Below are 230,686 nucleotides of genomic sequence, written 5' to 3'. Positions count from 1 at the left end.
CGCTATCCTCAGCTTTTTCGGATCAGAGATCGTAACCAAATGTCCTTTGAAGTTTTTTCCCGAAACCGGTTCGATTGTGACGAGATCTTTTTTTATTGCTGCCGGCTCAGTCGTTTTGTGTTCGATATCGACTAATCCTTTGTCCTTTTCCTCACCCATTTCTTCGAATTGCTTCCAATACGCTTCCACACGCTTTTTCAATTCATCAGAGCCAATCAAATATTTGGCCCAATCGCGATGCTGCGTCGTGATGAGCGTATCTGCCATCATGAGTCTCACACTTGTTCCCGATGAAGTAAGAAAAAACCAGCATAAAGCTGCCAATAAGAGCACGGTAAAACTCATTAATGTAATCATCGCAAAACCCAGCCCAGAGGACTTTTTGCGTCTCGTCTTACTTGTCTGACGAGGAGGGAGCTGGGAAGCTGTTTGCTGCAAAGCCATACATTCTCACAACCATTCCTTCTTAGAGGTGGTTAAAAAAGCCCACTTCCATAACGATGTTTTTCGGGACTCTCCATACAATTATTTTGAAATAAATATAGCAATCCCTTATAAATAAACGAAAAAAAGGAAGCAAAAGTTTCATAAATCTCGAACTTTTTTTCCTTTTTCACTCAATGGGGGTATAAGACTTTGTTTTCTGCAATCATGGTCTCAAACTGATCGGCCGGCAGCGGTGTGCTAAAAATATAGCCTTGAATTTCATTGCAACCGCGATCTCGCAGAAATTGAAGCTGTTCCAGGGTTTCAACGCCTTCTGCCAAGGATTTGATTTTCAATTGCTGTGACATCGCGATGAGAGCCGTTACAATGGCTGCGTTATCTTCGTCTGTCGTTACGTCTCTGATGAATGACTGATCAATCTTTAACGTATGTACGCGGAATCGCTTGAGATAACTGAGAGAAGAATAGCCCGTTCCGAAATCGTCTATCGAGATTTGTACACCGATCTGCCTTAGCTTATCAAGCATATCTTGAATATACGAAACGTTGTTCATCGCGACGCTCTCTGTAATTTCTAAGCAAAGCAAGTTGGAAGGGAGACCTGAAAGGCGCAGCGTATCTTCAATCAACTGAACAAAACCGCTCTGCATGAATTGCTTTACCGAGATGTTGACGGAAACGCATAAGGGAGGAAGCCCCATTGCGATCCATTTGGCATTCTGGTTGCAAGCTTGCTGCAAGACCCAGTTCCCGAGTTGAAGGATTAATCCCGTTTCCTCGGCGAGAGGAATGAATTCCCCAGGCGATACCATTCCCCATTCAGGGTGTTTCCAGCGAACCAAAGATTCCATGCCAAAAATTTTCCCGGTCGAGAGCTCGACGAGAGGTTGATAGTAAACCATGAATTGCTCGCGTTCCACAGCTTTACGCAGCTCAATTTCCATATTGAGGCGATAGAGTGAGCGCATGTTCATTTCCGGATGATACATCTCAAAGGTATTGCCGCCCTTTTCTTTGGCCTTGTACATGGCCGTATCGGCATTTTTAATCAGGGACTGATCATTGTCTCCATCCCGGGGATACAAGGCGATTCCGATGCTTGCCGTTACATACAGTTCCTGCTGCTCAAAATAAAAGGCTTCTTTCATGCAATTCGGAATGCCACTGGCAAAAGCCAGCACTTCTTCTATACTCTGGATACCTTTCATAAGCAGGATGAACTCATCGCCTCCGAATCTAGCAACAAAGTGAGAGTCTCCTGCAAATTCGGAGAGCTTCGCGGCGACGTGCTGCTGCAATAAATCCCCCGCTTGATGTCCGAGCGTATCATTAATAATCTTGAATCGATCTAAGTCGACGAATAAAACGGCTAGCTTGGATTCTGCTGCATCGGCCTCGGTGATAGCGTTTCGCAGCGTTTCTTGAAATTTTAACCGATTCGGCAAATTGGTCAGCGAGTCATGATAAGCCATATGAATGAGCTGCTCTTCCGCTTGCCGTTTGGCGTGCATCGCTCGGATGGTGGCATAAGATCTGGAAAACTGATTATCCTCATTCATCACAAATGAAGGCGGTTGAATCTCCATTTGCTGACGGTTACCATTTGGCGCCCACGACGTAGAAGTTTGAAGCATCGATATGAGATTAGTTATGTGTTCTTTATGAATATGAGCGGCAGACGCGGTTTTGGTTCTCTTTGCGTCAGGGTCTCCCAGGTAGAGAGTGCCTTTGCGTGAATCATAAGCCTTCACTTGGTTCATATTCACAATATTGCTGCTGTCCACAAGACGGAATCCGTCTTCATAGAGCCATTCTTCGATACTCCCCAGCGAAAAGTCCAGATAATACTGATTGTCCTTCGTATGGATCAGGTAATCCCGATGACCAACCTTATCGATCTTTACGACTTTATCTGCGTCGATAAGTAAAGAATCGGATCCTTTTTTTCCATCGCGGGTAACGGGTATTTTCTGTGCCATTCGATCAGCTCCATAAGTCGAAAGATAAACATATTTAACATTCTATTATACCTTTGTTTACCAATCAAGCGAATGGTGTCGAATCATGACGAATTAGAAGCTTTTCCAGGATTAAATCTGTCTTTTTAATGAAGGAAACAACGTCTCGACGCCCGAATTTCGTTCGAACTGATAACCAAGGCTCATACCGGTGTTGCGCGCTACGCTGCGTACAATGAGCTCATGATATTTTTTTTGCCGTATGGCTGCAATGACGACATGCTTGCCAATTCCCAAGGAGTCAAAATACAGCTTACCTTCTTTTTCGGCATATTTCTGCACATGTTGAAGGTTCACGAATAAATCCGTATCCATTTTCTTAAAACCTTGCTCTTCAAGCTTGTCGAGAAAACCGCTGAAATCGATCAATGAATTCACGCTTCTATTCAATTTGCTCATATGCGTGTGATAAGTGATCTCTCTCATGCTGACTTCAATATATAGGACATCCTGAAAAGGAATTTCGACTTCCGACTCCGATTTCTCCTCTTTTTCCAGATAACCAGCTTTTTCCATCAACTCCGTGTAGGAAAAATTGTATGCATCCGACAGCTTTTTCAGCGTAACGGGCGATGGTTTAATTTTTTCGTTCGTCGAACGGTTCCGCTCCAGCTCAAGGTCGCGAATGTAGGCATGGGAAAGTCCGCTTTTATGGGCTGCTTCACGTAATGACATCTTGCCGCGCAAGCCTTCCAAAAATTTACCGAATCCTTCTAATTGCTGCATAGTACGAATCCCTCCATTGAATCATATTGTAAACGAATTCCTTATAAATGAAAATGTGTGAGGCTGGGAATGGTGCCAATTACCTCTACTTCCAGTGAAGCAACAACAGATGCATATTTAAGCTCTGCAAATGGAAAATTAATCACAACATCCTTGGAAAGGGCTGATGATATGGCCAGAGATTTGCCCATTGGAAATGGGAATGTACTGATCAATTTCGATGCTGCTTATAATATTCGTGACATGTACTTCCCTTTGGTAGGGCAGGAGAATCAATCCAGCGATCATCTTTCACATTTTGGCGTTTGGTGTCAGGAACAGTTTTTCTGGATCGATCATCCGGAGGTATCCAAAAAGCTGAACTACTTGCAGGATTCACTTGTCACCAACGCGGAATGCACGCATGAACGGCTTGGTCTTCGCATGCTGCTCAGAGATGGTGTGGATGTTCAGCAAAATGTGTTTTTACGTAAAGTGAGAGTGGAAAACCTGTTTGATGCGGAACGGACGGTCAAGCTGTATTTTCACTTGGATTTGCAAATCTATGGAAATGGAATCGGGGATACCATCTTCTTCGATCCGGAGCTAAGTTCGCTCGTCTTTTATAAAGGGCATCGCTACTTGACGTTGTCGTGCTTATCTCCCGATGAGGTGAAAGCGGGGCCAAGCGGCTATGCGACAGGGCAAAAAGGAATTCACGGCCTTGAAGGGACTTGGCGTGACGCGGAGGACGGTCATCTTGGCGGCAATCCGATCGCACAGGGTTCGGTCGACGGCATCATCGAGCTGACGATGACGCTGCCGCCGAAAAGCACGAAGGAAGCGTGGTTTTGGATATGTTTTGGACGAAGCAAGCAGGAAGTGGAACGCTTGGAGCGTTTGCTTCGTACAGCGACTCCGCAAGCCTTGTTACAGCGCACCCACGACCATTGGGTGAAATGGGTGAATCGCGATCAGCATCAGCTGTCGCTGCTGAAACCCGATTTGGATTCATTTTACAAGAGAAGCTTGCTCATCACAAGAACGAATCTGGATAATCGGGGGGCTGTCGTAGCTGCCAACGATTCGGATATTTTGAAGTTTGCCAAGGACTCCTACTCCTATATGTGGCCTCGTGACGGTGCTCTGGTTTCCCATGCCTTGGATCGGGCCGGGTATCATGAGCTTGCCAGGAAGTTTTTTGATTTCTGTATCAAAGTGCTGTCTCCGGAAGGTTATTTGATGCATAAGTACAATCCTGACGGCTCCGTTGGCTCCAGCTGGCACCCCTGGGTTAATGCTCAGGGAGCCAAGCAGTTAGCCATCCAAGAAGATGAAACAGCGCTCGTCCTCTATGCGATGTGGCATCATCATAAGCTGGCAGGGACGATAGAGCAATCGAGAAACGATTATGAACAATTCGTCAAACCCGCGGCGGACTTTCTCGTCCACTATCGTGATGCATCGGGTCTGCCGCTTCCTTCCTATGATCTATGGGAAGAACGTTATGGCGTACTCGCGTTCACGGTAGCCAGCGTGTATGCGGGATTGGTCGCTGCTTCCAGATTCGCCGAATATCATCAGGATAAAGCGCGAGCGATTTATTACGCCGATAAGGCTGCGCAGGTCAAGAAAGCGGCTGATCAACAGCTGTACGCGCCGGATCAAAAGCGTTTTTTACGAGCATTGTTTTGGAATCAAGAGAAACAATCTTACGTGCCTGACTATACGCTCGATATGAGCATGTATGGACTATTTGATTTTGGGTTGTTTGAGCGCGAGGATCCGAGAATGGTGACGACGATGCAGCTGCTAAAAGAAAAATTATGGGTGAATACCGAAATCGGAGGTATCGCCCGTTACGAGAACGACTATTATCACCAAGTAACCAAAGATGTGGCCAAAGTTCCCGGTAATCCTTGGTTCATCTGTACACTCTGGTATGCGGAGTGGCTGGTGGCATCGTCCAAAACGGTGAATGATTTGACGGAAGCGGAAAATCTGATGCGCTGGGCGATCAAGCACGCGCTGCCTTCCGGTGTGATGGCCGAGCAGGTGCATCCTTTTACAGGAGTCCCTATGTCGGTATCCCCGCTCACATGGTCGCATGCTTCGTTTATTAAGGTGACCCAGGAGTATTTGTCGAAACTGAAACAGCTAACCTCGAAGGACATAACGCAACCGATTGATGCCAGTGAGGACAAGGTGCTGGAACCGGTTATTCATTAGAAGGGGGTGCTCGAACAATGAAGACGATTCGGGTCAAGCAGCTTCGGCAGGGGGCGCCATCCATCGCTTTAGAGATGATTGATGTTCCGGCGCTAACCCAGCCGAATGAAGTGCTCGTTCGGGTGCTGGCCGTTGGCTTGGATGGAACCGACAGGGAGATTTTGCAAGAAAAATACGGGACTCCGCCGGATGGCGAGGACGATTTGACGACAGGTCATGAGTCGTTAGGCGTCGTCGCCGAAGCAGGGGCGGATAGCGGCTTTCAATCAGGGGATCTCGTGACAGCGATCGTGAGACGCCCCTGCAAAGACCAGAGCTGCGTGAATTGCCGCAACGGCCATGCCGACTTTTGTCAGACCGGCAAATACGTGGAGCGCGGCATTAAAGGGGCGCACGGCTTCCTCTCCGAGTATTACAAGGAGGAAGCCCGGTATTTGGTGCAGGTGCCAACGGACCTGCTGGAGCATGGGATGCTCGTCGAGCCGCAAAGCATTGTCGAGAAGGTGTGGGATCAGGTGCAGCGCGTGCAGCAGCGGCTCATCTGGGAGCCGCGGACCGCGCTCATTTTGGGCTCAGGGCCGCTCGGTTTGCTCGCAGCTATGACCTGCCGCGTACTGGGGCTGGACGTCTATGTGTGGTCCATGTCTCCGCAAGACAGCTTACAAGCGGAGCTTGTGCAGGCGTGCGGAGCCGTGTACCGGCAGGCCGGCGCGGCAGGATCTGCTCCGACGTTAACGGCTTATGCCGACGGTCTCGGTAAGCCGATGGATCTGATCCTCGAATGTACGGGCTACAGCCCGCTGGCCTTCGAGGCGATGTCGGTGCTAGCGCCGGGCGGCGTGTTGGCGCTGCTTGGGGTCACTCCAGCTGACAGGAAGCTGGAGATAGCTTCGGACATGCTCAATCAAAGCATGGTCCTCGAAAATAAATGCGTGATCGGCTCGGTGAACGCGTCACGCAAAGATTTCGAGACCGCCATCTACCGCTTGCAGCAGATGGAGAAGCTGTCGCCAGGCTGGCTCTCCCGCCTGGTCACCAACCGAATGCAGCTGGAAGACCTGCTAAAGCTGGATTTCAAGAGCATTCCGATCAAAGCCGTCGTGGATGTCGTGCCGACCCGGCTATGGAATGACCTTGTCAAGCAAACGAGAGAAGTTGCCTATAGCTTTTCGGTGTAAACAATACGATTTATTTCTTAGAAACCGTGTAAAAGGTACAGAACCTTTACACGGTATTTTATTTTTCCTCGACAAATTTCCTCAAAAAACTACAAAATCTATTCAAATCACATTTCCAATTGCCGATATACATTTAGATCAATCATACAACAGATAAAAAAGGAGCCAGCATGACAACAACGAAAGAGACAAGCCGGATGACACTTTCACAACTCTCCCTTCGAGTAAAACTGCCAGTATTCATAAGTCTTTTGGTTATTATCGCGCTAGCGGGATCAAGTATTTTTGCGTATATGTTCGGGTCAGACATGCTGATGAAAAAAAGTAAAGACGAAATGAATGCAAACGCAGACCGAATCGGGGAAAACCTCTTTTCGATCGTTCAGTTAGAGGAACAAAGCACTTATCAAGTCTCCATCAATAGCACTTTTAAAGATTTGTTAAAGCTTAGACTCCAGAACAAACTGTCCGAACAAGATTTTTTCTCCCCCAAAAACGATCTTCAAGCTAAAGCTAATGCGATCCTTCAGAAGAGCATTCAAGGAACAAAAGGGATTCAATCCTTGACGTTGATCGATACCAAGGGAACGATTGTCGCGAGCAGTAATCCGGATTCGGTTAAGGGCGATCGCTCCGATCGCGAATACTTCAAGGAAGCCATTCAAGGCAAGTTTTTCGTGAGCGATGCCATCATTTCTAAAAGTACGAATTCCTTGATTGTCGTATTTGCCGAACCGGTTAAGGATGATGATGGTAACGTCATCGGTGTGTATATCAGCACACTGGATACCTCTCTTTTTGTCAATAAATTAAAGGGGATTCAAATTAACGGAGAAGGCAGAATTTTCGTTGTCAGCCGCGGAGGGACGATCGTCTATCATTCCACGGTTCCCGACATGATCGGAAAGCCGCTTGAATCTGAGCTCTATGCAGATATTCTGAAACAAAAAGCGTCCGGCGAAGTATCAAAGGGCAACATCGATAATGCAGAAGCATACATTCGTTACTCTAAGATTCCAACCGCTGATTGGACGGTATTCGTCGCAGATGATTACAGAGATATCCAAAGACCGTTGCATACGCTAATGACCAATATCATTCTTGTTACAGCTGTCGCGGTCGTTCTCGCTATCGTGGTCGGTCTTCTCCTTTCAAGATCCATCACGTCTCCGATCGTAACATTGACCAACTCGTTTAAGAGATTGTCATCCGGAGATCTGACGGTTATTGCGGAAGGCAAATATACAAGCGAATTCAGACATCTGGCCGATAGTTTCAACGTCATGGCAGCGAATAATAAAGAATTGATCGCTCATATGAATAGATCCATCGAGGTTCTGAACGTAAGTACGAACGAATTGGAAGAAACATCTAAGAATACCGCGCAGTCCATTCGAGAAACGTCTATCACCACGATGGAGATTGCCAAAGCGATGGAATCACAATCCCATGAGACGGAACATATTGTTGGGAAATTTTATGGCTTAGGTGAGAAAATCGCTACAATCGGCACTCGATCCCAATCCGTGAAGGATCGATCCGAAGCCATTATCGAGGTGTTCCACGCGAACAGAGAAGTCATTGAGAATCTGATCGAAATTAATAGCAGAAATGAACAGGAAGTACAGAAAATTTCTTCGATCACCTCACTTTTGGCTGAAAGTTCCAATCATATCCGGACGATTACCAGTACGATAGGCGATATAGCCAAACAGACCAACCTTTTGGCATTGAACGCTTCGATTGAAGCCGCCAGAGCAGGAGAACATGGGAAAGGCTTTGCCGTCGTTGCCGGCGAAATCCGCAAATTGGCAGAACAATCTTCGAAGCAGTCGAGCGATATTAACGAGATCATCCAACAAACGCTGGATCATGTGGGTGAGAATAATAAAAGCGTCGGCGAAATTCAGGCGATTGCCGTAAAGCAGGATGAGTTTGTCGGCAAAACGCAGCAGGGATTCAAAGAGATATTGGACAATGTCATGGACATCACCAATCAAATTAAATCCATGGCCGAAGAAGTCAGCAAGATGGAAAGAGATAAAGATGATGTGCTGGGATCGGCGCAAAGCTTATCAGCTTCCGGAGAAGAAGTGTCCGCTTCCGTACAAGAGGTAACGGCAACGGTTCAAGAGCAGTCGGCGATGGTACAAAAGCTAGCCAATATGGTGGAGAGTATCGACAGCTTAACTAAAGAGCTTGGGCATGCCGCCGCGCAGTTTAAAGTGAAGTAACGCAATGAGCAAAGGAACCTGCACGGGTTCCTTTTTTTCTCATTTTTTTCTATAATAAGCTGGAAAGGGAGGACAAACGTACATGTCAAATAAATGGTTAAAAGATAACGGGATGCATATCTCTTGGTTCATCGCGCTGATCGCGACTTTAGGAAGTCTCTATTTCTCAGAGATCATGCACTTTTTACCTTGTAAATTATGCTGGTATCAACGAATTTTGATGTATCCGTTAGTGATTCTATTAGGCATTGCAGCTGTTCGAAGAGATTATAAGCTCACGATTTATGTGCTGCCGATGACGATATGGGGAGCTTGCATTTCCATTTATCATGTCCTTCTGCAATCCGGCGTCTTTCATGAAGATGCAGCCGCTTGCGGCCCCGTTCCTTGCGATGTGGACTACCTCTATTGGTTCGGTTTCATTACGATCCCGATGCTTGCCGGAACCGCATTTATCCTCATCACCATTCTTCAGTTTTTGACGTATCGAGCTACCAAATGAGGAACAGGCAGGTAATTTGTCTGGCGCTGTCGAAATGAGTACCCGAGAGTACTCAATGATGAGACGAGGTGCCGGCATGACCCCGATATCCAAGAGCGCTGCACTGCTGATCGTACTTAGCGTATCATTGATCGGCTGTGCAGACCAAAGCTTGATCGCAATTCCGTCCGACAAGAGACTGAACGCATCCGCAACAGTAGCGCCCCGCGCTACCAGTGTCCCCGTAACCCCAACGCCAAAACCAACCCATTCACCTATACCGAATCCAAAAGCAACGGCAAAACCTTCAATGTCGCCACAGGCATCCGCGGTTCCCATGGCATCGACAATACCTAAAACTACAGCATCGACCAAACCGTCCTGGCAGCCAGGTACAGGGGACCGTACCCCATTCTCCTGGTACTACATGAAGAAGAAAACAGGACAAGTTCCGGATTTCCCGAAGGAAACGAAATCTTTCACAGCGGATCAGAAGGCCGTATGGGTAGGCAGCGGTAAAAAAGTTTACCTTACGATCGATGCGGGAGGACCGCTGATCGAGGTTGATTTAATGCTCAAATCACTGAAAGACAATGGGGTGAAGGCGAATTTCTTCATCTCCGGCAATAATATTAAGAAGAACCCGGATTACTTGAAGCGACTTCTTGCAGACGGCCACTTCATTGCGAACCACACGATGACGCATCAAGACTTTAACAAAATGACGGATGAGCAGATTAAGAAGGAAATTACCGATTTTGAAGAGATGTACAAGCAGTTGACCGGTAAAGAAGTGGAGAAGTATTTCCGTTTCCCGTTTGGCAGCTATAATATGCACAATTTAAGCCTAGTTTCGGACATGGGTTATACTTCCGTATTCTGGTCTACGGCTATGCGAGACTGGGAGCCCAGGAAAAACGGCGCCGACGATCCTTATAACGACATCATGAATAATTTGCATGAAGGTAACGTGATCTTGATGCATCAGGGCTCTCAAGAGAACATGGAGGCGCTCGACCGCATCTGTAAAGAGATCAAAAAGAAAGGCTATGAATTCGGACTTGTGAATGAGCTCCAGCCTAAAAAATAGGATCTATCCCGGAATTCTGCGAGAAACTCCATGGTACCTTTGAGCTTGGGCGTTCATATTCTATCCATGAGGTTCCGCAATTCATCAAACGGCAAAGGAAGCGTATATTGTGCAGCAAGCGATAGCCGTACTGGACTCCGGAGTGGGTGGATTAACTGTAGTTAGAGAATTAATGAGACAGCTGCCGCAAGAAAAAGTCATCTATTTCGGGGATACGGCCCGAAGTCCTTATGGACCGCGCCCTGCAGAAGAAGTGCGTATCTTTACCCGGCAAATCGTCGATTACTTATTTCAATTTGACCCGAAAATGATTGTCATCGCCTGTAATACAGCTACTGCCGTAGCCATTGACGATATCCGCACTCACGTGCCGATCCCCGTGCTGGGTGTGATCTCGCCTGGAGCCAGAGCCGCCATTAAATCGACGAAAAGCGGCATTGTCGGCGTCATCGGCACGGAAGGTACGATCCGAAGTATGGCCTATGAGCAGGCACTTAGAACGATCTCGCCCGGCATCCAAGTTTATAGCGAAGCCTGTCCGCTGCTTGCCCCGTTCGTTGAGAAAGGGCTATTCGATGCGGAAGAAGCAAACGCCGTCGTGGAACAATCGCTGCGACCTCTTGTCGGCAAGCCTATCGACTGTTTGATCTTGGGCTGTACGCATTACCCGTTCCTAACGGATTCAATTTCACGGGTCATGGGGACCGAAGTGACATTAATCTCTTCCGCAGACGAAACAGCGCAGGAAATCAGCACGATCCTGTCTCATCGCGGCATGCTTGCTGCTTCCGGAGTCATGCCCATCCATCAATTTTTTTGCAGCGGAGATCCGGAATTGTTCAAGCAGATTGCCCAATCTTGGCTAAGAGAGCTAATCTCCATAAGACCTGTCGTCTGGCAGGTGCCGAATATTATATGACTCCACGACTTGAAGACCGAGCTTGCTCGGTTTTTTTGCTGTTGAATGATTTATTGCTTAAAGGCATAATCATAGCCTTACGAGCAAGTCATTAAGCTGCGAGGTGATGGTGTGCAAGCGTATGGCTATTGGACATTATGCAATGAACTGGAGAGACTCAGCAGAATTTATCCTTTTCTCCGGATCGAACCGATTGGACGTAGCGTGATGGGCAAAAGCATTCCGGCCATCGGCATTGGGCATGGGACTAAGCGGATTCACTATAACGCTTCCTTTCACGCGAATGAGTGGATTACAACTCCGCTGCTTATGCAGTTTTTGGAAGATCTCTCATGTGCTTATGCCAGAGGTACAGCTTGGCGAGGTGCGAATATTCGACGAATGCTCTCGGAGGCAACATTATGGCTCGTACCTATGGTGAACCCGGACGGCGTAGATCTCGTATTGCAAGGAGTTACGCCTGATCATTCTCACGGCGATCTCCTGCTTGCTTGGAACGGCGGTTCGCCGGATTTTCGCAACTGGAAGGCCAATATACGAGGGGTCGACCTCAACGACCAATTCCCCGCTCATTGGGAGGAAGAAGCTGCCCGGAGAGGCCGGTCGGGTCCGGGTGAGCGTGACTATGGCGGTGAAGCGCCATTAACAGAGCCAGAGGCAATTGCGATGGCGAATTTTACGGAAAAGCATTCATTCGATCTCGTCATGGCTCTGCATACTCAAGGGCAAGAAATTTATTGGAACTATCGCGATTATGAACCCCAGGAGTCGGAAGCTTTAGCGGATCGGCTAGCCCTAGCAAGCAACTATTGTGCGGTAAAGCTTACCGGCAGTGATGCAGGCTACAAAGATTGGTTCATCCAGCATTACCGGCGTCCCGGTTTTACCATTGAAGTGGGTTTCGGGGTGAATCCGCTCCCTGTCGAAACATTTCCCGTCCTCTATGAACAAGTCGTGCCTATTTTACTGGAAGGCCTAGAGCTATAACAACAATTCTCAGACAAGTATGACGAACTAGGCCTTGCCTTACATGAACCGTTCCGCCCATGGCTCATATACTGATGACAGGAAACTGTTGGGAGGAATGAGTATGGCAGCGGCAGCGGCAGCTAAAGGTAAAGGCGGCAAAGGAGCAAAGAAAAAGAAGGAGCTTTCATCAAGGCCACAGTATACGATGAAAATTGTGGAATCAGCCACATGCGCGATATGCAAGACGCAATGTGAAAGGGGCCTGCGCTATTTAGCTAAGATGTCGGAGCCCGGAGCTGTTGGTCATGGGGTTCCGTGTATACTTACGAGGAAGCGCATCAATTGAATGAACAAGAGAGAAGGATCAACCGTCAAATACGTAGAGGTGAGAAGAATGTGGAGCAAAAACCACCGGCTGCGTAGAGGTATCCTTCTCTTTGCTGTGATCGGCGTTCTTGGGGCAGTTTCGGCTGGTTATATTAACGTACGAGTCGAGCGAACGGGAGCTAAGTATATTGTCACTGCCGAGCAGGCGCCCAAAGCGGATACGATTCTTGTGCTTGGCGCTTATGTGCATCCTGACGGAAAGCCATCCGCAATGCTGCATGATCGGCTTCAAGTGGCGCTGGATTTGTATCGGCGCCAGACGTCGGACAAAGTGCTTGTAAGCGGTGACCACGGACAGAAGAACTACGATGAGGTCAATGCTATGCGCACGTTTATGGAAAAGCATGATGTGGAGCCTGAGAATCTTTTTCTGGACCATGCAGGGTTCAGTACTTACGAGAGTTTGTACAGGGCACGAGACATTTTTAAAGTACATAAAGTTATCATCGTTACGCAGGAATATCATTTGAAAAGAGCCGTCTATACGGCAAGACAAATGGGCATGGAAGCGTACGGTGTAGCTGCTGACCTGCAGACGTACAGGGGGATGCCTAAATATGCTACACGTGAAGTCGCGGCTAGAAATAAGGATTTCATGCTTGTACATATATTCAAACCAAAACCCACATATCTCGGGGACGAGATCCCCATATCCGGGGACGGGCGCCTTACCCGCGATCAGTAATCCGCAATTAAACAGTCCATGCATCCGAATACGGCGCATGGACTGTTTGTTTGATGTTATTTATGGTTATGAAGAATGGAGCACTTATTCTCGATAAACCGAATTTGGTTCTCAAGCCGGTTAAGATGCTCCCGAGCTTCTTGGGAAGAGTCGTCCTGAGACTGAAACTGCTGCAGCTCTTCCTTTAAGCTGTGCAGGTCGTTGCCGGCATTTGCACAGTCGTAATTGCTTTCCAAATTCTCGATCATGTCATTCCTCCTAGATACTGGACTACGATAGAGGATTTTTATTTTTTGCCTTTTTGACTGCTTTTATCCGAAGTGCGCGTGGTCGTATTTTGGTTTGCATGACCTTGCTGCTTGTTGTCCGTCATGTCGTATCACTCCTTTGCTGTATTTGTTTTAGCAATGCCCATTTATTATGAACAGATTAGCGAATTTGATGCGATACACAATAAAAAGCCCGGTAAACGATAAATGATCGTTCACCGGGCAGGTAACTACAATGTATGTGTAAGGAGTCTAGTGGTTAGGAGTAAGCAATTTGTCTTCCAGCGTTTGCTTCAGTTTTTTGATAGCGTCTGTCTCTAGCTTGTGGTTTTGATTGAATTTGGCGCCGGTTAATGCAAGCGCTTCCTTGACAGTCATTTCCACACGAATTAATTCTTCTCCCTGCGGGATTTGGACGTTGCTGTTGCTCATTTTCATCACTCCTATGTCAACTTTTTGAAGTAAAAACCTTGATTTGACGCACTTTTAATATAACATATCATGTTAGATACTACAAGAGGAGGAAAGACCCATTTCGTGGAAATCGAACGACAAAAAAGCCCCCAAACTCCTAATGGACTTTGAGAACTTCTATTGAATCAAGGTGGCTATTTACGGACCGGTATAAGGCGTGCCGCCTTCCGCATACTCATCTTCCGGCTTGCGAATCCAGCGCTTGAGGTAGCCTTGATCGTACAGCGCTTTGATCAAAATAATCAGAACGGGCGATAGAATAACACCGGCAACGCCGAATAACGAAAGTGAAACGATCATAAAAGCTAATGTCGTAAAGGCAGAGACACCAAGCGATTCACCTGTAATTTTGGGCTCCATGAACTGTCTGACGAGGATAACGACAAGGAGTAATGCGCTTAGCCATATAGCTAAAGTCGTATTGCCGACAATGAATAGATAAACAATCCACGGAATGAAAAGCGTCGAAACGCCAAGCAGCGGAAGAACGTCGAAAATGGCCGCTAGCAGGGAAATGGAGAAAGCGTTGTTCACGCTGAGAGAGAGCAGTGCCGCGAATACGACAATGAACGTTAGCGTAATCAGCTTCAATTGTGCTTTTATGTACGAAACGATGCCTTTGACCACATTCTCTTTTAGGAAATAGAACGCTTTTTTGAATGTGTTCGGCGTTTTATCCTGGGCCAGCCTTTTCCATGATTCAATCTCAATGCTGAGGAAATAGGCAAGAATGATCCCGACAATGAAATTGAACATAAAAGTGGAAAACGACGTGAGCGAGTTGACCATGCTGGTCAGGAAATTCCCTATGAATTGCGAAGCTTTGACGGCAAATTGACCTGCATATTCTTTAGCTTTATCGATAACTTCTTGAGGGAGCGTTTGAAACTGTGCATTCAATTCACTAATTCTATGTACGATCTGATTCTGAAAGACGACCTGGTAATCATCCACTTTCTCGATAAGACTCATGATTTGGCTTGTGAAAATGACTGCGGCGCCCGTTAGCGCGCCCAGGATGACCAGTACAAAGAGCATGGTTGAAATCGCCGAGGCAATCGTTTTACGCATGCCTTTGCGGTGCAAAAAACGCGCCAGAGGCTCTATCATCGCGTAAATGATCAGAGCCAGGAAAATAGGCGTCGCAATACGATACAGGTAGCTGAATAGCAGCATGAATAAGTAGACCGTGAGAACGATTAGACCGATATCAAAGGCCGTTCTCCAATATTTCTTGTAGAAAGAAATCACTTACATACCTCCAAGAAGGATTTATTGTTCAGTCAATATGATCGGCCCTTGGCTAGTAATCGCAATTGTATGTTCATATTGGGCAGAAAGACTTCCGTCGACGGTGCGTGCCGTCCATCCGTCAAGATCAACTTTCGCATGGAATTTACCTGCATTGAGCATAGGTTCAATCGTGAAAACCATACCTTCTTTAATACGAGGACCTTTGCCTGCCGGTCCGTAATGCGGCACCTGCGGCTCTTCATGCATCTCCGATCCGATGCCGTGTCCAATGAAATCCCGAACAACTGAGAAGCCTTGCGACTCGGCATAGACTTGAATGGCGTGAGACACATCGCCGATGCGATTGCCCGGCACAGCTTTTTCGATACCTTTATAAAGAGCTTCCTTAGTGACCTTGAGCAGCTTCTCGGCAACGGGAGAAATGTTGCCCACCGCGTAAGACCATGCAGAATCAGCCAGCCATCCGTCTTTGCGGACGACCATGTCGATCGTTACGATGTCACCATCATTCAAGGCTTCTTTTTTGGGGAAGCCGTGACAGATGACGTCATTGACGGAGGCGCAGGTTGCGTATTCATAACCGCGGTATCCTTTTTGCTCCGGCGTAGCCTCGTGTTTGGCGAGAAAGCCTTCAACGAATTGGTCAATTTCCCAAGATGTGATGCCGGGACGAATCATTTTAGCGATCTCTTTATGGCAATCGGCTAGAATACGGCCGGCTGCTCCCATTTTTTCAATCTGTTCTTTGGATTTAATCGTAATCATCTGGTAAACACTCCTTAGAGTTTTTCGCAAGAAAAACTGGCTTCGAAAGCATATGCTCTTGATGTAGATTCCTAATCTTTCATTATGTCCATTTTGCGGACCATAACTTCATTTCTTTCAATATTTGATGCAAATCCTGGCCTTTTGGTGTCAATGTATACTCTACCGTGACGGGGACGGTCGGATAGGCGGTTCGTTCCAGCACGCCATGATCCTCTAGATGACGAAGCGTATCGGTCAGCGATTTGGGACTGATTCCGGCTACTTGCCGCTGCAGTTCGCCGAATCTGCGCGTTCCGCAAAATAATTCGCGAAGAACGAGAAAAGCCCATTTGCCGCCTATGACTTCCAGTGTCCGTTCGATGGAGCATTCAATAACTTTTGGTTCTTTGGGAATGTAATTGCTGAGTGGAGCGACTTTCTCATTCTCAAGGGTAGACATAAGAACGCATCCTTTCAAGTTTGGTCACTAACTTAGAGGTAAGTAAGTATCAATGTTGTATTTAGTGTTCAATTTTCCCGCTACTATTAATCTTATAGAGTGAGACATAAACTTGCAAGCTTCGTGAAGGTTGATTTCATTGTCCCGATTCTTTACAATAAGAATAAAACTAGTTTCAGGAGATGTATACATATGAACGTCAAAATTTCTCGCAACGCAGCAAAAGTACTCCAATTGGAGCTGGACAAAGAAGAAAACAAAGGTTTAACGGTTCGCGTACAAGTGACTCATAAGCATGGCGACCACGCTCACTATGGTTTGGGTCTTGACGATAAATCGCCTAATGATGTCGTTGTCAGCACAGACAAAGGGATCGATGTGCTGCTCGATAAGAACGAACCGCTGCTTGACGGCATCCGGATCGACTACTTCTATACGCCGGAAGAAGGATTCATGATTACGAACCCAAGCAAGGGGAACCACGGAGATCACTAATGCCGAATGATATTCGCATTTGTGATAAATGCAAACACATGAAATTGAAAACCGCCCTGCCGAAGCTGCAAGCGATCGCGCCGGACGCTGACGTCAAAGTGGCCTGCAAGTCCTATTGCGGTCCGTGTTCCCGATTTGCATTTATATTTATTAATGGACGTTACGTAACCGGAGCGACAGAAGATGAAGCGATCGAAAAGGCGAAGAAGTATGTAAAAAAATGAAGTGCAAACACAAAAGCATCCATCCGCTTCTAAGCGGTTAGGATGCTTTTTTTTTACCCATGTACGACTGATTGCTCCAGCAGCTTGCGAATTTGACTCTCAATTTTATGTGGAGCAGTCGTGGGTGAGAATCGTTTGATGACATTGCCTTTCCGATCCACTAAAAATTTCGTGAAGTTCCATTTGATGCTTGAGCCCAATAGACCGGATGCGTTCTGCTTGAGATGGTGGTATAGGGGATGCGTATCCGGGCCGTTGACGTCGATTTTGGAGAAAAGCGGGAAGTTCACGCCAAAATTAATTTGACAAGCCTGCTCAACCTGTGCGTCGTCGCCAGGCTCTTGATCCTTGAATTGATTACAGGGGAAGCCAAGCACGGTAAATCCTTGATCTTTGTATGTGTCATGAAGCTCTTGAAGCCCTTTAAATTGGGGAGCGAAGCCGCATTTTGTAGCGGTATTGACGATCAGCAGCACTTGACCGCGGTAGTCGGAAAGCGGCTTTTCTTCTCCGCGAATGGTTCGGGCTCTAAAATCATAAACGTTCATAAGGGTCACCTTCTTATAATTATTTCACGCAAATTAATTGTACACAATTTTAATGGGTTTGAAAAGGATTTTCATGATTTACAAAATATTCAATCTGGAATAATACTCCGTGAATAGTTGAACCGTATTCTAATCGTAGTGAAAGTACACATAGGAGGTAACTATGAAAAGATTACTCAGAAGAAAACGCCTGCTCATCGTGCTCGCAGCGGTATTCGCCGTTTCGGGCACTTCTGCGGTTTCAGCAGGACAAGCTACTTTGGAAGCGGTTGCTGCCAAATTCCAAATCACATCCGGAGGGAAAACGGTAACGCTGGATAAAGATCCTGTTGTGATTGACGGAAGCACTTATGTGCCTCTTCGTACGATTAGCGAAGCGCTTGGCAAGCAAGTGGAATGGAATGAATGGAATCAGACCATCTCACTGAAAGATGCACCGAAAGTAACCGGCAAATTCGAGTGGAAAAATGCGCCGGATCTTGGCAAAGGCATTCAAGAAGGCGGCTTCTCGGGTCTCATTCATTTGCCTAAAGACGGGGCCGATACATTTTATGCGCTTGCAGATCGCGGACCAAACGGCGAAGTGGGCAAGGATAAACTTCGCACATTCCCGATCGATTCTTATAACCCGCGCATTTATAAATTCAAAATCTCGAATGGCAGCATCGAAATATTGGAAACGATCAAATTACAGCTTCCTGATGGCAAAGTAGATAAAGTTAGCCAAACGAAATACATAACAGGTCTTCCGAACTTAGTCGGTTCAGATGAAATCCCTTATGATGAGAAAGGGGTAACAAAGCTCTCGTACGATCCGGACGGTCTTGATCTCGAAGGCATTGCTTACAGCCCTTCCGACGATACATTCTGGTTATCTGAAGAATATCGTCCATCGGTCCTTCAAGTGAAACGTGACGGCACCATCCTTGGCCGCTATGTACCGAAAGGCATGAAGGACAAGCTGGTCGAAGCAGGTGCGCAAACGCCAATCTTTGATACGCTTCCGGAATTATACAACACGCGTATTTCGAACCGCGGCTTTGAAGGAGTTACCATTTCTCCGGACGGCAAGTTCTTGTATACGTCGATTCAAAGCCCAATGGCTAACCCTGACAAGAAGACAGGCGAAACTTCCAGAAATCTGCGCATTCTCAAAATGGACCTTGCAACAAAGCAAGTTGTCGGTGAGTATGTCTATGTGGCTGAACAAGCAGGGTTCTTCACTAACGTTAAGCAAAAAGATATCGTCATCAGCGACCTTTCGGCATTGTCCGGCAATGAGCTGCTTGTCGATGAGCGCGACAAAAACGCGGGTGCAGACGCACAGCTGAAACGCATTTACAAAACCGATTTTTCCAAAGCAACGAACTTGCTTGGCACTGATGCGAGCAATAACCTGGAGAGCTTAACGGTTCAGCAGCTTAAAGACAAAGGCATTCAACCTGCAAGCAAAGAGTTGATTGTCGACATTGCCAAGCTTGGCTACCCTTATGAGAAAATCGAAGGTTTGACCGTGGTTGATAAAAACACGATTGCTATCGTGAACGACAACGACTTCGGTATCAGCTACGATGAAAAAGGAAATCTCACGCTGACAGGCGTACCGACACAGCTGCAGCTGATTCAAGTTTCGGATGATTTATCCGCGAAATAAAAGTTTGTATAATAAAACCCAGATCGTTATCGATCTGGGTTTTTGGTTGCTAACGCCCACCAGCAATATCAGCTAGCGCCCTGTCTACAGTCGTATACTTAAATTCAAATCCATGCTCCAGCAATACCCGCGGCAATACTTTTTGACCTTCCAAAAGGAGGACAGACAACTCGCCGAAAACCAGCTTCATTACAAATGCAGGCAGCGGTAACAAATTCGGACGCCGCATTGTTTTCGCAAGCACCTTGCCAAACTCCTTGTTCGTTACGGGATTGGGGGCAGTCGCATTGACAGGTCCGCTGATGTCTTCGTGCTGAATACAGAACGCAATTAGCCTTACCATATCATCAATATGAATCCACGATAGCCATTGTCTTCCGCTGCCGATCGGACCGCCGACGCCTAATTTGTATGGCAGCGCCATTTTTGGAAAAGCGCCTTCCTTCCCGTCAAGGACAAGTCCGACGCGCACCTTCACGATACGTGTTCCACGGATTTGATCCGCAGCTCGCTCCCACTCTTCAGTAACACCCGATAAGAAGTCGGCTACACGATGCGGACTCCGCTCATCGAATGTTTCCGTCTCTGAAGTACCGTAGATCGACATGCCGGAAGCGTTGACAACCACCTTCGGTTTGACCTCAAGCCGGTTAACAAGCTCGGCTACACGTGCTGCTGCCTTCTGGCGTGACAGCAAGACTCGCTCCTTCGCTTTCGTTGTCCATCGCTGATTAATGGACTCGCCGGCCAGATTGACAATCGCATCGAAGCCTTCAAGCAGGGAGGGTGTTGCTTCCAGCTGCTCCCAGGTCACGGTTGTGACTCCGTGGACATGAGCATTGGTCGAACGCGATATGTTGAGCATTTCATGTCCTGCCCGAATGAGATGATCAATCAAACGCCCGCCTATAAAACCGGTGCCGCCGGTGATTGCAATTTTCATCGGTGAGCGCCTCCTTTTACTATGATTATAGGCACCAAATGCAATGTTTTCCAACTTCCGTTATTATTCCGTTAACAATTATGTGTTATATTGGAAATAGGGAGGGATGCCTAATGTTTCGTTTATTTCGTAAATTGTTCTCGCCATCGCCCCAAATGCACCGCAACCGATCCGCACGATTCGTGAAATCCAGATTTAATTATGATGCTTCAGGTCTGCCTCAAGGGCTGGGCCTGCTGGAAGGCGTGCCTTTGGAGAGCGCCGTAGCAAGACTGCATAACGCCATTCCGACTGATTATGTGGAAAGATTGAAATATCGGGTTATATCTGAAAATCGGAACATGACCGATGATGAGTTTGCTTGTAAATGGTTTGAATTACAGCGATTTTTCCTGATGAATTTGATAATGAAACGTACACCGATGTTTAGCAACGAAATTGACGCCATCTGGCATGAGATGCTGATGTTTACCAGAGAGTATCAACGCTTCGGAGAGATCTTCGCAAGCGGCGTCATTCATCATGCGCCGGAGCGGGAACCGAAGCAAATGCCGGGAGAACGCGCATGGTTTGATTGGGTGTACGCTCATTTATTCCAATTTGCGCCTTCCAGTACTGTCTGCTGGAATGGATTTTTCCGCAATCCGCTAGATCAGGAACGGACGAATCTGCTTCTTGAAGGCAATGAATCCAAGATCGCCGAAAGTTGGTTTGACATGGAGCAGGCTGAGCGGTATCCCGAGGTCGAACAAACGATCCGCTTGCTTGTCCGGCAGGCGATTCAGGAAGCAAAGCACGCGGCCCAGAAGAAGAAGTTCGAGGATACGGAGTGGTCGCAAACGGGATCGCCTGGAACCGGCATGCTGTACCTTGCAGGCGCCATGATGTTTTTCTCCGTCATGGATACAGACAATTATGAAAGCAGTATAAGTCCGATCCTTCCGGAAGAGGAACTGGAACGGCAGAAGCAAACCCAGAGCAACTGCTCCTCTTCAGGCTGCGGCGGCTCCGGCGGAGGCTGGATCGGCAATGACAACGGCAATGGCGGAAGTTCCGGAGACAGCGGCGGAAGCAGCGGAAGTTCAGGTTCTAGCTGCTCCTCGGGCTCCAGTTGTTCTTCAGGCTCGAGCTGCGGCTCCGGCTGCAGCAGTTAATGTAAGCAAGTCGGACACCTTTCCATACAGGATAGGTGTTTTTTTTTGCGCGAAAAGAACACACATCGACACTTTTCGTGTATAATAAATCTTTCGGATTTACTTACCTTAGGTTAATAAAATACATAGAAGGGGGGCCCCTCAACATGAATCGATTTCGAGATTTTCTAAGTTCTTATCACCCTATCGTACATACGTTGATTCTCGGAACCGTTATGGCGAGAGCGGCATCCTCGATGAGTTTGCCATTTCTCGCGATTTATCTGTCAAGAAACACTTCGATGAGCGAGATTATGATTGGGATCGTCATCGGTATGGGAGCCTTAGCCGGAACGGTTGGCGGTTTTGTAGGAGGAACGCTGTCTGATCGTTTTGGCCGACGTATTATCATGCTGGCCGCTTTATTTGGCTGGGCGTTCGTTTTTACCGGTTTTGCTTTTGTGAAACTGCCGATTTGGTTCATGCTGCTGAATATGCTGAATGGTTTGTGCCGATCGTTTTACGAGCCTGTATCTCAAGCGTTGATGGCTGATTTAACGGAGCCTGCGAAGCGATTGAAAGTGTTCTCGATGCGTTACATGGCCATTAATGTAGGAGTAGCGGTAGGGCCTCTGTTAGGCGCTTTCTTCGCAACGATGGACGGAGCGCTTCCTTTTCTGATTACGGGGATCGTCTATTTTATTTATGCCGTTACGCTGTATGTACTTCTTTCCGCGTTTGGCATCAAAAAAATCGAAGGTGAGAAGAAAGCGACTGTAACGTTTACCTCTGCATGGCGGGTCATTCGCAGTGATACCACATTCCGCTTTTATATCATTGGAGGGATTATCGGCGCGATCGGGTATTCACAGGTTATGGTGACTCTGTCCCAATACTTAGAGCATAGCTTCGCTGATGGTGTGAAAATGTTTGCTTTATTGATGAGCGTGAATGCCATTGCCGTCATAGCCATGCAAATTCCTCTGACACGCTGGGCTGAGAAATATACGCCGCTTGTCGCCATTTCGGTTGGAAACCTGATGTTCGCGCTTGGAGATGTCGGGTTTGCCTTCTCACAAACGACGATACTTCTCGTCATCTCGATGATTGTTTTCACGTTTGGAGAAATTCTCAATTACCCTGCCGCCAACATGCTCATCGATAAATTAGCCCCTGAGCATATGCGTGGAACTTACTTTGGCGCGCAAACGCTAACCAATGTAGGTCACTTTATGGGACCTTGGATCGGCGGTTTTATGCTTGCTTCGTATAGCGGAAGTACATTGTACACGGTAATGGCCGTCATTACGATTGGCGGAACTTTGTTTTACCACATAGGAAAGAATAGGTTTTCAAAAATTGAAAACAGCTTGACTATTGGCGATAAAACTAACCTTTAAACGCGGTCGCTTATCTGTGAGCTGCCTCGATAAAAGTTTTCTCACCACGTAGGCTCACAACGTCAATTTCCTACAAAAATTGCAAAAAATAATGAAAGTATGTGAAAAATAGTTCTATAGAACTATTCGATTTCCACTGAACATCCCTTATTCTTGATAGTATAGATATCACCTTTTGACAGCTTTCGCTACATCTCGCTAAAAAACATCGCGATAAAGGCAAACCTGGCGAAAGCCAGGGACGCAAAGCTAGAGGGGCTTTCTTGTCCTGCAAGTGGACGGGTTGCCAGCCAGCTGCCGACGATTGGGTCTTCTACATCCAGAACCCCTCCGATCGGTTCATATGGCGGGGTTTTTCTTTTGTCAATAATATAAGTAGAAATAAGGGAGGATCCAGCAGCATGCAGCCTGAATGGATGCTACACGAAGAACAGAAAATCACCTCACTTTGCGGTAATCATGTTGCCCGTTTGGTACCATCTTCAGATGGTCCGAAGCTGATGATTAATCGTGAAGAATATTCATTAAATGAGACGTGCTGGGACGTCGAAATGTTTCATGGACGAAGCAACAGCATCCTTATTTTTTACTGGAAGGGCGAAGTTAAGCTCTCCGTGAAAATTCCGCCATTATCTCAAATCGAAGCTTTCCTTACAAGACTTTATCAATGTTTATCTTCCAAATGGAGAACGGTGCAGCCGATTTAGGCTGACCGTTTTTTTTGGTTGATTTCCTCCGCACATGAATAGGCGAATGCACATATGTTGGGTACAGAATATACGCAAATGCCCAGGAGGGAATGAAATGGAATTCAAAAATGATTTTGAAGCAACGGCATTGTACGAACAACGTTTCTGGCTGCAGGTGCTGGGTGATCATGCCCGGTTCATATACAACGCTCTTGCGCCGAGTGAAGGCATCGAGATAGAGCATGCGAGGTGTTTTATTCATACCTTTGATAGTTTGCTTGAGACCGCACGCGGGGATCTGGATTTGCCGGCGATCATGATGTTGAATCATAGTTCCTATCAGAAAGCACAAGAGCTGCGCGCTTTCAAGCTGCATCTTCTGCAACGTCATTTGACAGGGAAAATTAGCATTAATTTACCGCCTACCTTTTTGAATCATATGGTGAATGAGGTCGAAGAAGCGCTGTCCGTGATGGGATTTTTGGTTAGACAGGAATTGCCGTCGGCACCGAGTCCGCTTCATCTGCATTTGGTTTGGCTGCAAGACGCTTTCGGTCATGCTGGCGCGATTCAGGATGGTCTTGATTTGACAGAGAATAAGCGCAAAGAAATGAGCAGCCATTTCGCGCATCAATTCAGGGATTTCTATTTGAAAGCTGTCGAGTTTGCCCAATACCTACGCACGAATGTGCATCAATTTCCCGCGCTCAGCCGTTTGAATAAAGAAGCGGAACTTGAAATGACACTATTTCTGGAGTTTTTGCGGGAGCTTGAAGAGCAGCGCCTAACGCTTGAGACACTTGGTGCATTTGCACCGTTGTTGGCTGACCATATGGTTAGAGAAGAGCTGTATTATTTAACGAAGTTATCACAAATCGCCGAAACGAAGAAACCTTCCGGCGATCCGTTGGCGCCCAGAATCGAGGATTAGGAACGGATGCATACTTGAAAAATCGTTGTCACAAATCGACAGGAACGATATAATGAAATCGATATGGAAAAAGTAGTTCTTAAGGACTACTAATGGGGGGACATAGCATGAGATTGATCACTCGTTCTGATTTTGACGGTCTGGTTTGTGCGATGCTTTTTAAGAAGCTGAACATGGTGGATGAAATGAAATTCGTTCACCCCAAAGATATGCAGGACGGCTTAATTGAAGTGACGGAAAATGATATTTTGGCAAACGTGCCTTATGTGCCAGGTTGCGGCTTATGGTTTGATCACCATTCCAGTGAGCTGGAACGGATGGGACAAAAGGTGGAATTTAAAGGGGAAACCCGCATTGCCCCAAGTGCGGCACGAGTAGTATACGATTATTATGGCGGTAAACCGACTTTCGGCGATATTGACGATATCATGCAGGGAGTGGACAAAGCGGATTCCGCTCAGTTCAGCAAAGAAGATATTTTGAACCCGCGCGGTTGGGATCTGCTCTCTTTCATCATGGATGCCCGTACGGGGCTTGGCCGCTACCGCGATTATCGGATCAGCAACTACCAGCTTATGGAAGAACTTGTCGAACATTGTGTGACGTTGCCGGTTGATGAGATTATGGAGCTTCCGGATGTCAAAGAGCGCGTAGATCGGTACTTTGAGCTGGATAAGCTGTATCGGGACATGCTGAGTACGTATTCGCGTACTGAAGGCAATGTCATCATCACGGACCTCCGCAATGTCGAGAACATTTATCCCGGTAACCGTTTCATGGTTTATGCGTTATATCCGGAACAAAACGTATCCATCTGGATCGTTGACGGCCGAAACAAGCAGAATTGTGTGTTTGCATGTGGACACAGCATCGTTAATCGATCGTCGAAGACAAATATCGGCGCATTAATGCTCAAAAACGGCGGGGGCGGACACCATGCTGCAGGCACTTGCCAAGTATCGTACGAGCAGGCTGAAGATGTGCTTCAAAATCTTATCGAGACGATGAGAGCGGACGGATAATAGAGTTAATAGATAGCTGCAGGATGGGGGGTCGCCCTGAATGCGGCTATTTTGCTGTATAGGAAAAAACGGGGGCTTTGTTGCGCCATGCTGCAACGAGAAGGTATGATGAGAGAATAACAGAAAATGACCTCATTTCGGTCAAATTGGAGGGAAACCGTGTGAATCTGGAGCGAATTCATCATGTGGCCGTCATCTGTTCGAATTATGAGCGATCGAAGCATTTTTATGTCGAACTGCTTGGTATGAAGGTGGTACACGAATCCTATCGGGCAGAGCGCGATTCATACAAGCTGGACTTGCAGGTAGGGGAGACAGAGCAGCAGATTGAATTGTTTTCATTCCCGAACCCGCCGGAGAGAGTGAACCGACCGGAGGCACGGGGGCTGAGGCATTTGGCCTTTACCGTTGCGGATATGGAGCAAAGTGTGCGGGAGTTACTAGATAAAGGGATTAACGTTGAGCCGGTGCGAATCGACCCTATAACGGGTCAGAAATACACCTTTTTCGCGGATCCGGATGGTTTGCCTTTGGAGCTCGTAGAACATGTCAGGTGATAGGAATAGAAGGACGGAGCAGGAGCCGAAGCTAGGTTTTGCCAAAGGCTGCTTGTGGAGTATCCTATTCTCGATTTTATTCTGGGCACTGCTGATATGGTGGTTATTCATAAAATAAAATCCCTCATGCGCTTGGCAGACCAACTGTATTTACAGTTGGCAGGACAATGTCATTGAGGGATTTTTGTTTTTGGTGAGCGCCGGACTACTTGCTCTCGACCGGTTTGCGAGGAGGTAATGGCCCCAAGTATTGGAAAAGATTACATTCGATCCGGCCGTTAAACAGCTTGCGCTTCTTATCGGCGCGGCGGCCCATGTAATGTTCGAGCTGCTGGCTCGGGCTCAGCACGAAGACGCTCCACGAGGGCAGCTGTCCCGTGATCGAGCCGAGCTGGCGCAGCGCCTGCTCGACTTCTTTGGAATCGCCAAGCCTCTCCCCATAGGGAGGATTGGTGATCAAGCAGCCGTAGTCGCCGCGCGGACGGGCCTTGGCCACAGGCTCCACTCGGAAGTGGAGCTGTTTCGCCAGGCCTGCCGCCTTCGCGGCGGCTTCGGCCACATCGATGGCGGCGCCATCGATATCACTGCCGACGATGTCCAGCGGGACATCGTCACGGACAGCGTCGTAGGCCTCTTCGCGGGCCTGCTCCCACAGCTCGAAGGGGACATTGTCCCACTCCTCGCTGGGAAAACTGCGCCGGAGGCCCGGCGCAATGTTCCACCCGATCATGGCAGCCTCGATCGGAATCGTACCCGACCCGCAGAACGGGTCGTACAGCGGTCGCTCGACGCGCCAGCGGCTCAGAAGGATCATGGCAGCCGCCATGGTCTCCTTGAGCGGTGCCTCCGTCACCAGCTTGCGGTAGCCGCGCTTATGCAGGCTGGGACCGGTCGTGTCGATCGTCAGCGTCGCGATATCGTTCAAAAGCGCGACTTCGATGACGTAGCGCGCGCCGGTTTCGGAGAACCATTCGGTGCCGTAGCGCAGCTTCATCTTCTCTACGACCGCTTTTTTCACGATCCCCTGACAAGCGGGCACGCTCGATAGCTGCGATTTGTGCGAACGTCCTTCTACGGGGAATTCAGCATCGCCTGGGATCCAATCCGGCCAAGCTAAAGCTTTCGTACCTTCGAACAGCTCATCGAATGTGAGCGCCTTAAATTGGCCCATCAGCACGAGGATGCGATCGGCCGTACGAAGCCATATATTTGCCCGGCAAATGGCCAGTTCGTCTCCGATAAAACGTACGCGACCGTTCTCTACGGTCACCTCATTGTAGCCGAGGTCGCGAATTTCGCGAGCAACGACGGCTTCTAGTCCCATTGGACAAGTAGCAATTAATTCAAGTTGCGGCATGATCGTATCCCTTTCTATCCGGGTTGTGCATCGTTCATAAAACTCATACAATTAACAAGTATAGGACAAATGGGGGACACTTACAAACCAAACCTCATGCCAGAGGGTTTAGAAGAGGAGAAGTGAGCATGGAAACGATAACAGCTGAAAGCTATATGGAAGGCTTATATGAAGAAGATGAGGTCTTGGAGAGGGTCAAAGCTGGTATTCGCGCCCATCATATGCCTGAAATATCCATTGCGCCGGGATACGGCAGACTGCTGACGATGCTGGTAAAAATGATCGGTGCCAAGCAAGTGTTGGAAATAGGGGCCTTGGGCGGTTACAGCGGCATATGCTTGGCCCGAGGTTTAGGGGAAGGCGGCAAGCTGGTCTCGCTCGAATTGAAGCAGGAATTCGCCGATGTAGCGAAGCATAATGTTACGGAAGCTGGTCTCGGAGATCGCGTCGAATACCGAATTGGTGAGGCATTGGATCACCTCGCGCAGCTTCGGGATCAAGGGAAGCGGTTCGATTTCTTTTTTATTGATGCGGACAAGGTCAATTATCCGAACTATTTGGAGTATGCAATTCAACTCGCGAATCCGGGCGCTGTTATTGCCGGCGATAACACCTTGATGCGGGGGAAGGTCATCGACTCGCAGGAGACCAAAGCTTCGGTGCAGGCGATGCGTAAGTTCAACAGCCTGATCGCCAGCGATCCCCGTTTGGAAAGCACCATCCTTCCAGCCTATGACGGCTTGGCTCTGGCGCGTGTGAAGTAGGTCTTACCAACCCATCTGTACCAAACAAAAAGCGCCGTAAGCTGATTTCCCATCAGCCTAAAGCGCTTTTTTTGTTTCATGATGCTTTTCGTACCGTTGTATGTAATTCCGTTTCACTTTGGCCATTAGGTGTCAGAGGCTTCAAGTGTGTCAATGAAGTGTTCGATTTTTGTGTAAAAATGGGATGAGTAGTTTGCTGCTTATTAAACGGAATCGCGCTGATGCTGTTCCAATAAATAAACAGCAGCTCCGCACAAACGACGATGAATACAATTTTTCGCCAGTTCAGCTTCATGCAAGGCATCCTTTCTATCAACAATACACCTATATTACCATATTGTGGAATTAACCGCCATCTTTTTTTACTACATAGGAAAGTTTAACTTCGTTAAAGCACTAAAGTGCTTAACAAACTTTCCTATTGGCGATAAAAACTTCCGCTTAACGCGGTCGCTCATCTTCGAAATTGACTTCGATAGACGTTTTTCTCACCAGGAGCGTCTTATAAACCCATAAAGAATTGATAAAGAGCAGAATCGTGGAAAGGATGAAGATCTCGCGAATATTAAAGTATCCGGATATGGCGCCTCCAACTACCGGGCCTAACATATTGCCGAGGCTAAGCGCGCTAGTATTAAAACTGTAGGAACGGCTCTCCATCCCTTCAGGCGTATATTTGCGAATGAGTGCGTTCACTGTAGGCAGCAGTCCGCCCATAAAAATGCCAAGCCCAAAACGTGCGGCAAACAGCTGCCACACATTGTGCACGAAAGCTTGCGGAATGAAAAGTACGGCCGCACCGGCGAGACAGATGCCGAGAATGCGTTCCGGCCCAATCCGATCGGACAGTTTGCCGAGAATCGGCGAAGCAAACATATTGGAGAAACCTGTTATAGATCCGACTAATCCGGCAAAAAAGGCAAGCCCGGCAGTCTGCCCGTGAAGCTCAGCCACGAACAGGGGCATCAACGGCATCGTACTTAGCATTGCAAATTGGATTAAAAGCGTTACGCCGTAGAGAGAAGGCAGCTGGCGCACATGTCTTAATTGTCCGAACGCTTGGATGACCGATATTTTCGGCTTGGCGGAGGCTTCCTTTACGTTAAATTTCTCTTTCACGAGCAGGAGTGTCAATACCGAAGCGGCAAACAGCAGTATTCCGGTAATATAAAAGATATACCGGTAACCGATCCACTCGGCCAGCAAGCCGCCAATAAAAGGCCCGAGGATCGTTCCGGCAACGGCTCCTGATTGGAGCGTGCCCATGGCGAAACCCATTTTCTCCTTCGGCGTATTCGTGGACATTAAAGCGACTGCTGCCGGCGCGTAGCCGGAAATGGTCCCGTTCACCATCCGCAGAATGAGGAGCTGCCAAGCATTGCCGGCAAAGCCCATGAGGGTCATGACGATGGCCATACCGAAACCGGAGCGCAGCAGCATGACCTTGCGGCCATAGCGATCGGCCAAACCGCCCCATATCGGCTGGAACAGAAAGGATGTTACGAAATTACCTGCAAAAATAAGGCCAGCCCATGTCGCCACTTCATGCGGGTCTTTCATGCCAAGCTCTTGCAAATATAAGGGAAGGAATGGGACGATCATCGTCATTCCGCCCATAACTAAAAATTGGCCTAGCCAAAGCACGGTCAAATTTACTTGCCAACGAACCATTCTGAGTCCTCATTTCATGCTGTTTCGTCAGTTTTTCTCATGACTTGTCCATTATAACAAGGTTTCAGAGGGACACCTAATTATGGTAATCGAAGTTATGCAAGTATGCATAATTTCATAGACAACGGGGAAAGTAAAGTATGGTGAAATATTCCAATCGTCATTCAGCAAAAGGAGAAGATTTGAGATGCCTTTCGGCGCACATGAAACCGTGGAAGTCCATGAAATTTTGAATGAAAAAATGAACGTGATTACGCATTTCTCACTTTATGCGGAGCATGCGCAAAGTCCGCAAGTTCGCGACTTGATTCAGCAGCAGATTCAAATAATGGTCCAGCAATATGATCAATTAGTTGCTTATACGCATGATTATAGTGCGGCTAATCGCTCGACCGGCTTTAGTTCGGGGACTTACGCCATGGGAGGAATTTCCCCGGAGCAGATAAATTACGGACTGCGCCAACCTTCCCCGGCGGCCCCCCAAATCCAAGGGCGACTAAGTGATGGGCAGATACTAAATGCAGTCTTATGCTGTCATAAAAACAGCGCCAAGAACAGCATGCACGCTTCGCTCGAATGCGCGGACCCCAATGTGCGGCAAATGCTGCTGAATGGTGCCATTGTTGCGAATCAGCATGCTTACGATACATTTTTACTGATGAATCAGCTAGGTCAATATCAAGTGCCTACGATGCAAGATCATACGGCGAAAACGTTCTTGCACGCTTTTCAACCGATGCAGGCAACGGCTCCTGCCCCATACATTTAGCCGTATTGCATAGGAAGACCCCATTAGATTCTAACCTGAGTCTAATGGGGTCTTTTCGTTTTATTTATGAACCAAACCTGTAGTGATTTCAAGCTCATATCTTCTGCTCTCGGGCATCTCAGCTGCATAAGCTAATTGGACAGCACGCCCGATATCATAGGGTACGCGAACGAATTGAATGGAAATCCCGGCCGGAACTGCCGGACTCTCGGCTTCTCCCTCCAGGACACAATATGATGCTTGCGGAATGCCGTCGTATGGCGTTCCAACACTTCCCGCGTTGAATAATATCCGCCCGTCGCCCGTATGCTTCGCAGATCGTTCTTCAGGAGGATTTTTGATCGTCAAGAGATAAGGGAGATGAATATCTCCATATCCGACAATGTCCGGCTGCCGTTGACCATACGGTATCCCCGTCATTTCCGTGTTTTGGAACATGGCGAGTCTTTCTTCCTTTGGCGCTTTGCGCTTCACCCTGTGAAAGACGCTTTGTGCGGAAGCGTGGAACAGCCGGATCAGCTTACCGCTCATATGTAAATCGACGGAAAATGGAAGCTGCGCCAAATAAGCGAGCCGCTCTTCGCCGAGCTGCTGCTGATGCCATAGGCCTGCCGGCTGATCTTGTGGGTATGTGATGCCTATATCCCAGTTTCCCTGCACGACGGTCTCGCATACGTCCCGAGTTCGATCTACCGCTTCTGCGGAGCCCGGTCCTTTGCCGACGAGATCGCCAAGGCAAATGATCCGGCGAATGCCTCTGCGGTCGATATCGTAAAGCACGGCATCCAGAGCCGGCATATTTCCATGAATATCTGAAATAATCGCGATCTTTTCCAAATGAATTGCTTCCTTTCATCAACCAGTAATAGTCTTCAAACCCTGCTTCTGTTATACCACAGTAAGGACGATCTGAGAACGCGGGCTTCTTTACTCAATATGAGGTTTAGAAAGTCCGCTTTCAGAACCGAGAAGGTTGGACGAAATCCGGAGAAGGAGGAACGGAACGTAGAGGGTTGCTACGTGAGTACCGGACTTCCCGGTTTCGTTCAAGATTCGATGCCGATTCACATCCTGAATCACTTCGTTATGAGATAAACCTTTATCGAGGTCTTTCGATGATGAGCGACCGCGTTCATAGGAAGGTTTATTCGCCAATCAGACTATCGTCTGATGTGGACAAAGTGGTCTTTTTAAATTTCCTCTCATACCGAAAACGGATAGGTTCTGGTATAATTTGATTTGGGGAAAGGGGAATGCTCGATTGGAATCCAGATTAGAACGTCACCGTAAACAAAAGCAGCAGCGGCCTGAACGAAAGAAGACGCCGCTCAAAGTCATCGGAGGGCTGACGCTAGCCGCCGCCGTCTGTTTCGCCATCGGCGCGGGAGCCGCTTATTGGTCATCGCGCAGCACGCCTGCCGAACAATTTCAATCCGCATCAGTGCCTGAAACGACGATAGCTCCTCAAACTACGAGTTCAACAAGTCCGAAGCCAAGCTCCACGCCTTCGCCTAGTCCGCAGCCAACACCAAAAGCTGTCGTCACGAGCCCAACACAGGCAGCATCGGACAAGCCTGTTGCGACGGGTGCGAAGGTGAAGCTTTCGTTTGTCGGGGATGTGCTGCTTGCCTCTAAAGTGGAAGATATTTTAAAGCAAAAAGGCTATGATTATCCGTATTCGAATGTATCCGATTTTTTAAGCAAACCTGATTATACGATCGCGAACCTGGAAACGCCGATAACGACAAGAGGCACGGTTCAAAAAAAGGATTATGTATACCGTTCGTCACCGTTAGCGCTTCCGGCTTTGAAGGGTTCAGGCATCGATTTGGTCAATTTGGCTAACAATCATGTGATGGATTTTGGAACCGAAGGCTTGCTGGACACAATGGCTTCTTTAGATCAAGAAGGCGTTAAACGCATAGGGGCCGGCAAAGATCTGAATGAAGCTTATCAACCCGTCATCGTTGAAAAACAAGGAATGAAAATCGCCTTTCTCGGGTTCAGTCGCGTAGTTCCTGAGGCTTCTTGGAAAGCGGGTCCCGGACATCCCGGCGTCGCTGAAACCTATAGCCATAAGCTGCCAGTCGAGGCCATTCAGAAAGCAAAAGAGCAGGCTGATCTCGTCGTCGTTATCGCCCATTGGGGCGTTGAGAGATCCGATAATCCGGACAAAAATCAGAAGGATCTGGCCCACCGTTACATAGATGCAGGCGCCGATCTCATCGTTGGCGGTCATCCGCACGTTCTTCAAGGCTTTGAACAGTACAAAGGCAAATGGATCGCCTACAGCTTGGGCAATTTTATTTTTACAACGAACGATATACCCAAAACTTGGGAAACCGTCATTCTCGAAGCGGCTTGCTCCAAAGATAAACAATGCGATGTGCATCTTGTGCCGATTCTAACCAAGGGTGCGCTGCCAACACCCATGAACACTGAGGATGGCGCGAAGCTGTTTCAACGTCTGAGCCAAATTTCGATTGGTGCGCATGTCGATGCACAGGGCAATGTGACAAAGAAATAATTAAGGAGCGGAGAGACTAATGAAAGAACAAATTCGAAATATATATTGTGTAGGACGCAATTATCGAGCACATGCCGCAGAACTCGGCAACGATGTGCCGGATCAGCCGATGATTTTCACGAAACCGACACATGCGCTTGTAGAAATAGACGGTGGCGAATTAACGCTTCCGGGAACCCAAGGTGAAATCCATTATGAAGCAGAATTGGTTCTGCATATTGCGAAGCCTTACAGTAACAGTGTTACGGTAAACGACATTGTGGATCAGTACGCACTGGGTATTGATTTTACCCTTAGAGATGTCCAAAGTGTCATTAAGAAAAAAGGTCATCCCTGGCTGCCGGCCAAGGGCTTCCTTGGATCAGCGCCGATCAGCAGGTTCCGTCCGTTCCCAGGGGCAGCAGCGCTTGCGCAAACGAACTTTAAACTTCTTCAAAACGGAAATGTTGTGCAAATCGGGAATATCAGCAACATGATCTTCGATCTACAGACGATCATTGATTATATTGCGAAGCACTATGGTTTAGGTGCGGGAGATATCATCTACACTGGAACTCCGGAAGGGGTAGGTCCTGTAAGCAGTGGTGATCGGCTGGAGCTGTTATGGGGAGAAGAACAATTCGGAGCTGTCACGATTAAAAAAGAAGGTTAATGCCTTGAAACGAAGAAGAAGCCTCTAATCCCACTAATAAGTGGCGTTGGAGGCTTTTTTGCACGTCTGAAGGGGCACAAATAGGCATTTAATGGTACATCATTCATCCAATCAATAGAAGCTCCTTGATCTCCTGTTCCGTCAAAGCGGACAAGACCTCATGACCAGGCTGGATCACTTCTTCGATCAAGTTTTTCTTTTTTTGCTGAAGTTCGTACATTTTGTCTTCCAACGTGCCTTGGGCGACGAGGCGGATCACTTGCACGACTTTTTTCTGCCCAATACGGTGGGCGCGATCGGCTGCCTGCTGTTCCACGGCGGGATTCCACCACATGTCGTAAAGGATAACAGTATCTGCACCGGTCAGATTCAGTCCGGTACCGCCGGCTTTTAAGGAAATAAGGAATAAATCCCGCTCTCCTTCGTTAAACCTTCTGCACAGCTCTACGCGCTCCTTCGCCTTCGTTTGGCCGTCCAAATAAAAATGCGGCACGCCCAAATAGCCAAGCTCCCGTCCGATCAATCCCAGCATCTCTGTAAATTGAGAGAATACGAGCATTCGTCTGCCCGCGCTCCGGCATTCCTCTATGATCTCTATCAGCTGTTCGAATTTGGCGGAGCTTCCCGCATATTCTTCGACAAACAGAGCGGGGTGGCAGCAAAGCTGGCGAAGCCGGGTTAAGCCTGCTAAAATTTTGATTCTGTTTTTCTGAAAGCCTTTCTCATTCAAATGCTTTAACGTTTCCTGCTGCAATTCGGCCAGGTAAGCCGCATACAGCTTCTTCTGCTCCGGCAGCAGCTCGGAAGCTTGGAGCGACTCGATCTTATCCGGCAGCTCTTTCAGCACGTCGCTCTTTAATCTGCGAAGCAAAAACGGTCGGATCCGTTTGGCCACGGTTTCCTTGGATAACTCGCCAAATGCCTTTCGGCCAGGGAATAAGCCGGGGAATACGACGTCCATGATGGACCATAACTCCTCAAGCCTATTCTCTACCGGCGTTCCGGTGAGCGCAAAACGGTGTTGCGCTTGTATCCCTTTTACCGCTTGAGCTGTCTGCGTGTAGTAATTTTTAAAAACTTGCGCTTCATCCAAGAAGAGTGTATGAAAGGAGAACTCTACATACAAGTCAAAGTCCTTGCGTAATAACGGGTAGGAGGTAATAATCACGTCCATTTGCGACGCTTGTCTCAGTATTCGGCTTCGCTCCACTTTGCTTCCGTCCGCAATGACAGCGCGAACGTCCGGTGCGAATTTCTTGAACTCATTCAACCAGTTGTACACGAGAGAAGCAGGGGAGACGATGATCGCCGGCAATTTTTGTTCCCGGATCTCTGGAAGCACGGAGACGAGAAAAGAGATGCTTTGCAATGTCTTCCCGAGCCCCATATCGTCCGCGAGAATGCCGCCGAATCGATAGTGGGCCAGCGTCTTTAACCATTGGAATCCGTACTTCTGGTAATCTCTAAGCACGGGCTCCAGACTGCCCGGTACAGGGAAATCCAGATTATCCGGATTCCGCATGTTCTCCAGCAAACGGCGGAACGATTTTCCCAACTGGACGGCCTTTCCGTTCTCCTGGATATCGATCAAATGAAGACCGCGGACTAGTGGGACATGGATGCCTCCTTCTTGGATGTCTTCTTTGCGAATGCCCATTTCGTTCATGAGTCGAACGATTTCCTGGAACTCAGCGCTTTCCAGCGGCATTAATGCGCCATCCGGCAATTTGTGGTATCTGCGCTTCTCCCCAAGAGATTTCAGTAAACGACGGATCTCCGATTCAGGAATGCCTGCTATATCGAATTTGAATTCGAGCCAATCGGTCCGTTCGTCAACATCCACTTTGACGGTCGGCGGAGCAAGTCCTGTCAGAAGTCTTGTTTTCACGGCGGACGTAGCATATATTCGGGCAAGCTTCTCGAGCAGAGGGATCGTATGATGCAGGAATTCATATTCCGCTTCTTCGTCATCCCAATAATAACCGCCTTCGGTCTTGGCAGACGCGCTTTGTTCCATGAGGTCCAGAATTTGTCGTTCCTGATCGCCATCACGCATAAGGATGCGATCGGAGCCGCGTCTTTGACCTGTTACCTCAAGAGGGTTGATGACGATATCGCCATATTGAAACTCCAGACCGGCAAGCAATCGATCTTTCACGCGATCCAAATACAGCTTGGCCTGCAATTGTGTATGTGTGACGCGGTCGGAGATGGCTTGGGCGATACGCACACTGCCCAGCTTCATAAGGCCGGGTACCACTTTTTCCATAAAAGGTTCCATGAGTTCCGCTTGAATCTGAATGCTCATCTTACGGGAATGCTCCAGCATTTGTATCATATCCGAAAGTTGCTTGCATGACTCGGATTGAAGCTTTAGCAGCTTTCCTTCATGGAGAACGACCCCATAAGCCTCCATCACAGTAATCTCATCAAGTCCCTGAACATCCAATTGGTATCCTTCCGACTTCGCCTGGTTGAACTCAAAATGTAGCGGGAGCGGTTCATCCGAAATCCGGATACCTTTGAAAGTGAAATCATTGTGCTCGAGTTGTACCATTGGAGCTTCAGCGAGCAAAGGAGCCAGGCTGTTCCATGAATACGGGGGAATCAATAGCATTCTACCGTCACCCATAGGGTTTGTATTCATGGAGTAGGGGGCTGAAGCTGCGCGATACATCTTTTCATTTTGATAAATTTGAATCAATTGACGAAGGATCGCATCGTTCTCCTTGTGAAATCTGTGAAGTTCGGGATCATATTCGAACTGCTTGGAGAACGGGTGGGTTTCTCTTCGATCGACTCGATCGAGATATTCTCTAATGTTCCGCACAATATACAATCGCTTAGGACCAACCTTCAATTCGATGCCGAACATGTACTTGCGGTAGCCGAGAGGAACAGGTTTGCAAATGAATTCAATGTCCAGAACGGCCCGATGATCGATGAGAGAGCGGGGAAAGTTTGGTCGATTCGGCTTGCTATCGAACAGCTCCAAAATGCCGCTTATCAACTTATTGTCTCTGGTTGAAGCTTCCCCCCAGGACTTTTCAGCACGCTGTATATTCGAAGTATCCGACGGAAGCCGCTGTGACTGATCAGATTGCTGATGTTCCTTTATATTCAGCAGGACGGCTGCTATATGTTCGCAGAATAAATCGTCAGGATAGTAATCGGGACAGGTGCACTCTGCATGGACATCCTGTTCTCGAATGAACTCGATATCAATGTGGCAAAGTGAGTTTTCGATCACCGTAGCTTCATAAATCAAACCTTCAGAATCCTCGTTCGTGAAAGTCACTCTTCCCTGATGATAATGGATTTCTCCTTTTTCATAAGAGAACCGCCCGCATAACCTTTTAATGACCTCATCTGTCAAATGGAAGCTCATGATCTGGATCCGTCCTTTTGAATAAAAATAGCATATTCCTTATGATAACAGAAAGAATGAAAAAAAAAAGAAAGGGGGCTTTCCCCTAGTCATGTGGAATGACAAAGAGATAGCCCTATGTTCATACTGAATGTTCTTCTAAATTGTCGTCCGAATAGATATTGCGGATTCGGAGAATGGCAGGCAGTTGTTCAAAGAACACATCAACGAGTCTCGGGTCAAAATGTTCGCCACGCTCCTCTTTGAACAGGTTCAAGATGCGGTCAAGCTCCCACGCTTTTTTATATACCCTTTCGCTGCCTAGGGCATCGAACACATCTGCAATCGCCGTGATTCGTCCGTAAATGTGAATTTCATCGCCCTTCAATCCTTGCGGATAGCCCCGTCCGTTCCACTTTTCATGGTGCTCGTGTGCGACGACAGCAGCCGTTTTGAGAATGTGACGGTTGGAATTTTTCAGTAAATTATAGCCGATCAGCGTATGACCTTGCATGATTTTAAACTCTTCATCGGTCAATTTGCCCGGCTTCTTGAGCACATCGTCCGGAATGGCGACTTTACCGATATCGTGCATCGGCGACGCCATTTTGAGTAGATCCGCTTCTTCTTGACTCATGCCTAAACCGAGCGCCAACAAATACGAATATTCAGCTACTCGCTTGACATGGTTACCTGTTTCTTTGGACCGGCTCTCGCCGATTTCGCCCATCGTAAAAATGATTTCTTTTTGCGTTTCCTCGATTTCATGTGTCAGCAAAGCTGATTCTAGAGATTTGCCTGCATAGGATGCAGCCAGTGTCAAATACTCCATATCTTTTACCGAAAACTGTTCGTTCGTCGTCATTTTGTTAATAGCTTGATAGGCGCCCATAATTTCACCTTCATTATTGCGGAAGGGAATCACCATCAGCGCTTTCGTTCGGTATCCTGTTTGTTGATCCGTACGCAGTGCGCCGTTAACCAAGTAAGGCTTGTATTCATCATTGGTGTAGGCATCATCGATAAATACTGCCTTGTCATGAGTTACCGCATAACCGACAAGACCAGCGGTGCTCGGGATACGTATTTCATCGACACCATGGGCGACTTTGGACCAGAGCTCGTTCTTTTTCGTATCCAGAAGCCATACGGTACAACGATCGGAAACGATCATATCACGTCCCATATCCGCCATCAGCATGAGCACATTATCCAGAATTCGTTCTTTGGCAATTTTGGCAGCATAGTCAAAGATGACGCGCAGCATCTCTTGAGGCTCCAGATCTCTTTTGAAACGAGGCTCTAAATCAAAAAGTTCATGTCCCATGATGGTCTCCTTGAGTTTTCGGTAATTGTTGCCGAACCTTATTTTAACATAAATTTCGCGCAGTATGTTCAACTTACTACGAATTTACAACTATTTTGATTGATTTTGTCGATATATCGTGTGATTTTTGTAAAGATGGTGACGCTCCAAACCGTATGTTACAATGTGTGGGATGATCCGAACGGAATACCTTAAAGAATGGGAGTGGTGAGGTTGGAATGGTTGTGGGGGTTTATAGGAAGCGTGGTCATTGCAGGTGCCGCTTTCTGGAGAGGTTCCTTGTCCGGAACGGGTTTTCTGGCAGCAATGGCGCTTGGAACGGCAATGTTTGCGCTAGGCAGTTTGGCATGGTTCGGAACGCTCATCGCATTCTTCGTTTCTTCGACACTGCTATCAAAATTCAAACATAAACGTAAAGCGGCAGCTGAGAGCGGCTATGCGAAAAGCGGGAGAAGAGATGCCGGGCAAGTCGCGGCGAACGGTGGAATCGGCCTGCTGCTCTGTATAGGCAATGCGCTGTGGCCGCATCCGGCTTGGTGGGCACTGTATGTCGGAGTGATCGCGACGGTGAATGCGGATACATGGGCGACAGAGATTGGAGGTTTGAGCAAATCTGCTCCGCGATCGATTATTAGCGGGAAGCGTGTGCCTGCAGGCACATCTGGAGGCGTGAGCGGACTTGGCTTACTGGCGTCTCTGATGGGAGGCCTATTCGTTGGCGTAGTCGGGTGGATTTTGAGCCGGATGGACGGTGGAGAGACAGCGGAGGCAGCCTTTGGTCTGCTGTCCCTCATCTTAATGGGTGCTTTATCCGGTCTGGCGGGTTCGTTGATCGATTCTTGGCTGGGTGCAACTGTGCAAGTCATGTATCGCTGTGAGGTCTGCGGCAAAATGATTGAGAAGCATATTCACTGCGAGACGCGGGCCCTACAAGTGCGTGGTATGAGAGTAATGACGAATGATTACGTGAACGCCTTTAGTTCGCTGGCAGGAGGAGTTATTTGTTTAGGTTTATTCATCCTTGCGGGAATAAGCTTTATTTAAAACCCAAATAAGCAAACCGAGCATTCCAAGTACGATAATAATAGAAAAAACGATAACTGCAGTCATGATAAAAGGCTCCTTTATTCATCTAGGCGGGCATGGCGCCTTCGTTCATTGTAATTCACACGAAACTACAAAACAACCCTGTTTCCCTTTTAAGGGACAGGGTTGTTGTTCTTGTTAATGAACCGTCGAACTGCTGGTTTCTTGCTGCTGAGCTTCTAAGACGGTTTGTCCGACTGCGATAGGTGTAAGTGCGTCCTGCAACTGCTTCTCTAATTGGCGAACCTTTCGCTGAAGCTTGTACTGGCGTATCATGCCGAACATGCCGACGATGAGGCCTCCTAATAAAGTCGATGTTAAAATGACTAGAATTAATGGTGTATTCGTCTGTGCAAACATGAAATTAACCTGCACAGGCTCAACATTAATAACAGCAAAAATAGCTGTAATCAGGGCGAATATCAAAGCGCAAATCAGAATCCACTGCATCTTCATCCTATGTTCTTCCTTTCATGGGAAAAGGCTGAAGGCTTGCGCCTTCAACCTTTTGAAGTCGAATTTATTTCGTTAGCTCTTCCATTTGGTCAAGCAGAGAGCTGAAAACGCTCATTGCTTGCTTGATCGGCTCTGGAGTCGACATGTCAACACCGGCGCGCTTCAAAATGTTCAACGAGTAGTCGCTGCCGCCGCTTTTCAGGAAGCCGAGATAACGGTCCACAGCTGGCTGGCCTTCATCCAAAATCTGCTTCGCAAAGCTGGTTGCTGCAGAAAAGCCAGTCGCGTATTTGTATACATAGAAGCTGTTGTAGAAATGAGGGATTCGCGCCCATTCCATCTCGATATCTTGGTCAACGACCATATCATTACCATGGTACAGTTTATTCAAGCCATAGTAGATTTCGCTGAATTCTTGCGGGGTGAGGGATTCTCCCGATTCCGCTTTCTCGTGCGTAATCATCTCGAATTCGGCAAACATCGTTTGGCGGAATACCGTCGTACGGAACTGATCCGCGTAGTAAGTAAGCAGGTAGAGCTTCTCTTTCGGATCCGTCACACGTTTAAGCAAGTAGTCCATGAGCAGAGCTTCATTAAGCGTAGAAGCTACTTCTGCCAGGAAAATCGTATACTGCGCGTAACGGTAAGCTTGATTCTCGTCAGACAAATACGAATGAATGGCGTGACCCATTTCATGCGTCAGCGTGAACATGCTGTTCAAGTTATCCTTGTGGTTCAGCAGCACATAAGGATGTGTGCCGTAAGCGCCCCAGCTGTAAGCGCCGTTGCGTTTGTTTTTGTTCTCATAGACGTCGATCCAATGGTTATCGAAGCCGTCCTGGAGAATTTTTAAATAATTTTCACCAAGCGGTGCCAAACTTTTCTTGATTTCTTCCTTGGCCTGCTGATAAGTGATATCCATGTTGAACTCTTCCACCAGCGGTGCGAACAAGTCGTACATGTGCAGTTCATCGACTTTTAGAAGCTTCTTGCGAAGTTTCAGATAGCGCTGCAGCTGCGGCAAGGAATCATGAATCGTACTGATCAGATTCGTATACACTTCTTTCTTGATGTTATCGCCAAAGAGAGTGGATTCCAGCACGGAAGGATAGCGGCGAGCTTTTGCATAGAAAATATTTTTATTAATATTTGCGCTGAGCGTAGCTGCGATCGTATTCTTTTGACTGCGGTATGTTGAATAGACGGCTTCAAAAGCGCTTTTCCGTACTTCAGGATTTCTGTTTTCCAGGAATTGGATGTAACTGCCGTGGGTCAGCTCGACCTCTTCGCCTTTTTCATTCTTGATCTTAGGGAACTTTAAGTCCGCATTGTTTAGCATGCCAAAAATGGTACTGGGCGCCCCAGCCATGTTGCCTGCTTGCGCCAGCAGCGCTTCCTGCTCTTTGGAAAGCGTATGAGGCTTCTGACGAATCATTTCCTCAAGTGTATCTTTGTAAAAGGACAATGAGGAGTCATTCACTAATTGCTGTAATTTTTCATCAGATAAACTTAAAATTTCCGGTGAAATGAAAGAGAGTGCTTCGCCTACCTCAACGCTGATTTTTTTCGCTTTATCGGATAAGGCCTGATATGTAGGTTCTGCTGTGTCCTCGTGGTGCTTCATGTTGGCATAGACATACAATCTTTCGGTTTTCAAAGAGACTTCGTCCTCGAGTTCAAAGCACTGTTTTACCGCTGCAGGATCGCTCAGCTTTCCTTGGAAGGCGCTGATTTTGCCAAGCGAGTTTTTCACTTGCTGAAATTCTTGATCCCAAGCTTTCTGATCGGGGAAGATGTCCTCCAGATTCCAGCGGTGCTCGGCCGGTACTTGTTTACGTTCTAAAATTTGAGTCATCGGAGCCCTCCTGTTCTTGTATTGAGATTGAGGTAACCTTACTTCCTTTGCGTGCAAATCGGCAGCAGGCATAGAACTTAGAAGAAGTCCTATCGCTGCGGTTGCATAGATCCAGCGCATAACGGTCACGCTCCCGGCATATACCCATCAGGCATTCACTGACTGAACTCCCATAAGATGGTTTTCACCTAGTATGACCGTAAGCCCATTCATTTATGATTATATGAAAAAGCTGGAAGGAAGTAAATTTAACAAATTCTCCCCATCTGAATGGTAAAGTCGATGTCACATACCTGCACCAAAAAAACTTATCAAAACGAGTATAAACGATATGGAAACCATCACAATGGCTAGAAGTGCCAAGTATCGTTTAAATGGAGACGGTAAGGAGTCTTTCTTCATAATTAATATAATGGCGAGACAAAAGGAAACGAGAATAAAGGTTAAAATCGAACCGGAATCAGTCATTGCGGATCATCCTATCGGTTTGAAGTAGTGAAATAATAAACAACCTCTAGTAGACTTCGCGATTGGCTGTGAAATTCCTCTTATGAGTGGTGAGTGTACATAATAAAAAGCAGCGGAGAAATCTTTCATTTTTCCGCTGCTTTACTTGTTTTTTGAATTTAACCGGCGTGCTGCATCGTGCTATCCGGATCTTCGCCGTCTTCAACTTTAACCAGCATCAGCTTGCCGCGCGAGTCCATTTTGACCGTGAACCGGTCTTCGGGCTCAATTTGCGCTTCCTGGCTCAATTCCTTAGGCAACGTCAGTTGTCCGCGTTCTCCAACCTTGACTAAATAACCAACCGTTGACGTCCATTTGCCTGCAGCAAGAACAACGACAATAAGTAAGCCGATCAGCAACCATTTGGCAACCGGGTTCGATTCGAAGAAAGGTTTAAGGAATTTCTCGCCTGTAATCATTTTCCCTGCAGTTAATACGAGAACGCCAGATCCGATATAAATAATCGACGGGTATTTTTCAATCCATTTAATGAATAATGTACTACCCCATACAACGATAGGCACACTGACCAAAAGGCCGATAACGACGAGAATGAATTCACCATGCGCTGCGCCTGCTACCGCAATCACATTATCAAGACCCATAACTGCGTCGGCGATAATGATCGTACGGATGGCCGCCCACATGCTGTCTTTGGCCTCAATTTGGTCGTGATTTTTCTTTTCCGTAAGAAGTTTATAAGAAATCCAGATCAACAGCAATCCGCCCGCTAATAAAAGTCCAGGAATTTTAAGCAAACTTACGACAACGAGTGTAGCAGCAGCACGAATAATGATTGCCCCGACGGTTCCCCATAAAATAACTTGTTTCTGCGTCTCTTTCTTTAGATTTCGTGCAGCCATGCCAATAACAATTGCGTTGTCTCCGGCAAGCACCAAGTCAATGAGGATGATACTGAGCAAAGCGACGAAAAATTCTGTTGACAACCAATCCATTCTAAACACTCCCTTTAGTTATTAAAAAAAAATGAGCCTAGCACCGGTGACCGGTGAAGGCTCAATTCCATCAAAAAAGACCTTCACCAATAAAAATTGGCAAAGGTCTTGCTAACAACGTTTTCGTTGCCAATAAAGCCGGGATCTGATGAGGATCCGAATTGACGACTTTATTGTGACAGCTACTCCCCTTTGGAGTAAAAACATATTCATTTATATATTTATTATAATTAGAAAAGAAAGGTAATGTCAAGATGAATTGAAAAAAAGCCTAAATTTCTTGAAAAGCATCCATGATTGCTTGCCGATCTTCCTCCGAACCAGCAAAGCTTTCTTTTGAGAATCTTTCTTTTGCCCATTGCATCATGGCCGGTCTACCGATAAATGTATGGCACTCTTCTCCCCACTGATCGGATATTTCGGTGAGTACGATTTTGGTGCCTTGCACCTCGACATTCATCATATTCCATTTATCTTTTTTGTAGATGGTATGTTTTTTAATCATGTCCGCTGCTGCTCCCTATTGATTAAGTTGATGTCATCATACCGCATGGTCGCTTTGAAATCAAGAAATGCTGGTTGCGGCAAGAGGAAAATGGTGGTAAAATCCTCCTAATCCTTTCCAGAGGGAATGGATTAGAGCCGAGCAGAGGAGAGATTAGGATGGAACAAAAGCGAATTTACGAGCAGGTTGGGGTCGCGATGACCTCCAGAACGTACGCGGAGTACGAAAGAATGTTTATGTTGGACGACAAGAATTTGCTAGGGAAACGAGTGCTGGATGTTGCGGGAGGCGCATCGTCGTTCACGGCGGAAGCCAGACGGAAGGGAGTGCTCTCGGAAGCGGCCGACCCGTTGTTCAACAAGTCTGCAAAAGAAATAACGGAACATGGTATGCAGGAGATTGAAGCTGTTGCTGCGAAAATGGAAAAGCTTGTTGATGTGTATAACTGGGAGTTTTATGGGTCAGTAGAACAGCACAGGGCAGGGCGAGTGGAAGGATTAAGGCTTTTTGCTGAAGATTTTGCGAGTCCTGTCGCCAAATCCAGGTATCACGGATCCCTGCTGCCGAATCTCCCATTTGAAGATGATACGTTCGATCTTGTGCTATGCAGCCATTTTCTATTCTTATATGAAGATCAGTTTGATTACGCCTTCCACTTAGCGGCTGTTCGTGAGCTGCTGCGCATTTGTAAACCAGGAGGAGAAGTGCGGGCTTATCCGCTCCTGAACTTCCGGACAGAGGAGTATACCAGGTTGCAAGATCTACTGGATGAATTAACATTATCGGGGTATTTGGCCGAAAAAAGGAAGTCGAACTTGCCTTTTTTGCCGAATTCCGAGCAATTTATCATCATTGCCAAGCCCGATTGTGCATGATACCAAACCCTTGATGAATACACTTTTTTCGGCTTTAAACGTGGTTTTGCAAGTTGATTTATACAGCTGATGGTGATATAATTTTGGTATTCGCCACAGATGGCGATATTTTTAGGAGGTTGTTCACTTGAAAGGTACAGTTAAATGGTTTAACGCAGAAAAAGGCTACGGATTCATTCAAGTTGATGGTGGAGACGACGTATTCGTTCACTTCTCCGCAATTCAAGGCGAAGGATTCAAAACATTAGAAGAAGGCCAAGAAGTTGAGTTCGATATTACTCAAGGTAACCGCGGCCCTCAAGCGGCTAACGTCACAAAATTATAAGAAATTGGGTCGACCCACTTATAAATAGAGTGTCATAGCACAAACAACAAAAGACAGCATCCAGTGCATCTGGAACTGTCTTTTTTGCTATTTACCGGTGAATTCACCGGTAAATAGCAAAAAAGGAGATATCCAATTGAATGGAGACAGCTCCTTTTCAGTATGTTAATCGATGATTTGCAGAATCTCATCGATCTCTTTGCGTGCGAGTTTGCCGGGACGCTCCTGCGGATGGCCGAGTGCGATTACCATATTGATCTGGCATTCTTCCGGAATAGCCAGATATTCGCGAATTTGATCCTGTGCAAGCAGAACTGGCCCAGTCATTGGACATGTTGCCAAGCCTCTGGCATGTGCAGCAAGCATCAAGTTCTGGGAAGCCAGGCAAGAACTCTTAATGCCTTCTTCGGCCCATACGTGGTCATCCACAAGTGCGATCGGATCGAAAATCCGTTCACGGAATTTGGAGGCGTAAGGCGTAGCTAAGCAAATGATCAGAACCGGAGCGTCAGAGAACGCTGTCGCGTAGGGTCCGAAGGATTTTACCAGCAAACGCGCTTCCCGGGAAAGTCCTTTTTCCTCAGCCGCAGCTGCTCTGAGATGCAGTTGATCCCAGGTCAATTGCTCAATTTGTTTAATCTTCTCTTTATTTCTTATCGCAATAAACTGCCATGTTTGGGAGTTCGTATCGCTTGGGGCATATCGGGCACAGTCGATAATCTCGCGAATATCTTCGGCAGCTACTTCTTGCTCCGTAAAGTTTCGAACGCTTCGGCGATCGAGGACAATCGTTTTAAAATCCTCATAATTCATAAGAACATATTACCTGCCTTTACTACTCAGTTTGTGTCTATGCTGCATTTATTAATACTTGGTACTAAGACTTTCTCCTTATTATATGCCAGTTCCTACTGCAGCACAACTGTATCGCCAACATCCAACCCTTTGACGACTTCAGTTTTCTCAGGAGTTTCCAGTCCGATCTCGATAGCGCGGCGTTCTACCCCTTGAGCGGTTTGTAGCATAACGTAATATTCGTCTTTCTCGTGCATAACGGCTAACGTAGGAACCACGATTGCGCCCGGTTTTTTATCCGTTTCAATTGTGCCGGAGAGGCTAAGTCCTGCGATTAATTGCGTATTAGGTTCTAAGGAAATCGTAACTTCGAATTGAGCCGAGCCGGAGCCTTGGTCCGTGCCCGACTTGGCGAATTTAGATACTTTTTCGACTTTGCCTTGTAGTTTCGTTTGTTTCAATGCTTCGACTTTCACTTGTACCGGCATTTCGGGTTTGATCCTGAAGACGTCAAATTCACCGACAGTACAAACAAGCTGCAGCTTCGTTAAATCAACGATTTTACCGATACGCACGCTTTCTTCTACGGATTGCGGAATTTTGGCTGAATCCTCAAACAAGAAGATTCCGTCTTCGGGAGCCATGAAGGCGGCTTGTTCTACTTTTTCTTGCCTTTTCGATAGCTGAAGCTGTAAGGATTCATTATTCACCGCATTCAACTGCTCTTGAATTTTACGGCCTTCGGTATCGGCAAATCGCTGTCTTGCGTCCGCTTCGCTCACGGAAGAGGTACCTGCCAAGGCAGGATCGAGCGTCGCTCCGGCTGCTTTGAATTTAGACAGGTCGGTTTCTAATTGTTGCTTTTTTAGGCTGTTTTGCAGATTGGCGATTTCGCTCTTTAATGGAGTTGCATCCAGCTCAAACATGAGCTCTCCTTTTTTAACCTGCGATCCTTCCGCGACATTCCAATTTTTTATTTCACCAGTGAAAGGCGCATAAATACGCGTCTCTTTTTGGTAGGAAGATTTTCCTTTGACCTCGATGCTGCTGACCAGATCCTCTTGAGTTACCTTAAACTGCAGGGCGTTTGTCGCAGCATTTGTCGCTTGACTGCGAGGCTGTTTAGGATGGCTGGATATGTATAGGAAACTGCTAATGCCGCAGACAACAACGGCTGTTACGATAAGCGCCCATGTTTTCTTTTTCTTCATTGCCGTAATTCTCCTATTCTCGTTTTATTGCCGTTAATGCATCTGTTCTGGAAGCTTTAATGGCCGGATAGAGTCCGGAAAGAACACCTATCAAAATGGCAAAGAACATGCCCACGGGTAGAATCCATAAGCTGATGAACAATATTTCGGCATTTTCGCTGCTATCTCTGGAATCGAATTGGATAATGAGCAGATTGATTCCCCATATCACCCAGTAAGACAGCAGAATGCCAACTAGGCCACCAAGCATACCAAGTAATGATGATTCAACGATAAACATATTCCGGATTTGCTTTAAATTCGCGCCCAGTACTTTCATAATGCCGATTTGCCTGCGTCTTTGGTGGGTGGACATGGTCATGGCGACTACAATGGAGATCGACGCGACGAAAAGCACGAAGAGACCAACGCCTGTCAGCAGAAGACGCACAATGGCGAATTCCCCTTTCATTCGATCCTCTTGATACAGGTTGGATTGCGTTGTGAGTTGAAGTTTCTTAATAAGAGCTTCCACTTCTTTAACGTGAGCGCTGCTATCAACCTTCACTCGAACGGAGGAATATTGAACCAGCCCGTCGCCGGAGGCTTTATTCGTAAGTTCGAGTATTTTACGTCCCATTTCAGGCGAGACATAGGCGGTTTTGTTGTTTTGAACCATATAGTCCGGCAGCCCTTCAGGCTTTTTCAGCACTCCGACGACGCGAACGGGTATTTCAATTTTTTTAGTGACAGCGGTCTCCGCATTCCCATTTCCATTCCCGCGATCCGGGAAACTCGTCGGAGTAAGCAGCAGTTGTTTCTGGTAAAGCGGATAAGGGATGGCATTCATCTTGTTGATCGTATCTGACATTTCCTTATTCGGATTTTGCTGCATCAGCTTGCTGCGGACTTGTGAGGTTTTCTCATCTATGACGCCCATGGTAGCTCCGTAAGCCAGAATAATGCTATTATCGCGATCGGAGCTGCCGCCTTGCTGGAATTTGGAGTTGAACACTTCTACAGTATCCAGCTCCGTTGAAATGAGCTGTACATAACTCTGCTTGCCGTCATCCACTGTGAAGCTGAATTGGGGCAACTCCTGGAAACTTGCTACGGATTTGACATGGGGAAAAGACCGGATCAGATCGAGTTTCGCTTTTGTTATTTTGCCTTGACCGTTAGGGTCATCGTTTTGTCCTTGAATCGTTATTTCATCCGTCTTTAAATAAAAGCTCATTTGTTTCTGGCTATAGTGCTGAATGGATTCACCGAATCCAAGCGCGACCATGATCGAAGCTGAGCCGATGGCAATGCCGACGGTACAAAGTGCAGTTACGACTTTTCGGCGCTGAAGCTGATCCCAGCCTAGACGAATATAGTCTTTGAGTTTCATCCTGCGACACCTTCCTGACTGCCGCTATCTTCAATCAAAAAACCGTCACGGAGCTGCAAAATACGTTGTGTTCGGCAAGCTACCTCATGCTCGTGGGTGACGATAACGAAGGTGATCCCAGAATTTTGATTCAAATCGATGAGCAAATCGATGATTTCTTTCTCCGTCTTCGTGTCCAGGTTACCTGTTGGTTCGTCTGCAAAAACGATAGCAGGCTTCGTAATCAAGGAACGCGCGATACTTACGCGCTGCTGCTGTCCGCCTGACAACTGGGAAGGGAAGAGCTCTGATTTATCGCCAATCCCTACCTGCTGCAGGAGAGTCATAGCTCTTTCTTTCCGTTCTTTGCTGCCGACACTTTGAAACACTAGCGGTAGTTCAACATTTTCTCGAACAGTTAAATGTGGAATTAATTCATAAGATTGGAAAATAAATCCGATATGCGTCCTGCGAAATTCAGCCAGACGATTTTCATTCATCTTCTCAATCGCCTGGCCTGCAATAAGAATGCTTCCTCGGGTAGGCTTCATTAAGCCTGCCATTAAGTTCAATAGTGTTGACTTTCCAGAACCTGAGCTGCCGAGCAGGGCAACCATTTGGCCATGCTCTACCCGGAAACTAAGTTCATGAAGAACGGGCGTATCTTCTTCACCTGTCCGAAAGCTGTGAGATAACCGCTCTACGGATAACACACGATCATCCCTTTCTTTAGAGGTAGTTTAAAAAGTCCACTTTGCCCACATCAGACGCAGTCTGATTGGCGAATGAACCCAGATCTAAACGCGGCGAACTTTCTAAACCTCATTTTTTCCTCGAAATCAATCATTTTGTAACACTGGGTAGACTGTCATCGCCTTGAAGCAGATGAGTTCCCAGAAATCCAACTGCCGACAGGAAGGCCAAGCCTGCGCCAATGAAATAGACGGAGCTTCCGCCCCATAAATCGAATACCCAACCGCCTAACGTTCCGCTAAGTAATCCGGCCACACTTGACCATGCCACTGCAAAAATAGCTTGACCCGAAGCGCGATATTCATCAGGAATGATGTTCCCGATATAACGAATCGCGGTAAATAAGAAGATTCCGAATGTCACACTGTGGAGCATCTGAACGGGTATGACCCAGCTCGGATCCTGAATGAAGCCCATAATTACGAAACGCACGGTATAAGCAATCCCCGCAAATGCAAGGAGAGGCAATTCCTTAAATCGGTGTCCGTACTTGCTAAGAAAGAAAAACACGGGAATTTCGCTGAGCGCAGATGTCATCCATGCGTAGCCGATTATGGAATCCGATGCGCCAAGCTGTCTCATATACAACGCTAAGAAACCATCATTAAAACGATGTGAAACGGCCATGATGATGATTAAGATAATAAACCAGATGAACTTTTTGCTTCGAATAATGCTTAGCATCCCGCCAAACTCCATCTTTTTTCCGCCTTGACGGGCATCTTTGAGCAGGAAGACGAGTATTAATGAGCAGCAAATGGTGAATAGACATAATATCGGGGTCAATCCTGAGCCATATTGTCTAAGTAATATCCCGAATCCTCCTGCAGAGACGGCAAAACCGATGGAACCCCAAATCCGGAAGGAAGCATAGCTTTTGCCGGTCATGCTGACATTCAGCATCAACTGGCTGTCATTCAACGAATTCACAGGCTGCTGGAAAAAGAAAAACATGGCCAGACATATGTACAATAGGGAGAACCATCCTGAAGTATAAACAAGAATGGACGTAACAAGCTGCCCCGCAATGAGGATGATCATGATTTTCTTTACCGTCCGGTAGCGGTCACTTAGGAATCCCCAGAGCAAATTCGTTGCTATGCCGATGAGCGGTCCGATCGAGTAGAGCAGACCGATTTGAATTTTGGAGTACCCTTTGTAGTCAAAATAAAGCGGAAAAAAAGTGACGACGATGCCCATCGTCATAAAAAAGGAAAAGGTGAACAATTTCAGCAGCAAATCTTGGGACTTCATAGTATTAGACGTATGCATTGACGTTCATCACTCGATTTCATCACATATTTTTAATTGAAAGGTTTTGCTCCAGGTGATTGGCTGTTTTTCGGAGGACATAGAAGACGACAAGAAGCTCAGCCAGCATGCCGATCGATTGTGCCAAAGCGCCGATCATCCCATTCCAGCCGGGTACAAGCAGGATAGCGGTTACTAAGGTTAATACGGTTACAAATGCATTAGCAGATTGCGAAATGACCATAACTTTCGTCTGACCTCTTAGCATAATGATCCCATTCAAATAATCCAGCCATGGAAATACAATCGTCATCACCATAAAAATCCGCAATGTACTTAAACTTGCTTGCATCAGATCGGCTTTAACACCCATTACATGTGTCATGAATATCGGCCCCAGCGACGTATAGCCTAGTATCGCGATGAGCGATCCGGGGATAAAACTGAGGAGGAGAGAAAAGCGGAACACCGTCCCAGGGTCTTTTCGGTAAAAATTCAATACAATCTGGTGGATATAGGAGAAAAAACTCATGACGAGCTGAGTTAAACTGCCTGCAATGGCAAACGAGGCAATGGCCAAGTGAATTTGCGTTGTTTTCCCCAGCATGGCATTAATTGAAGGACCGATGATGACAGCAATGATGGAGGAATAAAGAAGCGGTTTATAAAAGCTGAAAATTTGCTGCTTCGTCTCAATCGGATGATCCGGCGCCTTCTCCGGAATGACTTTTCGTAATAACGACGTGCCTTCCCATATCGCCACAGCAGCTTCAATGATCATTCCGACCAGGAAAATGATAGCCCCGACTTTGCCGCTGGAGACATTATTAGTCGTAATAAAGTATAAAGATAACAAGTACATAGCCAAAAGCCGGATGCACATCCCGATCGTTAGCCATTTCGTCCGCATATTAAATATTATGATGCCATGAAACAGACAGCGTAGTCCGGAAAAAATGCTGACATACATCAGAATCTGATAAACGCTAATGGTGGCAGCCAACAAATCGCGTTCAACGCCAAAAAAATAAAGAAACACCCATTCCCCGATAGGTGTGTAACAAAGAACTAGACCTATGATCATGATACTCGCAAAAACGTAGGAGCTTACGACCCCCATCGCGCGAAACGAAATGCGGTCTCGTACTAGAGCCGAACACGTTTGTCTAAGCAGAACAACCGGTTTCTCAGTTAAACCAAGCAGGCTAAGAGGCAGCGCATAAGTGGCGATAACCACTTCGGCATTGGCAGCCCTCGCAAGCGTACTGTTAATAATAACGTGTGAGAGAGTAACTAGGGTTGCAGAAATGCCGAGAGGCAGAAAAAAGGAGATGAGCTGTTTCCAAGTGATGGATTCCTTTTGTGTAGTAGCGGACATCTTTATCTCTCCTAACCATATGTTCCTTCCTAAAACGTTATTTAAGTATACCAGAATTTGAAATCTTGTTGACATACATTTTTAACTGGAAACCCGAGGGTTGAAGTGATACATTTAAAGTTAGAATATTTCTTTAAGAGGTTGTTTCGTTTTAAATAAATCCCGCAGCAAGTTTTTCCTGCAAGGAGGTAGACCTGATGATGAGCTGCTATTTTCAATATGATGAAAGATTAGGAATAAAGATTCCGAAGCTGGAGGAGGAGTGGGATAGCTACTCGTCCGACGTGCGTGCCAGTGTTTTGTTCCAATGGGAACAGATTCGTGGAGCGATACCAGACCGGATTTTGAAGCTGGAAGCGGTCATTATCTTGAAACAAAATCAGCTTGACCATGAAGATGATTTTCTTACCTCATGTCAACTGAATTCTGAAATTGCTGATTTGGCAAGTACGATTAATGATCTGCATTTATGGTTCCGTGTTAATCAGGAATTGGAATCCAAAGTTCACCATTAATAATGGCTGCATACAGGGCGTCAACTTTAATTAAGATTGGGAGTGACTGGCATGCATAGCAACAAGGATGAAGCCAACTGGTTGGAAGCAATTGCGAAGCCGCTGCTTGAGCATCTGCCTTCTTTGTACCCGACTGAAGAATGGGATACAGCGATGGATGCACGTATTGAAGCACTATTATTGGAGAACCTTACCAATGGAAGCATAGAGCAGGAGACATATGGGTTGGCGATCAAAGCGGGTCTTTTTTTATTGAATGAAAGCCTCGATAAATCCCACGATATTGCCCAGGAAATTACGAATGCATCCGGAAGCTATTGGCATGCCTTGATGCACCGGATGGAAGGCGATTACAGCAATGCGAAGTATTGGTTTAATGATGTTGGTCATCATCCTATTTTTTCTAATCTAATCCAATGCGTAAGTAATTATTTGAATGTCAAAGATTTAGCCGAATTGGATAACGAAGCGCTTCACAGCAAGTTGGAGGTGCTCATTACTTCACCGGTGTGGAACCCGTGCGTTTTCACAGATGCGGTAGAGTTGCAGGTATCCCATGTTCAAAATCCCATTGTTGAGAATTGGTTAAGACATATTCAACGATATGAGATGCAGCTTTTATTGCAATATTGCTATGAACAAAGTTGTGGAGGAAGTCTGCTTGAAGCAATTGGACAGAAGTAGCTCAAAAGTGCCACAAGGGCCTTTCAGACTTATGCTTAGGGTGTATCGATACATATTGCCCGAAGTTGACAGTCAGCTTTCGCTTTGGAAAGCAGCGGCGGAACGTATTCCGGATGCCGAGCTTCGTACACAAGCGTTAGCCAGCATTGCGGCCAAACAATTCCACTGCCAAGGCGGCGCAGTATATGCTGCGGCAAATTTGTCGATGCGCCATGTTTTAATTCCGTTAATCGTAGCGTTCCAAACGATCAGCGATTATTTGGATAATCTCTGTGATCGCAGCACATCGCTGGACCCTCAGGATTTTCGCCAACTCCATCAATCGATGCTGGATGCTTTGGATCCGTCTGCACCTTTGCACGATTATTACGCCTACAGGCAGGAGAAGGAAGACGGGAATTATTTAAACGAGCTCGTCAAAACGTGTCAATCCTGTATTTATCTATTGCCTTCCTATGCTTTGGTAGCTGATCAGGTACGCACGCTAGTCTCTTTATACTGCGATTTACAGGTGTACAAGCATATCCGTAAGGATTTACGCGAACCTGAGCTTCAGGTGTGGTGGGACAAGCATCATAGCCGTTATAAGCAGCTCAGCTGGAATGAGTTTGCCGCGGCTACGGGATCTACGCTTGGTATGTTCATGTTTTTCTTGGCTGCTTGCGATCCCAATTTGCGGCAGGAGAAGGTAGAACATATACGTGAAGCATATTTTCCTTATGTATGCGGATTGCATATATTGCTTGATTATTTGATAGATCAGGAAGAAGATTTGATCGGCGGGGATCTCAATTTCTGCAGTTATTACGATACATTGGAAGTGACGGTTCAGCGAATCGCTTTCATTGCGCAGGAAGCCCGCGAGAAAATTTTATGCTTGGAACATCCCCGATTTCATCGTATGATAATTGAGGGTTTGCTTGCGCTATACTTATCTGACCCTAAAGTCAATCACCAACAGCAAGTGAAACAAATATCGAGACGTCTAATGAAAAATAGTCCACTAACCCGGTTGTTTTTCTGGATAAATAGCATGTACATTAGAACAACATCATGAAATCTGCCTAGGAGAATTTGGAGGAGGAAGAGAAATGTCAGCAGTAAAATCAATTGCCGTATTAACAAGTGGGGGCGACTCTCAAGGAATGAACGCAGCCGTTCGTGCCGTTGTTAGGAGCGCATTGTACCATGGTCTTGAAGTATACGCCGTACAGCGCGGGTATCATGGTCTGATTAATGATGATATCCGTAAAATGGACTTGCGCAGCGTTGGGGATATTATTCAACGTGGGGGCACGATCCTGCAAACGGCTCGCTGCAAAGAGTTTATGACGCTCGAAGGCCAACAAATCGGGGCTGAAAACTTGCGTAAACGCGGGATTGACGGGTTGGTGGTTATCGGTGGTGACGGTTCTTATCAAGGTGCCAATAAGCTGAGTAAGCTGGGCATCAAAACGATGGGTCTTCCTGGAACGATTGACAATGATATTCCATTTACGGATTTTACCATCGGTTTCGATACTGCGGTAAGCATCGTTGTTGATGCCATTAACAAGCTTCGGGATACAATGACTTCTCACGAGCGTTCTTCCGTTGTAGAGGTTATGGGACGTCACTGCGGCGAGATTGCACTCTACGCTGGATTAGCTAGCGGTGCAGAAACCATTATTGTTCCGGAAATGCCGGTCAACATTGATGAAGTCGCAAACCGCATGAAAGATAACTTCTCCCACGGCAAGCGCCACAGTATTATACTTGTTGCTGAAGGAGCAGGCACAGGAGAAGGGATTGCTAAACAAATTACAGAGCGCAATGGTATCGAGCCGCGTGTAACGGTTCTTGGTCATATTCAACGTGGCGGTACGCCAACGCATAATGACCGTATACTTGCAAGCCGTCTGGGTGATTTCGCAGTCCGCAAGCTGATGGAAGGTGATTCCTCCAAAGCTTGCGGTGTAATCAAAGGAGAATTAGTCGCAACCGACATCGATCTGGTTGTGAACACGAAGCGTACATTTAATTCTGAATTGTACGAGTTGGCACAACGTTTATCTCAATAGGCCTAATTTATTGAAGCAGAGTTGACCTGACGGCTGACTTTGGCTATAATGACTAGAAAATATATACATTCGTTATCATGTCAATGAAGAGCTTCCAACTCGGAGACGCTCATGATCGGATAGGCTCGAAGGTTTACGCTTGCCTGTCTCTAAATAAGCCGGCACCGCCCGTTATCGCGGAACCAAGCGGATGAATTAGCTTTTAGCTTATTCATCAAGTTGGGTGGCACCGCGAGCAGAACGCTCCTCGTCCCAATCGGAGAGGAGCGTTCTTTGTCTTTTTCAGAAAAAGAAGAGGAGCGGTGACAGGTTATGTTGGACATCAAGTGGATTCGCAATCATCAGGAGCAAGTGGTAGAGGCGGCGAGAAATAAAGGGCTGCACGATTTTTCGATTGAGCAGCTTCTCAGGGCCGACGAGAAGAGAAGGGAACTGCGGCAGCGAGTGGATGAGCTGCGGACAGAACGCAACCGTGCATCAGCTGATATTGCACAGTTCATTTCGCAGAAGCAGAACCAACAGGCAGACAACAAGAAAGAACAGGTGCGTCAGTGTAATGCGGCGCTGAACGAATTCGAAGCTGAACTCCGAGAGCTGGAAGCTCAATTTCATGAGCTCATGCTCACCGTTCCCAATGTCGTTTCGCCGGAGACGCCGTTAGGCGTTACGGATGAGGATAACATGGTGATTAAAGTCGTTGGTGCACCGAAGCGTTTTGAATTTGAACCGCGGGACCATGTGCGAATCGGAGAAGAGCTGGATCTGATTGATATCCCGCGAGGCGTAAAAGTGGCAGGAACCCGCAACTATTACCTGAAAGGGATGGGACTTTATCTGCACAGAGCCGTTCAGCAGTTGGCGATCGATCTGTTGGTCGACAAGGGCTTCACGGTGATGGATGTTCCGCTGATGGTTCGTGAAGAAACGCTTATCCATGCGGCATTCTTCCCCGGAGGCAAGGATCAAACCTACGAACTGACGGATGAAAGCAAGTGGTTAGTCGGTACTTCGGAAGGTCCGCTCATCTCGTATTACGCGAACGAAGTCGTAGATTTGTCGAAGGGGCCGATTCGTTTGGCTGGCGTATCAAACTGTTTCCGAAAGGAAGCGGGCTCGGCGGGCAGAGATGTTCGGGGATTATACCGCGTGCACCAATTTGCTAAGGTGGAGCAGGTGATTCTTTGCGAGAACGATCCTATCATTGCTGAGAAGCTGCTTGCCGAAATTACGGAAAACGCAGAGCGTATTTTGGAGCTGCTGGAACTCCCCTACCGAGTCGTAGCAGTGTGTACAGGAGATATGGGGGGCAAAAACTACAAGCAATACGATATTGAGACGTGGATGCCTAGCCGTGATAATTATGGCGAAACGCATTCGTCGTCGAGCTTGCTTGATTATCAGGCTCGCCGAAGCGGGATACGGTATATGCACCCCGAAGGCGGCTTGCAGTATGTCTATACGTTAAACAATACGGCAGTTGCAACACCCCGTATTCTAATTCCGCTGCTTGAGAACCATCAACAAGCCGATGGCTCGATATACATCCCGGTGGCGCTTAGACCTTATATGAGAGGTATGTCGTCGATACCTGGCAACTAAAATAAGCGTACCCCATCCTTAAGAGAAATAGGGTGGGGTACGCCATTTTTTAATAACCTTCACTTATATTAACAACATTCATCATATCGCCACCTTCCAACATGGCACGGATGTTATGGTAAACGATGGCCGATGCACGTTCCGTATAATGAACGGAGGAGCCGGCTATATGGGGCGTCACAATAACATTGTTCATACGCCATAGCGGAGATGAGGTTGGCAGTGGTTCTTGCTCGAACACATCCAATGCGGCTCCAGCCAGCTTTCCATTTTGCAGTGCCTCAATGAGTGCTTTCTCGTCGATGACGTCGCCGCGTGCCAGATTAATGAGGAAGGCGCCGGATTTCATTAACGCTAGATGCTCTTTCGTCACGAAGCGTTGAGTCTTTGAAGTGCTGGGTAGGAGAAGAACGACAAAATCGCTTTGCGACAGCAGCAGCTGCAGTCCTTCTTCACCGCTAACGATAACGTCGAAGGCAGGTTTTGGCGAACCTGATCGATTTAAGCCGATCACATGCATATCGAAAGCCTTGGCTTTATGCGCTACAGCTTCGCCTATTGCCCCAGCCCCGACGATGCCGATCGTCTTCCCGTGCAGCTCGCCGAAAGTAACCAGGTGATCCCACACTTGTTCCTGTTGTTTGTCGTGAAGCTGATTGGACTTACGCACCCATTGCAGCATCAAACTGATCGTAAATTCGCTCATCTGAATCGTATGTACGCCCCGCGCGTTGGTAAGTACGATATTTCGCTCGGCGAACTGCTGTAGCGGCAGCTTATCGATACCTGCGGATAAGGTTTGCACCCATTTCAGGTTCGCAGCCTGTTTCATTATATCCGGGTTCATCCGTCCCGCAGTAAGAATAACATCCGCCTCAGTGAGATAATCGCGAGCATCTTCTGAACTTTTGAACCAATGGAATCGTATTCGGTCTTGCAGATCGAGCGGTATATGGTCACGCAAATACGTAAGATCCATCCCTGTAATGGCGACAATATTCATAATAAGTTTCAACTCCTATCCATTTATTAGACCACATACTGGTTTTATCATTGTACACGATGCGTTCATCTGGTAACATGATAAACAAATCGACCTCTCATGTAAATAAGGAGCCTGCGTAACAATGTTTATGTACCGACTGGAAATTGAGCTGGAGGATCAAACGGCTTACTTCATCGTATTATCTGAAACGGATGAGAAAGCATTCCAATATGCGGACGAGCATCTGGAGCGTCACTTCATCGCAAAGCCGAAAGTTAACCAACTCGTCATCGTAGAAAAAAAACGTGTCCATGCCGGTTCCGGCTATGTGATAGAAACCAAAACACCCTGAGTGCTCTTAGGCCCTCAGGGTGTCTTATCGCTTAGTAACTCACGCCTGGCGTATAATTATTGTTGGCGTTCCATAAGAGGTACTCGTCAACGCCGTTATCCTTCAGCGCACGTATTTGCTCTTCAACCTCATGTTTGCCGTACTTAATGTAGCCAGGCACCCAAGAAGCCGTAAAGTCTTGAATCCATGGCCTGATAATAGGCTTCAATCCTTTTTTATCGATCTCGGCTAATTTCTTGGTCGTATCGACGGAAGCGCCGTTGATTGTATTATAAGGGGCTGCATCAGGTACTTTGGCTCCAAACCAGCCTGTGCTGTAATGGCTCGGATAAATCATCGGGCAGATGACGTCGACATTCTGCGATATTTTCTCGAAATCTTGACCGATTCCTTCGGCGGCTGGAACCGATGCGGCATATCCGAAGATGTCAACGGATACTCGAATGCCAAGCGGCTGCAATTGCTCTTTGGCATATTTCACGAAGGCGGCAACGGCTTCAATGCGAGTTCGCTCGTCCTTTGAATATTTCAGGACGTCGGCTCTTTTTTCGAAGCCTTCCGGGAATCGTACGTAGTCGAATTGAATTTCTTTAAAACCGGCTTTCACTGCTTCTTTGGCAACAGTGATATTGTAATCCCACACTTCTTTGCTATAAGGATTCACGAAGCTATCCGGCGGGTTTTTGCTGTTTCCCCATACCGTGCCGTCCGGGTTCATGAAGGAGAGTTCCGGTTTCTTTTTGGCCAGCACCGTATCTTTAAACACGACAATCCGTGCAATCGGGTAGATTTGATGCTCATTCAAGGTGTTCATTAATCCTGGCATATCGCGAATGATTTTCTGTGTCGTACCCATGGCGTCGAGCTCAGGGTTTCCCGATTCCCAGGTGATATAGCCCCAGTCATCTTTCACGTCAATGACGAGTGAATTGAGCTCCGTGTCGTCAAGCAGCTTTACAAGCGTGTTCAAGCGGCTGCCTCCGGCACTGTGAGCCGTGGCGTAGACACCTTTGATTTTCGGCGCATCCTTCTGCGGATCTTGTTTGTTAACGGGAGCCAGAGGATCAACTGGATCCGTTCCTTGGGGTGGGACTGTTTGAACAACCGCGTTCTTGGCATTCAGTGATGCTTGAACCAATTGTTCAAAATCTGCATCCGGGTTAGCAGCAGTGACGTTGCCCCAGATCATCGCTAAAGAAGCTAGTAAAATTTCCATGGTGAATAAGTCCTCTCCCATCTATGATTCTAGCTTTTATTATAAAGCAAGCGGTGAACTCCGCACAGAGGAAATTTGTAGAGGAATGTAGAAGAAAGGTAGAGAAAGTCTGTGAAACTCGACAAACAAATCGTGTCTTTATCCGGCGTTAACTTTTTTTACTATGCATCCAGCGCTATTTTGCTGCCGTACCTGCCGCTATACTTGCAGCAGAAGGGGTATTCGTCAGTAGATATCGGACTCTTGATGATGATCGGTCCCTTTGTGTCGATTTTTGCACAGCCGTTCTGGGGATACGTGAGCGATCGTTTTCAGACGGTTAAGAAGATCGTTTTTTTGCTTTGGGTGCTTTCATTATTAGGCAGTTTCGGACTGTTTTTAACGAATGGATTCGCTTGGACGCTGGGATTCATTTTGCTTCTCTATTTCTTCCTGTTGCCTTCTATACCGCTTATCGACAATTTAGTTTTAAAATCAACAGTGCAGCGGGGGATCTCGTATGGTTCGGTCCGATTATGGGGCTCCATCGGATTTTCAGGTGTTGCGTTGATCTCCGGTCTTTTGCTTGAAGAGCTGGGAGGCGTATCGCGAATCCCATACTTTTATTGGGCGTTATGGATTTTTCCATTTATTCTGTTAGCTTTTATTAAGGATGAAGCGGGCAGCGGCCAGCGCATTACACTTGGGACCATCAGCAGTATTTTCAGCAATAAAAGCTTCCTGTGGTTTCTGTTTATGGTTTTGCTCATCTCGATTCCGCATCGGATGAACGATGCTCTTCTAGGGCTCTATTTAAGCGATTTGGGCGCGAGCGATTCGATGGTAAGCTGGGCATGGGCTATTGCAGCAAGCAGCGAAATTCCCGTATTTGCTTTGCTCAGCAGATACATGCACCGGTTTCACGAACTAACAATGCTGGGAATCGCTTCCTTCTTGTATGCGATCCGTTGGCTCTTGTATATGTTTATAAGTGATCCTTGGGGACTAATTGCTATGCAGGCGACAGCGATGTTTACCTTTGCCGTATTGTGGATCGTCTCCGTGCAATATGTGGTACGATTGCTGCCGGAACAGTTCGGCTCCACAGGTCAATCGATTCTTGCCATGGTATTCATGGGGCTTGCAGGCATCATTGGCGGCTCTATAGGGGGCTGGCTCAGCGATGAGTGGGGGGGCTCGAGTATGTATTTATTCGGAACGATTATGGCATTCATAGCCGCATGCCTGTTTCTAGGCACTCAAGCGTATATTCGCAGAAAGCAGATATAGAGTTCAACAAAAAAACACCCGGATACATGAATGCCGGGTGTTTTTGCTTATTTCTGAACTTGTCCTTTATCTGTTTGCGATACTTCAGCAGGGTTAACTTCTTTGCGTACAGGCTGCTCATCGGAAGAAGAAGCAAGGCCATTGCCAGTTGTTGCATCTTTGAACTCTCTAAACATTTTACCGAAACCGCGACCCAACTCAGGCAGTTTGCTTGGCCCGAAGAGAAGCAGTGCTACGAGAACAATCAAAATAATGTGCCAGGCGGAAAAAGGTCCCATACGTGCACCTCCATAAATTCATCTTATTCCATCATACCATGATCTTATCATATACCATACACCCTAATTATTACAAACCCATTAACTTTCTAAAAAATAAGAGAAAAAAACGCCTTTTAATGATAAAAGGCGTCCTTATGATGTTCAGAAATGCTAAATTGAATAATTTCCATAACGTCTTCTGCATCGAGCGCCTCTAATCCATATTGGAGGACAATCTCGGAATCCAGCTCATGGCTGGTCAGAAAAGGGTATAATTCCGGTGTTAATTTCATCACAATCCTGGATAACTTGACTGTCTCCACAAGCATCACCCTTCCAATCGTAAGATTAGAATAAGACTTAACGCCTGAACCACTCTGAATGAACCAGAACTATATGAAATTACAATTCCTATTATATCACATTTTGACACGGAATGAAGGGGCTGTTTTCACGTTTGCTTCATTTGAGCTTGCGGAATTCACCCAGCACGCCAACAGTTTCCACAATATTTACGAACGCTTTTGGATCTATATCTTTAATAATTCGTTTTAATTCAACAAGCTCATACCTCGTCGTTACCGTCATGAGCATATCGTGCTGCTGGTTGGTGTAGGCGCCTTCAGTTTTCACTAAAGTAACACCGCGCGGTATCAGAAGCAGACGCTTAAGTAACTCATCCTTTTGTTTTGTTACGATAAATGCCGTTACTTTGACATGGCGAATATGTATCGAATCTACAACTTTTCCGCTAATATAAATAGCTAGCATAGAATACAATGCGAGATCCCAGTTCTGCTTAAAGTATCCGAGAGCAATAATAACGACGCCATTCAATGCAGAGAGGACTGTGCCCAGCGGAAAATCATATGTTCTTGTAAGAATGGATCCGACAATGTCAAAGCCGGCACTGGAACCGCCGATTCTTAAAGTGATGCCGCTTCCGATCCCAATAAGTACGCCGCCGAAAACGGCGCCTAAAATAGGTGCTTGAGCCACATAGCCGGTTGGAATGATCTGCATCAACCAAACGGTAAGGATGACAGATAGGACGCTGATAATAATGAATCTGCGGCCCAGTTTGATCAAACCCCAGAACAATAAAGGCAAATTAAAAACTAAATAAAGAAAGCTGATGTTCCAATTCGTGAAATAACCGATAATCATGGCGATTCCGGATACGCCTCCGCTTAATAATTGATGCGGAATCAAGAACATGTTGAAGCCAACCGCCACAAGCAGTGCGCCAACCAGAGTTACGAAAACGTCTAGCGCATTTTTCAAAAACAATCACCTCTAAAATAGTATGCAGCATAATGCCAGTATAATTCATTCGTGTAAAAGTTCAATATCTATTTAACCGATGTTCAATTAAATAGAGATAAACACAAAAAAAGCCGGGTCCATAAAGGACTTCAGCTTTTTGACGATCTATTTACGTCTCTTAAATGAACCGGAACGCGTACTCGTACTAGGTTTGCTGCCGGAAGGAGTTGACACCTTGTTAGGAGTAGAGCCATCATTTCTACGGGTTGTGGAGCTGCTGCCCGTATTCGGGCTCCCTGTGCCGCTTTTGAAACTACCCGTCCGGTCCGAAGTTGCCGGCTTTTTATCTTTGGAAATGTCAGTCGCCGGTGCAGTTGTCTTACCGGTACCCGTGTTATAGGCAGGGGTCCGGGTATACCCTCTGTAATCGTATGAGGTTCGATTGTTGAACCAACCGCCGCCAAAGATGGATTGAAGAAGGGTGGCTGCCAAATACCCTTGCAAGAATGAGGAGTCGTAATGGCTCTTCGCATATTCAATGCTATCAATCTGGACGAGCGTATTGTTGCTGTCTTTAGGATCTTTTTGGATATTGATGACCTTATCTTTATAAAGCAGGAACATCTGATCTTCAGATTCCTTGCTTTTTTCTTCTGGTGATTCTTTCGCGGCCAATTCTTCTGCAACATCAGGTACGGATTTGCCTTCTACAGCATAGACCTTTGATAAATTATTTCCGCTGCCGTCAACGCTGACAAGCGGATATTCGTTCTTTACATAGCTGCCGGCATCTGCGCCGCACGCGGTCAGAAGGGAAATAATCAATAGGAATGAAAGCCATGAAGTCCACTTTTTCATTGCGGGTACCCCTCCTTTCCAAACTTCATTCATGATATCACAGGCGGGTTAATGCGTCGATTTCAAAAACTTGATTTGATTGCCAGGCGTTCTCTCGCCCTCCATGGCTACAAATTTACCATCCTGCCATTGAAGGAAGAAAAAGCGATGATCTGGACCAAAATAACGCCAGAATGTGACGTCGTCCCCACTGCGGAAATCCGTATTTCCTTCTGTACGGGTCACATCATTGCGATAATTTTCAAGCTCGAAGGTAACTTCACCATCAAGTTCCAAGCGCGATGGAACGTCATTCGGGTCGTCAAGCGCACCCTCCATGAAGCTGCAGATGAAACAGTCATAAGTTCGCCCTATTTCTACAATTAAGCACTGAATATTTTTGCCGCTTTGTAAATAATAAGCATAACGATGGGGGGCGAAGCCGCGATCAAAATAAATGACTTTACCTGAAATGACGTATTCCTCTAGATCTACATTCACAATATCTCCAACTTTGGCATCCTCAAGCGGATTGCCTGCTGGAGTTTTAGCCGGTTCTTGTTTTTGACTTCGTAAGATGTTGCTGACTCGTTTAAAAATAGACATAGAAAACTCTCCTCTGTTCCGTTAGTCATTCTTCTTCTTTATACGTTTAGGGTATGCATCAGGTTTCGTTCTCATCAGGAAAGGGACCGCTGGAAATGTGTGTATGACTTGTGCTATAATATTCGAGATATTCTTAAGGGCGGCCAGTTGGATCATGGATGATGTGAATCGTATGTGTATTCCACGAAGAAACTATAGATACGGATAGGAAGTCGTACTTAAGGGTAAAAAAGATACAAGGCATTAGCCTGCCCTGTACAAAAGGAGATTGAATAGATTTGAAAACATTTCAAGAATTTGGTTTAGAACCAAAGATTTTGCGCGCGATTACGGAGATGGGCTTTGAAGAGTCAACACCGATTCAGGAAAAAACAATTCCACTGGCGATGGAAGGCCGCGATTTGATCGGTCAAGCACAAACCGGAACAGGTAAAACAGCAGCATTCGGTATTCCGCTCGTAAACAAAATTAACATTACAGAAGAGCGAATTTCAGCGCTGATTATGTGTCCTACTCGTGAGCTTGCGATTCAAGTTGCAGAAGAAATCGAGAAATTGGGTCGTTTTAAAGGCATTCGTTCCTTACCAATTTACGGCGGACAGGATATCGTTAAGCAAATCCGCGCCCTGAAGAAAAAACCCCAAATCATTATCGGTACGCCAGGACGACTCCTTGACCACATTAACCGGAAAACGATTAAACTGGATGATGTCAAAACAGTCATCTTGGATGAAGCGGACGAAATGCTGGATATGGGCTTCATGGAAGACATTCAGTCCATCTTGAGCCTGGTTCCGGAAGAACGTCATACGATGCTGTTCTCTGCTACTATGCCTGCTAACATTCAAAAGCTGGCACAACAATTCCTGAGCAACCCGGAGCATGTTTCTGTGATTCCAAAACAAGTGAGCGCTCCGCTGATCGATCAAGCTTATATTGAATTACACGAGAAACAAAAGTTCGAGGCGCTTAGCAGATTGATCGATATGGAAGCTCCAGATCTTGCTATTATCTTCGGTCGCACAAAACGCAGAGTTGATGAATTGGCAGAGGCCCTTCAAAAGAGAGGTTATGCGGCTGAAGGTCTTCATGGTGACCTTTCCCAAAACCAACGTGATAACGTCATGAGAAAATTCCGTGACGGCAGCATTGACGTACTCGTCGCTACGGACGTAGCTGCAAGGGGCTTAGACGTATCGGGCGTAACGCATGTTATTAACTTCGACCTTCCACAAGACCCGGAAAGTTATGTACACCGTATTGGTCGTACAGGACGCGCGGGTAAAGAAGGTACGGCTTGGACATTCGTAACGCCAAGAGAGATTGATCACCTGCACTTTATTGAGAAAGTCACTCGTCATCGCATTAACAAAAAGCCGCTGCCAAGCTTGGCTGAAGCGATTGAGGGTAAACAAAAAATGACGGCTGAACGTATTCTGGACGTCATGCAAAATGAAACACATGCTGAATTCAAAGGTTTGGCCATTCAAATGTTGGAGCAATATGATTCCGTTAATCTTCTTGCAGCTGCGATGAAGCTGCTGACTGGCGAGAAGAAAGCGGTGGAAATCGAACTTACACCTGAAGAGCCAATCCGCGCAAGAAAGAAAAAATTCGACGTTCGCAGTTCCGGCAGACGTGTTGGCGGCGGCTATGGTTCAGGCGACCGCAGAAACGATCGTCAAGGCGGTTACGGCGGCAATACCGGTTCCCGTTATCCGCGTAAAGACGGCGGCAGAGAGTATGGTTCCAGAGATGGCGGCGAAGGCCGCAGCTCCTCTAACCGTACCCGGGAATACGGTAACAGCGGTAACCGTGATCGTTCCAGAACGCCTCGCAAGTCTGAGGAAACGCTTGTTAACAAATAAGACTCAAAAAATGAAGGCGGAGATCCAATCAGGATCTTCGCCTTTTTCCATGTCGTGGTTATGTTATGTTTGTCTTAGATAACGAAGGAGCTAGTGATAATAACGAGCAGGATGAAAAGGACAAGGATAGCACCTGCGGATGTTCCGACTGCATGAGACATAGTATCAACCTCCTGAGATTGAATTGGGGATGATTCTTTTTGACAATACTATACTATGTAAAATGACCTACACGGACTAGACGTCTACCTATATGAGCAAAAATAGGCTATAATTAAGCTATAAATTGCATAGGCAAAACTCGAAGGAGGACACAGTTTTGGAGTTTAGAGGAGTTATGGGAGGGCTTTATAGAATATCAGAATGGATCATGCGATTATCGGTGATCAATCTTCTCTGGATATTGTGCTCCATACCGGTTTTCTTTTTTGGTTTCATGGGTTTGGTGAGTCAATCTCCTGATGCATTAATGTCAACATTACCGATTCTAGCTATTTTGACACCGTTTACTTTATTTCCTGCTACTGCAGCCATGTTCACCGTGGCAAGAAAATGGGTAACCGGCGAAGAGGACGTACCTCTGCTTAAGACATTTTTCCGGGGATATAAAGAAAATTACGTGCAAAGTATGGTTGGCGGATTACTGTACGTACTTATTTACACCATCATTATCGTGAACTATTTCTTCTATATCAAACAAGGCAGTACACTTAAAGTTTTGGCCGTGCTTTTTATTGCTTTTACGGTCATTATAACCATTTCATTATTTAATTTCTTCTCGATTATGGTTCACCTTCATATGAAGATCTTGCAAATTGTTAAAAACTCAATTCTTATTACGATCGGTAATCCCATCAATTCGATCGTTATGCTGCTCTGTAATGGTGTTATCGTTTATGTTTGCTTGACGAAACTGAATTTCTTCCTGGTCGTATTCTTTATGGGAAGCATCATGGCCACGTTCTCCTTCTGGCAGTTTAACCGGAGCTTTACGAAGCTGCAAATGAAGCAGCAGGAGCTCGAGGAGAAAGAACAGCAGAAGCTGGCCGAAGCGCAAGCTGAGGAGGCTGAGAACGAAGCAGAGGACACCACAGCAGAAAAAGAATCGGACAAGCATAAATCGGATGAAAATGAGAAGAATAGATAGTAAACCGATACAACCTCTACCAGTTGAAAATGTGCGGTAGTGGCTCTATAATAAATAATACAAAAGAATCCTGCGATGTTCGTCTCGGTTTTAAGTTGTTTTGAACCAATGACTGTTTCTAGGGAGACCTATATTGAAGCGTGGCTGACATGCCCTCGAAAAGGGACTTCAAAAACGTTTCTGCGGACACCCACCTGCGAGAGCGGGTTTGAAACACCAAAACCGGACGGCATAGGCGGGTTTTTTTGTGTTTACATAACAATTATGAACACGGTGGTGGGAGAACTAGATGAGGCTATTTATCGACACAGCTAACGTGAATGAAATCAAACAAGCTTATGAACTTGGTGTCATTTCGGGAATAACGACGAACCCATCGCTGGTTGCCAAAGAGGGAAGAGATTTTTTCGAAACGCTAAAAGAAATTATTACCGTTGTCGGTAATATTCCTATAAGCGCCGAAGTCGTATCGTTGGAAGCTCAAGAAATGGTAGAGCAAGGAAAAAAGCTGGCGGCATTGGGAGAGGGAATCGTCATTAAGGTTCCGATGACTGCAGATGGCTTGAAAGCGACGAAGATCTTTACAAGTATGGGCATTAAGACGAATGTAACGCTTATTTTCTCGTCCACGCAAGCGCTTCTGGCCGCGCGGGCAGGGGCAACGTATGTGTCGCCCTTCATTGGAAGGCTTGATGATATTAATCAGGTTGGTATGAATCTCATTCAGGAAATCAGCCAGATTTTTCAAGTCCATGAAATTAAGTCGCAAATCATTTCCGCTAGCGTACGCCATTCGGCGCATGTCATCGAGGCGGCGCTGCTTGGAGCCGATATAGCAACAGTGCCATTCAAGGTCATAGAGTCTATGATGAAGCATCCTCTGACAGATGCGGGGATCGAGAAGTTTACTTCCGATTGGGCGAATGCGAATCAGAAGACGTTTTGAAAAGAAAAAGGACCATCTTAATATGAAGATGGCCCTTTTTCTCTTCGACAAATGGTTTTATACGCTCCATTTGTCTTTTAATTCTTGTGGAATTTCTGGGGAATAAGCATACCAAGTTAAAGATGCTGTAAAAGGTACTACCATAGCAACTATACTGACGATGGCTGTGATAGAGCGAAGAGCAATTTTTTTCATGGTGAAGTCCTCCTTTCTATTAGTCTAAATAAATATTCGAACACAGGTGTGATCGAAATGACGTGATATAAAAAGGCATCAATGAATAACGGTATTTGAATCCACATATTAAGAACTACTAAAAAGATTGCAACCCATTTTAAATGAGGGATTTGATCTTGACGTAATCTCATGAAAACAACAATGTTTTTAGGAGCATACAAATAAATCAAAACAATGGCAATTCCCGATAAAATATAAAGCACAAGAGAGCTGTGTGATTTTGGTAGGAACGCCAATATAATCATGCTAAGTGAAGAAACAATCGTACAGAGTACAATAGAACGAAAATGAAGACTTCCAATAAATACTTTAATTAATATTGTTGCTGCGACAATAAGAAATCCTTCATATAAATGACCTGTAACACCACAAGCCAGAAGAGTAATTAAAGTTGTAAGCATGATTATCGCTAAAAGTCGAAAAACAAATACGATTGAATCTCTCGAAGGTGAGTTTGGATTATTATTAATTGAAAAATCTGCTATTTGGAAGATCCATCGGTCGATTAGCTTCACATCACATCACCTTTTCGATTATATTTGTCTTTCAATAGCTTCTTATTATATTGATACGAATAGGAAACTGCTAGAAAAGTACAAATTAATTGAACAATGACAATGATAATGTGAGTGAAACTTATTGTCTGGGAAAAATATCCGGCACCTATAGTAAGCGCTAATAAAGAAAGAATCATAGTAAGCGAGACAATAAAAAACAATTTATTGAGTGGAGGTTTTGAATAAATATTTGGAATTAAAAAACCGAATTTTTTCTTACTAAGAATAACAGAGACAATGTATAAAAGGGCAGCAATACAAATGAGTACTATATTACGAGTAATTTTACTAGGTTCAGGTTCTATTAACCCTGCGATGGAAAAACCTATGACTTCTAGGATGACGCCAAGAAGAGCGGAAATAATTCCAATTAACATGCTGTACCATATCGAGATTTGAAAAACAAGAACTAAGGCAATGATCCAAAGAAATAAAGTGAACGAGAAATTAATGAGAGGATTATGCCAATATGTAATGAAATACACTGATTCACAAGCGAGGAATAGAGAGATCAAGACATGTTTCAAGCGTTTTTTGTTCTCATATGGCAGCCGAAATAGAACATCTGCTAAAGAGAGACCTGCTAAAAATTCAATAAAAGAAAAAAAAGTATTTATTATGTATGCCAAGCTGTTCACCATCTCTTCATGTAAGTTTAATTTGTCTCAGGGCTCTGGATATAATATATAATATTTTTCGACTGATATCGACTATTTTCTTTGCACTTTTCTAAATATTTAACGAGACGTTTACGATAAAGATAAAGTTTAAAGCAACATGTCCAATCATCGTTGGGGTTATGGATTGAGATTTCTTAAATATGTAGCAAAAGATTAAACCAATACTAAAATACATGAAGAAATCGATCCAGCTGTAATGCAGCATTCCGAATAAAATAGAACTGACGACTGCGGCAAACCACGAAGGGGTTCTTTTATCCAGTTCATGAAAAATGATTTTTCGAAAAATGACTTCTTCCACAATAGGAGCATTCGCCAGCATATATATCGGCATAACCGGATACTGCTGCATGAGTTGAAATGGAAGAGAAGTGGTAGCTGTATTGTTCGTCATAAAATGATAAATGAATTGAACCAGAATAGAAAAAAGAATTGATTTTTGAATCCAGGCTCCCATTTGCGGTTTATCCATCAGGGATTTGACGGTTAAATGTATGTACTCGTGACGCAGTAAATAAAGCGTTAGGAACGTAGTGAGAATGGGAATTCCGATAATCATCCATTTTGTTAAATAAAAATAAGCGGGAATCATAGTACCTAAATAAACAACTAACAAAATAAGTTTAGCTTGTCTTTGTATGAGAGTCATTGGTAACATCCTCCGTATACTTTTCTGCTATAGTTGAACCTATCGTACACGAATAAGATGAGAAATAAAAGAATCAACCCCAGTTCTTCTTTTAAAGAAGAACTGGGGTTGATTCTTTTATTTCATTGTCGGGCAAGGTCGCTTAATTGATGAAAAGTACTTTGCAATGTGCTATACAAGTTCCGGTAGATTTGATAGTAAGCTTCGTATTGCTGATGATTACTATCGTTAGGCTCCACCCGGTCAACGACTTGGATCCATTTCTCACATAAGGCGGTTATATCCTCGTTCAATACGCCGGATGCTGCCATAATTGCAGCTCCGTATGCAGGACCGTCGGTTGAGTTTACTGTGACGACAGGGATGCCAAAGATGTCGGCAATCATCTGACGCCAGAACGGACTTCTGGCACCGCCGCCATTAACACGAAGTTCCGTCACTTCAATTCCGGACTCTTTCATGATCTGAAGGGAATCGCGCAATCCGAACGTGATGCCTTCCAGCAGGGCACGGGTGAGATGCGCTTTCCCGTGACGCATGTTCAACCCGATGAAGCCGCCGCGCGCCTTCGGGTCGGGATGGGGCGTACGCTCCCCGGACAGATAAGGCAGGAACAGCAGGCCTTCGCTGCCAAGGGGAGCGGTAGCCGCTTCGGACGTCAAGATCTCGTAGACGTCCTTGCCTTCCTGCTTCGCACGTTCCAGCTCCTCGTGCGCAAAATGGTTGCGCCACCACTGGAACGAGCCGCCGGCAGCAAGCATCACACCCATGCGGTGCCATTTGCCCGGCACCCCGTGACAGAAGGAATGAAGCCGGTACGCTTCATCCACTTGGTAGGTATCGTCGTGGACGAAGACGACACCGGACGTACCAAGCGCCACGGAGGCGATGCCTTGGCGCACTACGCCGACGCCGACGGCGCCGCACGCCTGGTCGCCGCCCCCGGCGACGACCGGCGTGCCGGCGGCCAGCCCGGTGAGGCTGGCTGCCTCCGGCAGCAGCCGGCCGGCCACGTCGCCGGACTCAAAGAGCGGCGGCAGCCATTCCATCGGAATGTCGAGCCGCTCGGCGACGGTCCGCGACCAGCTGCGGCCCGCTACATCCAGCAGCAGCGTGCCGCTTGCGTCGGCCATGTCCATGCCGAACGCGCCCGTCAGGCGCAGCCTGACGTAGTCCTTCGGCAGCAGCAGGTGCCGAACGCGCGCATAGTGCTCCGGCTCATGCTGCCGGAGCCAAATGACCTTGGGCGCGGTGAAGCCGGTCAGCGCCCGGTTGCCCGTCAGTCGGCCGAGTTCGGCTTTGCCGACGGCAGCCTCGATGTAAGCGCACTGCTCCGCCGTGCGCTGATCGCACCAGAGCAGCGCAGGCCGGATGACCTGCTGCGCTTCGTCCAGGAACACCGACCCGTGCATCTGGCCGGAGAAGCCAATGCCGGCAACTTCCTCGCCGCGGACGCCGGTTTTTTCTAGCAGCGCACGTATGCCCTGCACCGTACCGTTCCACCAATCTTCAGGATGCTGTTCGGCCCATCCCGGATGGGGCTGCTGCAGCGGGTACTCGACGCTGTGGCTGCCGATGACGCGGCCAGAGTCATCTACGAGAATGCATTTGACTGCAGAAGTTCCTAAATCTAGACCCATGAAATACGACAAGTTGATTCACCCTTTTTTAGTTAAATTGGAGGATAGAGCAGCTTATAATTTAAGAATCTTTGTTTGTTTAATGAATATACAAAGATCTAAGTTAAATATATTCGCAGTGTAGAACAGAATTCCTTCTTTTGCCCTTTATTTATTTAAGATTTAAGCTCATTTCATGCCATTGAATTCCTCCGTGTGTGGAAGATGAAGGGGATACGTAGTGAAAGCCGTGTTTTACGTAGAACTCGATTAAATGCTCCTCACACATCAAGACGATTCCTTTTAATTGATCTCTCTTGGCTTGTTGAATGACATGTTTCAACAGCTTGGAAGCAATCCCTTGTCGCTGATAATCAGGATGAACGGCGATGGTTAATATACAGAAATAGGTTCCGTCTGAAGCAAATTCAGCAACTTGCTTGATACTGTCATCAGCAAGATGAACGTTATGAAGCCTAACTCCATTCGTAACGCCAACAATCTGTTCTTCAATCTCTGCCAACAGGAAATAAGTGCCGAATAATTCCTTTCTCATAAAGAAAGCTTCAAGTGTAGCAGCAGCTTCTGGAATATATACAGTTTTTTCGATTTTATAAGCATCACGCATATCTTGGTCATTTATCGCTGATCGGATAATCATGGTTATGATACTCCTTTAAATTCTTATTTTTTTGCTTGAAGGCAAATTATTTTCTTGATTGCATAATTGTTTACCTGTGGCATAAGGTGAAAATGTGTAGTATAATAGCTTTGAAAGTTTCCTTGTGGCAACATTATTGGTTGTGAGAAAGAAGGTGTGCCTATGGAAGTGGCGTACAAAAAGCCTGAAAATGAACAAGGAGGCTGGAGAAGGGATTCGCCGATGCCCAGCTTGCCCGAAGTTCATCAAAGTTTACTTGTGCCTAAGAATGCTAGTTTCTTTCGCAAACTGCTTGCTTTTGTAGGACCGGGCTATTTAGTTGCGGTCGGATATATGGATCCAGGGAATTGGGCGACGGATTTAGCCGGCGGTTCTCAATTCGGATATACATTATTGTCGGTTATATTAATTTCGAATCTAATGGCGATTCTCCTGCAAGCATTGTCAGGTCGGTTGGGAATCGCAACCGGCAGAGATTTAGCGCAGGCGTGCCGCGACCATTACAGCAAACCTGTCTCTTTTGGACTTTGGATTCTGTGTGAATTGGCCATTGCGGCCTGTGATCTGGCAGAAGTCATCGGAGCTGCGATTGCCTTAAATCTTTTGTTCGGAATTCCTCTCATATACGGTGTTATTTTTACTGCTCTCGATGTATTGCTTGTATTGCTGCTTCAAAAGAAGGGCTTTCGTTACATCGAAGCAATGGTCATCAGTTTAATTGCGCTCATTACGGTTTGTTTTGTTTTTGAACTTATTTTTTCTCGACCTGATTTTCAGGCCGTTGCAGCAGGCTTTATTCCTACGGCGCAAATTGTAACGAACCCAGCTATGTTATACATTGCTCTAGGTATTCTTGGGGCAACAGTAATGCCGCATAATTTATATTTGCATTCTTCAATTGTTCAGACTCGCAAATTCGAGCAAACGCTTGAGGGTAAGCGTTCTGCTATTAAATTCGCAACGATAGACTCTACAGTCGCTTTAATGCTTGCTCTATTCGTGAATGCAGCGATTCTCATCCTATCTGCCGCAGCGTTCCATTCAGCAGGGCAAGAAGTTGCTGAAATCCAGGATGCATACAAATTATTAGGACCGATGTTGGGTACTGGGGCTGCGAGTATTTTGTTTGGCGTAGCGCTTCTCGCATCTGGGCAAAATTCTACGCTTACCGGAACTCTAGCCGGTCAAATTGTCATGGAAGGCTTCCTTAACATTCGCTTGACACCGTGGCTGCGACGATTAATTACACGCTTGATTGCCATTGTGCCGGCAGTTATCGTCATTGGCATTTATGGGGAAAGTGGCGCGACCGATTTACTCGTACTCAGCCAAGTTATTTTGTCCCTACAGTTATCATTCGCAGTCATTCCACTCGTTAAATTTACTTCGGATCGAAAGAAGATGGGAGCTCTTGTCGCGCCGCGCTGGATGTCTGTGTTGAGTTGGATCGTGGCCATTATCATTGCAGGGTTAAATGCTTATTTGCTTTATGGTACCATTTTCGGATAATTAGCCATTAAAGAAAGCAGGGATGAAGTTCATCCACTGCCTTTTTGGTATTTAATGGATAGATTCATGTCATTTTCATAGCCTATTCATTTTCCCTCTTTTTCTTAAGGTTAAACAATGGTAAGATAGAAAATAGTGTAGAAATGGCAAGCGGTCTATACACTTCATTGAAGGGGGAACAGGCTTTTGCTAAAGAGAACTTTGATAGGATTGCTTCGTAGTCACGAAACAACCGGAGAGAAAGCGAGAGATCCACTGCTCAAAACTAGGTATTACAAGCTTCCTAAGGATCAGGTTTGGGAAGAAGTTACAGCTGTTCTTAAGAAAACGCCTGGGTACAAGCTGCTTCATGAAGTCCAGAATGTTGGTGAAATTCTCGCTGAACGTCGTACCATGCTTGGGCGAACACAAGATGTTACCTTAACTTTGTTTGGGATTAATCCGGTTAAGACCGCCGTTGACATTTACTCCGCTTCACGTGGATCCTTAGGGGATCTCGGTTCAAATTATCGTACGATCTTGGATATTTATAAACAATTGGATCGTAAGCTTGCTCCATATAAAATTGACGGTTAACAAAAACAGCAGGGAAGCTAGGCCTCCTTGCTGTTTTATTTGTTTCATAAGTTTAAATTAGATAAGTTTTTTCACAGCTTCTACAGCTGCTTCATAATTCGGATGAGACGTCATTTCGCCGAGGTACTCTACGTATTGTACAGTATCATTTGCATCGATGACAAAGATGGAACGCATATCAAGCTGAAGTTCTTTGATCAGCACGCCATAAGCTTCGCCGAAAGATTTTGTTTTGTAGTCGGACAAAGTAACGACTTTGTCGATTCCAGCTGCACCGCACCAGCGGGATTGCGCAAACGGTAAGTCAACAGAGATGGTCAGAACCGCTACGTTGTCGCCAAGACCTGCTGCCTCTTCGTTGAAACGGCGAGTTTGAGCGTCGCAAACGCCAGTATCCAAGGATGGAACAACGCTGATCAGCTTTACTTTGCCTGCATAATCTGCGAGGGAAACTTGAGTCATCAAATCTTTGTTGACTGTGAAGTTAGGTGCTTTGTCGCCAACTTTGATTTCGGGTCCTACCAGTGTGATTGGATTGCCTTTAAGGGTAGCAACGCCTGTACGTTCTTGTGCCATGATTACGTTTCCTCCTTTATTTTCCATACCAAAAATATCAACTTTTTTATTATAAGCTTTTTCAAGTTAGGTTGTCCAATCGATCCCGCAAGGCTATAATAAGACCGTGACAAGTAAGCGTTACCGAATGACATAGATAGTTGGGGGATATACGTAGTGGAGTTAAGACAACTGCAATATTTCGTCAAAGTTGCCAGAAAGCAGCATGTCACACAAGCTTCAGAGGAGCTTCATGTCGCTCAATCTGCTGTAAGCCGGCAAATTCATTTGCTTGAAGAAGAACTTGGTGTGAATTTGTTCGTGCAGAAAGGCCGAAATCTGCATTTAACCTCAGTCGGACATTTATTCCTAAGCAGAGTGGAAGGGATACTTACTGACTTAGAGCGTGCTGTAGGGGAGATTCATGAATTTCTCGACCCGGAAGCGGGGGAGATTCGTATCGGTTTCCCTCATAGCTTAGTCCTTAATTTGCTTCCTGCAGTTGTTGCGGCATTTAAAAAGGATCACCCCAATGTGAAGTTCAGGCTTCGCCAAGGTACTTACACGAGCCTGATTCGTGATGTCACCAAAGGGGAGATCGACCTGGCTTTCATCTCGCCGTTCCCTGAGTCCCATGAACATGTGACGGGGGAAATCTTGCTCACCGAAGAATTGTTTGCCATTTTGCCTGCTAATCATATTCTAGCTGAGTATACATCCATCCGCTTGGAGCAGCTCAAGCAAGAGTCTTTCGTTATGTTCAGTGAGGAGTACACATTGCGTTCGATCGTTATGGAAGCGTGCCTTAAGGCCGGCTTCGTGCCGAAGATTGAATTCGAAGGCGAAGAAACGGATACAATCCGAGGTCTCGTAGCGGCCGGTATGGGGGTTAGTTTGCTGCCGGAGATGGCCTTGACGGAAGGCGGTCAAATGCAGCCGGCCAAAATACGCGTGACGGATCCGCAAGTAACCCGAACCGTAGGTCTTATTAGCCGAAGCGGTGAAAAATTACCGTTAGTGGCCGAGGTGTTCCGACGGTTCTTGCATGAATATTTTCAGCTCATGAAATGAAAAAAAGCTTTCCTTCAGAGTGCGAACTGCACTTCTTGAAAGGAAAGCTTTTCTTGTTTATTCGTCGTCACTGCGGCTGTTGAAGATCATGATATACTTCAGAAGTTCAAGCACGGAGATTAATGCCGCTGCGACATAAGTAAGTGCTGCAGCGTTCAGTACTTTCGCTACGCCGCGTTCTTCCTCGTTGGAGATGAAGCCTTCGGCGACCATCAGTTCGCGAGCTCTTGAACTTGCGTTGAATTCAACCGGCAATGTGATGAGCTGGAACGCGACCGCTGCAGCAAAGAACAGAATGCCGAGTCCGAGCAACCAAGGTATTTGTTGAAAGAAGAAACCGGCTAGGATCAGGATCGGTGCAATACCGGAAGCGATATTCACGACTGGGAACATTTGGTGTCTCATAACGAGCATCGGATAATGTACCTTATGTTGAATCGCATGACCGACTTCATGACAGGCCACAGAGACGGCTGATATGGAGCTTTCATAATATACAGGTTCGGATAAACGAACAGCTCTGGCTAAAGGATCGTAGTGATCGGTAAGTCGGCCTGGCACAGCTTCGACCGGAACATCATAGAGTCCGTTGGCATCAAGCATGCGTCTAGCCGCTTGAGCACCGGTCATTCCCGAATAGATTGGAACGTCTGACCATTTGTTAAACGTTCCCTTCACTCGAAAAGAAGCCCACAGGGAGAGTCCGAAAGCAATAATAATGAGAAAATCCATTGGGTGAAAAAACATCCTGCATTCCTCCGTAGTATTTCATTATGAGAACGGGTTTTTACCAAGAAGTACAATTAGAGCTTCAATACAGGCAGCGGTGGGCTGCGTTAACATTTTATAAAGTTTCTTCATCTGATTCGGCTTCAATTGCTGAATGATCGGTCCGAGTTCCTTGGCTTCTTTCATTAACTGTTCCAGATGAAGCTGGATGGATGTTAGCTTATCTCTCACTGCGTCATCATGAGAAACTTTATTCAGTTCCTGTATATTCACCTTTATTTCTTCTAGGGTATATTTCTCGTTCTTCATTGTTTCAATACGCTTAAGTCGTTTCAAGGTTTCATCATTATATAGGCGATAATTCGTATCCGATCTTTTCTCTGGTTCGATCAAACCCAACTTGGTGTAGTAATCAATGGTTCGAGGACTAACATCGGCTAACTTGGCTAATTCTCCGATTTTATAAAGCTTTCCATTCCCCATTTCAATATCACCTCTGCTCATGCAAATATACATAATCTACTATTAAGACTAATGATAACTGATTACAAACCGTACAGTCAAACGTAATGCCTGTCAAACTTGGAGTGGCTATGGAAGAGGCGATACGTTGCTATTTCTTCCATCTATGAGGGAAAACACGAATTATGCCTGTTAGATGTCAGGTTATTTTTCGTTTTTTTCTTATTTTTAATGAAAATCCTATTGTCAAACCCAACGGTCCTGTATATAATGACATTAAGAATTTCATTACGTGTTATAAAAACTAACATTAAAGGAAGTGGTCGTGTGGTTAAGAAGTTATTGTTAGCTTTCGGTATCATGTCATTATTATTCCCAACACTCGCGTTTGCAGCAGAAGACGCAACAGCCCCTCAACTCCAAAGCGCAATTAATGCGGTATGGGTAATGCTGGCGGCGATACTGGTCATCTTCATGCAAGCTGGTTTTGCTCTTTTGGAAGCCGGTTCTACTCGAATGAAAAATGCCGGCCACGTTGCCGGTAAAACCATCCTCACATTCGGATTATGCGCGATTGCTTTCTGGGCAGTTGGTTTCGGTTTTGCTTTCGGTGATGGCAATGCCTTCTTCGGAACTACAGGATTCTTTGTTTCCGGATTGGAAGATCAGGCAGCAGCAGCATTCAGTTCCTTATCTTACTCTGATGTCCCTATCGGTATTAAATTCTTGTTCCAATTGGCATTCGCAGGCGTATCCTTGGCGATTGCTTGGGGCGGATTTGCTGAGAGAGCGAAGCTTCCAGTTTACTTCATCTTCGGTATTCTGTTCACAGTAGTTATCTATCCGATCGTTGCTCACTGGGTATGGGGCGGCGGCTGGTTAAGCAAATTGGGTATGCAAGACTTTGCAGGTTCTACAGTCGTTCATCTTCAAGGTGCAACAGCAGCTCTTGTAGCTACAATCTTGCTGAAACCACGGATTGGCAAATATAATAAAGATAAAACGCCAAATCTGATTCCGGGTCACAACCAAGTTTTGTCCGTACTCGGTGTTATCATCCTATGGATTGGTTGGTTCGGTTTCAACCCAGGTAGTACGTTAAGCGCTATGAATGACGGTTTCTTCGGTTACATTGCATTGACGACAAATATGGCTGCCGCGGCAGGCGGCGTTGCAGCACTGGTTATTTCTTGGATGTATTTTGGTAAAGCAGATATTCCTAGTATGTTGAATGGCGTTCTCGCAGCGCTTGTTGCGATCACAGCGGCTTGTGCGTTCGTAGACACTTGGGCAGCCATCGTGATTGGCGCAGTGGCAGGAATTGTTACATTCTTCACAGCTCAATGGTTTGAAAAAGCTGGTATCGACGATCCGGTTTATGCTTTCTCCGTTCACGGTATCGCGGGTATCTGGGGAACTTTATCTACAGGTTTATTCGCTACGCCTGAACTTTCCGCAAAAGTTGCTGTAGGCGGCCCTGGATTGTTCTATGGCGGCGGGTTCCACCAATTAGGCGTTCAAGCACTGGGCTTAGCCGGAGCATTTGTATTCGTACTAATTCTTTCCATTATCATCTTGGGTATCCTTAAAGCGACTATCGGTCTTCGTGTCACGGAAGAAGAGGAAATTATCGGTCTGGACTTGTCTGAACATGGTTCCTATGGTTACCCGGAACAAATGAAAAAAGCTAATCAAAGCGGCGTGTCCGTGTAATTCACTAACACTTTCTACTAGAGCGAAGGGGATGCAACATGAAACATCTCTCCATGGAACGGATCTTGGAACGCATTCATCTGTCTGAACAATTCGATGAGTTGCGCATCACCCGGGATCAGGTGCATGAGATGTTTCGTGAGCATCTCCTTTTCGCCTACTCTCCTGATCTTGGTCGAGATGTGAATGAAATTCATGACTCGTTCATTCGAAGGACGATCGAAATAGCTGAACATATGCTGGAGGATCAAGGTCATGGGAAACCGCCTGTTCCGTACGCGTTCATGCTATTCGGCAGCGGAGGACGCAGCGAACAAACGCTTTGGAGCGATCAAGACAACGGTTTGATTTACGAAGATAATAAGAATCATACAGAGGAAGAACTGGAGAATTATTTTGCCAGGCTCGTGGATTGCATTCTTCAAGGTTTAGAGGTGCTTGGCTACCCGCCTTGCGAAGGGAACGTGGTTTCGAGCAACAGACAGTGGAGAAAGCCGCTATCTCATTATATAGAGATGATGATGGGATGGCTTGAAGAGCCGAGTTGGGAAAATGTCCGTTATTTGCTTATTATGGCCGATATGCGATGCGTCTATGGCTCTGAGTGCCTTGTAATCCATTTGAAAAATGAATTGTTGACGTATGTCCGGAACAATCCAGGCATTCTTAAGTATCTGCTTTCCAACACGCTGCATCACAAAATATCGTTAGGTGTATTCGGTCATCTCATAAGAGAGCGTTATGGGGAAGATGCTGGTGGATTTGATATTAAATACGGTGCTTATATACCTATTGTAAACGGTATACGTTTGTTGGCGATTCAATCCGGCATTCAATCGTCATCCACATTAGAGCGAGTAAGTCAGTTGAAGGATCAATTATTCATTACAGATGTTTATGCGGATGAGTGGCGTCAAGCCTTTGGAACTGCACTGAAGCTTAGAAATTTGACCCCGTTTCAAATCAGTGAAGGGCTTTATACGACGAGAAGCAAATTAAGCGCTGATCAATTGACTAGGGAGCTTAGACAAGAATTGAAGCATTGTTTACGTGTTGGTATGGGTTTGCAAAAATATGTAAAAAAATCGATAGAAACTCAATTAGAAAAAGAGAAAAGTTAGAACCATTCGGATTGGATAGCGTGGAGGTGGTTAGGGATGAAAGATATGCGTCCGGCAGGCCGTATGTGGCATTTGTATAAAATGGGAGGTCTTACGCCGGCCATTACTTCGATGTTTGATGTGCAAAGCGCTCAGCAGATGGCATTTATACGATCCATGCTCAAGGAGCAGAGGAAAAATTCACTCTATGATATCCCGTTGCATTCGATGGAACTCGTCGTATTTGACTTGGAAACAACGGGCTTTTCTCCATATAATGGGGACGAAATCATTTCTTTTGGTGCTGTATCCGTCATCGGCGGAGAAATCCAGTACGATCAATCCTTTTATAGTATAGTCAATCCGAAACGTAAAATCCCTGATGACATTGTGGAACTGACAGGGATAACGAACGGAATGGCTTCGGATGCTCCTGAATTGATCGTTGTGCTGCGTGATTTTTTGGAATTTGTACAGCAAAAAGTACTAGTCGCTCATGCTACAGGTCATGATAAAAATTTTTTAAACGCAGCTTTATGGCGGACATCCAAAGTAAGCTTGTCTCACCGCGTGCTGGACACGATGATGATTGCAAAATGGCTGATGCCCAAAAGAAAAGATCTAAGCCTGGATTCGCTGCTGCACGCATACGAGATTCCTGTAACGATGCGCCACCATGCGCTGGAAGACTCGCTTATGACAGCTCAGTTGTGGTCCAAATTTATGGAAGAAATTAAATCTAGAGATGTCGATACACTAGGCGATTTATATGCTTTGTTAAGCCATCACTGACCGATGACAAACGAAAGTTTGTGAGCGGAGGTCAGGGGGGCTTTTTTTATTTGATAGATTTGCAAGTCAGGTGTAGAAGGCTTGAGAAGCGAAAGAATCCAATGTGTCGGGATTGTATGCCATAATGTTTCCAAATCTGCTTTAGAGGGAAGGGCAGGCGCAGTGGGATGAGAATGGAAGATCCCGATAACCGGATTTGCAGGGTCCGTCAGGAATGGAATCATTTCTTGGGGACTCATTGAAAAATGATGCTCCGGATTCCTGGCAAGATTGTTTAGCGGAATGAAAGATTTGGTTTGAATATCGTAATGAATCGATCCGGTGATGAGTCCACACGCCTCGTGGGGGACCATGCTCAGTGCGTATTGAACGATCGTATTATAAAGTTCTGCTCGAATATGGACGATCATGCGTACTCACCTCAAATCTGCGTGGATGTAGTTATTATAAGAGTTTGCGCTATGAAAAAACAGACTCCGCATGGAATCTGTCAGTTTACTTGTCCTTTAGGTTTGATTAAGAAAAACACGAGACCTAATGTAATGAAGGCAAGTGAGGATACTGTAATGAAGATAGCCTTGTGTGAAATATTCATCAGCCAACCGAAAATCGGCGGGCCAAAGGCGACACCAATGAAGCGCAGACTATTATACAGTGACGTGATCATGCCGCGCTGCTCCCGCTCTACAGAGCCTGTAATCATCGTGTTTAAACAAGGCAACAAGAGCCCTGTACCAATGCCGCTTAGCGTCAATAATCCAATGAAAATATAAAGATTTGTATTGAGGAAGATGGTCAAGGCAAGTGAAATTGTCATTAAGATAAGCCCTATGTTCATTAACCATCGCATTAAGGTGCCATTTTTTTTGATAAGTGCACCTGTGGTATAAGCTGTTACCACTTGTCCTAATAAAGGAATCGCGAGAACAAGTCCTTTTTTCACGCCTTCGATGCTGTACGGTTCTTCCTCTAAGATTTGGGATAAATAGAAGAGGACTCCGAACAGTATGAATAAGGCTAGCGATCCTGCGAAAAAAGATGTGATCAGCCATCGCCCTTTATCTTTGAGTATGCTGCCAATTTGCCCGATATATGCTTTCAAAGCCTGAGGTTCTTGTTTCTTCTTCGGCTCTTTGATCATGAAAATAACCGCCAGTAAGGCTAGCAGGCAAAATACAGGAAAGGCAAAAAATGGAGCAAACCATATGAGCAAAGCTAGCAGGGAGCCGAATATCGGACTTAGCACTTTACCCGTCCCGTTCGATGCTTCGATCAAACCTAATGCTTTGCTTTCGGTTCCCCCTTTGTACAGATCACCGACAAGCGCCATGGCAATAGGTGCTGTTCCGGCAGCCCCAAGGCCTTGTATAGCCCGCGATATGATCAGAATGGTATAAGAGTTCCAGATCGCACCAAATCCCGCGAGAATGCCTGCAGCGCCGTATACAATGAGTGATGGTATAATGACGGCTTTTCGTGAAAAGCGATCCGACAAATATCCGGAAATGGGGATAATCAATCCGGCTGTGACGGAAAACAATGTAATGACCAGGCTGCTTTGAAAGCGGGAAATGCCCATTCTTTCCTGCATGTCCGGTAAGATCGGTACAAGCATTGAATTGCCGAGGACAAGCACTAGCGGAATAGTTGCAATAGCGATAAATTCCCAGACGTGCCCTTTAGAGGACGCATCCTTCTTTGTACTTCCGCTTTTTTTTCTGTTCTTTTTTTGAGCTTTGGGATTTTCGTCCAGAACTTCACTCTCAAAAATGATGTTGAGTCTTCTGTTCTTTGTTTTTTCCATCCTTCTACTCCTTCTCACCGCGTCTGTAACCTTACTTTTCCCCTTCCCAGCTGAGACATACTTTACAGTTCTTCCTCAGATGTTGGAATTCTGACGAATTGGAGATAATATAGACAGAGTGGAGGTGCGAGAGTTTGAAAAGGAACGTGTTCATACTAGCTTTTGTCGTATTGCTTGCTGGATTTGCCGTATATCAGAATGCTCAGCACGCAAATAAAGAAACCATTCTGCCTACCGAGCAAGCACCTAAGGTGAATTTCCTGGCGCCCTCATTTACCTTAACGGGACTTGATGGGAAGGAGTATGCCATAGGCGGTCCCAGAGAGAAGCCGTTGTTAGTTAATTTTTGGGCCTCATGGTGTGGTCCGTGTGCGGCTGAAGCTCCAGACTTAGTGGCGATGTATAAAAAGTATGAAGGCCAGTTTGATTTGTACGCAGTGAATGTAACGCCCGGAGATAAGATGGATAATATTAAAAAATTCGTAGACGAGTATAAGTTTCCTTTTCCCGTGCTGCTCGATAAGAAGGGAGAGAACGCTGATATATACCGCGTTGTTGCTATTCCTACAAGCTTCCTTATTGATAAGAATGGAGTTGTCCGCGAGGTTATTCATGTCTTGTCTCCGCGAGAACTTGATAAGAAGATCGCCAACTTAATTAAAGGCTGAACAAAGAAAAAAGCTGCCGAAGGGTCTTAAGACCAACTTCTTGCAGCTTTTTTATACCGAAAAGCATTAATGATTGACGAGTCCAAGTCGTTCTTGTTGTTCTTTGTTAGCAGGCTCTACACGGGTTCTACCCAATAAAGCATAGCGTAAGCTATCGACCAGCGCATACCAACTGGCTTCGATAATATTGCTCGATACGCCAAGTGTATTCCAAGAGTTATTGAAATCGGTTGTTTCCATTAATACCCGAACTTTACCTGCTGTGGCGTCTTTTTCATCAAGAACGCGAACTTTATAATCAGATAGATGAATCTGTTGAATATCAGGATAGTACTGAACCAGCGCTTTGCGCAGCGCATTATCGAGCGCATTGACCGGACCATTGCCCTCTGCCGCGGTATAGATCGTCTCTCCATGTACTTTGACTTTGACAATTGCCTCAGAGACGACAGCGTGATTGGCAGTCTTCTCGACGAGCATTTTAAAAGACTCAAGTGTGAAAATTTCTTCAAGTCCTTCAAAAGCTTCACGCAACAGCAGCTCAAGGGAAGCGTCCGCACCTTCGAATTGATATCCTTGATGTTCGAGATCTTTAATCTTCTCGATGATTTCTTTCGTTTTTTGATGCTCGTTATTGAAATCAAGATTAAGCTCTTGCGCTTTGACCAGCACGTTGCTCTGTCCGGCAAGCTCAGAAACCAACACGCGTTGCTTGTTGCCTACGAGCTCAGGTATGATGTGCTCATATGTGCTTGCATCTTTCAGAATCGCAGATACGTGAATACCGCCTTTATGAGCAAATGCAGCATTACCGACATAAGGTTGGTTAACAGGCATATGTGTGTTAGCTATTTCGCTAATATAACGGGAAACTTGAGTTAGTGATCTTAGCTGCTCATCAGAAATGACATCGTATTTGAGCTTCAATTGCAGATTAGGGATAATCGAGCTCAAGTTTGCGTTGCCACAACGTTCTCCATATCCATTAATCGTACCCTGCACTTGTCCTGCGCCTGCTTGAACCGCTGCCAGACTGTTGGCTACACCCAGTTCACAATCATTATGCGCATGGATGCCGACGGCAGTGGTTACATGTTGTTTAACGGCAGTAACGATCGCACTAATTTCGCTAGGTAAAGATCCGCCGTTCGTATCGCATAATACGATCCAATCTGCACCGGCATCCTGTGCTTTTTGAATCGTTTGCAGCGCATATTCAGCGTTATTCTTGTAACCGTCGAAGAAATGCTCCGCGTCATAAATGACTTCGAGTCCTTTGCTTTTCAAATAGCGGACAGAGTCATAGATCATGGACAGGTTTTCTTCGAGGGACGTTTGAATCGCCGTATGCACATGGAAATCCCAAGACTTTCCGAAAATAGTAGCGACTTGAGCGCCTGATTCAACGAGTCTGTTGAGATTGATGTCGTCTTCAGCATTCGAGTTTTTGCGTCTCGTGCTGCCAAATGCCGTAATTTTGGCGTTGGTAAACTTCATGTCGCGAACGCGATCGAAGAATTCTATGTCTTTGCTGTTGCTGCCCGGCCATCCGCCTTCAATATAATGAACCCCAAGCTCATCCAGCTTGCGGGCAATTTTTATTTTATCCTCGACGGATAAGCTGATGCCTTCTCCTTGTGTTCCGTCTCTTAAGGTAGTATCGAAGATTTTGACTGATGTTGGCATGGGTTCCTCCTTCAAAAGCTAGCAGACTGACTGAGATTGTGCGTACAAGGGAGTTAGTGAGCTTGCTTTAAAGCGTTAATGTATAATTAACGATTATAACATAATTCTAATTGTAAGGACATCATATCGCAAAAATACGTTTGCTTGGAAGTATATTTTTTTGTATGCTGAAGTTGGCTTTCGCTGATTACGGCAATTGTAGGGAGGTGCCCGTGAAGGATGTCCGTTCATCATCATTATCCCAAACATGGAAGAGTCATTCTTCATATTGATATGAATGCCTTCTATTGTTCAGTACATGAAGCGGTTGAGCCTCATTTGTACAAAGGTAAGCCTATTGCCGTAGCAGGGAGTGTGGAACTTCGTAAAGGTATTATCGTGACCTCATCATACGCGGCGCGTCGAATTGGCATCAAGACCGGTATGCAAGTACGGCAAGCATTGCGGTTATGTCCGGATTTGATCCTCATTCGACCCGATTTCGATTTGTACCGGGACTTCTCGCGACGATTTATGCAAATTGCTTATAGCTTCTCCCCTTTAGTAGAGTCTATGTCGATTGACGAGTGCTTTGTAGATATTACTGGGTCCAAGCAATTTGGAACCCCCCTTGAAATCGCAACCGGAATTCAACGAAGGATCATGGATGAGTTAAAGCTTCCGTGTTCGATTGGCGTAGCGCCCAATAAATTGCTTGCCAAGATGGGATCTGATATGAAAAAGCCTAATGGCATTTCGGTTGTGCGCCTGCGTGATGTTCCATACTTATTGTGGGACAAACCATGTCATTATTTGTACGGGATTGGTAAGAAAACAGCGGACAAATTAATCAAGCTTAATATACATACGCTTGGGCAATTAGCGAAGGCCGATGAGAAACTGCTGACCAGACACTTTGGCATTATGGGGACTCATTTGAAGCAATCAGCAAACGGAATTGACCATTCTCTTGTTAATCCCGAGCAGGAGCAGAGCAAATCAATAGGGCATACAACAACTTTACCGAACGATCTTACGGATAAGAAGGAGATTTATCGCGTATTCCTGAACTTGGCGGATCAAGTGGCCAGAAGATTACGCAAACAAAAATTAGTGTCATCTACGGTGCAGATTACAATCCGTGATCCCGAGATGCGAACCATCACAAGATCGGTAACGTTACAAACACCAACTGAGCACTTAGATGAGATCTATAAAACATCTTGTCAGTTATACGATCACCATTGGGAAGAAGGGAATCCGATCCGGCTGCTGGGCATTACTTTGCAAAATTTATCAGCCAAGGAAGAGACGGCTATACAACTGGATCTATTTGATTATGAAAAACAGCCGCGTAAAGATCAGTTGAATCGGATCATGGACCAGCTTCGGGATAAATTCGGTGAGAATGCCATTTTGACAGCTGGAATGATGGGCGATGATCCTTCAGCTTTAATTAGAAATCATAAAGCAAGAGGCACTTCCCTTCAGATGGATCATCTGAAAAACAGACCGCTGCATCAGGACGATTAGAGGTGAGATGGTATGGCTTGTCATGTTGGATTTGCCGGCTATTCCAATAGCGGTAAAACCACTTTGATTACTAAAGTGCTTGTTGAATTCCAACGAAGAGGTTATCGAATAGCGGTAATGAAACACGACGCACATGGACATTATAAAGAAGCAGCAGGTGCTGATACGACATCCTTCATTGATGCAGGTGCTGAAGCGGTTGTGACTTTATCCCCTGAAGCGGTGCGTATCTATGAAAGGAAAGCAAATCCTGACCTTCAAGAACAGCTACTTGTACTAGACCATTATGATTTTGTTTTTATTGAAGGATTCAAGAAGGAGAAGTATCCAAAGATTGCAGTCTTTCATACAGTGGAACAAAGTCAAATCATGCGTGTGCTTGATCCTGCACCGATTGCCATTGTGACAGATTTGGATTATACCGCAGATGGTATCCCTACGTTTCATTCGGATGATGTGCAGGCGATCAGCCATTTCATCGAAGGCTATTTCAAGGCTAGTCAATATTAAGGTTTGAACTTTATAAGCTTTTATATTATATTTTACATTGAGGATATCTTGAGGAGGAGTACAAAAATGGCAAAGTATACGTTTGTTGATAAAGAAACCTGCATCGCTTGCGGCGCATGCGGTGCGACTGCGCCTGACATCTACGATTATGACGATGAGGGTCTGGCTGAAGTTATTTTCGACGGAGACGGCAACAAAGGGGTAACTGAAATTCCGGAAGATCTGTATGATGATCTGCAGGATGCACAAGATGGATGCCCAACCGATTCCATCAAAGTGGCGGATTCGCCTTTCAACTAATCTAAAACAAGACATGATTTTGTGAATTTCACAAATTGTCGAAAGAGCTCAGTTCCTATCAAGGGAATGGGCTTTTTTTTTGATACATTTTGTATAAGTTTGTAACTATTCATTGCCATTTTGTACACACCATCTTACAATAAAACTAGTAAGCATATGGGAGGAACTTATGGGCAGGAAGAATTGGTTACAGACTCTGGCCGCAGGAATTGTCTTGATGTTGTTATCGACATATTTCTACACGGTCAACTCGAGCGGCTTATTTTATTTTCTTGAGAATCCGCTTCAAGATATCATGCGAAAAGCCAAATCGATCGATGAACGACAGCCTGAGGATCGAATAAAAATTGTAAAAATTGACGAGAAGTCGTTAAAAGCCATAGGAAAATTCCCGTGGGACCGAACCACTTATGCACAAATCATTGAGAAATTGGAGCAATCAGGTGCAGCAGCCATCGGTATAGACGTAGTCTTGGCCGAACCTTCGAAAAACCCCGCCGACGATAAGGCTTTGGCTGATGTTTTGGCCAAATACGATAACGTCATATTGCCCGTTCAAATCAATTATCCCTCCAAGCAACAGCAAGCAGGCGATCTAGTCCCCGAGAAAATCGACTATCCCTCCACAACGTTAACAACGAATAAAAATCAGATGGCGCATATTAATGTGCTTGTTGATAAAGATGGCAAAGCTCGGAAACTTCCAGTCGGCTTGCCGGATGAGAAAAATCAATACATACCTGCGTTTAGCGTTGCGCTTGCGAATTTAGTTTTGGATGAGAAAGAAAAAGTAAGTCGAGACGACGCAACCGGACAATGGAAGCGCGGAAATATCGTCATGCCTACCAATGAAAGGAATCAAGTAACGACGGAATTCTTCACATTGCCAAGGCAAAAAGTAGATGCGGATACAGGCTATGAAACCCTTTCGTTCGTCGATGTGTTAAATAGTAAAAATCCGTTACCGCTCGAAGGGGCGATCGTACTTGTAGGTCCTTTTGTCACGGCCATGCAGGACGAATATCCGACCCCGATTAGCGCTGTCAAAATGTTTGGGATTGAGATTCATGCCAACATGATTCAAACCTTGCTGGAGAGCAAATTTTATAAAGATGCGAGCAAGCCCGTTGGTACCGGTATTATCATTCTCTTATCAATCCTTGCTATTGTTTTGTTTGAGAGATTTAAAGGAAGATCAGCTTTATTTATTTTCATTGGCATGTTCATTGTTTATGACCTGATTTGGCTGTTTAGCTACACGGCCGGGTCGATATTCATACCTATCGTCTATCCGCAGTTTGCACTCATTACCATTTATATCTGGTCATTAGTTAATCATTATTTGCAAGAACGCAAGGAACGCAATCGTGTAACGGGAATTTTCGGCAGATTCGTTTCGAAAACAGTCGTAGACGAGCTTCTGCAATCTGGTGAAGATGTGAAGCTTGGCGGGAGCCGCAAAGATATCTCCCTTATTTTCGTCGATATTCGCGGGTTTACGCCAATGTCAGAGCGGCTTGAGCCGGAGCAAGTCATTCAAGTCTTGAACGAGTACTTGGATGTTTGTACGAAGGCGATTTTTAAATTCAACGGCACGCTTGATAAATTTATTGGCGATGGCGTTATGGCTATGTTCGGGGCACCTATCGAATATGCGAACCATCCGGAAATGGCTGTCCGCGCTGCAATAGAAATGAAATCGCAAGCGGATATTCTGGAACAAAACCTTATTGAAAAGTATGGGATTGGCGTTAAATTCGGGCTAGGCATTAATAGCGGTCCGGCAGTAGTAGGTAACATTGGCTCCGAGGATTTGAGACTTGATTATACGGCAATCGGTGACACCGTTAACTTGTCCGCGAGACTGGAATCGAATGCCAAGCCAGGACAAATATTGATCAGTGAGCATACATATGCGAGAGTGAAAGACCTTTTCCGAATTGAGCCGGTTGGTGAAATCAAAGTTAAGGGAAAAGAAAAGCCCGTTATGGTGTATGAAGTCATCGGGCAATTATGAGGAGGAATGTAGAATGCAGTTCACAAAAAAATCATTTTTTTCTTTATTTGTAAGCTTTTGTATGTTGTTTGGTTTCCTATCTGCCATACTTGTCAATCCTGCAGAGGCAAAGACCGTTCGTGTGGCGGTGATCACTTCTCTTAGCGGTGAGGTTACGGTTAAGAAAGGCGGAGGCTCCAAAACCTATGATGCTTATGAGAACATGAGCTTAAATCAGGGTGATACTCTTTATACGGGAACGGATTCATCGGTAACGCTGAACTTGAGCAATGGAGACGCTGATGTCACATTAGGTGATAACGCTGAGTTGAACGTTTCGGATCTGAATACGTCCGACGGCAATAAAAAATCGAAGTTAAAGATTTGGGCTGGATCCATGTGGGTTAAAGTCAAATCATTAGCGGGTTCAAATGATGAATTTGAGGTGGAAACACCAACGGCGGTTATGGGTGTACGCGGAACGCAGTTCTTCGTAGGCGTTGACCCGCGTTCAGGTAAAGCCAAGATGGCTGTAGGTGCCGGCAAAGTTTCGGCTACCACTGTTATTAAAGACGGAAATAACTTCCAAACGAAAAATATTACTTATCTTTATCCGACGCAACAAATTTCTCTGGGTTCCAGAGATGAAGTTACCGATCCATCGTTAAAAGTAGAATTTATCAATTTAAAAGATATTGTTAAAGATGCTTCGCCTAGTATTATTCAGGCTATCATTGATAATAAAGCCCAAATCGATAAGGAAAATGATGAGTTCATTGCTAAGAAAAAGAAAGAGCTGGAAGAAGGCAAAGCTGCGAAGGACGAGACTTCATTGTATTTGAAGAATCTGGCTGATCTCGACAAAGTAAAGCGGAATTTCGATAACCTCGTTGGCAATATCGCCAAACAAGCTGTAGCGGATAATAAAATCTCCAAGTCTGTAATGGAAAAAATTATTGAAGGGGCTAATAAGAAAATTCCGGATCCTAATCGGTACTTAGACCTCGATAAGGTTCAAGAGCTGGACAAAACAGCTGGCGTGGATCCGGAGTTAGAGAAGAAGAAACAAGAGGAACTTAAAAAACTAGAAGCTGCAATGCTCAAGAAGCAAGAAGAGGAAGATAAGAAATTAGCGGAAATTAAAGCGAAATTAGATGCGGTTCTTAAGGCAGCAGAAGAAGTGAAGAAGAAAATAGAGGAAGCGAATAAAAAGGCAGCTGAAGAGGCTGTGGCAAAGGCAAAAGAGGTTCTGAACAGTCAGAATGGTAGTACGACTCCAGCGCCGACAGCTGGTGGTAATGATGATAATGATCCAACACCATCACCAACACCAAAAGTGAGTCTTTCAGCCGGGACGCATAATCCATTGACTAACACTTTCGATCTGAAAATTAACATGAGTGATTTTAACGGGTTGAATGACATTTATGCGGTTGAAGTTCATTTGCTGTATGGTGATAACTCAGAATCTGAAAGTCATCCGTACATTTACTATCATAATGAATCGGATAATCTGGAGTCTGGCATTTTTGATTCAACCAAAAGTGCGTACCATATTCAAGAATACTACGGTGAATCTCAGCATGAGCTTGTATATGCCATAACCAATTATGGCAGTGATGCCGGTAATGTAGAGGTGAGTGGAACCAAAACCTTGGTGACGATACCGTTCCATGCATATAGCATGGAGAATACGATTGCGAGCATTAAAGTCGGAAGCATCACCATTGTACGCAAGGATTCAAATAATAATGTTCAGACGCTAAACATCCCGGTAACGAGCATTGATCCAGCAATCGTCTCAATAATAGGTACCGAACCTAGATAAGTTCGTACCAGCTATTTATACAAGTAAAAGGAGAACGCTATGAAACCCTTTAAACATATTGTAATCTCGTCATTTTTAGCTGCGACATTCCTCGGAGGCTCATCTGCTTTGGCGTCCGGATTGTCAGCAGATGCGCTATTTACAAGCAACGCTCAAATTATGGCAGATGTTACAACGCACGCAGGGATTGGTGATTTTGAAGATAAGGACGGAGATGCGCTTACTGCGGCGTTTCGTTCGCCGAGCAGCGTTGTACAGCTTCCAGATGGAAGTATCTTAGTAGCGGATACGCGTAATCATATCATTCGTAAAATTTCCGGCGGCAAGGTTACGACCTATGCAGGTCCTGAACTTCCCGTTATAACAAACAGCCAAGGATTTCCAACAGGCAGTCTCGTGAACGGCAAACCTAATGAATCGTTTTTCAATGAACCAGCGGGTCTTGCTATAGATTCTAATGGTAATGTTTATGTGGCAGATGCGGCTAATAACGCTGTGCGCAAGATCGATGCCAATGGACAAGTATCCACTTTAGCGGGAAATGGCGTTCTTGGGAATAAGGATGGTCAAGGTGCAGATGCAGCTTTTAATCATCCGAGCGATGTCGCGGTTGCTTCGGACGGAACTGTCTATGTGGCAGATTCTTTAAATCATGTCATTCGTAAAATTACGCCAAATGGCACAGTATCTACACTAAATGCGGCTTCGAAACGAGCAATTCAAATTCGTCCAGGCACAGCTTCTTTTGCCGGCGAGTTTCAGGATGGGAGTCTCTCTACTGCTAAGTTTAATGAGCCCTCTGGTCTAGCTTTGGATAGCAAAGGAAATCTCTATGTAAGTGATACAGGGAATCAGCGCATTCGTTATATTGACTTTAGGACGAATACGGTTGCTACTTTGGCCGGCTCAAGCTCCTCCTATGGTACCAACGAGCTTTATGCTCCAGGGGATTATGCAGACGGCGACGCACTGAAGGCAAAATTCGATTTCCCTAGAGGTCTGGCGATTACGTCAGAAGGCGGTCTATTAATCGCTGATAGTTTGAATCATTCCGTTCGATACCTTCTGAATGGTAAAGTGACTACGATAGCTGGTACAGTGAGTACTGGAGAAGCTGATGGTGTGGAGCAAGCTGCGGAGTTCTACAATCCGACTGATGTGTTAGTCACAGAGCAAGGAAATATCGTTGTAGCTGATGCTTTCAATAACAAAATTCGTAAAATAGCACCATACCAGCTGCCGTCGAACTTACCGGATAATCAAGAAGTTAAAGTTGTGAATGGGAATAAAGTTATTGAATTTGACGCACAGCCTGAAATTGAGGGTGGACGTACGATGGTTCCAGTGAGAGCTATTAGTGAAACCTTTGGCTATGAAGTCAAATATGTAGAACAAGACGGCAAATCCATTGTGCAACTGCTTAATGGCGATGTTACGATTGAGCTTACAATCGGCGAAACGGGAGTTATTCGCAAAGAAGTTAACAAAGCTGACATCAAACAAACAACAGATGTGGCGCCTTACGTGAAGCAAGATCGTACTTATGTGCCAGTTCGCTTCTTCGCTGAGCAAATCGGTTTAAATGTTCAATGGGATGCCGATCATCATACGGCAATTCTGCGTACGAACTCTTTTCTGAAATAAAAAAATGACGGGCGTGGCTGGGGAAACCTTGCACCATGCTCGTCTTTTTTTCTCTTCAAATGATGGGAACTTTTACCGATAAAATGAGTGAGAGTCATACTGGCATGCAGAAAGGAGGGTTGGTGGTTGAAAGAAAAATTTCGAAACGATCAGTTAGAACGATTTTTCCAGTATAACCCGATCGAAGATCCTCTTTATTTGAAAAAATACGTAAAAGAGCATCCTGACCATAAAATGGCGTGGTATTTATTAGGCAGAGAGTATGCCGCACAGGGAAAAGAAGGGAAGGCTGCTTATTGTTTTGCCCAATCCGGAGAGATTTACGAGGCGTTTGAGCGGCAAAAAATAGTTGTTGACGGGCCATTGCGCTCCTTACACTCTGAAGCGCTCATTAAAGAGGCTGGGGCTTTACAAGGGAACAAACCGAAGCGCAAAAGTAAGTTGATCATGCTGCTTGCCATGCTCGTGTTTATTTCTATACCTGCATCGATAGATATTGCTAAGGACAAGATTTCTTTATCTGCTAAAAGCACTGCGTCTGCACCCTCCACTCCGACAAATGTGATATCCAGCGTTACTTTACAAGAGGAATCAAGTAAGCCGAGGTTACATTTCTCGGAAGGGGATTGGGGAGTTATGTTGCAACGCTTACTTTCTGCCTCAGGGGGCGCAGCTGGCGATTCAGTCATCATGGACGCACCGAAGAGCGGAGACGGAAATTGGATTCAATGGAATAAGGCTGTACGGCCTTTAATTGCCATCGAGTATCAATCTGTAGGCGGTAATACGGCGGCACTCAAATACTATAATTCTGAGATATGCGCCTGTCAGGCTGCAGACAGCTCTTCATTGGTTCCTGCTATTGATAGCTGGATGCAAGATCGAGAGCAAGCTATAGTTCTTCAGAGTGCAGTCCAAGCATATCAGCAAAAGACCGGAGTCTTGCCGAATGAAGTGGAGCTGCTTTTAAAGCCATATCCCGACAATCACCTCCCAGGGATATCACCCGAGATGAAATCGATCTTCCCTCAAATAATTGAAAAGCTGCAAGGTCAGTCGCTAAGTGGAACGATAGTTGGGACAAAAAATGCTTCGGACGTAAATAATCAAAAGCTAAGCTCTGCTGGGCAAGACACCTCTGTTAAGTTTCAAGCGAAGGCCAGTACGGATCCCTTCAGAAAACCTCTTGAAATTGTTATCGACACGGAAAAGCATCAACTGGCCCTTGTCAGCGGCTCCTATATCATTCGGAGCTATCCGGTTGGCCTGGGCGGAGAGAAGACGCCGCAAGGTGAGTTCATGATCAGCGAGAAAGTACGAAATCCTAACGGAAAATCAACTGGCGAGTTTGGGAGCAGGGGCATGACCCTGTCCGATACGTTGTATGCGATTCACGGCACTAACAAACCATCCAGCATAGGAAAAGATGAGTCTCATGGGTGTGTGCGTATGCTGCAAGCGGACGTTGAAGAGCTTTATGATATGGTGCCTATGCAAACGAAGGTGACGATCGTAAGGGGAGTCTTGCCTGAGCCTAACGGCGAAGGTAAAGAAGGTTCGGGGAACGGAGCAGGAAAAGGAAATCCTTCACGAGCCTTTAAACTTCCACTGCAAACTGACGATAGCAACCCAAAGAAAACGTACAAATGGCTAGATTGAATATATGGAAAGAGGCTCCTGATACGGAGCCCTTGACAAGATTGGAGAAAGCGATTACAATTCAACTCGTGAAGGTTTCGATCGTTTTACTCAATGTCATTTGTTTAAAACGAGCAGTATAGTCATTGCAATGATAATGGCGAGCAGAACTGATCCAGTCCAGATGATCGCTTTCTTATTGACTTCATCTTTGGTTCTGCGGTTTGCGAGGACAGGTTTGCGTTTTGACATGAGATCACCTACCTATTTCATTGGATTAGAACGATATATTCTATCTTAACACATTGAGCACGAATGATAGAATATGAATGTTTTAAGCAAAATTGAATTCATGTATTGACGATGATGTCAGTATACTGTAATATTTAATCACATAAAGAACGAAAATCAATTGAATATGTCAGTTTTAATAACATGTTACCGCAAGGGCATTAGTTATTGAAGAATGTAAGTCTTCTTCTATAACTATGCCCTTTTTATTTTTGTAATTCTTATCTCGAAAGGGGTTGGTAGCGCAAAACCACTGCAGATTGAGAGGCTTGCGACTAAACAAAAAAGCAACAACAGACTTTATTAAGAAAAGGGAGAGATGGACACATGAATTTGAAAAAATGGTCTACAATGGGCCTCGCGGTATCTGTGGTTTTAGTTGCTGCAGGCTGCGGTAAATCCGCTGCACCAACTGAAACTGCAAAACCGGCTGCTGCTACTGCCGCACCGACTGCTGTTGCATCGGCTGCTCCAACAACCGGAGCCAAAAAATTATCCGGTGATTTTGAAATCCAATACTTCGTCGGCGGTTACGGCGATAAATGGTGGAAAAAAGTAATTGCTGACTTCCAGGCAGCTAACCCGGATTTGAAAATTAAAGAAAGTGCGGGACCAAAAATCAACGAGCAAATGAAACCCCGTTGGATCGCCGGTAACCCACCTGATTTCGTATATATCGATGGACCTGAGCTGTTCGACCGCCAAATGGTGACGGACGGCTTGCTCGAAGATCTGACGGACTGGTACAAAGACGTGAAAAACGTTGACGGCGATAAAATTTCCGATTTGCTAGCTCAACAACCTCCACAATACGATGGCAAAATCTACAACATTCCATTCGTGCTTAACTCTTGGGGTATTTTCTATGATAAAGCCCTATTCAAAGAAAAAGGTTGGGCTGAGCCAAAAGACTTTGAAGAATTCATGAAAACAAGCGAAACGATCAAAGCTGCAGGCATTAATCCGTTCATTCACACTGGTAAATATCCTTATTACATTAACGGCGCTTTCTTGTATCCGGCGATTGTATCCGCAAACAACAACGATTATAAACTTCTTCAAGATATGGCGAATAACAACCTTGAAGCATGGAAAAACCCAGCAATTATCAAAGGTCTGAACAAAATCGTGCAAATGCGCGACAAAGGATTCATTGATAAAGCATCCGTACAAATCAACCATACGGATTCCCAATCCTTGTTCCTGCAGCACAAAGACGCTTTCATTCCAAACGGACTATGGCTGCCTAACGAAATGGCGAAAGACGTTCCGAGCGGATTCGATTTTGGTTTCATTCCTTCGATTACGCAAGATAAAGGCGGCAAAGTGGTTGCTAACACTTCCACTTCTACATTTGCTATCGCTAAAAAAGCGAAAAACAAAGATGCAGCTAAAGCGTTCATGCAATTCGTCTTTGCGAAAGCGCAAGCCGGTCAATGGGCGGAGCTTAGCGGCGCACCTTCTAACATCAAAGGAGACATCAGTTCTTCCAAGGCGCCTAACTTCGTTAAGGATGCTGCGAAGTTCTTGTCCTCTAGCGATACAGTGGTAGTTCCAACCGTATCCTTTGCAGCTGACGTTGACAAGGCAATGCAAGATGCGTCTGTCGCATTGACGATTGGAACCATCACACCGGAAGATTGGGTAAAACGTGTGACTGATGTTGTAGCTAAACAAAAGAAATAGTAACTTAACCCCATTCTTAACGAAAGAGACAGCGCGGAGAACAGTAAGGCTGCCGCCTTATGAGTTCTCCGCAATTTTACTGATAGGACGGTGAGAGAGAATGAAGACCAGCTCAAAAACGTGGAAAAGGAACATGTTCATCGCTTCATTCATCATTCCGACATTTCTGTTTTTCTGCGTTTTTACATTATATCCAGTTATTCAGGCACTCCAGAAGTCATTTTATGATTGGTCAGGGATGTCTGAGAATAGTGAGTTTATTGGTCTTGACAATTTCAAGGAAATGTTTAAAGACCCCATTATTTGGCGGTCGATCGGGAATGATTATTTTCTAGTTGCTGGGAAAGTGATTGGCATCATGCTTTTAGCAACCTTTTTCGCAGTCGCATTAACTCGTTTTCAATTGAAAAGCTCCGGCTTCTTTCGGGCGATTTTCTTTATTCCTAACGTAATTTCTGTCGTTGTTATCGGCGTTCTATGGAACTTCATTTATAATCCGCAAATCGGGTTTTTAAACGCTTTTCTATCCCTTTTCACAGGGAGCAAGGTCGACATCGCCTGGTTAGGATTTCCACAGCATACCATCTGGATGCTACTGCCTCCAACGATTTGGGCAGGTATAGGTTTTTACATGATCCTGATGATTGCCGCAATCGTGAATATTCCTGCTTCATATTATGAAGCGGCTAATATAGACGGAGCGGGACAATGGTCGCAATTTCGCAACATCACCATGCCGCTCATCTGGGAGCAAATTAAGGTTTCAATCATCAATATCGTAATCACAACACTGAACGGATCGTTCGTTATTGTGCAGTTAATGACGAATGGAGGACAACCTGACAATACGACCCATGTGATGGGATCTTATCTGTATCGGATGGCGTTTCAACAGTATCACTTCGGTTATGGAGCTGCCATCGGCGTGGCAATTCTCATCATTTCATTGGTTACGACCCTAATCCTGCAACGTATCATGCGCCAAGAAACGATCGAAATGCATTAATGCCATCCTAGAAGATGATACTGAAGGAGGGAAACCATATTTATGACTATTAAAAATCCATTAGCTAAGCTATCTATTTGGGTCATTCTCCTTATATGGAGTGTTGCCGTTATATACCCGCTATTGTGGACACTATTGGACGCATTGAAAAATAATGAGCAGTTCTTCTTAAACATGCCTTGGGCGCTTCCCGAGTTTCCGCTGCTATGGTCGAACTTCAGTTATGTATGGAGTAAATATAATTTCAGCACTTATTTCATGAACTCGATCGTCGTAACCGTGGGAAGTACGCTCCTTGGTATGATCTTATCCGCAATGACGGCATACATTCTTGCAAGATATGAATTTAAAGGAAGTAAGCTGTTGTTCACGATCTATATCTCGTCGATGATGATACCTTTTGCGTTGGCCTTGATTCCTTTATTTTTCTTACTGAATGATCTGCAGTTAGTTAACACGTGGCTAGGTCTAATTCTTGTGTATGCTGCGCTTAACCTGCCATTCGGAATATTCTTGCTTGTAGGATTCTACAAGTCATTACCGAAGGAAATCGAAGAGGCCGCGATTATCGATGGCACTTCGCATTACGGAACCTTCTTCAGAGTGATGCTGCCCTTATCGCAGCCGGGTCTCATCACCGTCATGATCACCAACATGCTGAATAACTGGAATGAGTATTTCTTAGGAGTCGTATTGACGAATGAACCGACGAAGTACACGCTGCCTATCGGACTTGCGGTTATGCAAGCTGAGATGCAGTACCGGGTCGAGTGGGGGCCGTTATTCGCAGGTCTGCTCATTACAACACTTCCGACGCTGATCGTGTACATCGTTTTCCAACGCCAAATCGCAAGTGGTATTACGGCGGGCGCAGTTAAATAATTCTCATATGTATTCGAGAAAAAACACCTTCTCCTAGAGGATTTTATCCTTTCAGGCAGGTGTTCTTTCTACTATAATTGGTCTTGTGCAAGAGCAAACAAGAATCGGCCAAACTTGTGGGCTTAACTTAGGTGAAATGACATGAAATTAATGTACATCCTGCAAAAAGTTGGACGTTCTTTGATGATACCGATCGCAGTGCTGCCGGCGGCATCTATTTTATTGCGAATCGGAAAAATGAAATTCGAAGATCCGCTGCTTATACAGCTTGCTCAAATATTTGAGTCAGGCGGCAGCGCGATATTTGATAATTTGCCATTGATCTTTGCCGTGGGCATCGCCATAGGACTCACGTCCGGCGAAGGAATTGCTGCACTAGCTGCAACTGTAGGCTATTTGGTCTTCGATAATGTGTTAAAACATTTTCAAGCAGGAACGACGGCAGCGGACAGAGTAGATATGGGCGTGCTTGGCGGGATGTTGGTCGGCATATTGTCAGCGACCTTTTTTGATAGATTCCAATATATTCAACTCCCAAAAGCGCTTGGTTTTTTTGGCGGCAAACGATTCGTTCCCTTAATAACAGCCCTTGTCATGGTTATACTTGGAGTGGTGATGGGATTCGCATGGCCTCCTGTGCAAAAGGGGATTAGTGCTGTTGGATTATGGATTGTTGATAATGGCAATATCGGCGTACTCATCTATGGGTTCATGAACCGTCTCCTTATTCCAACAGGGCTTCACCATATTATTAATAATATTGCCTGGTTTCAAATTGGAGATTTTGTCACTCCGGCAGGGAAAGTCGTGCATGGCGATATATCGCGGTTTTTCGCTGGGGATCCCGAAGCCGGGCTATTCATGACAGGGTTTTATCCTGTATTTATGTTCGGTCTTCCAGCAGCAGCGCTAGCGATGATACGAAGCGGTCCACCTGCTAACCGCCATATATTTGTTCCGCTGATGCTGAGCGGCGGGCTGATTAGCTTTTTAACCGGTATCACGGAACCGATCGAGTTTGCCTTTATGTTTGTCGCTCCGGGTTTATATTTCATCCATGCTTGTTTGACAGGCTTTTCCATGATGATCATGCATATTTTGAATGTGAAAATGGGCTTTGGCTTTTCCGCCGGCTTCATTGACTTGGTATTGAATTGGAATTTATCCACGAAACCGTATTGGATCATCGTTGTAGGTATCGCATACTTTTTCTTATATTATTTTACGTTCCGTGTCTATCTTCATTTCTTCCCTTCTAAATTACCGGGGCGTGAAGAGGTGTCCGAACAGGAAGAACTTGAAGCATCCGAACCTGTGGAGCCGAAAGAAAATCGCATAACCAGCATTTTAAAATATATAGGCGGGCCTTCGAACATTATTTCCATTGATGCTTGTATAACGCGTCTACGCTTACTGGTTAAAGAAGAAAGTCTCATCCTGGACGGTGAGCTTAAGCAACTTGGGGCTATAGGGGTAATCAGGCTGGGGCAAGGCAATGTCCACGTCGTGTTCGGAACGGAATCGGAACAAATTCGTGAAAGTATGAAGCCTATGCTTCTCGCATATAAAGAAAAAAAATCAGGACAAACCTAAGAATTCGGAGGTGTCTTATGATTGAACGGACGATTATTCATGTGCTGTCTCATAACGTTGTGATGGCGCATCTATCATCAGGGAAAAATTCGATCGCCTTCGGGAAAGGGATCGGGTTTAAAAAGACACCGGGCATGGTCATAGCTGAAGGTGAAATTACACAAGAATTTCTGCTTCATACTTCCGAAGTGCTTAAAAATTACGAACAAATTCTAAACGCAGTTGATGTGAAGATTATCGGAATTACCGAGGAAGTCATCGCCTATGCCCAAGGAATGCTTGAGGGCGCTTTTTCAGAAACAATTCATGCCTCGCTGGTTGATCACATCAATTTTGCGGTGGAACGGCAAAAACGGGGCATTTTTATCACAAATCCTTTCGCGTATGAAATTCAATATATGTACCCTGAGGAATATAAGGTGGCCAAGAAGTCAGTGGAGTTCTTGAACGGTCATCTAGATGTCAAGCTTCCTGAAGACGAAGTCGCATTTCTGGCTATGCATTTTAACGGAGCGAGAAAGAAGGAGCAGGCTTCCGGCTCCCTGGCCGTAGTTAGAGTCGTATCGCAGACGATTGAATCCGCGAAAGAGCTGGGGTTTAATTTCGAAGACTCGTTCTCTACATTGCGTTTTATTAGTCATTTGAAGGGTCTTATCGAACGGGTGAAACAAAAAAAGACATTGCAAAACTCACTGCTGGATAAAATTAAAGAGGAGTACGGAGATACGTACGTAAAAGCGAAAGTACTGTCTTTGTTTCTCACTGACGCTCTTCAAATGGAAGTCCCTGATGATGAAACCGGCTATCTGACGATGCATTTGGAGAGATTGCTTCAACGAACGGAAGCTTGATTGCTCCATTGCTCCATATAAACTTTCTCATTCCCTTGCGGCCTTGCGGATGCGGGGATTTTTCATGTGTAATTCGTTTTGTAACCTTTCTGTCGATTGCATATTTGGACATTGTCGGATAAACTGACTGTTAGAGTACTTACAGAACGGAGTGCATGGACATGCTGTATAAGAAGTTAGGTAAACCGATTTTTTTTCGAATGGATCCTGAAAAAGCACATCATCTCATCATCGACAGTTTAAGTGCGGTAGGCGCTTTTCCTGGGGGGAAGCAACTCCTTAAAGCGATGTGGGGCGTCAACTATTCGCCTCTATTGGCACAGAATCTATGGGGAATCGAATTCGCTAATCCGATCGGACTCGCTGCAGGCTTAGATAAAAACGCAAAAGCGGTCAAAGGTTTCTCACAGCTCGGCTTTGGATTCATGGAAGTCGGGACGATTACGCCGAAGCCGCAACCGGGCAATGAGCAGCCACGGCTGTTTCGCTTGCCTGAAGATCATGCGCTTATCAATCGCATGGGCTTCAACAATGTGGGTGTAGAAGAAATGGCACGTAACCTGCAAAAGGTTGGAAAACGTCATATTCCTGTGGCCATTAATATAGGTAAGAATAAAATGACGCCGAATGAACAGGCTGAAGAGGATTATCGGGCTTGCATCCGCGCGTTATATACATATGGCGATTTCTTTGTTGTGAATATTAGCTCACCAAATACGCCGGATTTGCGTAACTTACAGCATGGGAATGATTTGTGCAGATTGCTGGATGCGGTAACCGATGAGATGCAAATTCAACAAGAGAAGCACCGTCATCCGGGCAAACCGGTACTGGTTAAAATCGCGCCGGATCTAACGGACGAAGAGCTTGAGCTGACAGCAAAAACGATTAAAGACAGCGGTGTGTCGGGAATTATCGCTACCAATACAACGCTTAGCCGAGATGGGCTTCAAAATGCGAATAAAGAACAAGCGGGTGGACTCAGCGGTAAGCCGTTAACGAGACGATCGACCGAGGTGATTAGCCGCGTGTACCGACTAACGGATGGGAAGCTGCCGATTATTGGGTCAGGAGGAATATTCTCCGCTCAGGATGCCTATGACAAAATACGGGCTGGCGCTAGCCTTGTAGAAGTATACACAGCATTAATTTATGAAGGACCTGGGCTACTCAGCCGTTTAAACGAGGGTCTTCAAGATTTACTTAAGCGAGACGGGTTCACACATATTTCCCAGGCAATCGGCGCAGATCAGAAATGACTTCATTTGGAATGGAGGCCAGAAAGATGGATGGACGAGACTGGAAAAAATTTCTCCTGCCCTATGAACAAGCGGTAGAAGAGTTAAAAGTTAAATTCAAGACGCTGCGCGGCGAGCTTAAAAGCAGGGAAGAGTACTCCCCGATTGAGTTTGTGACGGGGCGCGTCAAAAAAATATCGAGCGTACTTGAAAAAGCGAAGCGGCTAAGCGTTCATATGGACCATTTGGAATCGGGAATCGAAGATATCGCCGGAATTCGCATCATGTGTCAATTCGTGGAGGACATTGATCGTTTGGCTGATCTGATTCGATCTAGACAGGATATGAGCGTTGTCTACGAGAAAGACTACATTACGAACAAAAAGCCAAGCGGCTATCGAAGCTTTCATATCATTATCGAATACCCGGTGCAAACCGCTTTGGGCATGAAACGGATTTTGGCAGAAATTCAAATTCGGACGCTCGCCATGAATTTCTGGGCAACGATTGAGCACTCTTTGAATTATAAATATAAAGAAAAACTTCCTGAGGATGTTAGAAATCGGTTAAGTAAAGCGGCAGAGGCGGCTTACCTGCTTGATCAGGAAATGTCCAGCATTCGCGGTGAAATTGTCGAAGCACAGAGGATGTTTGAAGATAACTCGAACTTGGTGAATAAAGTGCTGAATTACATTCAGGAGCTATACTTTTATCATCGTGTACGTGAAGCCGCGCAATTTCAGTTACGGTTTAATGAGATTTGGGAAACGGAAGATGTATGGGCTCTGAGTGATCTGGCATCAGAAATTGAAGCAGCGATCTCTCGAGCTAAAAAAGGAGACCAATCTTGATCCTATGAGTGCATATGACCGATTGTATGTCGCCTACTTGTATTATTTTAACGAGGTTAGGGATTATTTTGAATGTCATGAAGTGATGGAGGAGCTTTGGCTGGAGGAAGGTCGAAGTCCGCTATACCAAGGTCTGCTGCAGGTTGCAGTAGGCCTTTATCATCATGCGAATGGTAACGTAAGCGGTTCTATTAAGCTGTTTAGCGCTGGACTGGATAAATTAGGACCTTATCCGGCGCATACGCTTGGTATCGACTTGGCAAAGCTGGTTCAGGACAGCTCGTTGTATTTGGAGAGGCTGAGACGGTTTAATGATGAGCCTTTTGCTCCTTACGATTTGGACATTCAGATTCTGGATGATGAGCTTCAAGGACTTCTTGATGAGTTGAAGCGTAATCCGCCTATACATGATGAAGAGGATAGTCATGCTTAAGGAATGACAAAACGGAAATTAAAAAAAGGACTGCACACCGGCATTGGTGTATGCAGTCCTTTTGATTAGGGGAGATCATGCGAGGGATTCCATTAGACTTAGATTTGTTGATTTTGTGTCGTGGAAGTGGAAGAAGATGAGGATACAGAAGCATAAGATTCGAAAGCGAGGATAGCTCCAAACCAAACGAAGACGAGGTGGATTAAGGAGAAGGAGTAATTGAAGATCGGGAGATGAACGAACTGGCTGATGATGAAGATACCAATATTGATAAAGCACAGAATACCAGGTCCCTTGGATAAAACCCGAGCTTTGATAGAACTCAGGCCAGTTAGCAGCAAACCAATGAGGATGCAAGGCACAATCGGAATAAGAACGGCGAGCTGAAAAGGAAATTTGTCAATGGATAAATTGTTGATCTGGTCGGAAATGACCTTTAGGGCCGCATCGTCTTTGATGCCGTCGAACATGATCGGGTAGGCAAGAATTTGAACGGGTCCATGAAAGATTTCCAGCATTAAGCCGATAAACAGAATCGGGAGCGCGATCCATCCCCACTTCTTAAGCCCGGAAGACTGTCTGAGGAATAATCCCGGCAAACCTAGCAAAATCAATGTGGAAGCGTATGCCAGCAAAACATGAAGATTAACCGCTTGATTTACAAACGCAGGAATGTGAGCAACCGAATCCGGCACATCCTCACCATGCAAAACCTGCCCAATGACACCCATGATACCACCTAAAAATAACGTCCAACCTGAAAAACGAAGAAATCCTTTGGGTACTGAAATGCTCATGTAAATCCTCCTTGTGATTAGCTTTATGTTCCATATCATACCAGCAGGATATATCCCAACACATAGAGGAACCCATTCCCAAAGGCTGGGAACTTGTTTTGGGAAGTTTGCAGCAGCAGTTAAAAAGCATTTACGCATAATCTACGTGACTGCTATAATTTCTGTAACCAGAGAGAAATAGAAGGATTGTGATATCATATTAATGAAGCTCATGCGAATAGTCGTGTTCGTCCTGTGTCTATCTATATTGGTTTTATTCATCGCCAGTATTCCAGCGTTTTTTAAGGAAGTCAAAGATCATTGCGCTTTGCAAGGATGTGAAGCCTACTATATCCCACCTCCCGCTCCAGGATGGTTGGAAACGAACGGCATAAGCCCGGTCCAGTTCGCGGTCGGTTATGAATTGATCTATATCTTGTTCGGTTTATCGTATATGATCGCCGGGGCCATCATCTTTTATAAAAAATCGAATGAGATGTTAGGGCTGTTAGGGTCGCTAATGCTATTTATTTTAGGATGCACCTTCACTCCCATTACCTTTGCGGTCTCCGGATATCATCCTATTATTCAATTTTCTATTCGAATTCTTGAAGCCACCGGGTTTTCGGCATTTATTTTTTTCTTTTTCTTATTTCCAACAGGGCGATTTGTACCGAAATGGACATTAATTCTTGCGATATTGCTAAGCGTTATTAGGGCTCCTGGATTTATTGCTCCCGATACGGTATTTGATTTGCAAAACATTTCTGAAATACTTTTCTTTGCTTGGTTTTTCATTTGGACGGCTTCCCTTGTTGCCATTCAGTGGTACCGCTATAAGAAGGAAATGGGACCTTTGGAGCGGCAACAAACGAAGTGGGTCGTATACGGTCTTTCGTTAGCATTATCAGGATTAATCGGTTTAACGGTTGTTTTCATTATTTGGGAACCGAAATTGAACAACGATCCTTTTTTAATGTACGCTTTGGAAATAGGGATTCATCTTTCGATGATCATTATCGCGATCACTTTAATAATGGCGATATTAAGACGCCGATTATGGGATATTGATCCTCTTGTAAATCGAACGCTGCTTTATGGGATATTGACCTTTTGTGTGGTCGGAGCTTATGTGGCGAGTGTCTGGTATATTGGAAGGCTCTTGAACTTGCAGCACCATCTATTTGTTTCCCTTGTCGCGACAGGAATCGTTGCCGTTATGTTTGCTCCAGTGAAAGAGAAAGTGCAGCGCTGGATTAACCGATTGATGTACGGTGAGAAGGATAATCCATATTCGGTGCTAACGAAGCTGGGCAAAAAGCTCGAGGAGCCGCTGCCGCCTGAAGAAGTGCTCCTGGTTGTAGTGCGTACGATCAGGGAAGCGCTGCGGCTACCGTATGGATACCTTGCCTTTCAACAGGATGGCGAAGTATGGATGACGATTAAAGATGGGAAACCTCAGCCGGAGTGCGAGGAACATTTCATTGTACATCAAGGGGAAGTGTTAGGATCGTTGTTTTTGGCCCCAAGAGCTATCGGAGAACCCTTCACGCCATCGGATCGGAGCTTCATAGAAACTTTGATTCGCCAGGCAGGTGCTGTAGTCAAGGGAGTGAAGGTGTCTTTAGAACTGAAGGTACTGGCAGCCGACTTGCAAGAATCGAGGGAGCGTCTGGTTTTGGCCAGAGAAGAGGAACGCCGGCGTTTGCGAAGTAACTTGCACGATGATCTGGCACCACGATTGGCGTCACTGGCGCTAACAGCAGCAGCGGCAGAAGAGCTGCTCGTGACGGATAAGCAAGCGACGAAAGCCATTTTGACCGAGCTCCGATCCACGATTCGCAGTACCGTTGCGGAAATACGAAGCATGGTTCATGAGCTGCGTCCCCCGGCGCTTGATGAACTGGGAATTGTCGGTGCGATAAAAGAAAGAATGAACGATGTGTCTTCACCGATTCAAAGGGTACAAAAATGGGGAGGCCTTCCCGATTTGCAATTTCATCTGAATGTACCTGCTGAGCTTCCTGCACTTCCTGCTGCCGTTGAGGTGGCTGCTTATCGCATTGTCACTGAAGCTATTGTTAATGTCGTTCGTCACTCCGGGGCAAGTATTTGCAGCGTCAGCTTGATGATAGATGAACCTGCAGGCATGCTCAATTTGGAAGTGCTTGACAATGGCACAGGGTTCGGTAGTAAAACCCGACAAGATAAGGTTGGCGGTATTGGTCTACAATCCATGCGAGAGCGTGCTGAGGAGCTGGGCGGAAGCTGTAAAATCGAAAAAGGTTCACAAGGCGGAACGCGGCTCATTGCGTTATTACCGGTGAATACCCAAACGGAGGAAAAACCATGAAAACATTGCGACTTGTCATTGTCGATGACCACCCCCTGTTTAGACATGGGGTATGCACGTTATTCAGTACGATACCTGATCTCGAGGTTGTAGGGGAAGCCGCGTCTGGAGATGAAGCCGTACAGCTTGCCGAGGAATTAAATCCTGATGTTATGCTTATGGATATTCGCATGCCGGGTTTGAACGGAATTGAAGCGACCCGACGCATTGTGAGTGCGAACCCGAATATTCAAATTCTAATTCTTACAATGTTTCAAGACGATTCTTCTGTATTTACTGCGATGCGCGCAGGTGCAAAAGGATATGTACTGAAAGATGCGGAAAAGGATGAGCTTTTACGTGCGATTCGTGCTGTTGGCAGCGGAGAAGCTATTTTTAGCAGCGGTATTGCTTCGCGCATGATTGAGTATTTTTCAATGGCACGGCCGGCTGCGCAGGAGGAATTATTCCCCGAACTTTCTCAGCGCGAACGAGAAGTCTTATATCTGATGGAGGGCGGTTCAACGAATGTGCAAATCGCGCAGAAATTGGAGCTTAGCGGCAAGACCGTGGCCAATTACGTGACCAATATTTTAAATAAGCTTCAGGTAGCTGATCGGGAAGAAGCCATGCGGCTGGCGAGGGAATCGAGGCAGCGGTTGTAGGTTGGGGAGAAGTAAAAAGCAGTGGGAACTCCCGCTGCTTTTTTTGAGACTCTTTAACTTTTATATTTTTGGAAAAATGCTTTGAAAGTTTCCGGTTTGTTGCCTACGGCAGAGTTGCCTTCGGGTACCCCGCCAACGATGCGATCTACTTCCACCCCGTCTTTATAATAAACGAGCGTAGGCGTAGACTCGATTTTGTATTTTTGCCAGCCGTCATTGTATTCCTGCAGGTTAAATTGTTTTACATCAATACCGAGTTCTTTTTGAATTGGAACAAGAACAGGCGTGGTCACCTTACAGTGCGGGCAAGTGGAGGAATAATAGTACTGGAAAAATGACTCTTTGTTTTTCAGCTTCTGGTCCAAATCTTTCGGTAAAATGACGTTCTGATAGTTCGGGTCGTTCAATTGTTTCACAGTTTCAGGATGCAGCTTGGACACGGATACGCCATAAGGGTTGTAGGGATAGTCCGCTGATTTGTTCGACTGCTGGTTAACGAAGTACAAGCCCCCGAATAAAATAACAACGATGCCTAGATAGATAAGCAGCTTCTTCATTATGCACCTCTTTAATATATATATATATATATTTCTACATAACCTTCTATAAAAAGTATAGCATATCCTGTCCTGTTTTTGAAAAAAATTGGCTGTTTCGTGACAAGTCGGCTATAATACCGATAGGTTCCAAGGAATAGCTAGAACGGAAAGGGAAAGATGAAGCATGAACAACAAGCTGCCTGCCGCATTTACAGAGAAAATGAGCGATCTGCTGGGCAGAGATGAGTTTGAATTATTTATGGATTCTTATGATCAGCCACGGGTTTATGGATTGCGGGTGAATTCGGGCAAGATTGGGATTAATGAGTTTCTGGTAAAGAGTCCATTTACCCTGAGCCCAGTACCATGGGCTTCGGAGGGATTTTATTACGAAGAGGGCGAGAGGCCGGGTAAACATCCTTACTACCATGCAGGCCTATACTATATTCAGGAACCTAGCGCTATGGCACCTGTTGAATTATTGAATGTCCAACCTGGGGAGAAAGTGCTTGACCTATGTGCTGCGCCTGGCGGGAAATCCACTCAAATCGCTGCAAAGCTTCAAGGCGAAGGCGTATTGGTTGTGAATGACAACCACTCCGACCGGGTGAAGGCTCTGGTCAAAAATCTCGAGTTGTTCGGTGTTCGAAACGCGGCGGTATTGAATGATAAGCCGGAGCGGATGATGGCTGTTTTTCAAGGCTATTTCGATAAAATATTGATCGATGCCCCATGTTCGGGGGAAGGCATGTTCCGCAAGGAGGAAGATATGATGTCGCAATGGCAGCGCCATTCGGTGACAGAGTGCTCCGTCATGCAGCGGGAATTGCTTGGACAAGCTGCGCACATGCTGGCTCCCGGCGGCACGATGGCATATTCGACTTGCACGTTTTCTCCTGAAGAGAACGAGGCGCAGATCGCTGAGTTTCTGGATAAGCATCCGGATTTTGAGGTGGCTCGGGTACGGCAAAAGGAGTTTGAGGCTGGGCGGCCTGACTGGGTTCGAGCCCCCTGGTGTATAGAGGGTGCTTATTCGGAACGGGCTTTGGAAGCAGTAAGCGGCACGGCTCGATTATGGCCCCATCGGTTGAAGGGCGAGGGGCATTTTGTGGCTGTGCTGCAGCGGAATGCAGTGAACGATAGTGGTAGGGTAGGGGATCGTGATGCAGCTCGAGCTGGAGGGAAGGATGCCGATCAGCGGATGATGGATGCCGACATTGTGTCGGCATCGGTGGAAGGGAAGCGCAGCGGCCGTGAGGCGCTGCGGCGGGTTGGCCGCGCGGAAGCACCGCGCGCGGCTGTGAGCCTGGAGCCGCTGCAGGCGTTCGCGGGCGAGCTGCTGCGCAGCGAGCCCTTCGCCGCCGGGCGGCTCGTGTGCTACGGCGACCACGCGTATGCGTCGCCGGCGGGTTTGCCCGAGCTGCACGGACTGAAAGTCGTGCGGCCGGGCTGGTACATCGGCGCGCTGCACCGCGGCCGATTCGAGCCGTCCCATGCGCTAGCCATGGGACTGCGGCTTGGAGAAGCCAAGCGCGCGCTGCGCTTGGCTTTGAGCGACGGGCGAGCCCTTCGGTACTTGAAGGGCGAGACCCTCGAGGTCGCGGAGAGTGAAATCCTCCGCGACTCCGACCAGGCAGCCAAAGGCTATTGCCTGGTCTGCATAGACGACCATCCCGTCGGCTGGGGCAAGTGGCACGACGGGATGCTGAAGAACGAATACCCGCCAGGTTGGAGGTGGACTTAACCGTTATGAAACAAACACAGAGGCTCGATAAAATACTCGCCCACATGGGCATCGGCACGCGCTCTGAACTCAAACGTCTCACCAAGTCTGGGTCGATTTTCGTCAACGGCGTGAAAGTAAAAGATAGCGGGATACAGGTTAATCCCGACAAAGACCAGATCATGGTGAATGGGGAAACCGTTGTTTACCGTGAGTTCGTTTATTTGATGATGAACAAACCACAGGGTGTTGTTTCTGCAACCGAAGACAACCGTGACCGAACGGTCGTGGATCTGCTTGATGATGCATACACACCCTTCGAGGTGTTCCCGGTAGGCCGTCTAGATAAAGATACCGAAGGCTTGTTATTACTGACAAACGATGGGAAACTGGCCCATAATTTGCTTTCCCCACGGAAACACGTCTCTAAAACTTACTTCGCTAAAGTCGAATGGGAGGTTGAAGAGGCGGATAGGGAAGCATTTGCACAAGGTGTCACCTTGGACGATGGATACGAGACACTTCCTGGGATTTTGAATATTTTGAACGTTGGAAATAAGTCGGCTGGTGAGCCATCAGAAATTGAACTTACCATAATGGAGGGGAAATTTCATCAGGTTAAACGCATGTTCCAAGCAGTCGGGAAACAGGTCGTTTACTTGAAACGCATATCCATGGGGCCTCTGAAGTTGGATGAAAATCTGCGCCTGGGCCAATCGAGAGAATTATCTGAAGATGAACTGCTAGCCCTACGCAATGCACATGAAACCATGGATAGTGAAAACTAGGGATTGATCAATCTACCACTTTGTGGTATTTTAGTTAAAGATATAACATTGTATGCGTGCGGAAGAACCGCCCATGCTCTCGCTAAAGCTCAATTGGCGATTGCTGGGCGGTTTTTTGTTGCATTTTTTTGTCTGATTATAGGTGGAAAAGGTAGACGTTTCCAGAAAAAATGTGTCATACTACCGTTAATGAGGAAGTCACATTTTGGATGGGATAATAAATCATGTGCATTTTAAGAGACTAATGTTCTAAATGGAGGATTATTTATGAAAAAGAAAATGGCTGTACTTTCAGCTGCTTTAATGATTTTTGCCTGCAATGCAATCCCGATTATGGCCGATGACCATGCTTCAAGCTTTGCCGATCTAAGTGATCATTGGGCAAAAAATTCTGTAGCAATAGCAATTGCAAAAAAGTACGTTGACGGTTATGGCGACGGAACATTTAGGCCGGAGAATTATGTCAGTACTGCGGAATTCATTAAGATGGTAGTCACAGCGACTAAACTTCCTGTTACCGGCAATACGGAAGGGAGGGAGTGGTATGTCCCTTATGTTAAGGCGGCAGTTGATAAGGGGATCGTTCAAGAGGATTCTGTCAATATCGATGTACTTAATATGCCAATTTCTAGGGTTGAAATGTCTAAAATTGCTGTAAGAGCAACTGATCCAACGCTGCAGCAAAAGTATGTAAATTTAAACAATCAAGGGGCAATGTTTACTGCGGCAAGCAAAGGGTTGATTCAAGGGCTTGCAAAAGGTGAGTTGGCTCCGGATGGAAGTACTACCCGTGCACAATCTGTCACGATTATTGAACGCATACTTAGCTTAAATAGCGGTGAAAAGCTGGAAACCGACAAGTTGGCCATTTCCAATGCAGAACTCGCTTTTAAGCGGACAAATCTATTTTCTATGATTCCTGTGTTTGGTGGTAAGCAATATGATGAAAATATGTGGAATCCCTCCAAGTTAGTCATGGAGACTCCCGATGGAAAATACAAAGGGGTAATTGATCAGATTATAGCTATTGATATGGCTAATCCGAATGATCCAAATTGGGAAGCTGCAGGGGATATCAGCAACTTGAAGTGGTGGGTGCCGGGAACAACGACTGCTAACTCTTACATCAAAGATTACCCGGATAGTTATTTGATAGTAGTTAAAAGGCATGTGGAGTTTAGTAAAGACCCAAATGCTTATGGGGACATGCCTCCTTTCCTTAACTTTTATGGGATAAAAAGTCCCGATCTTTCAGCAGCAAATAAGGGGACTTTGAACTCTATTGCAGAAGTATTCGTTATAAAGCCAGGGGATACTTCCATGTATATAATTCCTAAATCGGGGTTTAAAACTAACGTTAGCGTGCAGCTGGATATTTCGGCCCCTGCTATTCCGCCTCAGAAAGACTATGGTAGAACAATCGTGGATATCTTAGCTCCTAAGACAAATTAAGGAGGTATGATATGAGATTGAGCAAAGCTAGGATTAGGACTCGCACAATTAGTTTGTTGTTACTAGCCTTAATAATGTTTGAGTCTAATCCTTTTCACATTCTTGGGGAAGCTGCAATGAAAGCTCTTGCTGCTTCTTCGGTCGAAGATATGTTATTCGAGATAAATTATAACGGAACCGGAGCAGATGCTAATGGTAAACATTATTCAAAATATGCTTATGTTTCCGGAGCAAGAGTAGAGAATTTGAAGGTTCCGGACGGTAAAATTATCAAAAAAATTTGGCATGGAACTCAAGATATTACACCTCCCGCAGCCGTGGGGCTTAACAGTTATACCGGACCCTTAAATGCTATTAATGCATTAGGACCTGCAATTACTGTTTCATCTGCAGATAATAGGCAGGGTTCACGTGGGTATTACGCATGGTTTCGTTACATACCAACTGACCCTCATAAGCTTAACTGGTATGCGGATGTTACAGGGGAGGACGGTAATACATATCGTATCAACTGTGGGCCATCGCAACCTGTGAGTGATGGTATACACCATCAAACGAGTGGGGGAGACACCGATTCAATCAACGGATATGATATGCCTCAGGTGCCAAATTGTTCCTCTAACGAGTCTGAGTTCAGTGGGATGAAGAATTTGGGTTTGGATGCGGATATTGATCAGCCTTATAAGAGTGTAACAACAGGAGAATCAGTACCCTCTGAGGCGGTAAATCCTGACCCATCTTCAGCCTCTGCAGTTCCTAACCCAACGGCAACAATCTTAGGCCCTACCGGCACGGGTAGACCACGTGCGGATGCAATTTCTGTGATAAGGGTTGATCAGGGGGCAGATGCCAAACATTTCAGGGTAATCTATAATCAGACTTTTACAAGCTTTAATCCTCTTACTGAATCTGAAAAGGAATTAGCGGCTCCCCCTAGTGGAGCTAAGGTTAGGGTTTGGTTTACTGCTTTTATTGTAGATTTAAAGGGAAGCACTTACGAGTACGACAGCAAAGTTAAAATAGAATATGATACCCCACCCGATGCACCAAACTTGTCAAATGTTTCAATAACGGCACCTTCCTGTGTAGAAGTCAATAAAGCAACGTCATTTTCCTTTAGTTTTTCAAATACAGGTGGTAATGATATAACAAGTGCATTTCAAGCAAAAGTGCTAGTTGATGGTACGACGCTACAAACTTTTAATTACTCAGGGTTAGCAGCTGGACAAAATGTAACCGAAACTTTCACTAAAACGTTCGGAGGAACTTCCGGCTATAGTGTTGCTGTGATCGTGGATTCTGTAACAGGGGAAACTAGTACAGCTGATAACAGCAAGTCGGTAACTGTGACCCCGAAGCTCAGTTGCGCGGCTGTTCCTCTGGATCCGTTTATTACGGGTGATTTCACGATTGAAAAGCTGACCATGCCCTACGGTCAGAGTAACACGATGTACCCGGTTGGCGTTAGTGTAGGTGGTTCCAGTGGTGGAACGCCATGTGCAATCAGCCAATTCGGATTCATTTTCGAGCAGGATGGAATCATTCGGGATTACGTTGGAGCCAAATCGTCAGCGACGACCCAAGGCTTCTCCGGTCCTCCGTATCCTGGGGGGATGGGTGAAGGTCCCGTTAACGTCACCATGAAAATTGTCTCGACATGTGGACAAACAAAGGTTGTCGGGCCAAAGAGCTTTACGATTACGGTTACTACAAACAACAATCCACCATTCGGTTCTCCGGGTTGGTTTGCTAGGGGAAACACGAATAACTATCCTGCAATTGATGAGGTTGTCGTAGATAACTTTATCGATCTGGGCATTATCAAAGATAAATCTAAGACCCCGGAAGAACCTTACGATCCTGAAGGCGATGGATTTTTCCCGACATGGGATTTTGCCGGTAGTTCGGATCCATGGATTCAAAAATTAGGTAACAGCCAGGATGGCTACGGATTTAATGAGCATGACGAACGATTCAGCGACATCAAAGCTGATGTTTTAGGTATTCACACTGTTAAAATGAAACTGACAGATACAAGGGGTGCACAAAGCGGTTGGAGATCGGCTATGATCAATGTCGTAAAGCCAAACCCAATTGCTACTTGTGAAGCACCGGCAGAAATGAAATCAAACAGACCATTGGGACCGCCAGGTATTAACGCCGATAAGAGCCGAAGCCCAATGGGGCGAACGATCGATCACTCGAAAGACGAGTGGACGAATAAGCAACTCACATACACAAACAATACGGGCAGCGATATCACAGTCACAGTAACCTTGAACAAGGTCTATGACACAGCTGGCATGGCTTCTGAAAATTCGAGTAGTTGTAGCATCATTGTTCATCCCGATTATCCACCTATCGCGAAGATTAATGCCCCAACATTGGGTATTCGTGGTGAAGATTATGACGTATTGAACGAATCGTATAGCCCTGACGGTGATATTCTGACTAAAACGATCTGGTATATCAGATATGATGACGATAACAATGGGATTTTTGATGATGCTACCGAACCGTGGACCGAAGTAACGGGAAGTATGGCAAAGTATGACTTCAAACCCACGAAAGTCGGGAAGTACAAATTTAAGCTGCGCGCCATTGAAGAATACGGCGCTTGGGCCGAAGCAGAATCTGGCGTGATGGACGTAATCAACCAAGCTCCGGAAGTCAGCTTCGATCTTTCTGGTAACAGCCCGAATCCAGATCCTAACCCACCAACAATGTATAAGGCTTCAGATATCTTGAAGCTTTGGCAGCTAATCGCAACAAACACGAACGCAGTAATAAGTAAAAGCCCAACCTATAATTGGCAGAATGAAAGCGAATCATTGCAATCCGGTGCCGGTAAAGGGAAGGAAAAACAAAACTTTGGTGTGAACATTATTTCAGCGCCATCCAGCTTTGGTGAAGCACAGGCTTATCAATCTCCTTTAGCAGACAACGGATTCGGGAAAAACGGTGTTTCGATTTACAAGGCTATGACTGACCCTAATTCTGAATACTCGCAGCCTTTGTTGGTTCCCGGAGCCGATGGTCAACCGGCAGGATGGGTGGATGGGGCAACACCTGTAGAAACCGATAAAACTCACTTATATTTCCAACTTGCTAGTAGTGGCTATGGCTATACTTTCTATGCCCTAAACAAAAACAAGATTGGAAGATACCGATTAGACTTAGTTTGGTCAACGGGTTGCAGTGGCTGCTTCTCCTCCGGTACGTATGTGCATAGGTGGTTGGACGGAAATCCATACGATTATCAGTTAGATTGGAAAAATATCCCTAAAGACCAACTGCTACAAACGAAGACCGTTCCATACACAACAGAGTATGGTCACCCTAAGGGAACCGTCAATATTAAGGAGTCCATTAATTATGAATCTGTATATTTCAGATTTGCAGAGAAGACAGTTTATTTATTATTCAGTAAAAATACACCTGTTAGACAGTATGACTACACGGATGGCGATGATAATACCTCGATAAGAGTCCAATGGAGTTCGTCACCAATGGCCTGTACATTCAAAGCTTTAGATGCCACATTTATTGGATGCTTTGACGTTCCTGGGTCTACCGGGAGTTACGGTGGACCAAGTTTAAAAGACGTCACAACCAAAGGGGACCATTTAGTATTCTTAGTCGATAGTGATGGCTACTACAGCACGAATGGGTATTTTGGTAATAGTTTTTCAGAAATTGATCAGTATGGAAACGTAGTTAACACTGGTACAATTACCGGAAATAATCCATGGGTTCCACATACGTATGAAGCCAAATATACGCAATGGCCGGATACCTACACGCCAAGAAGTTATTCACCCAAGAATTACGTAGACACTGTTTGCAGATTTAACCAAATCCCGACCCCATATAAAGATCGGAATGGTAATACCTACTTTTATGAAGATAAGGTTTGCCAAAATCCTGATGGAAGTTCAATGAGGGGTTATCAAGAATTTAATATGAGAGCTTACCCTGAGTTAGCATTGGGGATCTATGTGGCCAAGTATGACAAGGATTTCAAGGTCGTATGGAGAGCTAGAACATCGGGTAACTCGATGACTTTCAGCGCTGCTTGGACATATAACTGGATGGAAAATATTCCTACGATGATTGTGAACCCACTTAATAACACCATCGTCACGAAGACGCTCTACACAGTTGGCGGCTCCTATGGGGATAGCAGAACAACCATGAATAACACCATTGATATGACTACAGGTGCGGTTTGGGGTTGGGGAGGACCGCAAGTAACCGGCATGTCTACCAGTATGCACGTTGATGGCGCTGGAAACTATGTTGGTGGGACTTGTGCATCTAACATCTACAACCAGTGTAGTGATATAAATTTAGGTGGAAATACTCGTATTCTTTCGGGAAACGTAGGTTTTTCGTCAGGTGCAACGGAAACTGTAAACAGCAAGGCGTTTTCCGAATATATGGGCGATGGATTACTTCTTAGCTCATTTATGTGGCACAGTTGGGTTTCTGGCTATAATAGCCCACCATACGGACAAACCGTATATTGGATCGATAAAGGGCCTGTAGCAGAAGCACCAGCTATTACGCCAAGATACCAATACGGACAATTCTTATCCAATCCTGTTGTTTCTGATGCAGACCTCATGTTTAACTTTAAGGCAGAGCAAAACAAGATTGATAGCGAACTTTTTGGTTACTCGTTCAGGGCGCAAGATGGTATGAATAGATACGCCTTGGAATTTGATGGAACGAATGTGTTCCTCTCCAAGTACGTGAACAGTGTAAGAACTGTCTTATCTACTTCGGCCTATAACATCCAGGACGGTAAAGGTTACAGCGTTAAGATTCGGACGGCCGGTAATGCAATCAATGTATGGATTAATAAAGTAAACTATTTCGTTGATATCGTCGATAACACGTATCCTGTTAGCGGCAAGTTCGGTCCTTTCACTAATAAAAGCTTTGTGAACTTTAGCGCTATGACGATGAAACCATATGCTGAAGCTGATCTCTGGAATGCTGATTACGCCATTTTAGATGAAAAGACAGGGAATGCAGAGCTAAATTACGATAATGTTGCTTTTACCGATCCCGAAGGAGACCCTATGGCTGGTTCGTTTACTTGGAACTACGTCCATACGCCAATGTTCATCGATAATGGCGGTTTATCCCCCTCGAACGGAAAAAGTTTCACATCGGGTATGCCAACCTTCGATCGGGTAGGTAAATGGGATGTTACATTAAAGGCAAAAGATGACCCATATCCGCTGTCTGTTTATAAGTTTCCAGATATGACGTTTGATGCTTACCGAAAAAACTCCAATACATTCAAGAAAAGTATCATCGTCCATCGTCGTCCGGTTGCTCAATTCAGCCTCTTTATGGAACCTAACGGAACAGTCACTTGGACGGATACAAGCTATGACCCTGACAGGTATAACGTACCAACAGGTAACATTGAACCGGGTTATGAAACCAGCAGAGGGATCGTAGAGAGAAGATATTGGTTTATCGCTCCGGACGGAACGATGTCCGAAACGAAAATTGATAAAGTGAATGACTCAGGTACGTACACCGTTGGATTGCAAGTGAAGGATGAATTTGGTGCATGGTCATGGCCGGAGATAAATACGCTGGATGTTGGTCTTAGACCGAACAATCCTCCCAAAGCAGTTTTAACTTTCCCGACCGGATCAAAAGATACTCCGGATTACTTGCCGACAGGGACCTCGCCAACCATTACCTGGAATCAAACTGATATTGATCCAGACACCACGTATACAGGTTACGAGGTTTACATCGGGCGAGTTTCATTAGACTGGATGGGGAATGAATTTGAAAACTCTTCTTCGTATGGATCGGGAATAAAATCATTTAATACCAAAGAAGAAATGTATAGTTACCTAGCAACAAATATCTTTGGAGACACAAATTCAAGGTGGAGAATTAAGGTAAGAGTAAAAGATGAAACAACTTGGTCTGCCTGGTCAAACGAAGGTTGGCTTGGAAGTCGAAGACCTCCAACTGTCCAGCTGACATTCCCGACGGGAACTTATGATAATCCGACTCCTGTAACTGATATTCGTCCAACGATCACTTGGAACCAAAAGGACGAAGATACAGGAAGAATAGCTTACCAGCAGATCCGAGTCTGGTCCGAAGATAATACGGTTGTTGCAAGTGCAGACATTAGCGTTCCTATTGCTAATCGAACAAAATTAACTGACAGCTGGACCATGAATGCAGATGCACCTAGAGGATCTAAGCTGAAAGTTCAACTTAGGGTTATGAATGAAAGTTCAGTATGGTCAGGCTGGTCCAACATAGGTTGGATGACCACAAATAGTCCTCCTACAGCAACAATGTTAGATCCATCCGGAAGTCTAACTTCCCCGACGATATATGACACAACTAAGCCCACGTTTAAATGGAGGCAAACCGATCCTGATCTCAATACGGTATTTAGTTACTTCCAAATACAAGTGACTAGCGAAGACAATTCCGTTATGGTTCTAGATTCATCTGCGATCGCTCAAAATACCGGAGATGAGACGGGAACGTGGGCTGTTACTGATAATCTTCCTGCAGGACAAAAACTGCGAGTCCGGGTTAGAGTTTATGACGGGTTTGTATGGTCCGATTTTTCAGCACAGACGTGGCTTTATATCAACAGAGCGCCTGTTGCTGATTTTGATTGGTCGCCAAAACCGGTGTGGGAGGGGGACTTGGTACAACTTAGCAACGCATCATTTGATGCGGATGGAGATGTATTGACTTATGAATGGAAGATACAAGAGCCAGATGCAATTGTATACACATTTACATCAATAAACATAACTCGCCAATTCCATCAGACTGGGAACTATATAGTTACTTTAACGGTTTGGGATGGATATGTTTCTTCCACCGCGACCAAGTACATTACAGCTTCACCATTAACCATAGACTCTGAGGTCAACTACACGGATAATTGGCTGAAACTTCATGAAAAAAGCGGTCATCAAACGGTTCATAATCCAAAGGATTTTTACTCGGGAGAAATCTTTGTAGTTTCCAGTCGCAGCTCTCCTGCACCTGTTGCTGATGTTACGGCATGGATTGACACAACAGGTATAGATGGGCGCTCCCTCTATGTAGCTCAAGTATTAACCGAATCAAGCGGGGATACGACTTTGTATAAGGGAGAATTGTTTGATCCGAAATTTCAGTCTTATACAGAAGGCTTACCACAGGGTCCTCATCTGATTCATTTTCAAATACGTTATCGAAACGGAGTCGTGAAAACAGAAGATATTCCTGTTCATATCATTGGGAATGTCAATAAATCTGTTGGGGTACATAGGGTTCAATAGTCGTTATGACAGTTATCTTCGGACAGCTGTCTTTTTTGTAAATGGGGTGAAAGCGTTGGTAATCCTGTGGTACAATAGGTCGATAAAAAGAGAGTAAGGGAGAGGGAATCATGAAGTTTAAATTAATCGCACTTGATGTAGATGGAACGCTGCTGAATGATCAATACGTGCTGACCGAGCGTACCAAGCAAACCATCCAGGAAGTTCATGATACAGGCTGTCATATTGTACTTTGTACAGGACGTGCGCCGGCAAGTACTCTACCCATTCTACAGGAACTCGGACTAGAAGGAACCATGATTACTCATAACGGAGCTGCAACCGTACATGCAGATGAGCGGGGACAAACGCTTGTGAATGAATTTGCTTTTCCCCTTTCTGAGATTCGGCCTATGCTCGACTATGCGAGGAGAGAGGGCATCCATTTTGACGTATGTACGCCTTTCAACATGTATATCGAAAGAATCGGAGAATACGAGAAGCAGATGTACAAAAAGTTCCTGATCAATCCCAAACTTGTCACCGATGTGACGGAACTAGAGTTGCCGATCGTGAAATTCACGCTTTTCGCACAGCCTGAGGTATTGGATCGTGTTCAATTGGAATGGGAAGATCAGAAATTATACGGCGATTTGCGCATGATCCGAAGCGGTGACTTGTTCATCGATGTAATGAGTGCTAAAGCTAATAAAGGAAATGCGTTGAAAGCACTTGCGGCTTCGTTGGAAATTGATGCTAATGAGATTATGGCCATTGGCAATTATTATAATGATCTGGAAATGATGGCTTTTGCCGGTCTAGGCATCGCTGTAGCGAACTCGCCGGAGGACGTGAAAGAAGCCGCGGATGCAATCACCGCTTCGAATAACGAAGATGGCGTTCATGAGGCGATTGTGAAGTATTGTTTATAGGTTAGAATCCCCATGAAAATTGGGGATTTTTGTCGTTTTGGGGTTCTAAAGTACGCTTCCTGTATGATAGAATAGACATAAGTGATTATTCTATAGGATGTGAAAATCAATGACAAAGAAGTATAAGCCTCTCACGAAAAAAGAGAAGGCTGTTGCGGCTGTAGTAACCTCGGCACTGGTTGCGGCTCCATTTTTGATAAGCAATTCTTATGATACCGTTGTACATGCATCCAGCAGTGCCTCCCCAGGTAGCGAAACGCTTGATAAAATTGGTAATATGGTTATCCCACTTAACCAAAGTGCAATTTTATTTGACCTTAAGAGTGTTTATGGAGCCGGAAGTGGAGGATTTTACGTTACTAGCAGTAATGCAGGGACGGCTTTTAGCGAACCGGATTATACGGAAAAAGGCTTACTAAAAATTCGTCCTTTAAATGCCGGTACGGCTACTTTCAATGTCCTGATTAATAAAGACGGATACTATTATGTTGATACATTTGAAATAACCGTAGATTCTGCATTAAGCTCCAGTAGAAGATTTGATATTGCAGATACAGTTAAAAGACTGGTAAACAATCCAAACGACTATGCGGATTCATCCAAAGTAAAAAAACTCCTCGCTAACATTGGTTCTGCGAAGCTCCCCGGTACTATCGAAGGTAATCATGCACCTACCGTAGATTCTGAAAATCCATTTACTAACCGTGAATTAAATAAAGAAGAAACAATAAATATAGGAAAAATAGAATCATTCTTTAAAGATCAGGATGGCGATCCGTTAGAAGTAATCCCAGTAGCGAATAATGCGTTCATAAGTCTTATTAAGGGATCGGACGATAATTGGTACTTAAAGGCAAATGGTGGAGGCGATAATACTCAATTCACGCTCATTGCTCGAGATGGCCGTGGGGGATTTGTGGAATCTCGGACGTTTATAGTAACTGTTAAGAATCAAAAGCCTGAATTAAAAGGATCCAATCCCTTCAGTAACCTAAATATGGCTGTTGGCAGCCAATCACAATTAGAAGTAGATAGCGATCTTACTAATTATTTTACCGATCCGGACTTTGATTCCATAACTGTTAGTTTTGAGCAGAATGACTTTGTATCCATTTGGCAAGATGGTGAAAATTGGTATATTCAAGCCACCGAAAATATCAACTCTGCGGAGCTTACTACAGTAGTTAATGTTACCGTGAATGATGGTTGGGGTGGAGTTTTAAATGTGCCTTTTAACGTCAGAATATATGATGAGTTTTATGGTGAAAACCAACCGCCGGAATTGGTCAATATCCCTTTTACTGATTATTTATCTAAAGATGCGATCATTGATTTGAACAATTATTTTATTGATAGTGATGAGGATATACTCCATTATAGTATTAAAGTGATGAATTCCAATAACGTTGTTAGTCTTGAACCCATAGGATTAGAGGGCTCATTCTTGACTACTAACGATATACCTTTTCTTGGGGCAATTAGAGAAATAATTGCAAGCGATGGTGAGTCGGAGACTAAAGTTGATGTAGAGATTAGAAGGAGTCATGCTAACCCTTTTCCTCAGATACAGACTCTATATTTGGGTAGTTCTTATATTTTTGATTTGAACCACGTATTCAGTTCTAATATTAATTTTAATGATACAAAAATTCTTGTCTCGGACTCGGAAAATTCGGAATCTGTAACAGCCAGCGTATACGAGGATCATTATTTGAAGCTAAATGCTAATCAATTAACATCCGAGTTAGTTGTAAAACTACTCGCACATGATACGGAAGTTGATAAATGGTACCAAGATGATTTCATTTTGGAATCCATTCCAATGGATGATGAACTGGGTATCCATCTACCGACCCTATATCCGGGCTCTACCGGGGATGGATTATGGTATATTTACGAGCATACAACGGTTGAACCATCGGATACGGGAGCTTTTTTGACCTATGCATCCGGTGATTATGTTAAGTTACAAACTCAATCAGAGGGAACTTATACGGTTACGATTGATCCAGATCATGGAGAAAGGGTATTTTACATAAAAATAAATAGATGAGTACATCAATTTACGAGAGCATCATTTCATTACTGAAAAATAAACATTTTAAACAAGCTGAGATACTAATCATTCCTTGGCTGAGGCAAGACAAATTGGATGCACAATTATGGGTGTTCCTTGGCGAAGCACTACTTCAGCAAGGTTATGGGCTTGCAGCAAACCGCGTTTTTCAGAGAGCGTGGCTGTTGGATCCTCAGGCGTCGTGGGTGCAAAAGGCTTTTAACTCATTAAAACAAGTCCCGGATGGCGATGAACGTTACGATATTGAAGGATTATTGCATGTTCCTAAAGTTAGTATTGCAGCTGCAATCTTATCCTTCAATGAGGAAATGAATATTGGAAGGTGTATTGAAGCATTGCAGGATGCCGTCGATGAAATTGTATTGATTGATTCATCTACGGATAAAACGGAGAGTATCGCCGCGAATTACGATAAAGTAAAAATTGTAAAGATTGATTGGAATGATAGCTTTGCAGATGCCAGGAACAAAGGACTTCAGCATATTCAATCTGATTGGGTAGTTTGGATTGACGCGGATGAGGTACTGGCATCAGAAGATAAATCTTCGATCAAAGAAGTTGCCGGGCTTTTTCATGGAGCTAGTCCAATTCCTGCACTTCACGTATGGCATTTGAATCAAGTCCGTGGAAGTGTTCAGCATGATTTTTCACAAACCCGAATGTTCCCTATGCGTAGAGGTCTTCGCTTCTGGGGACGTATTCATGAGCAACTAGGTACACAAGAGGGAATATTCAATAAGGATATCGTACGCCGCAGTGTGAAAATACGATTGCATCACAACGGTTACGAGCCTGCTGTACTGCAAAACCGGAATAAGATTGAACGCAACCTGCGTTTGCTTAACATGATGATACGAGAAGAGCCGAATAATCCAGGTCATTGGCTGTTTTATGGAAGAGAATCAATCGCTGGAGGCTTCAAAGAGCAAGCGCAGGCGGCGCTTCATCAAGCCGAACAACTTGCACAGAGTACACCACATTTTGGCAGTATTCTTGAGATTTATAAATTACTAATTTTTCTTTCCATTGAAAGCAAGGATTATAGGCAAGCAGAAGCTTACTGTCATAAAGCGCTTGAGCACAACCTCGATTATCCGGACGCGCACTACTTGCTGGCACAGGTTCGAATGAAGCAAGCTGACGAGTTGTTCCGACAAGCTGAAAATAGTCTAAAGCAATCCATACATTCTTTGTCCACTTATCGCTGCAATGTTACACCCGACTACCAGATTGGCGAATGGAAGGCGGAAGTTGCCTTGGGAGAACTGGCGATGAGGGCGGGGAAGCTTTCAAATGCAAAGCGTATTTTCGCCAAACACGCGAATCGTCCTGAGCTCCAGACTGGGCTTGCACAAAAACTTACCAACATCGAAGCCGAACGCCAGCGACTCAACCAAATACCTTAAAACAAAGAGACTGCCCTTCTATCATCGATCTGACGGGGGACAGTCTCTTTTCGATGTAAGTATCCGGATTAACCCGGAATGACGAGTCTTACAGAAGGAAAGAACGGGAAATGATGACTAACAGAATGAACAGCACCAGGATGGCACCCGTGGATGTGTAAGCTCCTACAGCGGACATTTGAATACCTCCCTCACTTGGATAATTAGTATACTATATGATCCTTTGGACTTATGTGTATAGACGTTTATCCTGAATACTCATATTTTGGGCGGATGTAGGACAATCTACAGGAGAATAAGTGATCTGTAGAGGAGGCGAGTCAAGTCGTGGCTAGTATCTTGCTTAGACCAGACCTGAAAACTGCAGGCGGCGAAGTCTGCGATATTATGTGCAATGAAGAGTTTGTCGGTACGTTAACGTTAGTCTACAGGGAGTCAGATCGACTCACAGGATCGGTCCAACTGGAAGAGCAGTCCATTTCCGCAGAGGACAAGCAGCAGGTGTATGGTTTTTTGCAAACGTACATTCAGAATTTGGTTGATGCGCTTGGGATTAGGGAGTGTGAGGTGCTTGTCACGTACAGTGACTATGATTTTATTATCGCCACAGACCATGCTATGCAGCAACCTTTGTCTGAATGGGAGTCAAAAGACTATAGCGAGCATGATGACGAAATGGATTACGAGTGGGTCAGAGACGAAAATCGGTTTGATGATATTGATCCTGATAACCATGATGAAGTCGACATGGTTGAAGAACGTAAGTGGCAGTTGGGTTACGAGCTTGTCATTGTTAGCGAGAAGAGGAATCGAGTGGAATATCACATCTATGATAGGGAATCGGAGATGGTAGCGGAGGCTATTCTTCATGTATATGGTACCGATGTCATAGGGGATATAGAGTGGAAATTTGACCCATTTGACGAAGAAATGGATCATGTTTCGGAGTTGATTGTTGCGGATTTCGATGAGGATGAAACGGATACGTTTATTATCAATATGAATTACAATGGGGAAACCATCGATACCATTGAGCTTACTCATATCGATTTATTGGAAGAGGAAGATTCGATTTGGTCGGATTTGCAGACGCCGAATCGAGATGATTATACGGTTGTACTTGCAAGGGATGATGGGGATACGCTTACCTATGAAATTTATCAACAGTCACACGGCGGATTGCCGATTGGTACAGCTACGGTCGATATCAGCGAACGTCAATTGACCGGATTTATCGATTTCCGTCACCCCGGTGATTCCGATGATCGTGAATTGATTGCAACGCTGCTTCTTGAGGAATTGGATAAGGAAAAAGAATACGAAACCTTTAACCTCTCCATGCTCTACCGAAATAAATTGATCGATGAGATTTTGTTCGAAACTGAACATATTCATTGAGTGGTTGAAAAAAAAGCATGTGCTCTCACGATTAGGTGAGAGCCATGCCTTTTTATCATTAGAACGAGTTGGAAACCGTGATTTGATCCAAAGAAAGGCGACCAGACGGTCTTGCTGGCGATGCAGCCAAGCCAACGCTGATGAGCATAACGGGCACATAGCGAGCTGGGACATTGAATTCTTGAACGAATTTCGCCGCGTCATAGCCACCCATTGGGCAAGTATCATAACCCATTGCTTTAGCTGCAATCATAAGCTGCATAGCTGCAAGGGATGCGTTACGGATTGCTTCATCACGAGCAACTTGCGGATATTGATAAGCACCTTCGATTTGAGCTACAAGGTTATCCATCAACTCTTTTGGCATAAATCCGCCTTCGACAGCTGGGCCGAATACGAGTTGAGCGTTTTTGTTGGCTTCGAGGTCACCGAGGACAGCGATGACGACTGAGCTCTCGATGATTTGCTTTTGTCCGTAAGCAATAGGAAGCAGTTTTTCTTTCTGTGCTTGATCTTCAATCACGAGAAGCTTCCAATGCTGAAGGTTCCAAGAAGATGGCGCTTCGGAAGCAGATTTGAGCAGCTGCTCCAGATCTTCCTTGGGCATTTTGTGTCCTGATTTGTATTGTTTCACGGAACGGCGGTCGCTCAAGACTTTTAAAACTTCGGACTGCACAGATTGTTGGCTACTCATAATAGGATTCCCTCCAATAATAAAATGAATTCTTTTTATTGTGTTACTGTGCCAAGAAAGTATACAGTTTAGCTTGAAAAAAATGCTTCCAACGAAGGCTTTTCGAGGAAAGCAGCTGTGTTACCAAGCATCTCATTCATTTGGACCAAACTGTAACTCTTGAGGTAATAATTTACTGTAATCATAAATGTTATAGTTATGAATGTCAAGCTGCTCTTTCACACTGTCGTAAAATGTTGGATAATGGAAGCAAGAAAGGGGATGTTCCTCTTGAAAATGACTCAAAAAGAATTAAGTCATCTTATTTTTTTATCTGAAGTAGTGTTGACCGGCAAAAAAAAGAGCCTCATGGATGAGACTCTCCAATGCTTGCTTTATATTGTCAAATCGCTCGAAGAGATCGATCTCCCAGATTCAGTCGTTGATCAGATCGAGCGGTTGATTGGCTTAATCGAAACGGATTTACGCGAAGAAAATGAGCGGATCCAGGAAATTCACAGCCATTTGGACTGGCCTCAGAACGTACGGCGTAAGCCTTTAGGATAATGATTTTTGATTTGTCCTTCGCTTTCCTTACCCCATCCAAGAGGGAAACCGTCTATGGTTACAATAACCCATCCGTTCTCAGTTCGATCTGTAAAAAGAGCTTCACCGCGCAAATAAGCCTCAGTTTCTTGTGAATCAGCAGCGATCCGATATGTTCTTGCGGTATGCAGCTCCCGCGCTGTTAAAGCCAAAGCCAAGGCATGTGAAGGTTCAAAACGGTTTTTCTTCAGCTCGCCTACATGCAGCCCGGGTCGAAGAACCTTCAGTCCATCCAGTTGCCCACTCCCGAAGGTTTCGGTAGAAGGCAATAAATAAAGCTGATCGCCAAATAGTAAAGGCTCCACGCAGCCGCGTGAATAATCCGGTATAACAACTTTGCAGAAATTCTCGAATTGAAGTAAGGCATCTGCGGCATGTTTGTTCGTTTTGGCAGGTTTGTTCTGATTGCCTCTACCACGCGCTATCCCTTTTGTATTCGTCTTTTCCAGGTTGGATTCTTCCTGTAAATCCGAAAGATTTTTCCTCAGTAAGGCAACGAAATGCCCCTCGCCTCTTTGTTTATGCGGCCAAATACGCTCCGTCTTGAGCAGCTCCATTTCGGGATAACGGTGCAGCAGCTCCTCAATTGTACTTTCATTTTCTTCACGATTAAATGTACAGGTTGAATAAGCGAGTAATCCTCCGTATTTTAGCATGGCAACAGCATCCGGCAAAATATCCATTTGACGTGCTGCGCACATACGCACATGATCCGGTGACCATTCGGCTATGGCATCGGGGTCTTTGCGGAACATGCCTTCACCCGAGCAGGGGGCATCCAGCATGATTTTATCAAAGAAAGCCGGGAACCGCTGTGCAAGTTTATCTGGAGCAGCACTCGTCACCACCGCATTCGCAATGCCCATACGCTCGATATTCTCGGATAAAATTTTCGCCCGTGCCGGATGAATTTCATTGGCGATAAGTAACCCCTGCCCCTGCATGCAGCCGGCGATTTGAGTTGATTTACCGCCAGGAGCTCCCGCTAGATCAAGCACAGCTTCACCGGGGGCTGGGTCCAAAATGGCGACAGCGGACATGGCTGACGGTTCCTGAATGTAATAGAGACCTGCGGTATGATAAGGATGTTTGCCGGGGCGTGAGCTCTCATCATAATAGTAGCCTGTAGGACACCATGGAACAGGTTCTAGGTTAAATTCCCGGATAAGCTGTTGTGAGATAGGGGATTCATGACTGATTTTCAAAGGATTCATGCGCAATCCTTGTGTTCGCGGCAGATGATAGCTTTGCAGGAAAGCCTCTGCATCTTCTCCCAGCAGATCTTTCATACGTTCTATATAAGCAGGCGGCAATGGCACCGTTGTCATAAACATAAAGCTCCTTTGTACGATAACTATGTATGAGTTTTAACTAAATAAACAGGAACTATTATACCATATATAGGGATCTTTGGGTGGAGCTCAAAGTCTCTTCGCTTTGGATTGTGAGAAGCGCATGTTACATGATATAATGTAGAGTACTGTTTTTTCAAAGATGAGGTGATAGATATGGGTTATGAAATCCCAAGAGATGTACAAGTTTTGGGGCGCGACATCGAAGAGAGTCAACTAAAATATCATCACAAATCCGTATTGGTTTCCAAGGAGTTTACGTTTGATAGTGCGCATCATCTGCACTGTTATGAGGGAAAATGTAAAAATCTGCACGGGCATACCTATAAGCTGCAAGTCATTATGCGCGGCAAAGTAGACAGCCGGGGGATCGCTATAGATTTTGGAGATATTAAACGTATTGCGAAGGACCGTGTCATCGATCGATTAGATCATAAATATTTGAATGACGTACTGCCGCCGATGAATACAACGGCTGAGAATATGGTCGTCTGGATGTACGAGCAAATTCAGCAAGGACTTGTGGAAGAGCAGCTTTATCCTGCGATTCAGCTGGAGGAAATTCGGCTGTGGGAAACGCCGACCAGCTACGCGGCCGTCACGCGCTCGATGATGGAGGAGGAAGAGTAATGCGTGATATCCGCATTCCGATGGTAGAGATTTTCGAGACGGTTGAAGGCGAAGGAACCCGTGCCGGGTTCCCCACGGTCTTCGTCCGTCTTTTTGGTTGCAACCTGCGCTGTACGTGGTGCGATACCAAATACAGCTACCCGCCCGCGGAAGCGGAGCGCACGATGACCATCGCCGAGATTCTCAGCGAGGTTAGCACGTACCGCTCCCGTCATATTTGCCTCACCGGCGGCGAGCCGCTCCTGTACGGCGAGAAGTCGCTAGCTCTTATCGAAGCGCTCGCAGCGCTCGAGCAGGTCGACGACCTGCACATCGAGACGAACGGCGCGATTGATCTCGCGCCGTTCGTGGAGCGTATCGCATCGCCGAAGGTGCGATACATCATGGACTTCAAGCTGCCCGATTCCGGCGAGATGGGGCAGATGATTATGGGCAACTTCCGTTTGCTGCGCGAGCAGGACGAGCTGAAGTTCGTTATCGGCAGCGAGGACGACTTCAAGACCGCTGTCCGCGTGCTCGAGCAGCATCCGACGAAGGCGCTGCCAATGTTCAGCCCGGTGTGGGAGACGATGCCGCCGCGCAAGCTTGTCGAACTGATGCTTGCCGCCGGGCTATCGAAGGTGAAGCTGAATATGCAGCTTCACAAAATCATTTGGGACCCTGCGATGCGGGGGGTTTGAGTAGCGAGCAACAGCGCGAAAGCGCTAATTTGAACTTAAATCGAGGTGTCTTATATGAGCAACAGCTTAATTAATAGCAGCAAAAAAGCAGTCGTCATCCTAAGCGGAGGACTCGACAGCACAACCTGTATGGGACTTGCAAAAGCAAAAGGGTACGATCTGTACCCGATCTCTTTTGATTACGGCCAGCGTCATCGGATCGAGCTCGAGAATGCCAAGCAAGTTGCTGAGCATTACGGCGTTAGCAACCGTCATAAAATCATCAAGCTTGATTTCCTTCGTGATTTCGGAGGCAGCGCGCTGACGGACGATTCCATCGATGTGCCCAATGTAGTGAGCGGCACAACCGGATCAGAAGCATCTGAAATTCCAGTCACTTATGTGCCTGGCCGCAATCTGCTTTTCCTGTCTATCGCTACGTCTTACGCGGAAGTCACGGGCTCCGAAGCTATTTATATCGGCGTCAATGCGCTCGACTACAGCGGTTATCCGGATTGCCGTCCGGAGTTTATTAACAAAGTCGAAGAAGTGATTGCATTAGCAACGAAAGTTGGCGTTGAAGGTAAAGGAATTACGATTGAGACGCCGCTGATCAACTGGACGAAAGCGCAAATCATTCAGGAAGGACTCAAGATTGGCGTTCCGTATGAACTGACAACTTCTTGCTACAACGGAAAAGCAGAAGCATGCGGAGAGTGCGATAGCTGCCGACTGCGTTTGAAAGGCTTTGAAGAAGCGGGCTCCAAAGACCCGATCGCATACTTGTAAGCACCCGAGTGCCCAGAAGGAAAGGCGGAACCAGGCATGGCCAGAATCATGGTGGTGGATGACGATCCGGGAATCCGGGAGTTGATTCGAGTCTATTTGGTTGGCGAAGGTTTGAAGGTAATTGAAGCCAGCAACGGGCAGGAAGCGCTCAAATTATTGGAAACGACTCAAGCTGATCTTGTTGTTTTGGATGTCATGATGCCTTTAATGGACGGTTGGGATTTATGCCGTGAGCTTAGAGCGCAATACAGCGATCTGCCCTTACTCATGGTAACGGCCAAGGGAGAGTCTGTACATAAGGTGAAAGGGTTTCAGCTCGGCACTGACGATTACGTGGTCAAGCCTTTCGATCCTGTGGAACTGGTGATGCGGGTCAAAGCGCTGTTAAAACGATACCGCATTGCCTCCTCTCAGACGATCCATATCGGGGACATCATTATTGACCGCAAAGCGTTAGAGGTGCGTCTACAGGATAAGCGCTTCGATCTTCCGCTTAAGGAATTTGAATTGCTGTACAAGTTGGCCAGCTATCCGGCGCAGATTTTTACTCGCGCTCAGCTTATTGAGCAAATATGGGGAATGGATTACGAAGGCGATGAGCGAACCGTGGATGTTCACATCAAACGATTGCGGGAGCGTTTCGAACCGCTGACTGAACAATTTCATATTGCGACCATCCGGGGACTTGGTTATCGCCTTGAGGTGAAAGTATGATCAAGACGTTGTATTTACGCGTCGTGCTAACATTTTCAGCTGTTGTTGTAACCAGTGTGCTTCTTGCATTTCCTATTGCCATGTTCCTTTATACGGATGTAATCACGACAGAGGTTGAGACTGGCTTACTTAAAGTAGGGAATCAGCTTGTCAAAATGAGCAAGGAATTCGAGCCGAAAGATCTGGAATCTTTCCTGGAAGAGAGCACGAATCTGACCGATAGTTACGCCTTGACTTTGTTTGATAGTGACGGCAATCCCACCGCATTCGGTATGCAAAATAATCATTTCATGCATGTTAAGCCTGAAGAAGTAAAGATGGTTCTTGAAGGACAGACTTTAAAAAAAATGAATTTGGATTACGGTAAATTTCAAGATCCGGCGAAGGTAAATGTAGGGCTTCATCTCCAGGTAGACGGTAAACAATATGCCCTATTCGTAGCTCCAAAATTCTCGGAGGAAACGCGAAATCAAATCCGAACCTCGCTCGTTACGGTGCTGATCATCGTCTTACTTATTGGCAGCTTTCTAATCTTAATAGCTTCAAGATATATTGTAAGTCCGATAAAAAAACTAACGTTAGCGACCAACAGGTTAGCCAGAGGAAATTTCAACGTCTATGTAAAAGTGAAAAGAAAAGACGAGATTGGGCTGCTGGCTGAGGGCTTTAACCATATGGCCGGCGAGCTGAAGCAGCTTGAACAGATGAGGCAGGACTTCGTTTCCAACGTTTCTCATGAGATCCAATCGCCGCTCACCTCGATCCGTGGCTTCTCCAAGGCTTTACGTCAGCCTGACATTCAAGAGGAAGATCGCCATCGATATTTGGAAATCATTGAACGGGAAAGCGAGAGGTTATCCAGATTAAGCGAAAATTTGTTGAAGCTGGCTTCTCTCGAATCCGAGCATCATCCTTTTCTGCCTACAACGTTTGATTTAGACGAACAGCTTCGTCGCGTTGTCGTTTTCTATGAACCGCAGTGGTCGGATAAACAGCTGGAGCTGGACCTGGATTTGCCCAAAGTGAAAATAACGGCGGATGCCGATCAGTTGAATCAGGTGTGGATGAATCTGCTGGGCAATGCGATCAAATTCACGCCGCCTCACGGTAAGATCCGAATCAAGCTGGAAGTTCAGACAGATCGCGTTCATGTGCTGATCCAAGACAATGGAATCGGGATCCGCAAAGAAGATCAGGACCGGATTTTCGATCGATTCTATAAAGCCGACCAGTCCAGGCAGCGTGAAAACGGCGGGAACGGTTTGGGACTGTCTATTGCGCGGAAAATTATAGAGGTTCACAAGGGCATGATTGAAGTTCGAAGTGAACCCGGGGAAGGCACTTTATTCGTGATAACTCTTCCTACCGTGGCCTATCCTCCTAAACAACATAATTAGTGAAACCTTGGAAAATGAAAATTTCCAAGGTTTTTATTTTTTGTTCATATTGAGTTCATATTCGACTTGTATCTTGATTCTAGTGTTATTGATATGAGGGGAGTGCAGGAATGAATCGACTTACACAGTTTTCCATGAAGAACGTCTCAGCGCTGTTTATCATTATGATCATGCTATTTATAGGCGGATTTTATTCGTCTTCCCAGCTGAAGGTAGAGAATATGCCGGACGTTTCTTTCCCCGTTGTAGTTGTAACGACGACTTATACGGGAGCGCCGAAGGACGTCATGGATGAAATTACAGATCCGATCGAGAAGAAATTGGCCAATATCGAAGATTTGGATTCCATGACCTCGACGTCGAGCGATAATTTCTCCACGATAATAATGATGTTCAAACAAGATGCGGTCATCGACAAAAAGAAACAGGATGTCCAGGATATGCTTGCCGAGGTCAGTTTGCCGGCTGCTGCAGGTACGCCTAAAGCATCCACATTTGGTGCGTCATCCTTCCCTACCAATTATTTGGTCGCTTATGCTGACAACGGCATGAGCCAAACTGAACTGGATAAGCTGTTCAAAGATGAGATCAAGCCGGGACTTGAAGGACTTAAAGGCATTGATCATATGGATATTATCGGTGCTCGCGAATCTTCGCTCGATATCGAACTGGATGCCGACGCACTCAATTTATACGGTCTGTCGCCGTCTCAAGTCAGCTCAGCAATAAGCGCCGCTGTCTCCAAAAGTCCGATCGGAAGCGTCAAGATCAGCGGGAACGATAAAATGACCCGTGTTACAGGCGATATCACAAGTTTATATGATTTGGAACAGATTGAAATTACAACATCCGCGGGAGACATCATCAAACTCTCTCAAGTGGCGAAAGTAAAGTCGATCTCGGAATCTGACTTTAAAGGCCGGTTGGATGGTAAGCCTGCGATAGGCATGGTTTTGTATAAAGCGGGCAGCGCCAACGCCGTTGAATTCTCGGAATCTATCGAGAAGCTGACTCACGATTGGAAGACAACGATGCCGAACGTTATATTCAAAAATACGTATGATAGCGCGGATCAGATAAGCGAATCCATTTCCGGTCTTATTCGTGAAGGTATCGTAGGCGCCATTTTGGCTTCTCTGATGATTCTGATCTTTTTGCGCAACGTAAGGATGACGCTCATCGTTCTCGTATCTATTCCGTTATCAATTCTGATTACATTGTTGTTGATGTCTACGCTCGGATTAACGTTGAATACAATGACGCTCGGCGGTATCTTTATTGCAGTAGGCCGCGTAGTGGATGATTCCATCGTCGTAATCGAGAATATTTATGCTTCGCTGGAAAAAGCGCAGGAACGCAAAGAATCGGTTATTGCGTTGGCAACAAGTCAAGTGGCTATGGCGATTACTTCATCCACTTTGGCAACAGTAGGCGTATTTGCTCCACTCGGATTGGTAACGGGAGTTATCGGCGGATTCTTCAGACCGTTTGCATTAACGATCGCATGCGCTCTGCTATCATCCTTAATCGTTGCTCTAACGGTAATTCCCATGCTTGCCAAATTGCTCGTTCTGCGCGCAAAGCCGGGGAAAGTGCATCACGATGAACCAAGCAAAATGAGTTTGTTCTACGAAAAGGTCTTGACTTGGAGTTTGAAGAACAGAATTAAGTCTCTGCTCATAGCGGGCTTATTACTGGTCGTAACCGTCGGCGGCTCAATCCCGATGCTGTCAGTTGCTTTTATACCGGATTCGGAGCCATCCAAAACGATGTATTTCCAATTAAAGCTGCCTAAGGAAACTTCGTTTGACGCTACTGATGCCAAGACGAAGGAAATCGAAAACGCATTGATGGAAACCAAAGACTCCCATGGCGAACCGGTATTTAAATTCGTGGAAGGATTGATCGGTTATGCTGGAGATGATGAGCAGCAAGTCCCTTATGCTGCCCAGATCTTCGTGGAAGTCAATGATAAAGTTGATCCGAATCAAGTGAAGGATCAAATGAAAACATTCATTTTATCCGAGCTTCCTGCCGGCTCTGAAGTCGAGCCGAAAGCTATGGAAGGCGATAATGGCGTCTCCTCTACCGACTTTGAGTATACGTTGAAAGGCGAAGATCAGCTTCAATTAGAGAAAGCTGCCGCATTGGTTAAAGAAAAGCTGAATACTTTCCCGGAACTCAGTGAAGTTGAAGATAACCTGAGCGATTCGAAATCGGAAATCGAGATTACAGTCGATCAGAATAAAGCGAGAGCTTATGGCCTGAGTTCGATGACGGTCCGGGATACGGCTCGCGCCTGGATCCAAAAGCAGGAACTGGGTGATCTGAAATTTGACAATCTGGTCTATACCACAACCGTATCTTTGGAGATCACCGATAAAAATACACTTGAAAAGCTTGGCAATATTCCTTTGAAAAGCTCTTCCGGTTCTACTGTTTTGTTAAAAGAAGTTGCAAAAATAAATGAAGTTGAAGGCGCAGCTTCACTCGGACGCGAAGATCAACAGCAGATTGTGAAAGTGACTGCGAAGATCAATGCAAGCGATAAAAACGGCGTCAGTAAGAAGCTTGCTATCGCGATGAAGGAAGTTGAATTGCCGGATGGCGTATCTCCACAGGTCGGCGGTGCATCGGAAGATATTGCCGAAAGCTTTACACAGTTGTTCGTTGCCATGGGTGCTGCCGTATTCGTCGTATATTTGATCATGGTGCTGGCCTTCGGTAACGCCGGTGCGCCATTTGCCATCCTGTTCTCGCTGCCGCTTGCCGCTATTGGCGGTTTGCTCGGTCTTGTTATTGCAAGCGAGCCTCTGACGATTACGTCGATGATCGGATTCTTGATGCTGATCGGTATCGTGGTTACGAATGCGATCGTACTGATCGACCGCGCTCAGCAGCTTAGAGAAGAAGGTTACACAGTTAGACACGCGTTGATAGAAGCGGGGAAAGTGCGTCTGCGACCGATCATCATGACAGCAGGAGCGACTATCATGGCGCTGGTTCCTTTAGCGCTTGGCCTCTCCGGTGAAGGCGGGTTGATCGGGAAAGGACTCGGGATCGTCGTTATCGGCGGACTCATCACGTCTACCTTGTTGACGCTTGTCGTCGTTCCGATCGTCTATGAGCTGATCGAGAGCATGAAAAATCGCTTTGGCCGCATGTTCAAACGGGGTGGGAAAAATGAGAATGCCGCAGCTGCCACAGTTGAGGTTTAGAGAAGAGGAGAGACACATCGATGAAAAAGGTTAGTTCGGGGAAACGGCAATTCAAATATCGTTCATTATCTATTCTGTCTCTGTTGACAGCGGCTGCCATATTGGCATCAGGATGCTCGGTTCCGGGGGGCGCCGGGCCTGCCACGGCGCAGCTAGCGCCAAGAGCGGTCAAAACCGAGGTCATTGCCAAGCGAAAAATCAGCAATCCGATCGAGCAGGTAGCGGATGTATCCGCGGGCACGACATTGGATGTCATCGCCAAAGCAAACGGTGAAGTCACGGAAGTTTTGAAGAAGCGCGGAGAGTATGTGGAGAAGGGCGACGTTCTATTCGTGATCGACAGTAAAGATGCTGTTTCCGCGAAACGGAAGAGCGAGCTTTCTCTCCGCAGCGCCCAGGAAACTCTGCAGCAGGCCAAGGATAACAAAGTCAATAATCGCAAAGACTTGGCAGACAATGTGACGAGATCCGAGACGGCTCATAAGAATGCGCAGCAAGATTACAATAAAATGCGCAATGATTATGATTCCGGTCTAGTCACTCAGCACCAAGTCGATCAATCCAAGCAAGCGCTTGACAATGCGCAGATGAACTTGGAATCCGCACAAAACAAGCTGTCCGCCTTCGATAACACCGACTCGATTTCCGCGGCGCAAACGCAAGCGGAATCGGCAAGTTTGAACTTGGAAGATGCAACGCGGGCACTGGATAATTATAGTATTAAAGCACCAGGGAGCGGTATATTAACGGACTTCAACATCGTGGTAGGCCAGAATGTATCTGCAGCCGCGGGTAAAGTCGGACAGGTGCAGCAAGTGGATCCGATTAAAATCAAGACGGAATTGTCCGAAACGAATTATCAGCTGGTTAAAGGCAAACAAGAGCTTGTTTACTATAACCCGGACGAACCGGATAAAAAAGGAACCGCCAAAATCAGCTATCTGGCGCCGATCATGAGCGCTACGACCAAAACATTTACATTGGAACTGGAAGTTCCGAATGCGGATCATCTGCTGCAGCCGGGCAAACGTTTCATGGTACAACTTACGACGGAAACGGAAGAACAAGTCGTTGCCATACCGACGATAAGCGTGATTCGTGAAGAGTCGAATACCTTTGTCTTTGTGAAACAAGGAGATCAATATCAGAAGCGTGAAGTAAAACTAGGACGTATTAGCGGTGAATATCAAGAGGTGCTGGATGGCGTTAAAGACGGCGAGGAATTAGTCGTCACAGGACAAAACACCTTGAAAGACGGACAAAAAGTAGAGAGTTCGCAGCAACCCACAGCCACAACAGCAGCAAAGTAGATTCTTGCGAAATCAGACGAGGAGTGTACAACAATCATGAAAAATAAACCATGGAAAACAGGATTGGCAGCATTAGTTCTAGGCACGATGATCGTCCAAGGAGGCATTCCCGTGCTTGCGGCTGACGCGACGACGTCAGTCGTCTCGGCTCCATCTGTGAACTACGGATTAACGAGCGACATTCGCGCAGCGATTAAAAATGCTTCCGTTACACCGACTGCAACAGGGTCGCAGATTTCGGCAACGATTCGTTTGTATAACGGCGGAGCCGCACAGAACCGTGTGCCTGAGCATGAGCTTCGCGTTCGTACAACAAGCGGCGTTGAATATACGTTGAAACCAAGCGCAAGCAATAAAGATGCGCTGCAACCAAAGGAAATTAGCGAGCTCGTGTACATGGCCGCGATCGATAGTAAAGAAGTAACGCAAATCGATCAAATTTCCTTCGTTCATGTGGACATATACTCCTATCCGAAGGTAGAGACGACTTTGCTCGCGATGCCGACCGCTGCTGTCTGGTATGGTACAGGAAGCGCGGCGCCCCAGAAGCTCGATATATTGAATTGGGGCCAAGCTTTTACCATCCCGGGAGTAAATTCAGGACTTGTGTATACACCGGTTGAAGTTTCTATGCAAAACACGAGTACGGGCCGCGCGACAGTAGTAACTGTACTTGCTGAAAATCCGGGAGCGGGACGCGAAACCGTCCCGGCTTTCCGACTGGATGCGCAATCCGAACAAAAATCGTATGAAGGTAAACGCTCTGAAGCAGATCCGGTCGCGCTGGAAGCAGGAGAGAAAAAGTACATTCATTTCGCGATTCCTGTTGAAAATGGCGTAACTTTTTCAAATCTCATCGTTGTATCTACGGATACCTTTACACCAAAAGGCGGAGGTCAATCCACGACGTTAGCGACTGGAAAAGTAGCCGTCGAATGGCCAAAGAGCAATCAAACAGCTACTGCAGCGCCAGCTTATACAATCGGCACCCCGATCGCCTTTGACGCTCTAACGAAAGTCGTGGACAAGAAGACGGAAGTCTCGCTGATGGAGCTTCACCTGCATGAAAATCCGGGCGAAGGTTATAAAACAGCGGTCGCCAAGTTCAAATTGACGAATACGAGCGATGTGCCTACAGCTACGCCGGCTTTCTTATCGGAATTAACGAATGCCCAAGGCGTAACCTATCAAGGTTCCCGCCAATCCAATGTAACAACGATGATGAATCCTGGTCTTAGCTATGTGGTAAGCTACTCATATATCGTTCCGCAAACCGAAACAAGTACGGGTTTCACCTTGAAACTGCTTGATGGCCAATCAGCTGCCCCTTATACGACCACGATCGCTTCTTTGCAAACGAATGTGCAGGATGAAGAAACTGGCGGCATGATCTCGATGTATCCGTTCGATTTGAAGTTCAACGATGTGACTGTCAATACACAGACTACAGCAGCTCTGACGTATACGTACAAGTTCCGTCTTGACCTCGACATTCAGCAAAAAGAGAACGTTGTCGTGGACAACAATTTCTCCAAAATCAGATTTGAGATCGTCGATACCGCCGGACGCGTAGTTGGTTCTAAGGATGCGTCCTTCACAGGCGTAAATAAACTGATTAGCGGCAAACAAACGCTCGATGCGAGCAATATTGCTTCGGATCAATTCAGTTATCCTTTCACAGTGAATGTGTATGAAATCATCGATACGCAGAATGGAACGGCAAAGCGTTTGTTGAAAACAATCAAATAAAGGCTAATACGTATAAGAGGATCCTTTCCCGACACGAACGGGGATGTGGTCCTCTTTTTGTTCATTCCCGAATATTGTGTTAAAATTCACTTTTTTCAGAAACTACTAGTTCTCCCGACTCATTCGTATGGTAGAATATAGAAATCAGGTTCATATGAAAACGCTCTTCGGTCGAACAATAATGGGTTGAAGGAGGTGCAGGATTGAACAGGAAGCTATGGATAGGTGGAACGGTCGGATTGTTCTTAGGCGTGATTCTGATTATTGGCTATTTCACATGGGGGCGCACGAATGATCGTCTGAATGATGTTTTGCGTGCCGTACAGCCAACGGTGACACCTCCTCCTACACCAACACCTTCTGGACCTGCACCCGCTGAGCTGGAAAAAAGGTTATCTGAAATTCGTGACTGGAAAATCGCTGAGCGCCGTTTTACTACCGATTCTCGCGAGCCGTTGATTCTATTACATAATGATAAGCAAATCGTTTATATCCAAAATAATCAAATCCGTTACGAGGTGGTAGGCGGATCCGGTTTTCAAAACATTCCGCTTAGCTTTCCTTCAGCAAGAACCGGTTATGTGTGGAGGGACGGAAAAACCGCCTACATTGGTCTTTCTACGGGCTCCGAAAGCAATCGAAAACAAGGGGATTGGTACGAAATCAATCTAACGGCGGCAGCCGGCAACCCATTGAAAAGGTTGGGGGAGCTGCAGCTGGCGCCCGAAGAGGTGCAAGCCGTTAGATTTTCCAATAAGCCGTTAGGTGCGCTCTTTCTTGAAAAGAAAGCGGATTCTTACCAAGAATTTTGGATCAACGGTCAAGGGAAAGGCCAATTTTTTGTAAATGATTATTCTATTATGAAAGATCCAAAGGGGAAGCAATTAGGGGCAATAAGCGCTGATCAGGCCGTCTTTGACCGTGTTCATGAATATAACAACCTGTTCGTTATGGAGGATGAACGAGGTCTTCTCGTGTATCAGAACGGCCAGTTGAGCCCGAGCATTTTCCGTTTATCCGGCTATAAGCTTGGACAGGCTCAATCAATTACGGTAGATGAGTCTCTTCGCTCGCAGCCCCCGTATTCAGGATCGAATGCGATACTGTTAAGTATTATGAACGTCCAAGAAGGATCGCTCAAGGGGATCCTGCTGCCTGCAAACAGCCCGACACCATTCTCGCTTGCGCCAAAGCTTATGGAAGAAGGCTGGACATTAGTTGGCGGGTTAAGTTTTGTTCGGATGAAGGAAGGACTTCTGCAAACGATATCGTACCCGATGAATGAAGGAATCGAGTATCCGGAGCAGCATGAGGCGGCTGTACCGGTTGCTGACATCTCCAAGTTGACCCGTTCTGGCATGGTCGTGCAAGGTGAAAAAGAGGGGGTGAAGCAATACCTCTCCTTGAACGATGTGATGAACACACGTTCGGAAGCAGCGGGACCAGCCCTTTGGATGAGAATGCTCCAGCCGGGACGCATGGTCAAAGCCGAGAAGCAGGACACGGCGAGTAAAGAAATATTTATGAAATTCCCCCAAATCCCGTCTTCTGTAACTGATGCGTTGAATGACGATGCGATACCGGAGGGCTTGCGAAATGCGTTAAAGCAGAGAGATTATTTAGGAAGCGGGGACATAGCGAGTACGCATGTGGTGCGTAAATCAGGTGATGAATGGCATGTGCTTACGGATGAAAGGATGGAGCAATGGGACGGGGTTCAAGGGTTAAAAGAGCTTGGACGATTGCCTGTCAAAACGCACTGCACTACGAGCAATTATGTGATTTGTACCACAGCTGCGGACTTCGCGAAAGTAGATGGTTTCTGGTATGTAGCAGATACGTATCATAATCGTATCCTGAAGCTGGACGACCGTTTTGGAATGATCGAACAGGTGAATTTCCCAATGCCCACGAAGTTATTTTTTACTGACGACGGCAAGCTGTTGAATGTAGAAGGACTTCAAGGCGTGGCTTCCTATACGATGCTTCTGGAGCAAGTCTCACTTCAGCCTGCGGCTCCAATAACAGTCGATAAGCTCCCAAAAGAAGAGATCGCCGCATCTCCGGAAGGTTTCTATGAGGATTCTAATCGCATGCAATGGGTATTCCAGTCAAACCGATTGTATGTATACGATCCGAATAAACAGACCGTACTTACACATTTTACAGGCGCGATGACGAATATGGCAGGCACGGCTAAAATCATTCCATATTCGAACAAAGTGCTGTTGGTTCTAGATGACCGGATTCATGTATTTGACATCAAAGGTCATTGGTTAAAGGAAATATCGTTTCCGCGAACGCAGCCCGACGGCATTTATGTATCCACGCCAAAAGGCGAAAACACCTATGCGCTTGATCACGAACTTGGAATGCTGTATCTGATTCAAGGCTTTAGATTGTTAAGAATCGATTTGAACGATGGTGAAGTCACACCGCTATTTTGGCAGTTGAATGCGAATATGAGCAAAGTGCAGATGGATCGGGGGAAGCTCTATCTCACCTTTCAAACCGCTAACGGATACGATGCGCCTGATGCTCACAATGAGATGGTCATCTGCGATATCAAGACAGGCCGCCTCACCAGGTTCAAGATATCGGAAGGCTTCACGCTAGATCGTATAACGAAAGTTCATGAGCTGATTCTAATCCCTCAATCCGATTTCAGCAGTATAGTCCCGGCATCTTGGATGGTATACAAATTGAATGAACAGGGGATGCCTGAGTAAAATAAGCGGTTGAGCGAGAAATTGCTCAACCGCTTTTGTGTGCTAGTTATCGCCGGACAAATTATCGTCGCTTTTACTAAGCTGCCGTTCCTTCCAGAATAGCACAGTCAGCATCCGCTCAATCCATTCCTTATCTTCGGGTGTAAGTACAACGCCATCGAACATCAAATCATTTTCACGGAGAAATCGGCGTAAGTTCACTGGACTGCTTTGATGCTGCGCAGTTTGCTCAGATGGTGCGGATTCCAGATACCCTGCGATTTCCATGAGCTCGGAGTATGATTTGTTTAGGCCTTCGGACAGTTTCATCAACACGTCCGGGGAAGGAATGCCGCGATTTCCGTTTTCCAGTTGTGAAATATAAGCGGCTGAAACGCCGGAGCGGTCGGCCAGCTCCCGAATGGTGAAGCCTTTCAATTTACGCATATCTTTCAACTTATCGTAAAAATACATGCCCTCTCACCCTCATCATGTGCGTAAGTAAACATTAGTTAACAATATGATAATAACAGTTTACTAAAGTAATTACAATAAAGAAGAGGGATTAGAAAAGGCATCGATCGCGATCACAACCCTGCTGACTATTCGAACCTTTTAAAGATGAGTACAGCGTTATGACCGCCGAAGCCGAACGAGTTGGATAACCCGATCTGAAGCTCGGCGCGCCGCGCTTTCAGGGGGACATAGTCCAGATCGCATTGCGGATCAGGATGCTCCAGATTAATGGTCGGCGGGATGATGCCGTCCTGGAGTGTCTTGATCAATGCGACGGCTTCGACCCCGCCGGCTGCGCCAAGCATATGACCGATCATCGACTTGTTCGCGCTGATCGGCACTTCATGCGCCCGGCTGCCGAGCAAACGCTTGATCGCGAGCGTCTCCGACAGGTCGCCGGCAATCGTGCTCGTCGCATGGGCGTTGATCGTGCCGAGCTCCTCCGGCGCCAGCCCAGCGTCGGCGAGCGCTTCGCGCATGGTTCGGTAAGCCCCCGAGCCTTCAGGATCGGTCGCCACAATGTGGTAGGCGTCCGAGGTCGATCCATAGCCGACGAGCTCGGCATGGATCCGGGCTCCGCGCCGCTCGGCATGCTCGAGCGACTCCAGCACGAGCACGCCGGCACCTTCGGCGGCGACGAACCCGTCGCGCTCCGCATCGAACGGGCGGCTCGCCTGCTCCGGCGCTTCACAGCGCGTCGACAGCGCCGTCGCATTGCCGAAGCCCGCCAGCGCGAGGTCGGTGACCGTCGCTTCGGCGCCTCCGGCAATGACAGCGTCCGCGCCTCCGCGCTGGATCAGCTTAAAGGCCTCGCCGATGGAGTTGTTGCCCGTCGCGCAGGCCGTTACCGGCGCCAAGACAGGCCCCTTGGCGCCGAACATGATGCTGACCTGCGCCGCAGCCATATTGGCGATCATCATCGGCACGACGGTCGGGCTAACCCGGCTTGGCCCGCGTGTCATCAGCGTGCGATAGTTTTCGAGCATCGTATGGATGCCGCCGATGCCGGAGCCGATGTAGACACCGGTTCTTTCCGCGTTGTGCTCATCAAGAACAAGCCCGGCATCGTCCAAAGCTTGCTTGGCAGCCGCTACGGCAAATTGACAGTACCGATCCATACGGCGAACTTCACGGCCGCCTACAGCCGCAGCCGGGTCAAAGCCCCGAACTATCCCGGCAAAATCGGTTTTATAAGCAGATACATCCATCGTATCTATCTTCGAGATACCTGATTTACCCTCGATCAAATGTATCCAGAACGTCTCCACATCGTTCCCGATGGGAGTAATAACCCCCATACCTGTAATGACTACGCGTTTCATACTTTAACCCTCCTTAGAGTTTGAACTTTTGCCATCTTATTTCTTAGATTGTCACAGTTCTTATCCTATTACAAGTTATTGTTTATCCTGGTATAATATGTTCTAGGATGATGCTGAAGGGATGTTAGCCGATGAACACGAAGGAAAGAATGCAAGCCCTGTCTGAGTTTCTTACCGCACACCGCGCGAAAATTCAGCCAAGTGAAGCGGGACTTTTGGCCGGGAGCAGAAGGAGGACACCGGGACTGCGCAGAGAAGAAGTCGCCTCGATTGCCGGTGTCAGCACGACCTGGTATACATGGTTGGAACAAGGCAGAGATATCAAGATGTCGGTTCAAGTGTTGGATCGGATTGCCTTTGCTTTGCAGCTCAATGAAGATGAACGCCAGTACTTATTCATGCTCGCCCTTGAGCAGCCTGCGCCAACAAATGTCGTGGACAGTGCGCCAACGGTCAGTCCTGCGCTGAACCGCATTTTAACCGAACTGCGCGATTGCCCGATGATCATCTCCGATCGCAGATGTAGTATTGTCGGTTGGAATCAGGCTGCTGCAGGTGTCTTTCTTGATTTTGAGCAAATCCCGCTGGAAGAGCGCAATATGATTTGGCTGCTTTTTACACGTAAAGAGTTAAAGGCGCTTGCTGTAAATTGGAGCGATTTTGTACGGGGGTTTCTGGCGATGTTTCGTTCCTATTACGGTCAATATTTAGGGGACAACTGGTACAGCGAATTCATTAGGCGTCTGAGTGAACGCAATGCGGATTTTCGCGAGTTCTGGGATCATAGCGATGTCAGCTCCGCCCCTGAAGTTTTTATCGAATTCCGGCATGCCAAGGTGGGTAAAATGTTCTTCGATCTGACGACACTGCAGGTTCAAGGCCGAACTGACCTCAGATGCAGCGTATACACGCCTTCTGTCGGGTCTGATACGGATGCGAAAGTACGGCAGCTGATGCGCAAAATGGGTGATAAAGAGCATACCTAATGTTGTTGGATGTATACTAACGTAAACAAATTTGGTTGCATTAGTAAAAAACAATGATATAATGGTATTAGGGGAACAAGATGAGAACGGGGGCAAGCGGAGATATGTGTGATTCAGGAAAATAAAGATCGTTAGTAGAAAATAAAGTGTGTTAATGAAAAATAAAGTTCGTTAGTCGGGTTTGCAACAGTAAATTACAATACGAGGAGTTCCGTTATGAAAGAGTTAACCACAAACAATTTGCTTAATTTGGAAAGCGAGAAAAACACTGTAGATTGTCGTAATTCTATTGAATATATCTTGAATCAATGGAACACTGATACTATTATCATCCAAAGAGATGATTGGGAGGACACACCAAAATTACGTCGCTACGTATATTGGGCAAAAGGCATAACCGATTTTGATAAAGATGAAGACACTCATTTTATGGGCTGTGGTGGCGTGGAACTTGAAAATGGGACCTGTACGTATTCGCATTTTTCTCCAGGCTCCGAGTATGAATATTTAGACATTGATTATCTGGTCTGTATTGAAACTAATAAATTATTCTTGGAATTTAAGCTAAGTACTAAGTCTTTAATGGTTCTCAGTAAAATGGAGGATGATTTCACATTGGGTTGTTATAGATCATTAAAAAGTTTACAGGTATTGAAGCCTACTTGGATTATAACAGTTTGAAAATACTATGCTTGACATGAGTGTCTTAGTGGTAGACTGCATATATAAATAACAAACTTTATTTTCCAGATTTATTGTCGTCACCGATTGGATATGTCCCTCAATAATAAACTTACTCTAGGTAATTTCGTTTATAAGGAAATCTTAAAAGCTGCTGAAATATTGAGATGTCACTAATAAACTTTATTTTCTTGCATCAATGTGGCGAGATGAAATAAAGTCATTTAACCTGAAGTAAAGTGATTTAATGAAATTTGCAGTTGTAAACAATAGAGAAAAGGGGGAGTCGCAGAGTTATGAGAATAATGGCAAAGACTGATGTATTCATCAAAGCGCGAATAATAAAGGGTTACTCCCAAAGAGAACTTGCGAAGAAATCGGGTTTAAGTCATGCTTATATTAGCCTACTGGAAAGATCCGTTAAATCAGTAGGACCTGCGACTGCCAAAAAATTGAGTGATTTATTGGGGAAGGAATTAGAGGATTTGTTTCGAATTGAGTTGTTGTGATGTGGGTCTTTTGAATTAATGATTTTTTACTATAAAGCCCAAGTCTTAATTGATTGTATTTGGTGAGATAATGTAATATTTCATCACAGCAGCCCTAGGTTATTGGGGCTTATTTCTTTTTGGAAGGATTGCCCACCAACGACAGGATCTTTTGATATAATATACCTGCTTTGCAAATCGAACAAGCTCTTTCTATTTTGATCAGAGATGGGTATGTAAGATAGGATATTAGGTAATACTAATTACTATCAAACTCATATTAAAGCAGGTTCGACTGCTGATCAGCTTATTCCTGATATGGCCCAGTTGGCAGCAACTTATCGAATTGGCGTTCTTGTTATTGATGAGATATAGCATTTGCTTGAAGCAAATGTTGGTGGACAAGACCAAATATTAAACTTTTTTGTTACATTGAAAAATATGTTTGGAGTTCCAATTGTCTTTATTGGGACGTATAAAGCATAGGATCTACTTAGTAAAGAATTTAGGCAGATTAGAAGAACAGCTGAACACTTCGGAGTAGTAGATTGGAAACGTATGAACTATAAGGATCCAGAGAGCAATAATGTTCTAAAGTGGGAACTATTCTTAAAACCACTGTGGAAATATCAATGGACTAGAGAAACAGTACCGTTTGCTGATGAACAGGGAAAATAAAGTTTGTTAGTAGAAAATAGAGTTCGTTAGTGAATGTTCACTTTTGTGAACATTCACTTTTTCACTTTTAGGGTTAATTACGCTAACGGGATCGGCAGCCTCGTTAAGATATTGGGCAGTTTTGACAAAGTAAGAGGGAATAACTTCCTTGTAACGAAATAACAGATTGTCGATACTGCACCTGCACTTAGTAAAATAGGTATGTCTTCTTTAATGATATCTACTCCGGTTTCTTTTTTTTTTAGCCGCTATCTTAGGATGTGAAAAACTGGGAAGAATTTCAATATAATCAGGCTTTACTTGCTTTGCAGAAATGATAATTATCTTCATGGAATGAGAATCGATAATGAACCCCAGCTGAATAGCACTACGCCCAACTACAAACTTATCAAACGGAACATGGATAGGTTACGCATCGATAACAAACCTTATTATCCTGTATCAATATTGGTGAAGGAAAATAAAGATTGTAAGTAGATAATAAAGTTCGTTGTGGTATTCACATCGGCAATATGATAGGCGGGGCGTACTACGTTTAGGCCCGGCAGCATCAGTGAATTTCGTACGTATAGGGATTATACTTTGTTATCGGCTTATCCACTTAAAGAACAAGAGGTTGAATAGACCGACTGGCTCGGCCACACGGTAATCCTGACGATCGGGGACGTTGCGGGCCTGGACCCCTCGCCGCACCAAGAAGCTTTATACTGTGGGTGAGCTTCTTGCTGAGGAGGGAACGCATGTGCAGTTTTAATTGAACGATTGGTCAATTTCGCCGTTCCCTTGTTCGCATGCGGGGGCACCCGGCTGGCCGGACGGGATTTCGTATCCGAAGTCCGGGGCGGCATGCTGAAGTTCACCGTTCGATTGGAGGACGAGATTGCGTAATTGTCAGTTGACCATTGGAGAGGAACAGCCGTTGGATTAACGGTTGTTCTTTTGTATGTCCGCCGAGCCGTCACTTGTACAAGTTACCCGAACGATAGTGAGAATGGTCAGTTCTGAAGCCCTGCCTTCCGTACTATAGCATCTGAACGGTATCGCACTGAAACGAATGCGCGAGAACCAGTGGATCAAGCAGCTTATCTCCGTTGCTTAAAGAGACTGATTGCAAAGGAAACAATGGATGGAACGAACATCATGGATAGCACGATGATTAAAATAACGTATTCCGGTAATGACATCTCTTGAAAAGGGCTTACTATGTTTCTTAAAGATATAGAAAGTTTCAGACCTATTATTTGATCACTTATAATAACAACGCTCAAAGTTAATAAAATAGCCAAGAACAAGATACCCCAATTTTTCAAGTACAAACACCTGCCTTGGTTGAAATGTTGTTCATATCACCATTAATATTGTTGGCAATCGAATCATCTACATACATGTTGTTTAAAAACAGCTTCAATTGTTAATAACTGTCATGTGTAGAAGGAGGGGATCAGCATGTTCAATTGGTGGCGACTTCGTAAACAAAACAACGGGGCAACACGAAACCAAAATGAAGAAATGGTTGGTTATTCAAATGAACTTCCCCTGTACTTCGATTTGCAACAAAATCTTCAACAGATTAGTCAGGCGCTTGGTAATAGTCCCGATCTTAAAATCAGGGAATTTGAAATTCGAAACTCCAAGGTTCAAGCAGCTTCAGTTTTTATTGACAATTTAACCGACAAGGTGGTAGTCGATGATTTTATCATGCGCTCCTTGATGAACGACACCGCTCAAGATACCTTGAAAAATACGGCATCGGATAAGAATGTTTTTGATTATATTAAAAAAAATGCCCTGGCCATAGGTGAAGTTCAAGTCATTAAGGATTGGAACGGATTAATGCTGTCCATTTTGTCAGGCAATACGGTCATCTTGATTCATGGCTCGGCGGAGGCCATAAGCGGCGATACGAGAGGCGGAAAATCGAGAGAGCTCTCGGAGTCGACTTCCCAAGTAGTCATTCGCGGGCCTAAGGACGGTTTTACCGAGGATATTGCGACCAATGTATCCCTTATTCGCCGGCGGATCAGAAGTCCCAATCTATGGTTGGAGACCATGAATATCGGACATGTCACACATACAACGGTCGCGATCATGTATATCAAAGGAATCGTTAACGATCAACTTTTGCAGGAAGTAAAGATTAGGCTAAACGATATCCAAATCGACGGCATTTTAGAATCCGGTTATATCGAACAATTGATTGAAGATCAGCCGACGAGCCCCTTTCCAACCATATACAGTACCGAGCGACCGGACGCCGTAGCCGGGAATTTATTGGAGGGCCGAATTGCACTGATAGTGGGAGGAACGCCGTTTGTCCTCATTTTGCCGACGACGTTTTTTATGTATTTTCAGTCTGTTGAAGACTATTATCAACGTTTTGATATTGGAATAGCGGTACGTTTGTTAAGGTATGTAACATTTTTTATTTCATTATGGGGGCCTTCCATCTATATCGCGGCCATTACCTTCCACCAGGAAATGATTCCCACCCCCCTTTTAATCAGTTTGGCCGCGCAAAGGGAAGGAGTTCCTTTCCCTGCTTATGTCGAGGCCTTCATAATGGAGGCCAGCTTTGAGATTTTGCGTGAGGCCGGCGTACGAATGCCGCGGGCTGTCGGCCAAGCGGTATCGATTGTAGGCGCGATCGTACTGGGGCAGGCAGCGGTACAAGCCGGGATCGTCTCATCGGCGATGGTGATCGTGGTCTCGATTACGGGGATTGCCAGTTTTGCCACCCCGGCTTTCAATATGGCAAGTTCGGTTCGTTTACTCAGATTTGTGCTCATGTTTTTGGCTGCGACCTTCGGTTTTTACGGATTGGCAATCGGCAACATGATGCTCATTGCCCATTTATGCAGCTTGCGCTCTTTCGGGGTTCCTTATATGGCTCCGCTTGCCCCGTTTATTCCTGCGGATCAGAAGGATGCCGTACTGCGTCTACCGTTATGGTCCTTCCTTACACGTCCACGGTTGATCAGCCCAAAAAATATGACTCGGATGAAGCAAGACATGAAGCCTTCTCCCCCGAAGGAATAACACAGCATGAGCACGAGGAGGATACGAATGAAAGCAAAACAAGTTATCCGAATCGTCGTGATTTTATGGCTGGTGCTGCCTCTGACAGGCTGCTGGAATCGAAGAGAGCTCAAAGAGCTAGCCTTTGTCGCGGCAATGGGGATAGATAAAACGCCGAAAGTGAATGAATACAAGGTTTCGTTTCAAATCATAAATCCCGGCAGTGTTGCATTAGGAGCAACAGGAGGCGCAGGGGGACAACCGGATTCGCCTATTACCGTCTATTCGGGGACTGGAAAATCCCTCTTCGAAGCGATCCGCAAAACATCGCAAAAAGTACCGCGACAGCTTTTCTTTTCGCATATGCAGGTGCTGATCATTGGAGAACCATTGGCGAAAGAAGGAATTCAAGATTTATTTGATTTTTTTGAACGGTCCCACGAAATCCGTCTTACTACGATGGTACTCATAGCCAGAGGAAGCGAAGCTGAGCCGCTTGTCAAGATGCTTACGCCGCTCGAGAAAATTCCGGCAAATGCGATTGCGGGTAAAATAAAAATGACGTCAAAAATTTGGTCGGAGAACATAAAAGTCGAAATGGATGACGTGATTAGGCCGTTGGTAAGCCAAGGAGAGCCAATGATCAGCGGGGTAAATGTCATAGGAGATCAGGAGGTTGGAAAAAAGACCTTAAATGTACAGCAGAGTGACCTGTCGACAAAGGTGAATATCTCGGGAATCGCCATTTTCAAGAACGGAAAACTAAAGGGATGGTTGGATGGAGATGAGGGACGTGGAGCTTTATGGATTCGAAATAAAATGAAGAGCACCGTTATTGATCTGGATTGTAAAGATAAAAAGGATGCCGTTGGCATTGAAATTATTCGATCCCATACGAATGTTGAAGTGGAGATTCAAAATGGGAAACCGGTTTTCCATATTCATATTCGGGAAACAGGAAATCTAAGCGAAATAAAATGTTCACTTGATTTGACCAAGGTTGAAGAAATCACAAATCTGGAAAAACAATTGGCAGCGGAGACAAAAAAAGAAGTTTTGGAAGCAGTGAAAGCCGCCCAGAACGAGGAGAGCGATATTTTCGGTTTTGGGGAAGCTGTGAATCGGGCAAATGCGAAAGCTTGGAATAAAATGAAGAAAGAATGGGGCAAGACATTTGCCGAAAGCAAGGTAGACGTCGAGGTGGATGCATTCATACGGCGTTCTGGCATGCGGATAAAACCCTATATATCCGAACAAGAAGGAACCTCGAAAGAATGAAGGGAGGGTCGGGGGTTGGAAAACGCGAAAATTAATGTTAGGCAACTGTTTGTCTTGATCGTTTTGTTTGAATTTGGTACCGCGCTTGTTCTGCCCATAGGATTTGTATCGGAACAAAGCGTTTGGATATCGATATTATTGGCTTTAATTGGTGGCTGCCTGTTATTTATTGTATATGATTATCTTTATCGTCAGTACCCCGATCTGCCTCTAAGCGGCTATGTCCGGGAAATTCTCGGTAACTATATCGGTTGGCCAATAAGTCTCTTATATCTTGGCTTCTTTATCTATAATGATGCTAGAGTTTTGCGGGAAACCGGCGAGCTCTTGGTAACCACTGCCTATGACCAAACGCCGCTATTTGCGATCAATGCCTTGTTGATGTTAGCGGTCATTTATGTACTGCATAAAGGGATAGAAGTGTTGGCAAGAACAGGAGAAATCCACATGCTTATCATGGTTTTATTGGGCTTTTTTGGATTTATTGTCGTTTTCGTTTCCGGTATCATTAATACGAATAATCTGTTTCCTTTGTTTGGCGAGGGGTGGAAGCCTATTATAGAGTCGGCTTATCGCAATATACTTATGTTTCCCTTCGGAGAGATGATTGCTTTTACGACAATTCTTCCCTATTTGAATAAAACTCAATCGGGAAGAAGGGCGGGAATCATTGCCCTGCTATGCTGCGGCCTCATATTAAGCTTCACTCATGCTGTTGAGATTTCTGTTCTTGGAGCTGATATTTACGGTCGATCTACCTTTCCTTTATTTTTAACGATTAGCAAAGTGAATATAGCGGATTTTCTGCAACGGATGGATGCCATTGTCATTCTCACATTGATTATTAATGCTTTCTTCAAATGCGCTATTACTTGCTATGCCGCAGTGATCGTCGCAGCGGATTTGTTCCGCGTGAAGAAGACGCAAAGGGTGGTGTTGCCAATAGGAATAACCATTCTTTTCTCCTCGATGGTGACAGCGGGCAACTGGTCTGAGTTTGCACTTAAAGGGAAAGAAGTTATCATGGGTGTGTTCTTGCCTCTTCTTAGCGTTGTAATTCCAATTTTGCTTCTAACGGTCCATCAGATACGTAAACGATTCGGGCGTAAGCATTCAAAAATCGCCAAATGAGTTGGAAACGGCAAATAGGTCCTGAAACAGCAAACACTACTGACACATTGGGGTCAGTAGTGTTTTTTGTAGTCGAGGTGAGTTTCGGGGGGAGGGGAGGGTTATAAGGATTTTTGAACCGGAAGGCTGTCTCTTAAAGGCTGGTCTTTTTTTAAATACTTGCCTGTGCAGATGGTATAACCCATACCTGCGTAGGCAAGCCCCCAGAAGAAAGCGAACCAATCCTGAAGGAAAGGTATGCCGAAGGAAACCAGCATGATGATAAATAGGAGCACATTCCAGCGGGGGAAAACTTTGGCGCGGAAGGTCACGAATGCCAGAAGAATAGTTCCGGCCATCATCCCAATACCTACAATCATTCCGGTTATATTGACGAAAAGCCCCTTATCTGCATAAGTTTCATAAGCGAAAATACCATACTGCTGCCCCGAAATGACGGCATTGCCGACTGAGGCGATAAACGCGGTTACGAATCCGAGTACGCCAGTTTCTTTCGATTGAGCCAAATAGAAGGCGAAGGAGCAGACCGCCATCAACACGCTTGCCGTATAGCCGAAGCTCAATTCCAGCGGACTATCCCATCCCCAAATAAGTCCTGCCGGCGTCATCCCCATCCTGGAAACCCCTGCCAAAATACAAATAAATCCAAGCCATTTCACTACTTTTTCTGTTGTCACCATGTTCAGCTCCCATATATGATTTGCTTTCCTTGATTCAAATGATAACAAACGGTTATTCCCGCAAGCGAGGGTAGCCCATCCCCATTTGAATCGGGAAATTTGTATAGGTATATTTGGGAATTAATTGATATAATATTTCCAATGCAAGCTGGTCCGGAAGGGATGAAAAGAGGAATGGAGACATCGCATATGAGCAGAACAGCAGTTGTTGATACCAATAGAAAATGGCCCATTGCGACGGGCTTTCGTATCTTCGTTATGATCTTTAGTTCATTAATTGTTCTTTCTTTTATCCGCCATATCTCAAGCTATTACGAAATCCTGCGATCGAAGTGCATCCTTAGTTCGTGCGGCTCATTAGGTCCTCCTTCTAACGAAGTTTGTCTGAACCGGAAGGGGAAGGGGATTCTTTTACGAATGAATAGTCACCGGAAATTGGCGGACAATTAACAATTCTAGAGGAGGCGGGTTTATGCCGGAAGGATTTGGTGAATTCTCAGGAAACCCGAAGACGGAATGGCTTGTTGAGTCAGGTGACGACCGCAAAATGAAGCTGCTTGAAGATTTTTGGTATGAAGATCCTGACGGGAACCGTTGGATTGCAGTACGTGATGCAGTGATTGACGGCGCAAGCATTCCATCTGCATTGTGGGCAATTGTAGGCTCGCCTTACACAGGAGACTATCGTCGCGCATCCATCGTACATGATATCGCTTGTAACGATCAAACGATTTCCCGTAAAGCTGCAGATGTAATGTTCTATTATGCCTGTCTTGCAGGGGGATGTTCCAGGTCTCAAGCGCAACTCCTGTATGCCGGGGTCCGAATTGGTGCGTGGACCGCAGCCTTCTCCAACTGGCCGTATGAATCTTTTAGCTTTCTTGACGAAGTGGAGGAGGACTACAGCTCTATATCAAGCAGTGATGTACAAAAAAAGTTTTACGAGATCGCTGCAGAGCTCGAATCCCAAGAAGAACCGCTATCGTTTGAAAGTGTGGATGGAATCGTCGAAAAACATCTAACGTTTAGGTGAATGCGAAAAAGAGTCAGTTCAGATGCTTCAAATCTGGCTGACTCTTTTTTTCATTAGATACGAATAACTTATATACAAATTTAATATATAGATAATTGGATTGGATAATATCCTGCTTAATGCGGAGGTGTCCCACAATGAATCCGAAACATGAATATAGTTCAATCTCAGATTCACAAACAGTAACAACTTTTAAGGCGTTGGTCGAAGCGATAGTCCCGAGTTCCCCTGCATATGCCATCTATGGAGAAGCGTATGCCGCAGGCGCGGTAGACCTGTGTATTCACGAGTATATGATTTGGGAATTAGATCATAATCTTTCGCTTTTTTTAGGGTACTATCTGGAAGATATTCCAATGGCAGCTCCTACAGCCATGCTGCTCAACGACGGTGCGGCTCAGTATATTGCATCCGGAAAGGCACTTGATCCTCAATTTTATGCAGTCTGGGGCGGAGGTCCCTTTGCCAGTCTCTCTCCGCGGGACCGTATTCGGGTATTAGCGATGCTGGAACAGCTGGATATTGATCTCGGCACCTTACCGCCCCCGTATAAAGATGACGGCGGACTCATTACCTTTATCGTTGATTATCTGAACCGGGGAACGATGTTTGGTTTTTACTCGGAATGGTCCGCTTACGGATCGACACGACTGAAAACACCGGAGGAACGAAGATTAGAATATTTTCCAATCAGTTGGAAGCAGGTTGGCTATCCGGGTGTATCCAAGGGTTACCGGGCTCTTCGCGGTTTTATGCTGACGATTGAGCGCAATGGAACAAAGGAGGAGATCCGTTAGATGCTTGATGCCGATGTAATCGTAATCGGGTCCGGCGGCGGCGGCGCTGTCGTGGCCAAGGAGCTTGGAGAGCTGGGTCTTAAAGTACTGGTTCTGGAAGCAGGGCAGTGGACTGGAAACAGAAAGTGGCCGAATCCTAACAGCGAGCGAGGCGGGGAATGGAGCTCCGATCACGCAGATCTGGATGTGGGAATTTATAAGAAGGTTTACGATTCGTATGAAAATAACATGAACGATCCTGTTTCAGGCGTCATTCGCTTCGGACCGGCCGATCGCCGCCGTACGCCCTGGCATCGGATCATGCGGCAGAAAGGAGAGGTTTGGCAGGCGTCAGGCGTCGGGGGCACGACACAGCATTACTGGACACAGTCACCGCGTGCGTTCCCTGCTGCTGTCGACAATGTATGGCCGATCAGTTACCGGGAACTGATTCCTTATTATGAAAAAGCCGAAGCTACTTTGCCCGTTCAGTTCTCGCCGACGACGCCGAAAGAAGAGCTTTTTTACTACGGAGTCAAAAAGGCAGGATGGTCGCTGATTCCGACGCTTGATGTCGTAACCCCGGGTTATCGCCCGAATCCCAATGCGATTCTTCCCCCTAACAAACATCTGATGGATCCCAACTATACGATGGATCAATTACACGAGATGGAAGGATGCACCCTGCGAGGACATTGCGTCAACGGATGCACAGCCGGTCCCTCCGTAGACAAAATCGCTAAACGCAGCACGCTCGTCAGTTATGTTCCCTTGGCTCTCAAGACCGGGAACGTTTCCATTCGGCCCAACTCCTTTGCGATCAAAATTTTGACGGAGCTTGATCCGAAAGAGGGACTTCGTGCAACCGGCGTACAGTTTCGGGATACGTGGACAGGAGAAATCGGTGAACTGACGGCCAAAACGGTTGTCATGGCGGCGGGCTGCATCGAAACACCGCGATTGTGGATGAATTCCGGGCTGCCTCACAACCCTTGGGTGGGGAGAGGATTGACCAATCATTATTTTGATTGGGTTGGAGGCGTATTCGACGAGAAGGACTTGATGAGCATTCTGGGATCACCGTCTGTTTATCCGTATATGGGACACACGTCCGGAGCCAGAGTCGATATTCCGGGAATCGGAATTTTTCAGGTTTCCTGTCTGAGCCCCGGATTGATGTCCTACCTGACCTACGGCTTCAGCGAAGCGGGGTATGATGCTCTGAACCCGCCTGAACCGGGAGAGCCGTGGGATATTCGGGGCAGGGTCGTCGGACCGGCGCTGAAAGAGCTGATGTTGAACTACAGCCGGACGATGACGTATCTGCTTCTTACTGACGATGATACGCTCTATAACAACAGGGTGGAAGTCGATCCGCTGCTGAAAGACGAGCACGGGCCGATTCCGGTTATCTACTACACCCCCAATAAGAAAACCTTACAAAGGCGTGATCAATTAGCCAGATATGCATGTGAATCCTTGCAGCATGCGGGCGCAAAAAAAATCATCCGAACAGACTCGCCGACCGGCTGGCTGCTCCATCTTGAAAGTACAATGCGTATGGGATTCGTGGTAGATTCAAATTGTGAGGCTTTCCAAGTCAAACGTTTATATATTGCTGATAACAGCGTGCATTTCAACGGAATCGGAGGACCGAATCCGACGCTTACGACTCAAGCGCTGGCTACGCGTACAGCAGAGAAGCTGGCCCAAACCTATTTTAGTTAACCTTTCGAAACGGAATAATAAAGCACAACCCCTGATAAAGCAACGATAAATAAAAAAAACGCGCCTTTCCAAAAGATACCTTTCATTTTTTTGTCCTTCCATAACTGTTCTTTCATGCGAAAAACCCTTGATATAACGATACCCTACTCCTAAGTTTGTTCGCTATAAAGGAAAATATACCTTCATACATATAAGGTCAGCCCGAGAGGGTTGGCCTTATTATGGTTTTCCATGTGCAGAATAATCAGATAAGGAATGGGAAAAGTTATGTGAAAAGGAAATTTTAACTATCGAAACTAATCACTATTCATTGTACCAACTCATCTGGGAGAGACCCTATGAAAAATAGAAAAAGTCATCTTGATCATATCGAATATAAACTGGAAGAGCTTGAATATGCGATTGATGCCGAACTGTTCGATAATCTGGATGATAACGAATTGGTGATCAAGGAAATTTTTTCAAACTGCACCGATCTTGTCATTCGAAAATTCCAAGCCTTTGATTCCATCCCCTGCATGGCGGTTTTCCTCGAAGTATTGATCGATGCCAAAGCATGGGACGATGGTTTGTTGGAATCTTTAATGAAACAAGAACCGGTCGTCATAGATTACCCTGCGCAGCTCTTTGACGTATTTACATATAACTTGTCTTCCGTTGTGCAGCCGGAAAAACTCGAAGGTCTGAATGAAATCGCTCAAAGCATCGTCATGGGAAATGTCGTTATATTTATTGAATCTTATAATCAGGCAATTTCCTTCAAAATCAAAGATAATCTGCATCGTCAACTGGAGGAACCGAGTACGGAGGCGGTTATTCGCGGTCCCCGGCTAGGGTTTATTGAGAAACTCGAGATTAATATGTCTTTAATTCGCCATCAAATCCGAACGCCGCTGCTGAAGATGGAGAGGATGAGCATAGGGAGGATCTCACAAACTGACGTAACGGTTACCTACATAAAAAATATGGCGCCGCAGAATGTGATTGATGAAATAAAAAAACGCCTATCAGCAATCGATATGGATAGCGTATTGGAGTCAGGTTATATCGAAGAGATGATCAGCGACCATACATATTCTCCATTTCCTACCATGCAGCCTACACAGCGGCCCGATTTGGTTGCAGCCTCTCTGGTTGAAGGGAAGGTGGCGATCCTCGTTGACGGAACGCCGATAGCGTTAATCGCGCCCGTTACTTTCTGGTACGGGTTTCAAACGGTCGAGGACTACTATATGAACTTCATCTTCGCTACGATGCTGCGATGGCTGAGGTATTTGTTTGCCTTTTTGGCGTGGGCCATGCCTTCCCTATATGTTGCGGTAACGACCTTCCATCAGGAGATGATCCCGACAAGCTTGGCGCTGAGCCTGGCAGCAGCGCGGGAAGTCGTTCCGTTCCCGGGGATGGTCGAAACCCTGATTATGGAGATTACCTTCGAAGCGCTCCGCGAGGCGGGAGTCCGCCTTCCCCGTCCGGTAGGCCAGACGATCAGCATTGTAGGTGCACTCGTCATCGGACAGGCAGCGGTACAGGCCGGAATTATTTCCGCACCGATTATTATCGTCGTATCCTTGACGGGAATCGCATCTTTTCTGATTCCTCATCCGGGTATGAGCCAGGCCATCAGCATTCTGCGATTTCCGATGGTGATTGCCGCCGGGATGTTTGGCCTGTACGGCGTCGGCGCAGCCATGATTGCGACTTTGATCCATGTAAACAACCTGAGTTCCTTCGGCGTTCCCTATTTGAAGCCTCTTGCGCCGTTCGAAAAGTCCGGGATCGTGGACGTATTGGTCAGAGCTCCGTGGAAGGTGATGCGCAAGCGGCAGCAGTACATTCAGCAGAAACTGGAGTTGGAGAAAAAATGATCCCGAGCCGGATATTGTACGTAAGCTTGGCTCTTATCTTATGCCTTGGATTATTCACAGGCTGCTGGGACCGTGAAGAAATCGACGATCTCGCTTTGGTAATGGCCAGCGGACTTGATCTCAGTGAAGACGGCCAGCTTGAGGTTACGCTGCAGATTGCCCTTCCCTTAGGAATTCCAAGTGCTCTACAAAGCGGTGGAAAAAGGGAAGAACACGTTATGGTCGTTTCGGCAAAAGGAAAAGAAGGGCTTGATATTCTTGGCAAGCTGCAGCAGCAATTGTCCCGAAAAATCTTCTTGGGGCATCGGGGCGTACTCGTAATCGGGGAAAAATATGCGAGACACGGGATCGATCAGGTGTTGGACGATTTACTGCGTGCGCCCGAAAGCCGATACAACAGTTTCGTTGTGACGGCATTCGGAACGACGGCAAAAGAAGTATTAAACACGACATACCTGCTGGAAGAAATTCCGGCTATCGGCATCAACAAAATCCAGTTCGGCGAATTCAGCTTATCGTTCAAAATCGACGAATTTCTGAATGCGGTGGCCTCCTTCGAGGCATCACCGATTACCGGGGCTGTACGGATTATCAAAACCGGCACCGGCCAGCCATCCTTCACAATCGATAGGGCGGCAGTTTACCGGGGGAACAAACTGACCGGATTTTTGTCGCAAGAGGAATTGAAGGCGAAGCGCTGGTGGCACGGAGAAGCCAAAGGGATGTTTATCACCTCGCAGGTGGAACCGAAAGACAAAGATTTCAATGGTACAATCACCGTCGAAGTGATGCAGGGAACGACGAAAATTCACACAAGCATAAAGGACGGACTCCCCGAAGTTTCGGTTACATTCAAAGCTGCGGTTCGGGGGCTGGCCAATAATACAAAGTTGGATATGAACAAAGCCCCAAACATGAAACGCATTGAAGCGAAGATTTCGGAGGATATGCACAAGCTGATCGCTGATACGATCTCCCGCACGCAAAAAGAGTTAAAAGCGGATATTTTCAGTTTTGGCAGGGAAGTTCATATCGAACACCCTGATGTTTGGAAAACCATCAAGGACCAGTGGATGGACATCTATCCCAACGTTCCGGTCAAGGTCAAAGTTGACATTCAAATCGAACGGATGGGCAGAACGCAAGCGCCTGCGCATCAGAAAATACAAAAGTATAAATAGGGAATGGGGGGCAAAGGATGAAAGTGACCGGTTTACAAGTTTTCTGGATGATTGCCGTTATGGATTTGGGGATGACGCTAATCATGACGCTCACGCCAAGCCTGCAGGCTGCCAAACAGGATATTTGGATTTCCTTTCTTGTCGCCGGAGGCATCGCCTTGCTGATCACCTTGCTGGTGACGAAGGTGGCGCCTCTCTACCCCGGCCAGGATTTGATTCGGTTCAGTCAAGCGATTATGGGAAAATGGTTTGGCGGGATGATTGTTGTGATTTACTTTGTCCAGTGGTATACCATTATCCCGATCGTTCTCCGCCAATTCAGCGACCTCGTTCAAATCATGCTGCTTCAGGAGACGCCGAAACTCCCGGTCATCCTGATTATGGTGGTATTAATCACATATGCGACCTATTCGGGTGGGATTGAAGGGATCGCCCGCTGCAGCGAGGTCCTGGGACCGATCATCTTATTGATGGTCATCCTTGTTATGGTTGCCAGCATTAAAGATCTCGACGCGAAAAATCTACTACCGGTATTTGTGGACAGCGGGATGATGGGGATCTTTATGGGAGCGGCCGGACCTGCCTCATATCTTGGACATGCCGTAGAGTATCTCATGCTCGCATCGTTCTTAAATCAACCGCAGAAAGGAGCGCCATACGCATACTGGGCAGTCGCTACCGCATCATTCTTTACGCTGGTTGCCGGTGCTATGGCCGTTGCCACGGTTGGGGTCAATCTGACACCCAAAATGTGGTACCCTTTCTTCGAGATGTCCAGAAAAATATCGCTATTCGGATTCCTTGAAAACTTCGATGCAATTGCAATCGTGATATGGGTAGCGAGCGTTTTCATTAAATTGTCCATCTATATGTTCGTCACCTGTTATGGAACCGCCGAATTTTTGCAGGTGAAAAATTGGAAAAATATGGTTTGGTTTGTTGCCCCGGTTGTGACGGTATTTGCGTTATTTCCTAAAAACGTTTCACAAGCGACCGGCAGTTATTTGCTCAATTACTGGGTACCGGTAGCGCTTCCCGTCAATATGCTCGGTCTGCCCCTGCTGCTGCTCATTGTGGGGAAATTGAAACAGAAGAAGAGCCAATCCGGCTAGATCCATTTACTGCAAACACAAGTAACAGCCATGCTAAATACACATGGCTGTTTAAGTTCTCCAATTGCTGAACACGGCTTTCTATATTGGGTTTAATTTTGCTGAAAAAAATAACTCGTTGTATAAAAAGCATTTTCGAAATCGTTTCATGACCTTACAGTCATAATTATGATCTCGAAACAATTGAATATATTCTTCTTCATTACGAATATACTCTCCGTTGTCATACCATTTCATAAACCTGTTGCATAACGGTTTCTTCTTACATAAGCAAGGTTCCATGACAACGATAGTTCCGTTAGGTTTTAAAATTCTTTGAAATTCCTTCATATAATTTGAAATTTCATCCGAAGAAATATGATGCAACACAGCGATTATAAGGAGGTAATCAATCGATTCATTAGCTACGGGCAAATGATTATTTTCCAGCACTTGGAAGTTGTGGTTGGGATATATTCGCCGTGCATAATCAATACGCTTAGCATCAGGGTCGATGCCAAGATAATTTAACGGTTGGAACATACCGCAGTTTGCTCCAGTACCTGCGCCGAAATCCAGTACGGCTTGACCGTCAAATGTAAAATGGGACTTTACGTGATCGTGAATATATTTTTTGGTAAACCATTTCGGACGAACAAACCAGTGATAGAGCCGAGGCGAGAACGGAATGTTAATGGAAATTCACCAACTTTCGGATTAGGTCACGAAAGATAATGTTGCCTTTAAGATTGAAAAAAATTCAAGCGAAAACAACCTAAATTTTACATAATATTTACACAAAATGGTTATGTTTATTTTCAGTTTGATAAGAGAAGGAGTGAAATTTTACATGAAAATATTAATTCCCCCAACAGAACCCAGAAAACCAAAACAACCTGATAAATGCCAACAATGTATATGGGGACATTGGGACGGCCTCAAACAATTTTGTACCCAAATAGTCTGCATAAAAGAGTAATCCGCATCAGACGTGAAACCTTTGCTGATTCAATTTGATAAATGTGTGAATGAAAAACGAATCATAAAGCATGCTAACTTTGAATCCCACCCTTTTAATAAAGAGGTGGGATTTAATTGATTTTGTTTTGATTTCAAGAAAGGGGTATACCTATGAAAATAAATAATAAAATGATCACTTTACTGGTGATGGGTTTGAGTTTGCTTATTATCGGTTGCAGAGCGGAATCCGGTGGGCGCCTTCATCAGCAGAGCGTCGAGTCCCCTATCACTGCAAATCAAGGCGCCAAACCTGTCGTATTCATCATGATTGATTCTTTAATGGATAAGCCATTGCACGAAGCGATTCAAGCAGGTCGTGCGCCCGCAATTCAGTTTCTGCTTAAAAACGGGCAATACTTCCCGCAGGTTGTGAGTTCGTTTCCCACAATGTCCGTGACGATCGACAGCACATTATTAACGGGAACGTATGCAGACCGGCATCATGTGCCTGGACTTGTCTGGTACAGCGGCAAAGAGAATCGCATGATTTTCTACGGAAATGGCGCCAAAGAAGCATTGAAAATAGATCAACTGCAAGTACTTGTGGATGCTATTTATCAGTTAAACCAGGTTCAATTGAACAAAGAAACGAAAACGATTCATGAAGAGTTAGCCGAAAAAGGGAAAGACTCCGCGTCAATCAATGCTGTTATTTTTAGAGGAAAAACGCAACATACCTTAACAAACCCCCGCCTGATCTCATTCAGCAAACGAGTGCCGGATCAAATGAAAATAACGGGACCTAAATGGTTTTCCTATGCGGCTTTTTCACAACTGGACCCGAAGAATGACAGAAATTCTCGTATGTGGAAAAAATTCGGGATGAACGATGAATTTTCAGCACAAGACACTGCATTTCTGATTCATCAGAAAAAGCTTCCGAATGTAACCATTACTTACTTTCCGGAGAATGATAATGCAGTACATAGAAAGGGCACGGATCATTTGGGTGGAATTGAAAAAGCGGATCAAGCTCTTCAGGTTGTGCTTAACGCTTACGGTTCGTGGGAGCAGGCTTTACAAAATGCGATATGGATCATTATGGGTGACAGTGCGCAAAGCGTTGTCTACGATGATCGGCAGGCAGCTACTGTTGAACTAAGACCGCTTTTAAACCGTTACCGCATTGCGAAATTAAATCAACCTGTAAGGACCGAAGATCAAATTGTGATTTCCACAAATGAAAGAATGGCATATATCTATGCAACCGATGCTGGTGTTCAGCTATCTGACGTCGTGAAGCTTTTGCAAAATGAGGACAAGCTTGACATTATCGCAATGAAAGAGGATAACAATGTTCGTATTACCGCCGGGAAAAACGATAAATTATTTTTTTACCGTCCCGGTGGGGACTACACGGATGAATATGGACAATCATGGACATTATCGGGCGAACCGGGTCTCCTGGATATTAAGCTTACTAACAAAAGCATCAAGTATGGGAGGTATCCTGATGTTTTGGCGAGGCTGTATGGGGCTATGCATTCTCATGAAGGAAGATACGTTGTCGTCACGGTCCAACCCGGATATGAACTCGTCGGCGAAAGCTCCCCTACCCACATCGGCGGAGGGGCTCATGGCTCGCTGCATGAAAAAGATTCCCTTGTCCCATTAATTATAACCGGAACGAATACCCGGCCAAAAACGCTGCGAATCGTTGACATTAAAGACTGGATTATGCAATTGGTTCAATGAAAAGTTACAAAAGTGCTGTCTGTTTTAATGATCCGTGTGATAAAAATCACACTTCTTGTGCAACCTAGGGTCAGTACGTGAATTGGAAAAAAGGGGTTATGTGATGGAATACATAAACAAAGGTACAGACACTCTGATCATAGGCATTGACGTGGGATCAACGACCGTTAAAGCCACAGTAGTGGAGCCTGAAAGCAAACAAATCCTTTGGTCGGACTATCAGCGCCACCATACGAAGCAGGCGGAAAAAGTACTGGATTTGCTGATTGCGATCGGCAATGAGTTTCCCGACATGAAAAAAGAAAACATCCGAGTCTTTGCGACAGGCTCCGGCAGCGGGCCTATTGCCCCGCACATTGGAGCAAAGTTTGTTCAGGAAGTCAATGCCGTTTCCATGGCGGTTGAGCACCTTCACCCCGACGTCGGCAGTGTAATTGAACTGGGGGGACAAGATGCGAAGATCATCATTTTTAAGGAAAATGAGGAAACGGGCAATAAGCAAGCGCTGACCTCCATGAATGACAAGTGCGCATCGGGTACTGGCGCCACCATAGACAAGTGTATGATCAAGGTGGGAATGCCGATGGAAGAAGTCGGTAAACTTCACTTTGATGACAGCAAGCTGCATCATGTGGCCGCCAAGTGCGGGGTGTTTGCGGAAACGGACATTGTCAATCTGGTGAAAAGCGGGATACCGTCACCTGAAATTATGTGTTCTCTCGCGGATGCGATCGTCATGCAGAACCTTTCCGTCCTTACACGCGGAAATACGCTGCGCCACCGTGTTCTGCTGCTGGGCGGACCGAATACATATCTGCCGTTCCTCCAGGAATGCTGGCGATTGCGAATCCCGCAAACCTGGCAGGATCGCGGATACAATTATCCCAGAGATATACCCATCGAAGAATTGATTTTTGTACCTGACAATTCGCAGTATTATGCAGCTTTTGGCGCGGTGCTGTACGGCATGCATGAACCGGCCGGCGTTGGAAATTATTTGGGGCTGGAGGGACTGAAAGAATTTATTGCCCACGGCCGGAAAGCCAAATTGGGCGAGAAAGCGGGTCCTCCTCTGGTCACGGATGATACGGAGCTGGATGAATTTCGCCGGCAATATCGGATTCCCCGATTTACACCGGTCTCCTTCACACCGGGGCAAAAGGTAAGAGCCGTGATCGGTCTTGACGGCGGTTCCACTTCATCCAAAGCCGTTCTGGTCGATGACGAAGGAAACATTCTGCTCAAGGAATATCAGCTTTCCAAAGGAAATCCGCTTGAAGACACGAAAGAACTGCTGAAGCGGATCCGGGATAAGGTGAACGAGCAGGGAGCCGAATTAGAAATCATCGGTTTCGGGTCAACGGGATATGCTGCGGATGTTTTGGAAAAAACATTAAAAGCGGATGTGAATATTGTCGAGACGGTCGCTCATATGATGAGCGCTGTCAATCAATTCGGCGATATCGATGTTATCTGCGATATCGGCGGCCAGGACATCAAAGTCTTGTTCCTTAAAAACGGGGATATCCGCAACTTTAAGCTGTCGAATCAATGCTCCGCCGGGAATGGGATGCTGCTGCAAGCGATGGCGGATCAGTTCGGCGTTCCGGTTCAGGAATATGCCGATACCGCATTTAGCGCAGGCTTGAGTCCTAAGTTTTCCTATGGATGTGCCGTATTTTTGGATGCGGATCGGGTTAATTTTCAGAAGGAGGGTTATTCCAAGGAGGAATTGCTCGCTGGCCTCGCTATGGTACTTCCGAAAAACGTATGGCAGTACGTCGTACAGATTCCGCGCATGTCCGAATTAGGGCGGAAGTTCGTTCTGCAAGGCGGAACCCAATACAACCTGGCTGCGGTCAAGGCGCAAGTCGACTATATCAAACAGCGTGTTCCCGATGCCGAAGTTTACGTTCATCCGCATCCTGGAGAAGCGGGAGCCCTCGGGGCAGCCATGGAAACCTTGCGCGTGGTCAAACGGCGTGGGTATTCAACCTTTTTAGGACTGGATACCGCCATCAATCTGCGTTATATGTCGCGCAACGACGAATCCACCCGCTGCAATTTCTGTCCCAACCACTGCAGCCGTACCTTTATCGATTCAGAGACGCCGGATGGACATACCGCCCGATACATTTCCGGGTTTTCCTGTGAAAAGGGAACCGTAGAAGACAAGGATGCCGTCCTTAAATTGACCAAGGAACGTCAGGAATTGAAAAAACACTATCCCAATCTGGTGGAATATGAGGCTCGCCGCATGTTCCAACACTTTTACGATTGCGAGCCGCTGCCCGAATCGGACGTGCCTGTGGATGACATAAAGGTGAGACGCGGTTGGTTTGGGCTTGGCGGAACGCGAAAAGACCAAAGCCGCCGTCCATTAAGACGCTCTCCCGCCGAGGCAATGGAACGTCGAAGCAATATCCGCATCGGGATTCCCCGCGTGCTCAACATTTGGTCTACGGCGCCCTTTTGGCGTACTTATTTCGAGGCGCTCGGCATCAATCAACGGAACATTGTATTCAGCGATTATACGAGCGAGGAAATGTGGCAAGAAGGCGGAAAATACGGGTCCATCGATCCTTGTTACCCTTCGAAAGTGGCGCAAGCTCATGTTCATAATCTGTTGTTCAAGCATCATGAAAAAACACCGCTCGATTATGTTTTTTTCCCGTGCATCACCCATATTCCGACACATCTTCACAATGTGATGGATTCTGCCAGCTGTCCGATTGTAGCCGGAGCCCCCAATGTAATCAAGGCCGCCTTCACGAAAGAAGTGAACTTCTTTGAAACGAGAGGGGTCGTCTATCTGGATCCTGCCGTCACATTCACCGAACCGAATATGATGAAGAAGCAATTGTTTGAGGCGTTCGCGGATCATCTCCGGATTACGGAGGACGAAAGCGACTTTGCCGTAGATCAGGGCTGGAAGGCGATGGAGCTTTTTGACGAAGAAATGCAGGAGAAGGGCCGCATGATCCTGGAGCAGGTAGAACAGGAAAACCGTCTCGCCATTCTGATGATCGGGCGCCCCTACCATTCCGATCCCGGCATGAATCATGGCGTCCTGGAAGAATTTCAGGTGCTCGGCTATCCGATTTTGTCCATGCGCGCCATTCCCAAAGACGAAAATTGGCTGCGCCGTTTCTTCAACAAGGATTTGCAGAGCGGGCGGGTAGAATACGCGCTTGAGGTCACCGATGTATGGCCGGAAAACTTCAGTTCCAACAGTGTGCAGAAAGTATGGGCCGCCAAATTCGCCGCGCGTCATCCTAACGTGGCGGTGCTCGATCTGTCCAGCTTTAAATGCGGGCACGATGCGCCGACTTACGGGTTGATCGACTCGATTATCACGGCCGCCGGAACTCCATTCTCGGCATTGCACGATATTGATGCCAACAAGCCGAGCGGTTCGATTAAAATCCGGGTCAAGACCTATGCCCACAGTCTGGGGCTTCATGAAGAGCGGCTGCAGGATTTGGCCCGTAAAAAAGCGGAATTGCAGCAGCTTCTGGAACAAAAACGCGCCGAATTGCTGGGCAACCAGCAAAACGAGCGAGCCGAGGTTATATAGAAATTCACATATAAGGAGCGAAGCCGATTATGGCAATTGTCAAAAACAAGGAGAAGTCCGAGGATCAATTGTCCCTGGAGGACAAACTGCTGATTTTTCAGAAGGAACAGGAAAAAGCATTAGGCTTGGATCTGGAAAACAAGAACCAATGGTTCGATCCCGTGCCGCGCCAGTTTTTGGCCAAAGATAAAACCTCCACGACTCTGCTTTTCGGAGGATTGACGATGGCCCACGATTATTTGGTGGCCGGGGCGCTGCATGGGCTCGGGTATCGGGTGAAGCACCTGGACTGCCCGGACAACGAATCGCTGCGCTATGGGAAAGAATTTGGCAACCGCGGGCAATGCAACCCGACGTATTTCACGGTCGGCAATTTGATCAAACACCTGCATTACCTTCGCGATGTGGAAGGAAAATCCAAAGAGGAGATCGTCAGTAACTATTTATTCATTACGAGCGGCTCCTGCGGACCGTGCCGCTTCGGCACCTATGTCACGGAGTACCGGAAGGCATTGCGCGACGCGGGATTTGACGGTTTCCGGGTCCTGTTGTTCCAGCAGACGGATGGTTTGAAACAGGCCACCGGCGGGGAATCGGCCCTAAAATTGGATACGTCGTTTTTCCTCAGTTTTCTGAAAGCCGTTCTGCTGGGGGACATTTTGAACGCGCTGGCTTACCGCATCCGGCCCTATGAAGTGGCAGCCGGATCGACGGACTCCGCCCTGGATCGTTGCAAGCAGTATTTGTACGATGCCTTAAGCGAGCGGAAACGGCTGAAACCGGCGCTGATTCGATGCCGTAAGGAATTGCAAGCCGTTCAGGTAGACCGCACAATGGTCAAACCGAAAGTAAGCATCATCGGCGAGTTTTGGGCGATGACCACCGAGGGTGACGGCAACTATCAGCTGCAGCGCTTTCTGGAAAGCGAAGGAGCCGAGGTCGAAGTACAGTCGGTTATGGCCTGGATTCTATTCCTCATTTGGGCGGGCCGTTACGATACGAAAAAGCGAATGAACCTGCGCGAAGCGGATTCCGGCAAATTCGGGTTAAAAGGGAAAAATCCAAAGATTCGTCTTGGTATGCTGTGGCTTGCCGACCGTGTCCTTCGAGGCATGTTCCAAATGTACGCCAAGGCTATGGGACTGTATCATTATCACCTCCCAGATATGGAAGAGATTGCTCGTGTCGCCCATGAACATTACAACAATCATTTGCGCGGCGGCGAGGGCCACATGGAAGTCGGGAAGCTGATTCTCAACGTGGTGAAGAAGAAAGTAAATATGACGCTCTCCGTCAAGCCATTCGGATGCATGCCTTCTTCCGGCGTATCCGACGGAGTACAGTCATTGATCACCGAGAGATATCCCGATGCGATCTTTCTCCCGATTGAAACGACGGGGGATGGGGCGATCAACGTTTACAGCAGGATTCAGATGATGCTGTTTAAAGCCAAACAGGCTGCCCAGAAGGAGTTTGACGAAGCCTTAAAGACAAAAGGCTGGACAACCCTTCAGCTTCAGAAAATAGCAGGTCGTTCAAAAAGAACAAATTCTTTGCATACAAGCCGTCACGTTGTTGCTTGTACAGCGGCTAATATGATATACGGTATGCGAAGATTTTCCAACCGGTTTTCTTTCCAGCGAAATGAAGAAGAAATTCAGGGAGTATAAGAAGCAATCGCAAAAGTTAATCAAGAAAACATGCCAAGTTATTTAATGGAATAAGAAAAGCCGATATTTCCTAGCCAAAGGAAATCATCGGCTTTTATATTTTATTACCTATCATTGAATTTGCAAGCGACTGTAAAGTTCAGTTAAATAGGAGCGGCTCACATGCGCTTTATGAACGGAATTTTTAAACTGCAGGACAAAGGTCTGGCCGGATGGTTCAATGCGGTTAATATGTTTGATATTGATGATATAGCTGCGGTGAGTACGTATGAATAGTGCCGGATCCAACCGGTTTTCCAATTCTTTTAACGGCTCCGACGTGGTAAACACTTTTCCTTGCTTTCCGCTCAGATAAACGTTGGTCGCTTTGTTCTCAGCTGAAATAAATACAATTTGCTCTTGATCGACAACCTCAACAATGTTGCGGTTTCGAAAGCTCAAATGTGGTAATGTTTTATGATTCGGCTTGTCCAAAGCCTGTTTGATTCGTTTAAAACATTGATAAAGCCGGTCATGTGTATACGGCTTGACGATAAAATCAACGGCTTCCATCGCAAAAGCCTGCGGTGCGAATTGACTTAATCCTGTGATAAAAATGATGCACAGCTCGGGAAACTGGATGCGCATGAGCTTTGCTGCCGAGAACCCGTCGCCGTCAGGCATATCGATATCCGCAAATAAAACTTGAGGGTGACATTTTTGAACGGCTTCCTTCATTTCAACTCCCGTACTTGCTTCGGCAATTACTTGAAATCCGTTTTGAGTTAAAAAGGCTACGAGCTCTTCTCTTAGTTTCGGATTATCTTCCGCTACGACGACCTGGTAAGACATGATTCAACCCCTTTCTCAATTCATTATAAGGAATAAAGACCAAGAATGTTGTTCCGACCGTTTCCCCGCTTTCCACTTCGATATGCCCCTGATACTTTGTGACGAGCCTTTTTGCCGTAGCTAAGCCAATCCCCTGGTGTCTTTCTTTTGTCGTGTATCCTTTGTTAAATATTTTTTTTATGTTCTCGGTGGAAATCCGTGAATTGGTGTTTTTTACGCTAATAACCAGCATCGAATCATAAAGCCGATTCAATGTCACGGCAATGGAGCGATTGTGCAAAGGAGCTTTTATTTCTTCGTCGATCGCATTATCAAGCAGGTTTCCGACGATTTGTACGAGTTCGTAAGATTTAATATCTAAACGAGGGATCGTCGTCTTGGCATCGACTTTGATGTCAATATGCTGCGCATAACCGATTTCGATTTTGGTTTGAAGCAGAGCGGCCAGAGGAGGATGATCCAGTTGCAAAAGAAATTCATGGCCCCGGATTTCCGCATTCAGTTCATTCAAGTATTGTTTGACGTCCTCATACTCTTCGCGTTGAAGTAAACCCCCAATCACCTGAAGATGATTCAGGTAATCATGTCTTTGCGACCTGACAGATGTAATAAAATCTTCCAGATTTTGAAAATACACTCTTTCGGTCGTATCGATCGTTTTCAGCTCCAGTTTTTTACCAAACGAAAATATGACGTAGATGATAATGGCCATAAACAAGTCGGTCAAGACGTATACGATGACAACATCCAGGCTTGTTTCCAGCGGGTTTTTGATGTTTCGAATCATGAGCAAATTGATCAAGTCGTCGTGAAACAAAAAGAGAGTCGTAATTAAGATCAAATACTGTTTATATTGTTTCTGATGATCCATGAACCATTTGAAAAAGGCCAGCTTTTTAACGGACAAAAAGATACCGATGGCAAGTATGATGACGTTAATGGTCCAAGTCACAAGCAGGTCCATGCTTGTATATTGCATCATGTAAATTGAAATGATTCCCATAATGTTCTGTATCGCGGTTCTTGTTATGCTGATCAGGAAAATAATATTCCACGAAAAAGGATACAACCATTTCATCAATACCGTATGGATGAAAATACTCACCAGGACGCTAAGCTCGAACTGAATTTGCAGTTGAAACATGAGGAGAGTGAGAAGAGCAAAGATGACTATAAACAAAAAGTTTTGTTTCTTATACGCTTTCCACTGAATTCCGAATAAGGAGAAAATCAAGTTGGTTTGGACCAATGACTCCGGTATGACGAGAAATAAATTGTACATACGAACTCCCTAAAATGAAATTCTTTGTAAGTATCACTTTCAATATAGCTACATAATGTAAGCCCAATGTGAAGTGAATGTAAACACCATGTAAATATAGAACTAAATTGTATTTATGGTAAATATACATTCCCCATTCATTCGTCATTTTATAACATTCATTCGTCGTTCCCATTCGACTAGTCGTCTTGAAACTATAGACAACATCAGGGTTGTTTTGTAAGTTATAGCCGTAAGACCCAAAGATTTCTATAAAAAAAAGTGTGGAGGGAAAAATGATGAGAGAAAATGACAATCTATTCCAAATTATTCGTGCGAATGGGAGATTTTGTGACGCAAAAGGATATGAAAGGTATCAAACAACCAAATATCCGGACAAACGCATGGTCATTCTTGCGTGCATGGATACCCGTTTGGTCGAACTTATGGAACGGGCGATGGGCATTGATCAAGGCCAGGCAATTATCGTCCGGGTAGCAGGAGCTCAAGTGCAGCATCCGTTCGGATCTGTTATGCAATCGATTCTAGTTGCCATCCACATGTTGAAAGCGGAAGAAGTCGTCGTCGTAGGGCATCATGATTGCGGAATGCAGTGCATGAATACACATGCATTTGTTGAAAAGTTAATGGAGCGTGGAATTTCCAAGCAAACCATACAGATGGTCGAAAACTCCGGAATTAATCTGGAGAATTGGCTGGAGAAGTTTGATAACGTGTATGAAAGCGTGAGGTCTACCGTGTCGGTCATTTCAAAGCATCCGTTTTTGGCTGAGACCATTCCGGTACATGGGCTCGTTATCGACCCTCACACCGGGAAGTTGGAAATGGTCGTTAATGGCAGCCAAAGAGAAATGGTTCTGGAGGGAATCGTATGATCACCCGATTGTTGGGGCTGGACCGATTTCAAGGCTATTCTATCGGAAGTTTGCAGAAAGATTTGGTAGCTGGTTTAATTGTCGGCATCGTCGCTCTTCCGCTAGGGATGGCATTTGCCATTTCGTCCGGAGTGAAGCCGGAGTACGGGATCTACACCACGATTATTGCCGGTATCCTGGCTTCGCTGATCGGCGGATCGAGATTTGCGATCACCGGTCCGACGGGGGCGTTTATTCCGGTTTTGTTCGGGATTGCAAGTGTGTACGGATATGAAAATTTACTGATTGCCGGCTTCATGGCCGGGGTAATGCTCTTGCTCATGGGTCTGCTCAGGATCGGTACGATTATCAAGTTTTTTCCGAAGCCGGTCGTGATCGGTTTTACTACGGGTATTGGCGTCATCATTTTCTCGAGTCAAATATCCGATTTCTTAGGTCTTAGCGGTGTGAAGAAGCATGAATTTTTTCATGAAAATATAGTAGAAATCTTCACGCATCTGGTCACCGTTAATGTGTACAGCGTGATTACCGCCGCCCTTTGTTTAACGATTATCATTTTGATGACGAAATTTTTACCGAAGATTCCGGGTGCTTTGGTGGGACTGCTCGTGAGCACTGTGGTGGCCACCATATTTTATCCGGATCAAGTCGCGACGATTGGTTCCAAATTCGGGGGCATTCCCAGCACTCTGCCAAGCCTCCAAATTCCGCAAATCAATATGGATAAGATCGTAGAGCTGATGGGTCCGGCTTTCACGATTGCCATGCTCGGGGCCATAGAATCCCTGCTTTGCGCCGTGGTAGCCGATGGAATGACGGGAAGCAAGCATAACAGCAACCGCGAGTTGATCGGGCAAGGCTTAGCCAATATGATCACGCCGTTGTTCGGAGGGATTGCGGCAACCGGAGCGATCGCACGGACAGCTACGAACATTAAAAACGGCGGCGTATCTCCGCTGTCCGGCATTATCCATGGAGTGGTCGTACTCGCCGTGCTTCTGCTTCTCTCGCCGTTCGCGTCGCTCATTCCGATGGCCAGCATGGCGCCGGTCTTGATGGTTGTTGCATGGAACATGAGCGAACGCAAAGAATTTGCGCACATTCTGATGACCAAAACGTATGATTCTATCGTGCTGCTGCTTACGTTCGTGCTGACGGTGTTCATCGATTTAACGACTGCGGTAGAATTCGGCTTGGTGTGTGCGGTCATTCTGTTTATCAAGCAGATGAATTCGGTCCATTCCGTTCTCAAAGTATCGCCGGATACGAAATTTAACAAAGTCGTACCGGAACGGGTGGCAAAAGGAAGCGCATGCCCGCAAATCAGTATGTTTACGCTGGAAGGGCCCCTATTTTTCGCGACAACCCAAGCGCTTGAAGACTCCGTATCGAAAGAGCTTGAGTCCGGTCAGAAAACGATATTGCTTCGCATGAGCAAGGTCCCATATCTTGATACAAGCGGAGAGGCCGTACTTGTCGACGTCATCAAAAAGATTCATAAAAACGGCGGCAAGCTGCTGGTTTCCGGGATTCGTCAACAACCGAAAAGCTTGCTGGAAAGAACGGGATCGTATGAAGGAATCGGTGCGAGTCACTTTTTTGAACATACGGGTCAAGCGATCAACTATGCATTAACCAGGCTTGATTTCAACAAATGCAAGGGCTGCAAACATTTTGCATTTAAGGAATGTGCCGAGCTGTCTAATCCACCGAAGAGATCGAAATTGGAGAAACCAAATGAACCGGAAAAACAAAAGGAACTTGTATTGACTTAAATCTGACTGTATCGGTTGGTTATCAACTCACTGAGGAAGAACCCTGTTTCGGAAATGAATATTCGTTCACCATTTCCTGTGGATGCTCGACTGGCCTTACGTTTTGCGGAAGTGAATCGCATAGACCTCGCGAATAAAATCGTCCAGATTGATGGCGACGGTTGGATAAGCTATGACTGGCTCGTCATTTCGCTGGGATGTGTCGACCTCTTCCGCGATATTCCCGGAGTCCGGGAATATGCAAACAGCATTCAATCTTTATCGTCGGCAAGAAAGACGTATCAGAACGTTTTTGAAGTGAAGGTGTATGGGCAAGTGACCATTGTCGGCGGCGGGTTAAGCGGAGTGGAAGTAGCCTCTGAGTTGAGAGAAACCCGCCCGGATCTGAAAATTCGCATTTTGGACCGGGTACCTAGTGTTCTCTCCGCATTTCCTGGAAGATTCCAAATTGCATAAAAACAACTACACATGGGCATATAACATTGATACCAAGAAGCTTTCTCGCTTAGTTTCTGTACCGGGCGGCGGTGAAGCGACGGGATTACAAGTGGTGGATGGCTTAGACGGATTCAGCTATCTCATGGTTAGTGTACAAAATCCGGGCTATGTTGGTTATCTGGCGGGACTGCCATCCATGGAGCAGCAGTCCGATGAAAATGACGATGATGATTCCGGTGATGATGAGTAATTTTCAGAAACGAAAATAAATATAAAACAAAAACATTCGTAAAGCGTTGAACATATCGGATGACAATTAGAGCCCCTAAACTGTGGCCGAACAGAAAGATGGACAATTGCGGGTACTGCTTCTGAATTTGGATAACCAACTGATCGAGATCGTCCAGGTAATCTTGAAATCGGTGAATATGACCTTTTTGTCCGGCGGACTGTCCGAATCCTCTAAGATCAGGAGCCATGCAAGCAATCTGCCGGTTCATACTCTCCGTTCCGATATGGCCATACAGTCCCGAATGTTCTGCCGCGCCATGGATAAAAATCAGCACACCTCTGGGATGTTCCGGTATCCAAGCGCGAAAATATAAAAGTATTTCCCTTTCTTTTATATACATCCTATTTCTCCCTGGTTTTATGTTTGACCAAGTAGTTCTATAATAGTTTTTGCTCCGGCCAGCGGATTCATTTTTTGTTGGAACTGTTCGATCCTGGCAAGCCAAGGTTCGAAAATTCCGGGAGAAAAAAGCAGTTTATCGATCCAGTCATCGATTTCTTGCAAGTCATTTATTTTTATGGCTAATTCTAAATTGACCAAATGACTACAGTTATGTTCTTCATGCCCCGCTGAAAGTGTTTATTTCTTAACAAAGAAAGCCTGAGACGATCGTTCGATCCGGTACATATCAATAACTGGATGGATTCCTTCCACTTCATTAATGAAAAAGCAAGTTCCTCAATGCCGCCCAATCCTAACCCTCCGCCCATAACCATCACGGTAGGCAAGTTATTCAATTTTAATTCCTTCTTTGCCTCTTGTTTATTGTTTTTCGTCCAAAAATTCATCCGTATAGGAATTCCGGTAACGGCAATCCGCTCTTGCGGGATTCCCATTTCGAATAATTGCCGCCCTGCTTCATCACCGGATACGATATAGAGTTCCACTTCGGGTTGAACCCAGAGGCTGTGTACGTGAAAATCAGTGATAACCGTACACAAGCGAACGGGATTTCCTAATTTTTTAATCCGGGATAATGACGAGCTGCTGAACGGATGCGTACTAATAACTAGACTAGGCTTGAATTGTTCCAGAATTAGTTCTATATTTCTGTGAAACAATTGATAGATAATAAACTGAAGCCAGCAGGGAACAGGTTGATTTTTATTCGATCGATAGATGATTTTCCATAAAAAAGGGTAATTCGTAATGATTTTCTTGTATGAACGAAGAAACAAAGAAGTTGCAATCGGGTGGAGTATCCTTCCCGGTTCAATAATCCGGGTATGTATGGACGGTTCAAGAAGCGAAATACTTTGTACCAATGCCTCCGCTGCTTTGGTATGACCGCTGCCAAATACTTCGGAGAGGAATAGGATCGTTCTCTGCATAAACTTCCCCTTTTGCTTGATCCGTTGATTATCGTTTCTAAGTATGCGCTTCTTACCAGATGATCATTCATTGACTGAGTACCTTTAAAATAAAGGGGAGAGCAGACGTGCGAATACTTCCTTCATCTTTTGAAATTTCCGCCATTTTTCAAATTCCGTGAGCAAAACCTCCTCGCTTTCGCCAAGATCGCGATTAAATTCTTTAAGCAGGCGGTCCACGATCTTCCCATCAAAAAAGACTGCATTAATCTCGAATTGGCCGGTAAAGCTGCGCATATCCATATTTGTGCTGCCGGAGCATGCCACGTCATCGCTTATGATTACTTTGGCATGGATAAACCCTTTTTGATAGCGATAAAACCGAATACCTGCTTGCAGCAATTCCCGAACATAGGATAATGAAGCTAAGTAAACAAGCTTTGAATCAGGAACGGCAGGAATAATGATACGAACATCGACTCCTCGAATTGCAGCCGTTTTCAAAGCCAATAAAACGCTGGGATCGGGCACGAAATAAGGCGTTTCAATATAGATCCGCTTCTTCGCAGAAACGATTAAGGAGAAAATAAGCTCGAGGATCGTTTCATCCGGGCCGCTTTTCACGATTTGTACGAATTCGTTTCCTTGACTTTCCTGAACAGGATAATATTCGGGAGCGGTTAGTAACTGTTGTTTGACCTCGTACCAATCGGTTGAAAAAGTATATTGGATCCACAGAACCGCATCACCTTTAATCTTGAAATGAGTATCCCGCCAATATCCGATTTCTGAGTTGTTTCCCAAGTATTCATCACCGATATTTAAGCCTCCGATAAAACCGACTTCACCATCTACAACCACTATTTTCCGATGATTACGGTAATTGATCCGCTTGTCGATGAATGTGGATAGCAGGGGAAAAAAGCAACCTGTCTCTACACCGGCATTATGCAGCCCCTCCAAAAAGGTTTTCCCTAATTTGCGGCAACCGATCCCGTCGTATAGAAGCCGCACTTCTACTCCTTCCTGCGCTTTTTGGATCAATAATTGTTGAAACCGCGTACCAAGATTATCGTCGCGGATAATGTAAAATTCAATGTGAATATGATGCTTCGCTAAAGAGATGGATTCAAACATCGCATCAAAAGCTTTTTCTCCTTCGATATATACCGTTGTTTCATTACAGGCGGTAATGGGGAGGGAGTTTCCGTTTTTAAGTATGGCATGCAAACCTTCATCCTGATGAATGGGTTGGTCGGCCAAATCTATTGGCAGTCGTATTTTGCATCTATCCGCTAGTTTTTCCTTTAAATGTTCCAATATCCTGTTATCTTTGTGCCGTACAGGATAGAAACAGGAATATTCTTTTGCGACAAAATAATAGAGCAGGAAACCAATAAGCGGAAATATGTACAGGATTACAAGCCAAGCAACTGCTTTTTGCGGACGACAATATTCATTGATTAAAACAATTGCAGCTTGGCTGATTAACAGTAAGAGGGTCAAAATAATCCAAAGCAATGATATCGTCTCTCCTCCATGTCCAAAGACTGTTGTCGGTTTATAAGAACATAAGCACCTTTAACTTGTCCCAAGAAGAATCAAAATTGACATGGAAATTTCCGGTAAAATGATTCGGTGTCTAAAACGTATAAGTACCGCAACTTTAATCGAATTATTGAGGTGTTTTTTTCCTTATTACTGAAGCCGATGTAACGACGATTAAGGGCAGCATATAAGCAAAAGTGGCCCATAAAGGATGAATAACCGATACGGAATGAATCCAATGGGCTGCTCCTTTGCCAATTTGAAGCAGTGAAAAAAAATAACAGGCCACCGTAATGGGAAGGATCAGAATACGATCGTCCCGAAGCTTGAACAATTTCGTAAACGTTAAATTTAGTATAAATAACGTAATGGTTGCTTTGATAAAAGAAGCCATAATCAAGGAGATGCCGATGAGGGATTCAATCCTTTGAATGACTTCCAACAGGTCGATGATTCGAGCTACCTCAAACATCGAATAATTTCGTTCCCCTGCCATTGGACCGAACACTAATATCGTGCTGAGCGTTACGGCGATTAAAAAAAAACCGTTTATAAGCAAGGCGAGATACATGCCCATCTTTACATTTGTTTGGCTTTCTTTGCGTACGTAGGGAAGAAGCATGGCCATAAGCACAAGCTCAACATAGGGAAACCCGTAAGAGAAATAAGCGCCAAGAAGTACCGGTTTGACACCATCCGGCATGATGGGAAACAGATGATCGATCTCATAATTCTTGAAGGCGAGTACAAGAATGAGAATGATGAAACAGAGGACACCGGCCATTGGAACAAAGATCATTCGAGCAATCGTTTCGATCCCTGAACGTACCGCAAGAGCGACAACCACAAATACGAAAAATATAAATAGATGCAAAGGGGTTTGCCGCATCATGGAACTGGTCATAAATAAACCGATATCCAGGACGATTCCGGATGTCATATGGAATTGAAACGAAATAAAGGGAATTGCGAGAAGAACCGTTACCCAATTACCAACCAAAGCCCTGCTGTATTCGATCAAAGTCAGGTCGGGGAATCTTCGGTATAAATACAGGATGCAGGATAGGAAGAATAAGCCCGCAGATATAGACAATAATAGGGAAATCCACGCTCCGTTTTTGGCGTAGCCGATTAACGGTCCGGGGATGTTTACGATAGAAGAGCCCGTCATGAAAGAAAAAAATAAAACGGACATTTGCGCGGAGCTGATTTGCTCCTTAGCTATCATCTCTTGCACCCCCATAGCAGCAGATTTTTGGTTAAGAAGGAACCTTCAAAAACTCAACGATGAGACGAGCCGGTTCACCAATGAGTACAGCGGCGGCTTCTTCGAGAAACGGCCATCTCAGGTCAAGCATATAATTGATGCCAAGGTAAACCGTAAGCAGCAGCATGCCAGAATAAGCAATACGTTCACGGCTGCCCAACTTTTTAAGTTTCGGTATGTCCGCGAGCGAAATGACCCCGTAAATCACCAACAGCGATAATATTTTTACCGACATTTTTCCGGTCCCTTCTATTTTTTAAAAATGGGCTTGCTGATTGTGGTTCCGCTGTTCATGACCTTGACCTCAACATCGATATCGAACTCACTCTCGGCAAATCGGTCATCCCAGTTTTTTTTCCACTTTTTCCACAATGACGGATTTTTCTGATACACTTTGTTGCCCAATCCTATGGCGTCGAATTTGTTTTTTTTCAACCAATCGGTTGTTTCCGTAATACGATGTTTCATCTGCTCCTCAATTGTTTTCGCGAACTTCTTTTCCTCTTCTACCGTTTCCAGCTTGGAGCAGCTCAACTCCACGACAGCTACTTCCATGTTGAGTTTTACATGAACTTTCAATGAATTCTCTTCCATAGCGGTTGGCCTCCATTTGCTTTTCATGGTGAGTACTTCCGCTGCTTCAACTTTAGGATTCTGCTGGGAGGGATTCTGGCAAGGAATATCAATCATACCGCCTTCATATTTATTCAACAGCATTTGTAAGATTTCAACCTTCTCAGGTTCCATTTTACCCGCAAACTTCCCCTCTTTAAACATGGCGATACCGGCTGTATTCGTGACCTTGGATGATGAATCTTTCGTTAAATACAAGTAGGGAACCATAGCGTTACCGACCTGGCTTTTCAATTGCAAGCCCAAATTCAGTAAATTAAGATCTATTGTTTTTCCGCTACTAACAGCAGTCGCCTTTTCGCTTTGAAATAACTGCTGGGCAATCGTATTTTCGATGTGCGGCCTCATTTTCAAATATTGATCGGCTCTTCCCTCCGCGATCATGATGGAAATCGTCAGTCGCGGTTCGTGATCCCGATAAAATACTTCGAGCAAATTGAATATCTCTCGTTCGCGAGCCAGCTTCTCACCAATAATAATTAGGCGGGTATGGCTCCACTGGGCTTTGCGTCCGAGATTAATAGGAATATCGCGAATGGCTGTGGGAACCGTATCATCCACTGTCGTAACATTGACGTATGCCGTTCCGCCTGCTTTGCCGCCTGCCGCGCCGACCCCTTGGGCCGGCTTGAATATTTGTGTAGTCAATGAAATTTTTCCGTCCTCGGCTCGATCTAAGGCGACCCCCATGACAAAGCCTCTATCAGGAAGCTCGGCATGATCCCAGCATCCTGTCAATGCGAAAAGTGCCGATAAGCTTAAGCATATCATCCATATCCGCCTTTTCATGATCCCTGTTCTCTCCTGAATATGACATTGTTGCTTATTTCAAGGCTTGCGCATATGGCGATTTCGCGGTGAGCGCATTAAGATTTCGAGCGGAGCGCGAACGATTACATCCCTCATCTGCCGTGGTATAAAAGGACCGACTGGGCTTAAATAAGGCTGGCCTAAAGAACGTAAATTCGCCAAGTGGAGCCAAATTAGCATGAAGGCGATCAATATGCCGAATATGCCTAAAACAGCTGCGAACAGCATGAGGGGAAACCGTAATATGCGCAGCGCAATGGCAAAGTTGTATTGGGGTATGGAAAAGGATGCAATCCCGGTTAATGCAACGATAATGACCATGATCGGCGATGCGATGCCGGCATTGATGGCAGCTTCTCCGATAACAAGCGCTCCGACGATGCTCACCGCAGACCCGACCGGACGCGGCAGACGAATTCCGGCCTCCCGAAGCAGTTCAAAGAAGAATTCCATAATGAGTGCTTCAAAGACGGCAGGGAATGGAATCCCTTCACGGGAGTTGACGACGGCAAGCAGGAGAACGGTCGGAATTAATTCCGGATGAAAAGTGGAAAAAGCAATATATACGCTGGGCAGGCCTATGGCGATAAATAAGGCAACCAATCTCAGGACACGGATAATGCTTGAAATAACGGTTCTTTGATAGTAATCTTCACTGGATTGCAGCAGTTCGAATAACAACCCGGGACAGATCAGGATGGATCCGGTTCCTTCAACCAAAACAATAATTTTCCCTTCCAGTAAGGCGGCAACGGCAACATCCGTTCTTTCGGTGTAACGGTATTGAGGAAAAGGAGAATAAGTGGAATCCTCTATGGATTCTTCGATGTACGAGGTTTCCAATATCTCTTTGTTCTGAAGCTTGGCTATTCTCCTTTGAAATTCGGCTAACATCTCAGGGTTGACGGTTCCATCCAAATAGCCGTATGCAACCTTCGTTCTCGTCTGTCCTGACGTCGGCAATGTTTCTATTTTGAAATTTGGCGTCTTTAACCGTGTACGGAGCATTCCTAAATTTTTTGATAAATTTTCAACAGTGCTTTCTCGAGGTCCTTTAACGACCGGTTCGGTGACCGATTCGGTGACTTGTCTGGTTTCAAGGTTTGTTGCGTTGAAGCTGAGCGCTTTGTTCCATTGGTCGAAGAAGATGACGAGATGGCCTTCAAGTGCATAGTTTACCGCCTCGTTGAAATCTTCGACCAATATGGCAGAGTCGGAAGAGGCTCCTTTATTGCTGAAAAAGAATTTAATATCTTCTGGCGTAACCATCGTTCCTTGCCCAAGCTCGTGGATAACTTGATCCTGAAGCGATACTCTAAAGTAATTATGATCTTTTTTTTGAACGACTGAATCAAAATAAATGGAGAATGCGGCATAACTCAATTCGGGACCGTACTGCCAAGGAAGTATGTTAAAGTCGCTGCAATGCTTGAAAACTTCCTTTACCCTTTGCAGGTTGTCCGATAAATGAGGCGAAATTGTTGAAACGCCTGAAGCGGGAGACCCTTCTTGATTCACCGGGTCCGCTGCCTGCAACAGATTGTCTGATTCATTATACGAAAAGATCCTGCCGCGATAACGGCTTTGAACAAGCCACTTGAAAAAATTCATAGGATCAGTCCTTCCCTGAATGTTATATTATGGTTTCCAGAATATTGGAAAGTAATACTTGGGAAGTTCAGGCAGTCATAAATTAATGGGCAATCACCTATTTGTGCTTCGTGGAATAATCTGAAAGTAACTGATTGTGATGGAGGAATCATTCATGCATCCGAACTACGGGCACTTAACGAAGTGTGAAGATATACCTATTCAGGCCCCGCTTCAATATCAACCTGGGCAGCCGGGAATTGAATCCATTATGATTCCAAGGCCCATTTCTGAAAATCCGGATCATATCGGAACCGGAAAATTACAGGGCAAAGTAGCCATTATTACAGGGGGGGATAGCGGCATCGGGCGTGCAATCGCCTATTTGTTCGCCAAGGAGGGGGCGGATATCGTTGTCGTCTACCTTAATGAACATGGAGATGCCATGGAAACCGCGACCAGGATAAGGGAAATGGGCCGCAGATGTTTGACGATAGCAGGGGATATCGGCTATGAAGATTTTTGTCGCGAGGCTGTAGGGCACACTTTATCCGAGTTCGGGCGAATTGATATTTTGATCAATAATGCCGCCGAACAGCACGTTCAGAGCAGCATTGAACATATTAGCGCCGAGCAGCTTGAACGTACCTTTAGAACCAACTTTTTCTCTTTCCTTTATTTTGCAAAAGCGGTCGTTCCCCATTTAAGACCGGGAAGCACGATCATCAATACAAGCTCGGTAACGTCAATTGCCGGTTTTGAACAATTAATTGATTATTCCGCGACCAAGGGAGCGGTTGGCACTTTTACCCGCTCGTTAGCGTTATCTTTGATCAAGAGAGGAATCCGCGTGAACTGTGTAGCTCCCGGCAAGACGTGGACCCCACTAATTCCAGCCTCTCTTCCCCCGGAGATGTATATGACATTTGGCAGCGATAATCCGATCGGCCGGCCATGTCAACCTGCGGAACTCGCGCCGGCCTATTTATACCTTGCATCCGACGATTCCAGCTATGCGGTCGGGATCACTCTTCATGTCAATGGGGGAGAGTATTTAGCTATTTGATCTTGATTATTGCAACTGTCTAATGATGTAATCTGCCGTCCTAATCGCCAGAGCGACGGTTGACAAGGTAGGATTGGTAGCGCCAATCGAGGGCAGGACGCTGCTGTCTGCGATATAAAGACCCGGCACGCCATGAATTTGTCCGTGCCGATTCGTGGCCGACGTATTCGGGTCGTCGCCCATCCGGCATGTTCCGGCTTCGTGATTATCTGTCCCAGCCGGCATTAAGCAAATGGCGGGAACTCCGTTCATCGTGGCCACGCGTAATTGCATCGCAGAAGAAGACTGCAGGACAGCGTCATACATCTGCTGAAGAACAGCTTCATCCTTTTCGCTATACGAGAAACTAACTTGCATTTCCGGCATCCCGTACTCATCCAACCTGTTCGGATCCAGAAATACTCTATTTTCGTAACGAGCTTCAACCTTACCTGACGTGAAGAAGATGATTTCCCAATCGTCCTTGATCGGCTTTTTTTCATAATTGTAGTTAAAATATTGTTCCGGCCCTTGAAGCTGCAACTGAAAAGGGCGATCTTCAAGTTGTGGAACGATAATTCCCAATGCTCCTAATGGTTCGGAGAAACCCCTAGTATTTACGCTTGCTGTAGTTATCAGGTACGAATGGTTAGTGAGATACCTGCCGATCGCTTTTCCTGGAATCCTCGAGTTAAGCAGTATACGTGGAGTTTGTGTTGCGCTTGCCGCTAGCACGACGGTTTTCGCTTTGATGAAATGAGATATCTTATCCGGGGTCATCACCCGAACGCCGACGGTTTTACGGCCATCGGTAATAACTTCAGCAGCATAGGCGTTAACGGCCAAATCAAAGGGGCGCATGCTCAATGCTCTGGCCAAAAAAAGAATGGAACTGAAAAAGACATTGGAATGAAGTCTCCCGGAGCGGGTTTCATCCAGGTCGGTAGCAACCGGAATATCGTCTGCATTGTAATATCCATTTTCCCGAAGCCGTTTTAGAAGAATCTGTGTAATCGACGAATCTTTCGTATAGGAAGTTGTAACGTTCATGATTTCTTCGGCGATATTGTAATAAAGCCCCATTTCGCTGATCGGAATCGGCCAGCTTGCCAATTCAAAATCCGGTATACGCGGGGTGACTGCCCCCCATATTAAGGTTCTTCCGCCTAAAGCGTGAATCAGCTTTAAACCTGGATATTGCGGGAGTTTGTTCCCGGCCAGATTGGTAATTTGCGGTGGTGCGTATACCCTAAAGTTATCAAAGTTAATGGTGGCTATGTTCGCTACATGGGTGGGCAAGAAAAGGGGGCCTCTCTCTATGATCCCAATTTTTTTTCCGTTATCCCCCCACTGTTCACATAATCTCCACAGAGCTGCTCCTCCCCCTGCGCCAGATCCGACAATGAGGACATCATATTCGGTTGCAGCCATCTGCTCCACGGGGGTGAGCGGAATCCAGTCAGGAAGAAAATCCTCTTGAGGTACTGGCGGGCAAAAAGGGGCAACAACCCTGTCTTCGTTTCTTGGCATGAATGGAGATGGAAGGTTGACGCGTTGGCCTGCGATGATTGTATCAGACCTGTCAATATGCGGATTCAGAGACATCAATTGAACTAATTCAACTTGATATTTTCGAGAAATTTTAAGAAGGGTATCTTCATTATCAGCGATATATATGTTCAATATTATCACTTCCTTTTAATAAACATATATGCTCCCCATTACTATGTTAATGACGTGTTCACTATACATGAAGTTAAAGAGATGGAGGGATTGACCGATGAAAGTAAGAATTGGCAGCGGACCGATGTTTGAGATGAAACCGATACATGTGACCATCTGGAATGAATTTGTTCCTGAGAGAACAGATCCGAAAATAGCCCGCATTTATCCAAATGGCATTCATCAAGCGATTGCCACAGGTATTGGACCGTACGGATTTCGAATTCAAACGGCAACATTGGAACAGCCGGAGCACGGACTCTCGAACGAGGTGCTTAGTCAAACGGATGTTTTGATATGGTGGGGGCACTTGGCTCATGAGAAGGTGGCTGACGAGATCGTCAATAGAATCCAGGCAAGAGTGCTGCAAGGCATGGGACTCGTCGTTCTGCATTCCGGACATCGGTCGAAAATATTTCAGAAATTGATGGGGACTACTTGTGATCTGAAATGGAGAACAGATGCCGAGAGGGAAAGAATATGGGTTGTCGACCCCTCCCACCCGATTACCGAAGGACTTGGGGAATATTTCGAGTTGCAGCATGAAGAGATGTATGGAGAGTTTTTTGATATACCTGCTCCCGAAGAGCTGGTATTTATCAGCTGGTTCCAGGGCGGGGAAGTATTCCGCAGCGGGTGTGCGTATCAACGAGGACTCGGGAAAATCTTTTACTTCCGGCCTGGAGATGAAAATTATCCAACCTACTATAACAAAGACGTTTTGCGGGTAATAGCAAACGCTGTACGTTGGGCGGCCTTGCCCCATGGAGCTGAACCTGTATACGGAAATACACAGCCGCTGGAGAAAATAACAAGGGGGGAATTTCCCTAACGAGAATGCAGCTTCCTACGGCATTACCAAGCAATATTTCGGCAAAACCCTCGAAGGCCAAGCTGTATACCTTTATACCTTGACTAATAAAAGAGGCATACAGGCTGCAATTATGACTTACGGCGGAATAATGCTGAAGCTTGAGGTACCGGATCGGAACGGGATCTTTGAGGATGTCCTCCTTGGTTATGGGTCGCTGGAAGATTATTTGCGAACCGGTAATAAGCCCTACTTCGGGGCTATTCTGGGACGGTACGCGAATCGAATCGCTAACGGCCGGTTTACACTTGACGGTGTAACCTATCAGCTTTCTGTAAATGAGGGACCGCATACGCTGCATGGCGGGAAACGGGGATTTGACAAGAGGGTATGGGGAGTGGAGGAAGTCTATCAAGAAGACGGTTTCGGGCTCGCTCTAAGTTATTTGAGCAAAGACGGTGAAGAAGGGTTCCCGGGAAATGTTAAGGTAAAACTGGTATATACCCTGACTAACGACAATGAGCTGAGGATGGATTATACAGCCACAACCGATAAAAAAACGGTAGTGAACCTGTCCCAGCATAACTACTACAACCTCGCAGGCGCAGGTAACAGGGATGTCCTTGGGCATATCTTAACGATTCACGCCGACCGGTTTACTCCGATCAAGCCGGATCTCATCCCAACGGGGGAAATACGAAGCGTAGCCGGTACGCCGCTTAACTTCCGTAAACCGATGACAATTGGTGCGCGGATTCATTCCAAAGACCCACAGATGAGGTATGCAAGGAACGGTTATGATTTCAATTATGAATTGAATCGTACCGGGAATGCCATGGTTTTGGCAGCAAGCGTGTTTGAACCGAATTCGGGCCGCATGATGGAGGTTTACACCACACAGCCAGGCATTCAATTCTATTCAGGCAACAATTTAAATGGAAGCGATATTGGAAAAGAGGGGAAAGGGTATAAAAAGTACGGTGGTTTGTCTCTGGAGACACAGCATTATCCGGATTCTCCGAATCATCCTAATTTTCCAAGTACGGAATTGCTTCCAGATCAGATTTACAGGCAAAGTACGATTTATAAATTTTCCGTGCGCTAACTATCAAATTTGAAAAAGCAGCTCTGCACAGTTCAAAGTCTGTGTAGAAGCTGCTTTTTTTAGGGGATGATTTATGTAATAGCTAACTCGGTTCATTCAAATCGCGTTTCGTTTTCAACATACCCCCATGCTGCCGGACGATGTGATCCGCCGTGCGAATAGCGAGTGCAATTGTAGACAAAGTCTGATTTTCGGCTCCGATGTAAGGTAAAGCGCTGTTATCGGCCACATAGAGACCGGAAACGCCGCGGATTTGCCCGTTGGGGTCCGCGACCGATGTAGATGGGTCATCCCCGATCCGGCATGTGCCGGAATCATGATGCAAATCGCCGAGAGGGGTTAGGCAAATAGGCGGTTTGCCGTTTCTGGAAACCAGACGGATACCCGAATCCTTGGCAATGCGCTTTATTCCTTCTGACATTTGGCGAACAACGTTCCAATCGGTTTCACTAAAGGAAAAATGCACTTGAATTTCAGGGACGCCATACTCATCTCTTTTGTCCGGATTTAATGTAATCCGATTTTCAAATCTCGGTTCGACCTTTCCATAACCATAAAAATTAACCGGTGCTTCACCCCTTAGCGGTCTTTCATAGGCAACCGGATACCAATAGAAAGCTTCCGGTCCGGTCATCAGCACCGAGTATGGAGTATCCGGCTTTTGCGGAATCATGATGTTAAGGGGACCCCAAGGGATTGGGAAATCAGCCGTGCTAATGCTTCCTGTCGCTTGAACAAAGGATTGATTCGTCAGGTAATGACCCAAGGCCTGGTGTTGGAATCCTGAATTCAGCAGCAAGCGGGGCGTTTCAAAAGTACTCGCGCTCACAACAACGGTTTTGGCTTTCAGGGTATAAGCTGTTTTATCCGGGGCAACGACCTTGACACCGGTAACTTTCCCGTTTTCATGAATAATCTGCACGGCCCGCGAATTGATAGCCAAATCGAACGGCCTTATATGCAGCGCTCTTGCAAGCAGGGAAATGGAGCTGGTAAACATGTCGGTATGGATCTGTCCGAACGAATGAGGAACGATATCGGCTGCGATCGGAAGGGGGGCAGCTTTGGAATAACCGCGCATCCATAACCGCTCAAGTAAAATTTCAGTGAATGAAGCACCTTCAGCAAAAGCTCCGGTTACTTTCATGACTTCTTCCGCCACACCATAATAGCTCTCCATTTCACTGACAGGTATAGGCCATTTCGCCAAATCCCACTCGTGCATCCGAGGCGTAAATGCATACCAAAAAAGCGTTCTGCCACCCAGCGCAAAAAGCTGCCTAGCTCCCGGATATTCCGGCATAGAACCAGGCAAAGACTTGGATAAGTAGTTAAAATAAGCTACCAGACGCTCCTGGTTCATGGTCGACAAATTTCGGGCATGTGTAGGAATTACCTGGTCCCCGCGTTCAATGATACCGATCCGTTTTCCTTCCCTTTTCCATTGCTCGCACAATCGCCAAAGTACGGCTCCTCCCCCGGCTCCGGTGCCAATAATCAGAACATCGTATTCCCGCTGAGCCATCTGATCCAGCGGAGTGAGGGGAATCCAGTTATTAAGGGTCGGTCCCGGTACGACCGGACAAGTCGGAAGTGCACCGGTTGGCGCGGCCCTCGAATGGATTCCGTTGCTCGATTCCGTATTGGAAGGAAGATATACCGGTATGCCGGTGATATCCTGATCGGGATGTTCAACGTGCGGATTGAGCAAAATGAGGTCCTCAATGGATACGTGGTTTTTATTCGCGATGGTCCTGAGTGTTTCATGCTCTCCCGACACCCATATTTTCAATACATTCACTCCCCTTCCTGATAGAAAGTACGTTTAACATTTATTGCAACCATATTCATACTGTAATGCTGATGCCGGCGACTTTATGCAATCAATACTTATTTTTGATTTGCATAAAGGCAATTGTTAACGTATATTTCATGAGGGGAACTTACAGAATGAATTTCATATTAAATTTTGGGAAACACATTCATTAATATTATTAAGAAAGAAAGGGTGTTACGATGATTACAATTACGAGTTATACTGTGGAATTGGTCAAAGACCCGTTCGGCATTCTCAACGGGCAGCGGTACGAGTTTATGCTGGATATTGAGGTTCCGGATGACGATGAGCTGTACTCCGAAAGCGGCCTGTATATTAGAGCCATTTATAATGTGGATGAGAATCAAGCGGGGCTGATGAAATATGAGCTCTACGAGAAAACGATACAACGTTATCTTGACTTTGATCTGGAAGACGATGAGGTAGCTATGGTGGAAGCATTTTGCAAGGAGCATATTGATGAGGTAGACAAGTAATCATGAACCGCTGACAGTTTAAGCCGGCATGCAGCTCTACACTGCCTGTCGGTTTTTATGAAAGACATTCATCTAACAATTTGCAGCATCTGATAAACCTCACGACCATCCCCTTGCAGCTTCCTTTCACGGCTTAGTAGCTGTGAGGAACCGTCACCATCTAGGAGAATGCCATCGACTAATTGACCGGGAACGATTTTTTGCAAAATAGCGCTGCGAAATTGCTCAATCGTACAAGGCGTTGGCGTTACAATCAGCCATACGTTACCACGGTTGTCATAGGCAGCAGCAGAGCGAAGTCGGTTTTCATCAAAAGCGGGCATTTCTTCTTCGATGGTTTGTGCTGCCCAGCCCTCATTATCAGCAAGTTTCATACTAACTCCGCCCTGAGCCCAGTAGAGGTTGCGATCCGTGACCTTGAGCTCGCCCGCATGTTTTACGACCTGGATAGAGAATGCCCTGACCGCTTTATCCCAAATGAGCGTACCACGGGCGACGTCTGTATTATACCAGCCGGTGCCGTAAATCGTTAGCCTCGCCCTTAGCGGGCCGATCGTCCGTCACTGCGATGCTGAGCAGATCGCCATTGTAGAAAAAACCGCCATTAATACCGTACAAGCCTGTATCCGTCACATTTGTATGAATGGCTTTAATGGCGATATTGTCCGGTTTCGTTTTCAATGCATGAAGCACGATACCATTCGCAGCACTTAGTTTTGAGTATGTATAAGCATGAGGTTTCTTACTATTTTCTATGGCAATAGGAAACAGAACTGCACTTAGTACCACACCGAGAACCGGGAACAATAGCCAAAGGGCGACAGCACGAAATTTTTGCATGCTATGCAAACTTCACCACCTTGTTTTTGCCCGTCGTCTTCGCTTTGTACATAGCCTCGTCCGCTTGTTTGATAAGTTCTTCGGCGCTTAATCCGCTTTTGTATTTACTGTAGCCGATGCTGGCCGTGACAATCGTTTCGGTCTCTATGCGTTTGCGGACGCGCTCTGCGAACTCGTCCATTTTAATGCTTGGATCGGTCACCATGACGACCATCTCTTCGCCGCCATAACGTCCTGCAATGCCGCATTCCTCAGCTTCATCTTTAAGGATTTGCGCGACTTGCTTAAGCACGTCGTCACCCATTTGATGGCCTTTTGTATCGTTCAGCTTTTTGAAGTTATCAATATCACTGAACAAAATTGAGATTGGCAGGTGCCGCTGCACATATTGCGTGACCCGGTTGTAAAAAAATTTGCGGTTATAAAGCCGGGTTAGCCCGTCAGTAATGGAAGAGTTATAAATTGCCTGCATCAATTCAACGACGCGTTCAAAGAGCAGCATAAAGAGCAGAAAATAATACACGATCGGCAGCGCATTGCCCGCTAGCGAGAACCAAGGCTGAGCATTGCCGTACATGTAAGCATTAATGAGATGAGCGGTTTGCATGAAAAAGAATACCGTCAACGCAAGTTGATACTTGATCTGCTGCCCAATGCTGGGCGGAATCATGTAAAAACAAAGGAAAATAAGTACAAACACATATAATTCAAGACCGATATCCTGCAGCAGCCGGACTTGACCGGGTGTCCCGTTATAAAGCTCAGGAATGAAGAAATGAAGGATCGATACAATGAAGCCCATAATGATTAACCCGTAAAAAAAGACGTACTGCTTACGTTTCGTCCGGTTGTATAGTTGATAAATGCCCATGTTGACGAGAACGAAAGATATGATTTTGAGCATTAACAGCATGTAGGCCGTGTGGCTTGTATCGATAGCGTGGAGCTTTAGATAAAGCTGCAGCATATACTGAATACCGATAATGATAATGGAGATGGTCATCGATAAGTAGCCCTTTTTGCGGCGATCAAGAAAGAGCCTGACAGAAACCACAAACATGAGAGCCAGAATTACAAGGATGACAGTATTCGATAAAATGGAGGCCAAATCACCGAACAGAAGATCAATAGCTTTCATACCTTCCTCCAGACGCAGATTTACATCATCTATTATAAAGGAAAAAGGCCCAGAGGGATAGAATCGAATTGGCAGGACTGGCGCTGTTCTCTTTTCTATTCGGCGAACACCAGTTACAATGAGAAGGTAAGCTCAAGGATTTGAGAGAGGGGCTCATGCAATGAACATATTGCAAGCATTGTTTTTTCCACCGGAACAGCCGGGTGGGGTGTCATCCATGGTTCCCTATATTTTGGACCGATTTAATAAAAAGGGCTGGGAGATGGAATTATTTTCGCTGCCTAAGCGCATTCGCGGCAAAGGAACAGAGGAAGTGGTATTTACCACGTTCGATTGGCGAAAATATGCCGGTAACCCGATTGTAGATAAATACATCCAGACCTACAAGGATTATGTTTGGTGGACGAAGCTGCGATTAACGAAAAAATACGATATTATTCATGCGCACCATCCGATCGCAGGTCTCGTAATGAAGCAGCTGCACCCGGAAACGCCGGTCATTGTAACCATTCACTCCAGTTTTGAGAAAGAGTTAATTCTGAATGGCCGTATTGAGGAAAATGGACTCGAGCATCAGTTTCTAACGCTGCTCTATGGAGAGCTGGAAGCAAGAGTCGATCAAATGATTACCGTCTCGAACTCATTCAAACAATATTTATCCGACTTCGTTCAAGATAGTGAAAGAATCGGCGTCATACCGAACGGATTTGACGAGAAACGTTTTCGGCCGATTTCACATGAAAACCAAGTTACGCAATTCATCACGGTTTGTCGTCTGGTACCGGCGAAAGGCTTGGATACGCTGCTCATCGCTTGCGGGGAACTAAAGAGGCGCGGACTTCCATTCGTGCTGCATATTATCGGCGACGGACCCAGCCGTCAAGAGCTGGAGAAGCTGGCCATCGAACAAAACATATATGAAGATACGATTTTCTACGGATATATGCTGCATCCGGAAGAGTTCATGCCATTCTTTGATGTGTTCGTGTTGCCCTCGCGTGCAGAGGCATTCGGTTCCGTATTCGCGGAGGCCGCTTTGTGCTGGTTGGCGCTGGTCGGGACGAACGTCGGCGGTATCGCGGAGCAAATTGAGCACGGTCATAACGGATTGCTCGTTCCAGTGGGGGATGCGCATACGCTGAGTCTTGCCTTGGAAAAAGTGATCATCGATCCGACATTCCGTTACAATTTGGCTCGAACCGCTTGGGAAAAGGCGAAGAAGACTTACTCGCTCAACCGCGTGCTGCGTCAGTTGAAAAGCGTGTACGAAAGATATCAATAAATTAAGCGAAAAACTTGTAGGGGCGGAATCGGGATGAAGCGACTGCGGTTTGTGCATGCAGCCGATTTGCATGTAGACAGTCCGTTCAAAGGGATGTCGGCGCTGCCTGAACGGGTTCGAGAGCGGATCAGAGAATCGACCTTTGGGGCGCTTAAGGAACTCGTCACGCTTGCCATTGAAGAAAAAGCAGATTTCGTGCTCATCAGCGGTGATGTGTACGATCTATCGGATCGTTCCCTGCGCGCACAAATTCGCTTCCAAAGAGCGATGGAGCAATTGGCGGCGCGGGGAATTCCCGCTTATATCATACATGGGAATCATGATCCTCAGGATGGACGCGCGGCGAAGCTGGTATGGCCGGCAGCAGTCCATTTTTTTGCGTGCGACCGGGTGGAGACGGTCGATGTCGAAAAGCCGGACCTCGGCGTCATTGCTCAGGTTCATGGCATTTCGTACAGGACTTCGAGCGTAACGGATAATCTTGCGCATCAGTTTAAAGCAGGCAATCCGAATGTGTATCAGATAGGGCTTCTGCATACCAATGTGGACGGCGATCCTGGCCATGATAACTATGCGCCTTGCACGAAGCAGGAATTGATTGCAAGCGGTATGCATTATTGGGCTCTTGGGCATGTACATACGCGACAAGTATTGAATGAGCAGTCGCCTACGATCGTATACCCGGGGAACATCCAGGGTCGGAGCATACGTGAGACGGGGGCACGGGGCTGCTATGTGGTCGATGTCCACGAAGATGGCAGAGCGGAATTAACGTTCCATGCACTTGATCGTGTACGCTGGTTTCATGAGAAGGTATCTGTTGCAGGCTTACAGACAGAGCAAGAATTGAAGGATCGGCTCGGCGAACATATCGAGCGAATTCGCGAGGAGGCGGACGGCCGGGATGCCGTCGTCCGTTTCGTACTGGAAGGACGCGGCATGGTACACGCGCTCCTGCGCAAAGGGCGGGCATTGGACGAGCTGACCGCTGAATTCAGGGAAGACGAAGCGGAGCGAAGCCGCTTCGTCTGGATCGAGTCGATCGAGGATCGGACGGGCAGCGAGATCGACCTTGAGGCGTTGCAGCAGGAGAAGAGCTTTCTCGGCGATCTGCTGCGGCTCTCTCATGCGCTGCGCGAAGACGACGCTGCGCTGGCTGAATTCGCGCGCGAGGCGCTGGCCGCGCTGCAGAGCTTGCCGCAGGCAGCCGGAGCGCCGGCTGCGGCGGATCCCGAGCGGCTGCGGCAATGGCTGCGCGCCGCCGAAGAATTGGCAGCAGACTTGCTAGCTGCGGATGGGGGGTGGCATGGATGAGAATCATATCCATTCATGTGGAAGGCTTCGGCAGCTTGCGGGACAAGCAGCTGGACACGGATACGCCGCTGGCGCTGTTTTACGGCGCCAACGAAGCGGGCAAAAGCACGCTCATGGGCTTCGTCCGCGCGGTGCTGTTCGGTTTCCCGACCCGCCAGAACCGGGCCGAGCGTTACGAGCCGCTGGGCGGCGGCGCCCATGGCGGCGCACTAACCCTGCTGGATGCGCAGGGTCAACGTATCCGCGTCGAGCGCTACGACGCTTCTGCCGCAGGCGGCAGACGGGCCTCCGCCGGGCTCGTCAAAGTCACCCTCGGTGATGGCACCACCGGGGGCGAGGAGCTGCTGAACACGCTGCTGGGCGGCCTATCGGCCGACCTCTTTCGCAGCTTGTTCGCTTTTGGTTTGACCGAGCTGCAGGAGCTGCGCACCCTGCAGACGGACGAGCTCAGCGGCTATCTGTATAGCGCTGGGCTCGGCGTGAGCGGTTCGGCCATCATGGAGGCCGAACGCAAGCTGACGGCGCAGGCCGACGGCCTGTTCAAGCCCCGCGGGCGCAATCAGGAGATCAACCGTCTCCTGAGGGAGCTTGAGGGGCTGGTGCAGACGCTGCGCCGCAGCCGGGACTATGCAGCCGACTATGATCGGCTGCAGGAGGAGCGCCGCTCCGCCGAGGAGCGCATTGCCGCCTTGGAGCGGCAGCAGGATGCGCTGCGGGCGGAGCTGCACAAGCTCAGCCTGGCCGGCAAGGCGCGAAGCGGATGGATCCGCTTGCGGCAGGTCGGCCAGGAGTTGGCGGCGCTTCCCGCGCTGGCGAGCTTCCCCGAGCATGCCTCGGCGAGGCTCGATGCGCTGGAAGCGGAGCTGGAGCGCGTGGAGGCGGAGCGCACGCGCCTAGTGCTCAAGCAGCAGGGCTTGCTCAGCCAGCTGCAGGCGCTGGATCTCCTCCCCGCCGATTTGCTTGCGCACCAGATCGAGCTGAATCATTTGCTGGAGCAAGCTTCCACCTACGAAGAGAATAAGCGCAGCGCCCAGGAGCTGGGCGTCGAAATGAACCATCTGCGCACGCAGCTGGACAGGCTGCTGAAGCAGATTGACGAGCGATGGGAAGAACGGACGCTGGCTGCCTTCCCGGTGTCGATTGCACTGCGTGAACAGGTGCGTTCTTATAAAGAAAGGCTTCATTCCAGCCGGGTTGAGGAGCTCCGCGCTCGAACGGAGCTGGAAAGCCTCTATCAACAGCGGATTCGCGCTGTGGAACAAATACAGTCTATTGAAATGGATTTACATAGAAAAGCGATTCCCGTAGATCTTGCCGGCCCGATAACTTCTTCGAATGAAGTCGACGGGAGCGCTGCCCTGCAGCGTCTGGCCAGAGACTATGCGCGTTGGCAGCTGCTCGTTAGAGACGCTCAGCATCTTCGGGAAAAGCAGGTGCAAGAACAGCAGCACCGGCTTCTTTTGGAAGAAACGGCTGCGCAAAGCAAAGCGGCATCAAAACGGAACCAGCAGCGGTTACTAGTGATTACATCGCTGTTAACGGTTATCGTCCCTGGACTGCTGCTTTGGAAAGACAGCTGGAGTACCGCTGTGCTGGCATTGGCGCTTCTCGCCGGCGTGACTCTATATGTATATACGACAGGCCGGCCGACCAAAGTGAAGCGGGCTTCGCGAGCGATATTTGCGTCAAATACAGGCGCGGAAGTTGGTATCGGTACCGAAGCAGGCGTCGTCTCTTCAGAGTCTCAGCGTCTAGCTGAGGAATTGCGCAACTTAGAGCAAAATCTACAGGAACAAGTCGAGCGGCAATTTAGTTTGCAAAAGCAGGGGTTAGCCTTTAAGGAAGCGGCTGCAGCTTCAATTGAAACGGCTATGAAGGTACAAGGGCAAGGTGTTTCTATACATTTGCAGGAGCTTCAACCTCAGCTTGATGCGTGGATGCGGGAAGCGGAACTTTCCAAGCAGCAGCGCAACGAACTGAGGCGTCAATTGGACAAGCTGCTGGACGCCAGGGAGGCGCTGCTTTTGCTTCAACAGCATGAGGAAGAGAGGAGCGCTGCGTTACGTCAGTTGGAGATCGCCCTTGGTCAGGTTGAATCGGAATGGTATGCGTGGTTGCAAGCACTCGAGTTAAATGAGAAGCTTTCGCCAGATGCCGCGCTGGAAACGATTCAAGCGGTGGAACAAGGGCATGAACTGCTTCGTCAGCTGCGCAAGCAGGAATCCAAGCAAGAAGCTCTGCAATCGAGTATTGAAGGATATGAAAATACGCTGGCATCGCTTCTAAGACTTCCTGCGCAATCGCAGCATGAGTCTCTTCTTGCGCTCAAACGCTGGAAAGAGCAAGAGCAGCGTCAGCTTCGACTCCTAGCCGAGCAGCAGCGTTTGGAGCAGCTTGTCATCGACGGGGAGAGGGAAATGCAGGCGCTTGGGGAGAGTCGCCAGCGTATGGAGGAACGGTTAGCGCAGCTTCTAGCAGAAGCCTGCGCGAATGATCGTTCAGAGCTGCGTAAGAACGAGAGAGAGCAGGCGGAACGCTCGAGGCTGATCGAAGAACAGAAGACGCTGGAGGCCGCACTAGAATCATTAGCCGGGGGCAGTTTGCTGCCTGATATTGTTGAACTGATAGAGATGCAGGGCGAAGATGAATGGATGATCACCATACAGGCTTTGCAGGATCAATTGTCGGAAGCAGTTGAAGCAGCCAACGGGCTTCGTCAGGAGGTCGGTAAGCTGACAGGTGCTTTGGAGAAGCTGGAGCAGGGCTCCGAACATGCGGACCACCTGCTTGAGGCAGAAGCTTACCGGGCTACAATCCGTGGGCAGGTGGATCAATATGCGGTAGCTTCATTTGCCTCTTTGCTTATGAAGAAAGCGCGCGATGTTTATGAGCGGGAGCGCCAACCAAGTGTACTGCAAAGAGCATCGGTTTATTTCTCACAAATGACGGGCGGCAAGTTTATTCAAATCAAGGCGCCATTTGGCGAACATCGGCTAGTCGCCATTCGGGCGAACGGGCAGTCGCTCGATACGAGTCAACTCAGCAGGGGAACCGCGGAGCAGCTTTATCTGTCCATGCGGTTTGCTCTTGTCCAGGAGTATGCGGGGAAAGCGGTGTTGCCCCTTGTCATGGACGATATTCTTGTCAATTTCGATGAGGAACGGATGGAAAGTTGTTTGCGCGTCATTGCGGATGTGAGCAAGCGCCACCAAGTGCTATTATTCACCTGTCACAGCCATGTGCGGGATGCGGCGGCTAAGCTCATAGCGAACCATCGGTTGATTGAGCTTTAGATCCAGCAGTCCGCAAGTCAGCAAAAAGCAGGAGGAATGAACATGGAACCAGGAAGCGGGAAGAAGAAAGAATATCGCGAAATTACCTATCAGGTCGGTTGGAAAAAGGGTAAAATCGAATGGAATGAAAAGGCATCCATACAAAGTCTCGGCAAAGCCGAGGGTCTTGAAGAAATGGCAATTCCGATTGGTGAGAAGCGATTGCGGCTCCTGTGGCGAGCTGCTCCTTCCCTGCCGGACAGGGTTCTATTACCGATTTTATATGCACTCCCCGTTGTATGCTTTATATTGACCATCGTTCTCGTCTACAATTTGCGTTACGGTGCGTGACGGAATCAGGAGGGTTAGGAAGGAGGGACTTCAATGAATATGTTTTTAGCTATCGCAGGGGGCTTGTTAGGCCTCTTTGTTACTGGTATTGCGGTATACACGGCTTGGATGGTACATCAGCTATGGAAGCAGCAAGTGGCGGCGCCTAAGCCTACCAGTCAAGTGGAGATCGCAGCTGCGTATTTCTCAAGATGGACTTTGATGGACTATGCTGTAGTTGGCGTATTCGTGTTCGGACAGTTGCTGCTGCTAGCGGAATTATTAGCTGTTCTGCGTGATAAAACGGCGTTGGAGAGCTTTCATTTTTCTTATTTGTTAACTGGTATGATCTTATCAGCGATGGGAATGCTGCTGATGTTTGTTCGTCTAATCATCGTACTTGGATTTGTTCGATCCAAGGCGTTACACTACACGACTGCGATTGCGCCAAATCATCAGAACGAGCCAAATCGTACTGATCAAGCCGAATAAAGGATACAATGCCGACAGCAATGACTTGAAGCCGATTTGACTGACGAGATAGCTTAGGGCAAGAATGATGATTAACAGTACTTTCGGATGAAGCTTGGTACGCTGCTGCAGTTGAAGGGACAAGCCGTAAGCATCTGCGATGAACGTGGTGAAGATTTCGCCGTAAATGACCAGTAAATAAGCGATCTGAGGGATGGAGCCCAGCCGAGTGATGATATTTCCCATTGGAATTTCGAATTGTGAGATACCTGGCATTTGTGCGGATAGCGCATAGTGGGCGGATAGAAGAAGGAGTCCGATCCCTACACCGCCAGCCAACCCTCCCCAGTAGAGCACGGAACGATTCTTGATGGTCGCTCCCATGGGAACGAGCACGGCTTGAGCCATAGCCAGGTTGAAGGCGGTATAAAGGAATGGAGCAAACCAGATTTTGGCAATCGGGTAGTCGCTTGTGATCCGCAGCCAATTACCCGATGCAGGCGAGTGCCAGGTGTAGATGACAATGACCAAACTGAACAACAGCATGATAGGCACGACGACGGAATTGACGGTCATGATCGCTCCGATTCCACGGGACAATACGAGGTAGGCCAGTACTAAAGTAACCAGCAAACCCGTCTGATACGAGAGGTGTAGCTGTTCTTCAAAGACGGTTCCGCCTCCGGCAAGCATGACGGTCGTAATGCCGAATAGTACGACCATCGTAAACAGACTGATCCAGTCGCCTATTTTTTTGCCGAATAGCGCTTTATTTAAATCCTCATAGGATTCAGCTTTGAGATCGTGAGCCATCAGCATAAGCTTGATCCCAATCCAAACGAACAGCATGCTGGAAAGGGCGATCGTAAACGTCGCCATCCAGCCGTAACGTGTGAAAAATTGCAGGATCTCCTGACCGGAAGCAAACCCTGCTCCGACGATCGTACCGATATAAGTAAAAGCGACGCGGACGATCTGTGATCCTGTTCTCATATATTGCCCCTCACTCCGTCGTTTGATATAGTACAAGGTATGTTCTCGTTGACAAGCTCATGACAGGAAGTTGGGGCAAGCGTTTTTCATCTTGTAAAATGGATTGACAGGATTACGTTGATTTGGGAGTGTGTCTTACGTGCAGGAAGCACTTTATGATTTTATTAATCATTATGGATATATCGCGTTGTACATTTTACTATCAGCCGGTATTATTGGCGTACCCGTTCCTGACGAGACACTTATGGCGTTTGTCGGGTCTTTAACCGCTCCCGGCGGCCCTTTTAATTACACAACGGCGTTGATTGTCATTTACGCGGGAACGATGACGGGGATGATCGTTAGTTATTATCTAGGGCATCGCGTAGGTAAACCGTTCCTGTATCGATATGGAAAATGGTTTAAACTCACACCAAGCCGAATTGAGAGAGCCGAAGGCTGGTTTAAAAAGTACGGGCTTTGGGCGGTTTTTTTTGGTTATTTTGTGCCGGGCGTTCGTCACTTTACTTGTTATTTATCAGGCGTTAGCGGGGTTAAATTTTTTAAATATCTGTTTTATGCAGGTACAGGTGCGCTGCTATGGTGTACAACTTTTTTGACATTGGGTCATTTTATAGGCCGCAATTTGGAAGGGTTGTTTAAACTTATTCATAAGTATATGGGCATAAGTTTTGCTATTCTGGCGATCGTTGCTATCGTAGGAATCCTCATCTACTTACGCATTAGGAAACGTAAAGCTGTTCATTAGATACAAATAAGACCATGATTGTCTCCGGCCTTTTGGAGATTTTCATGGTCTTCTGTTTATGGCGGGTTATGAATTTCGCATTAGTGATCAGCGAACAGCTTGATGGATTGGATTGTACTCTCTTTAGGATCGATATCAATTTTGAGAATGGTGCCCTGCGCTTTGTAAGAAAGGACATAGGTTGTATTCGAATCCGGTTTTCCCAAAATCGTAATCGCGTCTTGCGCCTTTTGGCCGAGTCTCAGGCCGCGCAGACCAGGATCTATATCGACAGAATGGACGTCTACGAATTCAAGCGTATTTTGTTTGTTAAAGCCTACCGAAAAATCAGTATAATCATAGACATCGATTGCATCATCATCCTCGTCCATGATGAATTGTTTCTTTGCTTTACCGAAACGATCCAAAACATCGTTCTTCAACGTGCCCAGTTTCAAGCCCATTAACGTCGGCTTCTCTTGCTGGTATGCATCCTCTGCTTTGACCTTTGGTTTGGCAGTAGGTTTTGTGCTCGCCGCGGTTTGCGGGATATCGGAGAAGTCCGATTTGGAACTTCCTGCGACTTGGGCCTCATGCTTTGATGCGTCTACCGGTGTTGCCGTAGGCGTTGGAGCGGGTGATACAGCGACCGGAGTCGCGCTTGGATATACGGTTGGCTGCATATGTGCAGGTGATTCTATTGGAGGCTGTGCGAAAGGAACAGATGACTTTTGGCAACCAGCTACCAGAAGAGAAGCGAATGCAACCGGCACACAGCCAAGAACGATTAATTTTATAGATTTGTTCATCGTCATCTTCCTTTCTGCCGAATAACTTCTAATATAAAACGCAACATTACTAATCATAATGCTTTCTGGTTGTCAATCTCAATGCTCAAATGTGAGCAAATATTGGCATTTTTTGTGAAAATGAACGATTATCATTTTCAAGACGCAACTTTCATGGTGTAACTAATCCTTTTGAAGTCTTTCATAATGTTAGACACTATGTTGCCCATAAAAGTTTCAAGCCAAAAGACCTAAGTGTGTAAATTGGGACTTGAAACCTACTTGATCAATATGGTAACTTACTCATAATACAAAGAGCATATGCTTACGATGTAAGTTTTCTCTAGGAAAACTTTTAGGAGGTCATCAAAATGGAATTATTGAAGCAGCGGATCTTAGAAGTGGGTGTCGTCGTATCGGACCAAGTTCTCAAGCTGGACGCCATTCTGAATCATCAGGTGGATCCGGTGCTTATCATGGAGATGGGCAAGGAATTTGCCAGATTGTTCGGAGAGAGCAAACCTGACAAAGTGTTGACGGTTGAGTCTTCAGGCATTCCTATTGCTTTCGCAACGGCTTTGCATCTTGGCGTTCCTATGGTATTCGCCCGTCGTAAAAAGACGCTTACCATGGATCAAGACACATACAGCGAGCGCGTTCCTTCATTTACCAAAGGCATTGTTACGGACATAATGGTTTCCTCGCATTTATTGAAAAAAGGGGAGCGCATCCTGCTTATCGATGATTTTATCGCCAACGGTGATGCGGCTCGCGGCTTAATACGCATTATTGAAAAAGCAGAAGCAGAGCTGGTAGGATGCGGTATCGTTGTGGAAAAGTTGTTTCAAGCTGGCGGCAAATCGATCCGCGAACGCGGCATTCGCGTGGAATCTTTGGCGCGCATTGCCTCGCTCGCAAATGGACAAATCACTTTTGACTGATTTTTCATCTGCTCTACGCCTTCCCTGAAAACGATTTTTCCTTTATAATGATTACATGGTAAGAGAGGAGGCTGACATCTGTGGGTATTGAAAATGGTTCTGCTGAATATTTTATGACAAAGCTGGGAGAAGCGAAAACTCACTTTGAACGTGCTCTTGATTGTAAGCATACAGAGTTTGATGACCTCTATCCCTATATGATTGAACACCCTCAATTTTTTTGGTACAAACGCTATGTCGCTTGGTCTGAACTGTTGACCATAGTGAAGCTTTGCACGGAGCTTTCGATGGAGTGGGAGCAGCAATTCTCCGCGGCTCAAGTGGAATATATTCAAAAACGTGTAATGTCCAGCAAAGTGCTTGATTTTTGGTTCGAAACGAACGATTCCAAGGAGCATGTAAGCTAATCGCATTCCAATATAATAAAAAGGCCAATGAATCCTTTTTGGATTCATGGCCTTTTTTTATTTCTCAAACTCGTAATTCGAATCTTCTTTGCTTTCCAGCACTTCCGCTACCTACAGAGATGTAATATTTTTTCTTATCCACATTTCGAGCTTCCCCTTGATTATCGGATTTTGCGCTCATTACAAATAAGGTAACCTCTAAAGCAACTTTTTATGTAATTTGAACTCTTAAGAAATTTGTGTATGCTAGAGGGGATAAGTTTTTTCCAGATGATCCCTACAATAGGAGGCAAATTATGATAACTGAAGAACAATTAGATACTTATCGTATAGAAAGCACGTTATTACGCGTTATTCGGGACGTTAACCCTACGAACGATATCAGAGGTATTGTTGTCGCATGGGACGATGAGAGTGTGCTGATTCGTAAAAAAAATCGCAGAGTCGTCAAGCTCTCCCGCGCCTATGTCTACCAACCATTCGGCGATGAAAGACCGCCTGAATTTATGCTTCCTCAAGAACCTGTGGAACCTTACTCGGATGAGGATGAATGAGGATCGTGGGATTCGACCACGATAAGGAGTGTGCGGCTTGACTGATATGCAAATTCAAGGAATCACGATGGAACGGATTGTCTCACAACAAGGCGAATATATGCTAATTAAAAGCAAGACTCCGCTTAAAACCTTGAATTCATCGCCTTGTGGCGGCGGCTTTGGTACATATACGGGTCTGATGAACCGCCAAGTGAACAAGCATTATAATGAATCCGATCCTATAGCCGAGATGAATAAATTCATCCTAAGTGAGGGGTTAGACCCTTCTGAAACAGCGGGCATGCTTACAGCGGCGAAGGTGAGAGATGTAGGAACCAGCTCATTAAGCTGGGTAACGGATGATTTAGAAGCTGGAGATCCGTTGCGAGAGAAGCTTCAAGTAACGGCTTGGGTCACAGTTGGACTTGGGAACAAGGCGAGAGCAGGCGCTAGGCTGTCTGCATCATCTTTATTTCCGGGGACGATTAATAGTATCGTAGTCATCAATGGTTGCTTAACGGATGCAGCCATGGTCAATGCGGTGATAACCGCTACAGAAGCAAAGGTGGCTGCGCTCCAAGATATGGATGTTCAAGTGGATGGTTTGCCGGCCACAGGTACAACGACAGATGCCGTTCTCATTGCCGCGACGGGTCGTGGACGCTTGTATAAGTATGCAGGTACAGCTACTCAACTAGGATATTTGATTGGAAGAACTGTGTATGATGCTACCGTGGCTTCAGGACGTTTATATGGAAAAAAGCCTTACTGACTTCGATCCGGTCAGTAAAGCTCTCGATAATTAATCATAGACGTCTTATTCAGGTTCTGCGGAAAATACCGTATGCTAAACCGTTTGCTATACTGCGATCAATGCCTAATTCATCATCGGCCTCATTACGATAATTCGGATCATGTACGATAGCTTCTGCTTCACCTTCAGTCAGATCCCGCTGGTTACCGGTATATTTCGGCTCTAATTCGTCAATTTCTTTTTGATCCAATGGTTATTCCTCCTTTTGGGTTTAGCTTTCGGATATTGCTCGATATCTATACGAAGGTTGTAAATATTCGTTGACTTGAATGTGATTCCGTGATATATTGTTTTTTGTCGCCGCTAAATGAACTTGTTCAATCGGCAGCTTGCGGTCGTGGCGGAATTGGCAGACGCGCACGGTTCAGGTCCGTGTGGGCTAACCCCCCGTGGAGGTTCGAGTCCTCTCGACCGCATCATAAAAAAGACCATGACATCTACTTTCGTAGGTATCATGGTCTTTTTCACATATAAGAATTTATATGTGATGAGCAAGACCGCAAAGATGTTTTTCAGGTTATGCTTTTCGTACCGGGGACTTTCTTATGTATTCGATATGAAACCGTTACTTTAAATCAACGTATTTTAAATTAAGGAGGTGGTAACCGGTTGGAAGGTTCATTTGATTGGTCGGTGGTCGTCTTACTGCTAGGTCTGAGCAGTTTGATTATCGGATATTATGGCGCCATTCATCCGGTGCCGCCGATTCGACATACGGATATTTCGGTTATACAACTCCCGGCTGCATGGAACAGCCAAGCAACAAGTCCTTGTTTGCTCAGGGTTCGAAGAAAAATACCCGCACGTAAAGCTTTGCAAGGACAGAAGGATGAAGAAGCAGATTCCTTACGTTTTCATGAAAATGATCAAACGATGCTCATGAATACGAGGAGGAATTGGAGAAATGGATTCGATATTTCAACCTATCATAAAGCTTTTGTTCACTGGTTTATCTTGGTTTCACAGTATGACATTAGACTGGGGCCTCGCCATTATTCTGCTGACCCTGCTGGTCAGGGTGCTGCTATTTCCTTTTAATCTGCGAACAGCAAGGCAGATGATCCGCCAATCGAAGATGCAGCCTCTACTAGCTGAGATCAAACACAAATTCGCGCACGACCAGATGAAGCTTCTGCAAGAGACAAGTAAGGCATACCAACAATTCGGCGTCAAACCGATGTCTTTGATCACGGTTTCTTTGCTGCAAGCCCCGCTATTCTTTGGCCTATACCGCGTTTTCACGGAGCATGGTATGACGATGACGAGTCATCTAGTACCATGGGTTGCCACGCTCGGAGTAAGTGATCCGCTTCATGTTGTGCCACTTCTATATGCGGTTGTTACTTTCATCAGCATGATACTTCCGCTCACGAATGAAGTCGCCGTAACGGGGTCGTTGTTGACTCGAATGACATTGCCTCTGATCATGGTTATTATCATGTCAGTTATCATTTGGACGGCTCCTGTTGCTATTGGGCTTTATTGGACAACGAATTCGTTGTTCGCAATTATTGAACGCATATTCTACCGAACACCTTTAGGCAGAAAATGGGTCACACGGGATATCAGCACCATCTGCTGCTAATGCTTAATCATGAAATAGCTCACTGTATCCTTGATGGATGCAGTGAGCTATTGAGAGCCGAAGTCCGATGCAATACAATCTGGCAGCTTACATGAAAGTTGAGTATAATACATAATATAAGATTGTACTTATTTTCAAAAGGGGATGAAATTTCCATGGAAAGAACCGTTACGGTTTCACATCAGGGCAGCTTTGCCCATGTGCTTCAGACGTTTGCGATTTCGCTTCTGGTTTCCTTTTTGGGAACGCTGATCGGTGCTATCGTCGTTCCGCCGTCAATGATTATGCTTTTCGTCGTAGCTGAATTGGTTATGTTGGTAGCAGCTATAGTGATCAGGATTCGCGGCAAACATATCGGGTATGGATTCCTGTATGCTTTTACAGCGATCTCGGGGGTCACGTTGTATCCGGTCATTATGAATTATGGCGGATTGCTTGGTGCAAATGTCGTATCGGGAGCGTTCTTTGCGACTGCAGCCATTTTTGGAGGACTTGCCTTTTACGCTCACCGCTCCAAACGCGATTTTAGCTTTCTAGGCGGCTTCTTGTTCGCAGGCACGATCGGGCTTGTTCTGATGAGCTTAATTTCTTTGTTCGTTTCCTTCGGCTCTGTGATGAATCTGGTCTGGTCACTAATCGGTATTCTTATTTTCAGCGGTTGGGTTCTCTATGATGTAGCTCAATACCGTGACGGTGTCGCTTCAGAAGAAGTGCCGCTTGCTGCATTGAACATTTATCTCGATTTCATCAATCTGTTCCTTTACATTCTTCGTTTTCTGGCCTCCATCGTTGGCTTGAACAGAGACTAAAAGAATAGATACAAACTAGAAAAGGAAGCACCTCCGCTTCGATACACGATTATGCGTGCATCGAAGCGGAGGTGCTTTTTTCTGCGCTGACAGGCAATTTCGGTTGATTTTGCCTATCTATGAAACTATGAGTAGATTGTTCACTCTTTTCTCCGGCAGCATAGTATGGCAAGTCTCCGCGAAAAGTCCGGTTAATTTCCAGTAATGTATGCATCAGCTCGATAAGATCAGCATGGCCTAGCCGTACAACAGGGATTGTATCCTCTATGTTCCCGTATAATTGAACCTCAAACAGTCGATTGGACTCGTCCATCCGGATCTCGAGGAGCTCGGTTTTGAGCATCCGTTTCCACATTCTTGCAAGCACCTCTTTCTCTCTATTTGTTCTAGTATATGCGGGGAAAACAAGAATAGAAGCTAATGGATTTATAAAGCGAAACAAGCACGATTTCCTCACTCGCCACATACAATTTAATGATCATATCCAAGTAGAGAGGAGATGACCTGGTGGCGGCATGCAGCACTTGGACGTATAGAGGGATAACGTCTTCGGTCTTTAAAAGCTTGCAAAATGTAGGAAGAAGACAAGGCTTCACGATTCCGAACGCGGCTTCAGGGAAGTTCACGATTACGGTCGCAGGGATGAGTGTCGGTTTTCAGTATGCTTGGGATACGAACGGTCAAACCTTATTACTGCAATGTGTCAATAAGCCAATGCTGCTCGGTTGCGGGACGATTAAATCGTTTGCTGATAAAATCGTGACCGAAAGCGGCGGCAAAGTCGTGTAAATCAACTTCTTCCGCCTGTCTATTCCGTTTAGGCATGATCCTATATGGATAAAATAGGGAGGGAAGGCAGGTGGAAGTATGGCGAAAAGCGATGAACTGGTGAAGTTCATAACCCAGCAGGTCATCACCTATATCGAGACGCCCAAAGATGTTCGCAAACAGGCTAAAGCGAACATGAAAGAACAAAGGGAAAGCTGGCAAACGCGATGGTTTGGCATGCTGCCCCTGGCGACTCGAATGCTCATTGAACGAACAAAAATAAAAAAATGAATCATACCTCCTAAGGTTGTTTGGGTAAAGCTCGTTACCCTTCACCTCCTTAGGAGGTTTTTTGTTGCTATCATCGAATACAATATTATGGATTTAAATTGGAAGGGGAGACGAAAAATGAAACTGCAAAAAAACGATAAGCTGGTTATGATAGGGGATTCCGTTACCGATTGTGAGCGCGCAAGACCGATTGGCGAAGGACTTTTCGGAGCGCTGGGCAAAGGATATGTATCTTTAGTGGATGGTCATCTGAACACTTCCTACCCGGAACTGCAAATTCGGACAGTGAATGTCGGGACAAGCGGAAATACAGTCCTGCATCTAAAAGACAGATGGCAGACGGATGTATTGGACCTAAAGCCGGACTGGTTGTCTGTCATGATTGGGATCAATGACGTCTGGAGACAGTTTGACTCCCCCAAAATCACCGAGACACACGTAGATATCGCAACTTATGAACGTACTCTGCTAGAGCTTGTTGAGCAGACAAAGCCTAGTGTCAAAGGCATTGTGTTGATGACTCCATTCTACATTGAACCGAATCCGCAAGATGCCATGCGGCAAAAGATGGATCAATATGGTCAGGTTGTGAAACGAATAGCTGAGGGAACCGGATCGGTGTTCGTAGATACGCAAGCTGCTTTTGAGCCAGTGCTCAAAGAATACTACCCGGCATACATTGCATGGGATCGGGTGCATCCTAATAACGTGGGGCATACGGTTTTGGCGAATGCTTTTCTGCGGGCGATCGGTTTTGAGTGGAAGTAAAAGATAAAGCCTTAGACCTTCATGATTCGGTCTAAGGCTTTAATTTAAGGATAGACATTACCTTGCTCCAGCGCTTCCTTCAAAAGCACATATCGCGGCCCTACGTGATCAACAGCGAGATAAGGCTCGCCATGGCCCCATTGCTTATATCCGATTACTGCAAGCGGCAATGTTACTTGGTTGTCATAAAGTTCAGTCACATAAGTCAGTTTGTTTTTTTGCTTCAACGCTCCTTTGAGCTCATTCAGGTTTACTACGTGAAGCGGTTTGCCTTGCACCCAAGGGAGACGCTCATAAGGGTCAAAGGCAGGCAGTGTGAGGTCATTAACGCTGCCCGATAATTCAGTTCCGCTTACATGTGTGTATGCGAGCTTGGCCGTTGGATCGTGATCGAGCGGCAGCAGTTCACCGGATTTTGCATCCAGATAGTAGGACTCGTCTCCAATCGAAATTTTCCAAATGGCTGTAAGCGAATCCATATATAAACGTTCTTTGATGATGGCGTCATTGCGGATGAAATCGGTGAATGATGTAGTATCGGAAATGAGTTCCTGCTGTACCAAAGAACGATACAGCGTCGTGAGGCTGAATAAAGGACTGTCGCCGGTTCCAAATTCGGTCAATCGGAATGAGCCGTCTTCTGCCGCATGCACAATCATATAGCCGACTTCGTGCCCCTGCTCACCGAGAATAATCACCCATCCGTGCGTTCCCGGACCGAGCGGATAGCTGTGCCATGCGGCCTGCTGCCAGTTCTCAAAGCCCTGTTCACGGGATAAAGCGAGCTTCCACTTATTTACGGAGTCTGCCAAAGGCAGTTCGCTGCGCGTATTGATAGCGGGTTTCGTAATGGCCACGGCAACAGTCTCAGATGGCGGTTGAACAAGGCTTGTCCGCTTTGCGTCATCAACGGCGGAAATATGAATAGGTATGCTCACGAAAGTACTTAAACTGATCAAACATGCCATTGACCAGGTCGTCCACTTTTTCAACATGGAATCACCTACCAATCTAGAACCTCTCATTTGTATGTTTCTATTGTAATTCTATTGTCTTAAAAAGAATGTTAGAACCTGTAGCGGCAGATTTGCGAAGTTTTAGCGACTCGCGTCAGTTTCTGGTTGCTCGGCCCGAGTTCAAGTGGAACAGACCGCAATTGATGACAGAAACCACGATTCGCGGCTTATACTGCCAGTCTATCTCCTGCAGCCGATTACGGCATTGGGCTTCGATTTCATTCCTTTTGTCCGGCTCGACGCTCAATAAAAGCCCGTTATAATAGGCTTCGACACGATTAATTTCGCTGCGGTGCTGCTCATTGGCTTCATCCGCCCAACTGTGGTTATACGCGCTGATTTTGCGCTCTAATGTCATTTCAAGGGCATTTATGGCTTTCGGCAACGAGATCATATCGGGAAGAATGTGGCTGTTCGCCGGCAGCTTGGGAGATAAACTCTTGGTCAACAAATACTTATGAAAATGCTCCCGGATTTCGCCGTTGTTCAGCTGAATCGCAAGGGAATGAATCTCGCTTCGTTTGCGGTCGCAAGCCAGCTCGACCTTGTAGTTGACACAGAACCAAGTATCATAGACGAGAGTATGATGCATGGATGCTCCCATAGGGAAGGGTTCTTCGAATAAATGAACGAAGCGGCCCCGCGCGCGAACGATGCCGAAGATTTGTTCCAGCCGGCGACTGCCGAACGTGACCTCATCCTGCGGAACGCGAGCCGTGACCGTTGTTGGAACGAAGCCAAAATAACGGCCAAGGATACTGTCCGAACTGCTGTCCTGCGCTAGTGTCGGTTGACTCGGAGCGTTGCCCGCAGTCGTGCCCGGGCTTGTGCTGTTAGTTGCCGCAGACGGTTTGACGGCTATGGCTGCAGCTTTCGGCTTTGCTTCCGCTTTCAATTGCTCAGGATCGAAAACAAACTTATAGGTCATCGTCTCCGGAGCCGTTCCAGTGCGTTCTACGAAACTCCAATAATACGGGCGGCCGGTCATCTCTTTATCCGCTTCAGGAGAGAGCTTGGCGGTCACATAGGTTGGTGTTTTTTCAAGAATGGTGCAGTCGAAAGCTTCGAGGAAGCGCATGACGAAAGTATGAATGTTCCGTTTATTCATGTCCTTACCTCAATACCTTGTCCACCGTAGGCGGCATCGAGAATGGTTCGAAATTCGGCGCCTTGAGGCGGTTCTTGAGCAATCTCAGCCTGAACTTCCGAGAAGGTATCGCCGATCTCGTCGAGCTTCCTGCGAATATCTTCTTGAGAGCGGGATTCCATGACCATACGGAATAAGGAGGACTCAAGGGAGCCTTTCTTCTCAATTCGCTCAAGAATCGTATCGAGCTCACCGATGACCATTTCGAACATATTGATTTTTTCGTGCAGCAGCGACAGAATATGTTCCTCTATCGTATTGGTCGTGGACAAGTTATAGATGTTTACGTCATGAGTTTGTCCAAGCCTGTGGACACGGCCAATTCGTTGTTCCACGCGCATCGGGTTCCACGGCAAATCGAAATTGATCATATTGTGGCAAAACTGCAGATTGATGCCTTCCCCTCCAGCCTCCGTAGCAACAAGCACTTGCGCGCGATTGCGGAATAAATCCATCATCCAATCCTTTTTTCCCCGGTTCATGCCGCCACGATAAGGCACTGCGCTGATTTTGCGTTCTTTCAAGTAGTTCAGCAAATACTCCTGGGAAGCGCGATACTCGGTGAAAATGATGACTTTATCATTAATTTCCTGCACAAGCTGCATCGTTTTCTCTGCTTTGGTGTTCGCTTTAATGCCTCGGATCAATTCGACGAGCTCCCAAATCTTAGCCCGCATCGGGGAGTCTTCCGCCGTTTTCTTAAACAAATTGACAAGCGTAATGAATACCGCATCCCGGGAGCTGCATACCTCGCGCTGAAGCGTGATCAGGGACAACATGCTGGTAAGATCGCCCGGACTTTCCTGATAGCGGGTGCGTACGAAATCCGTCACGCCGTCGTAGAGCGCTTGCTCGTCGGGGGAGAGTGTGAGCGGAATATTTTTGACGACGCGTTTCGTATAATGAACGCCCCCGTCTCCGCGTCGGTTGCGAATCATGACTTTGGAGAGCTCCTGCTGGAGCATGACTTCATTTTTAGCGATTCGTTTGCCGACCACATAGTTCGTTTTGAAGCTGCTTTGGACGCCAAGTTGACCCGGTTTCAGCAGGGTAATGAGGTTGTACAACTCTTTCAAATCGTTCTGCACCGGGGTGGCGGTGAGCAGTAGGCAATATTTTTTGCGCAGCTCATTCACGAACGTGTAATTGGTCGTCTTCTTGTTCTTTAGCTTGTGTGCCTCGTCGACGATCAGCATATCATATTCCAATCCCATGACAATCTCCCGATGGGGATCACGCTTGGCCGTGTCCATTGAAGCTACGATGACGTCGCTTTGCTGCCACATGTATGCCTTCTTCTGTGCGACGGCGGGAATGCCGAACTTCGTGTTCAGCTCCCTTACCCACTGGAGCACGAGGGAAGCGGGAACAAGAATAAGCGTTTTACGGACGAGTCCGCGGATCATGTATTCTTTTAAAATAAGCCCGGCTTCAATCGTTTTCCCGAGTCCGACTTCATCGGCCAAAATGGCGCGACCGCGCATCTCATTCAGCACGCGTTTTGCCGTATCAAGCTGATGCGGCATCGGTTCCAGCTGCCCGAGATGGACGAGGCACTGCATTTCGTCAAAGCTCGAAATGAGCCCGGACTCTTCAGATTCATAAGCAAGCTGGTACAGCGTCCAGTCATCCCAAGGACCTCCTCCGCGCACACGATGATCCAGCTCGGTAAACCACTCCCGGTCAAAATGCATATGAAGGTGATGATGAATGGGGCGAATGTTCTCTTGCTGTTCATGTTGACGCATAGATGAGCCTCCTAAAAGCTTTCCGTTAGGAAAGCTGGCATCGTAAGCATAAGCTGTGTTTTGCGTTAGCAAAACTTGCATTGTAAGCATAAGCTAAGCTTTCCGTTAGGAAAGCTGGCATCGTAAGCATAAGCTGATCTTCTGAATACGTGTTAGTATATCCATTATGGGGGCTTTCATAACTTTTCCACGGGCGATTGGATGTAAAGGGGCAGCAAGTAGTGATAAGATTTCAGTAGCTGATCTTTAATTCGATTTTTCCGACTTAACTGGCACTGACGCCGCAAAACTGTTGCTCTAGTTCGATTTTTCCGAATTAAAGTATGCGTAGTTGCCTGTGAGGCCTGAAATCGCAAAGCTAATTCGGTTTATCCGACTTACAGAACGGATCCGTGCGGTACTGCGGATTTAAGCAGGTTTTTCCGCACTAAAGCTGAGGCTGGATCGCCTCGCGGGAATTTACGGCCGTTCTCCTGCTTAGAAAGCGGACGCCATTTTATGTTATGATAAAGCTTGTCTACGGATTGAACGAGGAGAGGGTGACTTTGCATAATGACAGCATGGCGATTTATACATACAGGAGATCGTTCTCCTGCTGAAAATATGGCAATTGACGAAGCGATACTGACTGCGCATAGCGAGGGATTGGTTCCGCCGACAGTACGCTTCTATGGCTGGAATCCGGCGACGCTGTCGATCGGTTATTTCCAAAAGGCGCAGGAGGTGGATCAGGAAGCGGTTATGAGAGAGGGGATCGGGTTTGTTCGGCGTCCGACAGGGGGCAGAGCTGTGCTCCACGACAAGGAGCTGACGTACAGCATTATCGTAGCCGAGAACTACCCGGGGATTCCGCGAAATGTAACGGAAGCCTACCGCGTGCTGAGCGAAGGGCTATTGCAAGGCTTTCGAGCGCTTGGACTTGGCGCCGAGATGGTACAGCTTGCGAGTGATGAAGAGAAGGAAAAGTACGCATCCGCAGGCTCGGCAGCCTGCTTTGACTCTCCTTCGTGGTACGAGCTCGTGGTTGAAGGGCGCAAAGTCGCCGGCAGCGCACAGGTGCGCCAGAAGGATGTGGTGCTGCAGCATGGCTCTATTTTACTTGATATGGATACGGATCAGTTGTTCCGTATGCTGCGATTCTCTAACGAAAAAGTGGCTGATCGGATGAAACAGAGCTTTCTGAAAAAAGCTGTTGCCATTAACGAACTTTTGCGGGCTCAGGGCAAGCCAGAGGTTACGTTGAAGCAAGTGGAAGAAGCGTTTAGGCGCGAAATTGCTGCAGGGCTCGGCGTTGAGCTGGTGGAGGCGGAGCTATCGCCTTATGAGGCGGAGCTTACGGAGCGGCTCGTACGTGAGAAATATGGAACGGATGAGTGGAATTTACGACGGTAGAGGCATGGGATGGGCTGTATGCTATACAGTTAGTTATTACGAAAAAGGTTGAGCAGATGCATACTCTGCCCAACCTTTTTTTTATACAGCGAAAGTTCGCTCGAATTCGTTTTGCAGCTTGCGCGTGATTGGACCCGGTTCACCTGATCCGATAGGCTTTCCGTCAATATGGATGACCGGTGTGACTTCGACCGTCGTACCAGTGATGAAAGCTTCGTCGGCTTGCTGTAGCTGCTGAAGCGTGAAGGGTTCTTCTTTCACATCAATTTGCAAGGCTCTGGCTAACCGAAGTACGACCGCGCGTGTGATGCCGTGCAGAATCAGATTGTTGGCCGGATGCGTGTACAGTATATGATCTTTGACCATCATGAAATTGGAGGCGCTGCATTCTGTCACCGTTCCGCTACGGTGCAAAATGACCTCTTGTACGCCATGGTCGAGAGCGGCCTGCTTGGCCATCACATTAGGAAGCAAGTTGAGCGTCTTGAGATCACAGCGAAGCCAGCGGATATCTTCAAACGAAATTGCATGAATTCCGCTCTGGATCGTCGCCGTTGGCCTTTTGACGTCTGTACAATAGGCAAGCATGACGGGTTGAGCGTCTTTGGGAAAAGGATGAGCGCGCGGAGCCTCACCACGGGTGATTTGCATGTAAATGGTACCTTCAACTATTCCGTTTTCATGAACCAGCTTTGATAATATATTCTCGATTTCCTGTGAGGAATAAGGTAAAGCGATACGAACTTCGCTTGCGCTTTTTTGCAAACGCTGCATATGGGCTTCCTGTTCATAGATCCGGCCATTGTAAACGCGAAACACCTCATAAACGCCATCCCCGAAATAATAACCTCGATCGTCCGGTGAAATATGTAGGTCTTTTTTTTCTAAAAATCCGTCTTTATAAAAATACATTAACCAAACACCTCCAAATTAAATGACACGGATCGGCGAACAAATGTTCTAAAAATAACTATATTGTGTTATACTATATCTAGGGTATCAAAGGAAATATCGATCGTCAAAGTGTGCAAAAACTATGAGATACCAAACGCCATAAGCACACGCAGAATCTTCGATTTTGTCGAATTTTATCACAACAATTCTCTTCAGAAAGAGAGCATTTCGAAGAAAATCATAGATATATAGAAATAAACTTGTCTTATTGGGGCAATTTGGTCCGTTATCCATTCGATCCACAACATATGGTGATGTATAATGAATCTCGCACACCATATATTGTGCTTTTACATAAACTTCATGTACAAACACTTATATAGCTGCAGCTGAATTTGAAGCCTATTGGGAGGGTGTTGTTGTTGGAAATGATGCAGGAAAAGAAGCGATTGGAAGGACTCAGCGAGAAAATCTTTTTGGATCGATATGCACTCAAAAATGCGGATACCAGCCATGCGAAAGTTGGCGATACCGTTCTTGTCCTGACGAAGGATGATCCCAAGTTCCCAGCCAAAGAAGTAGGCGAGATTATTAGCCGAGAAGGCAATATCGTTACAGTACGGACTCGAAGCGGAGAGACTGTCGAATCTTCGGTAGAGAAGCTTACGTTAAATATAGAAAAGACACCTGATGAGATGTGGGACCGTCTCGCCGGAGCGATGGCTTCCGTTGAAACGACTCCAGAGAAAAGAAAAGAATGGACTGAGAAATTCAGATATATTTTAGATGATTGGAAGCTTGTTCCAGGCGGACGAATTGCTGCAGGAGCCGATGCAAGCGATGAGCTGACTTTGTTTAACTGTTACGTCATTCCATCACCTCATGATAGCCGTGGCGGAATTATGAGCACTTTGAGCGAAATGACGGAGATTATGTCTCGCGGCGGCGGCGTTGGGATTAACTTATCTTCGCTTCGCCCTCGCCGTTCCATCGTGAAAGGTGTGAACGGGTCTTCAAGCGGTGCCGTTTCCTGGGGCGGCTTGTTTAGCTACACGACAGGGTTGATTGAGCAAGGCGGGAGCCGTCGCGGTGCGCTTATGCTGATGATCAACGACTGGCATCCGGATCTTGTAGATTTCATCACCGTGAAGTCGACCATGGGCCAGATTACAAATGCGAACTTATCCGTTTGTGTCAGCAACGGTTTCATGAAAGCCGTTAAGGAAGATTTGGACTGGGAACTTGTATTCCCGGATACGACGGATCCTGATTATAACGATAAATGGGACGGAAATTTGGATGCATGGAAAAAGTTCGGAAAAGCAGTGAAGCCTTACCGCACCGTGCGTGCGCGCGAAGTTTGGCATACGATTATTGAATCCGCTTGGAAGTCTGCCGAACCTGGCGTCGTTTTCATGGAATACTACAATCAAATGTCCAACAGCTGGTACTTCAATCCAATCATTTGCACCAATCCTTGCGGGGAGCAAGGTCTTCCTGCTTGGGGCGTATGTAACTTGTCGGCGATTAATCTTTCCAAGTTCTATGATGCTGAGAAGCATGATGTGGACTGGGCGGATTTGGCCAAAGTCGTTCGTTATTCCACTCGTTTTCTCGATAACGTTATTGATAAGACGCCTTACCATTTTGAAGAAAACCGCCTGAATCAGCAAGCTGAGCGCCGTGTAGGACTTGGTTCCATGGGTCTGGCGGAGCTGATGATCAAGCTGAAAATTCGCTATGGCAGCCCAGAGTCTCTGCAGTTCTTGGATAAAATCTATGGCTTTATCGCCAAAGAAGCTTACCTGGCTTCCGCTGAGATTGCTGCTGAGAAAGGCTCTTTTAAAGAGTTTGTCGCAGATAAATTCCTGCAAAGCGGGTTTATGAAAAACATGACGAAGGTGTATCCGGAAGTCGGCGCAGCCATTCAAAAGAACGGCATGCGCAACGTAACGGTGATTACGCAAGCGCCTACGGGCAGTACCGGGACGATGGTAGGTACCTCCACCGGTATCGAGCCTTACTTCGCATTCGAATATTATCGCCAAAGCCGACTGGGCTTTGACAAGCAATACGTGCCGATCGCTCAAGAGTGGAAAGATCAGCATCCGGATCAAGAATTGCCTGACTACTTCGTTACGGCAATGTCCTTGACTGCGGAAGATCATATCCGTGCGCAAGCGGCGATCCAAACATGGGTGGACAGCTCTATCTCCAAAACGGCGAACTGTCCTTCAGATTTTACCGTTGAAGAAACAAAGCGTCTGTACGAATTGGCTTTCGATCTTGGCTGTAAAGGCGTGACGATCTACCGCGACGGAAGCCGCGATGTGCAAGTATTGAGCACGAGTGCAGGTGATGATAAGAATGACGAGAAGAAAGCTGAGACGCAGTCAGTGGCTGAAACTGTGACTGCTGCTGCGGTGGCAACAAAGGATGAGGACAGCTTCTCGAACCTATCAGGAAAACTGGCAGTTAACGTGGATGCCAAAACGGAGCAAGTCTTCGACAAGCAGTACAAACGCCGTCCGCAAATCCTGCGCGGTGCTACGTATAAAGTGAATACGCCATTCGGCATGGCATACATTACCATCAATGACATGAACGGCTCGCCAAGCGAGATTTTCTTGAATGTGGGTAAAGCAGGATCCGATGTCTTCGCGATGTCCGAAGCGCTCGGTCGCGTTTGCTCCTTGTTCTTGCGTTACGGCGATCACGGCGATAAAGTGAAGCTGCTGATCAAGCATCTCAAAGGCATTGGCGGCTCCGGCGCCATTGGCTTCGGCAACAACCGCGTCGAGTCGATCGCAGACGCAGTGGCCAAAGCGCTCGAGCAGCATGACGAAGTGATGAACGAGCAAGACGACGCGCGGAACTACGTGACCGCGACGAGCGAGGTGCTGGATTCGCCAGCACCAACGGCTGCGCCTAGCAGCCATGAGGGCGGCGGCCAGGGTCACAGCACGAGCGCGATCAGCGCCACGTCAAAAGACCTGTGCCCGTCGTGCGGCTCCGCCTCGCTGATCAACAGCGAGGGCTGCAAGAACTGCGCCAACTGCGGATATAGCAGGTGTCAGTAGGAATTTGTAACGATAGGTAAGCAATACCCTGTGTGAAATTCCAGAATTATTTAGAATTGTTTCAAAATTCGTTAGACGATTTGTTGCAGAAATAGTTAGATTCATTTTTTATACAATAAAATGAATAAACATACAAACGAGAGCAGACATTTGATATTTTAATGTCTGCTTTTTTTATGAAGAGGTAGTAATCCATGAAGAGTAAGCAATTATTAATTAATCCCAGCATTATTGAGGATGAGTCGTTAGAAGGATTTATTGTTAGATTATCTTATCTTAATGGGTATAAAGAGATCGATGATCCATATAAATTTCTATATTACTATAGACCTTATCTTGATGTTATAAGAGCATCAAACAAAAAATTAGCGAATTATTATATATATTATGATTTAGTTGAACAATTAACTGGGCAAGTCACTATGAGTGATAATAAGCATAATCGAAAATATCTAAGTCAGAACGAGTTATTGTTGGGGCATGGAAATAGGTGGTATCCTGCTATAACAAGATTTTGTCCTTTGTGTCTTTGTATTAGCAGGTATCACAGGATAAATTGGTCAATGATTCCAGTAATAATTTGTGAGAAACATTTTTGTTATCTGCAGCACAAATGTAATAAATGTTTATCTGAAGTTAATCTAAAAGCGTTGGTAACTGGCAGATGCTCATATTGTGAAAATGACATTACCGCTCAAGATGTTCAAACAATTGATCAGAGCATTCTAATGAAGCAACCACTTCTGGTTAATAACAACTACTTCTCAAAAGAAAAAGTATTCTTACACCTAAATGCTCAGGAAGCATTTAGACTAAAAAAATGGCTCATGTATTGCATTCTCCAAAATATTGATTTAGGAAATGACATTGATAATTTGGAAATGGAGTATTCAAAAAAATCAAATATGGTTAGAGTAACTGATTTTGAATTGAATAGAATTAAGGATTTTATAGTATTTACCGATTCATTATTGTTAGACTGGCCTAAGAATCTTTTGAATTTTATTGCGTCTATTGAACAAAAGAATATTTCTGAGAAAGTATATAACAAGTTTTTCATGAGTCAGCACTTTGGAAAGATGCGAATTTTTAATTTTTTAAATCGAATTTAATATTGAAAAGGTTGAGTTTGCCAAGCTACTCGCTCATTTTTTTGTAAATGTTGTTCGATGAAAACATAGAATTAGACTGAATTTCTTGATTTGACGAGGTCATTGAATTGAAAAATCGTCATCTTTTGAAAAATGATGTTTAAACTGATCAGTAAAAAGAAACAGCGGCGGACCAAGACTATAAAAAATAAAGTCTAAGACTGCCGCTTGTGTCATTCAAGTAACGTTATCCGTCTCTCAATGATCAACACTTTATTTATGAGCTGCTTCTAGGTTGGTCATTCTATTCAGTTCATCGAAATGTGCTGTAACCGTAAGCTTAGCAGAAACGCCTGTTAAACTGTCATTCGATTCAAAAACTCTAAAGCCTTTGTCTTTCAGATAAAAGTTTAATGCTTTTCTGTGGTTGAGTTCAAAAGTCATAATCAGTTGTGGAAATACTTTCAATACCGATTCGGGTTGTTCCATTAAATCTTCTTGTGTCACATTAATAGTAAAAAAAGCTGTTCCTGCACCATAGTTACCTGCATAATAAAAACGGTTTTTAAACATTCCAGAAGCAATACTTGCAATTACATGTCCTTCATTATTGGTCGCAGAGATTTTTTCTTCTGTCAGTTCAGGAATGTTGTTCTTAATACCATAAGCTTTTAGCTGAATTGCCTGTGTCAAACTATCTGAGGAAATCTGTGCCTGAGAGTTTGCCCAAGCCCATAACCAAGTGTTTGATTGGTGCGAAACACTACCCAACATTTGAATTGGGAAAGAGAAATGCTGTAAGCGTAAAACCGTACCTACCTGTTCATAGGAGTCGGCACCTGTCACAATGAATCCATCATACGGGACTGACACTGATCATTTCACCCAGTAGAACAAGATTAAATAAAGGCATCGGCAGTCTGGGACTCTCACATCCGAGGCTGCTAATGCCTTATTCATATATTCACACACCTTGTCAATTAGTTATACCAGTGAAGAACCGCCATCCACGACAATAGTCTGTCCGGTGGAGAATTTCTCACGCATTAAATAAAGAAAGGCCTCGGCCGCATCTTCTGGTTCTCCTACTCGGCCTACCAGGAGGGTTTTTCCAAAAGTCTCATACATATCGATTCGGTTTTCCTCAGGCATGTCGTTCCACATCTCGGTACGCATTAACCCGAAGCTTATCGCGTTGACACGAAGCGGGCTAAGTTCGACAGCCAATGCCCTGGTCAATGCCTCAATAGCGCTGCATATGCTGGCTGCGACCGCCCAACCCTTCTGCGGCCGAGCTCCGGCAACGCCAGAAGTTAAAATGATTGACCCGCCCTCTCTGAGGTTCTTGCTACCGTATTTAGCGGCCATAAACGCCCCCCAGTAACGCAGGTTAAAAAATCGACGTGCTGTCTCCATGTCAATTGTGCTGAGATTTTCGATATGCAAGGACTCGCCAGCCGTGAAAACCAAATGATCAAATTCACCAATTTGGCTGAAGAATGCACGAACCATCTCTTCATTCGATAGATCAACCACATGCCCTTCCGCACCTTGGGGCAGACGCGAGATCGCATTGTCAACTCTCTCTTTTCGACTGGAGACCACGACTACGGACGCCCCTTCCCGCGCAGCCGCTTCGGCTGTTGCAAATCCAAATCCTGACGTTCCTCCAAGGAGGACAACGCGTTTGCCTCTTAATGTACTGCTTCGTTCGCTCTGTTCTGTTTTTACCATAGAATCTCCCTCGTTTTCATGATCGGTTTTGAAAAAATATTACTGCCGACTCCTCCTTCACTACAGGCGACAAGTCGATTATAATCAGTTAATAAACACACAAATAGGTCTGTGTTTGTAGTACTATTCCGAATACTAATCGTACGGATACTGATATAAAATATATCAGGATATGGAGGTGAATCCTTGTTATGAATTCTGAAAGAAGACGAAAAGAACTAGCTGATTTTCTCCGGACCCGCCGCTCGCGTCTATCTCCGCATGAGGCGGGATTACCGGTTGAGACCTCACGTCGTCGTACGCCTGGTCTGAGGCGGGAAGAAGTGGCAAGTCTATCAGGCATTTCCTTACCGTGGTACACCGCACTGGAGCAGGGACGGGATATTCAAGTATCGGAACAAGTACTGGAAAGCTTGGTACGTACCCTTCAACTTAGCAACGACGAACGCAATCATCTACTCGTGTTGGCTAACCATGCTGTACTTCCACACGAAACAGTGGATGAATCCATTTCTCCAGCCATTCAACAGATTCTTGACAGGATGGGGACCTACCCTGCCTATGTCATCGATAAGCGCTGGAACGTTTCCGCATGGAACCAAATGACGAATAAGGTATGTGGGGACTTTAAACAAGCGACAGAGATCGAGAGAAATATCCTTTGGCGCGTGTTCATGATGAAGGATAAGCAAGCTCGCATTGTTAATTGGGAAAACGTTGCCACCATGCTGTTAGCTCATTTCAGAAGCCGATATGCCTTATACATGAATGATTCGTGGTATCAGGAATTAGTTAACATGTTATATGCCAGGAGTGAGGAGTTCAGGGAGTGGTGGGGGAGACATGAGGTTTCCGGAAATTCGGAAGGGGAAAAATTGATCCAACATCCTCAAGCAGGCCTGTTGACATTTCGTTACAATAATTTCACAGTTTCTGAAAGCGGTGACTTCGTGATGAGGGTATTCACACCAATTGAAAACACTGGAACTGATGAACGGTTAGAAGATTTATTGTCTGAGTTTCGTTCGGGCAGTCTATAAAAAAGTATTCCTTGACCAAGCGATCACTTGATAAAATCATTCCTAAGGTCAAAATATCAAATAGGCCCCAACTAGCAACAGATGGGAGCCAGAGTAAGATAGATAAAGATCACGAACGGCAGGTGTCCGGCAGTGATGAGGACCACGGCATGAACAGCTCCAACGCATTTGGTTCCCGCAAATCCGGAAGCTGAGGCAACTGCTCGAACAGGTACATGAGATATCGGAACGGATGGAGCCCGTTTTCCTTTGCCGTCTCGATCACGCTGTAGATTGCTGCGCTGGCCTTAGCCCCTCGGGGCGTATTAGCAAACAGCCAGTTTTTACGCCCAATTACAAATGGCTTAATCGACCGTTCACTGCGGTTGTTATCAATCTCCAAGCGTCCATCCGTTAAGAACGCCGTCAGCTTGTCCCACTGGTTCAGGCTGTACGCTATGGCCTGCCCGATGAGACTTTTCGGCATCGTTCGGGCCTTCTGCTGACGCAGCCACGCATGATACGCTTCCAGTACCGGGCGACTTTGCTCTTCTCGGGCCTTCTGCCGTTCCTCCGGCGTGGAATCCTTTAGCTCCCGTTCAATGTCATAAAGCTGATTGCAATATGCCAGCCCTTGAGCCCCAACGGTTTCCGGATTGCCCTTGGCCTCGGGGGCGGCCTTCAGTGCCTCAGCATACTTGCGCCGAGCATGGGCCCAGCAGCCCACCAGCGTCACCCCGTTTACTTTGTGGTACCCCGCATAACCATCTACATGCAGATAACCCCTAAAGCCGCCTAAGAAATCCCGCGGGTGTTCACCCCCACGTGTCCGTTGGTAGTCGTAGATGACCACCGGTGTGGTATCTCGTCCAGTTCGGTACAACCACAGATAGGACGTCGACTCCGCTGACTTTCCCGGTTCCCTTAGCACCTGCAGTGTTGTTTCGTCCGCATGTAGCACATCTTGTTTCCGCAAATGGCGCTTCATCTCCTCCACTACCGGCAGCATCCGCTGCTCCGCCCCCTGGACCATCCAGTTTGCCATGGTTTGCCGGGATAGGGTATAGCCCAGACGGGCAAATTGCTGCTCCTGCCGGTATAAGGGCAAGCCGTCTACATATTTCTGACACATCACATACGCCATCGCCGAAGGGGATGCCAATCTACCCGGATAGACGGGTTTTGGCATCGGTGCCGTGACGATGGGCGTTTGCAGTTCATGGCGTTCGCAGTGACGGCAGGCGTAGACCTTCCGCACATGCCGAACCACCTTGACCTGTGGCGGCACCACCGCAATTTCACTACGCGTCTCGGTACTCATCTCATGCAGCGGTCCGCCGCAGCAAGCGCAAACCTGCTCGCCCTCTTCAAGCTGATACGTCACCGTTTCCACCGGAAGGTCCGACAGGTCGGCTTCACGTTTGCCGGTCAATTTACGGCGTTCGTACGTGATCTTCTCCATCTCGGGCTCGTGCCCTTTGGGCGTGGCCAGTACCTCTGCTTCATTGAACAGGTTCAGTTCCAATTGATCCGGATTCGTCTTCTCGCTAGATGCGCCGAAGCGCTTGTGCTGAGTCAGACGAAACTGCTCCTCGTACCACTTGAGTTTGGCCGACAATTCGGCAAGCTCCCGTTCCTGCTGGTGATTTTGTTGTTCCAACTTGGCGTTATGCTGTTGGAGTTCTTCCAAAGTCATGGATTCCGTGTTTGTTTTCATAGGGTATATATTCGGCAAATCTCGTGAATGTCCTGTTTAGATCGCCACTTCAGGGGATGCAGATGGATGGGCTTGCCATTGAGAGAGGGAAAGGCCGTCCAAGAGCCAGCGCAGTTCTCGCTCCGTCAAGCATAAAGGGGATAGGCTTCCTGCAGGCCATTGGAACGTTCCCCGTTCCAGTCGGCGGTAGTAGAGCCAGAAGCCCGCATGGTCCCATTGCAGGATTTTAAGTTTGTCTCGCTTACGATTGCAGAACACAAACAGAGCCGTCGAGAAAGGGCTCAGAGCAAACTGCTCCTGAACGAGGGCAGCCAGACCGTCGATGGATTTACGCATGTCTGTCGGCCCGCAAGCCAGATATACCTGTGAAGATCCCGAGAAGTTTAGCATTCAGTACCCAGTGCAGCGACGATGTCACGGAGCAGCTCCGGTTTAAATCCTGGGCGCACGGCAATACGGGCAGGCCCTACTTGAACCCAGAGAAGGTTATCTTCCGAAGTGGTAGGCATGACGTTCACTGCGCGGAAGGTCGTGGAGGTATTCCGATTTGGAGTCTTAGGGGCTTTATATAACCAATATTTGAGCTGATGCAAGGTTACGTTCTGTTCGGCACACCATGCTTTCAGGGTTTGACCACTTTCTTGATAAGCTGCAATTCGCTTTGCCCAAATGGCTTGCAAGGTTTCGTCCATTTGAATCCACCCTTCCGTATATGATGGATTCATTGTGACAGGTGCCGACTCTTATGAACAGGTGGGTACGGTTTTACGCTTACGAAATGCTTACCAAATGTCGCTGTTCCTGCACTCATATGAACAGTCCAATCAAGGTTGCCGATTGAATCGTTTATTGCTAGTTGTTTCTCAAGAGCAACACCACTGTATCGCTCAAATAATTCTTGCAACGATGAAAAATTCTCTACATCTTGTAGATCCATATCTACTTTTTTTACTACAGGTTCAGAAATTTTCTGTTTGTTTAAAAAGTCGAATAATCACATACTTCCACCTACTTAATAAATTTCAATAGCACTTCTCATACATAAATTACATGTTTCAATTCTATGTGTTCTTGCAAGTATCCTCCCGTTAGGAGAATAAAAAAAGAGACTCACAGCAATAGGCCGCGAGTCTGAATCATATATTTTAAAGGGGGTCTTGATTTTTAGTATAGGCTTAATTCGTTAAGACAGCACATGAAAATAATATTTCAATTTGATAACATTTTTGAAGTAAAGTACCCGTTAGCTTAGCATATCAACGGGATCTGAACGTGTTTCTACATCAAATCGTAACTTTAGCATTTCGTTACGATTAGGTTATCATCTCGGATCATATTCAGTCTTCGCTTTCCTAGCCTCTTATCGATTACTGAAAGTGCTCTTATGATAGGGTTCTCCGACGCCAACGCTTCATCGATAGACAAATGTAAATATTCTTCGGCTGCTTTATAGAAATCGTACTGGCTATGAATACCTTTCAGGACCATCTCTTTGTCGGCAACACGGTATGCACGGTAATAATTTGCTTTTTGACTTGGATCCGAAAAGTTAGAGACGTTCCACAGCCTTCTCAGTTTCACAGCAAGGGAGTGATAAAGATAGCCTCTTTTTGTCGTACAAAAATCGATAATGATCTTTTTATCGCAAGTAATCCATGCCTTTCCTTCACGATCATGTGTCCCTCAGTATCGCGTGCTGTAGTAGGAAATACGCCCCTTCAAGGAATTACAAACTCTAGACTGAAGCTGCTTTTGTAGTCTACTCCACTGCAAGTAAATTTACCTCGTTCGGCAACTTAATTACCGATTTTCCTTAAGTTAATATGCCCATTACTTCAATGAAACGGAAGCCGTCGTCTGGCCGGCTGTCGCGGTGTTCATTCAACTAGCGTTCCTCGTTAGCTTAATAAGTAAGTGAATATTTGTAAATGGCTATATAATATTCTTATCTAAGTATTCTAGGGTTTCTTCTAACGTATTAAATGCCTCATCATGTCCTGAAAAATTAATAAGATCATCTTCACGTCTTCTAGTTATTCCCACGCCTTCATCTTCAGTAACTTGTATTTCAAAAAAATTCCGATGTTTATCATTCATACTTACCCAAATACATTTCCCGGAGATTTCCCAATAAACATTCCAGTTTGGATATCTTCTAGTAATAAGTTGTTGAATTGAATTTAACTCCATAAAATCTCTCCCCTTTCAAAGATTTTATTAGAAACAACAAGGGCTGCTTAAATCTCGTAATGCTAAAATACATCATCCCAAGTTATTCTGGCTACACCTAGTATCCTGTTCCAAGGAAAACTTGGGTCATCACAAGGCTCATCAGGGTCATATTTTCCATGCTCAAACTCCAAATGAAAGCACAACTAATGCATTGCTCAAATACTTCATATTGGTCCTTAGATGTTTTTACAGACGGCCTAGCTATCGTTCACCGTATAGAGGAACAATTAATCTATCTCTACTCAGTTCTAGGGTTTGTGAATAAACCGATAATTTCTATAATCTCGGCTTCAGCGACACGTCTTGGTCCTTCCATGAAATATCCTTTAAGTCCTACTTTAATGTCATGAATATGTCTTTCCTCTCGTGCTTTCGGAAATAAAACCCACATCCTAGCAGTGCCTACTTCTAATACTGGACTGTTCTCATTAATAATTATTTCTCCGTTCTCATCTTCGAACTCTGGGTGAATGACTCTCAGCTCAATCGTTGTCTTTAAAAAATCACCTTCTAAAGCAAAATCACTTCTATATCCTTGTCGAGGAAGTATTTTCCTACCTCCTTCTTCTTGCTTAAAAAATCTATACTTCACTCTAAAATCAGGTGGAAACCCGCGAAGTACTTCATTCGATATCCACAAATGAATCCCCCCACAAAATGTTTTTATGAAGCTATTCTCTACACCATTATCCAGCGAGGCAGCACACCTTGGCGTAGCTTAACTAAATCATCAATAAATGTCTGTACAGCTCTATTGCTTCCCTATCCATCCGCTTGCCCTTAGTATCAATCCCCTGATCTCCTTTATCGTTTATATACAGCGCTCCTCGTTAGCATTTAGGGTTCAAATTATTTCCTCCGAGTTTTCAACCAATGTCTCCTGTATGGAAAACCTGGCAGCTGTCCGTCATCACCGTCTGCCGCGGTGTCTATATCAAACTAAACTATCGTTCACCGTCGTATTCAATAAATTTGATTTGCTAGTAGTTCTCTAAGAAATTTATTATTTTCTGTGAGTTATAATCTCTTGCAATATCTGTCGGGGTTTTACCGTTACATGCCATGATGTTTTTATCCGCACCATTATCCAACAAATACTTTAATACTTCTGTTGGTTCCTCTCCAGGATTTCCACCCGATTGAATTGTACCATCTATGGATACATCCACCGCTACATGTAATGGCGTCCATCCTTCAATGCTCTTTAAGTTTATATTCGCCCCGTTCTGAAGCAGGAACCTTACTACCTCTAATTGTTCATTTTCTATAGCTATATTAAGTAAAGAATGACCACTCTTTATACACTTATAATCTACACTAATACCTCTCAAAAAAGAGAATTTTATGTACTCGATATTACCAGTCGCAACTGCTCTACAAATAGAATCATTCAAGATTAGCCCCCCCCCCAATTAAGGTTATATTAACATTAATGCCCATTCACGTAATCCGCCCGTTAGTTTAGTTTTATCTCAGTCTAAGATATTAATTTTATTTTCCAGTTTAAAACTAAAATTTCCAGGCTAGTAAATTAATTTCTCTGGACAAATGTTATTTTTAATAGGTTTATAACATGTCTATATCGGAGAAACTAGTCTAATAAATTCTGGAATAAAAAGGAATGTTTGTAGAATGCGATTTCCTGCGAGAAAGATTAGACCAACAAAGGGTAGGAACTACAGATGTAAGGTAACACAATCAAAAAATGCTGTTGTAATATATTCTGAAAGCCTACTGGAAAGAGATTATGTGCGGTTATGTAATTTCGACCCCTCTATTGAGAGAATTTATTTCCAGCCTCTAGGGATTAAGTACAATTACTTAGGTAGAACGCGTAAGTATTTTCCTGATTACCTCCTAATCACTAAGGATGATAGATACGTGTTAGTAGAAGTAAAGTTAAAGCAATTTGTAAATAGTGATCTTAATAAAGCTAAGTTTTTAGCTGCATCCGAGTTTTGTAGGCAAAAGGAATGGACATTTCATGTAGTTACAGAAGATCAGATACGCACAGGATTTTTACAAAGAAATATAAATTTATTACTAGAAGTTAAAGCATACAAGGTGATTCCAGCAATTGCTGAATATATTAAAACAATTTTGGATTACCGTGGTCCAATTACCATTCAAGATTTTATTAGTATCACAAATTGTATTAATAATGACTTAATAATAATCCAACTTTATAAACTTATATACTCAAATGAAATTATTACTGATTTAGTGAATTATGAATTATCGTTGAAATCGATAATTTGGCTTAGAAAGTGAGGTAATTAATGTGGCACGGTGTTCTTTTTCTTATGGAACAAAGTTTCTTATGGATGGCAGTGAGTATGTTGTAAAGAGATCGCAAGATAATGAGGTTGTCGCTGAATTAATTAATTACAAACAGCAAAAAGCTTTTTCCCTTAAAGAGCTGGAGGAAGCTTGGGATGAAGATAGATTAGCTTTTGAGGATACTGGAAAACGTTCTTCGATTGTTAAGCTTGACATAGACCTACTTACGGATGAAGAGAAGAACAGTGTGAAAATCAAGTTGGAAGTACTTCGTCCGGTGATCAATGGATATTTTCACTCATATCGATTAGATGAGTATCTAAGAAAGTTGAGGGAAGAAAAATGTATTGATATAAGTAGAGCGACATTTTATAACTGGAAAAGGATTTGGGACAAGTACGGTGATGCACGTTATCTTGTTGATGGTAAAAAAGGGCCGAAATACCGGCGCACAAAAAATAATGTTATGAATTCACTACAGAAAATCATGGATGAAAATATGTACTCAGGGGAAGAAGTTAACTATCGTTACATTTACCGATTGTATAAAGATAGCATAAAAAAAGTAAATGAGCTCAGGAGTTCTGAAAATAAAGAGCCCTTGCATTCCTTTCAAACAATTTGGAGGATTATTAAGGAACAACGTGATCTCTATCGTCAGATGTCAGCTAGGGATGGGCATGTTGCCGCGAGACTTCAACGTGACGGGGTTAAGAGTGTAACTGATCGACCGGAGCGTCCACTACAGCGGGTTGAATTAGATTGGACACCAGTAGATATTTATTTAGTTGATCCTAAGACACTTAAACGCAGAAAACCGTGGTTGGTTTATGCAATCGATGTCTATTCCGGTAATCCATTAGGCTTTTATATTACATTTGACTACCCAGATTCTTTTGCTATTAAACAATGTTTACTACACTGTATTCTACCAAAAGTGTATATAAAGAAGCTTTTTCCAGATGTTCAAAATGAATGGACTGCATACGGGATACCTAAAGAGCTAGTTGTTGATAATGCATCTTCTAATAATTCGTATGATATTGAAGAAGTTTGCAGCTTTTTTGGGATCGATCCATTGTTTCCTGAAGTCGCGGCGGGTCATAAAAAGGGGACAGTTGAGAGATGGCTAAAGACATTTAATGATATGGTGCATACATTGAAAGGGACAAGTTTTGCTAATATTTTTGAAAGAAAGCAATATGATTCAGAAGGTAATGCTTGTATAACGTTGCAGGCTTTTTATTACATTGCCCATATAATTTTTGTGGATATCATCTCACATAATTACAGTCACAGTAGGTTCGGTGGAACACCTCATCAAATATGGGAAAAGGGCTTTAAAGAAAATATCCATCTATCAAAGGAGCTCCCATTTACAAAAAAAGATATAAAATTGGCTCTCTGTGGTGGAAGAGAAAGACGTATTATTAACAATAAAGGTGTAGTTTTAGAAGAAATTTGGTTTTGGAGTGATGAACTAATGAAGCTTCGGAACCAAATGATAAGTAAAGGCGATGAAAAAATAGAAGTAATAGTGCGATTTGATTATTCTGACGTGAGTAAAGTTTATATTCAGAACCCATATGACGGATCTTTCATAGATGCATATCCAGACCCGAATACGATAAAGCAACTCAGCAAAAATTTTGGAGTAGAGCCTCTAATGCCTCTCCCTTTCCAGCAAATTAAAGCAATATGCTTACAAAGGGGGCGGGAAAGGAGGGATTTTGATGATACACAGGTTATTGAAGCAATGAAACTGATAAAGCAAATTCAGAATGATCAAGTGAAAGATAAAAAGCAAGGCTACATTAAAGCAAAGCAACAAGAAGTTGAAAGCTTAAGTGGGATATCCTTACAATCAATAACAAATGAGGAATTAGGTCTTCCTGCTGAAATTGAAACTTTTCAGTATTTAGGGGAACTTACTCTAGAAGAAATGAAATCGAAGAGACAATCGCGTAGTACTGATAAAGAGAAACTAACTCAACCAGAAATAACAGTAAAACCGATGCAGAGCAATAAGCAAGTTGTTGTAGAATCATTTAAAGATAAGCATGATGAATTACCCTTGTTTGATGTCATTTTATTAGGAGATTGCCATAATGGATAAGAACATTAAGCGTTTGAACGGTCAACGAATTACTGATGAGGAACTTTCAGACAGGCTTGCTGTTCTCGATCGAATTGTTGTGAAGCACACTAGATTCAATGAACTTCATGAAGCTATACGTGAATGTCACGTTCTTCAAAGTAAAAGCTTGAATAAAAAAGGGCTATGTATACTCGGGGATACAGGTGCTGGAAAGTCGACATTGTTTAAAACATATGAGAGTTTTCATCCAAGAGAAACAAGAGTGAAAAAAATTAATAATCAAACTGTTACATTCCCAAAAGTTCCAGTTCTGAGAGTGGAATTAGATTCAAACTCTAAACCGTTAAACGTAGCATCAAAGATGCTTGAGGAACTGGGTGATCCGTTTCATTACAAAGGAACTGAAAAACAACTTACAACAAGGTTGAAAGGATTTATCGAAGATTGTGAAGTCGAATTAATAATCATTGACGAGTTACAGCATCTAATTGATACCGATACACAGAGGGTAATAAGAAAAGCAGCAGACTGGTTAAAACAGTTGGTGAATGATGTTAACCTCCCTATTGTATTTGGAGGTATTAAAGACGACGCCTCTCGAATTTTTTCTTCAAATAAACAGTTGGATGAACGGTTTCCGTACAAGCCAAGTTTTCCCGGTTTTAAGTATGAAACGGAGAAAGAGAAAAAGGAATTTTGTACCTTTCTGAACAGCATAGAATTCAAGTTACCATTTCCTGATAACTCTGAACTTGCTGATCCATATCTTTCTGAGAAACTTTACTATGCGTCATTAGGAATTCCTAGAACTTTGAACCATTTGTTATACCATTCTACAAAAATTGCGTTAAAAGATGGGATGGATCGAATTGAAGAGAGGCATTTGCAAGAGGGTTTCGATCAACTGTCATTTGAGACAAGGCCAAGAGTTAAAAATCCATTTCATGGAAAAGTATTTGATTTAAGAGTTGCTATAGCATCAGAAAAATTAACTAAGTCAACTAAATAATGGTCCCATGTATTACAGATTTACTTAATTTGATTTTCTTGAAAAGTAGGATGGAAAGCCGAGCAAAAGAACCTTGCTCGGCTTATTTCACGTACCAGTATGTAACTAAAAATCCATTCTAATTTTAAAATTAAACGACACTATTTTATAACACTTGGTCACTTGGTTTACTTAATTATCCCTTTAGACTTATTATACGTAATGATTCACATTAATTATCTTGCTAGGCAGACCTTTATTTTCACCAGGATAACCTAATGAAGCATTAACAAACCTACAATCATAGTGCATATAATCCATTCTTTTATGAACATGTCCAAAGCACCATATTTTATTCTTGATTTGATTGAAGAATTCTCGTCCATCAAAGTAATAAAAGCTTGTGGCTAAATCGTGAGCTCTATCTATTGGAACATGTGCCCAGTCAGGTGAGAAGTGAGTCACTATGACATCTGATTGATACAGAACTTGATTAAGTTTTTGCTTTTCCTCTTGAAACATTAATTCTACTAATCTTGGTTTTCCCTCTATTAATACTGAATCATTAGAAACGCTTTTCCAGTGATTAAAAACTTCTAACTCACTAGCCTTTAAGACCTGATAGCCATATTGGAAATCATACCACATTCCACAACCACCAAAGTTTATGTTATCGATTTCTACCAATGTTCCATCTAAAATCATTACATTGGAAAAACGTTGAATGAATTGCCTCATTTCATTCCATCTATTTAATGAGTTTTTTCTGTACTTATTTTTAATGGATTTTGATTCTAAATAATAATCATGGTTCCCGGCTACTATCAGAATGTTTTTATAAATCTCCATCATCTTGTTAATAAAGATGAAATTTTGCTGATTAAAATGACCTAAATCACCTGCAATTACAAGAATGTTTGAAGGTGAATCGGGCAGTATTGATTGAATAAATTCATCCATTTGTTCTTCTAATTTTGAGTAGTTACCTGAATATTTGATCCAGAAATCTAAATGGATATCTGAGATTAAATCAAAATTAATCATATGCCACCCTCTCTTTGAAGCGCAATTTGCAGTGTAACGTTATATATTAGACACTATTTAATTATTAATGTACTTTAAAAATTGAAAAAATGTCTAATGAATTTTAGAACAATTATAGGTATTTTTGTGTGAATATGAGAAAATGAATGAAGCTAATAAAGGAGAGAGAAACAAATGGTTATTAATGATGATAAAGACGATCTGGATAATGTTTTCGCAAGAACCTATGGTGTAGAACTTTTGTTTGAAGATTATCCTTTGGTATCAGCGGATAGAATACTCGATTCATTAAGATTTTATTGCGGCAATGTTGAATTAGCTACTAATAAAGAAAATGTGCTGCTATTTTTCTTTAAAGATTATTTAATTTCTTTTTCAGAAGGAGATATGCCCGCACAAATAGCAATTATGTTATCGAGTGAACAGCTTGAAGATATGAGCAGGTTAGAATCATCATTTGTTCAATCTTGGCGATGGAGAGATGTGCGGAGCACAGTATTAAAGTGTAGATACACTGTATTGATTACTGATTTTATGGCCTCAGGTTTAGAATATCAGAAAAGAATGGAATTATTTCAAAAGGCCCTTTATGCAATTGTGGAATCATGTTCATGTAAGGCGATTCATTTTAGAGTGAGCGAACAATTTATTGAACCAAATGACTATCTATCCAATCAACCAAATCAGCCTAACTACGATATCATGATCGGTTTAATGAATGTGAGACTTTTTAATATAGAAAACACATTCAGTGAAACCGTTATGGATACTTTAGGACTCTCTGCTTTGGGATTACCGGATCTGCAAGTACACTTTAATGATCTTGATGTAAATGAAGTTGCAAATCTTCTTTATACATATGGAGACTATATCTTTCTAAACGGTGATGTTATTGAAGACGGAAATACAATACAGGGGATCGAAGGAAAGAAATGGAGCTGCAGGCATGAGGTTTCGTTGATCCATCCGAAACGAGTTGTATTAGATATACATGCTGGAGATTTTGCAGCAGGTAAAAGAAATTAGTCTTTTAAATACTGGAGGTAATTTTTTGAAAAAGGCTAGGTTTGTTACTTTCTCATTAAGTATGGTATTCTTACTAAATTTATCTTTACCTTTAAAAATAATAGCAGATTCCCCAGAAGTAAAAATTGAGGATTCAGCACTTGAAAAAGTTATTAGAAAAGAACTTAATAAAGATGATGGCCCTATAACGGCAGGGGATATGGAGAGTCTTAGAAAAATAGGTCCAGCAGATTGGCAAGGCATTAAGTCGCTAAATGGCTTAGAGTACGCCAAAAATTTGGTGGAAATAAAATTAATACAGAATAAAATCGAAAATATAAATGCCTTAAGTGGGTTAACGAAATTGAGAAATATTAACTTGTGGCAAAATGAAATTAGTGACATTCACGCTTTAGATAATCTACGCTCTTTGGAGAGTCTAAATATAAGTCAAAACCATATTGCTGACATAAGCCCTCTTAGAAATCTTAACAATTTAAAAGAGCTAGATTTGTCTGAAAATCAGATACAGGATATTGAACCTCTAAAGAATCTTGGCAACATAACTACTTTTAACGCTTATAAGAATCAAATCCATGATATTTCTACAATGCGAAATTTTAAAAAATTGTCTTTTACCAATTTACAAGAAAATCAAATTTCGGATGTTTCGCCTTTGAGCAATTTATCAAAACTTGATTTCATTGGTCTTAAATTCAATTGGGTTAAAGATATAAGCTCACTAAACAGCTTATCTGACTTGAGGGGTCTCGAGTTATCTGGAAATCCAATCCAAGATTTAAGTGTAATTAAGAATTTCCCTAAACTTGATACTTTAAGCATCGGTTCTCTTCATTTAACAAATATAAGCTTTCTTGAAGGTCTGCCAGATATGAAGTGGCTGCAGCTTGAAAACAATCAAATTGCCGATATAAGCAGCCTTCAAAAGCTTGTAAAAATAAAGGATCTAGATTTGTCAGATAATCAGATTTCAGACATTTCGGCCTTGGCTTATGCGAATGAACTCGAGACATTAAAACTCAATCAAAATCGGGTTTCAGACATAAAACCAATCAGTAAATTACCAAAATTGTGGTTGTTATCACTTAACGGTAACTCAATATCCGATCAAGAAACGTTAGGAAGCTTGCCTAAGTTGCGTTCACTTTATTTAGGCTCAAACGGAATTACTTCGCTTCAGTTTCTGAAGAGCCTACCTCCTCTTGTCTTACTTTCACTTGAAAGAAACTCTATTAGCGATCTAAGTGGCATAGAAGCTCAGAATGGTATTTATCATCTTGATTTAAGCAATAACCATATTAATGATCTAAGTCCAATTAAATCCCTGAATAAGTTAGATGTCTTGTATCTAGATGGTAATGGTCTTTCGGATATATCAATACTATCTCAATTAACACCAAGAAAGATCTCATTAGTCAATAATGAAATCCAAGATATTAGTTCTCTGGATAATCAAACAAATCTTTGGGAGATTTATTTGGCAAATAACCCTTTAAATGATGAATCAATTAGCAAACTCAAAGATAGGGCTTTAAACGGAGCAGCAGTATCTTATGGTGAACGAATATTTGTAAGAATAAATGAAGAACTCCAAGATTACTCCGTAGAGGAATCACCGCAAAATATTTCGGGTTCCGTTCATGTTCCCATGAGAAAAATCTTTGAAGCACTTGGTGCTAATGTAACCTGGGATAGTAATACCCAGACAGTGACAGCCCAAAAATTAGATATCTCTCTAAAATTACAAATTGGCTCGAACAAAGCCATTGTAAACGGTAAAGAAGTACAACTAGACTCAGCAATACAAGTCTTAAACGGATATACCTTTGTACCTGTAAGAATGGTAAGTGAGACATTTGGAGCGAAAGTAACGTGGGACTCAAATACAAAAACAGTTGATATCAGACAATATATAATGCTACATAGAAACTAGACAGCAAAAAAGGAGTTTCTTAGTTGTATGTCATCCAAGAGAAGGAAGTTCACACCTGATGAAAAAGCACGTATTGTACTGGAAATTTT

Annotated in this window: 215 protein-coding genes, 1 tRNA gene, 1 other RNA gene, 1 pseudogene and 1 riboswitch (1 of these 219 cut by a window edge); of the genes and pseudogenes, 127 read left to right on the top strand and 91 right to left on the bottom strand. The window is 45.6% G+C overall.

Annotated elements, in window-relative coordinates; genetic code table 11:
- From ICC18_RS13710 to ICC18_RS13700, 3 genes are all read right to left on the bottom strand, one after another.
- Positions 1 to 444, bottom strand: partial view of a phosphodiester glycosidase family protein gene (locus ICC18_RS13710; RefSeq protein WP_376745637.1) — the beginning only. The gene continues 672 nt to the left of window position 1, outside the view; 444 of the gene's 1,116 nt are visible here — the first part of the coding sequence; the start codon lies at positions 442 to 444; the stop codon falls past the left edge of the window.
- A 173-nt stretch (positions 445 to 617) separates the two neighbouring features.
- Complete coding sequence (locus tag ICC18_RS13705) at positions 618 to 2,426, bottom strand: EAL domain-containing protein (protein ID WP_188174987.1); 1,809 nt, start codon at positions 2,424 to 2,426, stop codon at positions 618 to 620.
- Between the two features lie 111 nt (positions 2,427 to 2,537).
- Complete coding sequence (locus ICC18_RS13700; protein ID WP_188174986.1) at positions 2,538 to 3,191, bottom strand: helix-turn-helix domain-containing protein; 654 nt, start codon at positions 3,189 to 3,191, stop codon at positions 2,538 to 2,540.
- A gap of 69 nt (positions 3,192 to 3,260) precedes the next feature.
- Here ICC18_RS13700 and ICC18_RS13695 point away from each other — a divergent pair, with 69 nt between their 5' ends.
- The 9 genes from ICC18_RS13695 to ICC18_RS13655 all read left to right on the top strand — a co-directional run bounded on the left by ICC18_RS13695 (position 3,261) and on the right by ICC18_RS13655 (position 13,342).
- The gene (locus tag ICC18_RS13695) at positions 3,261 to 5,399 is read left to right on the top strand and encodes a glycoside hydrolase family 15 protein (protein WP_223192556.1); all 2,139 of its coding nucleotides are present in this window, start codon (positions 3,261 to 3,263) and stop codon (positions 5,397 to 5,399) included.
- Positions 5,400 to 5,416: 17 nt separating this feature from the next.
- Positions 5,417 to 6,577: a glucose 1-dehydrogenase gene (locus tag ICC18_RS13690; RefSeq protein ID WP_188174985.1), complete on the top strand. Its 1,161-nt coding sequence runs from the start codon at positions 5,417 to 5,419 to the stop codon at positions 6,575 to 6,577.
- A 170-nt stretch (positions 6,578 to 6,747) separates the two neighbouring features.
- Positions 6,748 to 8,811 carry a methyl-accepting chemotaxis protein gene (locus ICC18_RS13685; protein ID WP_188174984.1) on the top strand — a complete coding sequence of 688 codons (2,064 nt, stop codon included), beginning with the start codon at positions 6,748 to 6,750 and terminating at the stop codon, positions 8,809 to 8,811.
- An 82-nt stretch (positions 8,812 to 8,893) separates the two neighbouring features.
- A complete protein-coding gene (locus ICC18_RS13680; RefSeq protein ID WP_188174983.1) occupies positions 8,894 to 9,313 on the top strand; it encodes a disulfide oxidoreductase in 420 nt (139 codons plus the stop codon).
- A gap of 55 nt (positions 9,314 to 9,368) precedes the next feature.
- Entirely contained in the window at positions 9,369 to 10,382 is a 1,014-nt protein-coding gene (locus ICC18_RS13675) for a polysaccharide deacetylase family protein (protein WP_223192555.1), read from the top strand.
- A gap of 109 nt (positions 10,383 to 10,491) precedes the next feature.
- Positions 10,492 to 11,301, top strand: a complete 810-nt coding sequence (gene racE, locus ICC18_RS13670; protein WP_188174981.1) for a glutamate racemase — start codon at positions 10,492 to 10,494, stop codon at positions 11,299 to 11,301.
- Positions 11,302 to 11,412: 111 nt separating this feature from the next.
- Positions 11,413 to 12,288, top strand: coding sequence for a M14 family metallopeptidase (locus ICC18_RS13665; RefSeq protein WP_312029526.1), 876 nt, complete (start codon positions 11,413 to 11,415; stop codon positions 12,286 to 12,288).
- Positions 12,289 to 12,391: 103 nt separating this feature from the next.
- Positions 12,392 to 12,616: a hypothetical protein gene (locus ICC18_RS13660; RefSeq protein WP_188174980.1), complete on the top strand. Its 225-nt coding sequence runs from the start codon at positions 12,392 to 12,394 to the stop codon at positions 12,614 to 12,616.
- Entirely contained in the window at positions 12,617 to 13,342 is a 726-nt protein-coding gene (locus ICC18_RS13655; RefSeq protein ID WP_188174979.1) for a SanA/YdcF family protein, read from the top strand.
- 56 nt (positions 13,343 to 13,398) lie between these two features.
- On the opposite strand, the gene ICC18_RS13650 is transcribed toward ICC18_RS13655, so the two are convergent.
- The 5 genes from ICC18_RS13650 to ICC18_RS13630 all read right to left on the bottom strand — a co-directional run bounded on the left by ICC18_RS13650 (position 13,399) and on the right by ICC18_RS13630 (position 16,546).
- Positions 13,399 to 13,590 (bottom strand): DUF2524 domain-containing protein, encoded by a 192-nt coding sequence (locus tag ICC18_RS13650; RefSeq protein ID WP_188174978.1) that lies wholly within the window; start codon positions 13,588 to 13,590, stop codon positions 13,399 to 13,401.
- A 273-nt stretch (positions 13,591 to 13,863) separates the two neighbouring features.
- Positions 13,864 to 14,043: a hypothetical protein gene (locus ICC18_RS13645; RefSeq protein WP_188174977.1), complete on the bottom strand. Its 180-nt coding sequence runs from the start codon at positions 14,041 to 14,043 to the stop codon at positions 13,864 to 13,866.
- A gap of 180 nt (positions 14,044 to 14,223) precedes the next feature.
- Positions 14,224 to 15,336 carry a sporulation integral membrane protein YtvI gene (ytvI, locus tag ICC18_RS13640; protein ID WP_188174976.1) on the bottom strand — a complete coding sequence of 371 codons (1,113 nt, stop codon included), beginning with the start codon at positions 15,334 to 15,336 and terminating at the stop codon, positions 14,224 to 14,226.
- A 21-nt stretch (positions 15,337 to 15,357) separates the two neighbouring features.
- On the bottom strand, positions 15,358 to 16,104 hold the full coding sequence (gene map, locus ICC18_RS13635) for a type I methionyl aminopeptidase (protein WP_188174975.1): 747 nt from the start codon (positions 16,102 to 16,104) through the stop codon (positions 15,358 to 15,360).
- Between the two features lie 82 nt (positions 16,105 to 16,186).
- Complete coding sequence (locus ICC18_RS13630) at positions 16,187 to 16,546, bottom strand: winged helix-turn-helix transcriptional regulator (RefSeq protein ID WP_188174974.1); 360 nt, start codon at positions 16,544 to 16,546, stop codon at positions 16,187 to 16,189.
- 192 nt (positions 16,547 to 16,738) lie between these two features.
- Here ICC18_RS13630 and ICC18_RS13625 point away from each other — a divergent pair, with 192 nt between their 5' ends.
- Positions 16,739 to 17,041 carry an iron-sulfur cluster assembly accessory protein gene (locus ICC18_RS13625; RefSeq protein ID WP_188174973.1) on the top strand — a complete coding sequence of 101 codons (303 nt, stop codon included), beginning with the start codon at positions 16,739 to 16,741 and terminating at the stop codon, positions 17,039 to 17,041.
- Complete coding sequence (locus tag ICC18_RS13620; RefSeq protein ID WP_188174972.1) at positions 17,041 to 17,265, top strand: YuzB family protein; 225 nt, start codon at positions 17,041 to 17,043, stop codon at positions 17,263 to 17,265. Before ICC18_RS13625 ends, ICC18_RS13620 begins: the two co-directional genes overlap by 1 nt.
- 53 nt (positions 17,266 to 17,318) lie before the next feature.
- Here ICC18_RS13620 and ICC18_RS13615 read toward each other — a convergent pair whose 3' ends face one another.
- Positions 17,319 to 17,813 (bottom strand): glutathione peroxidase, encoded by a 495-nt coding sequence (locus ICC18_RS13615; protein WP_188174971.1) that lies wholly within the window; start codon positions 17,811 to 17,813, stop codon positions 17,319 to 17,321.
- A 163-nt stretch (positions 17,814 to 17,976) separates the two neighbouring features.
- Here ICC18_RS13615 and ICC18_RS13610 point away from each other — a divergent pair, with 163 nt between their 5' ends.
- A complete protein-coding gene (locus ICC18_RS13610) occupies positions 17,977 to 19,467 on the top strand; it encodes an esterase-like activity of phytase family protein (protein WP_188174970.1) in 1,491 nt (496 codons plus the stop codon).
- 49 nt (positions 19,468 to 19,516) lie between these two features.
- On the opposite strand, the gene ICC18_RS13605 is transcribed toward ICC18_RS13610, so the two are convergent.
- Positions 19,517 to 20,410, bottom strand: a complete 894-nt coding sequence (locus ICC18_RS13605) for a TIGR01777 family oxidoreductase (RefSeq protein WP_188174969.1) — start codon at positions 20,408 to 20,410, stop codon at positions 19,517 to 19,519.
- A 113-nt stretch (positions 20,411 to 20,523) separates the two neighbouring features.
- Between ICC18_RS13605 and ICC18_RS13600 the strand changes: the two genes are divergently transcribed.
- From ICC18_RS13600 to gloA2, 6 genes are all read left to right on the top strand, one after another.
- Complete coding sequence (locus tag ICC18_RS13600) at positions 20,524 to 21,564, top strand: UCP032817 domain-containing protein (protein WP_188174968.1); 1,041 nt, start codon at positions 20,524 to 20,526, stop codon at positions 21,562 to 21,564.
- Positions 21,565 to 21,710: 146 nt separating this feature from the next.
- Positions 21,711 to 22,943: an MDR family MFS transporter gene (locus ICC18_RS13595; RefSeq protein ID WP_188174967.1), complete on the top strand. Its 1,233-nt coding sequence runs from the start codon at positions 21,711 to 21,713 to the stop codon at positions 22,941 to 22,943.
- A 208-nt stretch (positions 22,944 to 23,151) separates the two neighbouring features.
- Positions 23,152 to 23,245: riboswitch (cyclic di-GMP riboswitch) on the top strand.
- A 99-nt stretch (positions 23,246 to 23,344) separates the two neighbouring features.
- The gene (locus ICC18_RS13590) at positions 23,345 to 23,650 is read left to right on the top strand and encodes a hypothetical protein (protein WP_188174966.1); all 306 of its coding nucleotides are present in this window, start codon (positions 23,345 to 23,347) and stop codon (positions 23,648 to 23,650) included.
- A 97-nt stretch (positions 23,651 to 23,747) separates the two neighbouring features.
- On the top strand, positions 23,748 to 24,563 hold the full coding sequence (locus ICC18_RS13585; protein ID WP_188174965.1) for a DUF2935 domain-containing protein: 816 nt from the start codon (positions 23,748 to 23,750) through the stop codon (positions 24,561 to 24,563).
- 107 nt (positions 24,564 to 24,670) lie between these two features.
- On the top strand, positions 24,671 to 25,585 hold the full coding sequence (locus ICC18_RS13580) for an exopolyphosphatase (RefSeq protein ID WP_188174964.1): 915 nt from the start codon (positions 24,671 to 24,673) through the stop codon (positions 25,583 to 25,585).
- Between the two features lie 161 nt (positions 25,586 to 25,746).
- Complete coding sequence (gene gloA2, locus ICC18_RS13575; RefSeq protein WP_188174963.1) at positions 25,747 to 26,142, top strand: SMU1112c/YaeR family gloxylase I-like metalloprotein; 396 nt, start codon at positions 25,747 to 25,749, stop codon at positions 26,140 to 26,142.
- Between the two features lie 205 nt (positions 26,143 to 26,347).
- Here gloA2 and ICC18_RS13570 read toward each other — a convergent pair whose 3' ends face one another.
- Positions 26,348 to 27,499, bottom strand: a complete 1,152-nt coding sequence (locus ICC18_RS13570) for a THUMP domain-containing class I SAM-dependent RNA methyltransferase (protein ID WP_188174962.1) — start codon at positions 27,497 to 27,499, stop codon at positions 26,348 to 26,350.
- Positions 27,500 to 27,627: 128 nt separating this feature from the next.
- On the opposite strand from ICC18_RS13570, the gene ICC18_RS13565 reads away from it, so the two are divergent.
- On the top strand, positions 27,628 to 28,263 hold the full coding sequence (locus tag ICC18_RS13565) for an O-methyltransferase (RefSeq protein WP_188174961.1): 636 nt from the start codon (positions 27,628 to 27,630) through the stop codon (positions 28,261 to 28,263).
- A gap of 76 nt (positions 28,264 to 28,339) precedes the next feature.
- On the opposite strand, the gene ICC18_RS13560 is transcribed toward ICC18_RS13565, so the two are convergent.
- The gene (locus ICC18_RS13560) at positions 28,340 to 28,558 is read right to left on the bottom strand and encodes a hypothetical protein (protein WP_188174960.1); all 219 of its coding nucleotides are present in this window, start codon (positions 28,556 to 28,558) and stop codon (positions 28,340 to 28,342) included.
- A 146-nt stretch (positions 28,559 to 28,704) separates the two neighbouring features.
- Entirely contained in the window at positions 28,705 to 29,934 is a 1,230-nt protein-coding gene (locus ICC18_RS13555; RefSeq protein ID WP_188174959.1) for an MFS transporter, read from the bottom strand.
- 187 nt (positions 29,935 to 30,121) lie between these two features.
- Between ICC18_RS13555 and ICC18_RS13550 the strand changes: the two genes are divergently transcribed.
- Positions 30,122 to 30,703: a spore coat protein gene (locus ICC18_RS13550; RefSeq protein WP_188174958.1), complete on the top strand. Its 582-nt coding sequence runs from the start codon at positions 30,122 to 30,124 to the stop codon at positions 30,701 to 30,703.
- A 60-nt stretch (positions 30,704 to 30,763) separates the two neighbouring features.
- Here the strand turns inward: ICC18_RS13550 and ICC18_RS13545 are convergent, their stop codons facing one another.
- Entirely contained in the window at positions 30,764 to 31,540 is a 777-nt protein-coding gene (locus ICC18_RS13545; protein ID WP_188174957.1) for a metallophosphoesterase family protein, read from the bottom strand.
- Between the two features lie 424 nt (positions 31,541 to 31,964).
- On the opposite strand from ICC18_RS13545, the gene ICC18_RS13540 reads away from it, so the two are divergent.
- Together ICC18_RS13540 and ICC18_RS13535 are read left to right on the top strand one after the other, a co-directional pair.
- Positions 31,965 to 33,230, top strand: a complete 1,266-nt coding sequence (locus ICC18_RS13540) for a CapA family protein (protein ID WP_223192554.1) — start codon at positions 31,965 to 31,967, stop codon at positions 33,228 to 33,230.
- 19 nt (positions 33,231 to 33,249) lie between these two features.
- Complete coding sequence (locus ICC18_RS13535) at positions 33,250 to 33,882, top strand: fumarylacetoacetate hydrolase family protein (RefSeq protein WP_188174956.1); 633 nt, start codon at positions 33,250 to 33,252, stop codon at positions 33,880 to 33,882.
- 103 nt (positions 33,883 to 33,985) lie between these two features.
- Here the strand turns inward: ICC18_RS13535 and ICC18_RS13530 are convergent, their stop codons facing one another.
- Positions 33,986 to 37,270 (bottom strand): DEAD/DEAH box helicase, encoded by a 3,285-nt coding sequence (locus tag ICC18_RS13530; protein WP_188174955.1) that lies wholly within the window; start codon positions 37,268 to 37,270, stop codon positions 33,986 to 33,988.
- A gap of 121 nt (positions 37,271 to 37,391) precedes the next feature.
- A complete protein-coding gene (locus tag ICC18_RS13525; RefSeq protein WP_188174954.1) occupies positions 37,392 to 38,576 on the bottom strand; it encodes an HD domain-containing phosphohydrolase in 1,185 nt (394 codons plus the stop codon).
- Between the two features lie 213 nt (positions 38,577 to 38,789).
- On the opposite strand from ICC18_RS13525, the gene ICC18_RS13520 reads away from it, so the two are divergent.
- Entirely contained in the window at positions 38,790 to 39,620 is an 831-nt protein-coding gene (locus ICC18_RS13520) for a DUF92 domain-containing protein (RefSeq protein ID WP_376745636.1), read from the top strand.
- Here ICC18_RS13520 and ICC18_RS35050 read toward each other — a convergent pair.
- The 5 genes from ICC18_RS35050 to ICC18_RS13500 form a co-directional block, all read right to left on the bottom strand.
- Entirely contained in the window at positions 39,588 to 39,686 is a 99-nt protein-coding gene (locus tag ICC18_RS35050; protein ID WP_512699399.1) for a hypothetical protein, read from the bottom strand. The two genes, ICC18_RS13520 and ICC18_RS35050, sit on opposite strands and share 33 nt — an antisense overlap.
- Before the next feature lie 114 nt (positions 39,687 to 39,800).
- Positions 39,801 to 40,118 carry a LapA family protein gene (locus ICC18_RS13515; protein WP_188174952.1) on the bottom strand — a complete coding sequence of 106 codons (318 nt, stop codon included), beginning with the start codon at positions 40,116 to 40,118 and terminating at the stop codon, positions 39,801 to 39,803.
- Positions 40,119 to 40,182: 64 nt separating this feature from the next.
- Complete coding sequence (gene pepF / locus ICC18_RS13510; protein ID WP_188174951.1) at positions 40,183 to 41,973, bottom strand: oligoendopeptidase F; 1,791 nt, start codon at positions 41,971 to 41,973, stop codon at positions 40,183 to 40,185.
- Positions 41,974 to 42,599: 626 nt separating this feature from the next.
- Positions 42,600 to 43,436 (bottom strand): YjbE family putative metal transport protein, encoded by an 837-nt coding sequence (locus tag ICC18_RS13505; protein ID WP_188174950.1) that lies wholly within the window; start codon positions 43,434 to 43,436, stop codon positions 42,600 to 42,602.
- Between the two features lie 271 nt (positions 43,437 to 43,707).
- Positions 43,708 to 43,941 carry a hypothetical protein gene (locus ICC18_RS13500; RefSeq protein WP_188174949.1) on the bottom strand — a complete coding sequence of 78 codons (234 nt, stop codon included), beginning with the start codon at positions 43,939 to 43,941 and terminating at the stop codon, positions 43,708 to 43,710.
- A gap of 158 nt (positions 43,942 to 44,099) precedes the next feature.
- On the opposite strand from ICC18_RS13500, the gene ICC18_RS13495 reads away from it, so the two are divergent.
- A complete protein-coding gene (locus ICC18_RS13495) occupies positions 44,100 to 44,816 on the top strand; it encodes a methyltransferase domain-containing protein (RefSeq protein WP_188174948.1) in 717 nt (238 codons plus the stop codon).
- Positions 44,817 to 44,943: 127 nt separating this feature from the next.
- Positions 44,944 to 45,141 carry a cold shock domain-containing protein gene (locus ICC18_RS13490; protein WP_188174947.1) on the top strand — a complete coding sequence of 66 codons (198 nt, stop codon included), beginning with the start codon at positions 44,944 to 44,946 and terminating at the stop codon, positions 45,139 to 45,141.
- Between the two features lie 165 nt (positions 45,142 to 45,306).
- Here ICC18_RS13490 and ICC18_RS13485 read toward each other — a convergent pair whose 3' ends face one another.
- The 6 genes from ICC18_RS13485 to ICC18_RS13460 form a co-directional block, all read right to left on the bottom strand.
- A complete protein-coding gene (locus ICC18_RS13485; protein WP_188174946.1) occupies positions 45,307 to 45,954 on the bottom strand; it encodes a nitroreductase family protein in 648 nt (215 codons plus the stop codon).
- A gap of 95 nt (positions 45,955 to 46,049) precedes the next feature.
- A complete protein-coding gene (locus ICC18_RS13480; protein WP_188174945.1) occupies positions 46,050 to 47,147 on the bottom strand; it encodes an efflux RND transporter periplasmic adaptor subunit in 1,098 nt (365 codons plus the stop codon).
- Between the two features lie 13 nt (positions 47,148 to 47,160).
- A complete protein-coding gene (locus ICC18_RS13475; RefSeq protein WP_188174944.1) occupies positions 47,161 to 48,519 on the bottom strand; it encodes an ABC transporter permease in 1,359 nt (452 codons plus the stop codon).
- Entirely contained in the window at positions 48,516 to 49,211 is a 696-nt protein-coding gene (locus tag ICC18_RS13470) for an ABC transporter ATP-binding protein (RefSeq protein WP_188174943.1), read from the bottom strand. Before ICC18_RS13470 ends, ICC18_RS13475 begins: the two co-directional genes overlap by 4 nt.
- A 130-nt stretch (positions 49,212 to 49,341) precedes the next feature.
- Positions 49,342 to 50,523 (bottom strand): MFS transporter, encoded by a 1,182-nt coding sequence (locus ICC18_RS13465; RefSeq protein ID WP_188174942.1) that lies wholly within the window; start codon positions 50,521 to 50,523, stop codon positions 49,342 to 49,344.
- 22 nt (positions 50,524 to 50,545) lie between these two features.
- Positions 50,546 to 51,880, bottom strand: a complete 1,335-nt coding sequence (locus tag ICC18_RS13460) for an MATE family efflux transporter (protein WP_188174941.1) — start codon at positions 51,878 to 51,880, stop codon at positions 50,546 to 50,548.
- 197 nt (positions 51,881 to 52,077) lie between these two features.
- Here ICC18_RS13460 and ICC18_RS13455 point away from each other — a divergent pair, with 197 nt between their 5' ends.
- The 5 genes from ICC18_RS13455 to serS all read left to right on the top strand — a co-directional run bounded on the left by ICC18_RS13455 (position 52,078) and on the right by serS (position 56,738).
- Positions 52,078 to 52,395 (top strand): hypothetical protein, encoded by a 318-nt coding sequence (locus ICC18_RS13455; protein ID WP_376745635.1) that lies wholly within the window; start codon positions 52,078 to 52,080, stop codon positions 52,393 to 52,395.
- A 51-nt stretch (positions 52,396 to 52,446) separates the two neighbouring features.
- The gene (locus ICC18_RS13450; protein WP_188174940.1) at positions 52,447 to 53,079 is read left to right on the top strand and encodes a hypothetical protein; all 633 of its coding nucleotides are present in this window, start codon (positions 52,447 to 52,449) and stop codon (positions 53,077 to 53,079) included.
- Between the two features lie 31 nt (positions 53,080 to 53,110).
- On the top strand, positions 53,111 to 54,136 hold the full coding sequence (locus ICC18_RS13445; protein WP_188175316.1) for a tetraprenyl-beta-curcumene synthase family protein: 1,026 nt from the start codon (positions 53,111 to 53,113) through the stop codon (positions 54,134 to 54,136).
- A 34-nt stretch (positions 54,137 to 54,170) separates the two neighbouring features.
- The gene (pfkA, locus tag ICC18_RS13440; RefSeq protein WP_188174939.1) at positions 54,171 to 55,139 is read left to right on the top strand and encodes a 6-phosphofructokinase; all 969 of its coding nucleotides are present in this window, start codon (positions 54,171 to 54,173) and stop codon (positions 55,137 to 55,139) included.
- A 312-nt stretch (positions 55,140 to 55,451) separates the two neighbouring features.
- Complete coding sequence (serS, locus tag ICC18_RS13435; RefSeq protein ID WP_188174938.1) at positions 55,452 to 56,738, top strand: serine--tRNA ligase; 1,287 nt, start codon at positions 55,452 to 55,454, stop codon at positions 56,736 to 56,738.
- Positions 56,739 to 56,787: 49 nt separating this feature from the next.
- Here serS and ICC18_RS13430 read toward each other — a convergent pair whose 3' ends face one another.
- Entirely contained in the window at positions 56,788 to 57,741 is a 954-nt protein-coding gene (locus ICC18_RS13430) for a D-2-hydroxyacid dehydrogenase (RefSeq protein ID WP_188174937.1), read from the bottom strand.
- 124 nt (positions 57,742 to 57,865) lie between these two features.
- Between ICC18_RS13430 and ICC18_RS13425 the strand changes: the two genes are divergently transcribed.
- A complete protein-coding gene (locus tag ICC18_RS13425) occupies positions 57,866 to 58,075 on the top strand; it encodes a DUF3906 family protein (protein ID WP_188174936.1) in 210 nt (69 codons plus the stop codon).
- A 31-nt stretch (positions 58,076 to 58,106) separates the two neighbouring features.
- Here the strand turns inward: ICC18_RS13425 and ICC18_RS13420 are convergent, their stop codons facing one another.
- Entirely contained in the window at positions 58,107 to 59,291 is a 1,185-nt protein-coding gene (locus ICC18_RS13420) for a putative glycoside hydrolase (RefSeq protein ID WP_188174935.1), read from the bottom strand.
- 111 nt (positions 59,292 to 59,402) lie between these two features.
- Between ICC18_RS13420 and ICC18_RS13415 the strand changes: the two genes are divergently transcribed.
- Entirely contained in the window at positions 59,403 to 60,560 is a 1,158-nt protein-coding gene (locus ICC18_RS13415) for an MFS transporter (RefSeq protein ID WP_188174934.1), read from the top strand.
- A gap of 47 nt (positions 60,561 to 60,607) precedes the next feature.
- On the opposite strand, the gene tatA is transcribed toward ICC18_RS13415, so the two are convergent.
- The 5 genes from tatA to ICC18_RS13390 form a co-directional block, all read right to left on the bottom strand.
- Positions 60,608 to 60,838: a twin-arginine translocase TatA/TatE family subunit gene (tatA, locus tag ICC18_RS13410; protein ID WP_188174933.1), complete on the bottom strand. Its 231-nt coding sequence runs from the start codon at positions 60,836 to 60,838 to the stop codon at positions 60,608 to 60,610.
- A gap of 116 nt (positions 60,839 to 60,954) precedes the next feature.
- Positions 60,955 to 61,149 (bottom strand): hypothetical protein, encoded by a 195-nt coding sequence (locus ICC18_RS13405; RefSeq protein ID WP_188174932.1) that lies wholly within the window; start codon positions 61,147 to 61,149, stop codon positions 60,955 to 60,957.
- A 133-nt stretch (positions 61,150 to 61,282) separates the two neighbouring features.
- Positions 61,283 to 62,104, bottom strand: a complete 822-nt coding sequence (locus tag ICC18_RS13400) for a YitT family protein (protein WP_188174931.1) — start codon at positions 62,102 to 62,104, stop codon at positions 61,283 to 61,285.
- Positions 62,105 to 62,251: 147 nt separating this feature from the next.
- Entirely contained in the window at positions 62,252 to 62,944 is a 693-nt protein-coding gene (locus ICC18_RS13395; protein WP_188174930.1) for a DUF4247 domain-containing protein, read from the bottom strand.
- Positions 62,945 to 62,992: 48 nt separating this feature from the next.
- Positions 62,993 to 63,529 carry a DUF4178 domain-containing protein gene (locus tag ICC18_RS13390; protein ID WP_188174929.1) on the bottom strand — a complete coding sequence of 179 codons (537 nt, stop codon included), beginning with the start codon at positions 63,527 to 63,529 and terminating at the stop codon, positions 62,993 to 62,995.
- A 278-nt stretch (positions 63,530 to 63,807) separates the two neighbouring features.
- Between ICC18_RS13390 and cshA the strand changes: the two genes are divergently transcribed.
- On the top strand, positions 63,808 to 65,397 hold the full coding sequence (gene cshA, locus ICC18_RS13385) for a degradosome RNA helicase CshA (RefSeq protein WP_188174928.1): 1,590 nt from the start codon (positions 63,808 to 63,810) through the stop codon (positions 65,395 to 65,397).
- A 74-nt stretch (positions 65,398 to 65,471) separates the two neighbouring features.
- On the opposite strand, the gene ICC18_RS33715 is transcribed toward cshA, so the two are convergent.
- On the bottom strand, positions 65,472 to 65,558 hold the full coding sequence (locus ICC18_RS33715; protein ID WP_223192586.1) for a YjcZ family sporulation protein: 87 nt from the start codon (positions 65,556 to 65,558) through the stop codon (positions 65,472 to 65,474).
- Between the two features lie 158 nt (positions 65,559 to 65,716).
- On the opposite strand from ICC18_RS33715, the gene ICC18_RS13380 reads away from it, so the two are divergent.
- The 3 genes from ICC18_RS13380 to fsa all read left to right on the top strand — a co-directional run bounded on the left by ICC18_RS13380 (position 65,717) and on the right by fsa (position 67,490).
- The gene (locus ICC18_RS13380; RefSeq protein WP_188174927.1) at positions 65,717 to 66,544 is read left to right on the top strand and encodes a YesL family protein; all 828 of its coding nucleotides are present in this window, start codon (positions 65,717 to 65,719) and stop codon (positions 66,542 to 66,544) included.
- 64 nt (positions 66,545 to 66,608) lie between these two features.
- Positions 66,609 to 66,790: non-coding RNA, 6S RNA (ssrS, locus tag ICC18_RS13375), on the top strand.
- Between the two features lie 43 nt (positions 66,791 to 66,833).
- Positions 66,834 to 67,490: a fructose-6-phosphate aldolase gene (gene fsa, locus ICC18_RS13370; RefSeq protein WP_188174926.1), complete on the top strand. Its 657-nt coding sequence runs from the start codon at positions 66,834 to 66,836 to the stop codon at positions 67,488 to 67,490.
- Positions 67,491 to 67,547: 57 nt separating this feature from the next.
- On the opposite strand, the gene ICC18_RS13365 is transcribed toward fsa, so the two are convergent.
- The 6 genes from ICC18_RS13365 to ICC18_RS13340 all read right to left on the bottom strand — a co-directional run bounded on the left by ICC18_RS13365 (position 67,548) and on the right by ICC18_RS13340 (position 71,893).
- Complete coding sequence (locus ICC18_RS13365) at positions 67,548 to 67,685, bottom strand: hypothetical protein (protein ID WP_188174925.1); 138 nt, start codon at positions 67,683 to 67,685, stop codon at positions 67,548 to 67,550.
- On the bottom strand, positions 67,682 to 68,242 hold the full coding sequence (locus ICC18_RS13360) for an accessory gene regulator B family protein (protein ID WP_188174924.1): 561 nt from the start codon (positions 68,240 to 68,242) through the stop codon (positions 67,682 to 67,684). The genes ICC18_RS13365 and ICC18_RS13360 overlap by 4 nt, the downstream gene beginning before the upstream one ends.
- Positions 68,239 to 68,661 (bottom strand): hypothetical protein, encoded by a 423-nt coding sequence (locus ICC18_RS13355; protein WP_188174923.1) that lies wholly within the window; start codon positions 68,659 to 68,661, stop codon positions 68,239 to 68,241. The genes ICC18_RS13360 and ICC18_RS13355 overlap by 4 nt, the downstream gene beginning before the upstream one ends.
- Before the next feature lie 352 nt (positions 68,662 to 69,013).
- Positions 69,014 to 69,613: a CPBP family intramembrane glutamic endopeptidase gene (locus ICC18_RS13350; protein ID WP_188174922.1), complete on the bottom strand. Its 600-nt coding sequence runs from the start codon at positions 69,611 to 69,613 to the stop codon at positions 69,014 to 69,016.
- Positions 69,614 to 69,735: 122 nt separating this feature from the next.
- Positions 69,736 to 71,253 (bottom strand): xylulokinase, encoded by a 1,518-nt coding sequence (xylB, locus tag ICC18_RS13345; protein WP_188175315.1) that lies wholly within the window; start codon positions 71,251 to 71,253, stop codon positions 69,736 to 69,738.
- 151 nt (positions 71,254 to 71,404) lie between these two features.
- Positions 71,405 to 71,893: a GNAT family N-acetyltransferase gene (locus tag ICC18_RS13340; RefSeq protein ID WP_188174921.1), complete on the bottom strand. Its 489-nt coding sequence runs from the start codon at positions 71,891 to 71,893 to the stop codon at positions 71,405 to 71,407.
- Positions 71,894 to 72,055: 162 nt separating this feature from the next.
- Here ICC18_RS13340 and ICC18_RS13335 point away from each other — a divergent pair, with 162 nt between their 5' ends.
- Together ICC18_RS13335 and ICC18_RS13330 are read left to right on the top strand one after the other, a co-directional pair.
- Positions 72,056 to 73,402 (top strand): Nramp family divalent metal transporter, encoded by a 1,347-nt coding sequence (locus ICC18_RS13335; protein WP_188174920.1) that lies wholly within the window; start codon positions 72,056 to 72,058, stop codon positions 73,400 to 73,402.
- 186 nt (positions 73,403 to 73,588) lie between these two features.
- A complete protein-coding gene (locus tag ICC18_RS13330) occupies positions 73,589 to 73,978 on the top strand; it encodes a DUF1499 domain-containing protein (protein WP_188174919.1) in 390 nt (129 codons plus the stop codon).
- 57 nt (positions 73,979 to 74,035) lie between these two features.
- Here ICC18_RS13330 and tpx read toward each other — a convergent pair whose 3' ends face one another.
- Entirely contained in the window at positions 74,036 to 74,554 is a 519-nt protein-coding gene (gene tpx / locus ICC18_RS13325; protein WP_188174918.1) for a thiol peroxidase, read from the bottom strand.
- Between the two features lie 156 nt (positions 74,555 to 74,710).
- Between tpx and gltC the strand changes: the two genes are divergently transcribed.
- Positions 74,711 to 75,604, top strand: a complete 894-nt coding sequence (gene gltC / locus ICC18_RS13320; RefSeq protein WP_188174917.1) for a glutamate biosynthesis transcriptional regulator GltC — start codon at positions 74,711 to 74,713, stop codon at positions 75,602 to 75,604.
- 57 nt (positions 75,605 to 75,661) lie between these two features.
- On the opposite strand, the gene ICC18_RS13315 is transcribed toward gltC, so the two are convergent.
- Positions 75,662 to 76,351 (bottom strand): zinc metallopeptidase, encoded by a 690-nt coding sequence (locus tag ICC18_RS13315; protein WP_188174916.1) that lies wholly within the window; start codon positions 76,349 to 76,351, stop codon positions 75,662 to 75,664.
- A 24-nt stretch (positions 76,352 to 76,375) separates the two neighbouring features.
- On the bottom strand, positions 76,376 to 76,816 hold the full coding sequence (locus ICC18_RS13310; protein WP_188174915.1) for a MerR family transcriptional regulator: 441 nt from the start codon (positions 76,814 to 76,816) through the stop codon (positions 76,376 to 76,378).
- Positions 76,817 to 77,122: 306 nt separating this feature from the next.
- On the opposite strand from ICC18_RS13310, the gene ICC18_RS13305 reads away from it, so the two are divergent.
- From ICC18_RS13305 to ICC18_RS13295, 3 genes are read left to right on the top strand one after another with little or no spacing between them, the layout of a single operon-like run.
- The gene (locus ICC18_RS13305; RefSeq protein WP_376745634.1) at positions 77,123 to 78,508 is read left to right on the top strand and encodes an ammonium transporter; all 1,386 of its coding nucleotides are present in this window, start codon (positions 77,123 to 77,125) and stop codon (positions 78,506 to 78,508) included.
- A 38-nt stretch (positions 78,509 to 78,546) separates the two neighbouring features.
- On the top strand, positions 78,547 to 79,629 hold the full coding sequence (locus ICC18_RS13300) for a DUF294 nucleotidyltransferase-like domain-containing protein (RefSeq protein ID WP_188174914.1): 1,083 nt from the start codon (positions 78,547 to 78,549) through the stop codon (positions 79,627 to 79,629).
- Positions 79,630 to 79,665: 36 nt separating this feature from the next.
- Complete coding sequence (locus ICC18_RS13295) at positions 79,666 to 80,400, top strand: exonuclease domain-containing protein (RefSeq protein ID WP_188174913.1); 735 nt, start codon at positions 79,666 to 79,668, stop codon at positions 80,398 to 80,400.
- On the opposite strand, the gene ICC18_RS13290 is transcribed toward ICC18_RS13295, so the two are convergent.
- Both ICC18_RS13290 and ICC18_RS13285 read right to left on the bottom strand, forming a co-directional pair.
- Positions 80,394 to 80,810: a M67 family metallopeptidase gene (locus ICC18_RS13290; protein ID WP_188174912.1), complete on the bottom strand. Its 417-nt coding sequence runs from the start codon at positions 80,808 to 80,810 to the stop codon at positions 80,394 to 80,396. The genes ICC18_RS13295 and ICC18_RS13290 overlap by 7 nt on opposite strands.
- Positions 80,811 to 80,890: 80 nt before the next feature.
- Complete coding sequence (locus tag ICC18_RS13285; protein WP_188174911.1) at positions 80,891 to 82,204, bottom strand: MFS transporter; 1,314 nt, start codon at positions 82,202 to 82,204, stop codon at positions 80,891 to 80,893.
- 134 nt (positions 82,205 to 82,338) lie between these two features.
- Here ICC18_RS13285 and ICC18_RS13280 point away from each other — a divergent pair, with 134 nt between their 5' ends.
- The gene (locus tag ICC18_RS13280) at positions 82,339 to 82,872 is read left to right on the top strand and encodes a TlpA family protein disulfide reductase (protein ID WP_188174910.1); all 534 of its coding nucleotides are present in this window, start codon (positions 82,339 to 82,341) and stop codon (positions 82,870 to 82,872) included.
- Between the two features lie 66 nt (positions 82,873 to 82,938).
- Here the strand turns inward: ICC18_RS13280 and cimA are convergent, their stop codons facing one another.
- Positions 82,939 to 84,558 carry a citramalate synthase gene (gene cimA, locus ICC18_RS13275; RefSeq protein WP_188174909.1) on the bottom strand — a complete coding sequence of 540 codons (1,620 nt, stop codon included), beginning with the start codon at positions 84,556 to 84,558 and terminating at the stop codon, positions 82,939 to 82,941.
- Positions 84,559 to 84,777: 219 nt separating this feature from the next.
- On the opposite strand from cimA, the gene ICC18_RS13270 reads away from it, so the two are divergent.
- The 7 genes from ICC18_RS13270 to ICC18_RS13240 all read left to right on the top strand — a co-directional run bounded on the left by ICC18_RS13270 (position 84,778) and on the right by ICC18_RS13240 (position 94,007).
- The gene (locus tag ICC18_RS13270) at positions 84,778 to 86,070 is read left to right on the top strand and encodes a DNA polymerase IV (RefSeq protein ID WP_188174908.1); all 1,293 of its coding nucleotides are present in this window, start codon (positions 84,778 to 84,780) and stop codon (positions 86,068 to 86,070) included.
- A 12-nt stretch (positions 86,071 to 86,082) separates the two neighbouring features.
- A complete protein-coding gene (mobB, locus tag ICC18_RS13265; protein ID WP_188174907.1) occupies positions 86,083 to 86,580 on the top strand; it encodes a molybdopterin-guanine dinucleotide biosynthesis protein B in 498 nt (165 codons plus the stop codon).
- Between the two features lie 66 nt (positions 86,581 to 86,646).
- Positions 86,647 to 86,880 carry a ferredoxin gene (locus ICC18_RS13260; protein WP_188174906.1) on the top strand — a complete coding sequence of 78 codons (234 nt, stop codon included), beginning with the start codon at positions 86,647 to 86,649 and terminating at the stop codon, positions 86,878 to 86,880.
- A gap of 169 nt (positions 86,881 to 87,049) precedes the next feature.
- Complete coding sequence (locus tag ICC18_RS13255; protein WP_188174905.1) at positions 87,050 to 88,897, top strand: CHASE2 domain-containing protein; 1,848 nt, start codon at positions 87,050 to 87,052, stop codon at positions 88,895 to 88,897.
- A 13-nt stretch (positions 88,898 to 88,910) separates the two neighbouring features.
- On the top strand, positions 88,911 to 90,704 hold the full coding sequence (locus ICC18_RS13250) for a FecR family protein (RefSeq protein WP_188174904.1): 1,794 nt from the start codon (positions 88,911 to 88,913) through the stop codon (positions 90,702 to 90,704).
- 39 nt (positions 90,705 to 90,743) lie between these two features.
- The gene (locus ICC18_RS13245) at positions 90,744 to 92,348 is read left to right on the top strand and encodes a stalk domain-containing protein (RefSeq protein ID WP_188174903.1); all 1,605 of its coding nucleotides are present in this window, start codon (positions 90,744 to 90,746) and stop codon (positions 92,346 to 92,348) included.
- Between the two features lie 234 nt (positions 92,349 to 92,582).
- Positions 92,583 to 94,007 (top strand): L,D-transpeptidase, encoded by a 1,425-nt coding sequence (locus ICC18_RS13240; protein WP_446673941.1) that lies wholly within the window; start codon positions 92,583 to 92,585, stop codon positions 94,005 to 94,007.
- Positions 94,008 to 94,103: 96 nt separating this feature from the next.
- Here ICC18_RS13240 and ICC18_RS34325 read toward each other — a convergent pair whose 3' ends face one another.
- Positions 94,104 to 94,238 (bottom strand): hypothetical protein, encoded by a 135-nt coding sequence (locus tag ICC18_RS34325; RefSeq protein ID WP_262495865.1) that lies wholly within the window; start codon positions 94,236 to 94,238, stop codon positions 94,104 to 94,106.
- A 366-nt stretch (positions 94,239 to 94,604) separates the two neighbouring features.
- Between ICC18_RS34325 and ICC18_RS13235 the strand changes: the two genes are divergently transcribed.
- The 8 genes from ICC18_RS13235 to ICC18_RS13200 all read left to right on the top strand — a co-directional run bounded on the left by ICC18_RS13235 (position 94,605) and on the right by ICC18_RS13200 (position 102,817).
- On the top strand, positions 94,605 to 95,963 hold the full coding sequence (locus ICC18_RS13235) for an ABC transporter substrate-binding protein (protein ID WP_188174901.1): 1,359 nt from the start codon (positions 94,605 to 94,607) through the stop codon (positions 95,961 to 95,963).
- 100 nt (positions 95,964 to 96,063) lie between these two features.
- Complete coding sequence (locus ICC18_RS13230) at positions 96,064 to 96,969, top strand: carbohydrate ABC transporter permease (protein WP_188174900.1); 906 nt, start codon at positions 96,064 to 96,066, stop codon at positions 96,967 to 96,969.
- Between the two features lie 42 nt (positions 96,970 to 97,011).
- Positions 97,012 to 97,851, top strand: coding sequence for a carbohydrate ABC transporter permease (locus ICC18_RS13225; protein ID WP_223192552.1), 840 nt, complete (start codon positions 97,012 to 97,014; stop codon positions 97,849 to 97,851).
- Positions 97,852 to 97,992: 141 nt separating this feature from the next.
- Positions 97,993 to 99,444, top strand: a complete 1,452-nt coding sequence (locus tag ICC18_RS13220) for a PTS transporter subunit EIIC (RefSeq protein WP_223192551.1) — start codon at positions 97,993 to 97,995, stop codon at positions 99,442 to 99,444.
- 17 nt (positions 99,445 to 99,461) lie between these two features.
- Positions 99,462 to 100,295: a PRD domain-containing protein gene (locus tag ICC18_RS13215; RefSeq protein ID WP_188174899.1), complete on the top strand. Its 834-nt coding sequence runs from the start codon at positions 99,462 to 99,464 to the stop codon at positions 100,293 to 100,295.
- Between the two features lie 161 nt (positions 100,296 to 100,456).
- The gene (locus ICC18_RS13210) at positions 100,457 to 101,554 is read left to right on the top strand and encodes a quinone-dependent dihydroorotate dehydrogenase (protein WP_188174898.1); all 1,098 of its coding nucleotides are present in this window, start codon (positions 100,457 to 100,459) and stop codon (positions 101,552 to 101,554) included.
- 26 nt (positions 101,555 to 101,580) lie between these two features.
- Positions 101,581 to 102,384 (top strand): GTP diphosphokinase, encoded by an 804-nt coding sequence (yjbM, locus tag ICC18_RS13205; protein WP_188174897.1) that lies wholly within the window; start codon positions 101,581 to 101,583, stop codon positions 102,382 to 102,384.
- Positions 102,385 to 102,388: 4 nt separating this feature from the next.
- A complete protein-coding gene (locus tag ICC18_RS13200) occupies positions 102,389 to 102,817 on the top strand; it encodes a DUF309 domain-containing protein (protein WP_188174896.1) in 429 nt (142 codons plus the stop codon).
- Positions 102,818 to 102,915: 98 nt separating this feature from the next.
- Here the strand turns inward: ICC18_RS13200 and ICC18_RS13195 are convergent, their stop codons facing one another.
- Complete coding sequence (locus ICC18_RS13195) at positions 102,916 to 103,614, bottom strand: hypothetical protein (RefSeq protein WP_188174895.1); 699 nt, start codon at positions 103,612 to 103,614, stop codon at positions 102,916 to 102,918.
- Between the two features lie 202 nt (positions 103,615 to 103,816).
- Here ICC18_RS13195 and ICC18_RS13190 point away from each other — a divergent pair, with 202 nt between their 5' ends.
- Positions 103,817 to 105,946, top strand: coding sequence for a sensor histidine kinase (locus ICC18_RS13190; RefSeq protein ID WP_188174894.1), 2,130 nt, complete (start codon positions 103,817 to 103,819; stop codon positions 105,944 to 105,946).
- On the top strand, positions 105,943 to 106,590 hold the full coding sequence (locus ICC18_RS13185) for a response regulator transcription factor (protein WP_188174893.1): 648 nt from the start codon (positions 105,943 to 105,945) through the stop codon (positions 106,588 to 106,590). Before ICC18_RS13190 ends, ICC18_RS13185 begins: the two co-directional genes overlap by 4 nt.
- Before the next feature lie 53 nt (positions 106,591 to 106,643).
- Here the strand turns inward: ICC18_RS13185 and ICC18_RS13180 are convergent, their stop codons facing one another.
- Positions 106,644 to 107,147: a thioredoxin family protein gene (locus ICC18_RS13180; RefSeq protein WP_188174892.1), complete on the bottom strand. Its 504-nt coding sequence runs from the start codon at positions 107,145 to 107,147 to the stop codon at positions 106,644 to 106,646.
- A 166-nt stretch (positions 107,148 to 107,313) separates the two neighbouring features.
- Between ICC18_RS13180 and ICC18_RS13175 the strand changes: the two genes are divergently transcribed.
- The 7 genes from ICC18_RS13175 to ICC18_RS13145 all read left to right on the top strand — a co-directional run bounded on the left by ICC18_RS13175 (position 107,314) and on the right by ICC18_RS13145 (position 122,820).
- On the top strand, positions 107,314 to 108,873 hold the full coding sequence (locus ICC18_RS13175; RefSeq protein WP_188174891.1) for an RsmF rRNA methyltransferase first C-terminal domain-containing protein: 1,560 nt from the start codon (positions 107,314 to 107,316) through the stop codon (positions 108,871 to 108,873).
- A 5-nt stretch (positions 108,874 to 108,878) separates the two neighbouring features.
- On the top strand, positions 108,879 to 109,640 hold the full coding sequence (locus tag ICC18_RS13170) for a pseudouridine synthase (protein ID WP_188174890.1): 762 nt from the start codon (positions 108,879 to 108,881) through the stop codon (positions 109,638 to 109,640).
- Positions 109,641 to 109,907: 267 nt separating this feature from the next.
- Positions 109,908 to 111,092, top strand: a complete 1,185-nt coding sequence (locus ICC18_RS13165; protein WP_188174889.1) for an S-layer homology domain-containing protein — start codon at positions 109,908 to 109,910, stop codon at positions 111,090 to 111,092.
- A gap of 11 nt (positions 111,093 to 111,103) precedes the next feature.
- Positions 111,104 to 118,426, top strand: coding sequence for a PKD domain-containing protein (locus tag ICC18_RS13160; protein WP_188174888.1), 7,323 nt, complete (start codon positions 111,104 to 111,106; stop codon positions 118,424 to 118,426).
- A 110-nt stretch (positions 118,427 to 118,536) separates the two neighbouring features.
- Complete coding sequence (locus ICC18_RS13155; protein ID WP_188174887.1) at positions 118,537 to 119,337, top strand: Cof-type HAD-IIB family hydrolase; 801 nt, start codon at positions 118,537 to 118,539, stop codon at positions 119,335 to 119,337.
- 109 nt (positions 119,338 to 119,446) lie between these two features.
- The gene (locus ICC18_RS13150; protein ID WP_188174886.1) at positions 119,447 to 121,390 is read left to right on the top strand and encodes a hypothetical protein; all 1,944 of its coding nucleotides are present in this window, start codon (positions 119,447 to 119,449) and stop codon (positions 121,388 to 121,390) included.
- Complete coding sequence (locus tag ICC18_RS13145) at positions 121,387 to 122,820, top strand: glycosyltransferase (protein WP_188174885.1); 1,434 nt, start codon at positions 121,387 to 121,389, stop codon at positions 122,818 to 122,820. The genes ICC18_RS13150 and ICC18_RS13145 overlap by 4 nt, the downstream gene beginning before the upstream one ends.
- 88 nt (positions 122,821 to 122,908) lie before the next feature.
- On the opposite strand, the gene ICC18_RS13140 is transcribed toward ICC18_RS13145, so the two are convergent.
- A complete protein-coding gene (locus tag ICC18_RS13140; RefSeq protein ID WP_188174884.1) occupies positions 122,909 to 122,998 on the bottom strand; it encodes a sporulation protein YjcZ in 90 nt (29 codons plus the stop codon).
- A gap of 149 nt (positions 122,999 to 123,147) precedes the next feature.
- Here ICC18_RS13140 and ICC18_RS13135 point away from each other — a divergent pair, with 149 nt between their 5' ends.
- Complete coding sequence (locus ICC18_RS13135; RefSeq protein ID WP_188174883.1) at positions 123,148 to 124,218, top strand: hypothetical protein; 1,071 nt, start codon at positions 123,148 to 123,150, stop codon at positions 124,216 to 124,218.
- A 58-nt stretch (positions 124,219 to 124,276) separates the two neighbouring features.
- On the opposite strand, the gene ICC18_RS13130 is transcribed toward ICC18_RS13135, so the two are convergent.
- The gene (locus ICC18_RS13130; protein ID WP_188174882.1) at positions 124,277 to 124,912 is read right to left on the bottom strand and encodes a nitroreductase family protein; all 636 of its coding nucleotides are present in this window, start codon (positions 124,910 to 124,912) and stop codon (positions 124,277 to 124,279) included.
- 276 nt (positions 124,913 to 125,188) lie between these two features.
- On the opposite strand from ICC18_RS13130, the gene ICC18_RS13125 reads away from it, so the two are divergent.
- A complete protein-coding gene (locus ICC18_RS13125; protein WP_223192582.1) occupies positions 125,189 to 125,458 on the top strand; it encodes a hypothetical protein in 270 nt (89 codons plus the stop codon).
- Here the strand turns inward: ICC18_RS13125 and ICC18_RS13120 are convergent.
- A complete protein-coding gene (locus ICC18_RS13120; protein WP_188174880.1) occupies positions 125,428 to 126,825 on the bottom strand; it encodes an RsmF rRNA methyltransferase first C-terminal domain-containing protein in 1,398 nt (465 codons plus the stop codon). The genes ICC18_RS13125 and ICC18_RS13120 overlap by 31 nt on opposite strands.
- A gap of 180 nt (positions 126,826 to 127,005) precedes the next feature.
- Between ICC18_RS13120 and queD the strand changes: the two genes are divergently transcribed.
- The 9 genes from queD to ICC18_RS13075 all read left to right on the top strand — a co-directional run bounded on the left by queD (position 127,006) and on the right by ICC18_RS13075 (position 140,044).
- On the top strand, positions 127,006 to 127,479 hold the full coding sequence (gene queD / locus ICC18_RS13115) for a 6-carboxytetrahydropterin synthase QueD (RefSeq protein WP_188174879.1): 474 nt from the start codon (positions 127,006 to 127,008) through the stop codon (positions 127,477 to 127,479).
- A complete protein-coding gene (locus ICC18_RS13110) occupies positions 127,479 to 128,159 on the top strand; it encodes a 7-carboxy-7-deazaguanine synthase QueE (RefSeq protein WP_188174878.1) in 681 nt (226 codons plus the stop codon). The genes queD and ICC18_RS13110 overlap by 1 nt, the downstream gene beginning before the upstream one ends.
- 54 nt (positions 128,160 to 128,213) lie before the next feature.
- Complete coding sequence (queC, locus tag ICC18_RS13105; protein WP_188174877.1) at positions 128,214 to 128,927, top strand: 7-cyano-7-deazaguanine synthase QueC; 714 nt, start codon at positions 128,214 to 128,216, stop codon at positions 128,925 to 128,927.
- Positions 128,928 to 128,963: 36 nt separating this feature from the next.
- A complete protein-coding gene (locus tag ICC18_RS13100) occupies positions 128,964 to 129,641 on the top strand; it encodes a response regulator transcription factor (RefSeq protein ID WP_188174876.1) in 678 nt (225 codons plus the stop codon).
- Positions 129,638 to 131,038 carry a sensor histidine kinase gene (locus ICC18_RS13095; protein ID WP_188174875.1) on the top strand — a complete coding sequence of 467 codons (1,401 nt, stop codon included), beginning with the start codon at positions 129,638 to 129,640 and terminating at the stop codon, positions 131,036 to 131,038. Before ICC18_RS13100 ends, ICC18_RS13095 begins: the two co-directional genes overlap by 4 nt.
- 110 nt (positions 131,039 to 131,148) lie before the next feature.
- On the top strand, positions 131,149 to 134,256 hold the full coding sequence (locus tag ICC18_RS13090; RefSeq protein ID WP_188174874.1) for an efflux RND transporter permease subunit: 3,108 nt from the start codon (positions 131,149 to 131,151) through the stop codon (positions 134,254 to 134,256).
- 20 nt (positions 134,257 to 134,276) lie between these two features.
- Positions 134,277 to 135,566: an efflux RND transporter periplasmic adaptor subunit gene (locus tag ICC18_RS13085; protein ID WP_188174873.1), complete on the top strand. Its 1,290-nt coding sequence runs from the start codon at positions 134,277 to 134,279 to the stop codon at positions 135,564 to 135,566.
- 36 nt (positions 135,567 to 135,602) lie between these two features.
- A complete protein-coding gene (locus ICC18_RS13080) occupies positions 135,603 to 137,315 on the top strand; it encodes a hypothetical protein (protein WP_188174872.1) in 1,713 nt (570 codons plus the stop codon).
- 203 nt (positions 137,316 to 137,518) lie between these two features.
- Positions 137,519 to 140,044: a hypothetical protein gene (locus ICC18_RS13075; protein ID WP_188174871.1), complete on the top strand. Its 2,526-nt coding sequence runs from the start codon at positions 137,519 to 137,521 to the stop codon at positions 140,042 to 140,044.
- 42 nt (positions 140,045 to 140,086) lie between these two features.
- Here ICC18_RS13075 and ICC18_RS13070 read toward each other — a convergent pair whose 3' ends face one another.
- A complete protein-coding gene (locus ICC18_RS13070; protein WP_188174870.1) occupies positions 140,087 to 140,497 on the bottom strand; it encodes a helix-turn-helix domain-containing protein in 411 nt (136 codons plus the stop codon).
- 128 nt (positions 140,498 to 140,625) lie between these two features.
- Positions 140,626 to 141,861 carry a beta-ketoacyl-ACP synthase II gene (fabF, locus tag ICC18_RS13065; protein ID WP_188174869.1) on the bottom strand — a complete coding sequence of 412 codons (1,236 nt, stop codon included), beginning with the start codon at positions 141,859 to 141,861 and terminating at the stop codon, positions 140,626 to 140,628.
- Positions 141,862 to 141,992: 131 nt separating this feature from the next.
- Between fabF and ICC18_RS13060 the strand changes: the two genes are divergently transcribed.
- The 3 genes from ICC18_RS13060 (at position 141,993) to ICC18_RS13050 (ending at position 144,037) form a co-directional block, all read left to right on the top strand.
- Entirely contained in the window at positions 141,993 to 142,847 is an 855-nt protein-coding gene (locus ICC18_RS13060; protein WP_188174868.1) for a helix-turn-helix transcriptional regulator, read from the top strand.
- Positions 142,848 to 143,063: 216 nt separating this feature from the next.
- A complete protein-coding gene (locus ICC18_RS13055; protein WP_188174867.1) occupies positions 143,064 to 143,528 on the top strand; it encodes a hypothetical protein in 465 nt (154 codons plus the stop codon).
- A 296-nt stretch (positions 143,529 to 143,824) separates the two neighbouring features.
- A complete protein-coding gene (locus ICC18_RS13050) occupies positions 143,825 to 144,037 on the top strand; it encodes a helix-turn-helix domain-containing protein (protein WP_188174866.1) in 213 nt (70 codons plus the stop codon).
- A gap of 867 nt (positions 144,038 to 144,904) precedes the next feature.
- Here the strand turns inward: ICC18_RS13050 and ICC18_RS34755 are convergent.
- Together ICC18_RS34755 and ICC18_RS35045 are read right to left on the bottom strand one after the other, a co-directional pair.
- Positions 144,905 to 145,024, bottom strand: coding sequence for a hypothetical protein (locus tag ICC18_RS34755; RefSeq protein WP_188174865.1), 120 nt, complete (start codon positions 145,022 to 145,024; stop codon positions 144,905 to 144,907).
- Positions 145,025 to 145,776: 752 nt separating this feature from the next.
- Complete coding sequence (locus ICC18_RS35045; protein ID WP_512699398.1) at positions 145,777 to 146,004, bottom strand: YczF family membrane protein; 228 nt, start codon at positions 146,002 to 146,004, stop codon at positions 145,777 to 145,779.
- 136 nt (positions 146,005 to 146,140) lie between these two features.
- Between ICC18_RS35045 and ICC18_RS13040 the strand changes: the two genes are divergently transcribed.
- Genes ICC18_RS13040 through ICC18_RS13030 form a run of 3 tightly spaced genes read left to right on the top strand, consistent with a single transcriptional unit; the run spans position 146,141 to position 150,118 of the window.
- Positions 146,141 to 147,730 carry a spore germination protein gene (locus ICC18_RS13040; RefSeq protein ID WP_188174864.1) on the top strand — a complete coding sequence of 530 codons (1,590 nt, stop codon included), beginning with the start codon at positions 146,141 to 146,143 and terminating at the stop codon, positions 147,728 to 147,730.
- Between the two features lie 27 nt (positions 147,731 to 147,757).
- A complete protein-coding gene (locus ICC18_RS13035; protein WP_188174863.1) occupies positions 147,758 to 148,987 on the top strand; it encodes a Ger(x)C family spore germination protein in 1,230 nt (409 codons plus the stop codon).
- A 15-nt stretch (positions 148,988 to 149,002) separates the two neighbouring features.
- Positions 149,003 to 150,118, top strand: a complete 1,116-nt coding sequence (locus ICC18_RS13030) for a GerAB/ArcD/ProY family transporter (protein ID WP_188174862.1) — start codon at positions 149,003 to 149,005, stop codon at positions 150,116 to 150,118.
- A 101-nt stretch (positions 150,119 to 150,219) separates the two neighbouring features.
- On the opposite strand, the gene ICC18_RS13025 is transcribed toward ICC18_RS13030, so the two are convergent.
- Complete coding sequence (locus tag ICC18_RS13025) at positions 150,220 to 150,798, bottom strand: hypothetical protein (RefSeq protein ID WP_188174861.1); 579 nt, start codon at positions 150,796 to 150,798, stop codon at positions 150,220 to 150,222.
- A gap of 472 nt (positions 150,799 to 151,270) precedes the next feature.
- On the opposite strand from ICC18_RS13025, the gene ICC18_RS13020 reads away from it, so the two are divergent.
- From ICC18_RS13020 to ICC18_RS12995, 6 genes are all read left to right on the top strand, one after another.
- Complete coding sequence (locus tag ICC18_RS13020) at positions 151,271 to 151,831, top strand: DUF1353 domain-containing protein (protein ID WP_188174860.1); 561 nt, start codon at positions 151,271 to 151,273, stop codon at positions 151,829 to 151,831.
- A gap of 137 nt (positions 151,832 to 151,968) precedes the next feature.
- Entirely contained in the window at positions 151,969 to 152,628 is a 660-nt protein-coding gene (locus tag ICC18_RS13015; protein WP_188174859.1) for a gluconate 2-dehydrogenase subunit 3 family protein, read from the top strand.
- Positions 152,629 to 154,335: a GMC family oxidoreductase N-terminal domain-containing protein gene (locus ICC18_RS13010; RefSeq protein WP_188174858.1), complete on the top strand. Its 1,707-nt coding sequence runs from the start codon at positions 152,629 to 152,631 to the stop codon at positions 154,333 to 154,335.
- A gap of 338 nt (positions 154,336 to 154,673) precedes the next feature.
- A complete protein-coding gene (locus tag ICC18_RS13005) occupies positions 154,674 to 156,203 on the top strand; it encodes a spore germination protein (protein ID WP_188174857.1) in 1,530 nt (509 codons plus the stop codon).
- Positions 156,200 to 157,384 carry a Ger(x)C family spore germination protein gene (locus tag ICC18_RS13000; RefSeq protein WP_188174856.1) on the top strand — a complete coding sequence of 395 codons (1,185 nt, stop codon included), beginning with the start codon at positions 156,200 to 156,202 and terminating at the stop codon, positions 157,382 to 157,384. Before ICC18_RS13005 ends, ICC18_RS13000 begins: the two co-directional genes overlap by 4 nt.
- A 17-nt stretch (positions 157,385 to 157,401) precedes the next feature.
- On the top strand, positions 157,402 to 158,496 hold the full coding sequence (locus ICC18_RS12995; RefSeq protein ID WP_188174855.1) for a GerAB/ArcD/ProY family transporter: 1,095 nt from the start codon (positions 157,402 to 157,404) through the stop codon (positions 158,494 to 158,496).
- 81 nt (positions 158,497 to 158,577) lie between these two features.
- Here ICC18_RS12995 and ICC18_RS12990 read toward each other — a convergent pair whose 3' ends face one another.
- Positions 158,578 to 159,102: a class I SAM-dependent methyltransferase gene (locus ICC18_RS12990; RefSeq protein ID WP_188175311.1), complete on the bottom strand. Its 525-nt coding sequence runs from the start codon at positions 159,100 to 159,102 to the stop codon at positions 158,578 to 158,580.
- A 504-nt stretch (positions 159,103 to 159,606) separates the two neighbouring features.
- On the opposite strand from ICC18_RS12990, the gene ICC18_RS12985 reads away from it, so the two are divergent.
- The 3 genes from ICC18_RS12985 (at position 159,607) to ICC18_RS12975 (ending at position 166,437) form a co-directional block, all read left to right on the top strand.
- Positions 159,607 to 161,190 (top strand): alkaline phosphatase family protein, encoded by a 1,584-nt coding sequence (locus ICC18_RS12985; RefSeq protein WP_188174854.1) that lies wholly within the window; start codon positions 159,607 to 159,609, stop codon positions 161,188 to 161,190.
- 103 nt (positions 161,191 to 161,293) lie between these two features.
- Positions 161,294 to 164,767, top strand: a complete 3,474-nt coding sequence (locus ICC18_RS12980) for a BadF/BadG/BcrA/BcrD ATPase family protein (protein WP_188174853.1) — start codon at positions 161,294 to 161,296, stop codon at positions 164,765 to 164,767.
- A gap of 29 nt (positions 164,768 to 164,796) precedes the next feature.
- Complete coding sequence (locus ICC18_RS12975; protein ID WP_188174852.1) at positions 164,797 to 166,437, top strand: 2-hydroxyglutaryl-CoA dehydratase; 1,641 nt, start codon at positions 164,797 to 164,799, stop codon at positions 166,435 to 166,437.
- Between the two features lie 111 nt (positions 166,438 to 166,548).
- Here the strand turns inward: ICC18_RS12975 and ICC18_RS12970 are convergent, their stop codons facing one another.
- Together ICC18_RS12970 and ICC18_RS12965 are read right to left on the bottom strand one after the other, a co-directional pair.
- Positions 166,549 to 167,268 carry a LytR/AlgR family response regulator transcription factor gene (locus ICC18_RS12970; RefSeq protein ID WP_188174851.1) on the bottom strand — a complete coding sequence of 240 codons (720 nt, stop codon included), beginning with the start codon at positions 167,266 to 167,268 and terminating at the stop codon, positions 166,549 to 166,551.
- A complete protein-coding gene (locus ICC18_RS12965) occupies positions 167,237 to 168,550 on the bottom strand; it encodes a sensor histidine kinase (RefSeq protein ID WP_188174850.1) in 1,314 nt (437 codons plus the stop codon). Before ICC18_RS12965 ends, ICC18_RS12970 begins: the two co-directional genes overlap by 32 nt.
- A 275-nt stretch (positions 168,551 to 168,825) precedes the next feature.
- Here ICC18_RS12965 and ICC18_RS12960 point away from each other — a divergent pair, with 275 nt between their 5' ends.
- The 4 genes from ICC18_RS12960 to ICC18_RS12945 are packed head-to-tail and all read left to right on the top strand — an operon-like array spanning position 168,826 to position 171,888.
- Complete coding sequence (locus tag ICC18_RS12960) at positions 168,826 to 169,425, top strand: beta-class carbonic anhydrase (RefSeq protein WP_376745633.1); 600 nt, start codon at positions 168,826 to 168,828, stop codon at positions 169,423 to 169,425.
- Positions 169,422 to 171,200 carry a SulP family inorganic anion transporter gene (locus tag ICC18_RS12955; RefSeq protein ID WP_188174849.1) on the top strand — a complete coding sequence of 593 codons (1,779 nt, stop codon included), beginning with the start codon at positions 169,422 to 169,424 and terminating at the stop codon, positions 171,198 to 171,200. The genes ICC18_RS12960 and ICC18_RS12955 overlap by 4 nt, the downstream gene beginning before the upstream one ends.
- Before the next feature lie 54 nt (positions 171,201 to 171,254).
- On the top strand, positions 171,255 to 171,656 hold the full coding sequence (locus ICC18_RS12950) for an FAD-dependent oxidoreductase (protein WP_188174848.1): 402 nt from the start codon (positions 171,255 to 171,257) through the stop codon (positions 171,654 to 171,656).
- Positions 171,649 to 171,888: a hypothetical protein gene (locus ICC18_RS12945; RefSeq protein WP_188175351.1), complete on the top strand. Its 240-nt coding sequence runs from the start codon at positions 171,649 to 171,651 to the stop codon at positions 171,886 to 171,888. Before ICC18_RS12950 ends, ICC18_RS12945 begins: the two co-directional genes overlap by 8 nt.
- Here ICC18_RS12945 and ICC18_RS34750 read toward each other — a convergent pair.
- The 7 genes from ICC18_RS34750 to ICC18_RS12910 form a co-directional block, all read right to left on the bottom strand.
- A complete protein-coding gene (locus tag ICC18_RS34750) occupies positions 171,785 to 172,270 on the bottom strand; it encodes an alpha/beta fold hydrolase (protein WP_188174847.1) in 486 nt (161 codons plus the stop codon). The genes ICC18_RS12945 and ICC18_RS34750 overlap by 104 nt on opposite strands.
- A 187-nt stretch (positions 172,271 to 172,457) precedes the next feature.
- Complete coding sequence (locus ICC18_RS12935; RefSeq protein ID WP_223192550.1) at positions 172,458 to 173,261, bottom strand: MGDG synthase family glycosyltransferase; 804 nt, start codon at positions 173,259 to 173,261, stop codon at positions 172,458 to 172,460.
- Positions 173,262 to 173,345: 84 nt separating this feature from the next.
- Positions 173,346 to 174,761 (bottom strand): cardiolipin synthase, encoded by a 1,416-nt coding sequence (cls, locus tag ICC18_RS12930; protein WP_188174846.1) that lies wholly within the window; start codon positions 174,759 to 174,761, stop codon positions 173,346 to 173,348.
- 154 nt (positions 174,762 to 174,915) lie between these two features.
- Complete coding sequence (locus ICC18_RS12925; RefSeq protein WP_188174845.1) at positions 174,916 to 176,016, bottom strand: GerAB/ArcD/ProY family transporter; 1,101 nt, start codon at positions 176,014 to 176,016, stop codon at positions 174,916 to 174,918.
- A 31-nt stretch (positions 176,017 to 176,047) separates the two neighbouring features.
- Positions 176,048 to 176,290 (bottom strand): hypothetical protein, encoded by a 243-nt coding sequence (locus ICC18_RS12920; protein WP_188174844.1) that lies wholly within the window; start codon positions 176,288 to 176,290, stop codon positions 176,048 to 176,050.
- A gap of 14 nt (positions 176,291 to 176,304) precedes the next feature.
- A complete protein-coding gene (locus tag ICC18_RS12915) occupies positions 176,305 to 177,477 on the bottom strand; it encodes a Ger(x)C family spore germination protein (RefSeq protein ID WP_188174843.1) in 1,173 nt (390 codons plus the stop codon).
- A 39-nt stretch (positions 177,478 to 177,516) separates the two neighbouring features.
- The gene (locus tag ICC18_RS12910; protein ID WP_188174842.1) at positions 177,517 to 179,109 is read right to left on the bottom strand and encodes a spore germination protein; all 1,593 of its coding nucleotides are present in this window, start codon (positions 179,107 to 179,109) and stop codon (positions 177,517 to 177,519) included.
- 154 nt (positions 179,110 to 179,263) lie between these two features.
- On the opposite strand from ICC18_RS12910, the gene ICC18_RS12905 reads away from it, so the two are divergent.
- Positions 179,264 to 180,154, top strand: a complete 891-nt coding sequence (locus ICC18_RS12905) for an SDR family oxidoreductase (protein ID WP_188174841.1) — start codon at positions 179,264 to 179,266, stop codon at positions 180,152 to 180,154.
- A gap of 6 nt (positions 180,155 to 180,160) precedes the next feature.
- Here the strand turns inward: ICC18_RS12905 and ICC18_RS12900 are convergent, their stop codons facing one another.
- Positions 180,161 to 181,825 (bottom strand): GMC oxidoreductase, encoded by a 1,665-nt coding sequence (locus ICC18_RS12900; RefSeq protein WP_312029525.1) that lies wholly within the window; start codon positions 181,823 to 181,825, stop codon positions 180,161 to 180,163.
- Positions 181,826 to 181,913: 88 nt separating this feature from the next.
- Between ICC18_RS12900 and ICC18_RS12895 the strand changes: the two genes are divergently transcribed.
- Together ICC18_RS12895 and ICC18_RS12890 are read left to right on the top strand one after the other, a co-directional pair.
- Entirely contained in the window at positions 181,914 to 182,687 is a 774-nt protein-coding gene (locus ICC18_RS12895) for a ThuA domain-containing protein (protein WP_188174840.1), read from the top strand.
- A 22-nt stretch (positions 182,688 to 182,709) separates the two neighbouring features.
- The gene (locus ICC18_RS12890; protein ID WP_188175308.1) at positions 182,710 to 183,771 is read left to right on the top strand and encodes an aldose epimerase family protein; all 1,062 of its coding nucleotides are present in this window, start codon (positions 182,710 to 182,712) and stop codon (positions 183,769 to 183,771) included.
- 82 nt (positions 183,772 to 183,853) lie between these two features.
- Here ICC18_RS12890 and ICC18_RS12885 read toward each other — a convergent pair whose 3' ends face one another.
- Positions 183,854 to 185,572: a GMC oxidoreductase gene (locus ICC18_RS12885; RefSeq protein WP_188174839.1), complete on the bottom strand. Its 1,719-nt coding sequence runs from the start codon at positions 185,570 to 185,572 to the stop codon at positions 183,854 to 183,856.
- Positions 185,573 to 185,787: 215 nt separating this feature from the next.
- Here ICC18_RS12885 and ICC18_RS12880 point away from each other — a divergent pair, with 215 nt between their 5' ends.
- The gene (locus tag ICC18_RS12880) at positions 185,788 to 186,084 is read left to right on the top strand and encodes a DUF6509 family protein (RefSeq protein WP_188174838.1); all 297 of its coding nucleotides are present in this window, start codon (positions 185,788 to 185,790) and stop codon (positions 186,082 to 186,084) included.
- A gap of 68 nt (positions 186,085 to 186,152) precedes the next feature.
- On the opposite strand, the gene ICC18_RS33710 is transcribed toward ICC18_RS12880, so the two are convergent.
- The 3 genes from ICC18_RS33710 to ICC18_RS12870 form a co-directional block, all read right to left on the bottom strand.
- Positions 186,153 to 186,458: a hypothetical protein gene (locus ICC18_RS33710; RefSeq protein WP_223192546.1), complete on the bottom strand. Its 306-nt coding sequence runs from the start codon at positions 186,456 to 186,458 to the stop codon at positions 186,153 to 186,155.
- A 130-nt stretch (positions 186,459 to 186,588) separates the two neighbouring features.
- A complete protein-coding gene (locus ICC18_RS33705; RefSeq protein WP_223192545.1) occupies positions 186,589 to 186,924 on the bottom strand; it encodes a hypothetical protein in 336 nt (111 codons plus the stop codon).
- A 1-nt stretch (position 186,925) separates the two neighbouring features.
- Positions 186,926 to 188,062 carry a GGDEF domain-containing protein gene (locus ICC18_RS12870; RefSeq protein ID WP_188174837.1) on the bottom strand — a complete coding sequence of 379 codons (1,137 nt, stop codon included), beginning with the start codon at positions 188,060 to 188,062 and terminating at the stop codon, positions 186,926 to 186,928.
- Positions 188,063 to 188,222: 160 nt separating this feature from the next.
- On the opposite strand from ICC18_RS12870, the gene ICC18_RS12865 reads away from it, so the two are divergent.
- The 5 genes from ICC18_RS12865 to ICC18_RS12845 are packed head-to-tail and all read left to right on the top strand — an operon-like array spanning position 188,223 to position 194,752.
- Positions 188,223 to 189,344: a glycosyltransferase family 4 protein gene (locus tag ICC18_RS12865; RefSeq protein WP_188174836.1), complete on the top strand. Its 1,122-nt coding sequence runs from the start codon at positions 188,223 to 188,225 to the stop codon at positions 189,342 to 189,344.
- A 33-nt stretch (positions 189,345 to 189,377) separates the two neighbouring features.
- Positions 189,378 to 190,658: a metallophosphoesterase family protein gene (locus ICC18_RS12860; protein ID WP_188174835.1), complete on the top strand. Its 1,281-nt coding sequence runs from the start codon at positions 189,378 to 189,380 to the stop codon at positions 190,656 to 190,658.
- Complete coding sequence (locus ICC18_RS12855; RefSeq protein WP_188174834.1) at positions 190,655 to 193,951, top strand: AAA family ATPase; 3,297 nt, start codon at positions 190,655 to 190,657, stop codon at positions 193,949 to 193,951. Before ICC18_RS12860 ends, ICC18_RS12855 begins: the two co-directional genes overlap by 4 nt.
- Before the next feature lie 42 nt (positions 193,952 to 193,993).
- Entirely contained in the window at positions 193,994 to 194,281 is a 288-nt protein-coding gene (locus tag ICC18_RS12850) for a hypothetical protein (RefSeq protein ID WP_188174833.1), read from the top strand.
- Positions 194,282 to 194,314: 33 nt separating this feature from the next.
- Positions 194,315 to 194,752 carry a hypothetical protein gene (locus tag ICC18_RS12845; RefSeq protein ID WP_188174832.1) on the top strand — a complete coding sequence of 146 codons (438 nt, stop codon included), beginning with the start codon at positions 194,315 to 194,317 and terminating at the stop codon, positions 194,750 to 194,752.
- Here the strand turns inward: ICC18_RS12845 and ICC18_RS12840 are convergent.
- Positions 194,684 to 195,724 carry a YkvI family membrane protein gene (locus tag ICC18_RS12840; RefSeq protein WP_188174831.1) on the bottom strand — a complete coding sequence of 347 codons (1,041 nt, stop codon included), beginning with the start codon at positions 195,722 to 195,724 and terminating at the stop codon, positions 194,684 to 194,686. The genes ICC18_RS12845 and ICC18_RS12840 overlap by 69 nt on opposite strands.
- A 139-nt stretch (positions 195,725 to 195,863) precedes the next feature.
- Here ICC18_RS12840 and ICC18_RS12835 point away from each other — a divergent pair, with 139 nt between their 5' ends.
- Positions 195,864 to 196,472, top strand: a complete 609-nt coding sequence (locus tag ICC18_RS12835) for a DedA family protein (protein WP_188174830.1) — start codon at positions 195,864 to 195,866, stop codon at positions 196,470 to 196,472.
- Between the two features lie 80 nt (positions 196,473 to 196,552).
- Here the strand turns inward: ICC18_RS12835 and ICC18_RS12830 are convergent, their stop codons facing one another.
- On the bottom strand, positions 196,553 to 197,260 hold the full coding sequence (locus ICC18_RS12830; protein WP_188174829.1) for a DUF4309 domain-containing protein: 708 nt from the start codon (positions 197,258 to 197,260) through the stop codon (positions 196,553 to 196,555).
- 350 nt (positions 197,261 to 197,610) lie between these two features.
- Between ICC18_RS12830 and ICC18_RS12825 the strand changes: the two genes are divergently transcribed.
- The 4 genes from ICC18_RS12825 to ICC18_RS12810 all read left to right on the top strand — a co-directional run bounded on the left by ICC18_RS12825 (position 197,611) and on the right by ICC18_RS12810 (position 199,895).
- Complete coding sequence (locus tag ICC18_RS12825; protein WP_188174828.1) at positions 197,611 to 198,180, top strand: xanthine phosphoribosyltransferase; 570 nt, start codon at positions 197,611 to 197,613, stop codon at positions 198,178 to 198,180.
- A 113-nt stretch (positions 198,181 to 198,293) separates the two neighbouring features.
- On the top strand, positions 198,294 to 198,587 hold the full coding sequence (locus tag ICC18_RS12820; protein ID WP_188175307.1) for a hypothetical protein: 294 nt from the start codon (positions 198,294 to 198,296) through the stop codon (positions 198,585 to 198,587).
- Between the two features lie 296 nt (positions 198,588 to 198,883).
- Positions 198,884 to 199,141: a hypothetical protein gene (locus tag ICC18_RS12815; RefSeq protein WP_188174827.1), complete on the top strand. Its 258-nt coding sequence runs from the start codon at positions 198,884 to 198,886 to the stop codon at positions 199,139 to 199,141.
- Between the two features lie 46 nt (positions 199,142 to 199,187).
- Complete coding sequence (locus ICC18_RS12810; RefSeq protein ID WP_188175306.1) at positions 199,188 to 199,895, top strand: adenosylcobinamide amidohydrolase; 708 nt, start codon at positions 199,188 to 199,190, stop codon at positions 199,893 to 199,895.
- 49 nt (positions 199,896 to 199,944) lie between these two features.
- On the opposite strand, the gene ICC18_RS12805 is transcribed toward ICC18_RS12810, so the two are convergent.
- A complete protein-coding gene (locus ICC18_RS12805) occupies positions 199,945 to 200,127 on the bottom strand; it encodes a hypothetical protein (protein WP_188174826.1) in 183 nt (60 codons plus the stop codon).
- A 141-nt stretch (positions 200,128 to 200,268) separates the two neighbouring features.
- Here ICC18_RS12805 and ICC18_RS12800 point away from each other — a divergent pair.
- The 4 genes from ICC18_RS12800 (at position 200,269) to ICC18_RS12785 (ending at position 202,331) form a co-directional block, all read left to right on the top strand.
- Positions 200,269 to 200,353: transfer RNA gene (locus tag ICC18_RS12800), tRNA-Leu, on the top strand.
- A 193-nt stretch (positions 200,354 to 200,546) separates the two neighbouring features.
- The gene (locus ICC18_RS12795; protein WP_188174825.1) at positions 200,547 to 200,975 is read left to right on the top strand and encodes a hypothetical protein; all 429 of its coding nucleotides are present in this window, start codon (positions 200,547 to 200,549) and stop codon (positions 200,973 to 200,975) included.
- Positions 200,905 to 201,522 carry a YidC/Oxa1 family membrane protein insertase gene (locus ICC18_RS12790; RefSeq protein ID WP_188174824.1) on the top strand — a complete coding sequence of 206 codons (618 nt, stop codon included), beginning with the start codon at positions 200,905 to 200,907 and terminating at the stop codon, positions 201,520 to 201,522. The genes ICC18_RS12795 and ICC18_RS12790 overlap by 71 nt, the downstream gene beginning before the upstream one ends.
- Positions 201,523 to 201,677: 155 nt before the next feature.
- Entirely contained in the window at positions 201,678 to 202,331 is a 654-nt protein-coding gene (locus tag ICC18_RS12785; protein ID WP_188174823.1) for a Bax inhibitor-1/YccA family protein, read from the top strand.
- 49 nt (positions 202,332 to 202,380) lie between these two features.
- On the opposite strand, the gene ICC18_RS12780 is transcribed toward ICC18_RS12785, so the two are convergent.
- Positions 202,381 to 202,686: a hypothetical protein gene (locus ICC18_RS12780; protein ID WP_188174822.1), complete on the bottom strand. Its 306-nt coding sequence runs from the start codon at positions 202,684 to 202,686 to the stop codon at positions 202,381 to 202,383.
- A 152-nt stretch (positions 202,687 to 202,838) separates the two neighbouring features.
- Between ICC18_RS12780 and ICC18_RS12775 the strand changes: the two genes are divergently transcribed.
- From ICC18_RS12775 to ICC18_RS12765, 3 genes are all read left to right on the top strand, one after another.
- Positions 202,839 to 203,120 (top strand): hypothetical protein, encoded by a 282-nt coding sequence (locus ICC18_RS12775; protein ID WP_188174821.1) that lies wholly within the window; start codon positions 202,839 to 202,841, stop codon positions 203,118 to 203,120.
- A 78-nt stretch (positions 203,121 to 203,198) separates the two neighbouring features.
- Positions 203,199 to 203,390, top strand: coding sequence for a YqzE family protein (locus tag ICC18_RS12770; protein WP_188174820.1), 192 nt, complete (start codon positions 203,199 to 203,201; stop codon positions 203,388 to 203,390).
- A 117-nt stretch (positions 203,391 to 203,507) separates the two neighbouring features.
- A complete protein-coding gene (locus tag ICC18_RS12765) occupies positions 203,508 to 204,158 on the top strand; it encodes an SGNH/GDSL hydrolase family protein (protein ID WP_188174819.1) in 651 nt (216 codons plus the stop codon).
- Between the two features lie 44 nt (positions 204,159 to 204,202).
- Here ICC18_RS12765 and ICC18_RS12760 read toward each other — a convergent pair whose 3' ends face one another.
- The 3 genes from ICC18_RS12760 to ICC18_RS12750 form a co-directional block, all read right to left on the bottom strand.
- Positions 204,203 to 205,153, bottom strand: coding sequence for a hypothetical protein (locus ICC18_RS12760; RefSeq protein ID WP_188174818.1), 951 nt, complete (start codon positions 205,151 to 205,153; stop codon positions 204,203 to 204,205).
- Positions 205,154 to 205,268: 115 nt separating this feature from the next.
- On the bottom strand, positions 205,269 to 206,282 hold the full coding sequence (locus tag ICC18_RS12755) for a YqhG family protein (protein WP_188174817.1): 1,014 nt from the start codon (positions 206,280 to 206,282) through the stop codon (positions 205,269 to 205,271).
- Entirely contained in the window at positions 206,279 to 208,069 is a 1,791-nt protein-coding gene (locus ICC18_RS12750) for a DEAD/DEAH box helicase (protein WP_188174816.1), read from the bottom strand. The genes ICC18_RS12755 and ICC18_RS12750 overlap by 4 nt, the downstream gene beginning before the upstream one ends.
- Positions 208,070 to 208,621: 552 nt before the next feature.
- On the opposite strand from ICC18_RS12750, the gene lipM reads away from it, so the two are divergent.
- Complete coding sequence (gene lipM / locus ICC18_RS12745) at positions 208,622 to 209,461, top strand: octanoyltransferase LipM (protein WP_188174815.1); 840 nt, start codon at positions 208,622 to 208,624, stop codon at positions 209,459 to 209,461.
- 81 nt (positions 209,462 to 209,542) lie between these two features.
- Here the strand turns inward: lipM and dat are convergent, their stop codons facing one another.
- Entirely contained in the window at positions 209,543 to 210,373 is an 831-nt protein-coding gene (gene dat, locus ICC18_RS12740) for a D-amino-acid transaminase (RefSeq protein WP_188174814.1), read from the bottom strand.
- Positions 210,374 to 210,786: 413 nt separating this feature from the next.
- Here dat and ICC18_RS12735 point away from each other — a divergent pair, with 413 nt between their 5' ends.
- Entirely contained in the window at positions 210,787 to 213,435 is a 2,649-nt protein-coding gene (locus tag ICC18_RS12735) for an adenosylcobalamin-dependent ribonucleoside-diphosphate reductase (protein ID WP_376745642.1), read from the top strand.
- A 194-nt stretch (positions 213,436 to 213,629) separates the two neighbouring features.
- Complete coding sequence (locus ICC18_RS12730; RefSeq protein ID WP_188174812.1) at positions 213,630 to 214,547, top strand: TniQ family protein; 918 nt, start codon at positions 213,630 to 213,632, stop codon at positions 214,545 to 214,547.
- Positions 214,548 to 214,799: 252 nt separating this feature from the next.
- Here ICC18_RS12730 and ICC18_RS12725 read toward each other — a convergent pair whose 3' ends face one another.
- Together ICC18_RS12725 and ICC18_RS12720 are read right to left on the bottom strand one after the other, a co-directional pair.
- A complete protein-coding gene (locus ICC18_RS12725) occupies positions 214,800 to 215,372 on the bottom strand; it encodes a DUF6882 domain-containing protein (protein ID WP_188174811.1) in 573 nt (190 codons plus the stop codon).
- Positions 215,373 to 215,510: 138 nt separating this feature from the next.
- Positions 215,511 to 216,260, bottom strand: a complete 750-nt coding sequence (locus ICC18_RS12720; protein WP_188174810.1) for an SDR family oxidoreductase — start codon at positions 216,258 to 216,260, stop codon at positions 215,511 to 215,513.
- Between the two features lie 191 nt (positions 216,261 to 216,451).
- Here ICC18_RS12720 and ICC18_RS12715 point away from each other — a divergent pair, with 191 nt between their 5' ends.
- Positions 216,452 to 217,300 (top strand): helix-turn-helix transcriptional regulator, encoded by an 849-nt coding sequence (locus tag ICC18_RS12715; protein WP_188174809.1) that lies wholly within the window; start codon positions 216,452 to 216,454, stop codon positions 217,298 to 217,300.
- Between the two features lie 109 nt (positions 217,301 to 217,409).
- Here ICC18_RS12715 and tnpC read toward each other — a convergent pair whose 3' ends face one another.
- From tnpC to ICC18_RS12685, 7 genes and pseudogenes are all read right to left on the bottom strand, one after another.
- On the bottom strand, positions 217,410 to 219,014 hold the full coding sequence (gene tnpC / locus ICC18_RS12710; protein ID WP_376745632.1) for an IS66 family transposase: 1,605 nt from the start codon (positions 219,012 to 219,014) through the stop codon (positions 217,410 to 217,412).
- Positions 219,015 to 219,032: 18 nt separating this feature from the next.
- Positions 219,033 to 219,386, bottom strand: a complete 354-nt coding sequence (gene tnpB, locus ICC18_RS12705) for an IS66 family insertion sequence element accessory protein TnpB (protein ID WP_188174808.1) — start codon at positions 219,384 to 219,386, stop codon at positions 219,033 to 219,035.
- Positions 219,380 to 219,721: an IS66 family insertion sequence element accessory protein TnpA gene (tnpA, locus tag ICC18_RS12700; protein WP_188174807.1), complete on the bottom strand. Its 342-nt coding sequence runs from the start codon at positions 219,719 to 219,721 to the stop codon at positions 219,380 to 219,382. Before tnpA ends, tnpB begins: the two co-directional genes overlap by 7 nt.
- A 571-nt stretch (positions 219,722 to 220,292) precedes the next feature.
- Positions 220,293 to 220,769, bottom strand: a pseudogene (locus ICC18_RS34980) (SF0329 family protein).
- A gap of 159 nt (positions 220,770 to 220,928) precedes the next feature.
- On the bottom strand, positions 220,929 to 221,186 hold the full coding sequence (locus tag ICC18_RS12695) for a hypothetical protein (protein WP_188174806.1): 258 nt from the start codon (positions 221,184 to 221,186) through the stop codon (positions 220,929 to 220,931).
- Between the two features lie 280 nt (positions 221,187 to 221,466).
- Positions 221,467 to 221,868 carry a hypothetical protein gene (locus tag ICC18_RS12690; RefSeq protein ID WP_188174805.1) on the bottom strand — a complete coding sequence of 134 codons (402 nt, stop codon included), beginning with the start codon at positions 221,866 to 221,868 and terminating at the stop codon, positions 221,467 to 221,469.
- Positions 221,869 to 222,208: 340 nt separating this feature from the next.
- Positions 222,209 to 222,622, bottom strand: coding sequence for an ankyrin repeat domain-containing protein (locus tag ICC18_RS12685; protein WP_188174804.1), 414 nt, complete (start codon positions 222,620 to 222,622; stop codon positions 222,209 to 222,211).
- A gap of 238 nt (positions 222,623 to 222,860) precedes the next feature.
- Here ICC18_RS12685 and ICC18_RS12680 point away from each other — a divergent pair, with 238 nt between their 5' ends.
- The 3 genes from ICC18_RS12680 to ICC18_RS12670 are packed head-to-tail and all read left to right on the top strand — an operon-like array spanning position 222,861 to position 226,615.
- The gene (locus tag ICC18_RS12680; RefSeq protein ID WP_188174803.1) at positions 222,861 to 223,499 is read left to right on the top strand and encodes a TnsA endonuclease N-terminal domain-containing protein; all 639 of its coding nucleotides are present in this window, start codon (positions 222,861 to 222,863) and stop codon (positions 223,497 to 223,499) included.
- Positions 223,500 to 223,548: 49 nt separating this feature from the next.
- A complete protein-coding gene (locus ICC18_RS12675) occupies positions 223,549 to 225,624 on the top strand; it encodes a TnsB C-terminal domain-containing protein (protein WP_188174802.1) in 2,076 nt (691 codons plus the stop codon).
- Positions 225,617 to 226,615 (top strand): TniB family NTP-binding protein, encoded by a 999-nt coding sequence (locus ICC18_RS12670; protein WP_188174801.1) that lies wholly within the window; start codon positions 225,617 to 225,619, stop codon positions 226,613 to 226,615. Before ICC18_RS12675 ends, ICC18_RS12670 begins: the two co-directional genes overlap by 8 nt.
- A gap of 192 nt (positions 226,616 to 226,807) precedes the next feature.
- On the opposite strand, the gene ICC18_RS12665 is transcribed toward ICC18_RS12670, so the two are convergent.
- Positions 226,808 to 227,638 carry a metallophosphoesterase family protein gene (locus ICC18_RS12665; RefSeq protein ID WP_188174800.1) on the bottom strand — a complete coding sequence of 277 codons (831 nt, stop codon included), beginning with the start codon at positions 227,636 to 227,638 and terminating at the stop codon, positions 226,808 to 226,810.
- Between the two features lie 174 nt (positions 227,639 to 227,812).
- Here ICC18_RS12665 and ICC18_RS12660 point away from each other — a divergent pair, with 174 nt between their 5' ends.
- On the top strand, positions 227,813 to 228,664 hold the full coding sequence (locus ICC18_RS12660) for a DUF4261 domain-containing protein (protein ID WP_188174799.1): 852 nt from the start codon (positions 227,813 to 227,815) through the stop codon (positions 228,662 to 228,664).
- The gene (locus ICC18_RS12655) at positions 228,630 to 230,597 is read left to right on the top strand and encodes a leucine-rich repeat domain-containing protein (RefSeq protein WP_188174798.1); all 1,968 of its coding nucleotides are present in this window, start codon (positions 228,630 to 228,632) and stop codon (positions 230,595 to 230,597) included. The genes ICC18_RS12660 and ICC18_RS12655 overlap by 35 nt, the downstream gene beginning before the upstream one ends.
- The last annotated feature ends 89 nt before the right edge of the window (positions 230,598 to 230,686 follow it).

It is taken from the genome of Paenibacillus sedimenti (assembly GCF_014534655.1).
Taxonomy (GTDB): Bacteria; Bacillota; Bacilli; order Paenibacillales; family NBRC-103111; genus Paenibacillus_E; species Paenibacillus_E sedimenti.
The sequence above is the reverse complement of the archived record's forward strand: the minus strand, read 5'-3'. Positions and strand labels throughout refer to the sequence as shown.

Bases quoted from the DNA above. Each gene is read 5' to 3' on its own strand.
- ICC18_RS13705 (WP_188174987.1), bottom strand. From the start codon at position 2,426: ATGGCACAGAAAATACCCGTTACCCGCGATGGAAAAAAAGGATCCGAT.
- ICC18_RS13700 (WP_188174986.1), bottom strand. From the start codon at position 3,191: ATGCAGCAATTAGAAGGATTCGGTAAATTTTTGGAAGGCTTGCGCGGC.
- ICC18_RS13695 (WP_223192556.1), top strand. From the start codon at position 3,261: ATGGTGCCAATTACCTCTACTTCCAGTGAAGCAACAACAGATGCATAT.
- ICC18_RS13690 (WP_188174985.1), top strand. From the start codon at position 5,417: ATGAAGACGATTCGGGTCAAGCAGCTTCGGCAGGGGGCGCCATCCATC.
- ICC18_RS13685 (WP_188174984.1), top strand. From the start codon at position 6,748: ATGACAACAACGAAAGAGACAAGCCGGATGACACTTTCACAACTCTCC.
- ICC18_RS13680 (WP_188174983.1), top strand. From the start codon at position 8,894: ATGTCAAATAAATGGTTAAAAGATAACGGGATGCATATCTCTTGGTTC.
- ICC18_RS13675 (WP_223192555.1), top strand. From the start codon at position 9,369: ATGATGAGACGAGGTGCCGGCATGACCCCGATATCCAAGAGCGCTGCA.
- ICC18_RS13660 (WP_188174980.1), top strand. From the start codon at position 12,392: ATGGCAGCGGCAGCGGCAGCTAAAGGTAAAGGCGGCAAAGGAGCAAAG.
- ICC18_RS13655 (WP_188174979.1), top strand. From the start codon at position 12,617: ATGAACAAGAGAGAAGGATCAACCGTCAAATACGTAGAGGTGAGAAGA.
- ICC18_RS13650 (WP_188174978.1), bottom strand. From the start codon at position 13,590: ATGATCGAGAATTTGGAAAGCAATTACGACTGTGCAAATGCCGGCAAC.
- ICC18_RS13645 (WP_188174977.1), bottom strand. From the start codon at position 14,043: ATGAGCAACAGCAACGTCCAAATCCCGCAGGGAGAAGAATTAATTCGT.
- map (WP_188174975.1), bottom strand. From the start codon at position 16,104: ATGATTACGATTAAATCCAAAGAACAGATTGAAAAAATGGGAGCAGCC.
- ICC18_RS13630 (WP_188174974.1), bottom strand. From the start codon at position 16,546: ATGTCTACCCTTGAGAATGAGAAAGTCGCTCCACTCAGCAATTACATT.
- ICC18_RS13625 (WP_188174973.1), top strand. From the start codon at position 16,739: ATGAACGTCAAAATTTCTCGCAACGCAGCAAAAGTACTCCAATTGGAG.
- ICC18_RS13620 (WP_188174972.1), top strand. From the start codon at position 17,041: ATGCCGAATGATATTCGCATTTGTGATAAATGCAAACACATGAAATTG.
- ICC18_RS13615 (WP_188174971.1), bottom strand. From the start codon at position 17,813: ATGAACGTTTATGATTTTAGAGCCCGAACCATTCGCGGAGAAGAAAAG.
- ICC18_RS13610 (WP_188174970.1), top strand. From the start codon at position 17,977: ATGAAAAGATTACTCAGAAGAAAACGCCTGCTCATCGTGCTCGCAGCG.
- ICC18_RS13605 (WP_188174969.1), bottom strand. From the start codon at position 20,410: ATGAAAATTGCAATCACCGGCGGCACCGGTTTTATAGGCGGGCGTTTG.
- ICC18_RS13600 (WP_188174968.1), top strand. From the start codon at position 20,524: ATGTTTCGTTTATTTCGTAAATTGTTCTCGCCATCGCCCCAAATGCAC.
- ICC18_RS13595 (WP_188174967.1), top strand. From the start codon at position 21,711: ATGAATCGATTTCGAGATTTTCTAAGTTCTTATCACCCTATCGTACAT.
- ICC18_RS13590 (WP_188174966.1), top strand. From the start codon at position 23,345: ATGCAGCCTGAATGGATGCTACACGAAGAACAGAAAATCACCTCACTT.
- ICC18_RS13585 (WP_188174965.1), top strand. From the start codon at position 23,748: ATGGAATTCAAAAATGATTTTGAAGCAACGGCATTGTACGAACAACGT.
- ICC18_RS13580 (WP_188174964.1), top strand. From the start codon at position 24,671: ATGAGATTGATCACTCGTTCTGATTTTGACGGTCTGGTTTGTGCGATG.
- ICC18_RS13570 (WP_188174962.1), bottom strand. From the start codon at position 27,499: ATGCCGCAACTTGAATTAATTGCTACTTGTCCAATGGGACTAGAAGCC.
- ICC18_RS13565 (WP_188174961.1), top strand. From the start codon at position 27,628: ATGGAAACGATAACAGCTGAAAGCTATATGGAAGGCTTATATGAAGAA.
- ICC18_RS13560 (WP_188174960.1), bottom strand. From the start codon at position 28,558: ATGAAGCTGAACTGGCGAAAAATTGTATTCATCGTCGTTTGTGCGGAG.
- ICC18_RS13555 (WP_188174959.1), bottom strand. From the start codon at position 29,934: ATGGTTCGTTGGCAAGTAAATTTGACCGTGCTTTGGCTAGGCCAATTT.
- ICC18_RS13550 (WP_188174958.1), top strand. From the start codon at position 30,122: ATGCCTTTCGGCGCACATGAAACCGTGGAAGTCCATGAAATTTTGAAT.
- ICC18_RS13535 (WP_188174956.1), top strand. From the start codon at position 33,250: ATGAAAGAACAAATTCGAAATATATATTGTGTAGGACGCAATTATCGA.
- ICC18_RS13530 (WP_188174955.1), bottom strand. From the start codon at position 37,270: ATGAGCTTCCATTTGACAGATGAGGTCATTAAAAGGTTATGCGGGCGG.
- ICC18_RS13525 (WP_188174954.1), bottom strand. From the start codon at position 38,576: ATGGGACATGAACTTTTTGATTTAGAGCCTCGTTTCAAAAGAGATCTG.
- ICC18_RS35050 (WP_512699399.1), bottom strand. From the start codon at position 39,686: ATGACTGCAGTTATCGTTTTTTCTATTATTATCGTACTTGGAATGCTC.
- ICC18_RS13515 (WP_188174952.1), bottom strand. From the start codon at position 40,118: ATGAAGATGCAGTGGATTCTGATTTGCGCTTTGATATTCGCCCTGATT.
- pepF (WP_188174951.1), bottom strand. From the start codon at position 41,973: ATGACTCAAATTTTAGAACGTAAACAAGTACCGGCCGAGCACCGCTGG.
- ICC18_RS13505 (WP_188174950.1), bottom strand. From the start codon at position 43,436: ATGGATTGGTTGTCAACAGAATTTTTCGTCGCTTTGCTCAGTATCATC.
- ICC18_RS13500 (WP_188174949.1), bottom strand. From the start codon at position 43,941: ATGATTAAAAAACATACCATCTACAAAAAAGATAAATGGAATATGATG.
- ICC18_RS13495 (WP_188174948.1), top strand. From the start codon at position 44,100: ATGGAACAAAAGCGAATTTACGAGCAGGTTGGGGTCGCGATGACCTCC.
- ICC18_RS13485 (WP_188174946.1), bottom strand. From the start codon at position 45,954: ATGAATTATGAGGATTTTAAAACGATTGTCCTCGATCGCCGAAGCGTT.
- ICC18_RS13480 (WP_188174945.1), bottom strand. From the start codon at position 47,147: ATGAAGAAAAAGAAAACATGGGCGCTTATCGTAACAGCCGTTGTTGTC.
- ICC18_RS13475 (WP_188174944.1), bottom strand. From the start codon at position 48,519: ATGAAACTCAAAGACTATATTCGTCTAGGCTGGGATCAGCTTCAGCGC.
- ICC18_RS13465 (WP_188174942.1), bottom strand. From the start codon at position 50,523: ATGCATACGTCTAATACTATGAAGTCCCAAGATTTGCTGCTGAAATTG.
- ICC18_RS13460 (WP_188174941.1), bottom strand. From the start codon at position 51,880: ATGTCCGCTACTACACAAAAGGAATCCATCACTTGGAAACAGCTCATC.
- ICC18_RS13455 (WP_376745635.1), top strand. From the start codon at position 52,078: ATGATGAGCTGCTATTTTCAATATGATGAAAGATTAGGAATAAAGATT.
- ICC18_RS13450 (WP_188174940.1), top strand. From the start codon at position 52,447: ATGCATAGCAACAAGGATGAAGCCAACTGGTTGGAAGCAATTGCGAAG.
- ICC18_RS13445 (WP_188175316.1), top strand. From the start codon at position 53,111: ATGCTTAGGGTGTATCGATACATATTGCCCGAAGTTGACAGTCAGCTT.
- pfkA (WP_188174939.1), top strand. From the start codon at position 54,171: ATGTCAGCAGTAAAATCAATTGCCGTATTAACAAGTGGGGGCGACTCT.
- serS (WP_188174938.1), top strand. From the start codon at position 55,452: ATGTTGGACATCAAGTGGATTCGCAATCATCAGGAGCAAGTGGTAGAG.
- ICC18_RS13430 (WP_188174937.1), bottom strand. From the start codon at position 57,741: ATGAATATTGTCGCCATTACAGGGATGGATCTTACGTATTTGCGTGAC.
- ICC18_RS13425 (WP_188174936.1), top strand. From the start codon at position 57,866: ATGTTTATGTACCGACTGGAAATTGAGCTGGAGGATCAAACGGCTTAC.
- ICC18_RS13420 (WP_188174935.1), bottom strand. From the start codon at position 59,291: ATGGAAATTTTACTAGCTTCTTTAGCGATGATCTGGGGCAACGTCACT.
- tatA (WP_188174933.1), bottom strand. From the start codon at position 60,838: ATGGGACCTTTTTCCGCCTGGCACATTATTTTGATTGTTCTCGTAGCA.
- ICC18_RS13405 (WP_188174932.1), bottom strand. From the start codon at position 61,149: ATGCTTGTGGAGACAGTCAAGTTATCCAGGATTGTGATGAAATTAACA.
- ICC18_RS13395 (WP_188174930.1), bottom strand. From the start codon at position 62,944: ATGAAAAAGTGGACTTCATGGCTTTCATTCCTATTGATTATTTCCCTT.
- ICC18_RS13390 (WP_188174929.1), bottom strand. From the start codon at position 63,529: ATGTCTATTTTTAAACGAGTCAGCAACATCTTACGAAGTCAAAAACAA.
- ICC18_RS33715 (WP_223192586.1), bottom strand. From the start codon at position 65,558: ATGTCTCATGCAGTCGGAACATCCGCAGGTGCTATCCTTGTCCTTTTC.
- fsa (WP_188174926.1), top strand. From the start codon at position 66,834: ATGAGGCTATTTATCGACACAGCTAACGTGAATGAAATCAAACAAGCT.
- ICC18_RS13365 (WP_188174925.1), bottom strand. From the start codon at position 67,685: ATGAAAAAAATTGCTCTTCGCTCTATCACAGCCATCGTCAGTATAGTT.
- ICC18_RS13355 (WP_188174923.1), bottom strand. From the start codon at position 68,661: ATGTTAATTGGAATTATTTCCGCTCTTCTTGGCGTCATCCTAGAAGTC.
- ICC18_RS13350 (WP_188174922.1), bottom strand. From the start codon at position 69,613: ATGACTCTCATACAAAGACAAGCTAAACTTATTTTGTTAGTTGTTTAT.
- xylB (WP_188175315.1), bottom strand. From the start codon at position 71,253: ATGGGTCTAGATTTAGGAACTTCTGCAGTCAAATGCATTCTCGTAGAT.
- ICC18_RS13340 (WP_188174921.1), bottom strand. From the start codon at position 71,893: ATGATTATCCGATCAGCGATAAATGACCAAGATATGCGTGATGCTTAT.
- ICC18_RS13335 (WP_188174920.1), top strand. From the start codon at position 72,056: ATGGAAGTGGCGTACAAAAAGCCTGAAAATGAACAAGGAGGCTGGAGA.
- tpx (WP_188174918.1), bottom strand. From the start codon at position 74,554: ATGGCACAAGAACGTACAGGCGTTGCTACCCTTAAAGGCAATCCAATC.
- ICC18_RS13315 (WP_188174916.1), bottom strand. From the start codon at position 76,351: ATGTTTTTTCACCCAATGGATTTTCTCATTATTATTGCTTTCGGACTC.
- ICC18_RS13310 (WP_188174915.1), bottom strand. From the start codon at position 76,816: ATGGGGAATGGAAAGCTTTATAAAATCGGAGAATTAGCCAAGTTAGCC.
- ICC18_RS13300 (WP_188174914.1), top strand. From the start codon at position 78,547: ATGAAACATCTCTCCATGGAACGGATCTTGGAACGCATTCATCTGTCT.
- ICC18_RS13295 (WP_188174913.1), top strand. From the start codon at position 79,666: ATGAAAGATATGCGTCCGGCAGGCCGTATGTGGCATTTGTATAAAATG.
- ICC18_RS13290 (WP_188174912.1), bottom strand. From the start codon at position 80,810: ATGATCGTCCATATTCGAGCAGAACTTTATAATACGATCGTTCAATAC.
- ICC18_RS13285 (WP_188174911.1), bottom strand. From the start codon at position 82,204: ATGGAAAAAACAAAGAACAGAAGACTCAACATCATTTTTGAGAGTGAA.
- cimA (WP_188174909.1), bottom strand. From the start codon at position 84,558: ATGCCAACATCAGTCAAAATCTTCGATACTACCTTAAGAGACGGAACA.
- ICC18_RS13270 (WP_188174908.1), top strand. From the start codon at position 84,778: ATGTCCGTTCATCATCATTATCCCAAACATGGAAGAGTCATTCTTCAT.
- mobB (WP_188174907.1), top strand. From the start codon at position 86,083: ATGGCTTGTCATGTTGGATTTGCCGGCTATTCCAATAGCGGTAAAACC.
- ICC18_RS13260 (WP_188174906.1), top strand. From the start codon at position 86,647: ATGGCAAAGTATACGTTTGTTGATAAAGAAACCTGCATCGCTTGCGGC.
- ICC18_RS13255 (WP_188174905.1), top strand. From the start codon at position 87,050: ATGGGCAGGAAGAATTGGTTACAGACTCTGGCCGCAGGAATTGTCTTG.
- ICC18_RS13250 (WP_188174904.1), top strand. From the start codon at position 88,911: ATGCAGTTCACAAAAAAATCATTTTTTTCTTTATTTGTAAGCTTTTGT.
- ICC18_RS13245 (WP_188174903.1), top strand. From the start codon at position 90,744: ATGAAACCCTTTAAACATATTGTAATCTCGTCATTTTTAGCTGCGACA.
- ICC18_RS13240 (WP_446673941.1), top strand. From the start codon at position 92,583: ATGGCGTGGTATTTATTAGGCAGAGAGTATGCCGCACAGGGAAAAGAA.
- ICC18_RS34325 (WP_262495865.1), bottom strand. From the start codon at position 94,238: ATGTCAAAACGCAAACCTGTCCTCGCAAACCGCAGAACCAAAGATGAA.
- ICC18_RS13235 (WP_188174901.1), top strand. From the start codon at position 94,605: ATGAATTTGAAAAAATGGTCTACAATGGGCCTCGCGGTATCTGTGGTT.
- ICC18_RS13230 (WP_188174900.1), top strand. From the start codon at position 96,064: ATGAAGACCAGCTCAAAAACGTGGAAAAGGAACATGTTCATCGCTTCA.
- ICC18_RS13225 (WP_223192552.1), top strand. From the start codon at position 97,012: ATGACTATTAAAAATCCATTAGCTAAGCTATCTATTTGGGTCATTCTC.
- ICC18_RS13220 (WP_223192551.1), top strand. From the start codon at position 97,993: ATGAAATTAATGTACATCCTGCAAAAAGTTGGACGTTCTTTGATGATA.
- ICC18_RS13215 (WP_188174899.1), top strand. From the start codon at position 99,462: ATGATTGAACGGACGATTATTCATGTGCTGTCTCATAACGTTGTGATG.
- ICC18_RS13210 (WP_188174898.1), top strand. From the start codon at position 100,457: ATGCTGTATAAGAAGTTAGGTAAACCGATTTTTTTTCGAATGGATCCT.
- yjbM (WP_188174897.1), top strand. From the start codon at position 101,581: ATGGATGGACGAGACTGGAAAAAATTTCTCCTGCCCTATGAACAAGCG.
- ICC18_RS13200 (WP_188174896.1), top strand. From the start codon at position 102,389: ATGAGTGCATATGACCGATTGTATGTCGCCTACTTGTATTATTTTAAC.
- ICC18_RS13195 (WP_188174895.1), bottom strand. From the start codon at position 103,614: ATGAGCATTTCAGTACCCAAAGGATTTCTTCGTTTTTCAGGTTGGACG.
- ICC18_RS13190 (WP_188174894.1), top strand. From the start codon at position 103,817: ATGAAGCTCATGCGAATAGTCGTGTTCGTCCTGTGTCTATCTATATTG.
- ICC18_RS13185 (WP_188174893.1), top strand. From the start codon at position 105,943: ATGAAAACATTGCGACTTGTCATTGTCGATGACCACCCCCTGTTTAGA.
- ICC18_RS13180 (WP_188174892.1), bottom strand. From the start codon at position 107,147: ATGAAGAAGCTGCTTATCTATCTAGGCATCGTTGTTATTTTATTCGGG.
- ICC18_RS13175 (WP_188174891.1), top strand. From the start codon at position 107,314: ATGAACAACAAGCTGCCTGCCGCATTTACAGAGAAAATGAGCGATCTG.
- ICC18_RS13170 (WP_188174890.1), top strand. From the start codon at position 108,879: ATGAAACAAACACAGAGGCTCGATAAAATACTCGCCCACATGGGCATC.
- ICC18_RS13165 (WP_188174889.1), top strand. From the start codon at position 109,908: ATGAAAAAGAAAATGGCTGTACTTTCAGCTGCTTTAATGATTTTTGCC.
- ICC18_RS13160 (WP_188174888.1), top strand. From the start codon at position 111,104: ATGAGATTGAGCAAAGCTAGGATTAGGACTCGCACAATTAGTTTGTTG.
- ICC18_RS13155 (WP_188174887.1), top strand. From the start codon at position 118,537: ATGAAGTTTAAATTAATCGCACTTGATGTAGATGGAACGCTGCTGAAT.
- ICC18_RS13150 (WP_188174886.1), top strand. From the start codon at position 119,447: ATGACAAAGAAGTATAAGCCTCTCACGAAAAAAGAGAAGGCTGTTGCG.
- ICC18_RS13145 (WP_188174885.1), top strand. From the start codon at position 121,387: ATGAGTACATCAATTTACGAGAGCATCATTTCATTACTGAAAAATAAA.
- ICC18_RS13140 (WP_188174884.1), bottom strand. From the start codon at position 122,998: ATGTCCGCTGTAGGAGCTTACACATCCACGGGTGCCATCCTGGTGCTG.
- ICC18_RS13130 (WP_188174882.1), bottom strand. From the start codon at position 124,912: ATGAGTAGCCAACAATCTGTGCAGTCCGAAGTTTTAAAAGTCTTGAGC.
- ICC18_RS13125 (WP_223192582.1), top strand. From the start codon at position 125,189: ATGACTCAAAAAGAATTAAGTCATCTTATTTTTTTATCTGAAGTAGTG.
- ICC18_RS13120 (WP_188174880.1), bottom strand. From the start codon at position 126,825: ATGACAACGGTGCCATTGCCGCCTGCTTATATAGAACGTATGAAAGAT.
- queD (WP_188174879.1), top strand. From the start codon at position 127,006: ATGGGTTATGAAATCCCAAGAGATGTACAAGTTTTGGGGCGCGACATC.
- ICC18_RS13110 (WP_188174878.1), top strand. From the start codon at position 127,479: ATGCGTGATATCCGCATTCCGATGGTAGAGATTTTCGAGACGGTTGAA.
- queC (WP_188174877.1), top strand. From the start codon at position 128,214: ATGAGCAACAGCTTAATTAATAGCAGCAAAAAAGCAGTCGTCATCCTA.
- ICC18_RS13100 (WP_188174876.1), top strand. From the start codon at position 128,964: ATGGCCAGAATCATGGTGGTGGATGACGATCCGGGAATCCGGGAGTTG.
- ICC18_RS13095 (WP_188174875.1), top strand. From the start codon at position 129,638: ATGATCAAGACGTTGTATTTACGCGTCGTGCTAACATTTTCAGCTGTT.
- ICC18_RS13090 (WP_188174874.1), top strand. From the start codon at position 131,149: ATGAATCGACTTACACAGTTTTCCATGAAGAACGTCTCAGCGCTGTTT.
- ICC18_RS13085 (WP_188174873.1), top strand. From the start codon at position 134,277: ATGAAAAAGGTTAGTTCGGGGAAACGGCAATTCAAATATCGTTCATTA.
- ICC18_RS13080 (WP_188174872.1), top strand. From the start codon at position 135,603: ATGAAAAATAAACCATGGAAAACAGGATTGGCAGCATTAGTTCTAGGC.
- ICC18_RS13070 (WP_188174870.1), bottom strand. From the start codon at position 140,497: ATGTATTTTTACGATAAGTTGAAAGATATGCGTAAATTGAAAGGCTTC.
- fabF (WP_188174869.1), bottom strand. From the start codon at position 141,861: ATGAAACGCGTAGTCATTACAGGTATGGGGGTTATTACTCCCATCGGG.
- ICC18_RS13060 (WP_188174868.1), top strand. From the start codon at position 141,993: ATGAACACGAAGGAAAGAATGCAAGCCCTGTCTGAGTTTCTTACCGCA.
- ICC18_RS13055 (WP_188174867.1), top strand. From the start codon at position 143,064: ATGAAAGAGTTAACCACAAACAATTTGCTTAATTTGGAAAGCGAGAAA.
- ICC18_RS13050 (WP_188174866.1), top strand. From the start codon at position 143,825: ATGAGAATAATGGCAAAGACTGATGTATTCATCAAAGCGCGAATAATA.
- ICC18_RS34755 (WP_188174865.1), bottom strand. From the start codon at position 145,024: ATGAAGATAATTATCATTTCTGCAAAGCAAGTAAAGCCTGATTATATT.
- ICC18_RS13040 (WP_188174864.1), top strand. From the start codon at position 146,141: ATGTTCAATTGGTGGCGACTTCGTAAACAAAACAACGGGGCAACACGA.
- ICC18_RS13035 (WP_188174863.1), top strand. From the start codon at position 147,758: ATGAAAGCAAAACAAGTTATCCGAATCGTCGTGATTTTATGGCTGGTG.
- ICC18_RS13025 (WP_188174861.1), bottom strand. From the start codon at position 150,798: ATGGTGACAACAGAAAAAGTAGTGAAATGGCTTGGATTTATTTGTATT.
- ICC18_RS13020 (WP_188174860.1), top strand. From the start codon at position 151,271: ATGCCGGAAGGATTTGGTGAATTCTCAGGAAACCCGAAGACGGAATGG.
- ICC18_RS13015 (WP_188174859.1), top strand. From the start codon at position 151,969: ATGAATCCGAAACATGAATATAGTTCAATCTCAGATTCACAAACAGTA.
- ICC18_RS13010 (WP_188174858.1), top strand. From the start codon at position 152,629: ATGCTTGATGCCGATGTAATCGTAATCGGGTCCGGCGGCGGCGGCGCT.
- ICC18_RS13005 (WP_188174857.1), top strand. From the start codon at position 154,674: ATGAAAAATAGAAAAAGTCATCTTGATCATATCGAATATAAACTGGAA.
- ICC18_RS13000 (WP_188174856.1), top strand. From the start codon at position 156,200: ATGATCCCGAGCCGGATATTGTACGTAAGCTTGGCTCTTATCTTATGC.
- ICC18_RS12995 (WP_188174855.1), top strand. From the start codon at position 157,402: ATGAAAGTGACCGGTTTACAAGTTTTCTGGATGATTGCCGTTATGGAT.
- ICC18_RS12985 (WP_188174854.1), top strand. From the start codon at position 159,607: ATGAAAATAAATAATAAAATGATCACTTTACTGGTGATGGGTTTGAGT.
- ICC18_RS12980 (WP_188174853.1), top strand. From the start codon at position 161,294: ATGGAATACATAAACAAAGGTACAGACACTCTGATCATAGGCATTGAC.
- ICC18_RS12975 (WP_188174852.1), top strand. From the start codon at position 164,797: ATGGCAATTGTCAAAAACAAGGAGAAGTCCGAGGATCAATTGTCCCTG.
- ICC18_RS12970 (WP_188174851.1), bottom strand. From the start codon at position 167,268: ATGTCTTACCAGGTCGTCGTAGCGGAAGATAATCCGAAACTAAGAGAA.
- ICC18_RS12965 (WP_188174850.1), bottom strand. From the start codon at position 168,550: ATGTACAATTTATTTCTCGTCATACCGGAGTCATTGGTCCAAACCAAC.
- ICC18_RS12960 (WP_376745633.1), top strand. From the start codon at position 168,826: ATGATGAGAGAAAATGACAATCTATTCCAAATTATTCGTGCGAATGGG.
- ICC18_RS12955 (WP_188174849.1), top strand. From the start codon at position 169,422: ATGATCACCCGATTGTTGGGGCTGGACCGATTTCAAGGCTATTCTATC.
- ICC18_RS12950 (WP_188174848.1), top strand. From the start codon at position 171,255: ATGAATATTCGTTCACCATTTCCTGTGGATGCTCGACTGGCCTTACGT.
- ICC18_RS34750 (WP_188174847.1), bottom strand. From the start codon at position 172,270: ATGTATATAAAAGAAAGGGAAATACTTTTATATTTTCGCGCTTGGATA.
- ICC18_RS12935 (WP_223192550.1), bottom strand. From the start codon at position 173,261: ATGCAGAGAACGATCCTATTCCTCTCCGAAGTATTTGGCAGCGGTCAT.
- ICC18_RS12925 (WP_188174845.1), bottom strand. From the start codon at position 176,016: ATGATAGCTAAGGAGCAAATCAGCTCCGCGCAAATGTCCGTTTTATTT.
- ICC18_RS12920 (WP_188174844.1), bottom strand. From the start codon at position 176,290: ATGTCGGTAAAAATATTATCGCTGTTGGTGATTTACGGGGTCATTTCG.
- ICC18_RS12915 (WP_188174843.1), bottom strand. From the start codon at position 177,477: ATGAAAAGGCGGATATGGATGATATGCTTAAGCTTATCGGCACTTTTC.
- ICC18_RS12910 (WP_188174842.1), bottom strand. From the start codon at position 179,109: ATGAATTTTTTCAAGTGGCTTGTTCAAAGCCGTTATCGCGGCAGGATC.
- ICC18_RS12905 (WP_188174841.1), top strand. From the start codon at position 179,264: ATGCATCCGAACTACGGGCACTTAACGAAGTGTGAAGATATACCTATT.
- ICC18_RS12895 (WP_188174840.1), top strand. From the start codon at position 181,914: ATGAAAGTAAGAATTGGCAGCGGACCGATGTTTGAGATGAAACCGATA.
- ICC18_RS12880 (WP_188174838.1), top strand. From the start codon at position 185,788: ATGATTACAATTACGAGTTATACTGTGGAATTGGTCAAAGACCCGTTC.
- ICC18_RS33710 (WP_223192546.1), bottom strand. From the start codon at position 186,458: ATGAAACTTGCTGATAATGAGGGCTGGGCAGCACAAACCATCGAAGAA.
- ICC18_RS33705 (WP_223192545.1), bottom strand. From the start codon at position 186,924: ATGCAAAAATTTCGTGCTGTCGCCCTTTGGCTATTGTTCCCGGTTCTC.
- ICC18_RS12870 (WP_188174837.1), bottom strand. From the start codon at position 188,062: ATGAAAGCTATTGATCTTCTGTTCGGTGATTTGGCCTCCATTTTATCG.
- ICC18_RS12865 (WP_188174836.1), top strand. From the start codon at position 188,223: ATGAACATATTGCAAGCATTGTTTTTTCCACCGGAACAGCCGGGTGGG.
- ICC18_RS12860 (WP_188174835.1), top strand. From the start codon at position 189,378: ATGAAGCGACTGCGGTTTGTGCATGCAGCCGATTTGCATGTAGACAGT.
- ICC18_RS12855 (WP_188174834.1), top strand. From the start codon at position 190,655: ATGAGAATCATATCCATTCATGTGGAAGGCTTCGGCAGCTTGCGGGAC.
- ICC18_RS12850 (WP_188174833.1), top strand. From the start codon at position 193,994: ATGGAACCAGGAAGCGGGAAGAAGAAAGAATATCGCGAAATTACCTAT.
- ICC18_RS12845 (WP_188174832.1), top strand. From the start codon at position 194,315: ATGAATATGTTTTTAGCTATCGCAGGGGGCTTGTTAGGCCTCTTTGTT.
- ICC18_RS12840 (WP_188174831.1), bottom strand. From the start codon at position 195,724: ATGAGAACAGGATCACAGATCGTCCGCGTCGCTTTTACTTATATCGGT.
- ICC18_RS12830 (WP_188174829.1), bottom strand. From the start codon at position 197,260: ATGAACAAATCTATAAAATTAATCGTTCTTGGCTGTGTGCCGGTTGCA.
- ICC18_RS12825 (WP_188174828.1), top strand. From the start codon at position 197,611: ATGGAATTATTGAAGCAGCGGATCTTAGAAGTGGGTGTCGTCGTATCG.
- ICC18_RS12820 (WP_188175307.1), top strand. From the start codon at position 198,294: ATGACAAAGCTGGGAGAAGCGAAAACTCACTTTGAACGTGCTCTTGAT.
- ICC18_RS12815 (WP_188174827.1), top strand. From the start codon at position 198,884: ATGATAACTGAAGAACAATTAGATACTTATCGTATAGAAAGCACGTTA.
- ICC18_RS12810 (WP_188175306.1), top strand. From the start codon at position 199,188: ATGCAAATTCAAGGAATCACGATGGAACGGATTGTCTCACAACAAGGC.
- ICC18_RS12790 (WP_188174824.1), top strand. From the start codon at position 200,905: ATGACATTAGACTGGGGCCTCGCCATTATTCTGCTGACCCTGCTGGTC.
- ICC18_RS12785 (WP_188174823.1), top strand. From the start codon at position 201,678: ATGGAAAGAACCGTTACGGTTTCACATCAGGGCAGCTTTGCCCATGTG.
- ICC18_RS12780 (WP_188174822.1), bottom strand. From the start codon at position 202,686: ATGTGGAAACGGATGCTCAAAACCGAGCTCCTCGAGATCCGGATGGAC.
- ICC18_RS12770 (WP_188174820.1), top strand. From the start codon at position 203,199: ATGGCGAAAAGCGATGAACTGGTGAAGTTCATAACCCAGCAGGTCATC.
- ICC18_RS12765 (WP_188174819.1), top strand. From the start codon at position 203,508: ATGAAACTGCAAAAAAACGATAAGCTGGTTATGATAGGGGATTCCGTT.
- ICC18_RS12760 (WP_188174818.1), bottom strand. From the start codon at position 205,153: ATGTTGAAAAAGTGGACGACCTGGTCAATGGCATGTTTGATCAGTTTA.
- ICC18_RS12755 (WP_188174817.1), bottom strand. From the start codon at position 206,282: ATGAATAAACGGAACATTCATACTTTCGTCATGCGCTTCCTCGAAGCT.
- ICC18_RS12750 (WP_188174816.1), bottom strand. From the start codon at position 208,069: ATGCGTCAACATGAACAGCAAGAGAACATTCGCCCCATTCATCATCAC.
- lipM (WP_188174815.1), top strand. From the start codon at position 208,622: ATGACAGCATGGCGATTTATACATACAGGAGATCGTTCTCCTGCTGAA.
- dat (WP_188174814.1), bottom strand. From the start codon at position 210,373: ATGTATTTTTATAAAGACGGATTTTTAGAAAAAAAAGACCTACATATT.
- ICC18_RS12735 (WP_376745642.1), top strand. From the start codon at position 210,787: ATGCAGGAAAAGAAGCGATTGGAAGGACTCAGCGAGAAAATCTTTTTG.
- ICC18_RS12730 (WP_188174812.1), top strand. From the start codon at position 213,630: ATGAAGAGTAAGCAATTATTAATTAATCCCAGCATTATTGAGGATGAG.
- ICC18_RS12720 (WP_188174810.1), bottom strand. From the start codon at position 216,260: ATGGTAAAAACAGAACAGAGCGAACGAAGCAGTACATTAAGAGGCAAA.
- ICC18_RS12715 (WP_188174809.1), top strand. From the start codon at position 216,452: ATGAATTCTGAAAGAAGACGAAAAGAACTAGCTGATTTTCTCCGGACC.
- tnpB (WP_188174808.1), bottom strand. From the start codon at position 219,386: ATGCTAAACTTCTCGGGATCTTCACAGGTATATCTGGCTTGCGGGCCG.
- tnpA (WP_188174807.1), bottom strand. From the start codon at position 219,721: ATGAATCCATCATATACGGAAGGGTGGATTCAAATGGACGAAACCTTG.
- ICC18_RS12695 (WP_188174806.1), bottom strand. From the start codon at position 221,186: ATGGAGTTAAATTCAATTCAACAACTTATTACTAGAAGATATCCAAAC.
- ICC18_RS12680 (WP_188174803.1), top strand. From the start codon at position 222,861: ATGCGATTTCCTGCGAGAAAGATTAGACCAACAAAGGGTAGGAACTAC.
- ICC18_RS12675 (WP_188174802.1), top strand. From the start codon at position 223,549: ATGGATGGCAGTGAGTATGTTGTAAAGAGATCGCAAGATAATGAGGTT.
- ICC18_RS12670 (WP_188174801.1), top strand. From the start codon at position 225,617: ATGGATAAGAACATTAAGCGTTTGAACGGTCAACGAATTACTGATGAG.
- ICC18_RS12665 (WP_188174800.1), bottom strand. From the start codon at position 227,638: ATGATTAATTTTGATTTAATCTCAGATATCCATTTAGATTTCTGGATC.
- ICC18_RS12660 (WP_188174799.1), top strand. From the start codon at position 227,813: ATGGTTATTAATGATGATAAAGACGATCTGGATAATGTTTTCGCAAGA.
- ICC18_RS12655 (WP_188174798.1), top strand. From the start codon at position 228,630: ATGCTGGAGATTTTGCAGCAGGTAAAAGAAATTAGTCTTTTAAATACT.